The 230,686-nt window shown below is 63.4% G+C and carries 186 protein-coding genes and 2 pseudogenes (1 of these 188 only partly in view); 92 read left to right on the top strand and 96 right to left on the bottom strand.

Going from position 1 to position 230,686, the window contains the following annotated elements; all coding sequences use genetic code 11:
* On the bottom strand, positions 1 to 1,426 hold the 5' portion of the coding sequence (locus GWK63_RS07190; RefSeq protein WP_039998781.1) for a B12-binding domain-containing radical SAM protein. The gene continues 167 nt to the left of window position 1, outside the view; the window shows 1,426 of its 1,593 coding nt (coding positions 1-1,426); it begins with the start codon at positions 1,424 to 1,426; its stop codon lies beyond the left edge, outside the window.
* 899 nt (positions 1,427 to 2,325) lie between these two features.
* Positions 2,326 to 4,107 carry an L-arabinonate dehydratase gene (gene araD / locus GWK63_RS07185; RefSeq protein WP_007398371.1) on the bottom strand — a complete coding sequence of 594 codons (1,782 nt, stop codon included), beginning with the start codon at positions 4,105 to 4,107 and terminating at the stop codon, positions 2,326 to 2,328.
* A 135-nt stretch (positions 4,108 to 4,242) separates the two neighbouring features.
* On the opposite strand from araD, the gene GWK63_RS07180 reads away from it, so the two are divergent.
* The 3 genes from GWK63_RS07180 to GWK63_RS07170 all read left to right on the top strand — a co-directional run bounded on the left by GWK63_RS07180 (position 4,243) and on the right by GWK63_RS07170 (position 7,778).
* The gene (locus GWK63_RS07180) at positions 4,243 to 5,157 is read left to right on the top strand and encodes a LysR family transcriptional regulator (protein ID WP_034932277.1); all 915 of its coding nucleotides are present in this window, start codon (positions 4,243 to 4,245) and stop codon (positions 5,155 to 5,157) included.
* A 261-nt stretch (positions 5,158 to 5,418) separates the two neighbouring features.
* The gene (gene iolG, locus GWK63_RS07175; RefSeq protein WP_007398369.1) at positions 5,419 to 6,426 is read left to right on the top strand and encodes an inositol 2-dehydrogenase; all 1,008 of its coding nucleotides are present in this window, start codon (positions 5,419 to 5,421) and stop codon (positions 6,424 to 6,426) included.
* A 155-nt stretch (positions 6,427 to 6,581) separates the two neighbouring features.
* Positions 6,582 to 7,778: an MFS transporter gene (locus tag GWK63_RS07170; RefSeq protein WP_007398368.1), complete on the top strand. Its 1,197-nt coding sequence runs from the start codon at positions 6,582 to 6,584 to the stop codon at positions 7,776 to 7,778.
* A 138-nt stretch (positions 7,779 to 7,916) separates the two neighbouring features.
* Here the strand turns inward: GWK63_RS07170 and GWK63_RS07165 are convergent, their stop codons facing one another.
* The 6 genes from GWK63_RS07165 to GWK63_RS07140 form a co-directional block, all read right to left on the bottom strand.
* On the bottom strand, positions 7,917 to 8,327 hold the full coding sequence (locus GWK63_RS07165; RefSeq protein WP_039998780.1) for a tautomerase family protein: 411 nt from the start codon (positions 8,325 to 8,327) through the stop codon (positions 7,917 to 7,919).
* Between the two features lie 78 nt (positions 8,328 to 8,405).
* Positions 8,406 to 9,899: a sugar porter family MFS transporter gene (locus tag GWK63_RS07160; protein WP_007398366.1), complete on the bottom strand. Its 1,494-nt coding sequence runs from the start codon at positions 9,897 to 9,899 to the stop codon at positions 8,406 to 8,408.
* Between the two features lie 395 nt (positions 9,900 to 10,294).
* The gene (locus GWK63_RS07155) at positions 10,295 to 11,482 is read right to left on the bottom strand and encodes a Gfo/Idh/MocA family protein (RefSeq protein WP_007398365.1); all 1,188 of its coding nucleotides are present in this window, start codon (positions 11,480 to 11,482) and stop codon (positions 10,295 to 10,297) included.
* A complete protein-coding gene (locus GWK63_RS07150; RefSeq protein ID WP_007398364.1) occupies positions 11,479 to 12,441 on the bottom strand; it encodes a hydroxyacid dehydrogenase in 963 nt (320 codons plus the stop codon). Before GWK63_RS07150 ends, GWK63_RS07155 begins: the two co-directional genes overlap by 4 nt.
* Positions 12,441 to 13,253: an HpcH/HpaI aldolase family protein gene (locus GWK63_RS07145; protein ID WP_007398363.1), complete on the bottom strand. Its 813-nt coding sequence runs from the start codon at positions 13,251 to 13,253 to the stop codon at positions 12,441 to 12,443. Before GWK63_RS07145 ends, GWK63_RS07150 begins: the two co-directional genes overlap by 1 nt.
* A gap of 1 nt (position 13,254) precedes the next feature.
* Positions 13,255 to 14,691 (bottom strand): NAD-dependent succinate-semialdehyde dehydrogenase, encoded by a 1,437-nt coding sequence (locus GWK63_RS07140; RefSeq protein ID WP_039998779.1) that lies wholly within the window; start codon positions 14,689 to 14,691, stop codon positions 13,255 to 13,257.
* A 462-nt stretch (positions 14,692 to 15,153) separates the two neighbouring features.
* On the opposite strand from GWK63_RS07140, the gene iolD reads away from it, so the two are divergent.
* The 3 genes from iolD to GWK63_RS07125 are packed head-to-tail and all read left to right on the top strand — an operon-like array spanning position 15,154 to position 18,748.
* On the top strand, positions 15,154 to 17,025 hold the full coding sequence (gene iolD / locus GWK63_RS07135) for a 3D-(3,5/4)-trihydroxycyclohexane-1,2-dione acylhydrolase (decyclizing) (protein WP_007398360.1): 1,872 nt from the start codon (positions 15,154 to 15,156) through the stop codon (positions 17,023 to 17,025).
* Between the two features lie 5 nt (positions 17,026 to 17,030).
* Complete coding sequence (iolE, locus tag GWK63_RS07130) at positions 17,031 to 17,930, top strand: myo-inosose-2 dehydratase (RefSeq protein ID WP_007398359.1); 900 nt, start codon at positions 17,031 to 17,033, stop codon at positions 17,928 to 17,930.
* Complete coding sequence (locus GWK63_RS07125; RefSeq protein ID WP_034929415.1) at positions 17,927 to 18,748, top strand: SDR family oxidoreductase; 822 nt, start codon at positions 17,927 to 17,929, stop codon at positions 18,746 to 18,748. The genes iolE and GWK63_RS07125 overlap by 4 nt, the downstream gene beginning before the upstream one ends.
* A gap of 135 nt (positions 18,749 to 18,883) precedes the next feature.
* Here GWK63_RS07125 and GWK63_RS07120 read toward each other — a convergent pair whose 3' ends face one another.
* The 3 genes from GWK63_RS07120 to GWK63_RS07110 all read right to left on the bottom strand — a co-directional run bounded on the left by GWK63_RS07120 (position 18,884) and on the right by GWK63_RS07110 (position 21,678).
* A complete protein-coding gene (locus GWK63_RS07120) occupies positions 18,884 to 19,777 on the bottom strand; it encodes a MurR/RpiR family transcriptional regulator (protein WP_007398357.1) in 894 nt (297 codons plus the stop codon).
* Between the two features lie 153 nt (positions 19,778 to 19,930).
* Positions 19,931 to 20,482 (bottom strand): hypothetical protein, encoded by a 552-nt coding sequence (locus tag GWK63_RS07115; RefSeq protein WP_007398355.1) that lies wholly within the window; start codon positions 20,480 to 20,482, stop codon positions 19,931 to 19,933.
* Positions 20,479 to 21,678 (bottom strand): DUF3500 domain-containing protein, encoded by a 1,200-nt coding sequence (locus tag GWK63_RS07110; RefSeq protein WP_039998778.1) that lies wholly within the window; start codon positions 21,676 to 21,678, stop codon positions 20,479 to 20,481. The genes GWK63_RS07115 and GWK63_RS07110 overlap by 4 nt, the downstream gene beginning before the upstream one ends.
* 172 nt (positions 21,679 to 21,850) lie before the next feature.
* Here GWK63_RS07110 and GWK63_RS07105 point away from each other — a divergent pair, with 172 nt between their 5' ends.
* On the top strand, positions 21,851 to 23,488 hold the full coding sequence (locus GWK63_RS07105; RefSeq protein WP_039998777.1) for a tannase/feruloyl esterase family alpha/beta hydrolase: 1,638 nt from the start codon (positions 21,851 to 21,853) through the stop codon (positions 23,486 to 23,488).
* Positions 23,489 to 23,659: 171 nt separating this feature from the next.
* On the opposite strand, the gene GWK63_RS07100 is transcribed toward GWK63_RS07105, so the two are convergent.
* From GWK63_RS07100 to GWK63_RS07045, 12 genes are all read right to left on the bottom strand, one after another.
* Positions 23,660 to 24,670, bottom strand: a complete 1,011-nt coding sequence (locus GWK63_RS07100) for a glycosyltransferase family 32 protein (protein WP_237701083.1) — start codon at positions 24,668 to 24,670, stop codon at positions 23,660 to 23,662.
* Positions 24,671 to 24,755: 85 nt separating this feature from the next.
* Positions 24,756 to 26,234: an MDR family MFS transporter gene (locus GWK63_RS07095; protein ID WP_223846699.1), complete on the bottom strand. Its 1,479-nt coding sequence runs from the start codon at positions 26,232 to 26,234 to the stop codon at positions 24,756 to 24,758.
* Positions 26,235 to 26,485: 251 nt separating this feature from the next.
* Complete coding sequence (locus GWK63_RS07090) at positions 26,486 to 27,262, bottom strand: siderophore-interacting protein (protein ID WP_007398349.1); 777 nt, start codon at positions 27,260 to 27,262, stop codon at positions 26,486 to 26,488.
* 31 nt (positions 27,263 to 27,293) lie between these two features.
* Positions 27,294 to 27,908, bottom strand: coding sequence for an O-methyltransferase (locus tag GWK63_RS07085; RefSeq protein ID WP_007398348.1), 615 nt, complete (start codon positions 27,906 to 27,908; stop codon positions 27,294 to 27,296).
* Positions 27,909 to 27,938: 30 nt separating this feature from the next.
* A complete protein-coding gene (locus GWK63_RS07080; protein WP_034927872.1) occupies positions 27,939 to 28,523 on the bottom strand; it encodes a PadR family transcriptional regulator in 585 nt (194 codons plus the stop codon).
* A 204-nt stretch (positions 28,524 to 28,727) separates the two neighbouring features.
* On the bottom strand, positions 28,728 to 29,456 hold the full coding sequence (locus tag GWK63_RS07075; protein ID WP_039998776.1) for a pirin family protein: 729 nt from the start codon (positions 29,454 to 29,456) through the stop codon (positions 28,728 to 28,730).
* 9 nt (positions 29,457 to 29,465) lie between these two features.
* The gene (locus GWK63_RS07070) at positions 29,466 to 31,004 is read right to left on the bottom strand and encodes an efflux transporter outer membrane subunit (protein ID WP_007398344.1); all 1,539 of its coding nucleotides are present in this window, start codon (positions 31,002 to 31,004) and stop codon (positions 29,466 to 29,468) included.
* Positions 30,991 to 32,067: an HlyD family secretion protein gene (locus GWK63_RS07065; RefSeq protein WP_039998775.1), complete on the bottom strand. Its 1,077-nt coding sequence runs from the start codon at positions 32,065 to 32,067 to the stop codon at positions 30,991 to 30,993. Before GWK63_RS07065 ends, GWK63_RS07070 begins: the two co-directional genes overlap by 14 nt.
* A 16-nt stretch (positions 32,068 to 32,083) precedes the next feature.
* Complete coding sequence (locus tag GWK63_RS07060) at positions 32,084 to 33,721, bottom strand: MFS transporter (RefSeq protein WP_007398342.1); 1,638 nt, start codon at positions 33,719 to 33,721, stop codon at positions 32,084 to 32,086.
* A 138-nt stretch (positions 33,722 to 33,859) separates the two neighbouring features.
* The gene (gene shc / locus GWK63_RS07055) at positions 33,860 to 35,953 is read right to left on the bottom strand and encodes a squalene--hopene cyclase (protein ID WP_007398341.1); all 2,094 of its coding nucleotides are present in this window, start codon (positions 35,951 to 35,953) and stop codon (positions 33,860 to 33,862) included.
* Between the two features lie 74 nt (positions 35,954 to 36,027).
* Positions 36,028 to 36,564, bottom strand: a complete 537-nt coding sequence (locus GWK63_RS07050; protein ID WP_039998850.1) for a TetR/AcrR family transcriptional regulator — start codon at positions 36,562 to 36,564, stop codon at positions 36,028 to 36,030.
* Between the two features lie 131 nt (positions 36,565 to 36,695).
* Positions 36,696 to 37,313, bottom strand: coding sequence for a GrpB family protein (locus GWK63_RS07045; RefSeq protein ID WP_007398339.1), 618 nt, complete (start codon positions 37,311 to 37,313; stop codon positions 36,696 to 36,698).
* 191 nt (positions 37,314 to 37,504) lie between these two features.
* Between GWK63_RS07045 and GWK63_RS07040 the strand changes: the two genes are divergently transcribed.
* Positions 37,505 to 38,740, top strand: a complete 1,236-nt coding sequence (locus GWK63_RS07040; protein ID WP_007398338.1) for a NupC/NupG family nucleoside CNT transporter — start codon at positions 37,505 to 37,507, stop codon at positions 38,738 to 38,740.
* 17 nt (positions 38,741 to 38,757) lie between these two features.
* Here the strand turns inward: GWK63_RS07040 and GWK63_RS07035 are convergent, their stop codons facing one another.
* From GWK63_RS07035 to GWK63_RS07010, 6 genes are all read right to left on the bottom strand, one after another.
* Complete coding sequence (locus GWK63_RS07035; RefSeq protein WP_039998773.1) at positions 38,758 to 39,504, bottom strand: DUF72 domain-containing protein; 747 nt, start codon at positions 39,502 to 39,504, stop codon at positions 38,758 to 38,760.
* A 237-nt stretch (positions 39,505 to 39,741) separates the two neighbouring features.
* Positions 39,742 to 41,013 (bottom strand): M20 family metallo-hydrolase, encoded by a 1,272-nt coding sequence (locus GWK63_RS07030; RefSeq protein WP_039998772.1) that lies wholly within the window; start codon positions 41,011 to 41,013, stop codon positions 39,742 to 39,744.
* Positions 41,014 to 41,054: 41 nt separating this feature from the next.
* Positions 41,055 to 42,329 (bottom strand): NAD-dependent dihydropyrimidine dehydrogenase subunit PreA, encoded by a 1,275-nt coding sequence (gene preA / locus GWK63_RS07025; RefSeq protein ID WP_007398335.1) that lies wholly within the window; start codon positions 42,327 to 42,329, stop codon positions 41,055 to 41,057.
* 11 nt (positions 42,330 to 42,340) lie between these two features.
* Entirely contained in the window at positions 42,341 to 43,693 is a 1,353-nt protein-coding gene (locus tag GWK63_RS07020) for an NAD(P)-dependent oxidoreductase (RefSeq protein WP_039998771.1), read from the bottom strand.
* A gap of 216 nt (positions 43,694 to 43,909) precedes the next feature.
* Entirely contained in the window at positions 43,910 to 44,323 is a 414-nt protein-coding gene (locus GWK63_RS07015; RefSeq protein ID WP_039998770.1) for a tautomerase family protein, read from the bottom strand.
* A 46-nt stretch (positions 44,324 to 44,369) separates the two neighbouring features.
* Positions 44,370 to 45,719, bottom strand: a complete 1,350-nt coding sequence (locus GWK63_RS07010; RefSeq protein ID WP_039998849.1) for an aspartate aminotransferase family protein — start codon at positions 45,717 to 45,719, stop codon at positions 44,370 to 44,372.
* A gap of 141 nt (positions 45,720 to 45,860) precedes the next feature.
* On the opposite strand from GWK63_RS07010, the gene GWK63_RS07005 reads away from it, so the two are divergent.
* The 5 genes from GWK63_RS07005 (at position 45,861) to GWK63_RS06985 (ending at position 51,499) form a co-directional block, all read left to right on the top strand.
* On the top strand, positions 45,861 to 47,261 hold the full coding sequence (locus GWK63_RS07005) for an aminotransferase-like domain-containing protein (protein WP_039998769.1): 1,401 nt from the start codon (positions 45,861 to 45,863) through the stop codon (positions 47,259 to 47,261).
* A gap of 79 nt (positions 47,262 to 47,340) precedes the next feature.
* Positions 47,341 to 48,024, top strand: a complete 684-nt coding sequence (locus tag GWK63_RS07000) for a TetR/AcrR family transcriptional regulator (protein ID WP_007398329.1) — start codon at positions 47,341 to 47,343, stop codon at positions 48,022 to 48,024.
* Positions 48,025 to 48,157: 133 nt separating this feature from the next.
* Positions 48,158 to 49,297, top strand: a complete 1,140-nt coding sequence (locus GWK63_RS06995) for a carbohydrate kinase (RefSeq protein ID WP_007398328.1) — start codon at positions 48,158 to 48,160, stop codon at positions 49,295 to 49,297.
* A 2-nt stretch (positions 49,298 to 49,299) separates the two neighbouring features.
* Positions 49,300 to 50,217, top strand: coding sequence for a pseudouridine-5'-phosphate glycosidase (locus GWK63_RS06990; RefSeq protein ID WP_039998848.1), 918 nt, complete (start codon positions 49,300 to 49,302; stop codon positions 50,215 to 50,217).
* A 34-nt stretch (positions 50,218 to 50,251) separates the two neighbouring features.
* Entirely contained in the window at positions 50,252 to 51,499 is a 1,248-nt protein-coding gene (locus GWK63_RS06985; RefSeq protein WP_007398326.1) for a NupC/NupG family nucleoside CNT transporter, read from the top strand.
* Between the two features lie 549 nt (positions 51,500 to 52,048).
* Here the strand turns inward: GWK63_RS06985 and GWK63_RS06980 are convergent.
* The gene (locus GWK63_RS06980) at positions 52,049 to 54,400 is read right to left on the bottom strand and encodes a TonB-dependent receptor (protein WP_034927742.1); all 2,352 of its coding nucleotides are present in this window, start codon (positions 54,398 to 54,400) and stop codon (positions 52,049 to 52,051) included.
* A 552-nt stretch (positions 54,401 to 54,952) separates the two neighbouring features.
* On the opposite strand from GWK63_RS06980, the gene GWK63_RS06975 reads away from it, so the two are divergent.
* Together GWK63_RS06975 and GWK63_RS06970 are read left to right on the top strand one after the other, a co-directional pair.
* Entirely contained in the window at positions 54,953 to 55,930 is a 978-nt protein-coding gene (locus GWK63_RS06975) for a nucleoside hydrolase (RefSeq protein WP_166498189.1), read from the top strand.
* Between the two features lie 102 nt (positions 55,931 to 56,032).
* Entirely contained in the window at positions 56,033 to 57,256 is a 1,224-nt protein-coding gene (locus GWK63_RS06970) for an MFS transporter (RefSeq protein ID WP_007398319.1), read from the top strand.
* 31 nt (positions 57,257 to 57,287) lie between these two features.
* Here the strand turns inward: GWK63_RS06970 and GWK63_RS06965 are convergent, their stop codons facing one another.
* A complete protein-coding gene (locus GWK63_RS06965; protein ID WP_050800660.1) occupies positions 57,288 to 58,790 on the bottom strand; it encodes an NCS1 family nucleobase:cation symporter-1 in 1,503 nt (500 codons plus the stop codon).
* 133 nt (positions 58,791 to 58,923) lie between these two features.
* Between GWK63_RS06965 and hydA the strand changes: the two genes are divergently transcribed.
* Complete coding sequence (hydA, locus tag GWK63_RS06960) at positions 58,924 to 60,321, top strand: dihydropyrimidinase (RefSeq protein WP_007398317.1); 1,398 nt, start codon at positions 58,924 to 58,926, stop codon at positions 60,319 to 60,321.
* Between the two features lie 43 nt (positions 60,322 to 60,364).
* Here the strand turns inward: hydA and GWK63_RS06955 are convergent, their stop codons facing one another.
* The gene (locus tag GWK63_RS06955; RefSeq protein ID WP_007398316.1) at positions 60,365 to 61,294 is read right to left on the bottom strand and encodes a nucleoside hydrolase; all 930 of its coding nucleotides are present in this window, start codon (positions 61,292 to 61,294) and stop codon (positions 60,365 to 60,367) included.
* A gap of 142 nt (positions 61,295 to 61,436) precedes the next feature.
* Here GWK63_RS06955 and GWK63_RS06950 point away from each other — a divergent pair, with 142 nt between their 5' ends.
* From GWK63_RS06950 to GWK63_RS06940, 3 genes are all read left to right on the top strand, one after another.
* Entirely contained in the window at positions 61,437 to 62,051 is a 615-nt protein-coding gene (locus GWK63_RS06950; protein WP_007398315.1) for a nucleoside 2-deoxyribosyltransferase, read from the top strand.
* 30 nt (positions 62,052 to 62,081) lie between these two features.
* Entirely contained in the window at positions 62,082 to 63,839 is a 1,758-nt protein-coding gene (locus GWK63_RS06945; protein WP_007398314.1) for an alpha-glucosidase, read from the top strand.
* Positions 63,840 to 63,903: 64 nt separating this feature from the next.
* Entirely contained in the window at positions 63,904 to 65,037 is a 1,134-nt protein-coding gene (locus tag GWK63_RS06940) for a glycosyltransferase (protein ID WP_007398313.1), read from the top strand.
* A 148-nt stretch (positions 65,038 to 65,185) separates the two neighbouring features.
* Here GWK63_RS06940 and GWK63_RS06935 read toward each other — a convergent pair whose 3' ends face one another.
* Genes GWK63_RS06935 through GWK63_RS06920 form a run of 4 tightly spaced genes read right to left on the bottom strand, consistent with a single transcriptional unit; the run spans position 65,186 to position 68,793 of the window.
* The gene (locus GWK63_RS06935; RefSeq protein ID WP_007398312.1) at positions 65,186 to 65,806 is read right to left on the bottom strand and encodes an SAM-dependent methyltransferase; all 621 of its coding nucleotides are present in this window, start codon (positions 65,804 to 65,806) and stop codon (positions 65,186 to 65,188) included.
* Entirely contained in the window at positions 65,803 to 66,531 is a 729-nt protein-coding gene (locus GWK63_RS06930) for a PIG-L deacetylase family protein (RefSeq protein WP_039998768.1), read from the bottom strand. The genes GWK63_RS06935 and GWK63_RS06930 overlap by 4 nt, the downstream gene beginning before the upstream one ends.
* Entirely contained in the window at positions 66,531 to 67,637 is a 1,107-nt protein-coding gene (locus GWK63_RS06925; protein ID WP_039998845.1) for an acyl-CoA dehydrogenase family protein, read from the bottom strand. The genes GWK63_RS06930 and GWK63_RS06925 overlap by 1 nt, the downstream gene beginning before the upstream one ends.
* 34 nt (positions 67,638 to 67,671) lie before the next feature.
* On the bottom strand, positions 67,672 to 68,793 hold the full coding sequence (locus GWK63_RS06920; RefSeq protein WP_007398309.1) for a Gfo/Idh/MocA family protein: 1,122 nt from the start codon (positions 68,791 to 68,793) through the stop codon (positions 67,672 to 67,674).
* Between the two features lie 303 nt (positions 68,794 to 69,096).
* On the opposite strand from GWK63_RS06920, the gene GWK63_RS06915 reads away from it, so the two are divergent.
* Together GWK63_RS06915 and treS are read left to right on the top strand one after the other, a co-directional pair.
* Positions 69,097 to 72,339, top strand: coding sequence for a maltotransferase domain-containing protein (locus GWK63_RS06915; RefSeq protein WP_007398307.1), 3,243 nt, complete (start codon positions 69,097 to 69,099; stop codon positions 72,337 to 72,339).
* Positions 72,336 to 75,638 carry a maltose alpha-D-glucosyltransferase gene (gene treS / locus GWK63_RS06910; protein WP_007398306.1) on the top strand — a complete coding sequence of 1,101 codons (3,303 nt, stop codon included), beginning with the start codon at positions 72,336 to 72,338 and terminating at the stop codon, positions 75,636 to 75,638. The genes GWK63_RS06915 and treS overlap by 4 nt, the downstream gene beginning before the upstream one ends.
* 53 nt (positions 75,639 to 75,691) lie before the next feature.
* On the opposite strand, the gene glgX (GWK63_RS06905) is transcribed toward treS, so the two are convergent.
* The gene (glgX, locus tag GWK63_RS06905) at positions 75,692 to 77,845 is read right to left on the bottom strand and encodes a glycogen debranching protein GlgX (protein WP_007398305.1); all 2,154 of its coding nucleotides are present in this window, start codon (positions 77,843 to 77,845) and stop codon (positions 75,692 to 75,694) included.
* A gap of 169 nt (positions 77,846 to 78,014) precedes the next feature.
* Here glgX (GWK63_RS06905) and GWK63_RS06900 point away from each other — a divergent pair, with 169 nt between their 5' ends.
* Positions 78,015 to 78,245, top strand: coding sequence for a hypothetical protein (locus GWK63_RS06900; protein WP_007398304.1), 231 nt, complete (start codon positions 78,015 to 78,017; stop codon positions 78,243 to 78,245).
* A gap of 149 nt (positions 78,246 to 78,394) precedes the next feature.
* On the opposite strand, the gene GWK63_RS06895 is transcribed toward GWK63_RS06900, so the two are convergent.
* Positions 78,395 to 79,726: a DUF2252 domain-containing protein gene (locus GWK63_RS06895; RefSeq protein ID WP_083824426.1), complete on the bottom strand. Its 1,332-nt coding sequence runs from the start codon at positions 79,724 to 79,726 to the stop codon at positions 78,395 to 78,397.
* A gap of 126 nt (positions 79,727 to 79,852) precedes the next feature.
* Between GWK63_RS06895 and GWK63_RS06890 the strand changes: the two genes are divergently transcribed.
* The 3 genes from GWK63_RS06890 (at position 79,853) to GWK63_RS06880 (ending at position 82,109) form a co-directional block, all read left to right on the top strand.
* Complete coding sequence (locus GWK63_RS06890; protein WP_039998273.1) at positions 79,853 to 80,683, top strand: IS5-like element IS1032 family transposase; 831 nt, start codon at positions 79,853 to 79,855, stop codon at positions 80,681 to 80,683.
* Between the two features lie 216 nt (positions 80,684 to 80,899).
* Positions 80,900 to 81,094: a hypothetical protein gene (locus GWK63_RS06885; protein WP_034927778.1), complete on the top strand. Its 195-nt coding sequence runs from the start codon at positions 80,900 to 80,902 to the stop codon at positions 81,092 to 81,094.
* A gap of 319 nt (positions 81,095 to 81,413) precedes the next feature.
* A complete protein-coding gene (locus GWK63_RS06880; protein ID WP_050800636.1) occupies positions 81,414 to 82,109 on the top strand; it encodes a TetR/AcrR family transcriptional regulator in 696 nt (231 codons plus the stop codon).
* On the opposite strand, the gene GWK63_RS06875 is transcribed toward GWK63_RS06880, so the two are convergent.
* Positions 82,106 to 82,819: an aspartyl/asparaginyl beta-hydroxylase domain-containing protein gene (locus GWK63_RS06875; protein WP_007398299.1), complete on the bottom strand. Its 714-nt coding sequence runs from the start codon at positions 82,817 to 82,819 to the stop codon at positions 82,106 to 82,108. The genes GWK63_RS06880 and GWK63_RS06875 overlap by 4 nt on opposite strands.
* A 247-nt stretch (positions 82,820 to 83,066) precedes the next feature.
* On the bottom strand, positions 83,067 to 83,972 hold the full coding sequence (locus GWK63_RS06870; RefSeq protein ID WP_223846669.1) for an AraC family transcriptional regulator: 906 nt from the start codon (positions 83,970 to 83,972) through the stop codon (positions 83,067 to 83,069).
* A gap of 188 nt (positions 83,973 to 84,160) precedes the next feature.
* Between GWK63_RS06870 and GWK63_RS06865 the strand changes: the two genes are divergently transcribed.
* The 10 genes from GWK63_RS06865 (at position 84,161) to wrbA (ending at position 95,290) form a co-directional block, all read left to right on the top strand.
* Positions 84,161 to 85,216, top strand: coding sequence for an aldo/keto reductase (locus GWK63_RS06865; RefSeq protein ID WP_007398296.1), 1,056 nt, complete (start codon positions 84,161 to 84,163; stop codon positions 85,214 to 85,216).
* 25 nt (positions 85,217 to 85,241) lie between these two features.
* Entirely contained in the window at positions 85,242 to 86,297 is a 1,056-nt protein-coding gene (locus GWK63_RS06860; RefSeq protein ID WP_007398295.1) for an NAD(P)-dependent alcohol dehydrogenase, read from the top strand.
* Between the two features lie 97 nt (positions 86,298 to 86,394).
* Positions 86,395 to 87,309, top strand: a complete 915-nt coding sequence (locus GWK63_RS06855) for an NAD(P)-dependent oxidoreductase (RefSeq protein ID WP_039998766.1) — start codon at positions 86,395 to 86,397, stop codon at positions 87,307 to 87,309.
* A 427-nt stretch (positions 87,310 to 87,736) separates the two neighbouring features.
* Positions 87,737 to 89,194, top strand: a complete 1,458-nt coding sequence (locus GWK63_RS06850; protein WP_007398291.1) for a phosphomannomutase — start codon at positions 87,737 to 87,739, stop codon at positions 89,192 to 89,194.
* A gap of 89 nt (positions 89,195 to 89,283) precedes the next feature.
* Positions 89,284 to 89,769, top strand: coding sequence for a DUF523 domain-containing protein (locus GWK63_RS06845; RefSeq protein ID WP_034927792.1), 486 nt, complete (start codon positions 89,284 to 89,286; stop codon positions 89,767 to 89,769).
* A gap of 576 nt (positions 89,770 to 90,345) precedes the next feature.
* Positions 90,346 to 92,658, top strand: coding sequence for a TonB-dependent receptor (locus GWK63_RS06840; protein WP_007398287.1), 2,313 nt, complete (start codon positions 90,346 to 90,348; stop codon positions 92,656 to 92,658).
* The gene (locus GWK63_RS06835) at positions 92,645 to 93,349 is read left to right on the top strand and encodes a tetratricopeptide repeat protein (RefSeq protein WP_007398286.1); all 705 of its coding nucleotides are present in this window, start codon (positions 92,645 to 92,647) and stop codon (positions 93,347 to 93,349) included. The genes GWK63_RS06840 and GWK63_RS06835 overlap by 14 nt, the downstream gene beginning before the upstream one ends.
* A gap of 16 nt (positions 93,350 to 93,365) precedes the next feature.
* Positions 93,366 to 93,872, top strand: a complete 507-nt coding sequence (locus GWK63_RS06830; protein ID WP_007398285.1) for a hypothetical protein — start codon at positions 93,366 to 93,368, stop codon at positions 93,870 to 93,872.
* Between the two features lie 5 nt (positions 93,873 to 93,877).
* Positions 93,878 to 94,561: a Fe2+-dependent dioxygenase gene (locus GWK63_RS06825; protein ID WP_007398284.1), complete on the top strand. Its 684-nt coding sequence runs from the start codon at positions 93,878 to 93,880 to the stop codon at positions 94,559 to 94,561.
* Between the two features lie 132 nt (positions 94,562 to 94,693).
* Entirely contained in the window at positions 94,694 to 95,290 is a 597-nt protein-coding gene (gene wrbA, locus GWK63_RS06820) for an NAD(P)H:quinone oxidoreductase (protein ID WP_007398283.1), read from the top strand.
* Between the two features lie 57 nt (positions 95,291 to 95,347).
* On the opposite strand, the gene GWK63_RS06815 is transcribed toward wrbA, so the two are convergent.
* Positions 95,348 to 96,289, bottom strand: coding sequence for a LysR family transcriptional regulator (locus GWK63_RS06815; protein ID WP_034927912.1), 942 nt, complete (start codon positions 96,287 to 96,289; stop codon positions 95,348 to 95,350).
* 321 nt (positions 96,290 to 96,610) lie between these two features.
* Here GWK63_RS06815 and GWK63_RS06810 point away from each other — a divergent pair, with 321 nt between their 5' ends.
* From GWK63_RS06810 to GWK63_RS06780, 7 genes are all read left to right on the top strand, one after another.
* Positions 96,611 to 97,312, top strand: a complete 702-nt coding sequence (locus tag GWK63_RS06810) for a pirin family protein (RefSeq protein WP_007398280.1) — start codon at positions 96,611 to 96,613, stop codon at positions 97,310 to 97,312.
* Between the two features lie 82 nt (positions 97,313 to 97,394).
* On the top strand, positions 97,395 to 97,577 hold the full coding sequence (locus GWK63_RS06805; protein WP_007398279.1) for a hypothetical protein: 183 nt from the start codon (positions 97,395 to 97,397) through the stop codon (positions 97,575 to 97,577).
* Positions 97,578 to 97,682: 105 nt separating this feature from the next.
* Positions 97,683 to 98,015, top strand: a complete 333-nt coding sequence (locus GWK63_RS06800) for a hypothetical protein (RefSeq protein WP_039998842.1) — start codon at positions 97,683 to 97,685, stop codon at positions 98,013 to 98,015.
* A gap of 270 nt (positions 98,016 to 98,285) precedes the next feature.
* The gene (locus GWK63_RS06795; RefSeq protein WP_007398277.1) at positions 98,286 to 98,666 is read left to right on the top strand and encodes a hypothetical protein; all 381 of its coding nucleotides are present in this window, start codon (positions 98,286 to 98,288) and stop codon (positions 98,664 to 98,666) included.
* Between the two features lie 140 nt (positions 98,667 to 98,806).
* On the top strand, positions 98,807 to 99,829 hold the full coding sequence (locus tag GWK63_RS06790) for an MYG1 family protein (RefSeq protein ID WP_039998764.1): 1,023 nt from the start codon (positions 98,807 to 98,809) through the stop codon (positions 99,827 to 99,829).
* 510 nt (positions 99,830 to 100,339) lie between these two features.
* Complete coding sequence (locus GWK63_RS06785; RefSeq protein ID WP_039998763.1) at positions 100,340 to 101,200, top strand: glucose 1-dehydrogenase; 861 nt, start codon at positions 100,340 to 100,342, stop codon at positions 101,198 to 101,200.
* Positions 101,193 to 102,461 (top strand): AGE family epimerase/isomerase, encoded by a 1,269-nt coding sequence (locus GWK63_RS06780; protein WP_007398272.1) that lies wholly within the window; start codon positions 101,193 to 101,195, stop codon positions 102,459 to 102,461. Before GWK63_RS06785 ends, GWK63_RS06780 begins: the two co-directional genes overlap by 8 nt.
* 38 nt (positions 102,462 to 102,499) lie before the next feature.
* Here the strand turns inward: GWK63_RS06780 and GWK63_RS06775 are convergent, their stop codons facing one another.
* The gene (locus tag GWK63_RS06775; protein WP_007398271.1) at positions 102,500 to 103,963 is read right to left on the bottom strand and encodes a discoidin domain-containing protein; all 1,464 of its coding nucleotides are present in this window, start codon (positions 103,961 to 103,963) and stop codon (positions 102,500 to 102,502) included.
* Positions 103,964 to 104,204: 241 nt separating this feature from the next.
* Positions 104,205 to 105,665, bottom strand: coding sequence for a sodium:solute symporter (locus tag GWK63_RS06770; protein WP_039998841.1), 1,461 nt, complete (start codon positions 105,663 to 105,665; stop codon positions 104,205 to 104,207).
* A 286-nt stretch (positions 105,666 to 105,951) separates the two neighbouring features.
* On the opposite strand from GWK63_RS06770, the gene GWK63_RS06765 reads away from it, so the two are divergent.
* The 3 genes from GWK63_RS06765 to GWK63_RS06755 all read left to right on the top strand — a co-directional run bounded on the left by GWK63_RS06765 (position 105,952) and on the right by GWK63_RS06755 (position 109,352).
* Entirely contained in the window at positions 105,952 to 107,139 is a 1,188-nt protein-coding gene (locus GWK63_RS06765) for a serine hydrolase domain-containing protein (RefSeq protein WP_039998762.1), read from the top strand.
* Between the two features lie 165 nt (positions 107,140 to 107,304).
* Positions 107,305 to 108,231 (top strand): N-acetylmuramic acid 6-phosphate etherase, encoded by a 927-nt coding sequence (locus GWK63_RS06760; RefSeq protein ID WP_007398266.1) that lies wholly within the window; start codon positions 107,305 to 107,307, stop codon positions 108,229 to 108,231.
* A gap of 8 nt (positions 108,232 to 108,239) precedes the next feature.
* Positions 108,240 to 109,352, top strand: a complete 1,113-nt coding sequence (locus GWK63_RS06755; RefSeq protein ID WP_007398265.1) for an anhydro-N-acetylmuramic acid kinase — start codon at positions 108,240 to 108,242, stop codon at positions 109,350 to 109,352.
* A gap of 96 nt (positions 109,353 to 109,448) precedes the next feature.
* On the opposite strand, the gene GWK63_RS06750 is transcribed toward GWK63_RS06755, so the two are convergent.
* Genes GWK63_RS06750 through GWK63_RS06740 form a run of 3 tightly spaced genes read right to left on the bottom strand, consistent with a single transcriptional unit; the run spans position 109,449 to position 115,410 of the window.
* Positions 109,449 to 111,035 carry an efflux transporter outer membrane subunit gene (locus GWK63_RS06750; RefSeq protein ID WP_039998760.1) on the bottom strand — a complete coding sequence of 529 codons (1,587 nt, stop codon included), beginning with the start codon at positions 111,033 to 111,035 and terminating at the stop codon, positions 109,449 to 109,451.
* Entirely contained in the window at positions 111,032 to 112,219 is a 1,188-nt protein-coding gene (locus tag GWK63_RS06745; RefSeq protein WP_007398263.1) for an efflux RND transporter periplasmic adaptor subunit, read from the bottom strand. The genes GWK63_RS06750 and GWK63_RS06745 overlap by 4 nt, the downstream gene beginning before the upstream one ends.
* Positions 112,219 to 115,410, bottom strand: a complete 3,192-nt coding sequence (locus GWK63_RS06740) for an efflux RND transporter permease subunit (protein WP_039998759.1) — start codon at positions 115,408 to 115,410, stop codon at positions 112,219 to 112,221. The genes GWK63_RS06745 and GWK63_RS06740 overlap by 1 nt, the downstream gene beginning before the upstream one ends.
* Before the next feature lie 427 nt (positions 115,411 to 115,837).
* Between GWK63_RS06740 and GWK63_RS06735 the strand changes: the two genes are divergently transcribed.
* The 8 genes from GWK63_RS06735 (at position 115,838) to GWK63_RS06700 (ending at position 123,753) form a co-directional block, all read left to right on the top strand.
* Entirely contained in the window at positions 115,838 to 117,538 is a 1,701-nt protein-coding gene (locus tag GWK63_RS06735; protein ID WP_039998840.1) for a glycoside hydrolase family 32 protein, read from the top strand.
* Positions 117,539 to 117,540: 2 nt separating this feature from the next.
* Positions 117,541 to 118,545, top strand: coding sequence for an ABC transporter permease (locus tag GWK63_RS06730; RefSeq protein WP_007398260.1), 1,005 nt, complete (start codon positions 117,541 to 117,543; stop codon positions 118,543 to 118,545).
* Positions 118,542 to 119,516, top strand: coding sequence for an ABC transporter permease (locus GWK63_RS06725; RefSeq protein ID WP_007398259.1), 975 nt, complete (start codon positions 118,542 to 118,544; stop codon positions 119,514 to 119,516). Before GWK63_RS06730 ends, GWK63_RS06725 begins: the two co-directional genes overlap by 4 nt.
* Entirely contained in the window at positions 119,506 to 120,528 is a 1,023-nt protein-coding gene (locus GWK63_RS06720) for an ABC transporter ATP-binding protein (RefSeq protein WP_034927840.1), read from the top strand. The genes GWK63_RS06725 and GWK63_RS06720 overlap by 11 nt, the downstream gene beginning before the upstream one ends.
* A complete protein-coding gene (locus GWK63_RS06715; protein WP_007398257.1) occupies positions 120,525 to 121,502 on the top strand; it encodes an ABC transporter ATP-binding protein in 978 nt (325 codons plus the stop codon). The genes GWK63_RS06720 and GWK63_RS06715 overlap by 4 nt, the downstream gene beginning before the upstream one ends.
* 101 nt (positions 121,503 to 121,603) lie before the next feature.
* The gene (locus GWK63_RS06710; protein WP_007398256.1) at positions 121,604 to 122,365 is read left to right on the top strand and encodes a 2-keto-4-pentenoate hydratase; all 762 of its coding nucleotides are present in this window, start codon (positions 121,604 to 121,606) and stop codon (positions 122,363 to 122,365) included.
* A 27-nt stretch (positions 122,366 to 122,392) separates the two neighbouring features.
* The gene (locus GWK63_RS06705; RefSeq protein ID WP_007398255.1) at positions 122,393 to 123,316 is read left to right on the top strand and encodes a 2-hydroxyacid dehydrogenase; all 924 of its coding nucleotides are present in this window, start codon (positions 122,393 to 122,395) and stop codon (positions 123,314 to 123,316) included.
* Positions 123,317 to 123,348: 32 nt separating this feature from the next.
* Positions 123,349 to 123,753: a hypothetical protein gene (locus tag GWK63_RS06700; RefSeq protein ID WP_007398254.1), complete on the top strand. Its 405-nt coding sequence runs from the start codon at positions 123,349 to 123,351 to the stop codon at positions 123,751 to 123,753.
* A 146-nt stretch (positions 123,754 to 123,899) separates the two neighbouring features.
* Here the strand turns inward: GWK63_RS06700 and GWK63_RS06695 are convergent, their stop codons facing one another.
* Positions 123,900 to 124,907, bottom strand: coding sequence for an LLM class flavin-dependent oxidoreductase (locus GWK63_RS06695; RefSeq protein ID WP_007398253.1), 1,008 nt, complete (start codon positions 124,905 to 124,907; stop codon positions 123,900 to 123,902).
* 150 nt (positions 124,908 to 125,057) lie between these two features.
* On the opposite strand from GWK63_RS06695, the gene GWK63_RS06690 reads away from it, so the two are divergent.
* Positions 125,058 to 125,246, top strand: coding sequence for a hypothetical protein (locus GWK63_RS06690; protein ID WP_007398252.1), 189 nt, complete (start codon positions 125,058 to 125,060; stop codon positions 125,244 to 125,246).
* Between the two features lie 30 nt (positions 125,247 to 125,276).
* On the opposite strand, the gene panS is transcribed toward GWK63_RS06690, so the two are convergent.
* Positions 125,277 to 126,197, bottom strand: a complete 921-nt coding sequence (gene panS, locus GWK63_RS06685; protein WP_039998837.1) for a ketopantoate/pantoate/pantothenate transporter PanS — start codon at positions 126,195 to 126,197, stop codon at positions 125,277 to 125,279.
* 246 nt (positions 126,198 to 126,443) lie between these two features.
* Between panS and GWK63_RS06680 the strand changes: the two genes are divergently transcribed.
* Positions 126,444 to 128,357, top strand: a complete 1,914-nt coding sequence (locus GWK63_RS06680; protein ID WP_007398250.1) for an N-acyl-D-amino-acid deacylase family protein — start codon at positions 126,444 to 126,446, stop codon at positions 128,355 to 128,357.
* 210 nt (positions 128,358 to 128,567) lie between these two features.
* Here the strand turns inward: GWK63_RS06680 and GWK63_RS06675 are convergent, their stop codons facing one another.
* Positions 128,568 to 128,729, bottom strand: coding sequence for a hypothetical protein (locus GWK63_RS06675; protein WP_157998288.1), 162 nt, complete (start codon positions 128,727 to 128,729; stop codon positions 128,568 to 128,570).
* Positions 128,730 to 128,782: 53 nt separating this feature from the next.
* On the opposite strand from GWK63_RS06675, the gene GWK63_RS06670 reads away from it, so the two are divergent.
* From GWK63_RS06670 to GWK63_RS06660, 3 genes are all read left to right on the top strand, one after another.
* A complete protein-coding gene (locus GWK63_RS06670; RefSeq protein WP_050800633.1) occupies positions 128,783 to 129,046 on the top strand; it encodes a class III extradiol ring-cleavage dioxygenase family protein in 264 nt (87 codons plus the stop codon).
* A 15-nt stretch (positions 129,047 to 129,061) separates the two neighbouring features.
* The gene (locus GWK63_RS06665; RefSeq protein WP_007398248.1) at positions 129,062 to 129,670 is read left to right on the top strand and encodes a YceI family protein; all 609 of its coding nucleotides are present in this window, start codon (positions 129,062 to 129,064) and stop codon (positions 129,668 to 129,670) included.
* Between the two features lie 125 nt (positions 129,671 to 129,795).
* Complete coding sequence (locus tag GWK63_RS06660) at positions 129,796 to 131,370, top strand: glucoamylase family protein (protein WP_172459713.1); 1,575 nt, start codon at positions 129,796 to 129,798, stop codon at positions 131,368 to 131,370.
* Positions 131,371 to 131,389: 19 nt separating this feature from the next.
* Here GWK63_RS06660 and GWK63_RS06655 read toward each other — a convergent pair whose 3' ends face one another.
* The 3 genes from GWK63_RS06655 to ahpC all read right to left on the bottom strand — a co-directional run bounded on the left by GWK63_RS06655 (position 131,390) and on the right by ahpC (position 135,300).
* Positions 131,390 to 132,781: an NAD-dependent succinate-semialdehyde dehydrogenase gene (locus tag GWK63_RS06655; RefSeq protein ID WP_099963241.1), complete on the bottom strand. Its 1,392-nt coding sequence runs from the start codon at positions 132,779 to 132,781 to the stop codon at positions 131,390 to 131,392.
* A 293-nt stretch (positions 132,782 to 133,074) separates the two neighbouring features.
* Positions 133,075 to 134,661 (bottom strand): alkyl hydroperoxide reductase subunit F, encoded by a 1,587-nt coding sequence (gene ahpF / locus GWK63_RS06650; protein WP_007398244.1) that lies wholly within the window; start codon positions 134,659 to 134,661, stop codon positions 133,075 to 133,077.
* A gap of 75 nt (positions 134,662 to 134,736) precedes the next feature.
* Positions 134,737 to 135,300 (bottom strand): alkyl hydroperoxide reductase subunit C, encoded by a 564-nt coding sequence (ahpC, locus tag GWK63_RS06645; protein ID WP_007398243.1) that lies wholly within the window; start codon positions 135,298 to 135,300, stop codon positions 134,737 to 134,739.
* A 144-nt stretch (positions 135,301 to 135,444) separates the two neighbouring features.
* On the opposite strand from ahpC, the gene GWK63_RS06640 reads away from it, so the two are divergent.
* Both GWK63_RS06640 and GWK63_RS06635 read left to right on the top strand, forming a co-directional pair.
* Positions 135,445 to 136,398 (top strand): hydrogen peroxide-inducible genes activator, encoded by a 954-nt coding sequence (locus GWK63_RS06640; protein WP_007398242.1) that lies wholly within the window; start codon positions 135,445 to 135,447, stop codon positions 136,396 to 136,398.
* A gap of 82 nt (positions 136,399 to 136,480) precedes the next feature.
* Positions 136,481 to 140,656: a hypothetical protein gene (locus GWK63_RS06635; protein ID WP_099963242.1), complete on the top strand. Its 4,176-nt coding sequence runs from the start codon at positions 136,481 to 136,483 to the stop codon at positions 140,654 to 140,656.
* 55 nt (positions 140,657 to 140,711) lie between these two features.
* Here GWK63_RS06635 and GWK63_RS06630 read toward each other — a convergent pair whose 3' ends face one another.
* On the bottom strand, positions 140,712 to 142,052 hold the full coding sequence (locus GWK63_RS06630) for a hemolysin family protein (protein WP_007398240.1): 1,341 nt from the start codon (positions 142,050 to 142,052) through the stop codon (positions 140,712 to 140,714).
* A gap of 410 nt (positions 142,053 to 142,462) precedes the next feature.
* On the opposite strand from GWK63_RS06630, the gene GWK63_RS06625 reads away from it, so the two are divergent.
* The 3 genes from GWK63_RS06625 to GWK63_RS06615 all read left to right on the top strand — a co-directional run bounded on the left by GWK63_RS06625 (position 142,463) and on the right by GWK63_RS06615 (position 145,185).
* A complete protein-coding gene (locus GWK63_RS06625; RefSeq protein ID WP_007398238.1) occupies positions 142,463 to 142,921 on the top strand; it encodes an RcnB family protein in 459 nt (152 codons plus the stop codon).
* A 446-nt stretch (positions 142,922 to 143,367) separates the two neighbouring features.
* Positions 143,368 to 144,729, top strand: coding sequence for an Nramp family divalent metal transporter (locus GWK63_RS06620; RefSeq protein ID WP_039998758.1), 1,362 nt, complete (start codon positions 143,368 to 143,370; stop codon positions 144,727 to 144,729).
* A 150-nt stretch (positions 144,730 to 144,879) separates the two neighbouring features.
* Positions 144,880 to 145,185 (top strand): hypothetical protein, encoded by a 306-nt coding sequence (locus GWK63_RS06615; protein ID WP_007398234.1) that lies wholly within the window; start codon positions 144,880 to 144,882, stop codon positions 145,183 to 145,185.
* A gap of 67 nt (positions 145,186 to 145,252) precedes the next feature.
* On the opposite strand, the gene GWK63_RS06610 is transcribed toward GWK63_RS06615, so the two are convergent.
* The 3 genes from GWK63_RS06610 to GWK63_RS06600 form a co-directional block, all read right to left on the bottom strand.
* Positions 145,253 to 147,577 (bottom strand): mechanosensitive ion channel family protein, encoded by a 2,325-nt coding sequence (locus GWK63_RS06610; protein WP_223846698.1) that lies wholly within the window; start codon positions 147,575 to 147,577, stop codon positions 145,253 to 145,255.
* A 465-nt stretch (positions 147,578 to 148,042) separates the two neighbouring features.
* The gene (locus tag GWK63_RS06605; protein WP_039998757.1) at positions 148,043 to 148,900 is read right to left on the bottom strand and encodes a glycosyltransferase; all 858 of its coding nucleotides are present in this window, start codon (positions 148,898 to 148,900) and stop codon (positions 148,043 to 148,045) included.
* Between the two features lie 503 nt (positions 148,901 to 149,403).
* Positions 149,404 to 149,634: a hypothetical protein gene (locus GWK63_RS06600; RefSeq protein ID WP_223846668.1), complete on the bottom strand. Its 231-nt coding sequence runs from the start codon at positions 149,632 to 149,634 to the stop codon at positions 149,404 to 149,406.
* 266 nt (positions 149,635 to 149,900) lie between these two features.
* Here GWK63_RS06600 and GWK63_RS06595 point away from each other — a divergent pair, with 266 nt between their 5' ends.
* Positions 149,901 to 150,173 (top strand): hypothetical protein, encoded by a 273-nt coding sequence (locus GWK63_RS06595; RefSeq protein ID WP_223846667.1) that lies wholly within the window; start codon positions 149,901 to 149,903, stop codon positions 150,171 to 150,173.
* Between the two features lie 26 nt (positions 150,174 to 150,199).
* On the opposite strand, the gene treY is transcribed toward GWK63_RS06595, so the two are convergent.
* The 11 genes from treY to GWK63_RS06540 form a co-directional block, all read right to left on the bottom strand.
* Positions 150,200 to 152,995, bottom strand: a complete 2,796-nt coding sequence (treY, locus tag GWK63_RS06590) for a malto-oligosyltrehalose synthase (RefSeq protein WP_223846666.1) — start codon at positions 152,993 to 152,995, stop codon at positions 150,200 to 150,202.
* Positions 152,946 to 155,024, bottom strand: coding sequence for a 4-alpha-glucanotransferase (malQ, locus tag GWK63_RS06585; RefSeq protein ID WP_007398226.1), 2,079 nt, complete (start codon positions 155,022 to 155,024; stop codon positions 152,946 to 152,948). Before malQ ends, treY begins: the two co-directional genes overlap by 50 nt.
* Positions 155,017 to 156,798, bottom strand: a complete 1,782-nt coding sequence (treZ, locus tag GWK63_RS06580; RefSeq protein ID WP_007398225.1) for a malto-oligosyltrehalose trehalohydrolase — start codon at positions 156,796 to 156,798, stop codon at positions 155,017 to 155,019. Before treZ ends, malQ begins: the two co-directional genes overlap by 8 nt.
* Complete coding sequence (gene glgX, locus GWK63_RS06575) at positions 156,795 to 158,906, bottom strand: glycogen debranching protein GlgX (protein WP_039998756.1); 2,112 nt, start codon at positions 158,904 to 158,906, stop codon at positions 156,795 to 156,797. The genes treZ and glgX (GWK63_RS06575) overlap by 4 nt, the downstream gene beginning before the upstream one ends.
* On the bottom strand, positions 158,903 to 161,122 hold the full coding sequence (gene glgB / locus GWK63_RS06570; RefSeq protein ID WP_007398223.1) for a 1,4-alpha-glucan branching protein GlgB: 2,220 nt from the start codon (positions 161,120 to 161,122) through the stop codon (positions 158,903 to 158,905). The genes glgX (GWK63_RS06575) and glgB overlap by 4 nt, the downstream gene beginning before the upstream one ends.
* Before the next feature lie 63 nt (positions 161,123 to 161,185).
* Complete coding sequence (glgA, locus tag GWK63_RS06565; RefSeq protein ID WP_007398222.1) at positions 161,186 to 162,802, bottom strand: glycogen synthase GlgA; 1,617 nt, start codon at positions 162,800 to 162,802, stop codon at positions 161,186 to 161,188.
* A gap of 556 nt (positions 162,803 to 163,358) precedes the next feature.
* Positions 163,359 to 164,846 carry a M48 family metalloprotease gene (locus GWK63_RS06560; RefSeq protein WP_083824424.1) on the bottom strand — a complete coding sequence of 496 codons (1,488 nt, stop codon included), beginning with the start codon at positions 164,844 to 164,846 and terminating at the stop codon, positions 163,359 to 163,361.
* Positions 164,836 to 165,192 carry a hypothetical protein gene (locus GWK63_RS06555; protein ID WP_034932877.1) on the bottom strand — a complete coding sequence of 119 codons (357 nt, stop codon included), beginning with the start codon at positions 165,190 to 165,192 and terminating at the stop codon, positions 164,836 to 164,838. The genes GWK63_RS06560 and GWK63_RS06555 overlap by 11 nt, the downstream gene beginning before the upstream one ends.
* Positions 165,193 to 165,291: 99 nt before the next feature.
* Entirely contained in the window at positions 165,292 to 167,064 is a 1,773-nt protein-coding gene (locus GWK63_RS06550; protein WP_157772012.1) for a CHASE2 domain-containing protein, read from the bottom strand.
* Between the two features lie 946 nt (positions 167,065 to 168,010).
* Entirely contained in the window at positions 168,011 to 168,544 is a 534-nt protein-coding gene (locus GWK63_RS06545) for a DUF4142 domain-containing protein (RefSeq protein WP_034926322.1), read from the bottom strand.
* 152 nt (positions 168,545 to 168,696) lie between these two features.
* Positions 168,697 to 168,999 carry a con-10 family general stress protein gene (locus tag GWK63_RS06540; RefSeq protein WP_039998753.1) on the bottom strand — a complete coding sequence of 101 codons (303 nt, stop codon included), beginning with the start codon at positions 168,997 to 168,999 and terminating at the stop codon, positions 168,697 to 168,699.
* A gap of 342 nt (positions 169,000 to 169,341) precedes the next feature.
* Between GWK63_RS06540 and GWK63_RS06535 the strand changes: the two genes are divergently transcribed.
* A complete protein-coding gene (locus tag GWK63_RS06535; protein WP_034926351.1) occupies positions 169,342 to 169,806 on the top strand; it encodes a hypothetical protein in 465 nt (154 codons plus the stop codon).
* 195 nt (positions 169,807 to 170,001) lie between these two features.
* Here the strand turns inward: GWK63_RS06535 and GWK63_RS06530 are convergent, their stop codons facing one another.
* Positions 170,002 to 170,691, bottom strand: coding sequence for a YfdX family protein (locus GWK63_RS06530; RefSeq protein WP_007398208.1), 690 nt, complete (start codon positions 170,689 to 170,691; stop codon positions 170,002 to 170,004).
* 185 nt (positions 170,692 to 170,876) lie between these two features.
* Here GWK63_RS06530 and GWK63_RS06525 point away from each other — a divergent pair, with 185 nt between their 5' ends.
* Together GWK63_RS06525 and GWK63_RS06520 are read left to right on the top strand one after the other, a co-directional pair.
* Positions 170,877 to 171,260: a VOC family protein gene (locus GWK63_RS06525; protein WP_007398206.1), complete on the top strand. Its 384-nt coding sequence runs from the start codon at positions 170,877 to 170,879 to the stop codon at positions 171,258 to 171,260.
* A gap of 169 nt (positions 171,261 to 171,429) precedes the next feature.
* The gene (locus tag GWK63_RS06520) at positions 171,430 to 171,921 is read left to right on the top strand and encodes a DUF3574 domain-containing protein (protein ID WP_039998830.1); all 492 of its coding nucleotides are present in this window, start codon (positions 171,430 to 171,432) and stop codon (positions 171,919 to 171,921) included.
* Between the two features lie 21 nt (positions 171,922 to 171,942).
* Here the strand turns inward: GWK63_RS06520 and GWK63_RS06515 are convergent, their stop codons facing one another.
* From GWK63_RS06515 to GWK63_RS06500, 4 genes are all read right to left on the bottom strand, one after another.
* The gene (locus GWK63_RS06515; protein WP_007398204.1) at positions 171,943 to 172,743 is read right to left on the bottom strand and encodes an SDR family NAD(P)-dependent oxidoreductase; all 801 of its coding nucleotides are present in this window, start codon (positions 172,741 to 172,743) and stop codon (positions 171,943 to 171,945) included.
* A gap of 286 nt (positions 172,744 to 173,029) precedes the next feature.
* Positions 173,030 to 173,812 carry a CDP-diacylglycerol diphosphatase gene (locus tag GWK63_RS06510; RefSeq protein ID WP_223846665.1) on the bottom strand — a complete coding sequence of 261 codons (783 nt, stop codon included), beginning with the start codon at positions 173,810 to 173,812 and terminating at the stop codon, positions 173,030 to 173,032.
* A gap of 64 nt (positions 173,813 to 173,876) precedes the next feature.
* Entirely contained in the window at positions 173,877 to 175,400 is a 1,524-nt protein-coding gene (locus GWK63_RS06505) for a peptide MFS transporter (RefSeq protein ID WP_007398201.1), read from the bottom strand.
* Positions 175,401 to 175,408: 8 nt separating this feature from the next.
* Positions 175,409 to 177,340, bottom strand: coding sequence for a CocE/NonD family hydrolase (locus tag GWK63_RS06500; RefSeq protein WP_223846697.1), 1,932 nt, complete (start codon positions 177,338 to 177,340; stop codon positions 175,409 to 175,411).
* Positions 177,341 to 178,383: 1,043 nt separating this feature from the next.
* On the opposite strand from GWK63_RS06500, the pseudogene GWK63_RS06495 reads away from it, so the two are divergent.
* The 3 genes and pseudogenes from GWK63_RS06495 to GWK63_RS06485 form a co-directional block, all read left to right on the top strand.
* Positions 178,384 to 178,908: pseudogene (locus tag GWK63_RS06495) on the top strand (TonB-dependent receptor plug domain-containing protein); the annotation flags it as partial.
* Between the two features lie 71 nt (positions 178,909 to 178,979).
* A complete protein-coding gene (locus GWK63_RS06490) occupies positions 178,980 to 179,810 on the top strand; it encodes an IS5-like element IS1032 family transposase (protein WP_039998273.1) in 831 nt (276 codons plus the stop codon).
* A 50-nt stretch (positions 179,811 to 179,860) separates the two neighbouring features.
* Positions 179,861 to 181,774: a TonB-dependent receptor domain-containing protein gene (locus GWK63_RS06485; RefSeq protein WP_223846664.1), complete on the top strand. Its 1,914-nt coding sequence runs from the start codon at positions 179,861 to 179,863 to the stop codon at positions 181,772 to 181,774.
* A gap of 229 nt (positions 181,775 to 182,003) precedes the next feature.
* Here GWK63_RS06485 and GWK63_RS06480 read toward each other — a convergent pair whose 3' ends face one another.
* Entirely contained in the window at positions 182,004 to 183,284 is a 1,281-nt protein-coding gene (locus GWK63_RS06480) for an Hsp70 family protein (RefSeq protein WP_039998749.1), read from the bottom strand.
* 256 nt (positions 183,285 to 183,540) lie between these two features.
* Here GWK63_RS06480 and GWK63_RS06475 point away from each other — a divergent pair, with 256 nt between their 5' ends.
* The gene (locus tag GWK63_RS06475) at positions 183,541 to 184,086 is read left to right on the top strand and encodes a thioredoxin family protein (protein ID WP_223846663.1); all 546 of its coding nucleotides are present in this window, start codon (positions 183,541 to 183,543) and stop codon (positions 184,084 to 184,086) included.
* 29 nt (positions 184,087 to 184,115) lie between these two features.
* Here GWK63_RS06475 and GWK63_RS06470 read toward each other — a convergent pair whose 3' ends face one another.
* Positions 184,116 to 184,298, bottom strand: a complete 183-nt coding sequence (locus GWK63_RS06470; RefSeq protein WP_166498071.1) for a hypothetical protein — start codon at positions 184,296 to 184,298, stop codon at positions 184,116 to 184,118.
* 401 nt (positions 184,299 to 184,699) lie between these two features.
* Positions 184,700 to 185,902 (bottom strand): cytochrome-c peroxidase, encoded by a 1,203-nt coding sequence (locus GWK63_RS06465; protein WP_050800653.1) that lies wholly within the window; start codon positions 185,900 to 185,902, stop codon positions 184,700 to 184,702.
* 501 nt (positions 185,903 to 186,403) lie between these two features.
* Here GWK63_RS06465 and GWK63_RS06460 point away from each other — a divergent pair.
* The 4 genes from GWK63_RS06460 (at position 186,404) to GWK63_RS17220 (ending at position 190,699) form a co-directional block, all read left to right on the top strand.
* Complete coding sequence (locus tag GWK63_RS06460; protein ID WP_007398183.1) at positions 186,404 to 187,189, top strand: sulfite exporter TauE/SafE family protein; 786 nt, start codon at positions 186,404 to 186,406, stop codon at positions 187,187 to 187,189.
* Between the two features lie 92 nt (positions 187,190 to 187,281).
* On the top strand, positions 187,282 to 188,976 hold the full coding sequence (locus GWK63_RS06455; protein ID WP_240919166.1) for a M1 family metallopeptidase: 1,695 nt from the start codon (positions 187,282 to 187,284) through the stop codon (positions 188,974 to 188,976).
* Positions 188,977 to 189,126: 150 nt separating this feature from the next.
* Entirely contained in the window at positions 189,127 to 190,311 is a 1,185-nt protein-coding gene (istA, locus tag GWK63_RS06450) for an IS21 family transposase (RefSeq protein ID WP_408885786.1), read from the top strand.
* A 190-nt stretch (positions 190,312 to 190,501) separates the two neighbouring features.
* Entirely contained in the window at positions 190,502 to 190,699 is a 198-nt protein-coding gene (locus GWK63_RS17220) for a hypothetical protein (protein WP_240919165.1), read from the top strand.
* A gap of 271 nt (positions 190,700 to 190,970) precedes the next feature.
* Here GWK63_RS17220 and GWK63_RS06440 read toward each other — a convergent pair whose 3' ends face one another.
* The 3 genes from GWK63_RS06440 to GWK63_RS06430 form a co-directional block, all read right to left on the bottom strand.
* Positions 190,971 to 191,474, bottom strand: coding sequence for a MucR family transcriptional regulator (locus tag GWK63_RS06440; RefSeq protein WP_034926348.1), 504 nt, complete (start codon positions 191,472 to 191,474; stop codon positions 190,971 to 190,973).
* A gap of 1,557 nt (positions 191,475 to 193,031) precedes the next feature.
* Positions 193,032 to 194,216, bottom strand: coding sequence for an IS21 family transposase (gene istA, locus GWK63_RS06435; protein WP_408885786.1), 1,185 nt, complete (start codon positions 194,214 to 194,216; stop codon positions 193,032 to 193,034).
* A gap of 264 nt (positions 194,217 to 194,480) precedes the next feature.
* Positions 194,481 to 195,023, bottom strand: a complete 543-nt coding sequence (locus GWK63_RS06430; RefSeq protein ID WP_007398176.1) for an iron transporter — start codon at positions 195,021 to 195,023, stop codon at positions 194,481 to 194,483.
* A gap of 169 nt (positions 195,024 to 195,192) precedes the next feature.
* Between GWK63_RS06430 and GWK63_RS06425 the strand changes: the two genes are divergently transcribed.
* A complete protein-coding gene (locus tag GWK63_RS06425; protein ID WP_007398175.1) occupies positions 195,193 to 195,711 on the top strand; it encodes a hypothetical protein in 519 nt (172 codons plus the stop codon).
* A 368-nt stretch (positions 195,712 to 196,079) separates the two neighbouring features.
* Positions 196,080 to 197,633: a carbohydrate porin gene (locus GWK63_RS06420; RefSeq protein WP_166498186.1), complete on the top strand. Its 1,554-nt coding sequence runs from the start codon at positions 196,080 to 196,082 to the stop codon at positions 197,631 to 197,633.
* A 63-nt stretch (positions 197,634 to 197,696) separates the two neighbouring features.
* Here the strand turns inward: GWK63_RS06420 and GWK63_RS17215 are convergent, their stop codons facing one another.
* Entirely contained in the window at positions 197,697 to 198,704 is a 1,008-nt protein-coding gene (locus GWK63_RS17215; protein ID WP_223846696.1) for a hypothetical protein, read from the bottom strand.
* 312 nt (positions 198,705 to 199,016) lie between these two features.
* On the opposite strand from GWK63_RS17215, the gene GWK63_RS06410 reads away from it, so the two are divergent.
* The 4 genes from GWK63_RS06410 to GWK63_RS06395 all read left to right on the top strand — a co-directional run bounded on the left by GWK63_RS06410 (position 199,017) and on the right by GWK63_RS06395 (position 202,657).
* Positions 199,017 to 201,017, top strand: coding sequence for an FUSC family protein (locus tag GWK63_RS06410; RefSeq protein ID WP_039998822.1), 2,001 nt, complete (start codon positions 199,017 to 199,019; stop codon positions 201,015 to 201,017).
* Between the two features lie 66 nt (positions 201,018 to 201,083).
* Entirely contained in the window at positions 201,084 to 201,440 is a 357-nt protein-coding gene (locus GWK63_RS06405; RefSeq protein WP_007398170.1) for a hypothetical protein, read from the top strand.
* Between the two features lie 128 nt (positions 201,441 to 201,568).
* Entirely contained in the window at positions 201,569 to 201,844 is a 276-nt protein-coding gene (locus GWK63_RS06400; protein ID WP_039998748.1) for a hypothetical protein, read from the top strand.
* 351 nt (positions 201,845 to 202,195) lie between these two features.
* Positions 202,196 to 202,657, top strand: a complete 462-nt coding sequence (locus GWK63_RS06395; protein WP_039998747.1) for a c-type cytochrome — start codon at positions 202,196 to 202,198, stop codon at positions 202,655 to 202,657.
* A 206-nt stretch (positions 202,658 to 202,863) separates the two neighbouring features.
* On the opposite strand, the gene GWK63_RS06390 is transcribed toward GWK63_RS06395, so the two are convergent.
* Genes GWK63_RS06390 through GWK63_RS06380 form a run of 3 tightly spaced genes read right to left on the bottom strand, consistent with a single transcriptional unit; the run spans position 202,864 to position 205,400 of the window.
* Positions 202,864 to 203,373 carry a RidA family protein gene (locus tag GWK63_RS06390; protein ID WP_007398165.1) on the bottom strand — a complete coding sequence of 170 codons (510 nt, stop codon included), beginning with the start codon at positions 203,371 to 203,373 and terminating at the stop codon, positions 202,864 to 202,866.
* A 3-nt stretch (positions 203,374 to 203,376) separates the two neighbouring features.
* Entirely contained in the window at positions 203,377 to 203,796 is a 420-nt protein-coding gene (locus GWK63_RS06385) for a c-type cytochrome (protein ID WP_007398164.1), read from the bottom strand.
* Positions 203,796 to 205,400 carry a flavin monoamine oxidase family protein gene (locus tag GWK63_RS06380; protein ID WP_007398163.1) on the bottom strand — a complete coding sequence of 535 codons (1,605 nt, stop codon included), beginning with the start codon at positions 205,398 to 205,400 and terminating at the stop codon, positions 203,796 to 203,798. Before GWK63_RS06380 ends, GWK63_RS06385 begins: the two co-directional genes overlap by 1 nt.
* A gap of 346 nt (positions 205,401 to 205,746) precedes the next feature.
* Here GWK63_RS06380 and GWK63_RS06375 point away from each other — a divergent pair, with 346 nt between their 5' ends.
* Positions 205,747 to 206,373, top strand: coding sequence for an acetate uptake transporter (locus GWK63_RS06375; protein ID WP_007398162.1), 627 nt, complete (start codon positions 205,747 to 205,749; stop codon positions 206,371 to 206,373).
* Positions 206,374 to 206,496: 123 nt separating this feature from the next.
* Here GWK63_RS06375 and GWK63_RS06370 read toward each other — a convergent pair whose 3' ends face one another.
* The 3 genes from GWK63_RS06370 to GWK63_RS06360 form a co-directional block, all read right to left on the bottom strand.
* On the bottom strand, positions 206,497 to 207,063 hold the full coding sequence (locus GWK63_RS06370; protein ID WP_083824422.1) for a methylated-DNA--[protein]-cysteine S-methyltransferase: 567 nt from the start codon (positions 207,061 to 207,063) through the stop codon (positions 206,497 to 206,499).
* 127 nt (positions 207,064 to 207,190) lie between these two features.
* Positions 207,191 to 208,345 carry a YVTN family beta-propeller repeat protein gene (locus tag GWK63_RS06365; RefSeq protein ID WP_007398160.1) on the bottom strand — a complete coding sequence of 385 codons (1,155 nt, stop codon included), beginning with the start codon at positions 208,343 to 208,345 and terminating at the stop codon, positions 207,191 to 207,193.
* A gap of 52 nt (positions 208,346 to 208,397) precedes the next feature.
* A complete protein-coding gene (locus GWK63_RS06360) occupies positions 208,398 to 209,225 on the bottom strand; it encodes a creatininase family protein (RefSeq protein WP_172459711.1) in 828 nt (275 codons plus the stop codon).
* A gap of 197 nt (positions 209,226 to 209,422) precedes the next feature.
* Here GWK63_RS06360 and GWK63_RS06355 point away from each other — a divergent pair, with 197 nt between their 5' ends.
* The 5 genes from GWK63_RS06355 to GWK63_RS06335 all read left to right on the top strand — a co-directional run bounded on the left by GWK63_RS06355 (position 209,423) and on the right by GWK63_RS06335 (position 214,595).
* Positions 209,423 to 211,525 (top strand): catalase, encoded by a 2,103-nt coding sequence (locus GWK63_RS06355; protein ID WP_007398157.1) that lies wholly within the window; start codon positions 209,423 to 209,425, stop codon positions 211,523 to 211,525.
* 84 nt (positions 211,526 to 211,609) lie between these two features.
* Positions 211,610 to 211,927 (top strand): SelT/SelW/SelH family protein, encoded by a 318-nt coding sequence (locus tag GWK63_RS06350; RefSeq protein WP_007398156.1) that lies wholly within the window; start codon positions 211,610 to 211,612, stop codon positions 211,925 to 211,927.
* A gap of 61 nt (positions 211,928 to 211,988) precedes the next feature.
* Positions 211,989 to 212,366, top strand: coding sequence for a DUF4112 domain-containing protein (locus GWK63_RS06345; RefSeq protein ID WP_050800629.1), 378 nt, complete (start codon positions 211,989 to 211,991; stop codon positions 212,364 to 212,366).
* Between the two features lie 68 nt (positions 212,367 to 212,434).
* Complete coding sequence (locus GWK63_RS06340; RefSeq protein ID WP_007398154.1) at positions 212,435 to 212,980, top strand: FAD-binding oxidoreductase; 546 nt, start codon at positions 212,435 to 212,437, stop codon at positions 212,978 to 212,980.
* A 10-nt stretch (positions 212,981 to 212,990) separates the two neighbouring features.
* Positions 212,991 to 214,595: a tetratricopeptide repeat protein gene (locus tag GWK63_RS06335; protein ID WP_007398153.1), complete on the top strand. Its 1,605-nt coding sequence runs from the start codon at positions 212,991 to 212,993 to the stop codon at positions 214,593 to 214,595.
* On the opposite strand, the gene GWK63_RS06330 is transcribed toward GWK63_RS06335, so the two are convergent.
* The 6 genes from GWK63_RS06330 to pstC form a co-directional block, all read right to left on the bottom strand.
* Positions 214,592 to 215,206, bottom strand: a complete 615-nt coding sequence (locus GWK63_RS06330) for a nitroreductase family protein (RefSeq protein ID WP_007398152.1) — start codon at positions 215,204 to 215,206, stop codon at positions 214,592 to 214,594. The genes GWK63_RS06335 and GWK63_RS06330 overlap by 4 nt on opposite strands.
* 117 nt (positions 215,207 to 215,323) lie before the next feature.
* The gene (locus GWK63_RS06325; RefSeq protein ID WP_034926386.1) at positions 215,324 to 216,745 is read right to left on the bottom strand and encodes an FAD-binding oxidoreductase; all 1,422 of its coding nucleotides are present in this window, start codon (positions 216,743 to 216,745) and stop codon (positions 215,324 to 215,326) included.
* A gap of 315 nt (positions 216,746 to 217,060) precedes the next feature.
* Positions 217,061 to 217,756 (bottom strand): phosphate signaling complex protein PhoU, encoded by a 696-nt coding sequence (gene phoU / locus GWK63_RS06320; protein ID WP_007398150.1) that lies wholly within the window; start codon positions 217,754 to 217,756, stop codon positions 217,061 to 217,063.
* 17 nt (positions 217,757 to 217,773) lie between these two features.
* On the bottom strand, positions 217,774 to 218,571 hold the full coding sequence (pstB, locus tag GWK63_RS06315) for a phosphate ABC transporter ATP-binding protein PstB (protein ID WP_007398149.1): 798 nt from the start codon (positions 218,569 to 218,571) through the stop codon (positions 217,774 to 217,776).
* Entirely contained in the window at positions 218,571 to 219,464 is an 894-nt protein-coding gene (gene pstA, locus GWK63_RS06310; RefSeq protein ID WP_007398148.1) for a phosphate ABC transporter permease PstA, read from the bottom strand. The genes pstB and pstA overlap by 1 nt, the downstream gene beginning before the upstream one ends.
* 12 nt (positions 219,465 to 219,476) lie before the next feature.
* On the bottom strand, positions 219,477 to 220,454 hold the full coding sequence (gene pstC / locus GWK63_RS06305) for a phosphate ABC transporter permease subunit PstC (protein ID WP_166498138.1): 978 nt from the start codon (positions 220,452 to 220,454) through the stop codon (positions 219,477 to 219,479).
* A gap of 261 nt (positions 220,455 to 220,715) precedes the next feature.
* Here pstC and GWK63_RS06300 point away from each other — a divergent pair, with 261 nt between their 5' ends.
* Positions 220,716 to 220,943 carry a hypothetical protein gene (locus GWK63_RS06300; RefSeq protein ID WP_039998745.1) on the top strand — a complete coding sequence of 76 codons (228 nt, stop codon included), beginning with the start codon at positions 220,716 to 220,718 and terminating at the stop codon, positions 220,941 to 220,943.
* 204 nt (positions 220,944 to 221,147) lie between these two features.
* Here GWK63_RS06300 and GWK63_RS06295 read toward each other — a convergent pair.
* Positions 221,148 to 221,544 (bottom strand): annotated as a pseudogene (locus GWK63_RS06295) (transposase).
* Between the two features lie 158 nt (positions 221,545 to 221,702).
* Here GWK63_RS06295 and GWK63_RS06290 point away from each other — a divergent pair.
* A complete protein-coding gene (locus GWK63_RS06290; RefSeq protein WP_039998744.1) occupies positions 221,703 to 223,058 on the top strand; it encodes an inorganic phosphate transporter in 1,356 nt (451 codons plus the stop codon).
* Positions 223,059 to 223,383: 325 nt separating this feature from the next.
* On the opposite strand, the gene ppk2 is transcribed toward GWK63_RS06290, so the two are convergent.
* From ppk2 to GWK63_RS06275, 3 genes are all read right to left on the bottom strand, one after another.
* A complete protein-coding gene (gene ppk2 / locus GWK63_RS06285; protein WP_039998819.1) occupies positions 223,384 to 224,295 on the bottom strand; it encodes a polyphosphate kinase 2 in 912 nt (303 codons plus the stop codon).
* Between the two features lie 32 nt (positions 224,296 to 224,327).
* Positions 224,328 to 224,492 (bottom strand): hypothetical protein, encoded by a 165-nt coding sequence (locus GWK63_RS06280; protein WP_007398141.1) that lies wholly within the window; start codon positions 224,490 to 224,492, stop codon positions 224,328 to 224,330.
* 170 nt (positions 224,493 to 224,662) lie between these two features.
* The gene (locus GWK63_RS06275; RefSeq protein WP_034932616.1) at positions 224,663 to 225,601 is read right to left on the bottom strand and encodes an AEC family transporter; all 939 of its coding nucleotides are present in this window, start codon (positions 225,599 to 225,601) and stop codon (positions 224,663 to 224,665) included.
* A gap of 388 nt (positions 225,602 to 225,989) precedes the next feature.
* Between GWK63_RS06275 and bfr the strand changes: the two genes are divergently transcribed.
* The 3 genes from bfr to GWK63_RS06260 all read left to right on the top strand — a co-directional run bounded on the left by bfr (position 225,990) and on the right by GWK63_RS06260 (position 228,096).
* Positions 225,990 to 226,478: a bacterioferritin gene (bfr, locus tag GWK63_RS06270; RefSeq protein ID WP_007398136.1), complete on the top strand. Its 489-nt coding sequence runs from the start codon at positions 225,990 to 225,992 to the stop codon at positions 226,476 to 226,478.
* Between the two features lie 179 nt (positions 226,479 to 226,657).
* Positions 226,658 to 227,083, top strand: a complete 426-nt coding sequence (locus GWK63_RS06265) for a Fur family transcriptional regulator (RefSeq protein WP_034932618.1) — start codon at positions 226,658 to 226,660, stop codon at positions 227,081 to 227,083.
* 365 nt (positions 227,084 to 227,448) lie between these two features.
* Positions 227,449 to 228,096 (top strand): TetR/AcrR family transcriptional regulator, encoded by a 648-nt coding sequence (locus GWK63_RS06260; protein WP_039998743.1) that lies wholly within the window; start codon positions 227,449 to 227,451, stop codon positions 228,094 to 228,096.
* Between the two features lie 412 nt (positions 228,097 to 228,508).
* On the opposite strand, the gene GWK63_RS06255 is transcribed toward GWK63_RS06260, so the two are convergent.
* Positions 228,509 to 230,290, bottom strand: a complete 1,782-nt coding sequence (locus GWK63_RS06255; RefSeq protein ID WP_112209965.1) for an alginate export family protein — start codon at positions 230,288 to 230,290, stop codon at positions 228,509 to 228,511.
* Between the last annotated feature and the right edge of the window lie 396 nt (positions 230,291 to 230,686).

The following is a 230,686-nucleotide window of genomic DNA, read 5'->3' as shown; positions in this document are numbered from 1 at the left end:
TGTGCAGCGCGCAGTCAAGCAGCATGCGCCAGAACGGCCCTGCCGTGCCCGGCCCGGCGCGGTGGATGCGCAGGAGCAGGCGCATGAAGCTGCGCAGGTCACCGCGCACCATGCGGTGCCCCCGGGTGCGGCGCAGCATCCGGCCAAGACGGCGCACCCGGCCGAAATAGGCCACCGGGTCATAGATGGCGGCAAGGACCCTGCGGTAATCATCCAGTACGTCACGCCGTGGCCGCGCGGTCTCGAAGTTCAGCCCGGCGGTACACTGGTCGCCCGACTGCGGCTGTCCGTCATCGGCAAAAAGCCGCCCTTCCGCCCGCAGGCGGCGCGTCAGCTGTGTCGTGGGCAGGGCATAGAGCAGGCCGACCATACAGACGGGGATCGACGTATCCTCGATACAGTCGATCATGCCCGCGGCGATGCTGCCCTTTTCGCTGTCAAATCCCACAATGAAACCGGCATTGACGAAAATCCCGGCCCGGTGGATCGTCTCGATGCTCTGCCGCAGGCTGCGCCTTGTGTTCTGTTTTTTCTGCGTCATGACCAGCGTGTCGGTATCCGGGCTTTCAATGCCGATGAACACGGCAAAGAAATTGGTGCCCGCCAGATCGCGCAGCAGGTCGGCATCATCGGCCAGGTTGATCGAGGCTTCGGTTGAAAATTCGAACGGGAAGTTTCTTTCCTCCTGCCAGCGCTTCAGGCCGGGCAGGAACTTGCGCAGCGCCTTCTTGTTGCCAATCAGATTGTCATCCACAAAATCGACATGCCCCCGGTAGCCCAGCGCATACAGGGCATCCAGTTCGGCCAGCACCTGTTCATTCGTCTTGGTGCGGGGCACCCGGCCATAAAGTTCGATAATGTCGCAGAATTCGCAACTGAACGGACACCCGCGCGAGAACTGCACCCCCACATGCAGGTACTGGTCCAGCTTCAGCAGGTCAAAGCGCGGCAGCGGGCTTTTTGTCACATCGGTCTTGCCCATGGCGGCCGTGAACACGCCATGGCGGATGCCCGCGCGCCAGGTGGCGATGAAATCGCCCATGATTTCCTCGGCCTCGCCCAGAACCTGAAAATCCGCCCTGGCATACAGGTCCGGGCTGGATGTCACGTCCGGGCCGCCCACCACCACGGGCTTGCCCGCGGCCCGACAACGTTCAACAAGCCGCAGCGCGTCGTTGCGCTGGGGCAGCATGCCGCCGGTCATCACCAGATCGGCCCAGTCGAAATCCGCATCCTCAAGCTGTTCGGTATTGCGGTTGACCAGCCTGATTTCCCAGTGGGCGGGAAGCAGGGCGGCCACGGTCACCAGCCCCAGCGGGGCCGCCGGGTAGCGCGCGCCCGCCAGATCGCAGGCTTCCATGTAGTTCCAGAACGACCCTGCATTGAAAAGCGGGAAGACCATCAGGACCTTGCAGGGATCGCTCATCGCGTAGCGGCCCCGGGGCGTGGCAGGGACGCATGGTCACGGCGGCGGCCGGCCGGGCCACCGGGGGGACGCGCCGGTTCGCGGAACGCACGGCGCGGCGTGAAGGATGACATGCGGGAACGCCTTTCGTATTGGACGGATGGGGGCGGCCCTGGCTGCCCCCTTCCCGGCCCCGCCATGGCGGTCCAGGCCACGCGGCACGCGCGCGGGCAGGACCGGGTCCGGGCCTGTAACAGATCAGGATGATTGAAGGGGACGGGGGCGCGGAAAGCGGCGAAGCCGCGCAGAGCGGGCTGCGTGCAGGTCGATGCCGATGTTCAGGGACTGAACGGGTACCATCCTATCCGAACTGCCCGCCGCCGTCCAGTTCGCCCGCCCGGCCCCGCCGTGATGACCATGCCCATGATGCGGAACGGCACGGCGGCCGGTGAATCGACCCGCACCATGACCGGCCTGCCCTTTCCCCCACCATGGACAGGACAGGGCACAGCCAGACAGGATGGCAAGGACCAATACCCGCGGCACATCGCTGCGCACGAAGGCCGACAGCGGGTTTTCGGGCACCGGATGCGGCACGATCCGGACAGGAAGCAGTTGGCACAGGCGCAGTCCGTTACACTTCGCATGCTGCGGAAACCATGCGGAAACGACTGCTGGCCCGTGGTGTCCGGTCCATACGACCCGTATCGTGGCACGGGACTGTACGCAGGCCGCCGGACAGCACGGACCCGCACGCCACGGCTGACACCGCCACGCAGGCGCGGGGAAGCGGCTGCATGAATGAAAAATAATGAAAGTTTCCCGATCGCGCCCCTTATTCGGACAGGCGACGCTTCCCGAAGCTTTCTGAAAAAAAACTTCACCAAAAACTTTCTTACGATTTATGGAATACTGCCTGTTCAGTAGATGACCGGCTCCGGCACCGGGGGGCCGAAATCGGTCTGCAGAAAGTCGAAATCACATCCCTCGTTCGCCTGGCGCATGTGCTGGCCTGCCATCCAGCCATAGCCGCGCCCGTAGCGGGCGGGCGGGGGTGTCCAGCTGGCACGGCGGCGTTCAAGTTCCTGATCGGACACCGCCATGCTGATCGTGCGCGCCGGGACATCCACCGTAATGATGTCCCCCGTGCGCAGCAGCGCCAGCGGGCCGCCCACGTAACTTTCCGGGGCCACATGCAGCACGCATGCGCCATAGCTGGTCCCGCTCATCCGGGCATCCGAGATGCGCAGCATGTCCCTACAGCCTTCGCGCACCAGCCTGCGCGGCAGCGGCAGCATGCCCCATTCCGGCATGCCGGGACCACCCAGCGGGCCGGCGTTGCGCAGGACCAGAACATGGTCCGGCGTGACATCCAGCGTCTCGTCATCCAGCGCCTTCTTCATGGTGGGATAGTCATCAAACACCAGCGCCGGGCCACTGTGCCTGTGGAATTTCGGGTCACAGCAGGCCGGTTTCATCACGCAGCCATCGGGCGCCAGATTGCCGCGCAGCACGGTCAGCGCGCCCCCCGCCTGCCCGCTGAACATCGGCTGGTCCAGCGGGCGGATCACGTCATCGTTCCACACTTTCGCCTGTTCGATGTTCTCCCCCACGCTGCGGCCCGTGACCGTAAGACAGGTCAGGTCCAGAAAGCGTGAGATCCGCTTCATCAACGCGGTGATGCCGCCAGCGTAATAGAAATCCTCCATAAGATAGGTGGTGCCCGTGGGCCGGACATTGGCAATGACCGGGATTTCGCGGCTGGCGCGGTCAAAATCATCCAGCCCGATGGCCACCCCCGCCCGCCGCGCCATGGCAATGACGTGGATGATGGCGTTGGTCGAACACCCCATGGCCATGGCCACGGCAATGGCGTTGGCAAAGGCGGCGGGCGTCTGGATTTTCGAGGGGCGCAGGTCTTCCCACACCATGTCCACAATGCGCCGACCGGCACTTCTGGCCATGCGGATGTGGCTGGAATCAACCGCCGGGATGGAACTGGCCCCCGGCAGCGAGAGGCCGATCGCCTCGGCAATGGCGGTCATGGTGCTGGCGGTGCCCATGGTCATGCAGGTGCCCGCACTGCGCGCGATACCCGCTTCCACCCCCTGCCAGTCCGCCTGCGTGATCGTGCCCGCGCGCAGTTCATCCCAGTATTTCCATGAATCCGACCCCGAACCCAGCGTGCGGCCCTGCCAGTTGCCGCGCAGCATCGGGCCCGCGGGCACGTATATCGCGGGCAGGTCCATGCTGGTGGCCCCCAGCAGCAGGCCGGGCGTGGTCTTGTCGCACCCACCCATCAGCACCGCGCCATCGGCGGGGTAGGCGCGCAGCAGTTCCTCCGCCTCCATCGCCAGCATGTTGCGGTACAGCATGGTGGTGGGCTTCATGAAGTTTTCGGAAAGCGAAATGGCGGGCAGTTCCATGGGGAAGCCGCCTGCCGCCAGTATCCCGTGCTTCACGTCCTCCACACGCTGGCGGAAATGCATGTGGCAGGGATTGATGTCGGACCATGTGTTGAGGATGGCGATGACCGGCCTGCCCTCCCAGTCCTGCGGGGCATAGCCCATCTGCATGGCGCGCGAGCGGTGGCCGAAGCTGCGCAGGTCGGCCGGGCCGAACCAGCGCGCGCTGCGCAGTGGGCGCCTTTCGTGTTCTGGTACTGTCTGGTGCCCTGTTGGCGTGCTGGCATGTTCTGTCATGCTTCTGCTCCCTTTCTGACACCCCGGCCGCCGTCATGGCCTGTCGGAATGCATATCGTGTTGCGACAGTTAGGGCGCTGGCGCTTTATACTGTCCAGACCAGATACGGCATGGATCGAGACAGGATTGGCATCAATGCTCCAGCTCACGCAGGTCCGGTGTTTTGTCACGGTTGCGGATGAACTGCATTTTGGCCGCGCCGCCGCCCGGCTGAACATGACGCAGCCACCACTAAGCCGGCAGATCCAGCTTCTGGAACACGCGCTGGGCGTGGAACTGCTGGAGCGCAGCAGCCGCAGCGTGCGGCTGACCCATGCCGGTGCGGTCTTCCTGCCGCAGGCCCGCAGCCTGCTGCGCCATGCCGAGGACGCGGCACTGCTGGCCCGCCGCGCCCGGCGTGGCGCGCTGGGGCAGGTTGCGGTCGGGTTCACGCCATCGGGGAGCTATGATTTCCTGCCCCGCCTGATCCATGGCGTGCGTGAGGCCCATCCCGAAATTGAACTGACACTGGAGGAAATGGTCACCCGCGACCAGGTTGCCGCCCTTGCCGCCCACCGCATCGACCTGGCCTTCGTGCGGCCGCCCTTCAGTGCGGTGGAAACCCGCGCCCACCGGGTACTGGCCGAACCCATGGTGGCCGCCCTGCCTGCGGGCCACCCGCTTGCGGCCCTGCCCGCGCTGGCACCGGCCGACCTGGAGGGGCAGGACCTGATCATGTATTCCATCCTGGGCGGCGGCTATTTCCATGACCTTGTCCACCGCCTGCTGGCCCAGGCGAACATCCAGCCGCGCCTTGTCCATCACCTGAACCAGATCCACGCCCTGCTCTCGGTCGTAAAGACCGGGGTGGGACTTGCCCTGATCCCGCAATCCGCATCCCGGCTGGGGATCGACAGCGTGGTCTGCCGCCCGCTGGCCTTTGGCGCGGATGTCCAGGCGGAGCTGTACATGCTGCACCGGGCGCACAATGTCAGCCCCGTGCTGGCCAATGTCATGGCGGCCGTGACCCGTATGGCCGGAACACAGGCCCCTGCCCCGCCCGCCGCCTGATGGCGGGCGATCAATGCCCACCGTGCATTGATCCATACCAAGTCTGGTTTTGACGCAATGCCCCGTCCCGCGTTGCCGCGTGGACGGCCGGATGCGTCCTGCAGGCCGCCGGTCGGACCAGAGGGAGAATATAGGGCAATCATGACCAGAAGGCGGGGCACAGGTTTCACGCGCCTTGCGTCATGCGCAGGAATTCACAAATCACCCAAAAAATACTGAATGGCGCAATAAAAATTGCGTATTAGGTCAGGGAAACCTTTCATGCTTGGAATTGGGGTACTGGGCTGCGGGCGGATTGGCGCCATGCATGCCACCAATATTGCCGCACATCCCCGCGCACGGGTCGCGGCAGTATATGACATCAACCCGGACGCCGCACGGGCGGTCTCCCTTGCCACCGGCGCGCCGGTCATGGCATCGGCCGCCAGCGTGCTGGCAGCACCCGATGTGGACGCGGTGCTGATTGCCACGGCAACCGATACCCATGCCGACCTGCTGGAACAGGCGATTGCCGCGGGCAAGCCGGTACTGTGCGAAAAACCGATCGACCTCAGCCTGGAACGGGTGGACCGCTGCGCCGCCGCCATTGCGGGCACGACCCTGCCGGTGCAGATCGGCTTCGTGCGGCGTTTCGACCCCGGCCACAGGGCGGTGTGCGCGGCGGTGCGCGATGGCACGCTGGGTACACTGTATCAGGTCATCATCACCTCACGCGATCCGGGCCTGCCGCCGGCTGCCTATCTGGCCAGATCCGGCGGCATCCTGCGGGACATGACCATCCATGATTTCGACATGGCGCGCTTCATTCTGGATGAGGAACCCACCGAAGTCTTCGCCACCGGCTCCCGTCTGGTGGCGCCCGCGTTGATGGAGACGCTGGGGGATCATGACACGCTGACGGTGGTGATGAAAACCGCATCGGGCCGGCAGGCGGTGCTCATCAACGCGCGTGAGGCCGCCTATGGCTACGACCAGCGGGTGGAAGCCTTTGGCAGCCGGGGCATGGCGGTATCGGAAAACCGCCGCCCGCACCACATGGTCCTGTCCGGTGCCGACTTTACCGACCATGCCGCGCCGCTGCTGAACTTCTTCATCGAACGCTACCGCGAGGCGTTCGATGCCGAGATCGACGCCTTTGTCGATGCGGTGGAAAACGGCCGCCCGGTTGCCGTAGGCTACAATGACGGGCGCCAGGCGCTGGTCCTGGCCGAAGCCGCGCTGAAATCCCTGCATGAAGGGCGCATGGTGCGGGTAAGCGAGATCGGGTAGCCGCCGTGCCCATGGTGGCCATGGACAGGCATGGGCAACCGGGGGGCGGACAATTTTTCGTTGCCGGCCAGTCGCCTGTTCCGTTCCGGCGCGGGGAATGCCAGAAGGGGACTGGACATCCCTTTCCTGCATTCCTGTAGCCAGCACGGTTCATCATGCTTTTCAAATCCCTGCCTGCCGGGGCCGTGATCGGCCTGTGGGCACTGTTCGCCTGCACCTTCACCGCGCTGACCAGCGAAGTCGCGCCCGTGGGCATCCTGATCGACATGGCACACGCCTTCCATATCATGGAAGGACAGGCGGGGCTGGCGGTCAGCGCCTTTGCGCTGCTGGTGGCGCTGGGTGCCGTGCCACTGACCATCCTGACCGCCCATATCGACCGCAAGCGGCTGATGGTGCTCTCGCTTTCGGGGTATGTGCTGTCCAATCTGGTGGTGGCCATCGCGCCCACGTTCGTCCTTGTCTGCGTGGGGCGGATGATTGGCGGGGTGGCGCATGCGCTGCTCATGTCCATCGTCTCGGCCTATGCGGCGCGCCTGGTGCCGCAGGCCATGACGGGGCGGGCCATTTCCTTTGTCTATGGCGGGACCTCGCTTGGCGCGGTCCTGGGCGTTCCGGGCATGGCGGCGGCGGGGCAGCTGGTGGGCTGGCGGATGGCCATGTTCATCCTGACCGGGCTTTCGCTTGTGCTGACGCTGTGCATCGCGTTTTTCCTGCCGCCGGTTTCCACCCCCGTGCATGTGCGCGAAAGCCTACCCGCCATGCGTTCGCGCCGCGTCATGCGCATCTTCATGGTGGTGGTTGTGGTGGACGGGGTCTTCTTCATTGCCCACAACCTGCTCTACACCTATGTCACGCCCCTGCTGCTTGACCACGGGGTGGCGGCGGGCGCGCTCAGCCTTGCCCTGCTGCTGACAGGCGGCATCAGCATCCTTGGCCTGTGGGGCGCGGGGCATCTGGTTGACCGCAACCCCGCCATGGGCGTGCTGGCGGGGGGACTGGCCATGCTGGTGGGCATGGGGCTGATATACGGGCACATCGTGTCGGGCTGGGTGGCGGTGGCGGCCGTGGGGCTGTGGTGCATCGGCTATTCGGGGCTGATCCCCTTTGTCATGTCCGGTGCGATCCGTGCGCGCGCCACCCGCCCCGATGTGGCCGGGGCCGCGATCAATGCCGCAAGCAATGTGGGCATCCTGCTGGGTTCGGCCGTGGGCGGGCGGGTGCTGACCGTCTATGGCTTTGGCGTGCTGACGCCGCTTTCCATCGCCATCGTGGTGTGCGGCCTTGTTCTGGCACTGGGCAATCCGGCCGCCTTCCCCCACGCCCTGCCCGCTTCCGCGCAGGAGGATTAGGCAGCCCCGGAAAGAAGTAAAGGCAGCAGGGCGTTTTTGGTGAGGCTTTTTTCAGGACATTTCAAAAAAATGCCGCCCTTGGAATAAAGGCGGCACCAAAAACCTTGACTGTTTTATTATGATGCGTCCGGCAGATGGTCAGTGAACCGCCCGGCCGCCCCCCAGCTCGCCCGTCAGGAACTGCGCCCGCCCGTTGCCGAATGACCAGTGGGCGTCCGCGTTCTCCACGACCGATACCATGACATCGGACGGCGCGATGCCGCATGCCTGTTCCAGGCGCTCGGTCAGCAGCCTGTAGAATTCGGCCGTCTTGTCCGCCCCGCGCGGGCGGCTGAACATCTGCACCACCACCACCTTGTCGGTGCGGGGAATGTCCAGTCCCGTATCCTCCACGATCATGTGTGAGGGCTTGTATTCCGATACAAGCTGGTAGCGGTCACGCCGGGGCACGGCAAAGGCTTCCAGCATGGCTTCATGCGCCGCGTCCAGCAGGGTGCGGATCTCGGCGTCCGTGCGGCCTTCGAGCAGGTGGAAATGAAGAAGCGGCATTGATGTTCTCCTGATGCATGAAAAGGGAAAGGCGGGCGCACGCCACATGGCCCGCTCCCGCCATGGCACGGCCCGGCCTTACTTCCGGCCCGCAAGGTCGGTCAGGCCATCGGCCGGGGGTGTGGCCGGGGCCATGCCAGCCGCGGTGCGGCGGCGTTTTGGCGTAAGCATGACGCTTTCGATCTTTTCCAGCGCCACCCCCCTGGTTTCGGGGATATAGCGCTCGACAAACCACCATGAGAGCAGGGTGAACCCCGCAAAGAGCCACATCGGCAGCGCGCCATGGAACAGGGCGTCAAGCCTGTGGTTCTGCGCCATCATGGGGAAAAGCTGGCTGACGATGAAGTTCATCACCCAGTTGGCGGAAACCGCGATGCTCATGCCCACCCCACGGATGCGGTTGGGGAAGATTTCGGCAATCAGCACCCATGTCAGCGGCCCCCAGGACAAGCCGAACAGCAGCATGTAGATCAGCATGCCCATCAGCGCGGAATAGCCCTGCGTCTGGGTATAAAGCGCCCATGAGGCGATAAGCAGCCCGATGATCATGCCGATCGAGCCGATGCGGAACAGCGGCAGCCGCCCCTTGCGGTCAATCACCCAGCTCCCCAGCACCGCACCCGACACCGATGCCACGCCAATCCATATGGTCTGGAACAGGGCGTTCTGCACGCTGCCACTGACCGAGCCGAGCAGCAGCGGCGCGTAGTACATCATGCTGTTCACACCCGTAAGCTGCTGCAGCATGGCCACCATGGCGCCCACGAATATGATCCACCGCGCCCCGCGTGAGGAAACGGCGCGGCCCAGTGCCGAAGCCTCGACCTTGTGCTCGAGGGAGTCCTTGATTTCGGTCAGCACCGAACGCGCATGCCGTTCGTTCGAGATGCGGGTCAGGGTTTTCATGGCGTCATGGTCACGCCCGCGCAGCACATGCCAGCGCGGGGATTCGGGCATGAAGAAGATCGCAATGCAGAAGATCACGCAGGGTATGACTTCCGAGCCCAGCATCCACCGCCAGCCCACGGTCATGAGCCATTGCTCGCTGGCGCTGCGCGCTATCAGGTAGTTGACGATGAAAACCAGCAATTGCCCGCCCACAATGGCGAACTGTTCCATGTACAGTGCCCGTCCGCGCATATCCTTTGGCGAGACTTCGGACATGTACATGGGCGAGATGGATGAGGCGACCCCCACCGCCACCCCGCCAATGAAGCGGTAGACCACAAAGGACGTGAACCCCGTGGCCAGCGCCGCCCCGATGGCCGAGCCGGTAAACAGCGCCGCCGAGACCGCCAGCGTGGGCTTGCGGCCAAACCGGTCGGCCAGCCAGCCCGAACCCGCGGCCCCCAGGATGCAGCCCAGCAGCACGTTGGACACCGCCCAGCCAATTTCCACCGGGGAGAGATGGAAATATGCCTGCAACGATTCCACCGCGCCGGAAATGACAGCCGTGTCATAGCCAAACAGGATGCCGCCAAGTGCGGCAATGGCACAGATACGCAATACGTAGCCGATATCATGCCGGTCCGATCGGACGAACACGATGTCCTTGAGGGATTCCTTTACCATTTACCCTTCTCCAGCAGTCACTTGTTCTTGTTGTTCTGTCGTGGTGAAGCAGGCCGGGCATGGCCCGGCGCCTGTGGGCGGGGCCTGTCGTGGCGGCATGCCGGCAACCGGTCATTGCCCGCGGCGCACCGGACTGTCCCGCACCCCCGCGCAATCTTCCCTACGCGGTCCCCTGCGGCGCAGGGGAACCCAAAAGGCGGTCAGCCCGGCGCAACACTGTCAAAGGCGCTGGCAGGACAACAGTTGAGTGCAGATTTTAACGTATGTTGTTATTTGGGGTTCGCTATTATTATTTGTCTTTTATTTTATAACGCGAATTTGTGTAACCCCGACCCCGCCGCCGGCGGGCGTAACGCGCACCGGGATTTCCGGCGCAAGACAACACGCGGATGCGTTCAGGCCCCTACGGCCTCGCGCGGTTCGCGTGCGGCGGGGGCACGGGGCGTGCCTTCCATGCGCACATCCTTCCACGCCGCATCACGGCTTGAATCATGGATGGTCTCCACCAGCGTCTGGATGCGCAGCCCGGCACGGAAACTGAACGGCTCCGGACGCTGCCCGGCCAGGGCCTGCAGGTAGCCCGCCACCTCTATGGCCTTGAGGTCATTGAAGCCAAGCTGGTGGCCCGGTGCCACGCAGAACAGCCCGTAGGGCGGGTGGTCAGGCCCGGCCTCGATCCGGCGGAACCCCTTGCGGCCCCGCGCATCCCCACCCGAGAAGAAGTGCAGTTCGTTAAAGCGCTGCTGCGTGAAGGCCAGCGCGCCCCTGGTGCCGTAAATCTCGAAATCATGCTGCATGGTCCGCCCGGTGGCGATCCAGTTGCCTTCGATCGATCCTGTGGCCCCGTTCTCGAAGCGCAGGAAGGCGCGCCCGATATCATCCACCTGCACCATGCGGGTGCCGCCCTTGCCATCGGGGCGCTCATGGATGACGGTAACACAGTCGCCCATCACCTGCGTGATCGCGCCCGCCGCCGGACCCATCAGGTATTCCGCCGTGGCCAGCGCGTGGCTGCCGATATCGGCCAGCGCGCCGCCGCCTGCGGGGTCCAGGCGGAAGGTGAAGGGCGATGTGGCATCGGCCATGTAATCTTCCGCATGCAGGCCCCGGTAGCCACGGATTTCACCCAGCTCGCCCGCCATGATCATGTCACGCGCCAGCGCGAACATGGGGTTGCACAGGTAGTTGAAGCCGACCTGCGTCCTGATGCCCTTCGCCTCGGCGGCCTCGGCCATCTCACGGGCATCGGCGGCAAGCGGGGCCAGTGGCTTTTCACAATAGACATGCTTGCCCGCCGCAATGGCGGCCAGCGCCATTTCCTTGTGAAAGGCATTGGGGGCGGTGATGTTCACCACATCGATTTCCGGGTCGTTGACCAGCGCGCGCCAGTCATCGGTGGAACGGGCAAAGCCCAGCGCCGCCGCCGCCGTGGCCGCCGCCTGTGCTGATATGTCGGCAAGGCAGGTCAGTTCCACCTGGTACGGCAGGTCGAACACGCGCGATGCGGTGGCATAGCCAAAGGCATGGGTGCGGCCCATGAAGCCGCTGCCGATCAGGCCGATACGCAGTTTGGGTTTGGTCATTTTACGAACTCCCTGTTCACGATAAGGGCGGGATCAAGCGTGCCCGCAAAAAAATCCAGAACGTTCCTGATGGAATAGACGGCCATGCGTTCGGCCGCCTGCATGGTCAGCCCGGCAATGTGGGGGGTCAGGATGACCCGGTCGGATACCAGCAGCGGGCTGTCCGTGGCGGGCGGTTCGGGGTCGAACACATCCAGCCCCGCCATGGCCACGCGGCCATCGGCCAGCGCGCGGGCAAGGGCCGGTTCATCCACCACGCCGCCACGCGCGGTATTGACGATGATCGTTCCCGGCCGGAGGTGCCGCAGTTCGGCCTCCCCCAGCAGTGGCCGGTCGGCGGGCGGGACGTTGACCGAAATGATATCGGCCCATTCCAGTCCGGCCTCCAGTCCGCTCACCTCCCGCACCGCCCCTGCGGGCCATGCCCCCCGGCGGGAAAGGAACGGGTCATAGGCACGGATCTCCATGCCAAAGCCCGCCGCCATGGTGGCAAGGTGCCGCCCCGCCCGCCCGTAGCCCAGTATCAGCAGGCGGCGTCCCCCCACCTCGCCTGCCATAAGCCGGTTGCGCCACGCCCACTGGCCATCGCGCACGGCGTGGTCCGCCGCCAGCAGGTGCTTGGTGCAGGCCAGGATCAGCGTCATGGCATGTTCGGCAACCGAGACGGAGTTCACATCGCCCGCAATGCACAGGCAGATGCCACGGGCGTCCAGCGCATGGATGTCCACCGCGTCATAACCCACGCCATGACGGGAGACGATGCGCAGCCTGTCCGCCTTTTCCACCGTCCGGGCGGAAAGCGGCTGGGTGCGCAGCACCAGCGCGTCCGCCCGCGCGATAAGGGGGGCGTAACTTGCTTCCGATACGTCCTCCACATAATCATAGGTGACGCCGGGGGTGCGATCGAGCAGCGCGATGCCTGCGGGGTGCAGGCGGCCCGCGATCAGGATATGGGGCATCAGTACACCCCTTCATGCACGACGCTTACGCTGTCACGGCTGAGCAGGGTGCGGAATTTCGCGACACTGGCCCCGGCGGCGGCGGCAAGCAGGCGCGAATCACCCGATACGGTGGTCATGTCGAAGCCCCAGCCTATGGCGCGCGCCGCGTATTCCGGTGTGCCACAATGCAGGGCCGCGCGGATGCCCGCGTTCTGGCAGGCGGCCAGGATTTCGTGCAGCCGTTCGATCATCTCCGGCTCCTCGCGGTCAAAACCGGGGGGCAGCCTGCCGCCTTCCAAGCTGAGCGTCAGGTCGGCGGGGCCGACATACAGGCCGTCCAGCCCCGGCGTTGCGGCAATTTCCGCCAGGTTGTCCATGCCCTGCCGGGTCTCGATCATGGCAAAGGCCAGGATCTCGCCATTCGCGCAGCCGGCATAGTTGCTGCCCGCCGCAAACGAAACCCGGGTGGGGCCGAAACTGCGCTGGCCGCCGGGGGGGTAGCGCATGTAGCTGACAAACTCGGCCGCCTGCCGCGCCGTGTTCACCATGGGGCAGATCACGCCGTAAGCCCCGGCATCGAGCATTTTCATGATGATGCCCGGCTCCAGCCACGGCACGCGCACCATGGGGGCCACGCCCGAGGCCCGCATCGCCTGCATCATGGGCAGCGCACTGTTATAGTCCAGCGCGCCGTGCTGCACGTCGATGGTGACAGAGTCATAGCCCTGTGCGGCCATGATCTCGGCGGTGAAGGGATTGCCGATCGAGCACCAGCCATTCAGCGCGGGTTTTCCCTGCGCCCAGAGCTGCCTTACGGGATTGGGGATCATGTCAGAACACCACCTGTGCCAGTTTCACGTCCAGGTAATCCAGAATGCCTTCGGAGCCGCCCTCACGCCCCATGCCGGAGAAATTCGTGCCACCAAACGGGGCTTCCGCCGCGGCAAGGGCAAAGGAATTGATCCCCACCATCCCCGCCTTCAGCGCCGCCACCGTGCGGCGCGCGCGGGCGGGTGAGCGGGTAAAGGCATAGGCCGCCAGACCCATGTCCGATGCATTGGCGCGGGTCAGCACCTCCTCCTCATCCGAAAAGCGGGTGATGGCGGCAATGGGGCCGAAGTTTTCTTCCGCCATGACGCGCATGGTGTCGGTCACTTCGGTCAGCACGGTGGGTTCAAAGAAATAACCGTTGTTGAACCCCGAAGGCCGCTGCCCGCCGGTGCGGATACTTGCGCCCCCGGCCACGGCATCGGCCACCACGGCTTCCATTTCCGCCAGGCGACGGGCGTTGATCAGCGGGCCCATGCCCACATCGGGGTCCAGCCCGTCGCCCAGCGTCAACGCCTTTGCGCGGCTGACAAACCCCTCCACAAACGCATCATGCACCCGGTCGTGAATGAAAAAACGGTCCGGTGCCACACAGACCTGCCCGGTATTGCCGAACTTTGCCTGTGCCGCCGTATTGAGCGCCAGGTCCAGGTCGGCATCATCGTAAATGATCAACGGGGCATTGCCGCCCAGTTCCATCGACACCTTTTTCATCGTGGCAGCGGCATCGCGGATCATCTGCTGGCCGATGCGGGTGGAGCCGGTCAGCGAGACCTTGCGCACGATGGTGGATTCCATGATCGGGCCGTACGTGGCCTCGGTCGGGCCGACGACCAGGTTGACCACGCCCGCGGGCAGGTTCCCCGCCCGGCAGCAGTCTACCATGATCATGGCGCTGCCCGGTGTCTGTGAAGACGGGCGGGCGATCAGCGAACAGCCCGCCGCAAGGGCGGGTGCGATCTTGCGCGCCAGAAGCGAGGCAGGGAAATTCCACGCCGTGAACGCCGCCACCACGCCCACCGGCTCGTGACTGACCTCAAAGCGGCCACCGGGGGCGCGACTTTCGACAATCCGGCCATAGATCCGGCGTGCCTCTTCGGCATACCAGCGGAACTGGTCGATGCTCAGCCCCCATTCCCGGCGTGCCTGGGCAATGGGCTTGCCGGTCTCGGCGGAAATGATCCGTGCGGCTTCCTCCGCGCGGCGGGTCATCTCGTCGGCAATGGCGTGCAGTGCGGTGGCGCGTTCCCATGCCGGGGTGGCGCGCCAGCATGCCAGCCCTTCGCGTGCCGCCGCGATCGCGGCCTCGGTATCGGCACTGCCGGCACAGGGCACGTCACCCAGCGATGTTTCCGATACGGGGCTTATGACCGGCTCGGTCCTGCCATCCGCTGCTGGCCGCCATGTATCCCCGATAAACAATCCGTAATGCGTGTACATTATCTGGTTCCCGTTCTTTTTTTTACGACACGACATATGACGACTGACCCGGTCGCCTCCCCGTTTGTGACGGGCCGGGACGCCGTGCCTGTGGAAGCGCGTGCAACGGCCCCTGCATCGTGCGGTTGCGCGGGGGTGAACACAGCTTCGTCAGCCCGCGGGCGGACCGGACCGCCCCTTTGTGACCGGACCCGCGCCGGACCGGGCCTGCGTCCCTTTTTTCATGGCGTTTTTTCCATCCGGCCGATGGCATGCGGGGGAAGCGAACCGGCCCCGCCCTGCGGCGTTTACTGCCGCACGGCACAGCCCCGGCACCAGCACGATGCCGTCCCGATTCACCAGCCTGACCATCCGGCCTCCTGTCTTTTCAGGGTTTGCAATTAATGTTGCGTATTTAAAGTATTGTCAACACCTATTGCGTTTGGATATGCTGGGGACAACCCGTCAAGGGAGGAAACAAAAATGACACAGGCGACAATCCGCCTTACAACCGCGCAGGCCCTGGTACAGTGGCTGGCCAATCAGTTCACACAGATCGACGGCAGCCGGGTGCCGCTTTTCCCCGGTGTGTTCGGCATTTTTGGCCATGGCAACGTCAGTTGCCTGTCCGAGGCGCTGGAAGCGGTGCAGGACAGGCTGCCCACATGGCGCGGGCAGAACGAGCAGTCCATGGCGCTGGCCGCAACGGGTTTTGCCAAGGCAAAGCGGCGGCGGCAGATCATGGTTGCCGCCGCCTCCATCGGGCCGGGCGCGCTGAACATGGTCACGGCGGCAGGCGTCGCGCATGCGAATCGTCTGCCGCTGCTTCTGCTGGCGGGCGATACGTTTGCCAACCGCCTGTCCGACCCGGTGCTGCAACAGGTCGAGCATTTTGGTAACCCAACGGTTACCGTCAATGACGCCTTCAAACCCGTAACCCGTTACTGGGACCGGATCATGCACCCGGCCCAGATCCTGCCTTCCCTGCCGCAGGCCACGGCCATCATGCTGGACCCGGCCGATTGCGGGCCTGCCTTCATTTCCCTGCCGCAGGATGTGCAGGAAATCGCCTTTGATTACCCGGTCCGTTTCTTTGAGGAAAAGATATGGAGCATTCCCCGCCCCCGGCCTGACCGCGCGGCACTGGCACAGGCGGCCGAGCGGCTGAAGGCGGCAAAAAAGCCCCTGCTGATCGTGGGCGGTGGCGTGCGCTATTCACTGGCGGAAGACGTAGTGGCCGCCTTTGCGCTCAAGCACGGCATCCCCCTTGTCGAGACGATTGCGGGCAAGGGCAGCGTAACCCATTACCATGAAGCCCATGCCGGGCCGATCGGCATCCTTGGGTCCACATCCGCCAATGCCCTGGCGGCGGAAGCCGATGTGATTGTTGCAATCGGCACCCGGCTGCAGGATTTCACCACCGGGTCATGGACCGTGTTTAGCCCCACGGCGCAGTTCATTTCCATCAATACCGCGCGTTTTGATGCTATCAAGCACCGTGCGCTGGCCGTTGTGGGCGATGCGCGCGAGACGGTGGGCGAGCTGGACGCATTGCTGGGGGACTGGAAGGCCGAGCCAGAACTCATGCGCCGCGCCCAGGCGCTGTTCGCGGACTGGGACGGGCTGCTGACGCGCCTGCAGGCGCCCACCAACGCGCCGCTGCCCACCTATGCGCAGGTGGTCCATATGGTTAACGAGGCCGCGGGCGAGCACGATACCCTCATCACCGCGGCCGGTGGCCTGCCGGGGGAAGTGGCCAAGGGCTGGCGGGTCAAGGCACCCAACACCTTTGACCTTGAATTCGGCTTTTCATGCATGGGGTACGAGATCGCGGCGGGCTGGGGCCATGCCATGGCCAGTGAGGGACCGGGCAGCCCCGGCGGTACGCCCATCGTCATGATTGGCGATGGCACCTACATGATGATGAACTCCGACATCTATTCAACCGTGCTGACGGGGCACAAGGTCATCATCATCGTATGTGACAATGGCGGGTTTGCCGTCATCAACCGCCTTCAGCAGGCCAAGGGGGTGCCCGGCTTCAACAACCTGCTGGTGGACTGCCGCGTGCAGCAGCCCGAAAACCCGCTGCATGTGGACTTTGTAAGGCACGCGCAGGCCATGGGGGCCGCCGCCCGGCGATGCGACAGCCTGGCGGACCTGCCTGAAGCACTGGAATGGGCCAGGGGCACCGACCGGACCACCGTGCTGTCCATTACAACCGATGCCTGGGCCTGGACACCGGGCGATGCCGCGTGGGACGTGGGCGTGCCGGAAGTCTCGACACGCGAAAGCGTTCAGGCTGCAAGAAAAGAACAAGAAGAAATCCGCGCAAGACAGCGCGTTGGAGTGTAAAATCCATGAAATCAAAACTGGGTATCGCCCCCATTGCGTGGTGGAACGACGATCTGGCCGAACTGTCCGATGATGTCAGCCTGGAGGAATGCCTGCGCCAGGCGCATGAGGCGGGCTTTACCGGCATGGAAACCGGCCGCCGCTTCCCCATGGACATGAACGAACTGGGGCCCATCCTCAAACGCTATGACATGTCGGTCTGTGGCGGATGGTTTTCCGGCCTGCTGCTGGATGGGGACATCGAGGCGGAAAAGGAGCGCATCCGCGCCCAGATGGATTTCTTCATTGCCGCGGGCGCCCCATGCATCGTGTATGGCGAGACAGCGCGCTCGATCCAGGGCATCCGTTCCGCCCCGCTGGCCACCAAGCCCCGCCTGTCGGAAGAGGACATCCGCGCCTATGGCCGCAAGATGACGCAGTTCGCCGAATGGTGCGCGGCCGAGGGCATGCCCCTTGCCTATCACCACCACATGGCCGCCCCGATCGAGACCGAGGCCGAGCTTGACCTGCTGATGAAGTATTCGGGCAAGGCGCTGCACCTGCTGTTTGATACCGGCCACATGTATTTCGCGGGTGGCAACCTGCTGCGCGTGATCGACAACCATCATGCCCGCATAAGCCACGTCCATACCAAGGATGTGCGCAGCGCCGTGATCGACCGGCTGGACCGCAATACGGAAAGCTTTCTGGACGCGGTGGTGAAGGGTGCGTTTACCGTGCCCGGTGACGGTTCGATCAATTTCCTGCCCATTATCGAACGCCTGGCCGATTATGGCTATGAAGGCTGGTTTGTGGTGGAAGCCGAGCAGGACCCGGTCCTTAACCCCCCGCTTGAAATGGCGCGCAGGGGACATGCCGCCCTGATCCAGCTTATGGAACAGGCAGAATACGAGGTGGCGCCATGAACCGGATGGACGGCAAAATCTGCGTGATCACGGGCGCAACCCAGGGGCTGGGGGCGGCAATTGCCCGCAGGCTGGCCCATGCGGGGGCACGCGGCATTGCCATTACCGGGCGCAGCGAGGCACGGGGGGCTGCCCTGGCCCACACGCTGACGGCCGATAGCGGCATGCCCACGGTATTCATCCGCGCCGACCTTGAATCGGTGGAGGACTGCCGCGCGGTAATTGACGAGACGCATCGCCACTTCGGCCGTGTGGACGTACTGGTCAACGCGGGAGCGCTGACCGAACGCGGCACCATACTGGACACGGACCCCGAACTGTTCGACCGTATTTTCGCAACCAACGTCCGGGGCCCGTATTTCCTGATGCAGGAAGCCATCCGCAATATGATCCGTGACGGGATAGAAGGGGCCATCTGCAATATCGGGTCCATTTCCGCGCTGTCGGGCCAGCCTTTCATCAGCGCCTACTGCGCTTCCAAGGGCGCGCTGGCCACGCTGACCGCCAATACGGCCTTTTCGGTCATGGCAAACCGGATACGCGTCAACCAGCTCAACATAGGCTGGATGGCATCGGACAAGGAGCGTGAAATCCAACTGGCCGAGACAAACGACCCCGACTGGATGGAAAAAGCCGCCGCCCGCCTGCCCTTCGGGCGGCTTGTCACCCCCGAGGAAGCAGCGCGTGCGGTCAACTTCCTTGTATCCGATGACGCGGGACTCATGACCGGGGCGATCGTGAATTTCGACCAGTCGGTATGGGGGGCCACGGCCCACAGCATGCCCGTGCCGGATGGGCCGATGCAGCTGCCGATGTAACCGGATGGTGCGCAATAAGGATAATAAAGGTTTCCGGGTGCCGCCTTCTTTTCGGGAAGGCGGCATTATTTGAAGCTTTTTGGGAAAAAGCTTCACCAAAAACTTCTTTATTTCAAGGACGCGCCACGCCCCGCGCTATTTCTGGGTCACGACCGGAATGCGGGGCTTGCGCGATTCATTCTGCAGCCGTGATGCCAGCGCCACGATCAGCGACTGCGCCAGGCACATGGGGGCCGCCAGGGAGCGTGAGAACGTATATTCATGCTCCGGCACCGCAAAGGTGACCCGCGCGTTCTTGGCCAGTGGCGAGAGCGTGCTGTCGGTTATGGCCACCACGGGAATGTCCCGACTGGCGGCGTCCTCCACGATATTGACAACCTCGTTGGCATAGAAGCGGAAGGATACCGCCAGCAGCAGGTCGTCAGGCCGCATGACGCGGGCCATGTGGGTGGCAAGCCCGCCCGCCGCATCCAGCAGCACCGCCCGCCTGCCCAGCATGGCCAGCGTGTAGCGCAGCAGTTCCGCCACGGGGGCCGAACGCAACTGCCCCAGCAGGTAGATCGTATCCGCGCGTTCCATCAGGTCCACGGCCCGGGCAATCTGTTCCGCCGTAATGTTGTCCAGCAGTTCCTGTAACGACGCGATATCGCGCAGGATCAGTTCATGCATGAAGCCCGTTTCGCTGCGGTCCTCACGCGCGCCCAGTTCATCCTCCAGCGCCTGCACGCGCGCGTTGAACCCCAGCGCAACGGTGGAAAGCCTGCGCCGGAATACGGCCTGCAGGTCCTTGAACCCCTGATAGCCCAGCGACTGCGCAAAACGCACGCAGCCCGAGGCATGCACACCGCATTTCTCGGCCGCCGTATGGACCGACACCACGGCCACGTCATTGGGGTTCTGGGTTATATAGAGGGCAATCTTCTGGTAGGAATTGCTCAGATGTTCGTAACGGTCATGAATGACACGGATCAGTGCCTCATACGTGGCCGGTGGCGTGTGCGCCACCGGCCCTTTCCCGGCTTCTTTCATGCTTTTCCTGACCATCCATGCTGGCTTGCGCGGTCGTAACGGGCTGGACACGCCGGGCGCCGTGCCGGCCACACGGGACGGGCGTGCGATCATTACACCCCCATCGTAGCGCAAACATGCCGCAGTGCAACATTTGATGCGTGTCGGCGCGCGTCAGCGGTCCACCGTGAAATCCAGCTGGCAGGACGACTGGTCGGCGCTGCGCTGCTGCCCTGTCACACGCAGGCCCGGATCACGGGGCAGCAGGGCATTGACCAGATAGACCGCATCCGGCCCGGCGCCATGGCTGGCATAGACCAGATGATGCGCGCCCGGCGCGGGAGCGGGGGTCACGGCGGCGGCAAGGCGCAGGGTGATCATGCCATCGCCCGCCCGCATGGCGGCAATGGAGGGGAAGGCCAGCGTGCGCACCCGCAGCGGCAGCGCGCGACCGTCAAGCGACAGGGACAGCCCGCCTGCAACCGCCCTGCCATAGGCCCGCTGCTCCGCGGGCGAGATGGCGCCATCCCCATTGTCGTCAATCTGGCGGATGACACCGGGTGCTACGTCCACTCCCGGTGTCAGGCGCAGGGTTACCGCAACCTCATGGCGCGTGAGGTCAATGACCGTGGCCTGCAGATATTCATCCAGCCGGTGCGCCTGCGCGGATGGCGTGCCCGCACCCAGCCCGCACAGCGCCAGCATGATGGACAGGCCGCGCCTCATGGCATGGTGTACCGGCTGCCATAGCTGTTGGTGGGGTCACGATAGACCGTATGCACATGCAGGGTCGGGTCATCGCCCACGCCCTGGGGCGAGAACTCGATCAGCAGGCGCGGCCCCTGAATGCGGTAATAGGATGATCCGTTATGCCCCGGCGCGTGGGTGGTGGGGCCGCTCCAGGCAAACCACGTGCTGTCCAGCCCGTCGCGGATTTCCTTCAGGCGCGGGGCGGCATAGGCATCGTTCACAATCCCGGCCCACTGCGTGATCACGCCCATCAGCATTTCCTTCTGGGCGGCGGTCAGGGCGGAACCCCTTATGCCTTCGGGGACCAGGGTCTCACCATCATGGCCCGGCCCCTGCACCAGATCCTTCACCCCGTAGGGCAGGATGGCCTGCCTGCGCTGGCTGGCATCCAGTGCATCCAGCAGGGCGAAAGCCGTGTCGTTTTCCCCTGACAGGACACGCACCGTCCTGCCCCCCGCCCGGTACAGTGCGGGCTGCGCGCCGGTCAGGGTGGGCGTCATGGTGCCGTGCACGCCATCAATGACGATATTCAGCCCCAGATGGTGGCCGCCGAACTGGATCATCCACGGTTTTTCCGCATCGGGCTGGCCCAGTATGGCAATGGTATAGACCGCGCGGCCGGCGGCAAACGGCTCACCATCGTCAGCCAGAACCTGATCCGCGCCCATGATGTCCTGCACCTTCTGGTAGCCTGCCGGACTCAGCACCACTTCAAGCAGATGCAGCGCCGCCGCGCGCTGGGCCGCGGTCAGCTGGCCCATCCGCACCCCCGGCCGGGGCACGTCGCTTACGGGGAAGTTCGACCAGACCGCCGTGCCGTACTGTTCCCCTACAAAGCCACCGGGCGGTCCCATGCCGGGGCCACGCGCGGTGGGCGCGCTGGCCTGCGCGTCCGTGACCGGCTGTACGGGCTGGCCCGGCCCGGCGCGGCGGAAACGGGCCAGCGTGCCGGATTTTCGTGTAACAAATGGAAACTGCACCTGGCTGCGGCCCGCGTCATCGAAGGTGGCCAGAAAGGCACGCGCCGCCGCCGTGACCGCGCGGGTCTGGCGGATGGCGGCCCCGTCCTCCACATTGGCCGCGTCCGGGGCCGCACGGGCCGTTACGGGGCCTGTCACGCCGGGCGCCATGGCCAGCAGCAGGCCGCCAGCCATAAAGGAAATCTTTCGCATCCAGTCCCCTGCTTCGTTCCATCGGGCGGGTCCATCTCGCCCCGGCGGGACTGTGCATGGCCACGGGCGCCGGATCAAGGGCTTTCCCGATGCCGCTTTTTGCGCTCACAATGCCGCCTTCCTTTACAACAGGGGCCAGCCATCCGGCGCACAAGGCTCCCCAAGACCTGCCATGCCCGATCAGGAACCCGCCATGTCACAGTCCGCGCCCCTCTGTCGTCCATTCCGGCCTGCTTCCGCGCGCCGTCTTGCCCCTGTGGTGGCGGGCATGGCCGTGGCCGCGCCCCTTCTTGCCCTGACGGCCGTGGCACAGGCCCGCGCGCCGGACTGCGCCGCACTGGCCCGGCAGGCCCTGCCGGATACCACCTTCACCACCGTCGAGACCGTGGCCGCCGGTAGCTGGCAGCCCCCGCAGGACCAGCTTTCCCGCATCATGTCCGCCCCCGGCATGAACCTGGCCGGGCATGCGCGGCAGGCCGCCAATCCTGCCTTCTGCCGCGTGGCAGCGACCCTGCGCCCGTCGCCTGATTCGCAGATCCGCACCGAGATCTGGCTACCCCTTTCGGGCTGGAACGGCAAACTGCTGGGGGTCGGCAATTTCGGCTGGGCCGGATCGCTCATGTATTACGGCATGGCGACAGGTGTTGCCGAAGGCTATGCCGTGGCCAGCACCGATACCGGGCATGACAGTGCCACGCCCGAGGGACAGGGCGGCCGCTTCACGCTGGGCCACCCCGAGAAGATGATTGATTACGCCTACCGCGCCGACCACCTGATGACGGTGACGGCCAGGAAACTGGTCCGCGCGTTCTATGGTAAAAAACCCGCGCATGCCTACTGGATCGGCTGTTCGCTGGGTGGGCTGGAAGGACTGATCGAGGCCAAGCGCTACCCTGAGGATTATGACGGCATTGTTGCGGGGGCACCGCCCAACCCGATCGTAAATTTCAATGCCGAGCAGCTCTGGTCGGGATGGATGAGCTACCACGACCCCGCCCTGCGCGTATCGCGCGACAAATTCCACCTGCTGAACGCGGCGGTGATGAATGCCTGCGCCTCCCCCGTGGGGAAAAAGCAGGGCTTCCTGGATGAGCCGGACAGGTGCGCCTTCACCCCCGAACAGCTTGAGTGCAAAGGTGGAGACACCACAAAATGCCTGACCGCCAACGAAGTGCGCGCCGCCCGCAACATCTATCAGGGCCCGGTTGCCCCCCAGACGCACCAGGTCATCTTTCCCGGCCCGGCCAAGGGCAGCGAGGATGGATTTTCCGCCGATGGCAGGGCCTTCCCCGTAGCGCTCGACCTGTTCAGATACGCAGCCTTCCAGAACCCGGACTGGGACTGGACCACCCTGAACTGGGGTACCGACATACAGGAAGCCACGCGCAGGGTCGGCCCGCTCCTGCATGTGGATGACAACCTGACCCCCTTCCTGCGCCGTGGCGGCAGGCTGCTCCTGTATATCGGCTGGAATGACGGCCATAACCCCGAACAGCTGGCCAGCTACTATCAGGCCGTGCAGCGCAACGCCGGCCCCGTGGGCGCGGATGCGGTGCGGCTGATCACCATTCCCGGCATGGGCCACTGCCAGGGCGGCGCGGGCTGCGATACGTTCAGCAAGCTGGGCGTGATTGATGACTGGGTCAGCCATGGCCATGCGCCCGAACAGGTCATTGCCGCGCGGGTGGAAAACGGGCAGGTCGTGCGCACCCGGCCGCTCTGCGCCTGGCCCAAGGTTGCCCGCCATGATGGCCATGGCAGCATGGATGACGCCGCAAGCTTTGCCTGTGTGGACCCCGCGGGTCAGTAAGTGTCCGGTTTAAACAATAACAGTCTCCCGGTGCCGCTTTTTTCAGGAAGGCGGCATCTCCTGAATATTTTTGAAAAAAGCTTCACCAGGACCTTTCCCATGTTTTACAGATATTGCGTGGAACAGTTTTTTATGGCGAAACGGCAAGATGGAAGATAAACAGGAATTCGTTTATATTGTAAGTGAGAATCTGTTCATGTCATAACGGCTGGTTTTTTCATAATTTTTTATGTTGTTATAGATGATTCCTTCCATTTCGGAATCTATTATTCTATAATGCGCGTTGTTCAGGTTCGTCAGTATCGCCCGTGTAAAGGCATAGGGGCCTGTTGTCTGGAACACAGCCTGTCTTCCCACGCCATGTATGGATTCATCATAGAGGGCAATGTTCGCCAGGACCTGGTTGATGACTTTTTCAAGCAGCCTGTTTCCGGGCCTGCTTATAATAAACCATTGCTGGAATTCGCCGTTTTTCGCATGGGATATTTCCGCTCCCCTGCCCCATCCGTGAAACCTGTCAGATTTTTTGGAATCCCAGCACGATAACAGGATTTCATCCCTGTCCCTTATTATATTCGAAAATGGTTTTTCGGTCCCGGACTTCATATCCAGGTAAATCCCGCCACATTTATAGATGCACAGATACCTGAATAGATCCGCGCGGGCCGCGCCATAGGCGGGATGGATTTTCATATAGAAATTCAGGATTTCCCAGCCGAAATGATTATATATGAAATCATGCCTGTCTTTTTCAGAATAGAAAATATAGTCGCAATCGGTATTGACCGCCCTTATTGCGTTACTGTTTTTCTTAAACTGTTCCCGGACAAAGGAACAGGAATCCGTCTGGTGTATGATCCGTGGAATTTCACCGGATGCGCGCAGGGACGGCACCTGAAAAGGATGATACCGGTCAAAAACACGAAACCGTTCCCATCCCAGTAAATGGGGCACATGCGTGACCGAACCGTCTGGCAGTGCCGACATGAACAGGGTGCCTTTTGTAAAGGCGATCCCCGTCTGGCCAGCCAGAGGCGTGATCGCATACCCGCAATGGACGATATCCGTTACGGACGCTATTCTTGCCTGATTTTCCTTGAAGTCGCATATGTTTGCCTGATAGATCCGACCATTATCAATGCACAGAAATGTAAAAAAGTGCGAAATTATCATAATATCCATCGTCAACTGACAATATTGATAATGTCTATATTAAACTGATTAAAAAAATTTGAACACGGCCCTGCGGGCAGGCCCGCGCCTGCCGTCAGTCCGCGGGCGTGGCCCGGCGCATCCGGCCCTTGCGCAGCATCAGTCCCACGATCATGAAAAAAGCCAGGCACATGAAGCTGCCGCTCACGCTCAGGCTGGCGCTGATGGCCCCCTTGTAGGCCGCGCTGACCTGCCCGTGCAGGGCGGGCGAAAGGGCATCAAGTGCCACCATGCCCTTTTGCAGGATGGTGGCGGCATCAATCCTGCCAGGCAGCGCGTCCAGCCGGTTCTGTAGCGTCAGCGCCATCACCCCGCCCGAAAGGGCAACACCAAGCGCACCGCCCAGCGAGCGGATGAACCCCATCATGGCGGTTGCAATGCCCAGCCGTGCGGCGGGCACGGCATTCTGGATGATGACCGTGGCATTGGGCATGCCAATCCCCATGCCAACCCCCAGGCAGCCCAGGCCGAGCAGGAAGAAGGGCGGCGCCGCACCATGGCGGGCGCACAGCGCAATCAGGGCAAGGGAGAGGAATTCAATGCCCACGCCAGTCACCAGCAGCAGTTCGTAACGCTGCGTGCGCGACGAGACATAGCCCCCCAGCACGGAACTGACCATCATCGTACCCACCTGTGGCAGCATCATCAGTCCCGATGCGGCGGGGGTCAGGCCCAGCACGAGCTGGTAGTACAGCGGCAGGAAAACCATCGACCCCATCATCGCGAACGACATGATCCCCGTCGCCGCCACACACACGGAAAAATCGGCAATACGCAGCAGGTCAAGACTGACCAGCGGTTCCGGCGCGCGCCGCTCCTGCCTGATGAACAGCGTAAAAAGCGCGATGCTTGCCCCCAGCAGCACGAATGTCAGCGGCGCGGTCCATGCCAGCGACGTGCCGACGGAATTGAACAGAAGCAGGAACCCCGCCGTGCCCCCGGCCAGCAGGGCTGCGCCCATGTAGTCGATGCGCGGCCGGTTTTCCGCCCGGCCCGCGGGCAGGCCCAGCATGACCAGCGCAAAGGCCACAAGCCCGATGGGCAGGTTGACCAGAAACACCCACCGCCATGACAGGGCACTGGTCAGCACACCGCCCATGAACGGCCCGGCCACGCTGCTGACCCCGAACGCCCCCGTAAACAGCCCCTGGTAGCGACCGCGCTGCTGCGGGCTGACCATATCGCCAATAACGGTCTGGGACAGGGTCATGAGTCCCCCCGCCCCGACGCCCTGCAACCCGCGGAACACGATAAGCTGCCACATGTCCCGCGCCATGCCGCACAGCAGGGAGGACAGCAGGAAAGCCCCGATGCTGAACGCCAGCAGCGGACGCCTGCCGAACATGTCCGACAGTTTGCCATAAAGCGGTGTGGCGATGGTGGAGGTCAGCATGAACGCCGTCACCACCCACGACATGCGCGCCAGCCCCCCCAGATCGCTTACGATGGTGGGCAGCGCGGTCGAGACGATGCTCTGGTCAAGCGCGCCCATGATCATGGTCAGGATCAGGCCGGTGAAAACAAGCGGGCGCATGGCGGGTGCTGGATGGGAATGGAGCGTGGAGGAAGGCTGCACGAAGTTGTCCTGTACCGTCAGAAACTGTTTCAAAAAAACCGGGCTTTGAAACAGGCTGCAAATCATAAGGAAGTTTTTGGTGAATTTTCTTGAAAAGCCTCAAGGGGCGCCGCCTTTCTGAAAAAAAAGCGGCGCCCGGAAGCTTCCATCATCTTTTATCGACGGGTCAGTGTGAAACCCTTACCCAAAAACATGGCCACATGGCCAGGCTACGGGCTGCCGACATCCCTGACCGATGCATCCGCCCGCCCCTTTACCCAGTAGCCCGCGGCCCTGATCCAGCGGGGATCAAGCCCGCGCCGGTCCAGCAGGTACTGGCGCACCGCCTTGGCCACGCCGGCTTCCGCCCCCACCCATACGAAGGTACGCCGCGTCATCTCCAGCCCATCAAGGGCGGCAAGGATGGCCCGCGCCTGATCCGCGTGCGCCATGGGGCGATGGACCCAGTGGGCCGTATGGCGGGCTGCGGTCTGGAATACCTGCTCATCCGCCGCGCCGGGCACGGCCACGACCGTGGTGGCGCGGGCATGGGCGGGCAGTTCCTCCACCCTGCGGCCAATGGCGGGTAGCGCGGTCTCATCCCCCACAAGCAGCCAGTCCGTGGCCACGATCACCTGCGACCCCTTGGGGCCGCCTATGTCCAGCCGGTCCCCCACCCTTGCCGCCCGCGCCCACGCGGCGGCGGGGCCGCCATGATGGTTGACGAAATCAAGGACCAGCGTGCCCGCCCCCGGGTCATACCGGCGCGGCGTGTAATCGCGCCGCACGGGCGCACCGTCCAGGCCGGGAATGAATATCTTGATATGGTCATCGGGCGACGCGCTGGTGAAACCGGCCAGATCCGCGCCCGCAAGGGTTATGCGGATCATGTGCGGGCTCAGCCGCTCCACCGCCACCACGTCAAGGCTGCGGCGGTGCAGTTCATGGCGGACACGGTGGATGACGGGGGCATCTGGCTGCGTGGCAGGGGTTATGGGGACATGCATATGCGATTTCCTTGGCGCGGGGCCGCGCGTATCAGGGCAGGAAGCGACTGACCTCGATTCCGGTGCCGACGGGCAGCATGATGCTGGACATGCCCGGCAGCGCGCGGATGGCGCGGGCATAGCGCTTCACGTCGTCTGTCCCCGGGCGGATCATGTTGTCGGCCACGATGATCGCACCGGGGCTGAGACGGGGATAAAATGCCTCCAGACAGGGCAGGTACAAGTCTTTCCACAGGTCCACGAAGACGAAATCAACCTTTTCGCCCAGTTCACCGATCATCCGCACGGCGTCCCCCACACGGAAGTCGGTCCATGCATCCAGCCCGGCGCGTGCCGCCATCTGTCGGGCGTGAGCGGATTTGTAACCATGCAGTTCCATGGTGGTCAGCCGCCCGCCCGTGACCCGCGCGGCATCGGCCAGCCACAGGGTGGAATAGCCGAACGACGTGCCCAGTTCGAGCATGCGCGGGCGTTCAAGGCTGCGGGCAAGGATATTGAGCAACTGCCCGGTTTCCGGCCCGATGGCACGCATGCGCTGGTCGTGGCCGCCATCACGCCCGCCCGGCGGTTCCACCCGGGGCTGGCTGCGTTCGGCGCGCATGCGCTCGTGATAAAGGTCAAGAACCGCCATCATCCTGTCATCCATGCGCGTGCTCCCGGCTGGTTGGTGAGTGTGTTATATCTGCCCGACCGCGCGGGCGGCTTCATCCAGCACGGCGGCAACCTTTTCCTCCGCCTGCGGGTCCAGTCCGCCGTTGCGCAGGCGCAGGCGCAGCGCGGTCTTGAGGTTCTCCATCGCGCGCATGACCGGCAGCGGGACATTACGCCGCCCGCCGCGGCCTTCCGGTTCCGCTGTTGCGGCACGGGCAAGGATTTCCGTCACCAGTGCCCCGTTTGCGGCAAGGAAGGCCGTGCCTTCGGGCGTGATGTGGTAGGTCTTGCGGCCTTCGTGTGTATCGGGGCCGATATGGCCCGCTTCCTCCAGCCAGGTCAGCGTGGGATAGATCACGCCGGGACTGGGGGTATAGCTGCCACCGGATGTTTCCTCGATGGTCTTGATCAGTTCATAGCCGTAGGTCGGTTTTTCCGCGATCAGGCTGAGAACGAGGAGACGCATTTCCCCATAATCGAACAGCCTATGGCGCCCGCCGCGTCCACCGCCCCGGCCATGATGACGGCCGTGGCCGCCGTGGCCCGCAGGCCCCTCGGGGGAGAAAGTCTGGCGGTTACGACCGCCTGCGTGTCTGTTTTCGTGTTTCATGAATCCGATATACATCCAGATATATCGAAATTCAAGATATATCTGAATATATTTTTTAGACCCGCCGCCTGAAATGCCCGGCAAAACAGGAAAAGATTGCCGGTGGCGCTTTTTTCAAAAAGCTTCGGACAGCGCCGCCTTTTTGAAAAAAGGCGGCACCCAAAATCTTTTGTTATTTTTCAAAGCATTACTTCAAAACACTGTTCAGGCTGCAACATCCACCAAAAGCACGACCGCGTCGCGCCGCGCGATCACGGTCAGGTCCGTGGCCCCCGCCAGTGCCGCCGCATCACCCTGATCAAGAATATCCTCCCCAATGCTGATGGTGCCGGACACCACCACAACATAAAGGTCACGCCCCATGCAGGTGCCATAGGCCGCGCCCTCCCCCGCCGGAATCGCGGCATGGGCCAGCCGTGCCCGCGCGCTAAGGGCTACCGGCGCGCCATCGGCCACGACGCCGCTTTCCTCCGGGTCATCCTCGGGGAAGCCCGAGGCCAGCAGCACAAAACCGCCATCGCCCCCCGGCAGGGCCGTACGGGTTTCCTGCGCGGGCGTGGTACCCTTGATATCGGCCAGCAGCCAGAACTGGATGAAGCTGGCCCCATCGGCCCCCGCGCACCAGTCCACACCCGCGCATCCGCCGCCCGTACTGGCCAGATGCACGCCACCGGCCTCCACCGGTTGGGGGTCACACCCGTCCATCCGCCCGCGCAGGCTGCCTGCCCGCACCCATGTCACGATATCGACACTGGCTTCCGGCCCCAGATGATAGGTCGCCCCCGCCCCGATCTGCCCCAGATTGAGCACACGCAGGCGGCCATCATGGATGTGCGCGGGGTCCTGGTAATCGGCAAAGGCAAAGTGGCAGCGCAGGGCCAGGCCATCCGAATGCGCGGTGCCCAGCGTATCCGCGCGCCTTATGTCCATCATATGCCTGCCTCAGCCATGTTTTTTTGCCTTCTTCTCCGGGTAGAGATCCTGCCAGCCACCGCCAACCGCACGGTAAAGCCGCGTGACCGCGTCCGCCACATGCGCTTCGGCATCCGCCTGCGCGCTCTGGGAGGACAGGAGCGCGTTCTGCAATGTCAGCACGTTCAGGAAGTCGGACGATCCCTGCACATACTGCGCCTTGGCCGTTTCCACCGCAATTTCGTTTTCGTGCACGGCTTCGGTCAGCTCGTCACGCCGCTTCTGGGCTGCCGTGAAGTCGGCCATGGCATCATCGATTTCCTGCCACGCCTTGAGCACGGTGCGCTGGAACATCGTCGCCGCCTCCTTCTGCTGCGCGCGCCGCAGGTGCAGCTGCCCGGTCAGGCGGCCGCCCTCAAAAATGGGCAGTGTTGCCGTGGGGCCAAAACCGTACTGGCGCGACGCCCATGACCCCAGCCCGCTGAACTGCAGCGCCTGCACGTCCAGGCTGCCCGACAGCGTGATGCGGGGAAAGAAATCGGCAATCGCGACACCAATACTGGCGGTGGCGGCATGCAGCCGGTCCGCCGCCATGCGGATATCGGGGCGGCGTTCGGCCAGTTCCGATGGCAGGCCGACGGGAATGGTGGCGGGCACCACCGGGATGGGCGCAACCGGCCCAAGCCCGGCATCCAGCGCGCCGGGTTCGCGCGCCACAAGGAAGCTCAGCGCATTGAGCAGATGCGTGGCCTGTGCCTTCAGCGGCGCAAGACGGGCGGTAAAGGTGTGAAGCTGGCCCGTAGCCTCCGCCACATCCAGCCGTGTGGCCGCCCCCTGCTGCAGGCGCAGGGTGGTCAGGCGGACGCTGTTGGTGGCAATGGCAATATTATGTTCAAGAATGCCGATCTGGGTCTGGGTGGCCCGCAGGTCGATATAATCCTGCGCGGTTTCCGCCATGAGCGAGACCAGGATGTCACGCCGCATTTCCTCGGTCGCATGCATCGCCGCCGTCGCCGCTTCCACCTGCCGGCGGACATGGCCCCACAGGTCCACTTCCCATGAGGCATTCATCCCGTATTGCGGCAGGTTGAACGACGGGTTGCCCACGCTGCCGGGCAGCGCGGTGGGGCCAAAGCCCTGCGTGCCCGATGCGATGGAGCCGGTGCCTTCGCGTTCCATCGTGCCCAGCAGCCCCAGCACGCCGTTGGTGCTGGCACGTTCACGCCCGTAGGATGCATTGGCCTCCGCATGCGGGAACTGGGCCGCGCTGGCGATCCGCCGTTCCGCCTGGCTCTGCATAAGCCGCAGGCTGGCGGCCTTCAGGTCCAGGTTGGACGCCGCCACCTCGTTTTCCAGCCGGGTCAGCAGCGGGTCGTTGAACAGTTTCCACCATTGCGGGTCGGCCGAGGCCGTGCCGGGCGTGCTTTCCGCCGGGGGCTGGGTTTCACGCCATGCGGCGGGTGCGCTGACCTGCGGCTTGTGATAGGTGGGGCCGACCGTGCAGCCTGCCAGCGCCAGTGCCGACAGCCCCCCCGCGAACAGGCGCCGCACCGCGTTACTGCCAGACATAACGGGCATCATTGGCATGCGGACCCTCGGGTTTTGATGCGGTATCAATGTTCACTTCCACCGACATGCCAACACGCACGCGGTCGGCCAGTGGCTGGCCGGGGTCGAATGTCAGCTTGACCGGGATGCGCTGCACCACCTTGGTAAAGTTGCCGGTGGCGTTGTCGGGCTGGATGGGGGCGAACGCAACACCGGTGGCGGGCGCCAGTGAGTCCACATGCGCCTTGAGCGGATGGCCGGGAAAGGTATCGACCCATATGGTGGCGGCCTGCCCGGTCTGCACCTTTGTCAGCTGGGTTTCCTGAAAATTGGCCAGCACATAGGCTTCATGCGTGGGCACGACCGCCAGGATGCCGGTGCCCGCATGCACGTAGTTGCCCACGCGCACGCCACGCTCGCCCACCACGCCATCCATGGGGGCGGGAATGGTGCAGTAGGACAGGTTCAGTCCCGCCTGCCTCTCATCCCCCTGCGCACGCAGCAGCAGGCCACGGGCACGTTCAAGCTGGCCCCTGATCACGTCCACCTGCCTTATGGCGGCCTCCACGCCCGCGCTGTCGCGCGCGATGGCGGCCTGGGCTTCCTTTTCCTGTGCCTCGGAATGCTGCTTCTGCTCGATCGTGCCCGCCCCGCCCGATGACAGGTTACGGTACCGCGCGGCATTGAGGCGGGCAAAGGCCAGGTCGGCCTCATCGGACTGCACGGCGGCGCGGGCACCCGCAATCACCGCATCCTGCCGGGCCAGTTCGGCCTCAAGGTTGCTCACGTCACCCTGCGCCGCCTGCCGGTTGCCGCGCGCCACGTCCAGGGCGGCACGGTAGTCGTCATCCTCGATATGGGCCAGTTCCTCACCCGCATGGACCTGTTCGTTATCCTGCGCGATCACACGGTCTATACGGCCCGAGACCTTGGGGGCGACGGTGGGGAAGTCGGCCGTGACATAAGCATCGTTGGTGTACTGGTTGATGCCATCGCCATTGACCGCACGCGCGCCCCCCCAGGCGACAAGGGCCAGCACGGCAGCGGTGCAGCCTGCGTAAAGCAGCGGTTTCCTGTAAATCATGATCGGTAATTCCGGGTTAACGGGCTGGAGCAGCGGGTGAAGGCGCCTGTGGCGGATAGACACGGCGCGGCAGGACAAGGTTCATGACGGCATAGAACAGGCACACCCAGATCAGGATGTAATAGATGTCATCCAGCGCCAGTACCAGCGCCTGTTCATGCACATAGGTGTGGAATACCTGCAGCGCGTTGCGGGCCACATGCGCGCTGTCGGGTGATGTGGGGGCAAGCTGCCGGCCAATCGGGTCGCCCATGCCCTGGAGCGCAAGCTGGTGGGTGCCATGATGGTCCAGCAGCATGGTGGAGTGATACTGCTCGCGCCGCCGCGTCAGCGCGCCGAACAGGGCAAACGCCACCGCATTGGCCAGCCCCTTGAGCATGTTCACCATACCCGAGATGAACGGCCCGTCGGCCGGTCCCATGGCCATGGTGGCCAGCATGAGCGTGGGGATGACGGTCATCGGCTGGCCAAAGACCTGCAATATCTGGATCAGGTAGAAATTATCGCGCACCCAGTCCACCGTCAGCCACGTGCCCAGCCACGCGGCGGCGGCAAGGCACAGCATGCCGCCTGCCAGCACGAAGCGGCAGTCCACCCGGCGGCTGTTGCAGATGGCGGCAATGAGCGGCAGCATGATCAGCTGCGGCAGTGCCACCACCAGCGAGACCGGGGCCGTCTGTATCGGCCGGTAACCCCGCACGCCCGCAAGATAGGTGGCCGGGATGTCTCCCATCATCGCGCAGATGGCAAGTATCCCCACCAGCGAAAGCAGGGACGCCTGGATATTGCGCGAGCGCCAGTACTGGATGCGGAAATACGGGCTGGGGTGATACGCCTCGTTAATGACGAACACGATGAACGCCGCCCCCCCCCAGAAGGCAAGGTCGGTAATGACCGGGGAGCGGAACCAGTCCAGCCGGTCCCCCTGATACAGCACGATGACGAGCGAGCAGATGGCGGGCAGGCCCACAAGGATGCCCAGCCAGTTGAACTTCTCGAAGCGCTCAAAATGCATCGGGTCGCGCGGCAGGCCATAGGCCATCATGGCAATGGCGGCGGCGGCCGTGGGAATGATCTCCCAGTACAGCCAGTGCCAGCCGACATGCTCGAACCAGAAGGCTTCCAGCGGCAGGCCAAGGTTGGGGCCGAAGGTGGCGCTCATGGCATAGCCGCCAATGCCGAACACGCGGATCTGGGGCGGCAGGTATTTGAGCATGACGGTCATGAGCACCGGCGGCAGGCAGCCCCCCGCCAGCCCCTGGAAGGCGCGCAGGATGCACAGCGATGTCACATCGGGCATGAACGGCGCGGGGATGGACAGGAGCGCCAGCATCGCCGTCATGAAAATGGAGAAGCGGTAGATCGAGAACGTCATGTAGAACCACGGCGTGAACGCCATGGCGGCAATGTTGAACGCCTCGTATATCGCAATGACCCACGTGCCTTCATCGTGGCCGATATGCATCGCGCCACGAATGTCGGACAGGCCGATTTCGGTTACGTGTTCGTTGAATCCCGCCACATGGACGGCCAGCAGCATGCCAAGGCAGCCGATGACCGTCCGTATGCCAAAAGGCGGGATGTAGGACGGCCGTGGCGGCGCGGCATGGATGACAGGCCCGCCGGAAGCCGGGGCAGGAGCGAGGGTGTTCATGCCCGCACTTGATCCCGATGCGGCCAGACCCGACAACCCCCATTTGTGACAGGCGACGATTTCGATTTTCGGAATGAAAACCTTATGGGGCCGCGTGCCCTGCGCCCCGGCGGAAAGCCCCGGGGCGCAGGGGCCGGATCAGCCCGCGGCCTTCAGCACGCGCGCGGCACGGCTGAGCGCCATGATGGGAAAGAACTGGCGGTACAGGTCATAACGCAGCATGAACGCGCGTGACAGCTCCGCCCCCTGCTGCAACCGCTGTGACAGCGCCGGGTCATCCAGCCGGATGGTCTGGCCCACGCCATAACCGGGGAAGCCGGTGCCGGTGAACTCCTTTTCATCCCACCGCCCGTCAGGCTGCTGCAGGTCGATCAGGTAACGGCAGCCGCGCGCGATGGCCGCATGGTCCTGCGGGCGGTTGGCGGCAATCAGCCCCATAAGCGCCCAGGCGGTCTGTGAGGGCGTGGTCGGCCCATGGCCGATGGCGGCAATTTCCATGTAGGACGCACAGCTTTCACCCCAGCCGCCATCCGCCTGCTGGCAGCCCACCAGCCAGTCACAGGCCCTGGTGATGTAGGGCTGGGTCATGTCCTCGCCTATGGCGGCAAGGGCAGGCAGCACGGCACCCGTGCCATACAGGTAATTGACCCCCCAGCGGCCGAACCATGGGCCATCCGCCGCCTGTTCGGCACGGATATAGGCCAGGCCACGCCGGATTGCAGGCATGTCACGCGGCAGGCCCAGCACGCCAAAGGCTTCCAGCACATGCGCCGTTACGTCAACGGAAGGCGGGTCAAGGGCCTCACCAAAGTCACAGAACGGAATCTTGGCCAGCAGCGAGCGGTTGTTGTCCTTGTCAAACGCGCCCCAGCCGCCGCTTTCGCTCTGCATGGCGACAAGCCAGTTCACCCCGCGCTTAATGGCGGGCTCCACCCCGCGCGCCTGCCATTCGGGACGGTTGCGGCATGATGAGAGGGCGATCAGCGCCACCGCCGTGTCATCCGTGTCGGGATAGCGGTCATTGGCGTATTCAAAGGCCCAGCCGCCCGGCTCCACATCCGGCAGCTTGATGGACCAGTCGCCCTTCACCCGCACCTGCCGGTCCAGCAGCCAGCCCAGCGCCCTGTCCATCTCGGGGGTGAAACGTGTCTCCCCATCCGCGTCATGCAGCGCCATAAGGGCAAGCATGGTGTCCCATACCGGGCTGTTGGTGGCCTGAATCCAGCTGGCCTGCCCCCGGTCATGCCGCCAGCCGGGATCATCCAGCGCCGCAAGCCCCTTGGCCATGACCGGGTGGTGGAACTGGTAATCCTCGCCATGCAGCGCCATCAGGCCATACACCCATGGTGGCTGGATGCCGCCCCAGCCACCATCGGCATCCTGATGGCGGATGATCCATTCCAGCATGTGCCGGATCGCGGCCTCGCGCAGGCTGCTTTTCTTCATGACGCGCGACTGGAGCCAGTGCAGGCCACGGTCGGTGGTGCGGAAGAAGCTGGCCCACAGGTCACGCCCCTCCTTGCGGGGCAGTTCATAGTCAAAATTCGCGCGCCCGCCGGGAAACAGCGCGTCCAGCCGGTCCTGCGGGCGCAGGGGGCGGGCCGGCCTGCGGGCGGACAGGATGGCCAGCGGCACCAGCGTCGCCCGCGCCCACTGTGCGAAATTATAGATGGAAAAGACGAATTTGTTGGGAAACCAGATGACTTCCGGCGGCAGGTTGGGCGTCTTCTCCCATGGCCATTCCCCGATCAGCGCCAGCCAGTAGCGGGTGAACACGCGGATGTTGCGCAGCCCCCCCTTGCTGGCAATCCATGTAGCGGCTTTGGCCAGTGCCGGTTCATCCGCGGCATATCCCAGCGAGCGCAGGGCGGCATAGGATTCGACCGTGGCGTTGATGTCGCCATTGCCCGCACCGTAATAGATGCCCCACGACCCGTCCTCGCGCTGCATTTCCAGCAGCGCATGACCCAGGCGCGGACGCAGCGGATGGTCATCAAGGCCAAGGAACCACAGGGCGAGGCACCATTCGGCCTCCATCGAGGCATTGGACGCAACCGGCCCCACCCAGTGGCCATCGGGTTTCTGCTGGCCGATCAGCCAGTCACAGGCGGCGGAAAGCGCATGGCTGAGACTGTTGTCAAGCGCGCGGAAGGACCCGTCCGTGGCCTGTGGCGCCTTGCCGGAAACGGGGCCTGTGGTGCCGGGAGGGAAAGGACGACTTTCCTTGTTCATTTTTTCCGTACCTGTGAGAAATGTCATGATGGGTCTGAAAGAACGTGTCTGCGGTGGTCAGGGCATCCGGTTTTTCACGAAGCCAGCTTCAGGAAATTGGCGAAGACGTTTTGCCATTGTGCCCCGTCCATTTCAACAAAGCCGAGGCAGCGCAGGAAAAACGCCCCTTCGGCCGCGAAAATCGCGGTGCCGGCCCGGCGTCCCGCTTCCGAATCAGGCATGCAGTCATGAAACCAGCCTGCATACCAGTCCCGCACCCGTTGCAGGTGCCGGGGCGACTGGAGCAGCGTGACCAGCATGCCGACCATCCGCGCGTGGGTCGTGGCATCGGACTGGCTGCATGCCATGACATAGGCCGCCGCCCGCGCGCCCGGCGTGGGGTTGGGGCCGGCATGGCGGGCCACCTGCGCGTCGAATCCCGCAATCCAGCGGTCGATCAGGGCGGTGATCAGGTCATCCTTGCTGCCAAAGCAGTATTGCAGCCCGCCCTTGGTAATGCCCGCCGCCCGTGCCACGGCATCCAGCGTAAGGGCGGCCGCCCCCTGGCGCTGCACAAGCTTTTCGGCGCTGTCCAGCACGCTTTCACGGTCTATGGTTCTGGGACGCGCCATGTGTTCCCCCGGCAGTTTCATTCCGTCCGGATGGAATTAAACCATCGCCACGGGCGGACGCAACCCGTATTTTACCCGATACACCCCGCGCCCCGGGGTACCGCGCGGGCCATGCACCGCAAGGCCACGGCTCAGGCCGCGCCGGTCCAGCCCCGGTCAGCGAATATCCGCTGGTAGATGGCATGGATCACATCCTGCTTGTTGCGGTTGTACTCCTGCACCGTGGCCACACCCTGCCGCGCACGCTCCTTGACGCGCGCATAGCGTTCCCGGTCATCGGGGTGGGTGCGCAGCCAGTCGCGGAACAGGATGTGTCGGGCATGCTCGGGGCATGCGGGGCCAAAGACATGCAGGTTGAGGCGCGGCATGTCATGGCGCAGCATCCGGTGGCCGTACCATCCGCGCTCGCGCACGCTCAGCCAGTAACCCAGCGCGGCAAGCTGCGGAATATAGGTGTCTTCGCGCTCCGGGTCGGCCACGATACAGTCAATATCAATGACGGGCTTGGCCGCCAGCATCGGCACCGCCGTGGACCCCACATGCGCAACCGCCAGCGCCCTGTCCCCCAGTGCTGTCCGGATCGCGTCACGGGCCGTGGCAAACTGCTCCGCCCATTGTGGGGACCATGGCTGTATCGTGATGGCTTCCTGTGGTGGCTTGCCCCTGACCCACGGATTCTCCCCCGGGTCACCTGATGCGAAGGTCATGATCTGGCATGGATCGGTGCAGAGCTGCGGGTCATGGTTCATCGGGGGGCCTCGGGGGTATTTCTGGGGTCTGGATGACGCGCGCCAGCCCTGTCGCGCCGGTGGACAGACGGGATACCGCCTGCGCCACGGGCTGGCGGGCTGCTGCTTGACGGCGCAGGCGATGCTGTTACGATAACCTAACCATCTGGTCAGAAAACATCATTTCCCGCCCGCAGCCTGAAGGGTTCCACATGCATATCCGTGGCTATTTTGGCGTATTGTTGCTGATCTGTATCGGTATCATCTTTTCCACGGATCGCAAGCGTATCAATGCGCGCATCATCGTATCGTGCCTGCTGCTGCAGGCCGCCATCGGGGTGCTGGTGCTGCGCGTGCCCGCGGGTCAGGCGCTGCTCAAGGCGATTGCGGGCGTGGTGACCGGCGTGCTGTCCTATGGTGGCGAGGGCGCGCGCTTTTTGTTCGGGGCGCTGGTCGGGCCGCGCATGCACGAAATCTTTCCCGATGGGTCCTACATCTTCGCCTTTCAGGTCCTGCCCTCGCTGGTCTATGTCAGCGCCCTGATCGCCATTCTCTACCATTTCGGAATCATGCAGACCTTTGCCCGCGTGCTGGGGCGGGGGGTACAGTGGCTGCTGGGCACGTCGCCCGTTGAATCCTTTGGCGCGATCATCACCATCTTTGTTGGCCAGAGCGAACTGCCGGTAGCCCTTGGCCCCTATCTTGCCACCATGAGCACGACGGAACTGTTCAGCACCCTGTGCAGCGGCACGGCGTCCATATCCGGGGCTACGCTCATCGGGTATTTCGGGCTGGGGGTTCCGGCAGAATATCTTGTCGCGGCATCGTTCATGGCCATTCCCGGCGGGCTGCTGTTTGGCAAGCTGCTGGAACCCCGGCCGCCGGGTGCGCCGGTCAGCCCGGTCGGCGCGGCGGGCCGCGCCTATCACCGCGCCTTTTTTGAAGCCGTGATGGAAGGCGCGCTGAAGGGCGCCCACACCGCCATGGCGGTGGCCGCCATGCTGGTGGCCTGTATCGGGCTGATCGCGCTGGTCAACGGCATGCTGCAGGCCATGGGGGGGTATATCGGGCTGCCGGGACTGTCGCTGGAATATCTGATGGGATTCATCTTCTCCCCCGTGGCGTGGCTGCTGGGGGTACCCGGCGCGGAATGCAGCACGGTGGGCTCGGTGCTGGGACTGAAGGTGGTGCTGAACGAATTTGTCGCCTACCTGCATCTGGGACCCGACATTCAGGCCGGGCGCCTGTCGCAGCGGGCAGCGGCAATCGCCTCGCTGGCGCTGTGTGGTTTCGCCAATCTCAGTTCGCTCGGGCTGCTGGTTGCCGCCTTTGGCAGCCAGTGCCCCGAACGGCGGGAAGAAGTCGCCCGCAAAAGCGCGCGCGCCGTGCTGGGGGGAATGCTGTCCAATCTGATGAGTGCGGCGATCGCGGGGATCATCCTGCCGTAGCCCTGCCCGGAACCGGCTCAGGCTGGTGGCGGGGTTTTGCCTTCGGCCAGAATGCCCATAAGGTCCAAGGCGTTCTGCGTGGCGGCACCACAGGTGGTGTTGTCGTAGATTGTCCAGACATCGCTACCGCGCCGGGTCAGAGCCGTAACGACGGCCGCCTGGGCTGCAATGGCCTCTTTTCCATAAGGTGACTGGTAGATGCGCGGGCTGCCGTGCAGGCGGAAATAGGCCAGCCCTTCCCAGCCACCGGGCCGTGCGGCAGGCGGGACCCGGGGCGGGTCCGCCGCCACGCGTGGGACCTGCTGCCGTTTCAGCATGAGATCAACCTGGGGCAGGAACCAGCTTGCATGCCTTGGCTCCAGCACGACAGCACCCGCAACCATGGCTTTCAGGTCACTGAGAAAACGTTCGGCGCACTCACCGGGATAGGCGAAACCGGGGGGAAGCTGGACAAGGATGGGACCACGCCGTGCGCCCAGCCCATCCGTTTCTTCCACAAAACGTTCCATAAGGGCATGGCAGTTGATCAGGCGATGCTCATGCGTGATGGTTCTGGGCAGCTTTACAGCAAAGCGGAATGCAGGGGGCACGCTTGCGGCCCAGCGTTCGTAGGTCGTGCGCCGGTGCGGGCGATAGAAACTGCTATTGATCTCGACCGCCGCAAAACGGGCGCCATAGCGTTCAAGATGCGTGCCAGAAGCAGGGAACAGCCCGGACAGCGCCGATGGGATCGACCAGCCTGCAACACCGACGCGAATGGACATGGGCACTTCCTCCCCTGCCCCGGTAACGTGCAGCCTTATGGACTATCTGCCAACAGATGTTTGATAAAAAAGTAAAAATCTCCGGGTGTCACCTTTTTTTCAAAAAGGCGACACCCGCCGAAGCGTCCTGAACAGAGCTTCACCCGGCACGTCCCTGGACAGGCTGCGTGCCGGCCTGCCATTCATCTTACGCACGCCAGCGCCGCCGTTACGGGCGGCCCGCTGGCCTGCGTGCCGTCAGCCCGCGTTGAACGCGGCGTCCGCCTTGAGAATGGCCTTGAGCAGCACACCCGCGCCAGCCGCCGCATCCTGTTCGGTAATGCTTTCGGCCTCATTATGGCTCAGGCCATCCGCGCAGGGCACGAAGATCATGGTCGTGGGGGTCACGCGCGCCATGTAGGCGGCATCATGCCCCGGCCCGGATACGATGCGCCGGGCGCCGTACCCGCTTTCCGTTGCCGCGGCCTCGACCATGCCGATGCATTCGGGATCGAAATGCACGGCAGGGGCATCCCAGATCCGTACGATTTCCATCTCCACATTGCTGCGCCGGGCTATCTCGGGCAGCTGGCTGTACAGTTCCTCCTCCATCTGGCGCACGACCGCGTCATCGGGGTCACGCATGTCGATGGTGAAGAACACTTCCCCCGGCACCACGTTGTTGCTGTTGGGGCGGTTCTCGATCAGCCCCACGGTGCCGACGGCGGTGGGTGCGTGCGCACAGGCCACCTGGCTCACGGCCTCGATCATCCGCGCGGAAGCCAGAAGCGCGTCATGGCGCATGGGCATGGGGGTGGAGCCGGCATGGGCATCCTTGCCCTTTACCGTAACCTCATACCACCGGGCACCCTGCACGCCGGTCACGATGCCGATGGTCTTGCCTTCGGCCTCCAGGATCGGCCCCTGCTCGATATGCAGTTCGAAATAGGCGGTGACCGGATGCTGGCCGCATGGCTCGCTGCCGCGATAGCCGATGGCTTCCAGTTCATCACCAAAACGCTTGCCCGCGCGGTCGCGCTTGTCCAGCACTTCCTGTTCGGTAAACACACCGGTGAACACGCCCGAACACATCATGGGGGGTGTAAAGCGGGAACCCTCCTCGTTCGTCCAGTTGATCACCTCGATCGGGTGACGGGTCACATAACCCGACCGCTCCAGCGCGCGCAGCACCGACAGGCCGCCCAGAACCCCAAGGATACCGTCATACTTGCCGCCCGTGGGCTGCGTATCCAGGTGGCTGCCGATGGTGATGGGCGGCAGGCTGTTGTCCAGCCCCGGGCGGCGGGCAAACTGGTTGCCCATGGAATCGAACGTGACCGTGCAGCCAAGCGCCTCACAGGTGCGCGCGAACCAGTCACGCACCTGCCTGTCTTCCGCCGTAAGCGTCAGGCGGCGCACGCCGCCCTTGGGCGTGCCCCCGAATCTGGCGGTTTCCATCAGGTCCGCCCACAGGGCCTGGCCATCAATGCCGATATTGCTGCCATGTGGGGCGGTGTTTTGCTGTGTCATAAGCTTCCTTCCATGCTGGGCCACCATCCTTGCGGGGTCCGTTACGACTCCACTGCCACGCGGGCGGGGTTGTTCGGGTGCTCGGGCCATGTCAGCACACCATCAACCGGCTGGGGCTGCATGGTTATGCAGTCACTGACAGGGCAGACATGCGCGCACAGGTTACAGCCCACGCATTCCGCATCAATCACCTCGTAATGCCGCTCACCGTCCACCCGGGTCTTTGCAATCGCCTGGTGGGAGGTATCCTCGCATGCAATGTGACACAGGCCGCATTTGATACAGGCATCCTGATCAATCTTGGCGATGGTGTTGAACTTCATGTTCAACTGGTTCCACGGCACGAAACGTTCGATCGCGCGCCCGGTCACGTCATCAATGGTGGCGTAGCCCTTCTGGTCCATCCATGCGGACAGGCCATCGGCCATGTCCTCGACGATGCGGAAGCCGTAATGCATCGCCGCCGTGCAGACCTGCAGCGTGCTCGCACCCATGGCCAGGAATTCCGCCGCGTCCCGCCACGAACCGATGCCGCCGATACCGGAAATGGGCAGGCGTGCCAGTTCGGGGTCACGGGCAATGTCGCCAATCATGCGCAGCGCGATGGGCTTGACCGCCGGGCCGCAATAGCCACCATGCGTGCCCTTGCCGTCCACCGTGGGCATCGGGGCCATCAGGTCCAGGTCCACCCCGATGACCGACTGGATGGTATTGATGAGCGAGACCGCATCCGCCCCGCCCCGCAGCGCCGCGCGCGCAGGCATCAGGATGTTGGTGATGTTGGGCGTCAGCTTGACGATGACGGGCATGCGGGTGTTCTGCTTGCACCAGCGCGTGACCATTTCCACATATTCGGGCACCTGGCCCACGGCGGCGCCCATGTTGCGCTCGGACATGCCATGCGGGCAGCCGAAGTTCAGCTCGATGCCATCGGCACCCGTTTCCTCCACGATGGGCAGGATCGCCTTCCAGCTTTCCTCCACGCAGGGCACCATCAGGCTGACCACGACCGCGCGGTCGGGATAGTCACGCTTGACGGACTTGATTTCGGCAATGTTCGTGGCCAGCGGGCGGTCGGAAATCAGCTCGATGTTGTTCAGCCCGATCATGCGGGTGCCGTTATAGTCCAGCGAACCGTAGCGGGAGCTGACATTGACCACCGGCGGGTCTTCACCCAGCGTTTTCCAGACCACGCCACCCCAGCCCGCCTCGAACGCGCGGCGGATGTTGTATTCCTTGTCCGTGGGCGGTGCCGAGGCAAGCCAGAACGGGTTGGGCGAGCGGATACCAACAAAATTCGTGCGTAGATCAGCCATGTCCGGTTTCCTTACTTCGCCACCGCGGCCGTGAAGGCCGCGTGAATTGCTTCCGCCGCGTTGCGCCCGTCCCGCACGGCCGCCACGGTCAGATCCTCGCCCGGGGTACAGTCACCCCCGGCATAAACGCCCGGCATTGTGGTCTCACCGTTTTCGTCCACCACGATCCGGCCACCGGCAATGGCAATGCTCTCGCCATTGAGCGGATCGGGCAGGAAGGTCTGGCCCACGGCCTTGAGCACCATGTCCGCCTCCTGGATGAAGGTGTCCTGCGCATCATACGTGGCGCGGCCATCGGCCCCCTTGGCGCCACGGGCGAACTCGATGCCCGCCAGCGCGCCGTCACGCGCCACCAGCCGCACGGGCGATGCCCACAGCCTGACCGTAACGCCGTTGGTCTGTGCCCATTCGCGCTCCACTGGCGTGGCGGACATGTTTTCCGCCCCGCGACGGTAGACGAGTGTCACTTCGTCCGCCCCCAGCCTGCGGGCCTGGACCGCGGCATCCACCGCCGTGTTGCCGCCACCGATCACCACCACGCGGCGACCGACCGGCACGGTCTGCTTGCTGGTCGAGCGCAGCCCCTCGATGAAGTCGACGGCGTCCATCACGCCATCAAGGTCCTCGCCCTCGATCCCCAGCGAACGCACGCCCGCAAGGCCCACGGCCAGGAACACGGCATCATATTCGCGCCGCAGGCCGGCCACCGTCATGTCGCGGCCCAGCACTTCGCTCCCGGCAAAGGAAATACCGCCGATGGCCAGCAGGAAATCAACCTCGCGCTGGGCAAAGTCGTCCGCCAGCTTGTAGGCGGCAACACCGTATTCGTTCAGGCCGCCGGCAAGGGCATGGCGGTCGAAGATCATCACGTCATGGCCGTGCATGGCCAGACGGTGCGCGCAGGCAAGGCCGGCCGGCCCCGCACCCACGATGGCAACGCGCTTGCCGGTGGACGGCGCGCGCGTGAAGGGCTGGCCACCATGCTCCATCTGCCAGTCGGTGGCATGGCGCTGGAGCATGCCGATACGGATGGGCTGGCCTTCCTCACGCGTATTGTGCACGCATTTCTGCTCACACAGGATCTCGGTGGGGCAGACACGGGCGCAGGAACCGCCCAGGATGTTGGATTCAAGGATGACCCTGGCCGAACCCGCCATGTTGTCCGTCGCTATGGCGCGGATGAAACGCGGGATGTCGATGCCCGTGGGGCAGGCCTCGATGCATGGCGCATCGTAGCAGTAGAAACAGCGATCAGCTTCAACCACGGCCTGGGCATGTGTGAGCGGCGGGTGAGCATCGGAAAAATTAAGCGCAAGCTCGGCATCGGTAAGACGACCGGGCGCTATATCGGGACCCTGCGGCATGACAGCTCCAACAACTTTCTGATGGAGTGATCATAGGGGGCATCGGTAACCGATCGCAATATTTTTCTGACCATATGATCAGGTTTCTTGATCGGGATGCCATCCTGCCACGCGATATAATCATATTTCGAATAAGAAACGACAAACCCGTCGCAATTTATTCATCAATCAGGGAAGTTCCGGATTCCTGCAACAGGAATCCGGAAAACGGCCGGATCAGGCCTTGGCACCCGGCAGGGGCAGTTCACCCGTCAGGAACTGCGCGCGGCCGTGGCCGAAGCTCCAGTGCTCGTCATTGTTCTCGACAACGGACACCATGAGGTCGGACGGCGCAAGCCCGGTGCGGGCCTGCAGGGTCTCGGCCAGCAGCTTGTAGAACGCGGCGATCTGTTCCTTGCCACGCGGGCGGGAGAAGACCTGCAGCAGCACGACCTTGGAGGTACGCGGAATATCCAGCCCCGTGTCTTCCACGATCATGTGGCTGGGCTCACGCTCCGACACAAGCTGGTAGCGGTCGCGCACGGGTACCTTGAACGCCTCGACCATCGCGTCGTGGGCGGCGTCAAGGAAGCTGCGCAGTTCTTCGGGGGTACGGGCGCCCTTGACCACATGGAAATGCATTAACGGCATGATTTCAGTCCTGTTCTGTTATGGTGTCCTGCCCGGTGGCACCGGTTCAGCATACTTCGGTAATCAGCTTGCGCAACGTGGCCGCCATGTCGCGCAGTTGCTGTTCGGTGGAAATGAACGGAGGCCCGAAGGACACCGTATCACCCGTGCAGCGCAGCAGCAGGCCGTGGCGCAGCCCCGCCTCGAACAGCGCCAGGCCGCGCGCGCCGGGCTTGCCTTCGGCGGGTTTCATGTCAAAGGCGGCCGTCAGCCCGATGTTGCGGATGTCGGCAATCACGTCCAGGTCCTTCAGGCCGTGCATCGCCTCTTCCAGCACCGGCTCGAGTGCCCGCACGCGGGCGACCAGCCCTTCCTCACGCATCACGTCCAGCACCACATGGCCCACCGCCGCCGCCATGGGGTGGCCGGAATAGGTGTAGCCGTGACAGAACTCGATCGCGCTTTCCGGCCCGGTCATGAAGGTGTTGTAGATCTCGTCGGTCACGATCACGCCACCCATGGGCACGATGCCGTTGGTCACCGCCTTGGCGAAGGTGATGATGTCCGGTGTCACGCCAAAGCGCTGCGCGCCGAAGTTCTCGCCCATGCGGCCAAAGCCGGTAATGACCTCATCAAAGATCAGCAGGATGCCGTTGGCGGTGCAGATCTCGCGCAGGCGCTGCAGGTAGCCCACGGGCGGCACGATCACACCGGTCGAACCCTGAACCGGCTCCACGATCACGGCGGCGATGGTGGAGGCATCATGCAGCGTGACCAGCCGCACCAGGTCTTCCGCGCGGTGGGTGCCCCATGTGGGCTGGCCACGGGTGAAAGCCATGTGGGCCGGCTCGTACGTGTGGCGCAGGTGGTCCACGCCGTTCATCATGCCCGATGCGAACATCTTGCGGTTGGACACGATGCCACCCACCGACATGCCGCCAAAGCCCACGCCATGGTAACCACGCTCGCGCCCGATCATGCGGAAGCGGTTTCCCTCCCCCTTGATGCGATGATAGCCCAGCGCCACCTTGAGCGCGGTATCAACCGCTTCCGAACCGGAATTGGCGAAGAACACGTGGTTCATCCCCGCGGGCGCAAGGTCGGCAATCCGCTCGGCCAGCGAGATGGCGCCGGGATGCGTCAGCTGGAACGACGGCGCGAAGTCCAGCGTTTCCGCCTGTTTGCGCACGGCTTCGACAATGCGCGGATGGGCGTGGCCCAGCGGCGTGCACCACAGGCCCGACAGGGTATCGAACAGCTTCACGCCTTCGCTGCTGGTGTAATACGCCCCCTTGGCGCTGACCATGGTGCGCGGTTCCATGTTGGCGCGCAGCATGCGGTTGGCGGTGAACGGCTGCCAGTAAACCCCTTCCCGCTCGTTGCGGAGGAGGGCGGACTTTTCTGAATCCTGAACCATCATGCAATCCTGTGCTGGATGAAATACGCCCCCGGCGCCCATGCCGGGACGATTCATTTGTGCATCGTATTTCGCACCGGGTTCCCTGTATATGTACAAGCACACCGCTTTGCCCGAAACTGTACTGATCGGACCCCCACCATGACAGCCCAGGCCGTGCCCCGCCCGGACCGTGACAGATCCACCCCGCTGGTTGGCCAGATCGGCGCGGACCTGGCACACCGCATCCGCAGCGGCGTACTGCGCCGGGGCGAGCGGCTGCCCTCCATCCGCCGCATGGCGCGCGACTGCGGGGTCAGCACCCTGACCATTGCCAACACCTATCTGCGGCTTGCGGCGGCGGGGCTGGTGGAAAGCCGGGGCACGCGCGGCTATTTTGTCTGCACGCCACCGCGCGCGGCCCCGCTGATCCAGCGTTCCATCGATTCGATGTGGCTGCTGCAGTACGCCTATGAGGACGAGGCCCCCGTGATCAAGGCCGGCTGTGGCTGGCTGCCCACGGACCTGCTGTTCACATCCGCCGCCCGTAGCGCACTGGGGGGGCTGACGGCGGCCCGGCTGGCCTGCGCGCTGGAATACGGCAATCCCTACGGCCACGCCGGACTGCGCCACAACATACGCCAGATGCTGGCCCGCCGCGACGTGTACTGCGAGGACGGCGGCATCATCATGACCCACGGCGCAAGCCAGGCGCTGGAACTGGCGGTACGCTGCCTGTCCACGCGCGGCGATACGGTGCTGGTGGAAGATCCGGGCTACTGCAATCTCTATCCCGCGCTCCAGTCACTGGGGCTGCGTACCGCCAGCATCCCGCGCCTGCCCGATGGCCCCTGCCCCGATGCGCTGGCGCGCATGATCCGCCAGCACCAGCCGCGCCTGTTCATCACCACTTCCATCCTGCACAACCCGACGGGCAGTTGCAGCACCACGCGGAACATGCGCGCGGTACTGGATCTTGCCGCGCGCCATGACCTGACGATCATCGAGGATGACATCTTCCTCGACCTGGCACCCGAAGGGCAGCAGACCCTGTCACAGCTGGGCGGGCTGGAGCGGGTTGTCCATATCGGCAGTTTTTCGAAAACGATCGGCCCCGGCCTGCGCGTGGGCTACGTGGCGTGCGCGGCGGATACCGCCCAGCGCATCCTGCGCCAGAAAATGGCCAGCAACCTGACCACCGCGCCGCTGAACGAGGAAATCGTCCACACCATTGTCAGCAGCGGGCTGTACCGCCCCCATCTGGCCCATCTGCGCGAACACCTGACCCGTGTGCAGGCGCGCGTCTGCGCCCGGCTGGAACAGGCGGGCATGACGGTCCATTTCCAGCCTTCGGGCGGCATGTTCGCCTGGGCGCGGTTCGGGCAGGACAGGGATGTCCGCGCCCTGGCGGAACGGGCCTGCCAGCACGACATCATGCTGGCACCGGGGCACCTGTTCCGCCCCGGCGGCCAACCCTCGCAATGGTTCCGCTTCAATGTCGCGCACTGCGAGGACGAGCGCCTGTTCACATTCGTGAAAAGCATTGCCCACGGCAGGGAATAGATTGACCTCCACCCCCCAAAGGGGGAAGTTCTTCACATAATGTATCATTCCCGTCCCGAAAGGTGATCCCGTCTCTCCCATGCCCCCACTTCCCCCGTCAGCACCTACCCGCAGGAAACGTACCAGCGCCCCCAGACAGAACAATACACGGCAGATCCTTGATGCCGCGGAAAAGGTCTTTGCAGCCCACGGGCTGTCGGGCACGCGCATGAATGACATTGCCGAGGCCAGCAACCTGCCCAAGGCCAATATCCACTACTACTTCCGCACCAAGGAAGACCTGTACCGCGCAACACTCCGGCAGTTGCTGGATGACTGGCTGGGCGATGCCAGCAAATGGCTTTCCGCCGACCGCCCCCCGCGCGAAGGGCTGCGGGGCTTCATAGAATCCAAGATGGAATTCTCCCGCAAGCGCCCCGAAGCCTCGCGCCTGTTCGCCCATGAACTGCTTTCAGGCGGCCACTACGTCCATGGCTTTCTGGTCGATACGCTGCGCAAGCATGTCGAGCAGCGTATCGAGGTATTCAGGGCCTGGCATGAAGCCGGACTGATCACGCAGGTCGATCCGGTGCATTTCCTGTTCTGCCTGTGGGCCATGACGCAGGCCTATGCCGATGTACAGGTGCAGATGGCCGCCGTGCTGGGCAAACCCCACCTGACGGGCCGGGACTACGCCACGGGTACCCAGACCATCATGCAGCTGGCTTCCGTGCTTCTGGCCACGCCGCCCGCGGCCGCCCAGCCCGGCAGGGACACGAAATAGCCCCGCCACCGGCAGGTCAGGACGCATGGCCTAGCGGGACAGGCCCCGGATATTTCGTTGCGAGGGTGGCACGTAAACTATTGTGGGTCGTTTCAACATTTGTTACGGTCCAGCTTCAATCATGGAGCATGCAATGCCACCTCGCCACACCCTGACAGAGCAGGAGCGGACCGTCCTTGACATCATCATGGAAAATCCGTTCGCATCACAGAAGGATCTGGCCGAACGGTGCGGCATGACACGCCCCACGCTGGCCACCTATATCGGCCAGCTGACACGTAAGGGTTACCTGCTGGGACGTGCCTATGTTGCCGCGACGCGGGCCTCCATCGTCTGTATCGGGGGGGCTGCGATCGACCGGAAATTCTGCCTTTCCTCCCCCCTTGTTACCGGCACGTCCAACCCCGCAACCGGCTACACCGGCTTTGGCGGCGTGGCGCGCAACGTGTGCGAGAACCTGGCGCGCCTGGGACAGGAAACCACGCTGATCACCATTGTCGGGGATGACCTGCCCGGCCATGCCCTGGCCGATCACATGAAGAACTGCGGCGTGAACACCTCACGCATCCAGTTCGCGGGCAATGCCAGCACGGCGGAATACATTGCCATACTGGATGACAGCCACGACCTGGGCATCGCGGTATTTGATGCCGCCGTGTTCGACCGGCTGGACATCGACACCATCCAGCGTAGCTGGCCGCTGATTGCCGCGGCGGGATGGCTGTTCGTGGACTGCAACGTATCCGCCGAAGTCCTGGCGTGGCTGGCGCAGAAAACACGCGAGGCCGGGTTCAGCCTTGCGGTCGATACGGTTTCCGTCCCGAAGGCGGAACGGCTGCGCGGCCAGCTTGGCGGCGTGCGCGTACTGTTCACCAACCGCGATGAGGCCCTGACCCTGCTGGAGGGAAGCACCGCCACCACCAGCGCGGCCATCGCCATGGCGCTGGTGGCGCAGGGGGTGGAAACCGTGATCATGACCGAAGGCGCGCGGGGCCTGACGGTGGCGGATGCCAGCGGCGTGCGCGCCCTGCCCGCCTACCGGACCAATGTGGTGGACGTGACCGGCGCGGGGGATGCCCTTGTGGCCGCCACCCTGTCCGCACTGAGTGAAAACACGGACACCGTGCGCGCCTGCCGCCAGGGACTGGCCGCCGCCGCCCTGACAGTTGGATGCCGCGAAAGCGTATGCCCCGGCATCAGCCACGAGCAGATCAGTACCTTCATGAAAACCCATGCCGGCACAGACAGCCAGGCCAAGGAAACAGCCCTATGAACATGAATGCCCTTCCCCTCGTCCTGTCCGCTGAAGTGCGCGATGCCTTGGCCTGCGGCAAAGCCGTGGTGGCCCTTGAATCCACCATCATCACCCACGGCATGCCCTGGCCACAGAACGTCAGCACCGCGCGGGAAGTGGAAAACCTGGTCCGCGCCGAAGGCGGGGTGCCGGCCACCATCGCCATCATTTCGGGCAAGATTCACGTAGGCCTGGATGACAGCACGCTGGAATGGCTGGGCACGGCAAAGGACGTGATGAAGGTCAGCCGGGCCGATCTGGCCTATGCGCTTTCGGCGGGGCGGCATGGGTCGACCACCGTTGCCGCCACCATGATCTGCGCGCACCTGGCCGGTATCGGGGTTTTTGCCACCGGCGGCATCGGCGGCGTGCATCGGGGCGTGGAGGAGACGATGGACATCTCCGCCGACCTGACAGAGTTCGCCCGCACCCCGGTTGCCGTGGTGTGCGCGGGTGCCAAGGCCCTGCTGGACCTGCCGCGCACGCTGGAATTCCTGGAAACGCAGGGCGTGCCGGTGGTGGGCTACGAAACCAGTGATTTCCCCGCTTTCTGGAGCCGCTCCAGCGGCCTGCCGGTACCGCTGCGCGCCGACAGCGCGAAAGAGATCGCCAGCATGATCTCCATGCGCGCGACACTGGGGCTGGACGGCGGCGTGGTGGTGGCGAACCCCGTGCCCGCGGCCAGCGAAATTCCGCGTGCCGAAATGGAAGCCTTCATCACGCAGGCCGTCGAAGAAGCCCGCCGGGACGGCATTACCGGCAAGGCCGTTACGCCCTACCTGCTGTCACGCATGCTGGAACTGACCGCAGGCCGCAGCCTGGAGACCAACATCGCGCTCGTGCTCAACAACGCCCGCCTGGCCACGCATATTGCCCTTGCGCTTGGGGCAAAGGCATAAGCCGGGTCTTTTTTCCTGTCGGGCAGAGGGCAGCATGACATTTCATTTACGGCCCTTCGCGGGCATACTGGTCCTGTTACTTGTTGCCCTTGCCTGCTCGACGGACAGACGGGCAATCCGCCCCCGCGTCATTGCATCCGCCCTGGCCTGCCAGATCGCGGCGGGACTGGTCATGCTGGGCATTCCGGCGGGCCGCAGGGCGCTGGAATCCATCGCGCAGGGCATTGCCTGGGTCATCGACTTCGGCCATGCCGGGATTGCCTTTGTCTTTGGCGGGCTGGCCAATCCCGACCTGGCCAGAAGCATACCGGGCTGGAGCTTCATATTCGCCATCAACGTCCTGCCGCAGATCATCTATCTAAGCGCGCTCATCGCCGTGCTCTACCACTACAATATCATGCAGGTCCTGGCCCGTGGCATTGGCATGGTGCTGGCGCGGCTTACGGGTGTGAGCACCATCGAGGCCTTTTCCGCCGCGACCGCCATGTTCCTGGGGCAGACCGAAGTACCGATTGCCATCCACCCCTATCTTGCGCGCCTGAGCCGCAGCGAACTGCTGTCGGTCATGTCCAGCGGCACGGCCTCCATTTCCATGTCGATGCTGGCGGCCTATTCCGGACTGGGCGTGCCAATGGAATACCTGCTTGCCGCCTCCTTCATGGCCATGCCCGGCGGGCTGCTGTTTGCAAAGATACTGGTGCCGGCCCGCCCCGGCCCGGCCGATGACACCCCGCATCCCACCAGCACCGCCGAAATGCGGTCGGCCAACGTGTTTGACGCACTGGCGGTGGGGGCCACCAACGGCATGCGGGTGGCGGTGGCCGTCTGTACCATGCTGATCGCCTTCATCAGCACGATTGCCCTGCTCAATGCACTGCTGGGCCTGGCGGGGGCCGGCCTGGGTTATCCCGGCCTGTCCATCAGTGGCTTTCTGGGTTTCCTGCTCCGGCCGCTCATATGGCTGCTGGGGGTCCCGTGGGACCAGTGCCGTGTCGTGGCGGGCATCATCGGTACCAAGATCGCAATAAACGAATTTGTCGCCTATGGGGACCTTACTCCCTATCTGACCCAGGCCACCCTTCCGCGCCAGACGCTTGCCGTTGCCTCCTTCGCGCTATGCGGTTTTGCCAACCTGTCCTCCATCGGGGTGCTGATCGGCTCCTTTGGCAGCCAGTGTCCCGAGCGGCGCAAGGACGTGGCTGCCCTGGGCTGGCAGGCCGTACTGGCAGGCAGCCTGTCCAACATGACCAGCGCCGCGATCGCGGGCATCTTCATATCCTGACAGGCAGCCTGAACAAGGGCTTCCGGCAAAGGCCACCACGCCTCTGGCCCGGCGCGTTCGGAATGCGCCCGGCCCTGCCCCCCTTCCAGCAATGAAGGCGGCACCCGGAAGCTTCCGTCCATGCCTGGACGCCGTTTTCAGACTATAGGCTGGCCAGCGCGCTGGCGCCGATACGGCCAGGCATGTGCCCTGCCCGGCGCGGCCATGGGCCGCCGTTGCGGCCTGCGCCCCGATGGGCTGCTTGCTGAACAGGGAAGGTCTTGGACCGGATGTTCCTGACAGCCACCAGAAACAGGCCCCGGGACTCCCGCGCACCGCCCTTGGGCACATACCGGCCCCTGCACGGGTTCATGCAGTGTCACGACCCGCGCGACAGGGCGGGCGGATGCATGGGCAGGCATCCCTGCTGCCGGGCAGCAGGCCCGGATCGATCCCGCGCCGGTCCATGCCGCATCCCGGCGCGTATCCATCCTGACCTGTACAAACAGAAAGTGCTGCACGGCCATTGCCGTGCAGCACCAGTACTGTCCCGATGGGGAATACCCGTTATCAGAAGTCGGTGGAAATCGTGCCCGTCATGGAGAAGCGGGGCAGGACGTAGAAGGAAGCACCCGCGCCACCCGCAACGGTCTGGCCATTCAGCAGTGTGACCGCGTTCATGTTGTTGGCAACACCCGTCGTGCCGACACGCACGATGGAACCGGTCAGGTTGGAGAAGTTCAGGCGGATGGTCGGCGTCTTGGCAAAGGACAGCGGCCGGAAGTGATAGCCAACCGCCAGCGTGTCGGTCACGAAGCCCGGCATGCGTTCGTCACCCACCATGGTAACGGATTGCGGGCCGGTATAATGCAGGCTGAAGTTGCCGAAAAAGCCCTGGTTGGCATAGGTCAGGCCAAAGTTCGCCATGACACGCGGCGTGTTGATGGCCTGCTTGCCCTTGGTCGGCAGGTAGGAGTCCCCATACGCGATGTTGGAATCCATCCGGCCATACAGGTATTCAACCGATGCATAGGGGCTGAAATGATGGAACGAACGGCCCGCGATCATGGCGTCAAAGCCACGGATCGTCTCGTTACCGGCGTTGATGGTCTCATACTGCGTGGACGGCATGTACACCGACAGCAGGCGGTTGGTGATGCTGGAATTGAACAGCGAGATATCGGCAATCAGCCACTTGTTGTTGAAGCGGTAGCCAAGCTGTTCGGTAATGGAATACTGGTTCTTGGGCAGCGTGGTCACGCCAACCGGCAGGGCGGAGGGCGAAGGCTGACGGAAATCGCCTTCCGCATTCACATAGATCTGGTGATGCGAGTTGAAGCGGTAGGCAATGGCCAGATGCGGCAGGGGTGCTGTCGTGTTCTCACCCAGACGCGAGCCGGAGCCGGCCAGCAGGCCACTGGCCCGGTCCCAGTAGTTGGACATGACGAACTTGAAGCCCGCGTTGACCGTCAGCTTGTCGTTCAGGTACTTGGCGCTGTCCTGCAGGAAGAAGGAGTTCAGCTCGTAGCCGGAATGTACGGTGCTGACCAGCTTCTGCCCGTCCACGTTGTACAGCATGGCAGCCGAATTGTCGGTCTTGGGGTTACGGCCCGAAGCCATGGTCGCCATGGTGGGAGAGAACTCGGACACGGAGTTGTTTTCATACCAGTAACCGAAGGTGAAGCGGTTATGGCGGTCGATCTTGTAGTTGACCTTGGCCACAACACCCACATCGGGCGACCAGCCCTGTGCGTAATAGGTGCTCAGCAGCTGGTTGCTGGCTGCCTGCGTGCCGTTGTTATAGTAACAGCCGCTGCTGCACGCCGATGTCGCGCCCACGGTACCGGCGGAGGAGCCATCCCAGCCGAAGCCCGTGCTCAGATATGGTGTCAGGTCGAAATCAAGCTTCTTGTTGACCACCACATGGACGGGCGCGCTGACGAAGAACTGGTTCCAGGAATCCAGGTTCCCCTTCCAGTAATTGGCGCCGGCGGCCTGGCTGTTGGACCGGTCGAAGCCTTCGCCCGTATGCTTGTAGTTGTAGAATTCGGCGGCCGTTGCATAGTTGTCGATGGTGAACATCGAGTTATGCCACGACGTGAACAGCTTGATGAAGGAGCCGTTGTCGAAATCCTTCTGCAGGCCGAAATCGACGTGCTTGCGCTCGTTGATGCCGCCGCCCATCCACTGCCGCGAATGCGCGTTGGAGAACGACACATAGGCCCGCACGCCCGAATGACCGATATAACCGGACTGCAGGCGAATGAACTCACGCGAGAAGTTGTTGGTGCCATAGGAAAAGTCGACGCTGCCGCCACGCTTTTCGCTGGGTGTGATCGTGCGTTCGTCAAGCGTGCCCGCGGCGGCGTTCGCGGTTGGCATGTCAACCTGCGAGCTGCCGGGCATGACGTTGACGCTCTCGATATTCTCGGAATCAACGTTCTGCTGAAGGTAGGAAGCAAGCGAGGCCGGCGCGCCGTCCAGCATCAGCCCCATATCCGCATCCGTCAGCCCACGGATGAAGATGGACCCGCCCTTGAAGCCGCCCGGATCGGGCAGGGCGATGCTGACGCTGGGCAGGTTCTGGATCAGGTCCAGCCCGGTGGAGGCGGGGCTGCGCATTTCGATATACTGCTTGCCCACGCTCTGCACCGCATGGGGTTCGGTTTCAACGCGCATCATGCCGCCGCCGCCATCACGGGCATGGCGAGACACATGTACCGCAAGCGTTTCGGGCTGGCTGGACGCCATCTGGTGGGTGGGGGCCGCATGGGCGCGCGGTGTGGATGCCGTGCCCGCGTGCCGGACAGGCGCCTTGCGCCCCGTCGTGTTCTGGACGGTCTGGGCACTGGAAGCGTAACTCGAGAAAACTGTTGAAATTGCGATGGCACTGACCAGAGATCGCAAATAGATTTGAGCCATTTATTTTCACCTTCCGCCACGGACATAAAAATAAAAACCACATACTTTTATTCAAAGTATGCATAAGGCCTTTATTGTCTTTATTCTATTCCGTCCCGCTTCGTGCTTCACTGCACGTATTCAATAAGATTATGGTAGTATAAATCTTTTCTGGCTCGCAACAAGATTCTAACCATCTGATCAGGTTTTAAAAAACGTTGCATAAATGACACATTGCACCCGGCCAGCAGGCGTCAGGCTGCGCACGATACAGTCATGACACGGGAAATGACGCCTGAATTTCAATATTATTCCATTTAAATCAATTATTTATACATATCCCATGCTTGCAGGCGCCCCGGCCTGCGCCCCGACATGCCCCTTGCGTTACCGGCGGACGCCCCGCGCCATACCCGCCGCAGGGCCGGCATCCCCACCCGCACGGCGGGTGAATTCATTGCCGATCGTGGCAAAATTATCCCATATGTAACGTCATGCCCTGAACGGGGCATTGCCATAATATTGCATGTTCGAACAAGATGCGGGCCATACGGCATGCCCCGTAACCAACCGATGGCCAACAGGCCGGAACCAGGAAAGCTGTCATTCTTGAAACGCAGGATCATCATAGATACAGACCCCGGACAGGACGATGCCGTCGCGATCTTCCTGGCCCTTGCCTCCCCCGAAATCACGGTACAGGCCATTGTCGCCGTGGCGGGCAATGTCCCGCGTGAACGCACGCTGGAAAATGCGTGCCGCGTGCTGGAAATGGCGGGACGCACCGACATACCCGTCTTTGCCGGCGCCGCGCGGCCACTGCGCCCCGTCCAGACCACGGCCGAGCATGTGCACGGGCCAACCGGGCTTGACGGAATCGACCTGTCCGTCCCCCCCGCCATGGCGGTGCAGGAACACGATGGCGTAACCTACCTGGTCGATGCCATACGGCGCGCGCAGCCGCAGGAACTGACGCTGGTCATGCTGGGTCCGCTTACGGACCTTGCCATGGCGCTGACGCTTGCCCCCGATATTGCCGGGCGCATCCGCGAGGTCGTGCTGATGGGCGGCGCGTGGTCGGAACTGGGTAACATCACCCCGGCGGCGGAATTCAACATCTATGCCGACCCGCAGGCGGCCGACATCGTGTTCAGCGCCGGCATCCCGCTTGTGGTCCTGCCGCTTGATGTCACCCATAAATGCCTTGGCACGCCGGAACGGCTGGCGGCATTGCGGGCGAATGCGAACCGCTGCTCCGTCGCGGCGGCCGACATGCTGTCCTATTCCGAGCGGTTCGACCTGCACAAATATGGCTGGAAAGGCGCCCCCCTGCACGATCCCTGCACGATTGCCTGGCTGGTGGCGCCGGAACTCTTTGGCGGGCGGCATGTGAATGTCGGGATCGAGACCGAAGGCAGACTTTCGGTCGGCATGACGGTGGTTGACTGGTGGAAGGTCACGGACAGGAAGCCGAACGCCCTTTTCGTGCGTGAAGTCGATTCCGATGCCTTCTACAGCCTTCTGGCCACCCGGCTTGCCACATTGCCCTGACCGGGGCGGGCAGGCAGGCCGGGCCATGCCCGCCTGCCATGCTGCCCCCCGACAGGCATATGAACTTCATTCAAGGATGACGACCATGATGGCCCGCACGCCATGAACACCCCCACAGGTGACGCGGCCCCCCATCCCCCACAGTCCGGCACGGTCATCGGGCATGGCCTGATCATGGTCTTTGCCGCCGCATGCGGACTGATCGTGGCAAATCTCTATTACGCCCAGCCACTGACCGGGCCGATCGGGGCCTCGCTGGGCCTTGCGCCGCGATGGGCGGGGATTATCGTAACCGTTACCCAGACGGGCTACTGCCTGGGCCTGCTGCTGATCGTGCCGCTGGGCGACCTGCTGGAAAACCGCGGCCTTGTGGTCTGGATGACACGACTGGTGGCCGTGGCCCTGCTGGGTGTCGCCCTTTCAACCCGCCCGGCCCCTTTCCTGGCCGGGATGTGGCTTGTGGGGCTGCTGTCCGTTGCGGTGCAGGTACTGGTGACATTCGTGACCCACCTGACACCGCCGGCCATACGCGGGCGCGTTGTGGGCACCGTCATGAGTGGCCTCATGCTGGGAATCATGCTGGCGCGCCCGGTGGCCAGCCTTGTTGCGCAGGTCGCCTCGTGGCGGGCGATCTTTGCGCTGTCCGCCCTGAGCATGCTGGTGCTGGCCCGCGTGCTCAACCAGGTGCTGCCCCGGCACCAGGGCACCGGCACGCAGGGCTATGGCCAGCTTCTGGCCTCCATGGCGCACCTGTTCGCCACCACGCGCCCCCTGCAGCGCCGCGCCTTCTACCATGCCTGCATGTTTGCGACATTCAGCCTGTTCTGGACGGTAACCCCGCTGCTGCTGTCCGGCCCGCGGTTCGGTCTGTCGCAGGGGGAGATCGCCGTGTTCGCGCTGGTGGGCGTGGCCGGCGCGGTAGCCGCCCCCCTGGCGGGGCGCGTGGCCGACCGGGGATGGATCTGGAGTGCCACACTGGCCGCGATGGCACTTACCGCGCTGGCCTTTACGCTGACATGGTTCGTGGCACCCCGGTTTTTCGTCATCGCGCTGGGTCTGGAGGGCATCGTGATCGATTTTGGCGTGACAACCAACCTGGTGCTGGGGCAGCGGGTCATCTTTTCCCTGTCCGCCGCGTACCGGGCACGGCTCAATGCGCTTTATATGGCAATCTTCTTTCTGGGTGGGGCCATCGGTTCGGCCATGGGGGGCTGGGCCTATGCCGCAGGGGGCTGGAACCGGGCCTGCGCACTGGGCATCTTCCTGCCCACCCTGGCGCTGGTGGCCTGCCTGACCGAAAGATTGGGAAAAAGGCAGGCCCCATAAAGGTCATGCCCGGCGATACCGCGCCGCGTATTCAGTCATCGCTGCCCGGAGAGCGGGGCGCGGCGGGAAAGGCCGAATGGCCCCGGCTTCCGGATGCCGCCACCTGCCCGCCCCCGGCCGCCAGCCGCGCCATCACGACGTAGCTGCCAATGGCACAGGAAAAACCGACAAACCACGAAAGGTTGCGTACGGGTGCGAAAAGCGGCGCGAAGACCAGCGCCAGCCCGCACAGCACGGAAAACAGCAGCGCCCCCATGGCCACGACATTGATCCCGCCACGATACCAGTAAGGGGCCTGCGGGTCCGCCGTGTACAGCGCGCCCATGTCCATCCGCCCCTTGCGCATGATGTAGTAATCCGCCAGCAGCACGCCGGTCAGCGGGCCGATGAACGTGCCCAGTATGTCCAGTGTCAGGTGAATCACATCGGGCCGGGCATACAGGTTCCATGGTGTGACCACGATAGCACCCACGGCCGCGATCAGCCCCCCCCTGCGCCAGTTTATGGCATGCGGTGCCATGTTGGAGAAATCAAACGCCGCCGAAACGAAATTGGCCACGATATTGACACCCGCCGTGGCCGTGACAAACGTCAGCACCCCCAGCGCCACCGCCGTCGGGCTGTCAATCTGGCTGACCACTTCCACCGGGTCCACCATCAGGCGGCCAAAGACGGGACGGGTCAGCACGATTGTCAGCAGGGTCAGCACCGAAAACCCGATGAAGTTGACCGGCAGCCCCCAGAAATTGCCGCGCCGGATATCGGCCATGCTGATGCCGTAACGCGAAAAATCACCAAAATTCAGGGCAATGGGTGAAAAATAGGCCACGATCAGCGCGGTTGCGTTGATGATGCCCAGCATGCGCGCGCCCATGCCCTGTGGCACGACACCCAGCACGTCCAGCGAGACATGCCCCCCTGCCCGCCACAGCAGCCAGCCATCCAGCCCGATCATGACCACATAGATCACGGGACCGGCCCAGTCGATGAACCGCCGGATCGTCTCCATCCCGCGCCAGAACACCGCCCCCTGCAACCCCCACAGGAACAGGAAGCACCCCCACCCCAGCGTGGACAGCCCCAGCAGGCCATGCAGGCGCACATCCGCCCAGGGGCCCAGGTCCGGCCACTGCCGCAAAAGCAGGACCAGCACCGCGTTGGAGGCAAGCCAAGTCTGGATACCGTACCAGCCCACGGCAATGATGCCACGCACAAGGCCCGGAATGACCGCGCCACGTACGCCAAAGGCCATGCGCGCCATGACCGGATAGGGCGCGCCGGAATGGAAGCTGGGCTGCGCCACCAGGTTGCAGATCACCTGTATGACGACAATCCCCGCCACCAGCGCAATGAACACATCCCCCGCCGGCAGCCCCATGGCGAACAGGCTGCCCGCCGTAATATAGCCCCCGATGCTGTGCACGTTGGACATCCATAGGGAGACGTAGTCAAACCACTTCCAGCTCCGCGCGCGTACGGGGGCCAGATCCTCGTTCACCAGATGGCTGTCCATGTGGTCCGTACGGCCTTGCATGGCGTTTCCCTTTTTAATCCGTTCCAGCGAAGATATAATCTTGACCATCAAGTCAGAATAACAATACGGTCCCGATATGGAATGACAAGCCCGTTCTGAACGCGCGCCACCCAACAGGAGATAAGGTACGGTCATGCTTCATGTAAAAGGCGGCACGATTGTTACGGCCGATCGTACATTCAAGGCCGATATCCTGTGCGATGACAAGGGGCAGATTGCCACCATCGCCCCCGATATCGCCACGCCCACCGGCTGTGACGTCGTGGAGGCCGATGGCCTGCTGGTCATGCCCGGCGGCATCGACCCGCACACCCATCTGGAAATGCCCTTCATGGGCTCGGTCGCCAGCGATGATTTCTTTACCGGAACGGCGGCCGGCCTTGCGGGGGGGACGACCTCGATCATCGATTTCGTCATCCCCGAAGTGGGCGGCTCCCTGCTGGAAGCGTGGAAGGAATGGCGCGGCAAGGCGGAAAAGGCGGCGGCCGACTACGCCTTCCACGTAGCCGTCACCCACTGGGATGACCAGGTGCCCAGGGACATGGAAACACTGGTCAATGAATGCGGGGTCAATTCCTTCAAGCACTTCATGGCCTACAAGAACGCCCTGATGGTGGATGACGATGTGCTGCTGCACTCCATCCGCCGGGCGGGCGAACTGGGCGCGCTGTGCACCGTCCATGCGGAAAATGGTGACGCGGTGGCCTATCTGCAGGCAAAGCTGCTGGCGGAAGGGCAGACCGGGCCGGATGCCCACCCGCGCTCGCGCCCGCCCACGGTGGAAGGCGAAGCCGCCCAGCGCGTGATTGCCCTGGCCGGGCTGCTGGATGCGCCGGTCTATATCGTCCATGTCTCGACACAGGAAGCCGCCCACGCCATTGCCGAGGCCCGCATGCGCGGCCAGCGCGTGTATGGCGAGGTACTGCCCCAGCACCTGGTCTTTGACGAAAGTGTGTACACCAACCCCGACTGGCTGACGGCCGCGCGCTTTGTCATGAGCCCGCCCTTCCGCCCCAAGCACCACCAGCATGCGCTGTGGGCGGGCCTGACTTCGGGCCAGTTGCAGACCACGGCCACCGACCACTGCTGCTTCTGCGCGGGACAGAAGGAAAATGGCCGCACCAATTTCACCCACATCCCCAACGGCACGCCGGGGATCGAGGACCGGATGAGCATCCTGTGGCACCATGGCGTGGTGTCCGGCCGCCTGTCGCCGCAGGAATTCGTGGCCATCACGTCCACCAACACCGCGCGCATCTTCAACATGCACCCCCGCAAGGGCTGCATAGCCGAAGGGGCGGATGCCGACCTGGTACTGTGGGATGCCACCGGCACCCGCACCATTTCCGCCGCCACCCATCACCAGAACGTGGATTACAACATCTACGAGGGCATGACCGTGACCGGCGTTGCCCGCCGCACGATCAGCGCGGGCCGCGTGGTGTGGGATGATGGTGACCTGCGGGTAACACGCGGCGCGGGCCAGTATATCGCACGCGCGCCCCTGCCCCGTGGCCACAAGGCCGTGTAACACGACATGCCGGGGGCACGTCCCTGTGCCCCCGGACCAATGGTTACAGGCGGGACAGGCGCTCGACCACCAGATCGTACACACCCTCCCCGTCCACTTCGCGCATGAAAAGCGCGTTCTTTTCCTTCCCGCTGATCCCCCACCAGTCAACCACGCTCATGCCCATGGTCAGTGGGCTTGCGGTCTCGATTTCCACATTGACCTCACGCCCGCGGTACAGGTCGGGCCGAAGCAGCCAGATCACGGTGTTGGGGTCATGCAGCGGGCCACCGTCGGTGCCGTATTTCGTGGCCTCGAAGCGTTTTTCAAACCGCAGCCACGCCGCGACAATCGGGCCGATCCGGTTTGGAATACGCTCGATCCGCGCAAGGCGCGCGGCGCTGGTATGCAGCTGATGGGTCACATCAAGCGGGAACACGACCAGCTTTATGCCGGAACGGAACACCATTTCAGCCGCATGGGGGTCAACATAGATATTGAACTCACCCGTGGGTGTTATGTTGCCCACTTCGGAAAACGCGCAGCCCATCATCACGATCTGGCCGATGCGCGTGCGCAGCGCCGGTTCACGCGCCAGGGCCAGGGCGATGTTGGTCAGCGGCCCGATGGTGCACAGCGTGATGGCACCGGGCGGGTTTTCCATGACCGTACGGATAATGAAGTCAACCGCATGCCCCGGTGTGGCGGCACGGCTGGGTGGCGGCAGGTCAACCCCTTCAAACCCCGTGCGGCCGTGCACATGGGTCGCGTTCACACCCGGACGCAGCAGCGGGCGGTCGGCCCCGGCATGGACGGGTATGTCCGCGCGCCCCACAAGGTCGAGCGTCTTGAGCGCGTTTTCGGTGGTCTGCTCCACCGATACATTGCCCGCGACCGTGGTCACGCCCAGCAGTTCGATCTCCGGGCTGGCCAGCGCCAGCAGGATGGTCAGGGCATCGTCCTGCCCGGGATCGGTGTCGATAATGATCTTCATGCATGCTCCACTGGAGAAAAATCGCAGGCCGCCTTCCGGTCGGCCGGCGCGGCGCCGGATTAGACCACCCGCACGCCCAAAAGGCGATACAGCCGGGGCGGAATTGATTACCGTTGTTTCAGAACGAAAAGAAAGGAACCCCATGAGCATCCAGCCCCCCCCATCCCTCCCGCGCGCGCCACGCATCTACCTTGCGGGCGATACGGTGTTCCGCCCCGGCGCGGCGGACCTGTTCCGCACCATGAAGGCCATCTGCGCCCGGGCCGGTCTGGAAGGTGTCTGCCCGTTTGACGGGCAGGCCGAGGTCGATGACCTGGCCCCCGGCGCGCAGACCAGCCTGCTGATCGCCCGCCTTGACCGTGACCTGATGGATGGATGCGATGCGGGGGTCTTCTGCCTCGACCCCTTCCGCCGCGCGGCCGACATGGACCCCGGCACTGCGGTGGAGATCGGCTACATGGCGGCCCAGGGCAAGAAGCTGGCGGGCTATACGGTCGATGGCCGCCCCTATCCGCAGAAAGTGGCGCAATACCGCCGCGCGGCATGGGGGGATTCATTGCGTGAAAGAAAAGGCAATGGTGGCAGCGGCACGACGGAAGATGCCGATGGCCTGATCGTCCATTCCGAAGGCATGGTGCAGAACGCCATGACCGAGGGCTTCATCCGGCTTTCCGGTGGCGAGATTGCCGTGGATGCGGACCTGCTGACCGCCTTTGGCCTTGCCATCACCAACCTGGCCTCACGCCTGCGGGCATGATGCCGGGGCTGCATCAAGGAACGGACTGACATGGATCTTTCCCGACGGGACCTGACCAGACTGCTTGGCACCGGGCTTTTCCTTGCCCCCACCGGCCTGGCCCGCGCGCGCGCGGCCGGGGTGGCGTGGTGGAAGGATGTGGTGGCGTACGAGATCTATCCCCGCTCCTTTCAGGATGGCAATGGCGACGGGATCGGGGATTTCGTGGGCATGGCCGAACGGGTGGACTACCTGGCCGATCTGGGCATTGGCGCGGTATGGATTGCCGCGTGCTTTGACTCCCCCAATGCCGATAACGGGTATGACGTGCGCGACTACCGCAAGATCATGCCCGATTTTGGCACCATGGCGGATTTCGAGCGGTTCATGGCGCGGGCCAAGGCACGCGGCATCCACGTCATTCTGGACATGGTGTTCAACCATACCAGTGACGAGCATGAATGGTTTGTCCACAGCCGCAGTTCCCGCACCAACCCCTATCGTGACTACTACATATGGCGCGACGGCCATGACGGCGGGCCGCCCACCAACTGGAAGGCCGCGTTCGGTGCCGGGTCGGCATGGCAGCTGGATGCCACGACGGGCCAGTATTACCTGCACACCTTTGTCAGCAAACAGCCTGACCTGAACTGGGAAAACCCCAAGGTCCGCGCGGCACTGTACGACATCCTGCGCTTCTGGGCGCAGAAGGGGGTCAGCGGCTTCCGCTTCGATGCGATCACAAGCCTTGCCAAGCCCCGCGTCATGAAGGACTTCATACCCGGCCAGCATCCGGGCCAGGCGTCCTTTGCCGAGGTCGGGCCAGGGCTCGATGCCTATCTGCACGAGATGCACACCCATGTCTTTGCCGGAACCGACCTCTACACCGTGGGGGAAGCATGGGGGGCCACGCATGACGCCATCATCAGGATGACCGATGACCGGCGGGGCGAGATCACATCCGCCTTCCGCTTCGACCTGCAGCTGAAGGATGCCGATGACTGGCGCAAGCTGCCATGCAGGCTGGAGGACATGCGTGCCTTCAATGCCGACAATGCCTTCAATGACAACCCGCATGTCTGGCCGCTGGTCTATCTGGAGGACCATGACTTCCCCCGCGCCGCCTCGCGTTACGGCTCCGCCCGGCCGGAATATGGCGCGCGCTCGGCCAAGCTGCTGGGCATGATGATGCTTTCGCTCAGGGGCACGCCCTATATCTATCAGGGCCAGGAAATCGGCATGACCAATTTCCCCTTTGAACGGATCGAGCAGTACGACGACGTGCAGGCCCATAACGGCTGGCGTAACGAAGTGCTGTCGGGCCGTGTTCCTGCGGCACAATACCTGAGCAACCTGGCCCAGGTCAGCCGCGACAACGCCCGCACCCCCATGCAGTGGGATGATACGCCGCATGCGGGCTTTACCACCGCGCGCAGGCCATGGTTCGCGGTCAACCCGAACTACCGGCAGGTCAATGTCCGCGCGGAAAGTGCAGACCCGGATTCCGTCCTGTCCTTCTACCGGGCCATGATCCGCCTGCGCCGGGCATGGCCCTGCCTGTCCGGCGGGCAGTATGAGGACATTTCCGTAACGGGCAGCCAGGTCTACGCCTATACCCGCCGCGAAGGCGGGAAGGCCGTTGTGGTCATCCTGAATTTTTCCGATATCGCGGCCCCGTTCACCCTGCCCGGCCACCTGCGCGCGGGTCCGTGCCTGATGGGCAACATGACGCCCCCTGCCGCACTGGCGGGCGGCAGTCTGGCGCTGCGACCGTGGGAGAGTGTGATCTACCAGCTTGTCCCGTCCTGACCCGGTGGCATGCAACCCGGCGGTGGGGCGGGCGTTGAGCGTGCTCCACTCCAGCAGGTGACGCATGCCGCCGGTCAGGTTCACCGCCCCTACCCCTGTCGTGGCCATTCCCGTGCGCAACGAGGCCGAACGGATCGCAGCCTGCCTGCATGCGCTGGCGGGGCAGCAGGGCGCGCGGCTGGCCCACGCCGTGCTGCTGCTCAACAACTGTACCGACGCCACGCGCGATATGCTGCCCGCACTGGCGCCGCACCTGCCCTTTGTCGTGCATGGGGTGGAGCGCACCTATCCCGCCCCCCTTGCCCATGCGGGTACCGCGCGCTGCGAAGCCATGGAAATTGCCGCGTCCCTGGCAGGGCCGGACGGCGTGATCCTGACAACCGATGCCGATGGCACCGTGGCCCCCGACTGGCTGGCCAATACCCTGGCCGCCTTCGAGGAAGGGGCGGATGCCGTATGTGGCCGTGCCCTGATCAACCCGGCGGACGCTGCCCTCATTCCCATGCACCTGCATGAGGATGACCGGATGGAAACCGGCTACGGAATGCTGCTGGACCGCATCCATGACCTGGTGGACCCCGACCCGCACGACCCGTGGCCCCGCCATGCCGAGCATTCCGGTGCCAGCATTGCCGTATCCGTGGTCATGTGGCGGCGCGCGGGCGGCCTGCCACCGCTGCCATTGGGCGAGGACCGGGCTTTCCTGAAGGCGGTGCGACGGGTGGACGGTGTGATCCGCCATGCGCCCGACGTGCTGGTTACGGTATCGGGCCGCACGCTGGGCCGCGCGCGCGGCGGCATGGCCGACACCATGGCCCGCCGCCTGCTCAGGCAGGATGACCTGCTGGACGAAAGCCTTGAACCCGCCCTGACCTGCCTGCGCCGCGCCCGCGCCCGCGCGGCCCTGCGGCGGCTGCGCGCCCTGCCCCGCATGTCCGGGCAATGGGGGGTAGAGATGTGCGGGCTTGCGTACCAGCTGGACCTGCCCCCGGCCGAAGTGGAGCGGATGGCGCGCGCGCATTTCCTCGGCGTGGCGTGGGACAGTCTGGAACAAGCAAGCCCCGCGCTGGTGCGCGTTCCCGTCCGGCGCGCGGAACTGGCCACGCATCACCGGCAGGCACGGCGCGTGGTGCGGCAGTTGCTGGCCCGCCGCTCGGCCACGCGGACGGCGCACAGGCACCGGCAGCCAGTAAATTGAGAAGAGACCCTAAAAAACCTGCCCGGCCCATTTCTCCTGCCCATGGGGCCGGAGGCACCGCCGCCTGCGCGCTGCCACGCACGGTGCCCCGGCTTGATGCGGGACGGTAGCCGGAAATCCCTGTCAGCGTGCCATTCCTGACCGGTTTTCAGTCCGTCACGGCTGTATCCGCCCCGTCCCCGCCATCCGCAAGCATGTCAAGGCGGTAGCCGACATGACGGCGGGCATGGACCACCCGCAGCCCCGCCCGCAGGCAGCAGGCCACGAAGTGACGGGCCGCCTCATCGCCGGTGCAGGGCGTATCGGTCGGGCCGGTCCAGTTCACCAGCATGATCGGGGCACCGGACCTGCGCACCCGCAGGCACTGGCCGGCAAGGCGCGTGATATCGGCGGGGGAGAGGAAATACAGCAGCTCCGAAATCACGATCAGGTCACACCCCCGCGCCGGCAGGGCGGGAAAGCCGCCGGGCAGGTGCCCACGGTAGAACGACACCCCTTCCCGCCCGGTACAGCGCAGCCGGGCACGCCGGAGTGCGATACGGGACACATCCACCGCCAGCAGCCGGTCACACTGCCGCGCCAGCCGTGCGGTCATCACCCCGATCGAGCAGCCCAGTTCCAGCGCGTTCATGAAATGCCGGCCCGCCAGCAGGGCAAGGGTCTGGCGGTATTTGCGCCGCTCGTAGGCACTTGTGCCCACGCCCCACGGGTTGGCATGACGGATGTGCAGGCGCTCGAACACCGCCCGCGGCCAGCTATGTGTGTTCATGGCCTGACAAAGACCTCAAAATCCGTGATCAGCGCATCCAGCAGGGTTTCGGGCAGGGTAAAGCCGGTCGGGTCATCGGTAATCAGGCCGCCGTACTGGCTTTCATGCATCCGCACCGCCTGCGCCTTCGCCGCGCGACAGGCGGTGATGTCCAGCCTTACGCCATGCGGTGCCCCCTCATCCATTTCCCTGTCCGGCGCAAGAAGCCAGCCCCATACGGGATAAGCCCACAGCGCGAAACCACCCTGCTGGCACAGGGCAACGCCGGTTTTCCATGTTGCTTCATGATCGCAATGCGGATCGGCCCACCATGGGGCAAGCACCGTGGCGCAGCCATGGCGGCGGGCCAGCCCGGCCAGCGTGGTCACGACCCGCGTGAACAGGCGGCCTTCATGCGGAACTGCGGTATCGGGCAGGTTGAGGAACACGACACGCTGGGCCGCAAGCCCAAGGCAGGCCACCGCGCGCAGGGTTTCCCCCTGCCGCTGCATGCGCAGCCGGGTGGCGGGCCAGTCGGATGAATGCGGATGGGACGCCACGCCATCGGTCATGACCACCACCAGCGGTGGCCGCCCCGCGGCACAGCACGCGGCGATCAGCCCGCCACAACCAAGGCTTTCATCATCAGGATGCGGCGCCAGGATCATGGCCGTGCCCGGCACGATGTCAGCCAGCGGCACCACCGGCAGCGCATGCAGGGCGGCGTGCAGGGCGGCGGCCTTCATCACGTTGCCTCCATGCGGGGCAGGTCACGGTGGGTGAACCATCCGGCCGCCTCGCACAGGGTCTCGTCCGGGGCGGGCTGGCGCAGGTAGGTGGCCAGGTCACGCAGCAGGCGCTCGGCCGGATTGGTACGCACAAAGGCCGCAAGCCCCAGCCCGCGCTGGACCAGTCCGATCACCTCCAGCCCCGCCCGTTCCACCGCAAGGCGGGCAAGGTTGACGGTGGCGGCAATATCACCCGTGGCATGCCGGTCGGGGGCGGCGGCCAGCATGGCGGCCCTGTGCGTCCATAAGAACGCGGTTTCCGCCGCGATCAGCGCATCACCGATCCGCGCCTGCTGGGCCGGGGCCTGTGCGCGCCCGCGCGCGGCAAGCTGTTCACGCAGTACAGTGGCCAGCCGTTCAATCCCGCCCAGCGCCACGGCCATGGCCCGCCATGCCCCGGCCGAAAACTCGGGCTGGCGCAGGTAATCCCCCGCCTGTCCCACCATGCAGTCCGCCTGCACCCCCATGCCGGTAAAATCATACCGCCCCGTGCCCGCGCCCCGCATGCCCGCAAGCCCGTCGGGGCCATGATGGACGCGCGATGTATCCGCCACCCCCACCAGCAGCATGTGCACATTGCCCCCCTGCGTTGCCGCCGTGACAAGGGCATGGGTCACATGCCCCACACCGGACGCGAATGCCTTGCCGCCATGCAATGTCACGGCACCGTCACCCGCTTCCATGGCCAGCGGCTGCGCGCCATCGGTCACCCACACGCCAAACAGGGCGCCATCGTGCACTGCTGCCGCCACCTGCGCCATCCGGGCCTGCGTTCCATAGCAGGCGATCAGGCGCAGCGCGTTCACATGCCCCTCCACAATGCGGCCCAGCGCCAGACTGCCATGGCCTACCAGACGCAGCATATGCAGCAGCCCCGACGCGCCATGGGCTTCGGTGCCAAACCCGTGCCCCCCGCATGCCTGTGGCAGGGCGGCCGACAGCACGCCCAGCGCCCGCAGGCGGTCCAGCCCGTGGCGGGGGAAGGCCGCCGGGCCATCATTGATGGTGGCTTCCGCCTCCAGTTCCGCGCGGCAGGCCGACAGGGCTTCAAAGGGAAAGGTCATGAACCGGCCGATCATGTCTGGCGGGAATACCAAATCAGGCGGACTGGGGCACGATGCCGATCAGTTCGTCCGCGCGGGGTTCACGCACCGGTGGCAGGGCCATGACCTGATCGGGCAGTGCTATGCGGGCGGGCGGCATGGGGGCCAGCGCCTGTGGCTGGCCGGTCAGCAGCGCGCGCTCGATCGCGGCAAGGACACGCACGTCACGCAGCCCCTCGTCCCCATCGGGTTCAGGGTCATGGCCGTGAAGGATGCAGTCGGAAAAATAGGCGATCTCTCCCCCGAACTGCTCCACCGGGTCATGACGGCGGGTTTCCTTGCGCCCGTCGAGGGTGGTGGTATAGGTAATGCCGACATCGGGACCAAACATGTAGCATGGCGTGGCCAGGACACTCCCCCTGTTGCCTGTCAGGGTAAAATTCTCGACCGGCGCGCAGGCATAGCTGACCAGGAACTGCGCCATCTGCCCTTCGGCAAAGCGGAGCGTAACCGAGACCGTATCGTCAAAATTGAACCCGCGCCCCGGTGTCCTGCTACCCACGGCATGGACTTCGGCCGGTTCGCGCGCAAACAGGTTGCGCACCGCATTGAGCGGATAGGTGCCCATGTCCGGCACCGGGCCGGACCAGTAGCCGGAATGGCCGCGATGGTTGGCTTCGGAAAAATTCTGCCCGAAGATGGACGTGAACGCCATAAGGTGCCCGAAGTCACCATTGCGGCAGCGCGAGATCAGTTCCAGCGTGCCCGGCTCGCAATGCAGGCGATAGGCGACCATCAGCCTGCCACCGCCGCGCCTTTGCGCTTCCAGCATGGCTTCGCAGTCCTCCACGCTGGTGGCCATGGGTTTTTCCACCATCAGGTGCAGCCCCGCTTCCAGCACCGGTACGGCATAACGCCGGTGCAGCGCGTTGGGGGTGGCCAGATAGACCGCGTCAATATCACCCGAATGGATCAGTTCAGGCAGGTCATCATAATGATACGCCGGAATATCGTATCGCGTGGCCAGCCTGCCTGCCTTTTGCGGGTCGCCCGTCACCAGTGCGGCCAGCGTGGAATTGCTGGCGCGCGCCATGCCGGGCATGAAGGCCTGCTGCGCGATCTGGCCACCGCCAATCACGGCATAGCGGACCCGGGGCTTTTCGGTATTGCGGGACATGGCGCTCTTCCACGTTATTGCCAGATACCCTGATGAACGTGACGTGCCGCCGGGGGTTGCGCCCTGAACCGCCCTGCCTTTTTCTGTGCCACAATCCAGTAATGACGGTCATGGGGCGGCAGGTTACGGTGTAACGGGCCATTTATATTTGCCCGATACGGAACCTGTACGATGCGGCCCACGTTCACCGGCCGGCACCCCGGTTACGGGCACGGGCCATGGCATCTGCGTCCCACGTCCTGTGCCGACCTGCATCCGTGCTGATGGACAACAGGCCGACAGGCAAGGCAGGAGCATACGGGCATGGAGGAGCAAACCGTCACCACCCGCTCCCCGCCGCGCACGCCCGCCCCGGCATGGACCCCGTTCATCCAGTCTGTCCATCCTGCCACCCTGGCTTGGCCGCAGCGGTGGGAGGCGGTGCTGTCCCGCTGCGCCGATGCAGGCTTTACCGAAATACTGGTCGCCCCGCTTTTTGCCAGTGGGGCTGATCCCTTCCTTGTCTCGTCGCATCATGAGGCCGGGTCCATGCCGGCATGGACCGCGCCGCTGCCCGACAGCCTGGGCGCGCTGGCCCAGCTGGGGCGCCGCCATGGGCTGGCCATCCTGCTGGACCTGCCGCTGGACCGTATTGCCCGTGATGGCGCACTGGCGCGCCACAGGCCGCAATGGTGCCTGCCCGACGGGGCGGATGCCCGTGCCGCCCGGCTGGACTACGGCGCCCATGAAGCCGAAATCGTGGCCTACTGGCAGGAAATCACCGCCATGCTGCTGCATGCGGGCATTGCGGGCTTCCGCTGTGATGCCCCCCAGCGCCTGCCGGTGGCCACGCTGGCGCGCATCATTGCCGCAACCCGGCAGGTCCGGCCCGGCTGCCGGTGGATTGGCTGGACGGTGGGGCTGGACCATGCCGGCACGCTGGCCATTGCCGCAACCGGGGTGGACATGGTCGCGTCCTCCGTTGCGTGGTGGGACCGGACTGCCCCCTGGCTGGGCGCGGAACGCCACGGCCTGCCGCCCCATACCGGCCTGCTGGCCTGCCCCGTGCCACTGGCGGCCAGCGCGGCGGTGGGGAATGGAACCCCGCCCGGCATGGCGCTGCGGCTGGCTGCGGCAATAGGGGACGGAGTGCTGGTGCCTGCAGGCTTTGGCGACCCGCCTGATGCGCCGGGGCAGGCCGATGGGCCGTTGCCCCCGTATCGCCCTGCCCTGCACGCCGCCCTGCGCCATGCCGGGCGGATGGTCCACGCCGACGCTCTGCCCGTTCCCACCAACCGGGACATGCCGGTCATGACCGTGGACGGGCTGACGGTCATGACCCGACAGGGCGACACCCGCCGGGGGGAACCCGCGCCGCTGCGCCTTGTGCTGGTCAATCCCTCCACCATCCGGCCCGCGCAGGCCCGGCTTGCGCCGCTGCTGGCGGAACGGGACAGCAGTTTTGCCTTTTGTCACGCCATTGACGGTGAACCTGACTTTGCGCCATCCCCCACGGGGGAGGTCACGCTGGCGCCGGGCGCGGTACGCGTGCTGCAGGTTCGCCCGCAACCCGCCCTGCGCCGCCCCGTAGCCCCCGCCACCCCGGACCTGCGTACCCTGCCGCGCATTGTCATTGAAGCCGTGGCCCCCAGCGTTGACGCCGGGCGTTTCCCCGCCAGGGCGGTGACTGGCGACAGCGTGGCGGTGGAGGCCGATATCTTCATGGACGGACACGACCTGCTGCGTGCCCGCGTGCTGTGGCGGCCCGAAGGGGACGCCACATGGCGCCATGCCGCCATGCAGCCCATCGGCAACAGCCGCTGGCGGGGTTACATCGCGCCGGACCGGGTCGGGCCATGGATATTCACGATCGAGGCATGGCGGGACGATTTTGGCACCTATGCGCGCGACCTCGCCCGCAGGCACGCGGCGGGCGTGATGGACACCGCCGACATTGCCGATGGCCGCGCGCTGCTGGAACACACCATGCACGCGGCACCCGCGCCCGTGGCGCGGGAACTGGCCCCCATGATGGACCACCTGGCCACGCTGGACCATGACAGGGCGGCCGAACTGCTGCTTGCCCCCACCACCGCCACCATGGTGGAACAGGCGGACCAGCGGCCATTCCATGCCACGCTGGCCGCCCCGCTGCGCATATGGGTGGACCGCGGGGCGGCGCGCTTTGGCAACTGGTATGAACTCTTTCCCCGTTCGCTTGGCACAACACCCGGCGCGCATGGCACGCTGCGCGACGTGATCGGGCGCCTGCCCGCCATCCGCGCCATGGGGTTCGGGGTGCTGTACCTGCCCCCCATCCACCCCATCGGCCATGTCAACCGCAAGGGGGCGAACAACGCGCGGCAGGCGCGCGCGGGTGATCCGGGCAGCCCCTATGCCATAGGCAGCAGCGCCGGCGGCCATGACGCCATTCATCCCGAACTGGGCACGATGGCGGATTTCGATGCGCTGGTTGCCGCCGTGCGGGGGCATGGCATGGAACTGGCGCTGGATTTTGCCATCCAGTGCGCGCCCGATCACCCGTGGCTGGCGGCCCACCCCGAATGGTTTGCCCACCGGGCCGATGGCACGCTCCATTACGCGGAAAACCCGCCCAAGAAATACGAGGACATTGTCAATGTGGATTTCTATGCCCCCACCGCCATCCCGCCATTGTGGCAGGCGCTGCTGGACATCGTGCTGTTCTGGGTGGACCGGGGCGTGCGGATTTTCCGCGTCGACAACCCGCATACCAAGCCACTGCCGTTCTGGGAATGGCTGATCGGGCAGGTACAGGCCCCCCATCCCGACGTGCTGTTCCTGGCCGAGGCCTTTACCGCGCCCAAAATGATGTACCGGCTGGCCAAGGCCGGTTTTACGCAGTCCTACACCTATTTTACATGGCGCACGACCAAGGCCGAACTGATCGCCTACATGACCGAGCTGACCACGCCGCCGGTCAGTGATTTCTTCCGCCCGCATTTCTTTGTCAACACGCCCGACATCAACCCCCTTTTCGTGCAGGAATCCGGTCGCGCCGGTCACCTGATCCGCGCGGCACTTGCCTGCACGCTGTCGGGACTGTGGGGGCTGTACGCGGGGTTCGAACTGTGTGACGCCACCGCCCTGCCGGGGCGCGAGGAGTATCTTGATTCGGAAAAATACCAGATCCGCCAGCGTGACTGGGCGGCGCCGGGCAACATCATCGCCGAGATCACGGCGCTGAACGCACTGCGCCTGCGCCACCGCGCGCTCCAGAGCCATATGGGCCTGCGGTTCTACACCATCTTCAATGACCGGATCGTGTATTTCGGCAAGATGGCGCCCGGCCAGTCCGACATGATCCTGGTTGCCATAAGCCTGGACCCGGAGGCCGCACAGGAAGCGGATTTTGAAATTCCCCTGTGGGAATGGAAACTTTCCGATAATGCCTCCCTTCTCTCCCATGATCTGCTGGACGGGCGGCATGCCGTGTGGACCGGCAGGATACAGCATGTGCGCCTTGACCCCCGCGACAGGCCCCATGCGATCTGGCAGGTCAGCCCGGCAGGAGGGACAGCCCCATGAAACGCGCCGCCAGCCAGCTGTCCGATGACCCGCTGTGGTACAAGGACGCGGTGATCTACCAGGTCCATATCAAGTCCTTTTTTGATTCGGATAATGATGGCATCGGCGATTTCCGTGGCCTGACATCCCGGCTGGACTATATTGCCGAACTGGGGGTCAACACGGTGTGGCTGCTGCCCTTCTATCCTTCCCCCCGGCGCGATGACGGCTATGACATATCGGCCTACCGCGCGGTCCACCCCGATTACGGCACACTGGCCGATGTACGCCACTTCGTGCAGGCGGCGCATGCGCGCAACATCCGCGTCATTACCGAACTGGTCATCAACCATACATCGGACCAGCATCCGTGGTTCCAGCGCGCCCGGCAGGCCAGGCCGGGATCGGTCGCGCGCAATTTCTATGTCTGGTCGGATACACCGGACCGCTACGCGGACACGCGGGTGATCTTCTGCGATACCGAGACCGCGAACTGGACCTACGACCCCGTGGCGGGCGCGTTTTTCTGGCACCGCTTCTATGCCCACCAGCCCGACCTGAACTTTGACAGCCCGCATGTGCTGACCGCCATACTGGGGGTCATGTCGTTCTGGCTGGAACTGGGCATTGACGGCCTGCGGCTGGATGCCATTCCCTATCTGGTGGAACGCGAGGGCACGTCGAACGAAAACCTGCCCGAGACACACGCCATCCTGCGCCGCCTGCGCACGGCGCTTGATGCGCGCTTCAGGAACCGCATGCTGCTGGCCGAAGCCAACCAGTGGCCGGAGGATACCAGCGAGTATTTCGGCAATGGCGATGAATGCCACATGGCCTTCCACTTCCCGCTCATGCCGCGCATGTACCTGGCCATGGCGCGCGAGGACCGCTTCCCCATAACCGACATCATGCGCCAGACACCGGACATACCGCCCGGCTGCCAGTGGGCCGTCTTCCTGCGCAACCACGATGAACTGACGCTGGAAATGGTAACCGACAGCGAGCGCGACGACATGTGGAACACCTATGCCGCCGACCGGCGCGCGCGCCTCAACCTTGGCATCCGGCGCAGGCTTTCCCCCCTGCTGGAGCGTGACCGCAGGCGGATCGAACTGCTCAACAGCCTGCTTCTGTCCATGCCCGGCACGCCGGTGCTGTATTATGGCGATGAAATCGGGATGGGGGACAACATCCAGCTGGGCGACCGCGATGGCGTGCGCACGCCCATGCAGTGGTCGCCTGACCGCAATGGCGGGTTTTCCCGCGCCGACCCCGAACGCCTGGTGCTGCCGGTCATCATGGACCCGCTTTATGGTTACGCGGCGGTCAATGCCGAAACCCAGCGCCGCGATCCATATTCGCTGCTGAACTGGATGCGGCGCATGCTGGCGGTGCGTGCGCGCACGCAGGCCTTCGGGCGGGGTGTGCTGACCTTCCTGTCACCGGGCAACCGCAAGATCCTGGCCTATCTGCGCGCATACGCGGACGAGACGATCCTGTGTGTCGCAAACCTTGCGCGTTCGGCGCAGGCGGTGGAACTGGACCTGTCGCCCTTCGCGGGCCGGGTGCCGGTGGAAATGATTGCCCAGAGCGTGTTTCCCCCCATCGGCCAGCTACCCTACCTGCTGACCCTGCCGCCCTATGGCTTCATATGGTTCCGCCTGTGCGCGCTGACCGACAGCCCCACATGGCATGTGCCCGCCCCCGAACCCCTGCCCGAACTGCGCACGCTGGTGCTGCGCCACGGCATGGGCGATGTGTTCACGCCTGCCGCCCGCCAGGTGCTGGAAAAGGAGATCCTGCCCGCCTACCTGCCCGTGCGGCGATGGGCCGCCGCGCGCGGGCAGCCGGTCTCGGCCGTGCATGTCGGCATGGTCGTGCCGCTGGGCGCGCAACTGGTCCTGACCCGGATCAGCGCGATGGTGGGCACGCAGGAAGCCAGCTATTTCCTGCCGCTGGACATTGCGTGGGAAAGCGGGAGCCTGCCCGCCCTGCCCCAGCAGCTGGCGCTGTGCCGCGTGCGCCGGGGCCGCAGGGTGGGCTACCTGACCGACGGGTTTACCCTGCCCGCGCTTGCCACCGAATTCATGGCGGCGTTCGCCCGCACGGCCCGCCTGCAGGCGGAGGATGGTGAAATCGTCTTTAACGCCACCCCCGCCCTCCATGACCTGTCCCTCCCGCCCGATGCCCCCATTCACTGGCTCAGTGCCGAGCAGAGCAACAGTTCACTGGTCATAGCCGACAGGGTGGTACTCAAGCTGCTGCGCCACCTGCACCCCGGCATCCACCCCGAGGCGGAGATGACCGCTTTCCTGACCCGCCATGGCGCAACAGGCATCGCGCCCTATCTGGGTGACGTCACCCATATCGACGCCACGGGCACGCCACATGTGCTGGCCATTGCGGAAGGGTTCATGCCCAATCAGGGCGATGGCTGGAGCTGGAGCGTGAACTACCTGCGCGCCACCGCCACCGATCTGGCGCTGAGCGGTGATGAAGCGGCGGAGGACCGGGCCGATCACATCGCCTTCTTCCACCGCCTTGGCCTCCGGCTGGGCGGGATGCATGCGCTGCTGGCCCGGCCGGTGGCGGATGCGGCCTTTGCCCCGCAGGCCGCGACACCCGCCATCGTGCAGGGCTGGGTTGCGGATATCCGCGCGGGCATCACGGCGGCGCTGGACAGTCTTGAACACCGGCCCGATCCGCCCCAGCCGGACATGCGGGCGCTGGCAACACGGCTGTGCGCCGAACGCGCCCGGCTGCTTGAGCGGGTGGAGGAACTGGCGCGCGGCGCGGTGGGCACGCTCATGACCCGTATCCATGGGGATTTCCATCTGGGCCAGGTCCTGGTGGTGGAAAATGACGTGGTCATCATAGATTTCGAGGGCCAGCCCATGGTGCCGCTGGCCGAACGCCGCGCCAGACACAGCCCGCTGCGCGATGTGGCGGGGCTGCTGCGCTCGATCGCCTATGCGGTCGAGACCGCACGGCTGGACGGGGGCGAGACCGGCAGCCACCCCGGCGCGGAACAGTCGGCCGCGCGTTCCAGCGCCTATGTCACCGCCTTTGGCGAGGAAGCGGGCCGGATATTCCTTGAAGGGTGGAAAAGCGGCATGGGGGATGCCGTGGCCGCGATCGGCACCACGCCGGTACTGGCCGACCTCCTTCAGCTTTTCCTGCTGGAAAAGGCGGCCTACGAAATCCGCTACGAAGCCGCGAACCGCCCCGGCTGGCTGGCCACCCCCATGGCGGGCCTGGCGGCGCTTGCGGGGCTCCCCCCCCTTTCACCAGAGGAGACGAAGGGGCAGGCCCCGGCCTGACCCGCCCGGCCACCATGCGCGCGGGCGTCAGGCCGGTCCGGCGCGACGCTCCGTCAGGCGGGAAGCGGTTCGCCAACCGATGCCGTATCGGGCAGCAGGTCAAACAGCAGGAAGGAACGGTCCACCATGGAATAGGTGGCGCCGGGCCTGAAATGCCGGGTGCCGGCCGGGATGCTCGTATCCTCCTCCATGCTGGTATCGACCAGCAGCCGCCAGTGCTGGTCGGATACCGAAGGCAGGGTCAGGGCAACCGTCTCGGGCCGCGCATTGAACACCATAAGCAGCGTGGCATCCGCCCCCCGGCGGCGGATACCGGTGGGCTGCGCACGCCCGTCCAGCACCAGCCCCACGCATTGCGCGCCTTCCCAGTCCGGTGGGGTCATTTCCGCGCCATCGGGGCGGGTCCAGGTCAGTTCCTTTATATCCAGTTCCGCATTATACGCTTCGGTCAGGAAGCGCGCGCGCCGCAGGATCGGCAGGCGCCGGCGCAGTTCGGTCAGGCGCGTGACAAACCGGACGAGGGCCTGCCCGGGCGCGCCGAAATCCCAGTTGACCCACGAGATTTCGTTATCCTGGCAGTAGGCGTTGTTGTTACCGCCCTGCGTGCGGCCGAACTCGTCACCCGCCAGCAGCATGGGCGTGCCCTGCGCCACAAGCAGGGTGGCCAGCATGTTGCGCATCTGCCGCCCGCGCAGCACCGTGCGCGCGGGGTCGTCGTCCGGTCCCTCCACGCCATAATTGCAGCTGTTGTTCAGTTCGGCGCCATCACGCCCTTCCTCGCCATTGGCGTCGTTGTGCTTGGTCCCGTAGGTGACGCAGTCATTGAGGGTGAAACCGTCATGCGCGGTCAGGAAATTGACACACGCCCACGGCTTGCGCCCCTGGTGGTCGAACTGGTCGGGGCTGGCCAGCAGCCGGGGGGCCAGGGCATCGGCCCCTTCGTGCCCGCGCCAGTAATTGCGCACCACATCACGGAAGCGGTCATTCCATTCCGCCCAGCCGGGCGGGAAGCCGCCAACCTGATACCCCCCCGGCCCACAGTCCCACGGTTCGGCAATCAGCTTCACGGTTTCCAGCGTCGGGTCCTGCGAACAGGCCTTGAGGAAGCCGGACTGGTTGTCAAACCCGTTGGGTTCACGCGCAAGAATGGTGCCAAGGTCGAAGCGGAACCCGTCGACATGCATCTCATCCGCCCAGTAGCGCAGGCTGTCGGTCACCATCTGTATGACGCGCGGGTGGGACAGGTTGACCGTATTGCCGGTGCCCGTATCATTCACGTAATAGCGCGGCTGGTCCTTTATCAGGCGGTAATAGGAAACGTTGTCTATGCCCCGGAACGACAGCGTCGGCCCGCATTCATTGCCTTCGGCCGTATGGTTGTAGACAACATCCAGAATCACCTCCAGCCCCGCCGCGTGGATGGCGGAGACCATCTCCTTGAACTCCCGCAAGGATTCCGCGCGGTCGGCCGCATAGCGCGGGTCGGGTGCGAAAAAGCCGATGGTATTGTAGCCCCAGTAGTTGCGCAGCCCCTTTTCCAGCAGGTGCTGGTCATCGACAAAGCTGTGCACGGGCAGCAGTTCAAGCGACGTGACGCCAAGGGCGTGGATGTAATCCAGGACCCCCCGCGTGGACAGCCCGGCATAGGTACCGCGCACGCCCTCCGGCACGCGGGGGTGCAGCCGGGTCAGACCCTTGACATGGGCTTCGTACAGCACCGTCTGGTCCCATGGCACCGGACTGCGGCCCGACTGGCCATGCCAGTCAAAACCGGGATCGATCACCACGCATTTGGGCATGAAACGCGCGCTGTCACGGGTGTCAAAGCTCAGATCCGCATCCCTGTGCCCGATCGTGTAGCCAAACAGCGCGGGGTTCCAGTGCAGGTCCCCCAGATGGGCGCGGGCATAGGGGTCCAGCAGCAGCTTGTTGGGATTGAAGCGGTGACCGGCATCGGGTTCATACGGCCCGTGCACACGGTAGCCGTAAAACTGGCCGGGGCCGATATCGGGCACCCAGCCATGAAAGATCTGGTCGGTATATTCCGGCAGGGTGATGCGCTCGATTTCCGTCATGCCGTCACGGTCGAACAGGCAGACTTCCACCTTGTGCGCATGGGCTGAAAAAAGGGAGAAATTGACCCCTTCCCCATCCCATGTCGCCCCGCGCGGATAGGGATGTCCTTCTCGAAGGCGGTCTTTGAGCATACGGGCCAAGGCATCATATCCCTTGTGTGATGGGTGCAGCCTTCATCCAACGCAACCGCATGGAGCGGGTTTGATGGTACGCCTGCCGCACCCAGGTTACGGTTCCCGGCCCCATGCAACCCATGCCCCGGCCGCCCGTTGCACGCGAACCCGGTAATGGAGAAAGACCATGCTCAGGATTGAGGGAAAAGATGCGCCCGGCGCCGCCATTCCCCCCACAACACCCGGCCCCGGCGCGCCCATGTACCAACCGCCCCCCTACGATCCCGATGCGGACGATCCCGATGCGGATGACCCGCTGGACCTGCCACCCGAACCCGTTCCGGGTTATGATGGGGATGATGACCCGGACGAACCGCTGGAACCCGATGAGGAAGACGAAGGCCCGGTGGCCGACTGACCGCGCCATGACGGATGATCCGTCTGAACCGGCCCGCTTCGTGCGCGCAGGACCCTGTAACGGACAGTCCGCGGATGGCCCGTCATGAACCCGGCCTAGTGCCGTTCCCGGCCCCTTTTGGCAGGCGCCGCGTGCCGGAAGCGGATTGCCTACCCCGCCGCCACGATCCGGCCCGCCTTCACCGCCTTGCGAAAGGTGGTCCAGTCGACCTTTGTCTGATCGGCATACAGCACGGAGAAACTGCCTATGGCATCGGAAAAGCCGTTTCCCTTTCCCACATAACCGCTGATCAGCGCACTGTCGCCCGAGCGGGCATGCGCGCGGGCCAGGGTGCGGCCATACAGATGCGCGTAATCAGGCAGTCCTTCCGCCGTGATGTCGGAGCCTATGGCGGCCAGACGTGCATCCTTCAGGCGGCGCACGTAAAACTGACGGCCCGCACCGGACAGGTCCGCCACGTCCCGCGCCATGTCGGGCGAACCGGCGCTATGGGTCCAGCCCAGGAATATGTCGCTCTGCGCCTGCATGATGCGTTGCCCCGTCACCACGCGCTGCCCCTGGTTGTGGAAGGGCGACGGCCCGGCAAATGGTGCAAGGACGGACTGCTGCGCTTCCTTGATCTGCAGGAGCAGCATGTCCCCATCCGCCGTGGCAAACAGGCCGATGGCGCAGAACGTGCCAACACTCCCGATGCCCACAACCTTGAATATGACATCACGCAGGGCATAGCGATCCAGCAGCACGGCCAGTTCAGCGGGCTGCGTGGCGAGGTAGCGGGCAAATGCCTGCCTGATCACCCCGTCATGCGCGGGCAGGCGCATGACCAGCGGCCGGTGCTCACGCAGCGCGGGCCTGCCTGATCCCGTATCGACAAGGCCGTAATGGCGCCGGGCGCTTTCCATGCGCTGCGCCAGCAGGGTGCGGGCCAGGGTGCGGGCACGCCTGTCCGCAAACCCCGCAATGGCGGCGGAAAGGTCGATCGGGTCCGCCCATACCGCCAGTGGCGACAGACGTGAAAGGCGCTTCATCTCCACGGCGTAGGCCCGCGCCATGGAAACCGCAAGTGCCCGGCTTCGCCCGTCGGACAGGCCATACTGCCGCCCGGCCAGGACCAGCGAGGTACCAAGGCGTTTTATATCCCACTCAAACGGGGCGGACAGTGTCTCGTCAAAGTCGTTGATATCGAAAACCGGCGTCCCCTCGGGCGAGGCATAGCTGCCGAAATTGGCCAGATGGCAGTCGCCACAACTCTGAACGCGCGGGCCGGCGGCCGGTGTATGGGCCAGGTCCGCCGCCATGACCGCCGCCGCCCCGCGCAGGAACGCAAAGGGAGAGGCCAGCATGCGTGCGTAGCGGACCGGCAGCAGGTCCTGTATGCGCTGCTGGCCCTGCGCAACAAGCACGCCCACCGGGTCCGCCCGCCCGGGCGGCGCCTGCCATGCACCATGGCACGCGCGCGCCGTGTGCCCGCGCAGGGCCATGCCCTGCGCGTGACGCGCCCTGCGGCCCTGGCCCGCTGCCTGCGGCCTAAGTGTCTGACCGAAAATGAGTTGAGTGATTTCAGTGGATTATGATTCATGGGTTTGCGATAACCTGATGAGATCAAGATGGCCTGGACTGAAATCACCCGCGCGCAGTATCGCCGGGACGACCTGGAGTATGCAAGCGACCTTCGCGATGCGGAGTGGGCGCTGATTGCGCCTTTGATGCCCGAGAAGAAACGACTGGGGAGACCACGACGTACGGATTTGCGCCGGGTCATGGAGGCGATCCTCTATATCGTCACTACGGGTTGCCAGTGGCGACAATTGCCTCGTAACTTTCCCGCTTTCACGACCGTGCAGGGCTATTTCTACCGTTGGATCCGCGAGGGACGATGGGAAGCGATAAACCATATTCTCGTGATCCTGTCGCGTGAGCAGGACGGGCGAGACGCCACGCCTTCGGTAGGCATTATTGACAGCCAGTCGGTTAAAACTGCTGAAAACGGCGGTCCACGCGGTTATGACGCGGGCAAGAAGATCAGGGGCCGCAAGCGGCATATCACGACCGATACGCTGGGTCATGTCGTGGCAGCCGTCGTGCATCCCGCCGACATTCAGGATCGTGATGGCGCGCCGCTGGTAGCGACCAGAATACGCTCATTGTTTCCCTGGCTTCGCCATCTGATCGGTGACGGCGGGTATGCCGGCGAGAAGTTGCGTGGTGCGCTGGCTGAACTCGGCCGATGGACGATCGAGATCGTCAAGCGTAGCGATCGGGCCGAAGGCTTCGTCGTCCTGCCCAAACGCTGGATCGTGGAGCGCAGCTTTGCATGGCTCGGACGCTGCCGTCGCCTCACGAAGGATGTCGAGGCAACAATCTCTTCATCCCACGCGTGGTTGATGATTGCCCATATCCGCAGAGTTCTGCGAAAAATCAATCAAACCGCTTTCTGATTCAGGCTCTAAGGAACGGAAGCGGGTTGGTCTGTGCGAGTTCCATGCGCCATGATAGCATTTTTGACATAATATGTCACCGCCATCCCCCATCCGGCTTCGACAGCGCTCTGGCATGCCCCCAGGCCGGGTGGGCCAGATTGCCACATCGTGAAGCAACGGCCATGCCCCCGGCGCGCTATGGCCGGATACGCCGCCATGCCAAGGACCGCTTCCATGCCCCATACCAGCGCCGATGTGGAAAAGACCGCCCGCGAACTTTTTGAAGAAGAACTGGGCCGCCCATGGCGGATCGGTTCCCCGGTGCGGGGTCCGTCATCTGATTCCCCGCTGCCGGCCGCCACGGAAGCCGAACAGGAAGCCTACCGCCAGAAAGCCCGGGAAAAACTGTCGGGACAGGCCGGACCATAACGCCGCCGCATCGCATCGGGACCTGCAGGCCCCAGCGGGTAATGACGGCATGACGACCGCCATCGGGGCCGCCATCGTGCATGGCGGCCCATAACCGCATGGTTACCCTATTCCCGTCCGTTCATGTATCCGCCACGGATGCCCTGCCCGGTGGGCTGCGCAGCCGTCACAGCCAGGCATCATGGGGCCGCCTGTTGCGGATACAGGCTTGCCATGCACTGAATCCATGTTGCCGCCCGGTGATGGATTTCTGTACCATGCCGCCCCATACCGTGTTTTCCAGTCCATGAAGCACGACCAGCAGCGCAGGAGCCGGGCCATGACGCCATCAACCCATACAGGACGGCCTGCCCCCCAGCCCCGCAATGCGGAAGCCACACGCCAGCGCATACTGAATGCTGCCCGGACGGAGTTTGCCGCCAACGGGCTGGACGGCGCGCGGGTGGATACCATCGCGCTGGCCGCGCGCGCCAACAAGCGCATGATCTACCATTACTTTGAAAACAAGGAGAACCTGTTCAGGGTCGTGCTGGAGCGGGCCTATCTGGATATCCGTACAAAGGCGGCGCGGCTGGATCTGGAGGCACGGCCACCACTGGATGCAATCAGGGAACTGGTGCGCTTTACCTGGAATTATTACATCAGCAACCCGGAGTTCATCACCCTCGTCAACACGGAAAACCTGTGCAATGCCCGGCATATCCGCACATCCCGCCTGCTCCGGCCCATAAGCCACCGCTTCATGCGCCGCGTCCAGGCCCTGCTGGACCGCGGCGCGCATGACGGCATGCTGCGCCCCGGGCTTGATGCGGTCCAGCTTGTCATGACCATTACCGCGATCTGCCATTATTATTTTACCAGCCGCCATACGGCGTCGGTCCTGTTCAGCCGCGACTTCTCCGCACCCGAAGCCCTGCGCGAACGGCTTGACTTCAATATGGAAACCATCATGTGCCTGGTCCGCCGCGACCGGGCGGACACCGCCGGCGATGGCCCGGCCCTGTCGGGCGGCTAGCTGCCGCAGTCAAGATTCCGGCGGATATCCTGCACGAAGCGTGAATACCGGACGCCCGTAAAAAACAGGTTCATGAGCAGCCGCGCGGGCCACCGGCAGGGGCGGCGGACCTGGATCAGCAGGACATAGCGGTCCTGGCCGGTATTGTTCCAGACTTCATGGTTGTAGGTGTCATCAAACAGCAGGGAATGGCCATCGGTCCACGGGCAGACATGCATGTGCGTGCCTTCCTCGATCTGGATCCAGCAGTTCTTCCGGTCATCGGGAACACGCAGGGCCAGATGGTAGGTCAGCATGCCCTTGGTCATGCCGCGATGGCGCGGAATGTGGCACCCGGCCTCCAGCACCGAGAAGCTGGCGGTGCACAGATCGGGGATACGGTCGATCAGCGCGGCCGTAAGTGGCACGCGGGCGCGGTTTTCCTGCCGTTTGTAGCCGTAGCCTTCCAGAAAGAAGGAACGCCACCGCCTGTCGGCTGCAATCCGCCCGTGATCAGGCGATATATCCCCCAGTGACGGAATGTCGTTCACGCCCACCCGCAGGGCTTCATCGCGGATTTCCCCCCAGTGCCGCTCCAGCATGCCGACCCAGGGCATGATGGCGGGATCGAATACGGCCTGATCGGGCAGAAGGGACTGGCGCATGATGAAGGCGTCCACCCTGTCGCGCAGCCCCTTTGTAAGGTGGTAAATGGTCTTTTTTTTCGCCATCTCATATTCCCTGATCTCGCAGCATCCCTAGAATATGTTACACATGGAAACAATAAGCCCGGCGGGCAATATTGGAAATTTCTTCCCTGCCAAGCCCGGAAGTAAAACCAGACATGCATGGAAAGCAACGCGACAGAAGCGCAGGCGCTGCGTGATTCTATTCACGTATTTTTGAGATATCTATTACACGGCACTGCATGACGCAGGGCCGGGGCGGCTGGACGGGCGCGTGGTTACATGCCCCGGGTCATACGGCCCGGGGTTCGGCCAGCAGGGCCGCGCGCATCATGGCCGCGTCACGCGCTGGGGGAATGCCGAAAAAGCGGCGGTAATCACGGCTGAACTGCGAAGGACTGTCATACCCCACGGCAAAACCCGCCCCGGCGGCGTCCTCGCCCCCGCTCATCATGCGCTTGCGGGCTTCGTGCAGGCGGATACGGGTTCGGTACTGGAGCGGACTCATCATCGTGACCGCACGGAAATGACGGTAGAAAGACGGCGTGCTCATGCCCGCCCGCCGCGCAAGGCTGTCCACATCAAAGGGCTGCGCGTAATGCTGGCGGATCCATGCCATGACCCGGCTGACCTGTGACAGATGGCTGCCGGACAGCGCGATCTGCCGCAGTTGTCCCCCCTGCTCGCCCTGCAGCAGGCGATAGAGGATCTCGCGCTTGACCAGCGGTGCCAGAACGGGAATGTCCTCCGGCCGGTCCAGCAGGTTGACCAGCCGCGACATGGGGCACAGCAGGTCATCCGTCAGCGCGCTGACCGCAAGCCCCGGCGGTGTGCGGGTATCGGCCACGACCGGTGGCGCGCCCAGCAGTAGGGCCGCGATCTCGGCGGGGTCCAGGTCAAGGCTGAGCGACAGGTAGGGCCTGTCCGTGCTGGCCTGCGTCACACAGCTGGTCACGGGCAGGTCAACGGTGGCGATCAGGTATTTGCGGGTGTTGTAGGTAAAGACCCGTTCTCCCAGCGTGACCTGCTTGCTGCCCTGCACGATCATGCACAGACGGGGCTGGTACAGGCATTCCATCGGCAGGGTCTGCCCCACGGAATGGAACAGGACCAGGCCCGGTACCGGCGTGTAAGTCTGTACGTCCAGCGCATGGCGCAGCATGGTCTGGCGCAGGTTGGTGATTGGCAGGGACATCATGCATTCTCCATCATCATGCTGGCAGGTCCGGCGCGCGCCGGACAGGGGCATGCGGTCACTATGATAGGATCGTGCAAGGATCAGATTGTATCCCTGTATGCAAGCCCCGCCCGGCGCGGCATGATGCGCCGGTCCTGACTGGCCCGTCCGCGCACGGGCCAGGCACGCATGAAACGCGAGGAATGCCGATGAAATACAATCCGTTGGGCCAGACCGGCCTGCTGGTATCCGAACTGTGCCTTGGCACGATGACCTTTGGCGGCGGTGACGGCATGTGGAAGGAAATCGGCAACCTGCGGCAGGAGCAGGCGGACGTGCTTGTCCGCACGGCACTTGATGCGGGGGTCAACTTCATCGATACGGCCAATGTCTATGCAGATGGCCTGTCGGAACAGATGACCGGCCAGGCACTGCGCAACCTTGGCATCGCGCGCGATGATGTGGTGATCGCGACCAAGGTGCTTGGCCCCATGGGCAAGGGCCCCAATGCGTGCGGGGCCTCGCGCGCCCATATCCTGGCGCAGGCGCGCGCCAGCCTGAAGCGCCTGCAGCTTGACCATATCGACCTGTACCAGATCCATGGCGTGGACCCCCTCACCCCGATCGAGGAAACCATGGAAGCGCTGGATACGCTCGTGCGCTGTGGTGATGTGCGCTATGTTGGCGTCTCAAACTGGGCGGCGTGGCAGATTGCCAAGGCGCTGGGCATAGCCGAGCGTAAAAACCTGGCCCCGCTGCGCTCGCTGCAGGCGTACTACACCCTTGCCGGGCGCGACCTGGAGCGTGAACTGGCCCCCATGCTGCTGTCGGAACAGGTCGGGCTTATGGTCTGGAGCCCGCTGGCCGGTGGCCTGCTGTCGGGCAAGTACCACCGTGACGGCACATCCATTTCGGGTGACGGGCGGCGGGCCGATTTCGATTTCCCGCCCGTCAACCGCGACCGGGCGTTTGACGTGATCGATGCCATGCGGCCCATTGCCACGGCGCATGGGTGCAGCGTGGCGCAGATCGCACTGGCATGGCTTTTGCACCAGAAGGTGGTCACAAGCGTGATTGTCGGCGCCCGCCGGCCCGAACAGCTGGTTGATAACCTGGGCGCGCGCACGATCACGTTATCAGCAGCCGAACTGGACCGGCTTGACCGGGTCAGCGCCCTGCCCCCCGAATACCCGGGCTGGATGATTGAACGCCAGGGCGCCTACCGCCTGGGCGCCATGGCGGGCGAAAAACCTCAATCCGCCTGAACCGCAACCAATAAGGATCCGAAGAATGTTCTCATGTGTTGGCTATGCCGCGACCGCGGCGGATGCATCGCTCCGGCCTTTCGCCTTTGACCGGCGCGATACCGGGCCGGATGACGTGCGCATCGACATCCTGTACTGCGGCGTCTGCCATTCCGACCTGCATCAGGCCCGCAATGAATGGCACAATACGATCTACCCCTGCGTTCCGGGCCATGAAATCGTGGGCCGGGTAGCGGAAACGGGGACGTCCGTCACCCGGTTCAAGGTGGGTGACATGGTGGGCGTAGGCTGCATGGTTGATTCATGCCGCGAATGCGCCAGCTGCCGCGACGGGCTGGAGCAGTATTGTGAAGTCGGTTTTGTCGGCACCTATAATGGTGAGGACCGGCAGGGCCGCGGCGTCACCTTTGGCGGGTATTCGCGCGCCGTGGTGGTTGACCAGTCCTTCGTGCTGCGCGTGCCCGACACGCTGGACCCGGCGGCGGCCAGCCCGCTGCTGTGCGCGGGCATTACCACATGGTCGCCGCTGCGCCACTGGAAGGTCGGCCCCGGCCAGCGCGTCGGCATCGTGGGCCTTGGCGGGCTGGGCCATATGGGGGTGAAGTTCGCGCGTGCGCTGGGTGCTGAAGTCGTGCTGTTCACCACATCGCCCGGCAAGGTGGCCGATGGCCTGCGGCTGGGCGCGCATGAGGTCGTGCTGTCAAAGGACGCCGATGCCATGGCCAAGGAACGGGGGCGCTTTGACTTCATTCTCGATGCCGTGGCGGCGGACCACGACATCAACGCCTATCTGGAACTGCTCAAGCGCGATGGCACGATGGTACAGGTCGGCGCGCCGGAGCAGCCGCTGCCGGTTTCCGTGTTCAGCCTGCTCATGAAGCGCCGCCGCTTTGCCGGGTCGCTGATCGGTGGCATCCCCGAAACCCAGGAAATGCTGGATTTCTGTGGCAAGCACAACATCACGGCCGATATCGAGATGATCCGCATGGACGAGATCGAAACCGCCTATACGCGCATGCTGCGTTCGGATGTGAAATACCGCTTCGTGATCGACATGGCCACCATGCCCCAAACCGCATGAGGCCGCAGGCAGGAAAATAAAACGCCAGACACCTGTTCCCGCCGCCTGTCCCGCACGTTCAGGCCATGGCAGGCGGAAACAGGCGGGGAGACGTGCCATGAAGATCGGGTTTGTGGGGCTGGGTGCCATGGGGCACCCCATGGCACGGCGCCTGCTGGAAGCCGGGCATGCGCTGTGCGTCTACAACCGCACGGCCGGCAGGGCGGATGACCTGCTGGCCATGGGCGCAGTGCTGGCCCCCACCCCGGCGGCGGCGGCACGGGATGCCGCAATCGTTTTTTCCATGCTGTCCGATGATGCCGCGACGCAGGCCCTGACCTTTGGCCCCGATGGCATTGCCAGCACGCTGGGGGCCGATGGCATGCATGCCTGCTGCGCCACCGTGTCGCTGGAACAGGCCCGCAGACTGCGCGACGGCCATGCGGCCCGTGGCCAGTCCTATGTCAGCGCCAATGTCCTGGGGCGCCCACCGGCTGCGGCCAGCGGGGCGCTATCCGTCATAATGGGCGGGGAAGCGGGGCTTGTCGACCGGCTGGAGCCGGTGGTGACCGCCTTTGCCTGCCGGATGTTCCGCGTGGGGCACGATCCGGTGCAGGCCAATCTGGTCAAGCTCTCGCTCAATTTCATGATCATGTCCACGATCGAACAGATGGCCGAGGTGTTTGCCCTGAACGAAAAGGCGGGCAATGACCCCCGTGCCCTGTTCGATATCATGACCGGCAGCTTCTTCAATGCGCCGGTGCACCGCAATTATGGCCAGCTGATGGTTGACGGGGCCTATGACCCGCCGGGCGCCCCCGTAACCCTTGGGCTGAAGGATACCGAGATGTTCCTGGCGGCGGGGCATGACTACCATGTTCCCCTGCCCTATGCCGCTATTGCGCGGGACCGTTTCCTGTCAGCCATGGCGGCGGGAGATGGCGAACGCGACTTTGTCATTCTGCAGGAATGCGTGCGGCGCGATGCCGGGCTGGGTCCGCGCCGCGACCAGACGGACGGCGGGGACGGATAGATACGGGGGGCGTGCGCGCCACACGGCACGCGGCCTTCTGATCCTGCATGTCGAAATACTGCTTCAGCGCCACATATTGCAGAAAATGAACCAGGTTCGCCATCCATCCCTCCCTCAATCATGAATTGCCAGCAAAGCAATAACCAGCAAAACAATAAACGGCATGAGCGGGTATCCGGTTTCATTTTTTCCTGACATTACCCCATTCCTGCCATTCCGGTTCATATGGCGACTTCCCCCTCCCCGACCAGTTCATGCGCATGACATGGCCTTCGTGGTGCCATATTTCCCACCGCCAATATGGCCCCGGTTCCAGCGCGGTTGCATAAAGACCCGGACATGCGCATACGCTATATGTTCCCAACCCCGATACCCATGCCACTCCGATGACAGGTGCGAGAAAGACCCGATGAAAATAGCCCAGTGGATGCAGCAGTCCGGCGTTGCGTTTGGAACCAGTGGCGCACGCGGCCTTGTTACCGCCATGACGGATGCCGTCTGTTTTGCCTATACGGTGGGATACCTGAAGCATCTGGCCAGGCTGGGTGAGTTTTCGCCCGGCACCGACGTGGCCATGGCGGGCGACCTGCGTCCCAGCACGCCGCATGTCCTGCGCGCCTGTGCCGCGGCCATTACCCATATGGGCGGCCACCCGGTCTTTTGCGGTTTTGTACCCACGCCCGCGCTGTGCCTGTATGCTTTCGGACGGGGCATCCCCTCGCTCATGGTAACGGGCAGCCATATCCCGGCCGACCGCAACGGCATCAAGTTCAATCGCGCGCATGGGGAATTCCTCAAGCCCGATGAAGCCGCCATGCGCGAGGAGGATGTCGACCTGCCCGAAGGCATGTTTGATGCCAGCGGCGCGCTGCTTACCCCGCCGGCCCTGCCCGCCGTGACCGATGTCGTGCCCGGCTTCGTTGCCCGGTACCGTGACTTTTTCGGCCCCCATGCCCTGTCCGGCCTGAAACTGGGCATCTACCAGCATTCCGCCGTGGGGCGCGACGTACTGGTGCGCATTGTCGCGGCACTGGGCGCGCAGGCCGTGCCACTTGGCCGGATGGAGACTTTCATCCCCGTCGATACCGAAGCCGTCCGCCCCGAGGACGCGGCACTGGCCCGTGAATGGGCGGCGGATGGCGGACTGGATGCGATCCTGACGACCGATGGCGATTCGGACCGCCCGCTTCTGGCCGACCGCGCGGGCGACTGGCTGCGTGGTGATGTGCTGGGCATCCTGGCCGCCCGCTTTCTGGGGGCCGCCGCCGTAACCACGCCGGTCAGCAGCAATACGGCGCTGGAACTGGCGGGCTTTGCCAGGGACGTGCGCCGCACCCGCATCGGCTCCCCCTTCGTGGTCGCCGCCATGACCGAGGCAGCGCAGGCGGGCAGCCTGCCCTCGGTCGGGTACGAAGCGAATGGCGGCTTCCTGCTGGCCAGTAACGTCACACTGGATGGCCGCACCCTGTCCGCCCTGCCCACCCGTGATTCCGTTCTGCCCATGCTCTGCGCACTGGTGGCCGCGCGCAAGGCGGGCATGGACCTGGCGGAGCTGGTGCGCACCCTGCCGCCGCGCTTTACGCTAAGCGACCGGCTGGTAGAAATGCCAACCGCGCGGAGCAGGGCAAGGATTGCCCGCATGAGCGAAAACCCGGCACAGGGTGCGGCGGAACTGGGGCTGACACGGGCCTGCGGCGCGCTTGCCGGCGTGGACGAGACCGATGGCCTGCGCATGACGTTCGACGGGGGGGAGGTCATCCACCTGCGCCCCTCGGGCAATGCGCCGGAACTGCGCGTCTATGTCGAGGCGGACAGCCCCGAACGGGCCGATGCGTTGCTCAGGGCCGGGATCAGCGCGGTCGGCGCCTGGCGCGGGCAGGCATAGGCCCCAGCGGGGGCGTGCTGGAAGCCGCATGGGCAATTTTCCGCCTTTTGGCCGTTTTCTCCGGCCGCCGGTTGTGGAATGCTCAGGCCATGGAAACCAGACTTCTGATCAGCGGCTGCCTGTTCGGCCAGAAGGTGCGTTATGATGGCACCGCAAAGACCCTGATGCACGACAGCCTGCAACGCTGGCAGGCGCAGGGCCGCGTGGTACCGTTCTGCCCCGAGACGGCGAGCGGCCTGCCCACCCCCCGCGCGCCCGCGGAAATCATGGACGGCGCGGATGGCGCGGACGTACTGGACGGGCATGCCCGTGTGCGTCAGGCCGATGGGCAGGACCTGTCGGCCCCGTTCCTGACGGGCGCGCGCATGGCGCTGGACATGGCCCGCCTGCATGGCTGCACGCTGGCCCTGCTGATGGATGGCAGCCCGTCCTGTGGCAGCGGCTTCATCTATGATGGCGGCTTTACCGGCACCCGCCACGCAGGTACCGGCGTTACCGCCGCCCTGCTGCGCCGCAATGGCATTACGGTCTACGCGCCCGACCGGTTTGCCCAGCTGGAAGCCGCCATGGGCTGAAGGCCCGCCCCCCCCGTTCATGTCGGGCGGGGCTGTTGCCGCGTGCCTTTTCCCGCCGGGGCCCTGCCCCGGCTTTTCATACAAAACAGCACGGGCATTCCCATGGCCGCCCCATGCATGGCGGATGACTGAATTCCCGTGCCCTGTTCCACCATGGCGTGACTGCCACGGCTATTTCCCCTGTGCGTGGCCGGCACCACGATACCGCCACCCGGCCTGCGCGGCAGAGGGCACGCGGACAGAAAATCCCCTCAATTAACGCAACTGAAAATTATTATCATACTTCGGGGGCATGCCGGACCGCCCTTTTCCCTGGGCATGGCCCGGGATGCCCGATCCTTTTGTATTATGAATATATTATGGTTTCTGATACAAACCCATGAAAAATTACATAATATTTCATTTTTTACATGCATGTTCTTACATAAAATCTGTGGCTGCGGTACAACACTTGCCGCTTTCCTGACAGAAATGAATGAGAATCATTTGCGATTGAGTTTGATAATTATTATCAACACTCCATTCCTTCACATCGGCAGGCGGCGCGCGGTTGAACGACGCGCCAGGAGTGGTGAATTGAACAAGGCAGAATTACCCCCCACCGGGCCACAGGGCCGCGGGCTGCGGGTGGCCGTGGCGCTGGGCATGTCGGTCGGTTTTGGCGTGAACGCGGGCGAAGCCAGCGCGGACGACACGACCCAGCCCGCCCCCCGCCCCCAGGCCACGGACAGCACCATCAAACTTTCGGCCGTGCGCGTGGGTGGCCATGTGGATACGGATGACGCTGGCTACGCCGCCGGCAACACCAATAGCGAAACGCTGCACATCGCGCGCATGCCCGCCACCGTGCGCGACACACCGCAGACCATTACGGTCGTGCCGCAGGAACTGATCCGGCAGCAGCGCGCCTTCACGCTGGACCAGGCGCTGGCCAACGTGCCGGGCATCACCCTTTCCACCGGCGAGGGCGCGGGCGGCCTGAACGGTGACCAGTTCCGCATCCGTGGCCTGCAGGCCCGCCAGGACATCTACACCGACGGACTGCGCGATTTTGGCACCTATACCCGCGATACGTTCAATACCGAGAGCGTGGAGGTGATAAAGGGACCATCGGGCGAATATTTTGGCGCGGGCAACGTGGGCGGCGTGATCAACCAGAGCCAGAAGCACGCCCATGCCGGCAACAGCTACAGTTATGACCAGACCTTTGGCAGCGGCCCGCTGTATCGGGGCGCGGGGGACATCAACTACCAGATCAATGATGACATGGCCATCCGCATCAACGGCATGTACAACAGGCAGGATGTGGTCGACCGCAACAACGTGACATCGAACCGCTATGGCGCCGCCGTCGATTTTGGCGTGGGGCTGCGCAGCAGGACATCATGGCACCTGACGTGGCAGTGGCTGAGCAGCAACAGCAAGCCCGATTACGGCGTCAGCATGATCCAGGTAAATGGCATCTACCGTCCCATTACCGAATATGGCGTGGCACGCAATACCAGCTATACCCGCAGTTTCGACTTTGACCGCTCCAACATACACACCCTTACCTCCGCGCTGAAATCCGACATCACGCGGTGGTTCACGCTGACCAACGATACACGGCTGAGCCTGTACCAGCGTGATTACACCGCCACCACCCCCGCGGCGTGCTCGGGTGCGTGCGCGGCCGCCATCCTGAGCGGTGGCGATTATGCCCTGCCCTATGGCGCGGGCGGTGGCGCGGCCTACCGGCAGCAGGGCTGGGGGGTGCAGAACGTGATCATGGGGCGCGCACGCTTCGATACCGGCTTCATCCATCATGACCTGAAGGCCGGGGTGGACATCAACTACGCCAGTGATTCCCGCTGGCCGGGCAGCTTTACCAACCGTACCAACAACCAGACCATCCGCAACCCGCAATATTCCTATCCGTCCACCTCCGTCACCTTCCCTGACAGCGGTTATGGCAACGCCAATGCGCGTGACCTGGGGCTGTTCCTGGCCGACCGCATCCAGCTGACAAAACAGCTTGCCCTGTTCGGCACCGCGCGGTGGGATTCCTTCAGCAGCACATATTACACCCGCGCCACCGCCAGCCAGGGCCGGGCGGAACAGAAATCCGACCGCTGGAGCCCGTCGGGCAGCATCATGTACACGCCGCTGAAGGACACATCCTTCTACTTCACCTTCGCGCGGTCGTACAAGCCCGTCGGCACCGATGTCTCGTCGCTGGTTACCGTCAAGCCAACGGCGGGCGACGTGGCGCAGAAGGGCGTCAACCTTTCCCCCCAGCGCAGCGACCTGTTTGAAGTGGGCAACAAGTCCGACTTCTTCCACAAGCGCCTGGGCACCACGGTGGCCTTCTTCCAGATCAGCGAAAACAATTCCCAGTATTATGACGTCAATGGCGACCTGGAGACCGGCTTTGCCGACTCAGGCAGCGGGCGGCGCATCCGTGGCGTGGAACTGAGTGCCAACGGCAAGATCACGCGCGACTGGCAGGTCTTTGCCTCCTATTCCTACATGGATGGGCGCGTGACCCACAGCAACACCGGCGACAATGGCAAGGTCGCCCCCCAGGTGCCGCACAACAACATGTCGGTCTGGAGTTCGTATGACCTGTCGCACCTGCTGCTGCGGCCCGAATGGGGCAGCCTGAAGGTGGGCGGTGGCGCACAGTATTCCTCGGGCTACTGGGCCGGGCCGGACACGACCAACAGCGCGCGCATGCCCTATACCTTCAACCTTAACGGCATGGTGTCGTGGGATTACAGGCATTACCGGGTCTCGTTCAATGCCAACAACATCACCAACCGGCTGAACTATGCCTCCTCGTTCTCCGGCTCACGCGCCGTGCCTTCGTCGGGGCGCTACTTCATGGGCAATATCGGTGTCACGTTCTGATCCCGCCCTGAATGCCCGGAACCATGTTCCGGGCGCCACGGCGGCACAGGTTGTGGCAACGCAGCTCATGCTGGGGCAGATCCACCTTGACCGGGGCATGATGGAAGAAGCCTTCCTTATGTTCGAAGCGGCGGCGCGCAGCCATGACCCGCGTGCGCTCAACATGCTGGGCCGCGCTTACGAGCGTGGCTGGGGCACCGCCCGCAATGCCGCGCGCGCGGCGCTGTATTTTGCCGAAGCCGCACGGCAGGACTATGGCTGGGCCGCCTTCAACCTGGCTGACCTGTATCTGGCGGGCCGGGGTGTCGCGGCGGACCCGGACCGGGCGGGCAGGCTTTATGTCCGTGCCGCGCGTGGCGGCGTGGCCAAGGCGCTGACCATGCTTGGCCTGCTGGTGGAAGACGGGGTGATCCACACATCCCATGCCAGCCCGGCCGCCAGTCTTTTCCATGCCGCCGCCATGGGCGGGGACTGCTGGGGCGCGCTCAACCTGGGCCGCCTGCATCTGTCCCGCCACGATGCGCCCGCCGCACGGCCCTGGCTGGAGCGGGCGCTGGCCCATGGTTTTGACGATGTGTTCCGTGCCCTTGCGCAGCTTGTGGCGGGGCAGGCCGACCCGGCGCTGCGCCGCATCGGCCACATCGCGGCCAGCCGGTTACAGGCCACGACAGAATACGAAACCAAACCCTAGCAAGATCGTATTACGGATGAATGTATTCATAAAAAAATATTCCACCCCGTTCATCACGGGGCTTTTTGTGGTTTCGGCCATATCGGGCACGGCGCTGTTCTTCCACTGGATGCCCGGCATGTTCCATTCCATGCATACATGGCTGAGCATGGTGCTGCTGCTGCCGTTCGTGCTGCATGTCTGGCGCAACTGGGGGCAGTTCATGCTGTATTTCCGCAACCCCTCCATGCTGGTGGCCTGCGTGGTGTCGCTGGCCGCGGCCGCGGGCTTCATGGTCATGACGGGGCATGCCGGGGGCAACCCGGCCCAGCGCGTGTTCCCGCTGCTGACGCATGCCCCCCTGGGCACGCTTGCCCCGCTGTTCCACGCCACCCCCGATGAACTGGCCACGCGCCTGACCCATGCGGGCTACAGCGTGCGGTCCACCGACGAGACGCTGGAGGAACTGGCCACCGCCGCCGGCCAGCGCCCCAATGACGTGCTGATCCGGCTGCTGCCCCAGCATGCGGGCCACAGGCACTGAAGCCGATGCTGGTCCATATCCCCGCCGTACTCAGCCCGCAGGAAGTCGCCCATTGCCGGCGGGTGCTTGAACAGTCGCAATGGGTTGATGGCCGGGTCACGGCGGGCGACCAGTCCGCCAGGGCCAAGTTCAACCTGCAGATCCCCCAGGACAGCACGGAAGGCACCGCGCTGGCGGACCTGGTGCTGCAGGCACTGGGCCGCAACCCGCTGTTCAACAGCGCCGCCCTGCCGCTGCGGGTCTTTCCCCCGCTGTTCAACCGCTATGACGCGGGCATGCGCTTTGACACCCATGTGGACAACGCCATCCGCCCCCTGCCGGGCACGGGGTTCCGTATCCGCACCGATGTGTCCTCCACCCTGTTCCTGAGTGAGCCGGATGAATATGATGGCGGTGAACTGATCATTCAGGATACCTATGGCACCCAGTGCATCCGGGTGCCGGCGGGGGACATGGTGCTCTACCCCGCCACCAGCCTGCACAGCGTGCGCGCCGTGACGCGCGGCAGCCGGTGGGCGGCGTTCTTCTGGTCACAATCCATGATCCGCAATGACGTGCAGCGTACCCTGCTCTACCAGTTCGACCGCTCGATCATCGAAACCCGCCAGGCACTGCCCGATGACCATCCCGGCGTGCTGGGGCTGACGGCCACCTACCACAACCTGCTGCGCCAGTGGGCCGAACTGTAGACGCACGCCCCAAATATCGGAAACGGTAGGTTGCCGTATTTGCGGTATCGGCGGGACCGGAGCGCGATATGGTTGGAACGTTCACGCAGCCAGCGCCGAAAAACCGCTGCTGGCATTACGGGAGACCATGAAATGCCCAAGGTTCTTGTACTGTATTATTCCACCTACGGCCATATCGAGACAATGGCCCACGCGGTTGCCGAAGGCGTGCGCGCGGGCGGGCTGGAGGCCGATGTCAAACGCGTGCCCGAACTGGTGCCGGAAGATGTGGCAAAGGCCCATCACTTCAAGACCGAACAGGCCGCCCCCATCGCCACGGTGGCCGAACTGGCGGATTATGACGCGATCATTGTCGGCGCCCCCACCCGTTTCGGCCGCCTGCCCGCGCAGATGGCCAATTTCTGGGATCAGACAGGCGGCCTGTGGCTGAAGGGCGCGCTGGTAGGCAAGGTGGGGGCGGCGTTTACCTCTACCGCCAGCCAGCATGGCGGGCAGGAGACGACGCTCTTCTCCATCCTGACCAACCTGATCCACCACGGCATGGTGATTACCGGCCTGCCTTACAGCTTCCAGGGCCAGCTCAAGCTGGATGAAGTGACCGGCGGCGCGCCCTATGGCGCCACCACCATCGCGGCAGGCGACGGCTCCCGCCAGCCCAGCGCCAATGAGCTGGACGGGGCGAAATTCCTTGGCCAGCATGTGGCGGGTCTTGCGCGCAGACTGGCCTGAACCCCGCACCGCAACGCAGGGATGAACGCCCCCGGCCAAATGGCCCGGGGGCGTTTTTCATGCCGCCCCCGGCATGGGTGCCCCCTCTTCATGCCCCCATGGGGCATGGCCGAAGGCGCGGGTCAGGTAATCAATGAATGTCGTAACCCGAATGGGGCGCAGCGTGCTGGCGGGCGTGACCAGATAAAGGGCGACGGGGGCGGCCTCCCATTGCGGGAGCAGGCGCGTGATGCGGCCGGATTTCAGCCCCTCCCACACCATGAATTCCGGAAACAGCCCGAAACCCAGCCCCGCTTCCAGCGCGGGCAGGAAGGCTTCCGCATTGTCCGAGCGCAGGCGTGCCGTCTGTGAAAGCACGTATTCACGCCCGCTGGCCCGCTCATGCAGGCGGATCATGCCGGGGGCGGTGGTGTTGGTGTAGACAAAGCTCCTGTGCCCTTCCAGCGCACGCGGGTCATCGGGGTGACCGGCCTGCGCCACGTAGCCGGGCGATGCGACAAGCACCAGCCGCACATTGCACAGCCGCCGCGCCCGCAGGGCTGAATCCGCCAGGGACGCAATCCGCAGCGCCACGTCATACCCCCCGGCCACCAGGTCCACCAGCGCATCGCTGTAATCCATGGTAATGTCGATTTCAGGATACTGGCGCAGGAAATCGGGCAGCAGCGGGGAAAGATGGCGCACCCCGAATGTCATGGGGGCTGCCACGCGGATCAGGCCCGACGGCGCAAGCGTGCCGCCACGGGCCTGTGTCTCGGCGGCTTCGGCCTCGGCCAGGATGCGGCTGGCATGGCCCAGCAGGCCGCGCCCCGTCTCGGTCAGGGACATCTGGCGTGAATTGCGGTTGAACAACGCCACCCCCAGCGCCTGCTCAAGCCGGCTTACGGCCTTGGATACCGTGGGTTTGGAAAGCTGGATGTCCTCTGCCGCGCGGGCAAAGGAACCGCGTTCGGCAACCTTTGCAAAAATGGCCCAGGCTTCAAGATCCGGCAGTCTCATCATGCAACCCTACGCAATGCGCCCCATCCATGGTGTTCATAATCCGGAGACCGTTTCAGAAACCCGCCCATGAAACCACCTGTAAATCATAAGGAAGTTTTTGGTGAAACTTTTTGGGAAAAGGCGGTATCCGAAAAATTTTATCGTTATTTGTCAAACTGTTTTTTAAAAAACACGCATATGATGACGGGCTGCCCCGGCATTCCCGGATAATCCATAAGGTATAATATATGGAAACGATATATTTCCATCATTTCCATATATGCCATCACAGCCCTGCGTTACCATGCCTGCACGAACACGGAAAATGGAGTAAGGCAGATGATCGAGATCCGTCCCTTTGACAGGCTGGGCCACGCCAACCATGGCTGGCTGGATGCCCGGCATCATTTCTCCTTCGCCAGTTACCATGACCCCGCGCGCATGCACTGGGGTGCGCTGCGGGTCTGGAATGATGACATGATTGCCCCCGGCACGGGCTTTGGCACCCATCCGCACCGTGACATGGAAATCATCACCTATGTGCGCGAGGGCGCGATTACCCATCAGGACAGCCTGGGCAATACCGGCCGCACGGAAGCGGGTGATGTACAGGTCATGTCCGCCGGCACGGGTATCCGCCACAGCGAATACAACCGCGATGACGTGCCGACCCGGCTGTTCCAGATCTGGATCATGCCCGACCGCGCGGGACATGCGCCTTCATGGGGCACGCGTGCCTTCCCCAGGGATGACCGTGCGGGCCGGTTCGTGGTGCTGGCATCGGGCAGCCGGGACGATACCGACGCCCTGCCCATCAATACCGATGCCCGCGTACTGGGCGCCACGCTCCGCAAGGACCAGGTGGTGGAATACCCGCTGGGTGCCGGGCGGCTGGGCTATCTGGTTCCCGCGCGTGGCGCGGTGGAAATAGAGGGCATGCGTGTGGGCGAGCGTGATGGTGCCGCCATTTCCGCCACCGACATACTGCGCGTGCGCGCGTTGGAGGATGCCGAGGTCGTGCTGGTCGATACGGTCCCCTGATCCATCGGGGCGGGCGGCCCCGCGGGCCGCCCGAACTTCCGCCGGGCTGCGGCGTTCCCCCTTCATGTTACAGGAGGTTCCGATGCGCCATACCGTGAAGATCACGACCATCCTTGCCACGGTGCTCTCACTTGCGGGATGTTACGGCCCCCGCCACCACCATGACCGGGGCTGGCATGACGGGTATTACGGTGACGGATATGACCGCCGTGGCGGCAGGCCGTACCGGGGTGGCCCGATGGGCGGCGGTGGCGGCCGCTGGTAACGCGGGGACCTGCCGGGGGGCGTATGGCTGCCATGCCCGAACCGGCTCCCGCCCATGGGATGATTGCGCTACCCTGCCCCGCCAATGACCGTGGAGAGGAAGATCATGGACCCGAAAGCCGTGGCGGAAGCCTATTTCAGTCTGGGCACCCAGATCGAGGAAAGCCAGGCCCGCGTAAGCGATGCGGCCGAAGCGCTGATCCCCCTCGCACAGAAAGGCGATGAACACGCCCGCGCCGCGCTGGACAGCCTGCGACAGGCAGCTGCTTCCATGCAGGCGGAACGGACGCGCGCCCAGTACCTGTGGGATCTGGCGGCAGGCCGCAACCCTGCCCCACCTGCCGATACCACCGCCAGCCCCGACCAGCAGAACAGGGCTGCACGGCCCCACACCTTTCTTGACAGCCTGCTGGATGATCTGACCGGCACCCCGCTATAACCCCGGACGGGAAGGCGCGCCTTTTCCCGCCGGTAGAAAAGAGCAGGGTTTCCGGGTGCCGCCTTCTGTCAAAAAGGCGGCGTTCCCCGCAGCCTTCCGGTAAGGGCTTCCTGCTGTCCCGTGCAATGCAGTCCCGATCCGTCGTACCGGAAAAAAGCGTGGCGGGCGCCTGCAACCACTGGTCCCGTCCCGACTTTACCGCTCCAGCGGGATCAGGGGCGTGGCACTGCGCGGCCCTGTTTTTACATCCTGCCAGAAGGATGGAAAGCCATGCGCCGCTCCCTTGCCCTGTTTCTGCCCGTCACCATGCTGGTGCTGGAACTGAATGCATCCGCCCATGCCGCCGCCCCTACCGATCCACAACCCCTGATTGAAAATGCACCGGGGGCGCGGGTGGCAGGCTATCTCAACTTCTGCATCGGCAACGGACTTGCGCCGGTGGCGGACGCCACCCGCCTGCTGGACCTGCTGATTGCCCGGACCGGCGCGGTACCAGCCGATGAACGGGGCAACATGGATTACGCCCTTGGCACGGCGGGCGTGATCCGGCCCGCCACGCAGGCGGGCGGGCTGCGCCTGACCGATCTGGACATGCCCCGGCGCCATGTGGCCTGCACGCAGGTGCTGACAAAGGCGGCCATGGCCAGCTGAACCCGGACAGCGGGCAACGGGAATGGCAGGCTGGCCGCCGGGAATGTTCCACTGGGGATATTCCACCGGGGATATTGTCTTGCCTGCGCCTTTGCGGCATGAGGGGCAGCAGATTGTCCACCCCAGCCGCAGGTTCCCCCATGTCCCAACACACCCCCATCGGCCTTGACAATGGTCACGGCACCATCACCGCCGTAACCCATTCGGGGAATTTCCATCTGGATGAAACGCTGGGCTATGTCATCCTGCACTACGCCCTGGCCCCGCAGGGTGACCTGGCGGGCCGCGTTGTGGGCAACGTGCCCGATGACCGGCTGCACTTCACCCGCACCCGCGCACCCGAACGCATTGCGGCGGCCGACATCGTATTTGACGTGGGCGGCCGCCATGACCCCGCCACGGGCCGCTACGACCACCACATGAAGGACAAGCCCCTGCGGGAGGATGGCACGCCCTACAGCGCGGCGGGGCTTTTGTGGAAGGATTACGGCATCGCCGCCATCCGCAACATGCTGGCCACCCCGGTGGATGAGGCGGACCTGCCCGCCATCTGGCAGGCAATTGACAAATCACTGGTCCTGCCGATCGATCAGGATGACAACGGCGTGGCCAAGATGGGCAAGCTGTCGCTGGCCGATATCGTGTCCGCCTGCCGCCCCACATGGGACACGGCCGAACTGTACGGCCCCGAACAGGCACGCCTGCGCGAGGCGGCCGGCTTTGCCGAAGCCGCGACCACGGTTGCGGGCTATCTGGTCAATACGGTGGACCGCGTGCGCGCCAGCCTGAAAGCCGCAGGCCGCGTGCTGGCGGCATTCGAGGCAGCACAGGACAAGCGCGTTCTGGTAATGGATACGGGCATGCCGACGGAAAAGGTGATTTTCGAGCATGACCTGCCGGTCGTCTATGTCGTCTCCCCCGCCGGGCAGGACCGCTGGAACGTCAAGGCCGTTCCCCCCACGCGCGGCGATTTTGGCCAGCGCGTCTCCCTGCCCGAAGCCTGGCGCGGACTGGATGGCGAGACACTGGCCCGGGTATCGGGCGTGCCGGATGCGGTGTTTGCCCACCCCGCGCGCTTCATCTGCGGCGCGGCCAGCAAGGCGGGTGCGATCCGCATGGCCACCCTGGCGCTGGAAATCGACGCAGCCCAGGCTTCTGCCTGAACCCCCGTCCCGCCTGCGGAAAACCTGCGGGCGGGTACATCCCCCTGATGCCTGCCGGCAGAAACCTGACCGGAAACCACCCCTGAACAGGGCAAGGCAGGCAAGCACAGGTCTGGCATCACCGCCACGGTCATCATTTCCACGTAAATGAAACAGCCTGTCTGGAAAACAAACGTTTCCGGGCCGCGCCTTTTTTTTAAAAAGGCGACATGCCCCGAAGCTTTCTGAAAAAAATCTTAACCAAAAACATCCTTATGATTACGGGATGTTTTCCAATATTGTTGCTTCAGGCAGCCCCCCCGCAGGCTGTACGCCACGGCATGCACTCCAGATAAGCCGCATGGCATTTTTAAATAATACGTCACGGAACATCAAATACTTCCATTTTTAATATTAAGACAATTCTGTATTTTTATTATTCTACACGTCATGACGCAATCAGCATGCAACATATTGCGCCCCCCTGGCGTTCAGCGCGCATAGCCTTTCAACAGCCATGCTGGAGAAACCATGACCCCGACCATCCCGCCACAGAGCCAGCCACACCAGCCCGGCATCGAACGCCTGATGGACCCGCGGGCCGAGCATATCCGCGCGGACTACAAAGGCAGCGGCAAGCTGTCGGGCCGCAGGGCGCTGATTACAGGCGGGGACAGTGGCATCGGGCGTGCCGCCGCACTGCATTTTGCACGCGAGGGCGCGGATGTCGCCATTCTTTACCTTGAAGAAGACGAGGACGCGCAGGAAACCATCCGCCAGATTGAAGCCGAGGGCATGCGCGGCCTGGCCATCCGGGGCGACGTGTCACACAGCGCGGTCTGCAATGATGCGGTCGCGCGCACCGTGGCGGCATTTGGCGGCCTTGATATCGTGGTGAACAATGCCGGGGTGCAGTATGTCAGCAATGACCTGACCGATATTACCGATGAACTCTGGCAGCGCCACATGGATGTGAACATCAACGGTTATTTCTACATCGCGCGCGCCGCCCTGCCCCATCTGGGGCGTGACAGCGTGATCATCAATACATCGTCCATCAATGCCTTTGCGGGCAATACGTCACTGGTGGCCTATACCACCACGAAAGCCGCGGAAATGGGCTTTACCCGCGCCCTGGCCCTGCAGCTTGCGCCCAAAGGCATCCGTGTCAACGCCGTAGCACCCGGCCCCGTCTGGACCCCGCTGCAACCCGCAAGCTGGGGGCCGGTGGACCCGCAGGCCGTGGCCGAACTGGGCCAGAAAACCCCCATGGAGCGCGTGGGCCAGCCAAGCGAACTGGGTCCGGCCTATGTCTACCTGGCCGCGCGGGATTCATCCTATGTCACGGGGCAGACGCTGCATGTGAATGGCGGGATGATCATCAATGGCTGAACCGCTGGCGGGGCTTGTGCTGCCTGTCTCGTCGTGGCTCCGGCTTGCGCCGCATCGCCACTGGCTGGACATGCAGGGCCAGCGGCTGCTGGATTTCTCCAAGCCATCACGCGTGCCCCACGGCTTTGCGGCGCTGGGCGATGACGGGCGGCTGCAACCCGGGGCCGTGGCGGACGGCACGCTGACCGCGCGCATGACCCATGTCCATGCCGTGGCCATGGGCCGTGGCCTGCCCGGCTGCGCACCGCTGGCCGCCCATGGCGTGGCCAGCCTGCGTGGCGCGCTGGAGGACCATGACCATGGCGGCTGGTACCTGACACCGGCCATAAACGGAAAACCACCCGAAGAGTCCCGCAAGCAGGCGTACCTGCATGCCTTTGTAGCTCTTGCCGCCTCCTCCGCCCATGTGGCCGGGGTGGCGGGCGGGCGTGAACTGCTTGATACTGCCCTGCCCATATGGGAGCGGCATTTCTGGAGCGAGGCGGAAGGCGTATTCCGTGAAAGTTTCGCGGCGGACTGGTCGGATGAGGAAGACTATCGCGGCGCGAACGCCAACATGCATTCCGTCGAAGCCTGCATGGCGGTGGCGGACGTAACCGGCAACGGGGTGTGGCGGCACCGGGCGCTGCGTATTGCGGAACGCTTCATCCACACCTACGCACGCGATGCGGGCTACTGCCTGCCTGAACATTACAGCCGGGAATGGGGCGTACTGAAGGACGACCACCGCGACAGGCCAGCCGATGCCCTGCGCCCGTACGGCATGACACCGGGGCATTTCGTGGAATGGGCGCATCTGCTGCTCAGGCTGGAAGCGGCCCTGCTGCGCGCGGACGGCCACGCGCCGCCATGGCTGGTGGAGGACGCGATCGAACTGTTCCACAGCGGCATGAACAACGGCTGGCAGCGTGATGGCGCACCCGGCCTGCTTTATACAATCGACTGGGCGCGCAGGCCGGTCGTGCACAATCGCCCGCACTGGTGCCAGGCCGAAGCGATGACCGCCGCCGCCGCCCTGCTCAAGCGGACGGGCCACCAGCGTTACGAGCACTGGTACCGCACGATCTGGGATTATATCGATACCTACATGATCGACCGCCAGCAGGGCGGGTGGATACAGGAACTGGATGAACACAATCATCCCTCCAGCACAATCCAGGCAGGCAAGGCGGACCTGTATCATGCATGGCAGGCCACCATTATGCCGCTGCTGCCGCTTGCCCCCAGCCTTGCGACGGCCGTTACCCGGCCGGGAAGCTGAGCCGCCGGAAACATCGATGGCCGTTTTTTCTCAATGCCCTACCGCCGGTATATGTATACCTTGTCCAGATGCAGCATCTGCGCGCCAGTGATGTGTATCTTGACATATCTGGCGCCCAGCCCTTTTTTGGGATGGAAGATCAGGGGCCTGCCATCAATGCCGCCAATTGCCGCTTCCTGGTTGTGAAAATAGATGCAGGTATAGTTCACGTCATCTTCCGAGATACTGATCTGCACATTATCCAGCCGCCGCTCGTATTCATGAAATTCCGTATGGGGAATGACCCTGTTGAAAATACGGATTTCCGCAATTTCGTGTATGTCTTCCAGATCCACCCGCCACCATGGATCGATTTCGGCATCCGTATGAAAGCTGAACCGGCCGGTGGGCTGGCCCACGAGTGCCCGGCTGGCGTCATCTTCAGGCTGCGCGCCATGGGACCAGATGGAGCGTGAACTCTGGGTGGCCCGCTTGCCGCCGCTGACCAGGGTGCCCTGCGGGCGCGCAAGCCCGAGATAATCCAGCCGGACCGCATCCAGATGCGCGAAATCCACATATTCCAGCGGGTTGAGATAGCCAAGCCGGGACAGTTTCCTTTCCGTGCCAAGCGTGGAAAAGGCATATTCCCGTTTCAGGTCAATGAACAGGTCCTGCAATGCCGCATGGGCTTCATATATATCCTTTATGTAGCCCCTGTTTTTGAAATACTCGATATTTTCCCTTACAAATATGGGATAGCTTTCATCCACGGGCACATAGCGGGCCAGTTCATCGGCGGACCATATCCGGATGCCGATATCGATCTGCTGCCGCAGGCGTTTTTCATCCTTCATGAGATTGGGCCAGAAATCATGAGCATGGGCATAGGACGAAAACTTTTTCAGTAACCGCTCCACCCCGCCCATATGGGTGAAATGCCACCCGGCATCATGGATGACATTATGCGCGATGCCGGCAGTCCGGGCGATTGCGGGCATGTTGTAGCGCGCCACGCTCAGGCTGTCGTTCCCGCCCTTTTTTTCCACATCCAGGGCATCAAGATATTTTTTAGGCAGCGCATAGGCCGCATCCCAGTCATGGCGGTATACCATGTTGAGATAATACTGATACATATTCATTGAAAACTGGGTGACGCCATCAAACTCCAGGGCCTTCTGCAGCGCAGCCCTGCGCGGTATTTCATCGACATCGGAAAAGATGATCAGGTCATCGGGCCGGACATGGGCAATGGCTTTCCTGATCTGCTCCTTCTGGTAGGTATCGCGGCTCCAGTGATCGGAACCGGCGGGAAAAAAATCAACGGAAAAATGGATGATCCGGTCCTGGTAACGTTTGTACCGCCCGGCATTTTCCAGGAACAGCTTGGGTTTCGGGTCACCATTGAAGGTCAGTGACGATTCGCATATTACAAAATAATCAACAATATCATTTAATTCACGCAACCTGATATCAAGTATATCAAGCTCATCAAAAAAAGAAAAGCAATCATATACTTTGCGCATTACAGTTCCCATATATTGTGTAGGGTGTGGAAAACACGTCCGCCCCATCCGCTTCATGGTCCGGTTTCAGTGTCCGGACGCGGGCACCCTACGCAAATTTACTAACGGAAATCTTACCGCCGCCGCGCTTATTGCAACGCCCCGTTCACACCTGCGCCAGCAGGGCCGCACGGCACGGGCGGGCACGCAGGGAAAATGCCCCGCGCCCCCGTACACGCGCCCCGCATATGGAAAGGACCGCTCAGCCACCCGGCGCGAAGCGCCGTGCCAGCAGGGTGCAGAGGGACATCACGATGACACCCAGCGGCACCAGCCATGTAAAGGCGATGGCATGCCCATGGGGCCGCCAGAACAGCATGGCCCCGCAGACCACGCCAAGCGTGATGAGGAACGCGGGCAGCACCTCACGCCCGCGTATCCGCGTGCTGAACAGGGCAAGGACAAAGGCCCCGAGCATGGCGCCATACGAACATGACGCCACCGACAGCCCGAACACCACCGCCGGCCCATGGCTGTTGGCAAAAACAAGGGCCGCCACCACAAGCACCACGGCCCACAGCACCGTCACCAGCCGGGCAAAAACCAGCAGGGAGACACGCAGGTACCGTGCGGCAACCCGGCAGGGAGCGGCGAAATCCAGCAACGTGGCACTGGCCATGGCGTTGAGCGTGGCGGACAGCGAGCCCATCGTCGCACTCAGCAGCCCCGCCACCAGCAGCCCCGCCAGGCCGGGCGGCAGGTCATGGACGATAAAATCGGGGAACAGGGCATCCGATGTGCTCAGGCCCAGCGCGGATAGCGGCCTTTCATCATTCCGCGCCCATAGCAGCATCCCCACCAGTGACAGCAGGGCAAACAGGCAGCCGACCATGATGCCGCTGCCCACCAGCGCCTTTCTGGCATCGCCCAGCGTCCGTGCCGCCAGCACGCGCTGCACCAGCAGCTGGTCCGTCCCGTGCGAGGCCATGGACATGATGGCCCCGCCAATCATGGCGGCACAGGGCGTGTAGGGATCGAGAAAATACAAGGTGGACCTGTGGAACAGATGGAACCTGCTGGAATGGCGCAGCATGTAAATCTGCTGGTCCGTGGCCTGATGGTACAGCAGCGCGACACAGGCCAGCGCCCCTGCCGCGTACACCGCAAGCTGGAGCGCATCGGACCATACCACCGCCCGCAGGCCGCCTGCCATGGTATAGAACAGCGTCAGCCCGACAATGACCAGCATGATCCCCCATTGCGGCACCAACCAGTGCAGGGCGGACAGGATGGCCGCGACCGGCAGCATGCCCGCGAACAGCCTGATCCCTTCGGCCAGCACGCGCATGACCAGGAACGTCAGGGACACGGTGCGCTCCATCCCCGCCCCGAAGCGCTGGCCCAGATACTGGTACACGCTGCCCACATGCCCCGAAAAATAATGGGGCAGGAACAGCCACGCAACCAGCGCCCGGCCAATGACGTACCCCACCGCCAGCCCCACGAACACCATGCCGCTGCCATAGGCCATGCCGGGTATGCTGATGATGGTCAGGGTCGAGGTTTCGGTCGCCACAAGGGACAGGCAGATGACCCACCATGGCAGGTCGTGCCGCCCCCCAAGATAGGCGGAAACGGAATCCTGCCGCCCCGACAGGGCATATGCGATACCCGGCAGGGCCAGGCAGTACAGGCAGATAATCGAAAGATCGATAGCGGACATACCGGTTCCATCAGCCACAAACCCGGAGCATATGACCGCAAACCCTGTTACGGGGAAACCGGAAAAGACGCACGACCGCAGCGGCCTGCCCCCATGCCCGTGCGCGACGGGCCCTGCCGCCCGGTTTTCACGGCAGGTGAAAACGATTTTTTTCGACCGTTCCCCTGCCGCGACCACACCCGCGCCCCATGGCGCCGGGGCGCAGCGTTGTCATTGCAGGCCGATAACGGTATGGCTGGTGCATCGGGCATCCGGCATGCCGTCTTTATAACGGACCCATGGCACCATGCATGTTTTCCCCGCCGCCACCCGGCTGAGACGCCGCCATGTGCTGATGCTGACGGGGGCCGCCACACTGGCCGCCTGTGCCCCCCACGCACACGGCCACCACGCCCCCGCCCCGGACATGCGCGCGGTGGACAGCAGGCTGCGGCAGGCCGTGACACGGGGCGAGGCCCCCGGTGTGGTCTGTGCCATCGGCCATGACCGGCAGGTGGTACACCGGGCCGTCTATGGCAGGCGCGCCGTCACCCCCACAGCCCAGGCCATGACATGGGACACGGTGTTCGACATGGCCTCACTGACCAAGCCCACCATTACCGCCCCTGCCGTCATGCAGTTGTGGGAACGCGGCCTGTTCGGGCTGGACGATCCCGTCGCGCGCTACCTGCCGCAGTTTGCCGCCGCCGGTAAGGCCGGCATTACGATCCGGCACCTGCTGACCCATTATTCCGGCCTGCCGCCGGATCTGGACCTGGCCCATGCGTGGCAGGGGCGTAACACCGCCTTCCGCCTGACCATGGAAACCGCGCCCACGCAGCCACCGGGCAGCGGATTCATCTACAGCGACATCAATTTCATCACGCTGGGTTTCCTGGTGGAAAAACTGTCCGGCCTGACGCTGGATGCCTATGCCCGGCGCTTCATCCTGACCCCGCTGGGCATGCGGCAGTCCGGCTTCCTGCCGCCGGATGAATGGTCCGCACGCATCGCCCCCACCCAGCCCGATGAGAACGGCCACATGCTGCGCGGGCAGGTGCATGACCCCTCCGCCCGGCGCATGGGCGGGGTTGCCGGGCACGCGGGACTGTTTTCCACCGCGCAGGACATGTGTGTCTATGCACAGGCGCTGCTGGACCGCCGCGCGGGCAGGCCATCCACCTATCCCCTGCAGGCCCGTACCCTGATGCTCATGACCACCGCGCAGCAGCCACGGGGCGGGTCGGACCTGCGGGGGCTGGGGTGGGATATTGCCACGCATTACTCCTCCCCCCGGGGGGACAGGTTTCCCGTCGGCTCCTTTGGCCATACCGGCTTTACCGGCACGTCGCTCTGGCTGGACCCCGGCAGTGACAGCTATGTGCTGATCCTGACCAGCCGCCTGCACCCGGACGGGCATGGCAATGTCGTGCGCCTGCGCCATGATGTCGCGACCGCCGCCGCCCTGGCCCTGCTGGGCCCGGCAGGGGGATAAGGGAACTGTCTGAAAACCCGCTGATTAAAACAGTGAAAGGTTCCAGAAGCCTGTCCAAAAAAAGCTTCACCAGTCCCCCCTTCATGATTACAGGACGTTTCCCGGTAGGGCTGTCAGACAGCCTTCAGGCCATTTTTCCATTCATTCCAGCAAGTTGATTGAGACATGACCCCGAACGGCAGCCCCCCATCCATCGCCACGGAACGACAGGACCCCCGTTACGCGGATGTGGATATCTGGCCCACGGCAGCCGTTCTGGATGCACTGGTGGAATCCCAGATGAGCGCCATCGCCGCCGTCCGTGCCGCGATACCGGAACTGGAGCGCTGTGTTGAACGCGCCCTGCCACGCCTGCTGGTGGGGGGGCGGCTGTTTTATGTGGGGGCTGGCACATCGGGGCGGATCGGCATGCAGGACGGGGTGGAACTGCTGCCCACCTTCGGCTGGGCGCCGGAACGTCTGGTGCTGCTGCTGGCCGGCGGGCAGGACGCCGTGTACCAGGCCGCCGAAGGTGCCGAGGACCGCGAGGACGTGGCCCGCGCGGACATACTGGCCCATCAGCCCGGCCCGGATGACGTGGTGCTGGGCATCGCCGCCAGCGGTTCAACCCCCTATACCTGTGCGGCGGTTGCGGCGGCACGCGCGGCGGGCAGCCTGACCATAGGCATCGCGTGCAATCGTGACGGCAGGCTGCTGCGCGAAGCCGAACTGGGTGTTGCCGTGGTGACGGGGCCGGAAGTCATTTCCGGTTCCACCCGGCTCAAGGCGGGCACGGCACAGAAAGCGACGCTGAACCTGATGTCCACAACCCTCATGATCCGCATGGGCCATGCCTATCGCGGGCAGATGGTGGACATGCGCGTGGTCAATGCCAAGCTGCGCCAGCGCGCGTGCCGGATGGTCCGCGGCCTTGCGGGCTGTAGCGAACGGCAGGCGCTGGCCGCGCTGGAGACCACAGGGTTCAATGTCAAACGCGCGGTAATGATCTGTTCGGGCATTCCCGCCGCACAGGTTGAAGCCCTGCTTGACGCCCATGGCGGCAATCTGCGCACGATCCCGGGGCTTGCCATGCCGCCTGCCAGCGGGACATGACACACCCCATGCTCACGGCCATCGGCCTTATGAGCGGTACATCGCTTGACGGTGTGGATGCCGCCATTGTCCGCACCGATGGCGAACGGATTGCCGCCTTTGGCCCCGCGCTCAGCCTGCCCTATGGGGCGGCACTGCGCCAGCGTGCGCGCAAAATCCTCGACCGTGCCCCGACCCTTCACCCCGATGACCCCGAACTGAAGGCCGTGGAGCATGAGATCACCCGCCACCATATCGATGCGGTGCGGCAGGTACGCGCGCTTGTGCCCGATATCGACCTGATCGGTTTCCATGGCCAGACCATCCTGCATGCGCCACAGCGCCGGCTGACATGGCAGACTGGTGATGCGGCCCTGCTTTCACGCGCAACGGGGCTGGCGGTGGTGCACGACTTCCGCAGCGCGGATGTCGCCGCCGGTGGTGAAGGGGCACCGCTGGTACCCTGGTTCCACGCCGCCCTGCTGCACGACGTGCCGGGACCGGTGGCGGTGCTGAACATTGGCGGGGTTGCCAATGTAACGCTTGTTGGCGCGGACGGAAGCATCCATGCCTGTGACACCGGGCCGGGCAATGCCCTGCTGGATGACTGGGCCTTCCGCCACACCGGCACGGCATGTGACGTGGATGGCAGGCTGGCCCGCGCGGGCACGGTCAACCGGGCCATGGTGGCGCAGCTGCTGGCCGATCCCTATTTTGCCCGCCCTGCCCCCAAATCGCTGGACCGCCAGACATTTGCCGCGGCCCTCGGGCTTGTTTCCACCTGTAGCCCCGCCGATGGCGCGGCCACGCTGGCCGCCTTTACCATCGAGGCCATCCGCCGCACGCCGCTGCCTGTCCGGCCCACGCGCTGGTATGTATGTGGCGGGGGACGGCACAACCCCGTCCTGATGCAGGGACTGCGCGCCGCACTGGGCACCCCGGTCGGGACGGTGGACGAACTGGGCTGGAACGGAGATGCGCTGGAGGCGCAGTGTTTCGGCTTCCTGGCCGCCCGCAGCCTGCGCGGCCTGCCGCTTTCCGCCCCCACGATTACAGGCGGGCCGGAAAACCTGTCCGGCGGCCGCCTGACCTGTGCGGGACTGTCCGTTCCGTCATGGATCAGCACAGTGATGGAAAAATAGCGGATTTTCCTGGTCAGGCTTGTTCCAGAAAGCTTCAGGGAATGCCGCCTTTGCAAAAAAGGCGGCACCCGGAAACCTTTAACGATGATCCACGCGTCACGGGCGCAGGGTTGGTGAAAGCACAGGCCCGGTCAGGTCATCATCCGCATCCGGCCCATGGCTGTGCGGGGCCGGCACGTCGCCCGCCGGGCGCGCGTTATGCAGGCCGGAATACTGGAGCGGATCAACCGAGAACAGTTTGTCCGGCGCGGGAAGCCGCGCCATGTCCCACCCGCCGCCACACGCGCGGATCAGCCCGACGCGGGCCTGCAGGTAGCGTGTCTGGACCTCGACCTGCTGGATGCGGGCATCCAGCGTGCTGACCTGGGCAATCAGCACATCCAGATAGGTGGCAAGCCCCCCCTTGTACAGGTTCATGGTAATGTCCTGTGTCTGGCTGGCAGCGCCTACGGCCGCGTGCAGGCGGTCGTTTTCACCATCCAGCCGCCTTGTGCGCGACAGGCCATCCTCCACATCACGGAAGGCGGTCAGGACGGTCATGCGGTAATGGTCGCGGGTTTCACGGTAGGCGGACCAGCTCTGCTGCAACTGCGCGCGGCGCAGGCCGCCTTCAAACACCGGCATGGTCACGGTGGCACCATAGGACCACATGGAGTTGGCAAGGTTGGCCAGGTTGAAGCCATTGTCATCAAACCCGCCATTCATCTGGAACGAGACATGCGGGTAGAACGCCGCCCGCGCTATGCCAATGGCGCGGTTGGCCTGCGCCATCTGGCGTTCGGCCACGGCAATGTCGGGCCTGCGCTGCAGCAGGTCCGACGGCACACCGGCGGACAGGGTGAACCGCGTTGCATTCAGGTGCGCATCCGCCGGGATATGGAAGGCGGATGGTGCGACATTGACCAGAACCGCAATGGCATGTTCCATCACCTCGCGCTGGGCCTGGATGTCCAGCAGGCGGGCCTGGGTGGTGTAAAGCTGGTTCTGCGCGCGTGCCACATCCAGCTGTGATGCCGCCTGGTCCACCAGCCGGGTCTGGGTCACGCGCAGGGATTCCTCATAATAGCCGATGGACTGGGTATAGATGGCCGCCTGCGCGTCCAGCCCGCGCAGGGTGAAGTAATCACTGGCCAGTTCCGCCTGCAGGCTGAGCCGGGCGGACGCGTATTGCGCCGCCGCTTCCTGTGCATAATCCTTCTGCAACCTCACGCGATTGCGGATGGATGACCAGAAATCCGGCTCCCACGAGGCCATGCCACCATAGAATTCATCTGAATCCGTAATCGGCCCCTTGTAGCGGAACAGCCGCTCGGCCGAGCTTTTGTTGTTGCTGCCGCCAAAGGCCAGCCCGAAATGGGGCAGCAGGTCGGCACGCGCTTCACTGACAATCGCGCGCGCCTGCAAAAAGCGCTCGCTGGCGGCCTGCAGGTCCCCGTTATGGTCGGCGGCCAGTGTTTCCAGTTCATCCAGCCTCGGGTCGGCAAAGCCGGTCCACCAGTTGGCGGGAATGCGGTCATCCATCGGCTGCGCCACGGCAAAGGGCGCCTGCCCCTGCCATGTGGCGGGAATGACGTAACGCGGCGCATGGTAGGCGGGGGCCAGGTCACACCCCGCAAGTGATACCAGCGCCAGCGCCGAAGCCCCGCCCCTGCATACGGAACGGCGAATGCGGTTGGCCATCATTCATCGTCCTTTTCGTCTGTATCGTTGCTGTAGCCGGTGGCTGGCTGGACCACATGCACCTTCTCGCCTTCCAGCAGGTCGGCGGGCGGGTTGTCGATGATCCGGTCATTGGCCGACACGCCAGAGAGGACCTGCGTCGCGCCATCGCCCATGCGGCCCACGGTAATATCGTGGAAATGCGCGATCCCCTGCCCGTCCACCACCGCCACCTGCATGCCGTGCTCCTGAAACACCAGCGCGCCGGTGGGAATGGTCTGGTGGGCGGCCTGTTCGGGTGCTGTCAGGGTGACGGCGGCGAAGGTTCCGGGCCACAGGGCGTGGTCGGTATTGTCAATCACGAACTCGCTCACACTGGTGCGCGTATCCGGGTCATAGCCGCCTGATACGGTCAGGAACCTGGCCTCGAACCGGCGATCGGGGAACTGCGGCACCTGCACGCTGGCATGCAGGCCGGGCTGGAGGATGTAGGACATGTTTTCAGGAATGGAGACGAACAGCCGCATCTGGTGCGTATCCGCCACGCTGAACAGTTCGCTGGCCGCACCCGACGCGTTCAGGTTGCCGCCGCCTTCATGCACGTAATCGCCCACATTGATGTCACGCTCGGTCACCACGCCATCAAAGGGGGCGACGATGACCTTGAAGCGCTCAAGGGCGGCATAGCGGTCCAGGTTGTGGCGCGCGGCCTCCAGGTCGGCGGCGGCGGATTTCTCGTTCGCGTCCTGCACGGAAACCGACTGGCCGGACACCGCCTGTGACTTGCCCATCAGCCGCCAGCGCTGGGCGGTGACGACGGCCAGGTCATATTTTGCCTGCGAGGACTGCAGGTCCGCCTGCGCCTGCGCGAACTGGGCATCAAGGCCGGGGGTGTTGATCTCGGCCAGCACGTCGCCTGCCGCAACGCGGGCACCGTAATCCTTGTACCACATCCGCACATAGCCCGACGCCTGCGGGTAGATGGGGGCCTGGTACCAGGCTTCCACCGTGCCGGGCAGGTCAAGGCTGACATGACGGGCTTCGCTGCGCGGTGAAATCACCATCACGTCCGGCACGCTGGCCGCCTGCGCCGTGCGCCGCAGGGCCCCCGCATGGTGGATGCGCCCCACCACCAGGGTGCCGCACCAGCCCACAAGCACCACGGCCCCGGCCAGCATCATGATCTTTCGGGTATTCAGGGTGGACATCAGTTCATTTCCTCCCGGCTGCGGGACGGGCGGTTGTGCAGGATTGCATAGACGCAGGGTACGAACAGGAGCGTGGACACGGTGGCCACCAGCAGCCCGCCAATCACGGCGCGGCCCAGCGGCGCGTTCTGGGAATTGCTCATGGCCATGGGCACCATGCCGATGACCATGGCGAGTGCGGTCATCAGCACCGGGCGGATGCGGCCGTAGCCTGCCTCAAGTGCTGCACGCAGCGCGTCACCATGTTCCTCGATCCGTTCACGGGCGAACGAGACGACAAGGATGGAATTGGCGGTGGCCGTGCCCATGCACATGATGGCCCCCGTCAGCGCCGGGACCGACAGCCGGGTATGGGTCAGGAACAGCGCCCATGCGATCCCGGCCAATGCACCGGGCAGTGCGGTAATGATGATGAACGGGTCCAGCCATGACTGGAAGTTCACCACGATCAGCAGGTAGATCAGCATGACCGACACCACCAGCCCGAACACCAGTTCGATATAGGCATGGCGCATGGTCTCGGTCTGGCCGCGCATGACCACGGCGGCGGTTGTGGGCACCCTGCCGCGCGTCTGGTCCAGAACATGCTGCACCCCGGTCGTGACCTGCCCCAGATCCGCGCCCTCGGCCGAGACATAGATGTCCACCTCCGGCATGGAGTTGAAGTGGGAGACCTGCCCCGGCGTGCCGGTGGCGCTGACGTTGCTGATGCCACCCAGCAGCTGCATGTGCCGCCCCTGCGGGTCGCCATCGCCCTTGTCCACCGGAATGGTCATGAGGTTGTTGAAATGCGTCAGCTGGTCCTGTGAAACATAAACATTCAGCGGGAAGGTGATGCCCGTGGCCGGGTCCAGCCAGTATTGCGGGTCCACCGTCTGGCTGCCTGACAGGGTCATGAGTTCGTTATTGGCAAGGTCCGCTTCCGTCATGCCGGTGGCCTGGCCAAAGGTGCGGTTGCCCTGCACGAACAGCGTCGGTGTCTTCATGGTCTGCTGGATCACCACATCGGCCGTGCCGGGCACGCTGCGCAGGCGGTTCACCAGCAGGCGGGCATAATCGTAATTATCGCGCAGGTCCGGCCCCGAAATCTGGATGTCGATGGGGGCCGGGGAGCCGAAGTTCAGGATCTTTGCCGTCAGGTCGGCCGGCTGGAAGGTGAAGACCGTGCCGGGAAAACGTGCGGAAAGATCACGGCGCAGGATGGCACGGTCATCCCATACCGGCGTTTCCTCGTCCTTGAGTGCGATGGTGATGTCACAGTCCTGCGTGCCGATGGTGGGCGTTGGAATGAAGGCCTGGTTATGCGCCCCTTCGGGCAGGCCGCAGTTTTCGATCATGGTGTCCACCTTGCCGGGGAACAGTTCGTTGATCCGGTCCTCCACCAGCGAGGCTTCGCGTCCCGCCACCTCGATGCGGGTGCCAAGGGGCGCGCGCATGTGCATCTGGATGGTGCCGGACTTGGTTTCAGGAAAGAAATCCCGCCCCGCAACCAGGTACAGCCCCAGCGAGCACACGGACACGCCAAGAAAGATGCCCACGAACCGCCTGCGCCCCGCAATCGCGCGTTTCAGCACACCGCCATAGGCTTCACGGAAATTGTTGAACCCGCGTTCGAACGCCTGCTGGAAACGCTCGGGCAGGCGCCTTGGATACTGCAGGTTGTGGACCTGTGGCTCGCAATGATGGGAATCCCCATGCCCCGCCACGCTGTGGCCGGCCAGCAGGAACTTGGCCATGGTCGGCACCAGCGTGCGTGACAGGATGAAGGAGGCGATCATGGCAAAGATGATGGCTTCCGCCATGGGCATGAACAGCCAGCCCGCAACACCGCTCAGGCCAAACAGCGGCAGCCAGACAATGCAGATGCAGGTGGTGGCGACAAAGGTGGGAATGACGATCTGGTTGGCCGCGTCGATGATGGCGGGTTCCAGCGCCTTGCCCATTTCCAGATGGGCATCGATGTTCTCGATCATCACCGTGGCGTCATCGACCAGAATGCCCACCGCCAGCGCAAGCCCGCCCAGCGTCATGACATTGATGGTCTGCCCCGCCCAGTTCAGCCCGATGATGGCGCACAGTATGGCCAGCGGGATGGAGGTGGCGATGATGAGCGTGGGCCGCCACGACCCCAGGAACAGCAGCACCACCATGCCGGTCAGGAAGGCGGCCGTGAGCATTTCACGCACGACGTCGAAAATGGAATCCTTCACGAAGACCGAGGCATCCCCCAGGATGCTGACCTTTACATCCGGCGGCAGCAGTTTCTGTATGCGCGGCAGCAGCGCCTTGGCCCCCGCCACCACATCCAGCGTCGAGGCATCGCCGCTTTTCATGACAACGATCTCGACCCCCTGCTTGCCCTTGACCAGCACAAGGTTGGTCTGCGGGTGGCCGCCACGATAGACTTCCGCCACGTCGTGCACATAGATCACGGCATTGCCCACGCGCTTGACCGGGATATCGCCCAGTTCCTTCATGGATCGCGGGGTTGCGTTGGTCTGGACCATCCAGTCGGTGGACGAGATTTTCTGGTCCCCCGCCGGCAGCACGATGTTCTGCCCGCGCAGGGCGTTCTGCACATCCATGGCGGAGAGGTGATGCGCCTGAAGCTGCTGCTGGTTGAGTGCGACCATGACAAAACTGTCCATGCCGCCATAGGCCTGCGGCACCACGGCCCCCGGCACGGTGACCAGCAGCGGGCGCACGCGGATCATCGCCAGCTTGAACAGGTCCGATGGCGTCTGCTTGTCGGACGTGACCTGAAGGGTAAGCACCGGCACGGATGAGGCATCAAGGCTCATGACCATGGGCGATGGAATGTTTTCGGGCAGCTGCTTGATCACCGTCTGCGATATGGCGGTGACCTCGGCTTCCGCCTTGCCGATATCGGTGCCGGGCTGGAAGTATATGTTGACGATGCCGCGCCCGTAATACGAACTGCTTTCCATATGTTCGATCCCCTCTACTGTAGAGGTGACCATCAGTTCGTAATTATAGATGATACGGCCCGCGAATTCCTCGGGCAGCATGCCGCCATAGGTCCAGACAACGGACACGACCGGTATCTTGATATTGGGGAACACGTCCGTCGGCGTTCGCAATACCGCCATGATGCCAAAGACCACGATCAGGATCGACAGCACCACAAAGGTATAGGGCCGACGCAGTGCGGTGACTACGATGGCATTCATGGATGGGACAATTCCCTGTATTGTAAAAACCACCGCCTGCCATGGCCGTGGGGCCAGCAGTAAGCATGCACGCGGTTTTTTATTGTATCTGTTGGCGCGGGGCGGCCAGCGGGGCTGGCCATGGGCCTTATGGCACAGGCTCCGTACTGATGGGGCAAGACATGACAGCGCACTCCGGCAGGGTCGGTACAGGGCGGGCCGGCGTGGATTCACGCGGCACCTGCCTGGAATGACAGATACATGTTTTTTACAAAGTATGTATGATTAATATTTAAAATAAGCTTCATTAATGTACTTATTATTTATAATTACTTTATATTAATGAATCTGTTTTTAATGAAACCTTTCCCGCCAGCCCATGCCCCGCACCGGGCAGCCGGGGCAAAACCATTTGGTCGCGCCTGTGCATCGGTATAGTCTGGGCACCATGACGGACGTATCCAGCCCCCGCTTCAGCCACCGCGCCACACTTCCCCCTGCCGCCCCCGGGCACGCAGGCGCGGATGACGGCGCGCGCCTGTCCACGCCCGCCCCCCCGCTGTCACCGCAGGCAGCCCGCCGGGCCGGCACGGCGGAACCAGATACGTCACATCCCTTCCCGCCTGGCCAGCCGGGGGGTGTGTCCCGTCCCGTAATGAAAACGCGGGCCGACCGGTCCTTCCGGCCCATGATCCATTTCACCCCCGTCACCGGCTTCATGAACGACCCCAACGGGCTGGTCTTTGATGGCACGCGCTACCACCTGTATTATCAGTACAATCCTTTCGCCCCCTATGCGGGCCATGTGCACTGGGGGCATGCCACCAGCCCCGACCTGCTGCACTGGACCGACCAGCCCATGGCACTTGGTGAAACCGAAGCGGGCGAGGCCTATACCGGCTGCGCGGTAATGGATTTCCACAACACGACGGGCCTGTTCGGGACCGGACAGGGCGGCATGGTCGCACTTTATACCCGCGCAGGCCCGCATGCCCAGGCACAGTACCTGGCCACCAGCGCCGATAACGGCCAGACCTTCCGCGAATATGCCCGTAACCCGGTACTTGATATCGGCAGCAATTCCTTCCGTGACCCGCAGGTGTGCTTTCACGGACCGAGCGGGCGGTGGATCATGGTGGTGGCGAAGTCACGGCTGCACCAGATTGCGTTCCATGCCTCCATCGACCTGGTGCACTGGGTGCACCTGAGCGATTTTGGCCCATCCGGCCTGTTTGGGGTGGATTATGAATGCCCCAACCTGATCGAAATGCCGGTCGCGGGCGGGGGCACGCGCTGGGTGCTGTTCGTCTCGGTCAATCCCGGCGGCCCGTCGGGGGGCAGCATCACGCAGTATTTCGTAGGCCAGTTCGACGGCACGCTCTTCATTCCCGATGATACCGTGATCGGCCTGACCGACTTCGCCAAGGACGCGTATGCCCTGCAGGTCTACAGCAACATGCCGGGGGCGGAGGCGGTGTCCATCGCCTGGCTGGGCAACTGGCAGTATGCGCAGGAACTGCCCACCCAGAGCTGGCGCGGCGTCATGACCCTGCCGCGCGCCATGGTGCTGAAGCGCGATTTTGCCGGCAGGCTGCGGCTGGCCCAGACCCCGCGCGGGCTGGACAGCCTGCGTGACGTGGCCATCCCCTTCCCCGCCGGCAGGCTTGCCGCGGGCGCGCAGCGCGAGGTGGCCCTGCCACCGGGCCAGGCGGTGGACCTGTGCATGAGTGTGACCGTGGATGAACGCCCCCATGGCCTGCCACCGGGTGACGGGGGGCGCACAGGGCGCTTCATCATCACCTTCGGTAACGAGGGGGGCGAGAGGCTGACCATCGGTTTCGATGCGTTTTCCGGCCAGCTCTGGCTGGACCGCAGCGGTCTTGCGGGCTTTGCCCAGCCGTTCTTCACCGGCCAGTTTTCCACCGTGCTCGACCCCGATGACCGGCATTGCGAGATCCGCATCGTGCTGGACGCCTGCACGCTGGAAATCTTTGCCAATGGCGGGCTTGCGGTGGGCACCGCACTGATCTTCCCCGCCAGCGCGCTTGAATTCCTGCGGCTGGAAGCCAGCGGCGCGGGGGCCACGATCGGCAGCCTGACCCTGCACACGCTGCGCAGGACCATGCCGCGCGATACGATGGCACCCTGACCATGCCCCTGTCCCCCCATCGGGCAGCACCCGGGCCATGGCGGCAGGCAGCAGGGGCCCTTGCGCGCAACATTCCGGCCATGGTGGCGCTGGGGGTGCTGGCGCTGATGGCGCTGGCCTCCCTCCTCGCCCCGCTTTACGCGCATGACGTGGCGCATACCGACCCGTTCGCTTCCAACGTGGCGGGCACCATCATGCTGGACGGGCGTGAAGTGGACATCATGCAGCCCAATGACAACCCGCTGCACCTTGGCCTGAGCCCCATCGGGCCGACATGGCGGGCGGCCTACCTGCTGGGGGCTGACAGCCAGGGCCGTGACGTGGCGGCCCGGCTGCTTTATGGCGGGCGCAACTCGCTGCTCATCGCGGCGGGGGCGGCGTTACTGTGCCTGCTGCTGGCGGGCGTGGCGGGCATTGCCGCCGGTTTCCTGGGCGGGGTGGTGGATACGCTCCTCTCCCGGCTCATGGATATCATGTGGGCGGTTCCGGTCTATCTTTTCGCCATTTCGCTTTCCATCGTCATGGTCAGCCAGAGCGTGCGGCTGGGACCGTTCGTGCTGCATGCGGACAGCCTGCTGATCCCGGTCTTCATCATCGCCCTTGTCTACGTGCCCTATGCCGCCCGCCCCATACGCGGGCGGGTGCTGGCGCTGCGCCAGGCGGAATTCGTGACCGCGGCGCGCGGGCTGGGCGTGCCGGTATGGCGGATCATGCTGCGCGACATCCTGCCCAACCTTGCCACCACGCTGGTCATGCTTGGCCCGCTGGTCATGGCGCTGGCGCTGCTGGCGGAAAGCGCCCTGTCCTTCCTCTCGCTGGGGGTGCAGGCACCGCAGGCTTCATGGGGCACCATCATCCAGGATGGAGAGGGCCTGATCTACACCCGCCCCATGGTGGCGATTGCCCCGGGGCTTGCCATCGTGATCGTGGTGCTTGCGCTCAACATACTGGGTGATGGGCTGCGTGACGCGCTGGATGTGCGCGACAGCGGGCGGCGGGCATCATGATGGCCGCCCTGCTGCGACGGACGGGCCAGACGGTTCTGGTGCTGTTTGGCGTGTCCGTCCTGGTGTTCGGCGTGTTTTTCGCCACCCCCGGCGCCGACCCCACCGCCCGCATTGCCGGGCGCAACGCGGCCCCGCAGGTGATGGAGAAAGTGCGCCACGAATACGGCTTCGACCGCCCGCTACCGGTACAGTACGCCATCATGATGAAGAAGCTGTTCATCACCCGTGACCTTGCCTCCTACGCCAACCGGGGGCAGGCCGTGGTGCCCGAAATCATGCAGGCAGCCCCGGTTACCGCATCCCTTGTATGCGGGGCGGCGGTGCTATGGGTCACGGTTTCCATCTTTATGGGCACGCTGGCGGCGGCCAGGAAGGATACATGGGTGGACCGGGGACTTATGATGCTGGGGCTGGTGGGCATTTCCATACCCGTGTTCTGGCTGGGACAGGTGGCCAACCTTTTAACCCAGAGCCGCTATCATGACACCTGGCTGTTCTCCTGGGTACCGGGGCTGGGCTACGTGCCCCTTGCGCAGGACCCGCTGGGATGGTTCAGGGCGCTGGTCATTCCATGGGTGGTGCTGGCGGTCATGTTCATTGGCATCTACAGCCGCGTGCTCCGCCACGACCTGGTGGCGCTGGCGGGCGAGGACTTCATGCGCACCGCGCGCGCCAAGGGGCTTTCACCCATGCGCGTGCTGCTGCGCCACGGGCTGCGCACGTCCATGGTCACGTTCGTCTCGCTGTTCGGGCTGGATTTTGCCCAGCTTGCCGGTGGCGGCGCGCTGCTGACCGAAGTGGTGTTCGGCCTGCCCGGCGTGGGCAGGCTGACCTATCGTGCCCTGACCATGCTCGACCTGCCGGTGATCATGGCAACGGTCATGTATTCCGCCATTTTCGTGGTGCTGGCCAATGCGGTGGTGGATGTTGTCTACCTGTTCCTGGACCCGAGGGTGCGTGATGCCCGCTGACCCGCCGCTTCTGGCCGTGCGTGACCTGTGCGTCAGCTTTCCCGCGCGGGGCCGCATGGTCCCGATTGTGGAACATGTCTCCCTTGACCTGCATGCGGGCGAGATCGTGGGGCTGGTGGGGGAATCCGGCTCGGGCAAGTCGGTCACGGCCATGGCGCTGATGGGACTGATCGACAGCCCCGGCGTGCGGGTGACGGGGTCCGCCCTGTTCCGGGGGCGCGAACTGGTGGGCATGCCGCAACGGCAGTTGCGCCGCCTGCGCGGGCGGGACATCGCCATGATCTTCCAGGACCCGATGACGGCCTTCACCCCCGTCTACACCATAGGCTGGCAGATCGATGAACAGATCCGCGCCCATGAAAAGCTCTCCCGCCACGCCGCGCGTGCCCGCACCGTCAAGCTGCTGGCCGACATGGGCGTGCCCGACCCCGCCCACATGGCGCAGCGCTACCCCCACCAGCTTTCGGGCGGGCTGCGCCAGCGCGCGATGATTGCCATGGCGCTTTCCTGCAGTCCCGCGCTGCTGATCGCCGATGAGCCGACAACCGCGCTGGACGTGACCGTGCAGGCACAGATACTGGAGCTTCTGCGCAGGCTGCGCGGCACGCATGGCGCCTCCATCCTGCTGATCACGCATGACATGGGGGTGGTGGCCCAGACCTGCGCGCGCACGCTCGTGCTCTATTCCGGGCGCATGGCCGAAACGGGTCCGACCGAAGCCGTGTTCGACCGGCCCGGCCACCCTTACACAGCCGCATTGCTGGATGCCATTCCACCGCTATACGGCCCGCGCCCCGACCGCCTGCCCGCCATAGACGGAATACCGCCACAGCCGGCCGACCGCCCCGCCGGCTGCGCCTTCGCCCCGCGCTGCGGCCATGCGCATGAAACCTGCCTGCCCGCCCCGCCGCCGCCGGTGCCCATTGGCCCCGGCCAGCAGGCGGCCTGTGTCCTGCCCGCCGAAGGCACCCCCCTGCCCCCACGCGGGCCGATGACGGAATGCACCGCATGACGCTCACCCCGCTGCTGGAACTGCGCGACCTGCGCAAGACCTACCGCCTGCCGCGCGGGCGCGTGCTGCGGGCGGTGGACGGGCTTTCCCTTCGTGTCCTTCCCGGCGAGACGCTGGGGCTGGTGGGGGAATCCGGCTGTGGCAAGTCCACGCTGGGGCGGTGCATGCTGCGGCTGGCCGATCCCTCATCGGGGCAGATCCTGTTTGAAGGCCGCGACATCACCACCCTGCCCGAGCGCAGGCTGCGCGCGCTGCGGCCGCTCATGCAGATGGTGTTCCAGGATTCCAGTGCCGCACTCAACCCCCGCCGCCGCATCGGCGACCTGCTGGCCGAGCCGTTGCGCGTCCACCCCGCCCCGGATGGCCGCAGGCGACCGGCGTCGGTCATTGCCGCCCGGCTGTCCGAACTGATGGATCTGGTCGGCCTGCCCGTGCAGGCGCTGGAACGGTATCCGCACGAATTCTCCGGCGGGCAGCGCCAGCGCATCAACATTGCCCGCGCACTGGCCCTTACACCCCGGCTGGTGGTGGCGGATGAGCCGGTTTCGGCGCTGGATGTGTCGGTGCAGGCGCAGATCGTCAACCTGTTTGCCGACCTGCGGCGCGAACTGGGGCTGACCTATGTGTTCATCGCCCACGACCTGGCGGTGGTACGGCAGATTTCCAGCCGGGTGGCGGTCATGTATCTGGGTGCGATTGTGGAACTGGGGGAGACGGACGGCGTACTGCACCATCCCGCCCATCCCTATACCGCCGCCCTGACCGCTGCCGTGCCGCGGGCGGTGGTGGGCCACCCGCACGCGCCAGTGCTACGGGGCGATGCCCCCAGCCCCACCGCCCCGCGCACGGGCTGCCGCTTCCACGCGCGCTGCCCGCAGGCACAGGCGCGCTGCGCGCAAGAAGAGCCGGCGCTACACACCCTGCGCCCCGGCCATGCCGTTGCCTGCCACTTCCCCCTTCCGCCCGGCCCGTAAACCCCGCGTGAAGGTGAAGCACGCCTGTGCGCCCGGCATGGCTTAAAGGCCAGAGGTATGGCAACGTGCGGACCAGACCTGCCAGCGGGAAACACTGCTTCATGCCCACGTCACCCAGCCCTGCCCTGACCGACCTGTTCCGCGCGATCCGGGCGGGAGAGATGCCGCCACCCGCCACGGTTGACCCGGCCCTTGTTCCCGCAACCGAGACTGCGGCCTATGCGGTGCAGGACGCGGTGGGACGCGGCCTTGGCCCCATCGTGGGCTGGAAGGTGGGGGCCAGCGGGCCTGAAGCCGAACCCGCCGCCGCCCCCATCCATGCGGGCACGGTGTTCGGGACGGGGGCCACGGTGCCGCATGGGCTGTGCCGCCATCTGGGTGTGGAAGGCGAGATCGGCTACCGCTTCGCCCGCGCCCTGCCCGCCCGGCCCCGGGCCTATGCGCGCGCGGAAGTGCTGGCGGCGATCGGCACGATCCATCCCGTGATCGAGATTGTGGATACCCGTTTTGAAAAACCGGCCTCCCAGCACCATCTGCTGCATCTGGCCGACCAGCAGAGCCATGGGGCACTGATCGTCGGTCCCGGCCAGACGGCGTGGCAGGCAGTCAACCCGGTGGCCGAACGGGTCGTGCTGAGCATTGACGGCAGGGTGGTGGCCGACCACACGGGCGGCAACGCGGCGGGCGACCCGCTGCGGCTGCTGGTCTGGCTGGCCAACCATGCCGCCCGGCGGGGCATCGGGATCGGGGCGGGCTGCCTTGTCACCACCGGCTCGGCCACGGGCACGGTCTTTGTCGCCCATGGCACCGATGCGGAAGCCCGCTTTCCCAATATTGGCCAGGTCACGGCCCATCTGGCCTGACGGCATACCAGCAGGGACAATACGGACATGAAACCCGACCTCCTTCTGCTCGAACCCATGCTGCCCGAAATCGAGCGCAGGCTTGAAGCCGCCTATACCCTGCATCGTGACGCCACGCTGCCGGGCGATGTGGCCGCGCGGATACGCGCCATCGCCACCGGCGGCGGGACCGGCGTGCCCCCGGCCCTGATGGCCGGCCTGCCCGCGCTGGAAATCATTGCCATCAACGGCATTGGCACCGATGCCGTTGACCTGGCCGAGGCGCGCAGGCGCCACATCCGTGTCACCACCACGCCCGGCATCCTGACCAATGACGTGGCGGACATGGCACTGGGCCTGCTGCTGGACCTGATGCGCGGCATCACGGCGGGGGACCGTTACGTGCGTGCGGGCGCATGGGGCCACACGCCTGCCCCGCCGCTGGGCCATACGGTATCGGGCCGGAAGCTGGGGCTTGTGGGCATGGGGCATATCGGGCGCGCGATCGCCACACGGGCCACCGCGTTCGGGATGACGGTGTCCTACACCGCGCTGCATGACCACAACCTGCCCGGCTATGGCTTCGTACCCGATGTGGTGGCGCTTGCGCGGCAGAGTGAAATACTTGTCGTTGCCGCCTCGGGCGGGGCGGGGTCGCGGCATCTGGTCAACGCGGCAGTACTGGCGGCGCTGGGACCCAACGGCTTCCTGGTCAACATCGCGCGCGGCTCGGTCGTGGATGAGGACGCCCTTGTCACGGCGCTGGCACAGGGCACGCTGGCGGGTGCCGGGCTGGATGTCTTCGCCCATGAACCCGACGTGCCACAGGCGCTGCGCGACTCGCCACGCACCGTGCTGCAGTCCCACCGCGCCAGCGCCACGATAGAGACCCGGCTGGCCATGGGTAACCTGGTGGTGGACAATCTTGCCGCCCATTTTGCTGGCAGGCCACTGCCGACACCCGTCGTCTAGCACGGACCATTCCCCGAACAGGAAAGGACCACATGGCTCCCCACGTCCCCCTTCGCGCCGATGCGGTAGAGACGATCATCCTGACGCACCGGCAGTACAACATTGTGATGGACTTCAAGGAAATCGAGGGGCTGCGCGGCATATGGGAGCGCATGGGCCGCGTGCGCGCCAACCCCGCCGCCACCCAGCCGGACCTGTGGCTGCATATCGACACCGATGAATACCTGACCCACGGGCTGCTGCTGTACTGCCCCATGGCAACCGGCGCGGATGGTGTCGCGACCTTTGACCTGGATGGCGTGCTGATGGTGCTGGACAGGTACGAACAGGTCAACACGATACCCGGCTGGCTTGCGCCGGAACGCACATTGTCGCGCATTGATTCCAGCATGCTGAAGGAAGATGAAACACACGGCTCGCCCGTCGAATATGACTGACGCCTGATAATCGTTCCGGAAGCCTGCCGATAAGGTACGATGCCACCCGTGCCTGCGCGTATCCGGGACAGGACCGGCACGGAAACGCACCGGACACGATGGCGGCCTGCGCCCCCACCGGCCCGCACGGTCAGGAATGATACGCTTCAGCCCGGAGCGGGCCTGTCCGCGCCCGGCCTGAGGGCCATGGCCAGTTCAAGCGCGCGCCGCCGCAGCGCATGGTCATGGACCGGCAGCGCAAGCAGCAGTTCATCGGGCCGGTAGCGGCGCATGAACGCATCAAGTTGTGGCGCGACCGTACCGGGTGACCCGACAAACGTGCAGGCCAGCGGGTCCGGCATGGCCTGCCCGGCTTCCGGCCACAGACCCGTGGCATCGGCCACCGGCGGCGGAAAGGCGATGGGCTGCCCGCGCCGGAGCGCGATAAAATACTGTTGCAGGGACGTGGCCAGATGCGCCGCCTGCGCCGCATCGTCAGCCACAATCATGTTCACACCCAGCATGACATGCGGCCGGGGGCAGCGTTCGGACGGGATGAAGCGCTCACGATAGAGGCTGATCGCATCCGCCATCTGTGCGGGCGCGAAATGGGAGGCAAAGGCATAGGGCAGGCCCAGCCGTGCCGCCAGCATGGCGGAAAACAGCGATGACCCCAGCAGCCAGACCGGCACCCGCAGGCCCGCACCAGGAATGGCCCGGACCATATGGGGGGTGTCGTCGGCCGCCGGTTCAAAATAATGCAGCAGTTCCTCCACATCCTGGGCAAAGCGTTCGGGCGCATGCGGGTCACGCCGCAGGGCGCGGGCCGTACGCTGGTCCGACCCCGGTGCGCGGCCAAGACCAAGGTCTATGCGGCCGGGAAACAGGCATTCAAGCGTGCCGAACTGCTCGGCTATGACCAGCGGGGAATGGTTGGGCAGCATGATCCCGCCCGCCCCGACGCGGATATGGCGCGTCGCCGCCGCCACCTGCCCGATCAGGATGCCGGTGGCCGCCGAGGCAATGCCCGGCATGCCATGATGTTCAGCCAGCCAGTAACGTGCGCAGCCCAGGCTGTCCGCCAGCCGGGCAAGATCGAGCGTATTGCGGAACGCATCTGCCGGGCCATGGCCGCGTGTGATGAGGGACAGGTCAAGAACGGAAAACGGGATCACCGGCGTACCTCGGGCAACAGACAGGCGGTATCGGGGCATATGGGTAGCACGGGCATGAAATCCAGCCCGTACCGGGTGGCCGGGGCGGAACACGGGCAACCCTGATGGACGGGCCACGTTGGGGACGCAGGCATCTTGTGGAGTTTTCCCATGCTGACGCTTCTCATCATCATCCTGCTCATCTTCGCCATTGGCAGCGGGGGCTACGGATTCCGCTCCGGCTGGTATGGCGGACCACGCGGCACGGGTTTCAACGGGCTGGGCCTGCTGCCTGTCCTGCTGATCATCATCGTCTTGTTCCTGCTGTTCTATCCCCCCGGCACGGCCCCCACGCCCTGACCGCGCGGCGCGGCGGGGATGCCCGCGCAGTCAGGCATCCCCGCTGCGTGGCGGGCGCCCCGCCCACAGTGCGGCCAGCGCGGAACCCGATATGTTGTGCCACACTGAAAACACCGCACCCGGCAGGGCCGCGAGCGGTGAGAAATAAAGCCGCCCCAGCGTGGCCGCCAGGCCCGAATTCTGCATGCCCACTTCCAGCGCCAGGGTGCGGCACACCGCCTCGTCAAAGCCCAGCAGGCGGCCGCCCCAGTAGCCGCCCAGAAGCCCGATCGCGTTATGCAGCACGACACCCACCAGCACCAGCGGCCCGATCGTGGCAAGCGACGGGGCCGCCCCCGCCACGATGCTGCCGATAATGGTCATGATCGACACCATTGCCACCAGCGGCAGCACCGGCTCGACCCTGCGCACCAGCCCGGCGCAGGTGGTATTGACCACCACCCCGCCCATGACCGGCAGCGCCACGATCTCCACAATGCTGCCAAACAGGCCCCAGCCATCCACACTGACCCCGGCTGAGACATAGAACCGCGTCAGAAGCGGGGTCAGCACGATACCGGCCAGGGTGGAGAGCATGCTGATGCTGACCGACAGCGCCACGTCCCCGCGTGAGAGATAGATCATGACATTGGAGGCCGTGCCGCTGGACACGCAGCCCACCAGCACCATGCCGGTCGCAATCATGGGGGGCATGTGCAGCATGCGCGCCACGGCCCATGCCGCCAGCGGCATGACCAGATAATGCAGCGCCACCCCGGCCAGCACCGGGGCCGGGCGGCGGGCAATGCGCATGAAATCCCCCACGCCCAGCGTCACCCCCATGGTAAACATGATGAAGGCCAGCAGCGGGGTAATGGCCGGCGTCAGCGCCACGAAGGGTGCCGGCCGCAGCACGGCCACAAGCGAGACCACAACCGCCCATAGCGGGAAAAGCCGTGTCAGGACCGCCATGGCCCTGCCCGGTCGCGTGATGTCCGTCCCATCATTGTCTTCTCCCGCATGCAGGGGCGCAGGCTTAACAGACGGCGCGCCCGGCATCAAACCGCGCGGCGGGGTTTTACCCATGCGCAGCCCCTCGCGGCGGAACCACCGCCACGCCCTGATGTTATATGCATGGTGGGGCCGTGCCGCGTGCGCCGCCAACGGGCCACGTCCTTCCCGCCCCGCCTGTTCCGCCATTCCAGTACGGAGGCCCGTGTGCCCGATACCGTCTACCGAAACGCCATCCTGTTTGACGGAACGGGATGCGCCCCCGTCATTTCGGACGTTGCCGTATCCGGTGACAGGATTTCAGCCATCGGTCCGGCACTGGATGTGGAAGCGGATACGACGGAGGTGGACTGCACGGGCCTGTGGCTCATGCCCGGGCTGCTGGACATCCATACCCATCTGGACCTTGAACTGGAACTGGCGCCCGAACTGCCCGAAGTGGTGCGCCACGGCACGACCACGGTGGTGATCGGCAACTGTTCGATCGGCGTGACCTACGGCAACCAGCGCCGCGATGGCGAGGACCCGATCGTGGACTGCTTCGCCCGTGTGGAAAACATGCCCAAGCCCGTGCTGGCCAGGGTGGCCGATAGCTGCACATGGACCGATTCTCAGGGGTATCTGGACCATCTGGGCACCCTGGCGCTGGGGGCGAATGTCGTCCCGCTCGTGCCGCATTCCATGCTCCGCATCGAGGTGATGGGCCTGCACCAGTCGATAGGCCGCGCACCCACAAGGCGTGAACGCGGGCGCATGGAACGGCTGCTGGATGCGGCCATGGCACAGGGTTATGCCGGTTTTTCAACCGATGCCCTGCCCTTCCACTTCCTGGCGAATGACCCGCACAAGAAGCGCAGGATTCCCACGCAGTACGCAGGCTACCGGGAACTGAAGCAGCTGACCGGCGTGGTGCGCCGCTACGGCCGGGTGTGGCAGGCCACGCCGCCCAAGGATGACATTATTGAAGCCGTGCGCACCTTCCTTCTGACCAGCGGGCGGCTGTTTGGCCGCCCGCTCAGGACAACGGTGCTGGCCGCGCTTGACCTGCAGACCAACCGGATGGCCGTGGGGCTGTGCCTGCTGCTGTCGTCCATCCTCAATTCGCGGCTGCTTGGGGGGATGTTCCGCTTTCAGGTGCTTTCCGCCCCGTTCCGGGTCTGGAGTGACGGGGCGATCAATCCCCTTGCCGACGAAATCCCCGAACTGCGTGCCCTGAATGAATGCGAACTGGATGACCGCGAAGGCCGCGCGCGCATCATGGACGATCCGGAATGGATTGCCGCCTTCCGCAGGATGTGGATGCAGGGCAAATCTGGCTGGTCGCTGGCGCGGCTGCGCCGCCTGCTCCGGCAGGAGGAGACGGTCCTGACCCGCAGCCTGGGCGACATGATCGTGGCCGAATGCCCGCTGCCGCGATGGAACGGCCACAGCCTGCAGGCCCCTTATGACCGCCTGCGCCGCTGGCAAAAAACCCATGGCCAGCATGGCGCCAGTGACCCGGCGGAAGCACGGTTTTTTGCAACCTTTCCCGACCCTGTGGGCGACGATGCCAGCTTCATCGTGCACCTGCTGCGCCAGTGGGATACGGACCTGCGGTGGGAGACGACCTTTGCCAACCGCAATCCCGCCATCCTTGAAAAACTGCTGTTCAGCCCCCAGACCCTGCCCGGCTTCAACGACAGCGGCGCCCATCTGGCCAATATCGGGTTTTACGATGGCAACCTGCGCTTTCTCAGGATCGCGCAGCAGGCCGATGGCATGAACATGGTGGCCAGCGCCGTGCACCGGCTGACCGGCCTGCCTGCCGCCTTCTTCAACCTTGATGCCGGGACCATAAAGGTGGGCGCGCAGGCGGATCTGTGCGTGATCGACCCCCTTGCCCTGCACGCCTGGAACCCGGAGGAGACCTATGCCTTCACCTATCGCGCGCAGTTCGGATGCAGGCAGGTGATCAACCGGCCCACAGGGGTCGTACGCCATGTGATGGTGCGCGGCAGGACCGTATGGACGGAAAATGGCTATGCCGCCCGTTTTGGACGGGAAGCCTGTGGCCGGGTCATGCGGGCAAGGGACCATCCCCTTGAACGGGCATACCGGCAGGGAAGCGCCCGCGTGCCCTGATTCCGGAACGGGCCGCCGGACATGGAATATCCCGGCTGACGCTTTTTGGGAAAAGCGAGGGTCAGGAATTTCCTTTGTTCGTTATACATCCTTGTCCATATACCTACCCGTCCCGCTCCCCTGCGGGCCAGACGGTCGTGTTCCTGCACCATGGGAGCGGCGCGTGCTTCTTCATGGACTGGCCCGGCACGCGGGACCACATGGGGCCACCTACCCGCGCGAGGGTAGCCGCCATCCTGCCCGCCGGGCCGACCGAAGTGCCGTCGTATCGGGGCATCGGGAAACCGGCGTGCCCACCGCGCCATCCGCCCCCACCCCGCGCTGCGCCATGACCATCATGGTTTTGCTGCCCCTATCGACCGGCAACGCCATCCCGCCCCCGGCTTCCCGCCCTGGCGGCACAGCTCCGCCAACCGCTGGATGCAGTGGAGATTCCCGATGCGCAAGCCCCAGCGCCCGGGCTGGACCATGGCGTGTTCATCCCGTTCATGCCCGCCGTTGCCCGGGCGGGCAGGCCCGTTACGCCCCCCCGTCGCAGCGTGACCGGGATGGCGCGCGGGAACCGCGCATCGGGGGGACCCGCCAGGCCCCTGCGGACACACAATATCCTGATCGTGGGGACGGACATGACCTATCATAACCTGCATCACTTCATGGGGCAGAATCGGCACGCCAGCACCATCCGATAAAGGAACACTATCCGCATGAAAAAACATCTGTCCCTCTGCACCCTGGCCATCCTTGGGGCGACCGGCCCGTGTGCCGCCACATGGGCGGCCCCTGCGGCACCGGACGTGCAGCCCGGCCTCTACCGGGTGGAACCCGCCCATACCCAGATCGCCTTTTCCCTGCTGCATATGGGATTTACAAATTATACCGGCCTGTTTTCAGGGGTGAGCGGCACATTGCGGCTTGATCCCGCCCATCCCGCCGCATCCACGCTGCATGTCAGCGTGCCGGTGACCAGCATCCTGACCACCAGCGACAGGCTGACCGGGGAACTGAAAGGCAGCGCGTGGTTCGATACCGCCCGCTACCCCACCGCCACCTTCACCGCCACCCGGATCGTCCCCGCCGGAACGGACAACGCGGCCATTATCGGGGACCTGACGCTGCATGGCATAACCCGGCCGGTAGTGCTGCATGCCCGTTTTGTCGGCGCGGGGATCAACCCGCTGGACAAGGCCAGGACCGTGGGATTCGAGGCCACGGCCGCCATCAACCGCAGTGATTTCGGGATCAGGACCTACCTGCCCATGGTGGGCGATGAAACAACGCTGACCATCGCCGCCGCATTTGAACGGCAGGACTGAGGCCCGGCACGCGCGGCGTTACACTTTGCAATACCATGATGACAGCGAAACGATGGATGGTCTCTTGCCATCATCCCTGATGTGAATTCATAAAGATCAGGCAATAACGGGCAGGAGACTGGGCTTTGCGACCTCGTATAACGGGGGGCCGCGCGGGTGTTTTCATATCGGCACTGATATATTGCACATCCCTTGCCAGCCTTCCCGCCCTTGCCGTGGACCAGCCGGCGGCCACGGGGGTGGCGGCCACCCTGCCCGCCGCCCCTGCCGCCAGCCCGGCGGACATGGCCATGATCAGCGACCTGGAACACCGGACCTTCCAGTGGTTCTGGGATGCGGGCGATCCGCGCACCGGGCTGGTGCCCGACCGCTACCCGTCCGGCCAGACATTCAGCAGCGTCGCCTCCATCGGGTTCGGGCTGACGGCCTATGGCATTGGCGCCACGCGCGGCTACATAACCCGTGCGCAGGCGGCCACCCGCACGCTGGCCACGCTGCGCTACCTGCTGGACGCCCCCCAGAATGACAGCCCGGATGCCGCCGCAGGCTATCACGGGTTCTATTACCATTTCCTCAACAGGGAAACGGGACTGCGCTACAGCCATGACATAGAACTTTCCAGCATCGACACGGCGCTGCTGATGGAGGGGGTTCTGTTCGCCCGGTCCTTCTATGACCGCAGCACCCCGCAGGAAGCCACGATACGCGATCTGGCCGACCGGTTGTACGGGCGCGTGGACTGGCAGTGGATGAAACGCCCCGACAACCGGCTGAGCATGGGCTGGAGTCCCGAGCACCAGTTCATTCCCAGTTACTGGGAAGGCTACAGCGAGGGGATGATGGCCTACATCCTTGGCCTTGGTTCCCCCACCCATCCGCTGGAACCCGCGTCGTGGCAGGCATGGCTTTCCACCAACAACCAGCGCTGGGGGGATTATTACGGGCAGACCTTCCTCAACTTCGCGCCCCTGTTCGGCCACCAGTACAGCCATGCCTGGATCGATTTCCGCGGCGTGCGCGATGAATGGGCGCGTGGCAGGCAGATCGACTATTTCGAGAACAGCCGCCGCGCCGTCTATGCCCAGCAGGCCTATGCCATTGCCAATCCCGGCAGATGGCAGGGCTACAGCGCCACCACATGGGGCCTGACCGCATGTGACGGGCCGGGGGAAAGCACCCGGAAGGTGGATGGGCAGGACCGGCATTTCCTGTCCTATTCCGCCCGGGGCGCGGGGCGTGACTACACGCAGGATGACGGCACCATCGCCCCCACCGCCGCTGCCGGTTCCATAGCCTTTGCGCCCGAGATCGTGCTGCCCACACTGCGCGACATGAAGAACCGCTATGGCCAGAAAATCTATGGCCGGTACGGTTTTGTCGATGCATTCAACCCCAGCTTCCACAGCGGCCAGTCCTACTGGACCGACAGTGAATACCTGGGCATTGACCAGGGGCCGATCCTGCTCATGATCGAGAACTGGCGCACGGGACTGGTGTGGAACGTGATGAAGCGCAACCCCCATATCCGCGCCGGGCTGGAACGCGCAGGGTTTGAGGGGGGCTGGCTTCCGGCGGCACCGGCACCCGCCGTGGCGGCTCCCGATACCCGCACCACGCAGCTTGCGCCAGCGCCGGCCACCACCACCCGGGCCAGCCACCCCACGGGCGATGACGCGCCACCGCCGGCCCATCCATCATAGCGGGGGCGCTTGCCCGCCATCAGGGCGCGGCATCGATGGGCACCACATCGATCAGCTTCTTGTTGACGAATTCCTGTATGCCCATGGATGACAGTTCCCGCCCGAACCCCGAACGCTTGACCCCGCCAAAGGGCAGGTCGGACGTGGTCCAGGTGGGGTGGTTGATATAGACCATGCCGGTCTCGATCTGCTCGGCCACGCACACGCCACGCGCAATGTCACGGGTAAAGACCGAACCACCCAGACCATACGGGTTGTCATTGGCAAGGTTTATCGCCGCCTCGTCATCCTTGACACGGAAGAACATGGCCACCGGGCCGAACAGTTCCTGATGGAACACGGGGTTGTCCGGCTCCACATTGGTCAGGATGGTCGTCTGCACGAACGCGCCGGTATTGGGGGGCGTGGGGCCGACACGCATGGCAATGGCGCCGTGCCTGACCGCCTGCTCCACCTGTTCATTAAGCTGGTCGGCCGCCGCCTGGGATGACAGGGGCGGCACGCCGCTTTTCTCATCCATCGGGTTGCCCGGCACAAGCTTGCCCAGTTCGGTGGCGAAGCGGTCCAGAAAGGCATCGGCAATGGGTTCGGCCACGATGATGCGCTTGGCGGCCACACAGCACTGCCCACCATTGTTCATGCGGCCCCAGACCGCCCATCTGACCGATTTTTCCAGATCCGCGTCATCCAGCACGATAAAGGCATCGCTGCCGCCCAGTTCCATCGTGGTTTTCTTGAGCGCCCTGCCCGCCTGGGAAGCAACAATGGCGCCTGCCCCCTCGCTGCCGGTCAGCGCCACGCCTATGACGCGGTCATCGGCAATGATGGTGGCCAGCTGGTCGCGGGTGGCGTACAGGTTGGTGTACAGCCCCTCTGGCGCACCGGCATCGGCGAAAAGCTGTTCAAAGGCAGCAGCGGATTGCGGCACGTTGGACGCATGCTTGACCACCACCACATTGCCCGCCATGAACTGCGGCCCGACCACGCGGGCCAGCTGGTAGTAGGGAAAATTCCAGGGCTCGATGGCAAATACGATGCCAAGCGGCTGGCTGACCACCATGGCCTGATCGCCCCGGCCGCTTTTTTCAGTCAGTTTCTGGGGAGCGAGGAATGTCTCGGCGTTATCGGCATAATATTGCAGGATATCGGCCGAGAGGTCCACCTCGGCCAGGCTCTCGCGGTACAGCTTGCCCATTTCCAGCGTCAGGTAACGGGCATATTCGTCCCTGTGGGTCCGCAGCAGTTCCGCCGCCCTGCCCACAATGGCCGCGCGCCGGGCAAAGGGCAGCCGGGACCACTGCCTGTAGGTCTCCTGCGCGCGGTCAAGCCTGTGGGCCAGTTCCGCATCCGTCAGGTCGGGAAATGTGGCTACGGTCTCGTTGGTAAACGGGTTGACTGTCTTGTACGCCATTGGTCTGCCTCCGTACACGGTGCACCAGGCCCGTCCCGTGTGGCGGTGGCCCGCGTACCGTATTCATGGCACGCGCCGCTGCGGGCTGCCTGTCCCTGCGCAACGGCACGCAGGCCGAAGGGTTGCGTGGTGTTTACGGGTCAGCCCGGAAAGCCTGCCCGGAAACATCCGGCAGACATCAATATGCTCTGGTGAAGATTTCTTCGGAAAACCCTGGGGGAACACCGCCTTTTAAAAAAGGCGGTGTCCTGAACCCCTGCTTCCCTGACCGGCGGACTGTTTCAAGGCAGCCCTTATACCGGGGCTGGAACCGGCTGTGCCGCCGCGACGGGCACGCGGATCAGGTAGTCAAAAGCCGAAAGCGCGGCCGTTGCCCCAGCCCCGATGGCAATGACGATCTGCTTGTAGGGCGTTGTCGTCGCATCGCCAGCCGCGAACACACCGGGGACGGACGTGGCACCATGGTCGTTGACCACGATCTCCCCGAAATCGCTGAGCCTGAGCGTATTCTTCAGCCAGCCGGTATTGGGCAGCAGGCCGATCTGCACGAACACGCCCTCCAGGTCCACATGGTGGTCCGCCCCGTCGCCGCCGCGATAGGTCAGGCCGGTTACGTTCCTGCCGTTACCTTCGATGCGCGTGGTCAGGGCCTCGGTCAGGACCGTGACGTTGGACAGGGTGCGCAGCTTGTCCTGAAGCACCTTGTCGGCTTTCAGGTGTGAGCCGCGCTGCAGCAGCGTGACATGCGCCACGATACCGGCAAGGTCGATCGCGGCTTCCACCCCGCTATTGCCACCGCCCGCCACGGCCACACGCTTGCCCTTGTAGAAGGGACCATCGCAGTGCGGGCAGTAGGCCACGCCCTTGTTGCGGTATTCCTCCTCCCCCGGTACGCCCAGATGCCGCCAGTGGGCGCCGGTGGCCAGTATGACCGTGCGGGCGTGCAGGATCGCCCCGCTTTCCAGCGCCACCCCGTGCAGCCCGCCGGGCTGCGGGGCGGGGAACAGTTCCTTTGCCTGCTGGCCCGTGATGATTTCCACGTCATAGGCGCGCACATGCGCCTCCAGTGCCGCGGCAAGCTTCGGACCATCGGTTTCGGGTATGGAAATGAAGTTCTCGATCCCCGCCGTATCCATGACCTGGCCGCCAAAACGTTCGGCCACCAGCCCCGTGCGCAGCCCCTTGCGCGCGGCATAGACCGCAGCCGATGCCCCCGCCGGGCCACCGCCGATGATCAGCACGTCAAACGGGGCGATATCCTTCAGCTTTTCCGCCGCACGCCGGGGCGCATCGGCGTCCAGTTTGGCCAGAAGCTGCTCGATGTCGGCGCGCCCGGTCTCGAACGGCGCGCCATTGAGGTAGACCTGCGGCACGGACATGATGTTTTTTGCCGTGACCTCGTCCTGGAACAGCGCCCCGTCAATCGTGACGTTGCTGATATTGGGGTTGAGCACGCTCATGGCATTGAGCGCCTGGACCACATCGGGGCAGTTCTGGCACGACAGCGAGACATAGGTCTCGAAATGGTATGGCCCCGGCAGCGCCTTTATCTGCGCGATTTCATCATCGGACAGTTTGGGCGGATGGCCCCCAACCTGCAGCAGCGCCAGCACGAAGGACGTGAACTCATGCCCCATGGGAATGGCGGCAAAGCTCACCCCCGCCCTGCCCCCTTCGCGCCTGATGACGAAGGAGGGCCGCCTTGTGGCCTGTCCCGCTTCGGAGACCTGCACCCTGTCGGAAAGGGCGGCGACCTCATGCAGGAGTTCATGCATCTCGCGCGATTTCGGGCTGTCATCCAGCGAGGCCTCAAGCACGACGGGGTGCGCAAGCCCTGCCAGATAGCCCTTCAGCTGCGTCTTGATGGGATCTTGCAACATGGGAAAACTCTCCGCTCTTTCCGAAAGGGGGCCGGATGGCCCGGCCCCGAAGGGCTGGGCCGTGAACCGCAGGGCTCAGATCTTGCCCACGAGGTCCAGCGACGGGGTCAGCGTTGCGCCGCCTTCCTTCCACTTGGCCGGGCAGACTTCGCCGGGATGGGAGGCGACGTACTGGGCGGCCTGGATCTTGTCGATCAGTTCGGCGGCACTGCGGCCGATGCTGCCGGCGGTGACTTCCATGTACTGGATCTTGCCTTCCGGGTCGATCAGGAAGGTGCCACGGTCGGCCAGGCCCGCTTCCTCGATATAGACATCAAAATTGCGTGCGATGTGGCCGGTCGGGTCGCCCAGCATGACATACTTGATCTTGCTGATGGCGGGCGAGGTATCGTGCCAGGCCTTGTGGGTGAAGTGCTTGTCGGTCGAGACCGAGTAGATTTCCACGCCCAGCTTCTGGAACGTTTCGTAGTTGTCAGCAAGATCCTCGAGTTCCGTCGGGCAGACAAACGTGAAGTCCGCCGGATAGAAGAAGAATACGGACCACTTGCCCTTCACATCGGCATCGCTCACCTTGATGAACTTGCCGTTATGGAAGGCGTCGGTCTCGAACGGCTTCAATGACGAATTGATGCGTGCCATGTCGAATGCTCCTTGCTTTCGCTTGTCAGGTTTTGACGGGCCTGTTGTCCCACACACACGAAATGCGGGGAAACTGTTTCTGTCAATGGGTGTGATCGGAAAAACCTTTTTACAAATCGGTCCATATCGGTCCTATCTATACAAATGAGCTATATCCCCCTCTCCGGCCTGTCACTGCGTGATATCGAATATGTTGTGGCGGTGGATGACCTGCGCAATTTCTCCCGTGCGGCGGAACGCTGCGGCGTAAGCCAGGGTGGCCTGTCCGAACAGGTGCGCAAGCTGGAAGCGCTGCTGGGCGTGGTCCTGTTCGAGCGCTCACGCCGTCATGTCGCCCCCACGCCCGATGGCGCGCGCCTGATCGCACTGGGGCGCGACGTGCTGGCCGCCGCCCGCGCCATGATCGAGGCCGCGCGCGTGCAGACCGGCCCGCTGGCGGGGCTGCTGCGCATCGGGGTGATCGCAACACTTGGCCCCTATTACGTGCCGGACCTGCTGCCGCTGCTGCGCGGCACCTACCCCCAGCTGCGCCTGCAACTGACCGACAGCCTGACCGATACCATGCTGGGCATGCTCCGCCACGACGCGCTGGACATGGTTTTCGCCGCATTGCCGGTCAGCGGCGATGGCTTTACCTGTGCCCCGCTGTTTGACGAACCCTTCGTGGCGGCCTTCCCCGCCGAGCATCCGCTTGCCCGTCGCCAGCCGCTGGCCATGGCGGACCTGAACGGCCCCGACCTGCTTTTGCTGGAGGACGGGCACTGCCTGCGCGACCAGGCGCTGGCCCTGTGCGGCATGTCCCCCCGGCACGCACGGCAGCGCCTTGCCACCAGTCTGGAAATGCTGTGGCACATGATCGGCGCGGGGGAAGGGTATTCGCTCATTCCCCGCCTGGCACTGCGCAACAGGCAGGCATGGCAGGAACTGATCACACTCACCCCGCTGCCCGGCGCCAGCCGCACCATCGGGCTTGTCTGGCGGGCATCCGACCCGCGTGGCGCGGCCTTTGCCGAATTCGCGCGTTTCCTGCGCGAGCATACACCCGATGGCTGCACCCCCGCCGCCCTGCCCCCGCACGCCGGTAGTGACAACGCATGAGGGCAATATCCGGTGGTCATGACGGGGCGGGACATATAGGGTGTCAGCTATCGTGCTTCAGACCAGTGGGTATCTTCAAGCAATGAGCCGGGACAAGCCTGAAAATTATTCCAGTACCAGCAATACAGTTCTGGAAATATCATACAGCCAACCCGGACAGGACGCACCTGTCAGCCATTCCCTGCCCCTGATCACCCCTGACAATGACGAAAATGGCGGAACCGGCCCCCTGCACGCGGGCAACGCGCACGCCATCCCCTTTCAGGAACGCGAGGAACACCTGGCCGCCGCGATGCAGTGGCTGGAAGGGGAAGGCCCGGCCCCATCGGTCCGGATCATCACCGGCAGGGCAGGACAGGGCAAGACCCGGCTGGGCATGGAAATCGCGGCCCGTGCCCGCAAGCGCGGCTGGCTGGCGGGGTTCCTGCCGGCCGGCGGCCCCGACCTGTTCCCCGCCACGGAATTCAGGACGGTGTGGCACCAGCCCACGCTGGTCATCATCGATAACGCGGCCGCCCGGACCACACAGGTCAGGACATGGCTGACGGCCGTGCTGCGCCAGAAGCCGGGTGCCCACCCGCTACGCTTCCTGCTGCTGGAACGCACGGGGTTGGACGATCTGTGGCTGGACAGCATTTTCGGGGCGACGGAGGCGGGCAGCCCCCTGCCTGCCGCCGCCCTGCCGGCCACGCGCTGGCCAATACTTGGCCCGCTGGCCAGCGCGCACGCGCGGTTCGCGGTGTTCGCTGCCGCCTACCGGGCGGCGGGCGGCAGCGACCTGCCCGCCGATGCCGCCCGCAGGCTGGCCCCCCGGCTCAAGGCACTCGGTACCGGACACGCAACCCTGTTCCCCATCCTGTTCGGGCTTGTAGCCGCGTGTGATGGACTGCTGGAAGCCCGGCGGCTGGCCGCGTCCACCCTGCTCGCACGCGCGGCGGCGCTGCATGTGGCATATCTTGAACAGGCATGGCCAACCAACCCGTCCGTGCCTGAAGACCTGTATCCCGTCCTGCCCTGCCTGGCCGCTGCCAGCCAGATCTGCGGCGGGCTGGAAGCCGATTGCATCCGCCCGGCGGTACAGGCCGCGGCCGGTCAGGACATCCCGGCCACCGATGAGGCGCTGCACGCGCTACATGCCCTGCCCGGCATGACGGAGGGCGGGGCGGCCGGCCTGCCGGGCCTGCTGACGGAAGCGGTCTGCATCCATCTGGCCCATCCCCTGCCCGCCGCGCGGTGGACCGGGCTGCTCGAGACGCTGATGGCCCATCCGTCCATGGTCACACGCCTGGCCACGGGGATTGCGCGACTGTGCCAGAATCCGGGCCTGTACCCGCCCGGCCTGCCTGTCATGTGGCTGCGGCATCTGGGGCCTGCCCGCCTGCATGACCGGGCCACGCTATCCTGCCTTGCAATCCAGATGCCCCTGCATCCCCCCACGATCGGGACGGTCGCGCTGGAGGCGACCGAAAGACTGGTCACTCTGCTGCGCGGCCAGCCGCCCTCATCCCCCCACGCCCCACTGGCATGGGCGCTGGCGGCCCTGTTCCGCCGCAATGCGGCCCTGTTCCACCAGGATGCCGCGCTGGACTGCGCGCGGCAGGTGGTGGCGATTCACACCACACTGGCCCAGGTCAGCCCCGTGGCGTTCGATCCCGCGCTGGCCGCCGGGCTTGATGCGCTGGCGGCGTATGCAAATAGCCTGCATCATCATGACGAGGCCCTGACAGCCGCCCGGCGGGCCGTGACGCTGTATACCCGACTTGCCACGCAGGACAGCGCCTGCCTGCCGCTACGCGCGCGCAGCCTGCGCATCCTGGCCGACAGCAGATGCGGGCTGAAACAGTACGGACAGGCCGAACAGGCCGTGCGCCGGGCGCTGGACATCCAGACCCTGCTGCCCGGAACGGACGGGACGGACCATGACGCGGCACTTGCGGAAAGCCATCTTGTCCTTTCGGCCTGCCAGGCAGGCCAGCAGCAGCACGAGGATGCGGTGGAGAACGCGCTGCAGGCCGTGATCCTGTACACGCCGCTGGCCCGGCAGGACCCCGATACCGGGCTGCCCGGCCTCGCGCGGGCACTGCGCCAGGTTGCCAGCATGCAGTACGCCCTGAAACGTCATGAGGAAGCCCTGAAATCGCTGGAGGAAAGTTTTTCCCTCCATACCCTGCTCGAAGAACGCGACACAGGCGACTACCGCCCCCAGATCGGGGCCAGCCTGGAAATGCTTTCCCTGTTCCAGAACGCGGTGGGCCGGCACGCGGCCTCGCTCCATTCCATCATGGAGGCAGTAGCCCGCTACAGGGTGCTGGCAGCGGAAAACCCGCGGGCGTTCCGCCCGATGCTGTCGGACCTGCTGCTGCGGCTGGGCCTGCGCTACGTCACGCTTGAGCCGCCCCGGCTGGCCGAAAGCGTGCAGGCCACGCGTGAGGCGGTGGACGAACTGGCCCTTCTGGCACGCGACAATCCCCGCCGGTTCACGCCAAAACTGGTCGAAAACCGGGTGCTGCTAGCAAAACGACTGGAGGAAAACGGCGAGGATGACGCGGCGGCCAGTACCCTTTGGGCCGCCATCGACCAGTTGCTGGCCCTGACACGGGAGGACGCGGCGACCTTCCACCAGCCCTTGCTGGAAACGACCGAAATCCTTGGTGAACTGTTCAAGCGCCACGGCCGCATGGAGGAGATGGAACAGCTGATGCAGGCCCTGATCCCCCTGCAGAGGGAGCTGGCGGCCCATACCCCTGATGATGACGGGCAGCGCGAATTACTTGCCGCCCTGCTGCGTGAAAGTGCCGCCAGCGCACTGCAACGGGGTCATTACGCACGGGCGCGTGGCTTCTATACCGAATGCCTTGAACTGCTGGAGGCATGCGCCGCCAGCAGTCCGGAGCCGTTCCTGAATGATATTGCCTATACCATGGGCAGCCTGTCCGACCTTCTGGCCCGGCCGGAGCAACAGGCGGAGCGCCTGGCGCTGCTCCGGTCAAGCCTGCCCCGGCTTGAATCCCTGACCCGCCTTCATCCGCAGACATTCATCGCCCCCTTCATGTCCTGTCTGGAACAGGTCGCCCGCCTGCTGGTTGACGATGGCCAGCCGGAACAGGCGCTGGCGGTAACGGAACGGGCGGTCCCCTTCCATCAGGCCGTGCTGGATGTCGGGCTGGAGCATGGCAGGAATGCCACCGTGCCCGAGAAGTTCGCCCAACTCCTGACCGTCAGGCTGCGTGCCCTTGAAGCGCCGGGACACGAGGAGGAGGTCCTGCGCACCATCGGGCAGATTATGGCCCTCTACGCCACATTGGTGGAGCATGGCCGGATTTTCTACCGCTGGTTCCTTGCCCGCGCCATGACCGGACTGGCCGCCCGCCAGAAGCGGATGGGGGCCGGGAAAAGCGCCCTGCGCACATGCCAGAAATCCGTTGCCCTGTTCCGCGTGTTCATGGCCACCACGGAGGAAGAATTCCTGCCCGGCTGCCCGGATGTGGCCTGTGCCCGGCCCGATTTTGCCCAGGCCCTGCTGGAACAGGCACGGGTGCAGGAAAGTTTTTCATGCCATGCCGCGGCACGGGAATCCATTATGGAAGCCGTGGCCCTGCTGAAGGACGTGACGGCGGACGACCCGGCTGAAGGACGCCTGCCCCTGACCGAGGCGCTGGCCATGCTCACGGCGCTGCCCCCCGCATCGGGGGCGCCGGCTGGCGAAGCGCTGGCCAGTCTGCGGCATGTCGTGGCCATCTATCACGGGCTTGACGGGCAGCATCCCCATCTTTTCGTGCCGGAACTGGCAGAGGCCCTTATAGCACTCTGTGCGGCGCAGCTGCAGGCCCAGCCCCCCCTCTGGTCCAGCGCACTGGACAGCGCGCGGGAAGCGACGGCACTGTATACCAGCCTGTACGAAACCGGGCCGGAGCAGTACCGCGCCCCGCTGGCGGACAGCCAGTACAGGCTGTTCGTGTGCCTTAACGGGCTAGAGCAGATTGACCGGGCGATGGAAAGCCTGAAGCTGGCGCTGGTGCAGTACCGTCACCTTGCCGCCCGCAGGCCACAGGAATTCCGTGCGCCACTGGCGCGCTGCCTGCTGGACCTTGCGCTGTACCACGTCATCTACAAACAGTACGAAACCGCCCTGCAGACGGCACATGAAGCCAGCGCCCTTTATACCGACCTGGCCCAGTCGGATCGTGAAACCTACCAGCCCGTACTGAAGGAAATACGCGACCTGCAGGCCACGATCAGGAAAAAGCTGCACCGCTAGGAATCTGTCCGGAAAGCCGGCCCGACATACAGGGCAGCCCGCCGGCGGAACGGGATCAGTGCTGTCCCAGCCGGGTGACCAGCAGCTGGTTGATGCGGAATCCCTCCACATCCACCACTTCAAAACGGAACCCGTCGGTATCCACCCGGTCCGCCTTGCGGGCCATGCGGCGCAGGTGGTGCATGACGAAGCCGCCAATCGTGTCGAACGGACCGTTTTCATCCAGATCCACGGCATCGAGTTCACGCCTGACATCCCCGATGGAGGCCGCCCCGTCGATCAGCCACGAATGGGCATCACGGCGCACGATCAGCTGTTCCTCGAACGGATTGGCAAGCCCGCCCATCAGTGCGCCCATGATGTCCTTGAAGGTGATCAGCCCTACAACCAGGCCATATTCATTGACCACCAGCGCAAAGCCCACGCCGTGCGTATCGAACTGGGCCAGCGTATCCCACAGGTTGATTGTCTCGGGCACGGACAGCACATCGCGCCGCATGCGGAAGATCGCCCGGCCGCCGGGTGTGCTTTCCCTATGGTCGGGCGTGGCGGGTCCGGGCTGTTCGGGATCGACCACGGCGGCCAGCACGTCTTCCGCCCGGATGGAACCGATGACGGTATCCAGCCCGCCATCGCATAGCGGGTAGCGGGAATAGGGCTTGGCACGGACCTTGGTTTTCTGCACTTCCATGCTTTCCTGCACGTCCAGGAACACAATTTCATCACGCGGCGTCATGGCGGATGTAATGGAACGGTCCTGCAGGCCCAGCACATTCTGGATCATCTGGTGCTCCTGTTCCAGCAATACGCCTGACGCCGTGCCGGCCGCCAGGATGGCGCGCAGGTCTTCGGGGGTTACCGGCTCCACCGTTGCGGCAGCCGGTATTTTCAGGGCACGCAGGATGGTGTCCGACAACCGCGAAAACACCCATACAATAGGATAGAGCACCCGGAGGGCCGCGGCAGGAAACCAGCCAACCGCAAGGGCCACCTTGTCGGGCGCGTTCATGGCGATGCGCTTGGGCAGCAGGTCGGCAAACAGTACGAACAGGCCCGTGACCAGCACGAACCCGAAAACGGAGGCCAGCGTTTCGGCCGTGGCACGGGACAGGTGCCAGCCCATCAGTCCACCAGCCACCGAAGGGGCCAGCATTTCCGAACTGATCATGCCGCCCAGCACGCCTACGCCGTTAAGGCATATCTGCAGCACCGTCATGACCTGCCCGCTGTTGCGCCGCAGCCGCAGGAACGCGCCTGCCCGCTCGTCCCCCGCTTCCGCACGGGCCCGCAGGCGCACGTCGCGCGCGGCGGCAAACGAGATTTCGGACAGCGAAATAAAGATATTGAGTGCGACCAGCAGCACCAGCGCCATCAGGCCAGAGAAGAACAGGATCACCACAGCACCTAAAAAACAGTCGCAGGCCCTTCATAGCAGGTCATCGTGTAAATGCGTATGAATATATACAGATCGATCCGAAGCGTTTTTCCGTATTACATTGCGGTTTATCAACAATATCCCGGCTCCATTACCGTAACCCGGCCGTCCCGACCCGCGCCCCCCCGGCCCGCACGGGCGGGGGCCGATCAGGGCATGGGCGGGCAGGCAGCCTGATCCTGCGGGACAGGACCATTATAAAAACCGTAACGGGCGATAACAACATGCCAGTGATACGGCAGGAAACAGGACCGCCCCTGCGGGCACGGATGGCCTGAAAATTATCTTTTTTAAAGAATGTACAACAGCGGTTTCCCGCGTTGGAGATAGTCTCTACGATCAGAACGGTAAATGACAAGGTTAGGCCATTAATGAAAACCAGATCCTTTCTTGCCCTCAGCGCGGCCTGCCTGATGGGCTTTGCCCCCCTCTCCCATGCACAGTCCATGGGGCCGCAGCGCGGGCCGGGCGGACCGGGCCAGATGGAAGGCCACGGGCCGGATAACGGGCCGGGCCACATGTCCGACCGCCATGCCCCGGCGCATGACATGCATGGCCGCCAGATGGCGGAACGTCCCGACGGACACGGTCGGGACAACTGGCATGACAACAACCCCGACATGAACCGCACATGGCATGCGGGCGAGCGTTATGATGGCCCGCGCAACAGCCGCTGGGTGGTCAATGACTGGCAGCGCTACCATGGGCTTTCCGCGCCGCCGGCGGGTTATCAGTGGATGCGCTATGGCAACCAGTACCTGCTGACCGCGCTGACCACGGGCGTGATTGCGGGCGTTGTCAGCGCAACCGTTGCCTCCCAGATCCGCTGATCCCGCCTGCCCACCCGCGCCATGCCCACCCGCGCCATGATCGTGCAAGCCCGGCCACAGGCCGGTACCTTTGATGATGCGCGACAACTCCCATCCCGCCCACGGGCGGGGTGGGACCCGTACGGCCTGCCCCCGTAACAGAACCGCAGGCGCCCGGTGCCGGGCACGCCTTGCCCGCAGGCCATAAAAGACTGCCTGATCAGTCAGCGCATGATAGCGCTTTAAAATTAAAAGACGTTCTTGGTGAAGCTTTTTGCACAAGCTTCGAAAGAACGCCGCCTTTTTGAAAAAGGGCACCCCCAAAAACTTTTATTGTTTTTTATCAACGGTTTGTTTTCAAACAGTTTCCAAGGCCAAGCCTATGTATTGCCTGTGCTGATAAAATTCTCTTGTGCAATTTAATATAGCATATTGCATATTAAAGGGTGATCGGATTGACTGGCGGCATGACAGCCCGCAAGCCGCCCCCTGCCCCCGCCCGTTCCGCCTGGCGTTTTGCCACGGCGGCGGAACCCGAACGCAACACCCTGCCCGAAGCCTTTTCCAGCGTGCGGGTGCCCGGTCCCGGCGCGTCGTGGCTGCGGCGGTTCCTGGCCTTTGTCGGGCCGGGCTACATGGTATCGGTGGGGTATATGGACCCCGGCAACTGGGCCACGGACCTGCAGGGCGGCGCACAGTTTGGCTACACGCTGCTGGCGGTGATCATGCTGTCCAACTTCATGGCCATCCTGCTGCAGGCCCTGTCCGCCCGGCTGGGCATTGCCACGGGACGGGATCTGGCGCAGGCCTGCCGCGACCATTTTCCGCCCGCGCTCAATATTGTCCTGTGGCTGGCCTGCGAACTGGCCATCATCGCCTGTGACCTGGCCGAAGTCATCGGCACGGCGGTGGCCCTGCAGCTTCTGTTCGGCCTGCCACTGCTGGCAGGCGCGCTGATTTCGGCGCTGGATGCCTTTATCGTACTCCTGCTCATGAACCGGGGCTTCCGGTACCTGGAAGCCTTCGTCATCGGGCTGCTAAGCGTGATCGCCGTGTGTTTTGCCGTTCAGGTTGCCGCGGCACAACCTCTGGTTGCGGCCATTCTGCGCGGGTTCCTGCCTTCGGCGCAGATCATTACCAACAGCCAGATGCTCTATATCGCCATCGGCATCATCGGGGCGACCGTCATGCCCCACAACCTGTACCTGCATTCCTCCATCGTACAGACCCGCGCCTATGACCGCACCGGGCCGGGACGGCGGGAAGCCATCCGCTGGGCCACATGGGACAGCACCATCGCCCTGATGTTCGCGCTTTTCATCAATGCCGCCATCCTGATCGTGGCCGCCGCCGCCTTTCATGGCACCGGCCACGAAGCGATTGCCGAAATCGGGGATGCCTACCGCCTGCTCTCCCCCGTGCTGGGGCTGGGCATTGCCTCCACACTGTTCGCGCTGGCCCTGCTGGCGGCGGGCACCAATTCCACCGTTACCGGCACGCTGGCAGGCCAGATCATCATGGAGGGATTCCTGCGCCTGCAGATCCCGCACTGGGCACGGCGGCTGCTGACACGCGGGCTGGCCATCGTGCCGGTCCTGGTCATGACCGTGCTGTATGGCAGCCGGGGCGTGAGCGAACTGCTGCTGGCCAGTCAGGTCATTCTGTCGCTGCAGCTGCCATTTGCCGTCGTCCCGCTGGTCCTGTTCGTATCCGACCGCGACAAGATGGGGGCATTTGTCATTTCCCGTCCCATGGCCGTGCTGTCGTGGCTGGTGGCGCTGGTCATCGTGCTGCTGAACTTCAAGCTGCTGTACGACACGCTGGCCTGACGCCGTGCAAAGGTTGCAACACTTTGACGCACGGCAGTGTTGCAACCGCCGCCCGGCTGAAAGGCTTCTTTCTCCCCCCGGGCAGGCTATAACAGACGCAATCCGTTATAACATACGGTAATCCCCTGTTTATTCATATGGAAACCATTTATGTCAGTTGCAGCTACACTTCGGGAAGCCATCACCAAGAAAATCGTCGTCGGCTTTACCTTCAATGGCAAGAACTACATTGGCTCACCCCATGCACTGGGTGAAAGTGACGGCGTGGCCCAGGTCCTGATCTATCGCGGGGAAGACGCCCATGCCAAGGGCATTCCCCCCATGGGTGAATGGAGCACCCTGTCCCTGTCGGACATGACGGACATGAAACTGCTGCCGGAGGAAGCCTTCCACACCGGCCACCCCGATGCCCATGCCGCAAAGGGGCTGCACCGGGTTGACGTGCGCGTGGCCTGAAGCGCCGCTCCCTCTCTTCTGCCCGTAAAGAGTACGGCCGCGCCCTGCTACCGGGCGCGGCCACCCCTTACGCCTGTGGCGTGCGGGGCCTGTCTGCCAGTGCCACCTGAAGCCCCCTGTCCCCATCCGGGTTGCCCAGCAGGTTGAGGAAACTGGGAACGGGGAATTTGATCCCCTCACGGTTCATGCGCACGGCAAGCCTGCTGTAATAGGCGCGATAGACCGTCCATTTGGCACCGGGTGACGTCCGGATCGAGCCAAGGAAGCGCGCGCCGTTTCCATCGGCCTGCTCGATCCCCAGAAATTTGAAATCCGACAGCACAAGATGGGTGTAACGCGGTTCCTTGCGCAGTTCTTCCAGTTCCTCATGCAAGATGGTGGTCAGTTGCTGCGTGTCCTGCCCGAGGTCGATCATGATATCGACCACAACCAGATTATAGTCACGCGATGTATTGGCGATGGACGAGACTTCCGAAAATGGAATGATGTGCAGGTCGCCATTGATCGAACGCAGCCGCAGCGTGCGGATGGACAGGTGTTCCACCGTACCCGCGACACCCCCCGCCGTAACCCAGTCGCCCACCTGAATGGCGTTTTCGACCAGCATGAAAAAGCCGGTAATGAAATCCTTGACCAGGCTCTGCGCGCCAAAGGCGATGGCCGCACCCATGATGCCGGCCCCCGTCAGCAGCGGCGCCACGTTGATCCCGATCTGTGAAAGCGTGGTGACCGCCACGATAATGATGATCAGCGCCAGCAGCACCGTCTTGATGATGGGCAGTACGGTACGCAGCCGGCTGGCGCGTCCGGTCTGAGATGAGTTTTCAAAGCGCGTGATCTGGCCCTGCAGGGCGGCATTGGCCGCTTCCCACGTAAAGATGGCCACCGTATAGGCCACCAGCACCGACCCGATCACCCCGATAAGCTTCTGCCCCAGCCTGCCATGGACAAGGAAGTGGATGGCCGGCAGCCCCAGCGCCTGCAGGAAGACGATGGCAGTGGCAAAGAACATGAGAAAGGACAGGATCTTGCGCGAAACCGGATAATAATAGTCCATCCGCGCCTGCAGGCCGGGATAACGTGCCTCCAGCGCGGGCGAGACATGGAACAGCCGGTTCTGCAGGTTATAGAGCACGACCGACAGCACACGCGACAGGATGACGACCGCCGTGGTCAGGATGACCGTGCGGATGATCCAGGCATAACCGCCACTGATATGGGTGGCCCAGATCAGCCAGAGCGCAAAATTGAAGAACATGGCCGGCACCCACCACAGGTGGACCAGCCGCCCGACAAACATCCAGAAAGGCTGCGCGCGCAGCCGTGCCGGGGGTTGCAGGGCCGTTGCGACATGGGTGCGCACACGCCATGTAAAGATGGCGACAAGCACATGCTCGACCAGCACCACGCTGCGGATGATCGCTTCCGTGCCGCGCGCGGGCATGTCGAACACGCCACCCAGCGTGGAAAGGCAGACCACGACCGAGGGGGCCGCAACAAGAAAATTGAGCCAGTGCGTGACCATGAAGGCCGTCTGGTTGCTGGCGCTGCACAGGCGGATGGCAGGCGAGCGGGGGACAAACAGCGTCTCCATCAGCAGGTAGACCACACGGGCAACCACATAGGCATTGGTCAGCGTGATGGTCACCGCCCTGGCCTGCTGGGTGGTGGTCAGCAGGTAGGCAAAGCTGGTGCCCAGCGCAAAGAACAGTCCGACCGGCAGCAGCTTGATCAGCAGGTGCAGCAGCGAATAGGGCACCCGGGCCAGCAGCCGCAGGGTGGCATGCTGGGCCTGCATGTCGTCCTGCTGTGTCTGGCGTGCCGCGCTGTCATCGCTGCCCGCTGCATCCGGGGTGGATGGCGCGGACATGCCCTGTGGCGGGGCATGCAGGTTGAGTCGCTGCTCGGTTGCCATGGCACGCGCCGTGACTTTCAGCAGCGGCCTGCGCAGAAGCAGTGAAAAACCGTGTTCCGCCGCCAGCGCCAGCAGCAGGATAAGGGTGGCCCGCCCCACGGCGTCAAGCAGGATGATGCGGGAGTCCGGATCGGCAAAGATGGTATGCGTCCAGTGCACGACAAACACCAGATCACCAAACAGGGCCACGAAATGCTGCGCCTGGACAATCAGCTTGCCCCGCAGGGATGACGCATCCTGCACGATGTCACTGCCCAGACTGTCGGGCTGGACGGATACCGGCCGCGCGGCCACGGTTGCGGCCGGTGCGGGGGCCGGCGCTGCCGCAGGCAGTTGTGACGCAATGGCGGCAAGGGTATTTTCGAATTCGGCCCGTTTTGCCGGGTCATTGATCACGTCCAGCACCTGCCGCGCCTGTTCGCGCGTCATGGCGGCGGGCTGCGTTCCGGCCGCGTATCCGGCCACGCTGCCCGCCATGACCCACAGCCCCAGCAGCATCCATACGATGCCACGCCACCTGCCGGCATGATGGCGGCCCGACCCGGCTGGCGTCACGCCTGCGGATCCGGGATTGCGCCCCATGCCATGGCGGCATGTATCCGTAAGGTATCGCATCTTTTCCGTCCCGACTGCTGTGTTCTGGCCATCTGCAAGGTAAATGCGGCAGGGACATTTGCCATTTCAGACAGGTTGCCGGTTTTATTGCAGAGATGGATATGGAAGCGCAGAGACGGGAAAGCCGGGCAGATATGCAATAAATTACCCTACCTTTTTCAGCAGGGTTTTGGCGGACTGTATTTTATTTCCATGCTTAATTTTTATATAAATAAGATATATTATTTAATTTTATATCAACTTATCTTATATCTGTTGCAGGAATGAATTGCCGGATCATGCCCCCGCCCGGCAGGGGCCATGCGCGACGGGCCACGCATGCGGGCCTCAGCGCGGCACGTCGTAATTCAGATGGCTTTCGTTGATGTGCCGCAGGATGCCGGTATCACGGAACAGATCCTGCCTGTCGGGACGGAGCGCGTGACGCGAAAGAAAGGCACGCGCTTCCGCCGTGGCTTCCCGGCGCGGATAGTCCTGCGCCGCCGGTTTGAGATGTTCGATGGCCGTATAGTCCACAATGCCGACATTATGGTTGTTCCTGCGGGCTTCATGACAGAACAGGATGTCCGTCGCCCACGCCCACCGCAGTTCCGGGAACGGAAACAGGTAGGCAATCGCGTCACGATGGAACGCGGTGACCGGCCCGTCCTCGACATAGCGCGTCACGCGGCCCAGGCTGTTCCATCTGCGGTAGTTGAACGTAAAGGACGTATAGGAATGGTACCGGTGCGCGGGCTGGGATATCTTGAGATCCATGACTTCGCATAACGGTATGAATGTATCCAGAAAATGCTGTGGCAGGGCCACATCATCATCCATGACCACAACCCAGTCATAGTCCTTCAGGTTGACCTGGGCCAGGGCCGCGTTGATATTCGAAAACTTGCCCCTGTCGCCCATATCGGCGGTCAGGAAGTCAACCCTGTGCCGTGTAATGCTGAGCCGGTTGAACATGTTGCGCAGCTTCCGGCCCCGTTTGGGCACATGCACCGATGTAACCAGGATATGGCGCAGCGGATACCGATGCGTCATGCGCCTGACCTGCCGGGCGAATTTCCTGTTATGCAGGTCGAACAGCATGTCGGTCAGGAACGAGACCTTGCGCTTCTGCCAGAAATTCTTGTGCTGACAGAAATCGGAGTCAAAGAAATCCTTTTTTGTCTGTGTCGTATCCTCGGCATTCATGATGTGGCTCCTGTTTCCGCTACGCCCCGGCACCGCATGACGCACAGGGCGGCATGGCACGGCGGCGCGGGCCCGCAGCCTTCATGCCCCGTCCCGCCTGCGGGATTGCGGGCCGGTGGCGCGGACCGGGACGGACGTTCAACAGAAGCACGCAAGTAAAGTTTCAAAATATTTCCACATGACATACATGCGTTTTCTTGTATGACTTCCTGAATATTGGCGGATGATCCAAGCGGACGGAACCCTTTACAGCATGGTGCAGCAGGATCACAGGCAACCCCTGCATGGCCATTACACAGGCAGCCTGTGGGGCATGTAAAACACGCCATGCAATACCCCATCGGCCCGCTGCCGGTCCGGCGGGAACGGACCCGGCATGCCGGAAAGTCGTCCGCCCCTGCGCGGCCCTCTGTCCGCATGCCGACCATGAACAGACAGGGCGGGGCCTGCCCGCAGCCTGCCCCGCCCTGCCCGATGATGGCCGTTACCGGGGGAATGCCCCCTCAGATGCAGCTTTTCCCCTGTGCCAGGGTCAATGCGTGGGAGGCAAGGAAGCGGAACTGCTCCTGTTCCTCGGGAAAGGCGGGAATGCCCTGCATCGGGTGCGCCGTGCTATGATAGCGGTGCAGGTTGCTCAGCCGCCGCCACGGCCGGTCGGGGTGCTGCTTGCTCCACAGGCTTATGGCCCGCAGTTCAAGTTCCTGGTTGTTCAGCTGTGTATCTGACTGCGTCATGTCCATCTCCCTTGCATGCGCATGGTGGGCACTGGAACTGTCACGAGGCATGCCGGTATGCGGTGGTAGCGTGCCACCTGCATCCAACGCCCCACCATAACACAGGTTCATCCCGATCCGTAGATTTTCCCGACAGTGTGAAGGAAAAATCGTGCAGGGACGCCGCCCGGCCGGGACGGGACGGATTATTACATTTGTTAATAATCCATCGGCCCCGCCAGTCTCTAGACTGTACGCCAACCGGCCACTTGATATGGAAACCAGACATGTTTCATGCGCGCGGGCGCATCCGGGCGCGGGCCCTTCTTGTCCTTGCCCCCTTCCGCCACCCGGCCACGGCCATTGGCTGCCTGGCAGCCCTTGCGGGCTGTGCGTCCCACCATCCCGTACCGATCGATGATGATGGCCTGCCCGTCACCACCGCTGCCGATGACAATCCACCCCCGTCATCCGACCATGGTCCGGGCGGCGGTCGGGGGCTGTGGTCCGATGTGCTGCACACGGCCATGCAGGCGGGCATGGGCATGCTGCATCATTAGGGTCCCTGTGGCGCGGGGCGGGCCGTTCAGGGAATGCGGGCATCATGCACAAGGCAGGCCACGGGCACGCCCCCCCGCATGAAGGGCCGGTCCACGCAGGGCGGTACATCCCCCAGCAGGCTGTGCCACGGACCGGGCAGTGACGGAAGCCGGAGCGTGATATCCGGCGTGTGGTCCAGCACCAGCGTGTCCGCCCCCACCCCCAGCCCAAGCGGCAGGCGCGGGGCCAGGACCAGCAGGCTCATCCCGTCATGCTGGCGCAGGAAGGCAATGGCATGGGCCTGATCCGCCCCGGCAATATCGACGGGGGTATAGCTGCCCGAGGCAAACAGCCCGGGATAATGCTGGCGAAAGGACAGGATGCGGCGGATCAGGTCCTGCTTGACCCGGCCCGTGCGCCACACGGCGGCGGCGGCGGCAAAACTGGTGGCCTGTTCCAGCAGCGCGTCACGATGGGCAAAATCCACCGGGCTGCGGTTATCGGGGTCCACCAGACTGAAATCCCACAGGTCACAGCCCTGGTACAGATCCGGCACACCGGGCACGCACAGCCGCAGCAGGGTCTGTGCCAGTCCGTTCAGCGCACCGGCGGGGGCAATGCGGGCCACGAACCCCTCAAGCTGGTGCAGGAAGGCCGCGCTGCGTCCCGGGTCCAGCAGGCGTTCGGCAAAGCGGGCGCAGGCGGTCTCGTACGCCGCGTCGGGCCGGGTCCAGCCGGTATGGCGCCCGGCTTCACGCAGGGCCTTGGTCTGCCATTGTGTGATACGCTGGCAAAACCGGTCCCGTGCCGTCCCCTCCCCCAGCGCAAGCAGTGGCCAGGCGCCCACCAGTGCCTGATAGAGCATGAGTTCATCAATCCGGTCGGGTCCGGGGCCTTCCGCCCCGCCGGCCGCGCCATTATGGGCAAACCAGCCCTGGACCAGCCCTTCCCATTCCACGGCCACCTCGCTCAGTACCGCAAGCCGGGCACGGGCGTCCTCGCCACGTTTGTGGTCGTGGGTGGCGGTGGCCAGCAGCGCATGGGGAAAACGCACCGCGCGCGCGGCGCAGGCGTCATGGAAAGCCGCGACCGGCAGGGCAAGGACCTGTGGATCAGATCCCACCTCATTGCGCGACAGCAGGCGGCCGTAGCGGTAGAAGGCCGTATCCTCCAGCGATTTGGCGGCCAGCGGCGCGGTCAGGTGTTCAAAGGCAAGCTGTGCGTGGCGCACACCCACGGGCGGGGCCTGGTCGGGGCAGGATTCCAGCAGCCGCGCCATGCGCGCCACCATGGCGCACTGCCCGGCGGCCAGAAAGGGAAAGACCGCCCGCTCCGCCCGGCGCAGGGCGGCCGTACCCGCCTGATGGTCCTGTATGACCTCATCGGCAAAATAGGTGCGGTAGGGCTGAAACTGCACCAGCAGGTTACGCAGGCCGTCATGCATTTCGTGCGTGGCGCAGCCTTCGGCCGTGTCGCACAGCGCGCGGTCCAGCAGGGCGGCCAGATGCGTGAACCCGGCGCAGAAGGTCTGTTCAATCAGCTGGGCACGGGCGGTTTTCACGATGGGATCAAGGGGCTGCGCATCCGGGCCGCAGGTGGCCCACAGCCGGTCCAGCGCCACGGCCCCCGCGCCGTCATGCAGGACCGCGCCCACCTGGTCCATGAAATCATAGCCGGTCGTGCCATCCACCGGCCATGCGGCAGGCAGGTTTTCCCCGGCCACCAGTATCTTTTCAACATATACGGCCCCGCCCGGCATCGCGTGTCCGGGCCGGAACGGGGTCAGGGCATCCAGCCGTTCGCGCAGGCGCTGGCAGTAGGCGGCGGGGGCGGCCAGCCCGTCAATGTGGTCCACCCGCAGCCCGTCCACCACACCGCGCCGGTAAAGCGACAGGACATAGGCATGCACCGCCTCGAACACCTCGCTACGTTCCACACACACGCCCACCAGGCCAGTAATGTCAAAGAAACGCCGCCAGTTGATGCGTGTCGCCGCTTCCCGCCAGCAGGCCAGCCGCCAGTGCTGCCGCCCCAGCAGGGCCGCAAGGCGCGCGCGGCCGGACGGACTGGTCCCGTCATGCAGGGCGGCAAGCTGCTGCAGTGCCTGGTCCCCATCCCGTGTTGCCGCCCACTGCCGCAGCGCGGCCAGGGCCGCCCCGGCTTCGGCGCAGGGGCCGGCGCGCATGGCCACGCGCGTCCACGCCGCCAGCAACGGCCCCGGTGCCCCGACCCCCACCAGCAGGGCGGCATAACCCGCCGGGCATAGGGGAAACCGATGGTCATGATGCTGCACGAAAAACAGCCCGCTGCCCCCGTCATGCCGCACGGACAGCAGGCCCGCCGCCATGGCGTCCTCCACCGGCCGGTCAAGGAAGGGCAGCAGGACGCGGCCATGCAGTTCGGGGTCGGATACATGCCAGTTGATGTCGAACCATGTGGCATGGTCCGAAGCCCGCCCCCATGCCAGCACATCCAGCCACCAGGCATTATCCGCATTGGCGGCCATATGGTTGGGCACGATGTCCAGGATCAGCCCCATGCCATGGGCATGCAGCCGGTCGGTCAGCCGAATCAGCGCGGCCTCCCCCCCCAGTTCGGGATCGATCCGGTCATGGGCAATCGTGTCATAGCCATGGGTGGACCCGGGGCTGGCCGCGAAAAGGGGGGATGCATACAGATGGCTGATCCCCAGCCGGGCGAACTGCGGCACCAGCGCGCGGGCGCCATCCAGCGTCATGCCGCCACGGAACTGCAGCCGCAACGTGGCCCGCACGCTGGCCCCGCCCGCCCCGCTATTCACGGCCACGCCCCGCGCGCAGGCGATTGAGGCGCCGGCGCGCATCCGGGCCGGACAGCACGGTGGCCGCCGTGCCGGGGTAGCGCCTGCGCCAGTTTGGGTGCCCCGTGGTGGTGCCCGGCAGGTTTGGCTGTTCCGCCAGGCCCAGCAGGTCCTCCAGCGCAATGACCACCAGCGGGCAGGGCGTGCGGGCAACAAGACTGACCGCTTCATCCACCACACCCACGGCCCCCGTGGCGGTCGCGGGCGGCTTTTCCACCAGGCGCCCCGACCGTGTGCCGCGCGCGGGGCGCGCACCGGAAGCCACAAGGGCCGTCCATAACGCGGCGCGGTCGTTTTCACGCTCGTCCCGCAGGCTCAGCGCATCCATGCCCGCCGGCAGCTGCCCCAGCCTGACCCGCCAGTCCAGGTCAATCCCCTGCCACCAGCCCGCCACCGTGGGCAGGTCATGCGTGGTGGTCATGGCCGTGGCATTGCGCGACCAGGCGGCTGGCGGCAGGAACGCGCCCTGTGCCGTACGCTCGAAAAACAGCACGTTCATGCCCATGATTCCCTGTTTTTCCGCCGCCCTGCGGAAAGTGGCGGTAACCGTGCCCAGATCCTCGCCAATCACGATGGCATCGGCCCGCGCGGCCTCCAGCGCCACAAGCCGCATGAGGTCACGCACGGGAAAGGCCAGATACGCCCCATCGGCCGATGCGCCGCCCTGCGGTATGACCCACAGCCGTTCCAGTGCCATGACATGGTCGATCCGCAGCCCGCCGCCATGGGCGAAACCCGCGCGCAGGGTATCGATAAAGGCGCGGTATCCGCTGGCCTGCAGCCCGCGGGGGGAAAAGGTGGTCAGCCCCCAGTCCTGCCCCAGCGGGCTGAGCAGGTCGGGTGGCGCGCCAATGGATGCACCGACCAGGAATTCATCCTGCCGCGCCCAGCATTCGCTGCCCGTCGGGTCCACGCCTACCGCCATGTCGGCAATCAGGCCGATGCGCATGCCGGCGGTACGGGCGGCCGCACTGGCCTGCGCCATGCCACGGGCGGCAAGCCACTGCACGAAGATATGGAAATCCACGTCATGGGCGAACTCGGCGGCAAAACGCGCGACCTCGGGGCTGTCCGGCTGGCGCATGGCCTGCGGCCAGCGGCGCCAGTCCCCCCCGCGCGCCCCCCGGGTGGTGAAATGGGCGTGCAGGGTCTCGAATATGGCATGGTGTTCCAGTGCCCTGCCCCCGGCCTGGCGGAAGGCGCGCAGGTCATCGGGCGGGGCCGGGGCAATGCGCTCTTCATAAAGCTGGCGCAACAGGCGGTAACGTTGCGGGGCCGCCTGCTCCCATTCGATCAGGGGCGCCTGTTCCAGCGCGCGCAGGGTATCGGCCTGACCATGCCGCAGGGTGGCGGCCTGTATCGTGGCGGTATCGAATACCGCATGCGGGTCGGCCAGCAGGGGATTGAGGAACAGCCGCGAGGAAGGCGAATACGGGCTGTACTGCTCCGGCCGGGCCGCGAACATGGCATGGACCGGACTTATGGCCAGCGCATCCGCCCCCCGGGACGCCGCCGCGCGCGCAAGGCTGGCCACCGCGCCAAAATGGCCAATCCCCCCATCGCCCGGCGTGCACAGGCCATAGATCTGGGCACCCACGCCCCATGGCCGGGCCGGGCCGCCCGCCGTTCGCGCCGCGACTGACGGGCAGGCGGCGGGCGTGAGCGCCAGCGTGGTATGCATACCGCCAATTTCCAGCCGGTGATAGCCGCAGCGGGTCATGGCGGGCAGCACCAGCCGACCCCGTACCTGCCGCAGCGTGCCTTCAACAACGTCCCCTTCCTCCATGATCAGGCGGAACGTGGCGGGGACATCGCTGCCCATATGCGGCAGGACCGTCGCCTGCCCCGCCACGGCCACAACCATGGCGGGCAGGCTGGAGGGGCCGCGCCCGGCACCGCCATGATTTTCCAGCACGGCCAGCAGGCGGCGGATACTTTCGTTGGAGACCCGGTGAATCTGCCCCCCCACGTCGCGCCAGCGCATGCTCAGCCCGGCCCGGCGGGCACGGTCGGCCAGGTCACGGTTATTCATCCGTTCCCTCCGCAAGGCAGACCACGACACTGTCGGGCGGCAGGATGGTATGGAAAAGGTCCGTCCCCTGCGGCAGGACCGCATGCAGGCAGCGCCCGCGCAGCGTGTCGGGCCATGCCACCGATGCCACACCAAGGTTGAGTGCCATGCCCAGCACCGTCCCGTCCCCCATGCGCCAGCGCGCCATGACCGCACCCGGGCCAATGACGTGCGCGCCAATGGCCCGCGCACCGGGCAGGCGGGGCATGATCTCGGCCTTGCGCAGGGCAAGCAGGTTCCGGATCATCGCCAACCACCCGGCATGGGGGGGCGCCTCACGTTCCGCCACGCGCAACTGGGACGTGGCAAAGGTTTCCGGCGCATTGGGGTCGGGGATCAGGTGACGTGTCTTTTCTGATGCGAAATGCGAGAAACCGGCAAACTCCCTGCGCCGCCCGTCGCGCACGATCCGCCCCAGTTCGGGCGTGTGGCTGGTAAAGAACAGGAAGGGCTGGCGGGAACCCCATTCCTCCCCCATGAACAGCAGCGGTATCTGCGGGCACAGCAGCACCAGCCCGTAGGCCGCGCGCAACGCCTGGGGGGCGGCCAGCACGTTCAGCCGTTCCCCCAGCGCGCGGTTGCCGATCTGGTCATGGTTCTGCAGGAAGATGATGAACCGCTCCGGCGCAAGGTCGGCGCTGGGGCTGCCGCGTGGCTGGCGGGTCACGGGCGAGACCTCGCCCTGGAAGGCAAAGCCCTCGGCCAGCACGCGCGCCAGCGCGGCTGCCGGGTCGGGGGCGAAATTGCCGTAATAGCTTTCGTCCTCGCCGGTCAGCAGCACATGCAGGGCGTTATGGGCATCATCATTCCACTGGGCGCGATAGCCCGCGCGCAGCAGGCCCGCGTCGTTATTCTCGTTTTCCACCATCAGGTGGACATGCCGCCCCGGTTCCACATGCGCACGGATGCGCGCAGGCAGTTCGGCCAGCCATGTCCGCTCGGTCATGGCCTGCACCGCGTCCAGCCGCAGCCCGTCAAAACGGAATTCCATAATCCAGTACAGCGCGTTGTCCACAAAGAACGTCTGCACCGCATCCTGCCTGAAATCGATGGCGGCACCCCATGGCGTAGGCCGGTCGGCGCGGAAGAAGGGGGCTGCGTAGGCGGCCAGGTAATTCCCGTCCGGACCAAAATGGTTATAGACCACATCAAGGAACACCATGAGCCCCAGCCCGTGCGCCCGGTCGATCAGGTCCTTGAGTTCATCAGGGTGGCCATGGGCGGATTCCGGGGCAAAGGGCAGGACACCATCATACCCCCAGTTGCGCCCGCCCGGTATTTCGGACAGCGGCATAAGCTCGATGGCCGTAACCCCAAGGGCCACCAGCCGGGGCAGTTCGCGCGCCACCCCGCCATATCCGCCCATCAGGCCCACATGGACTTCGTATATGACCACCTCATGCCACGGGCGGCCGGGCCAGCGGGGGTACTGCCAGTCGTAATCCGCCGGGTCCATGACCTCGCTGGGGCCATGAACGTCATCGGGCTGGTAGCATGAGGCAGGATCGGGCACCGCAAGATCGGGGCCGACCCGGTAACGGTAGCGCGCACCGGCACCGCAGGGATGGACGCATTCGAACCATCCCCCCCTGCGCCGTGCCATGGGGGCGGGGGCGTGCCCTTCCACTTCCAGCGCCACGGCATCGCACGACGGTGCCCACAGGCGGAAACGGGTATGCCCCCTGTCAAGCAGCGTGGCCCCCGCGTGGCGGTTATGGTGAAAATGCACGCTCATGCGTCCTCTCCCCCTGCGACGGCCGCGAACAGAAGCAGGCCATGGGCCGGCACGATGATGTCGCGCGCACCGTGCTCCAGTGTCATTTCCGGCTGTTCGGGCCGGGTGGTATCAAGCTGCAGGGCCCATTTCCCAAGCGGGGCGGGCAGGGTTGCGGCCACGTCCTCGGCATGGGCGTTGAGCACGGTATACGTCATGTCCACCGTGCCATCCTCATCCGTGCAGGCCCGCCGCACCCCCAGGAAGTGAAAGCCCGCATCCCCCCACTGCGCCGCGCCGATCAGACTGCCATCGGGGCAGAACCAGCTTATGTCAGGCAGGTCGGGCATGGGCCTGTGGCGCCCGTGCATGTAGCGCGCGGCCCGCAGGGAGGCATGACGGCCACGCAGCGCCACAAGGCGCGCGACAAAGCCGGTCATGCTGCGGCCCGCGGCCGTGGCCGCCAGCCCCCAGTCCAGCCATGTCGTGGCGTTGTCCTGACAGTAGGCGTTGTTGTTGCCGTGCTGGGTCTGGCCGAACGCATCACCCGCCAGCAGCATGGGCGTGCCGTGCGAGAACATGAGCGTCGCCATCATGGCGCGCCGGATGCGGCCGCGCAGCTTCAGTATGACAGGATCGGTGGTCGCCCCTTCCACGCCCCAGTTGGCGCTGTAATTCTCGGGTGCGCCATCCTGACCGTCCTCGCCATTGGCGTCGTTGTGGCGCGTGGCGTAGCTGACCAGGTCCGCCAGCGTGAAGCCATCATGCGTGGTCAGGATGTTGATCGAACTCCACGGCCTGCGGCCACGTCTGTCCAGCAGGTCGCCCGAACCCGCGATGCGGGCCGCCATGTCACCGTGCTGCAGTCCGTCACCGCGCCAGAAACGGCGCGTGGTGTCACGGAAACGGTCGTTCCATTCGGCAAAGCCGGGGGGGAAGTTGCCGAACTGATAGCCCCCCGGCCCGGGGTCCCACGGCTCGGCGATCAGCTTGCGGGTGGACAGGACGGGGTCCTGGATCACGGCGTCCAGAAACCCCGATCCCTGGTCAAAGCCATAGGGTTCGCGCGCCAGAACGGTGGCCAGGTCAAAGCGGAAGCCATCGATATGATAATTCTCCGCCCAGTAGCGCAGGGAATCCAGCACCATCTGCAGCACGCGCGGATGGGACAGGTTGAGCGTGTTGCCACAGCCGGTATCGTTGATCAGATGCCGCTCGTTACCGGGCACAAGGCGGTAATAGGTGGCGTTGTCCAGCCCCCGGTAGCACAGGGTCGGCCCCAGTTCGCTGCCTTCGCAGGTGTGGTTGTAGACCACGTCCATCACCACCTCGATCCCGGCTTTGTGCAGGCGGCGGATGGCGGCACGCAGTTCGTGGGGCGAACCGCTGGCAAGATAGCCCGCATGCGGCACGAAAAAGGCCAGCGTGTTGTAGCCCCAGTAATTGGTCAGCCCGCGTTCGAGCAGATGCCGCTCGGGCAGGAAGCACTGGATGGGCAGCAGTTCGATGGTGGTGATGCCCAGCCGCTTCAGATGCGCGACCATGGGGGGCGCGCACAGGGCCTGGAACGTACCGGGCCGGGCGTGATCCATCTCGCGCTGCATGGTCAGTCCCCTTACATGGGCTTCCATGATCACGGTCTGCTCCCACGGCACACGGGGCAGCGTGTCGTCCTCCCATTCATACGCATCATGCACCACCACGCATCTGGGCATGGCGGGCGCGCTGTCACGCCGGTCGAACGACAGGTCGGCGCGGGGAGAATGCAGGCGGTAGCCGAACTGCGTGTCCGACCATGAAAGCGGGCCGCTCAGGCCACGGGCATAGGGATCAAGCAGCAGCTTGTGGGGATTGAAGCGGTGGCCATTGGCCGGGTCATACGGCCCGAAGGCGCGATACCCGTATAACAGGCCGGGTTCCGCATCGGGCAGGTAGCCGTGCCATATCTCGTTGGTATATTCGGGCAGGCGGTAGCGCCGGATCTCACGCCGGTCACGCGGGTCGAAAATACAGACATCCACCTGCTGCGCATTGGCGGAAAACACGGCAAAATTGACCCCCATCCCGTTCCAGTGCGCGCCCAGTGGCGCCGGACTGCCGGACGAGAGCGCCGGCGGGAACCGGATCATGCCCCCTCTCCCGCCGGATGAAGGTACAGGGCCGCAAGCGGCGGCAGCGTCAGCACGCACGAGCACGGCTGACCGTGGGCGCCCTGGTCCGTTGCCCATACCGTGCCGCCATTGCCTACGCCGCTGCCGCCATAGGGGGTGGCATCGGAATTGAGACATTCCCGCCACAGCCCCCCCACCGGCACGCCCACCCGGTAGTCGTGCCGTGGCACGGGGGTCAGGTTGAGCACGACCAGCACCGGCGGCCGGGCCGGGGCAAGACGCAGCCAGGCCAGTACCGTATTGACCGTGTCATCGCCGATGATCCAGGCAAAGCCTGCGGGCTCGCTGTCCCGTGCGTGCAGGGCGGGCAGGCTGCGATAAAGGTGGTTCAGGTCGCCCACCAGGGTGGCCAGGCCGGATTTGAACGGATTGTCGCGGCTGCTCCAGTCCGGCTCGCCCTCATGCGACCATTCGCTGTCCTGCCCGAATTCACTGCCCATGAAGATCAGCTTGCGGCCCGGATGCGCCCACATGAAGGCGAAGAACAGCCGCATGTTGGCATGGCGCTGCCAGTCATCGCCCGGCATGCGCGCCAGCAGCGCGCCCTTGCCGTGGGTCACTTCATCATGCGACACGCACAAAATGAAGTGCTCGCTGAACGCATAGTGCAGGCCGAACAGGATTTCATGCAGGTGGAAACCCCGCCATAACGGGTCACGCGCGAAAAAGCGCAGGCTGTCGTGCATCCACCCCATGTTCCATTTGTACGAAAACCCCAGCCCGCCATACGCCACGGGGTGGGTCACCCCGGGCCAGGCGGTTGACTCTTCGGCGATCATCATGGCGTCCGGCACGGTGGCGTGCACGGTTTCGTTCAGCTGGCGCAGGAAGGCCACGGCTTCCAGGTTTTCGCGCCCGCCATGGATATTGGGTATCCACTCCCCTTCCCCACGGCTGTAGTCACGGTACAGCATGGACGCCACGGCATCGACCCGCAGCCCGTCGATATGGTAGCGCTCCAGCCACATGAGCGCGCTGGAAATCAGGAAACCACGCACCTCATGCCGCCCGAGGTTATAGATATGGGTGTTCCAGTCCCGGTGCACGCCCTCACGCGGGTCCTGGTGTTCATACAGCGCGCAGCCATCAAAACAGACCAGCCCATGCACATCATTGGGAAAATGCGCGGGCACCCAGTCCAGTATCACGCCGATGCCCGCGCCATGGCAGGCATCGACAAAACCCGCGAAATCGGCAGGCGTGCCGTGCCGGGCGGAAGGTGCGAACAGCCCCAGCGGCTGGTAGCCCCATGAACCGCCAAACGGATATTCCATGACCGGCATCAGTTCCACATGCGTAAAACCGGCCGCCCGCACATACGGGATCAGTTCGGCCGCAAGTTCCCGCCATGAGATGATGCGCTCGGGGTCCCCCTGCGGCCTGCGCCACGAGGGAACATGCAGTTCGTATATGGACAGCGCCGCATCATGGGCCTGAGCCGCGCCACGGCGGTCCATCCATGGCCCGTCGGTCCAGGCAAAACCCTCGGCCGGCGCAATGACGGACGCCGTGGCGGGCGGGCGTTCGGCAAAGCGGGCAAAGGGATCGGCCTTCTGGGGCAGGATATGCCCATCACGCGCCATGATCTCGAATTTGTAGCGCTCGCCCGGCCCAAGGCCGGGAATGAACAGCTCCCACACCCCCGCTTCATGCCGCAGGCGCATGGGGTGGCGCCTGCCATCCCAGAAATTGAAATCCCCTATCACCGAAACCCGCCGCGCATTGGGCGCCCATACGGCAAAGCGCACACCGGGCGTGTGCTCCACCACCATGGGTTGTGCCCCCATGACACGGTCCAGTGCCGTATGCCGCCCTTCGGAAAACAGGCGCAGCGTTTCCCCATCCAGCAGCAGGCCGAAGGAATACGGGTCCGCCGTTTCCTCCACCGCATCCGCCCAGACAATTTTCAGATGATAACGTGCCCCCGCGGCAATGGTGCCGACATGCAGCCCCGTATCGCCCATGCGCCGCATGGGGCGTTCCACTTCGTCACCACGGGGGCGTTCAACCACCAGGCGCACACGCGCCGCGTCATGATACATCACACGGATGACATCAACCTTGCCCATGTTGTGGCGACCAAGGATGGAAAACGGGTCGGCACTGCGGCCATGCACAAGATCGTCCACGCCGGGGGGCAGGCGGTAATGGGCCTCATCCTGTCTGATCCTCATGCCTTGGCCTTTTGCTGTTCTGTTTTCGTGTACCGGGGTGGCAACCCCCTGCGGGCCGCGCGCCTAATGCGGCATGGCCACGGGACGGGACAGGCGGGGCGGGCGGCGGGCGATACGGCGCCTGCGCCCTTCAGGGCGCCCCGAGGGCAGGACGATCACGTTGGACGGGGCCTGCGGGGCGGACAGGTCCATCCCCAGCAGTTCGGCAAACAGGGCCACGTAATGGGCGGCCTTTGCATTCCATGACACGTCATATCCCGCGCCATTGAGCTGGAGCTGGCGCCATATGGCGCGCTGGCGGCGATAGAGCAGGCGCGCGCGGTTGACGGCCGCGACCAGCGTTTCCCCATCCACCGGCGAGAACAGGAACCCCGTGCCGCCACCCCGCGCCAGTGCGGCCGGATTGGCATCGATTATGGTATCGGCAAGCCCCCCCACGCGCGATGCAATGGGCACCGCGCCATAACGCAGCGCGCCAAGCTGGGTCAGCCCGCAGGGTTCGAAGCGTGAGGGGATGAGGAACGCATCCGCCGCCGACGGCACGCGATGGCCCAGTTCCTCGCTATAGCCCAGATGGCAGGCGAAACGGCGCGGAAACTGGCGCTGCAGCGCGGCCAGTCCGCGTTCGATCTCCCGGTCGCCTTCCCCCACCACGATTACCTGCGTATTGGCCACAAGCAGGCGCGGCATGACGGTGTTCAGCAGGTCGATGCCCTTCTGCGCGGTCAGCCTGCTGACAATGCCGATGACAAAGGCATCCGGATCCGCCACCAGGCCGAATTCCGCCTGCAGGTCGCGCTTGTTGGGCGCGCGCCCTACGGTGTCACCCGCCACGTAGGGAAAATGTACCGCCGGGTCACTGGCGGGGTTCCATATATCGGTATTGATGCCATTGAGTATGCCTTCCAGCCGTTCCCCCCGCTGGCGCAGCAGGCCATCCAGCCCCATCCCGCCCTCGGGTGTCTGGATTTCATGCGCGTAGCTGGGGGAGACGGTGGTAATGCGGTCGGCATGGTACAGCCCCGCCTTGAGAAAGCTGAGTGCGCCGTAGCATTCACATCCCTCGACTGAAAACGCCTCTGGCGGCAGCCCGAATTCCGCAAGGCATGCAGCGGGAAAGCGCCCCTGGAAGGCAAGGTTGTGAATGGTCTGGACCACCGGCACGCCCGCGCCGGGGGCGGCCTGCGCGCGGCGGTCATGATGCAGGTAGGCCGCCGTCAGCCCCGCCTGCCAGTCATGCGCCTGTACCAGATCGGGATGATAGGCCGCAATCCTGCCCTGTGCGATATCCGCCGCCATGCGTGAAAGGACCGCAAAGCGGATGCCGTTATCAGGCCAGTCCTGTCCATCAGGGCACAGATACGGGTTTCCGGGCCGGTCAAACAGGGTGGGCGCGTCCAGCACCAGCAGGTCCAGCCCCTGTGCCCGCCCGGACCACAGCGTGGCGGCATGCCCCAGTATGTCAGTCCAGGCCCCCACCGGCTTGCGGCCCCGCAACGCGGCCATCACGGCCGGGTAGCCGGGCAGCAGGGTCGTGACCTCCACCCCGTAGGGCGCCAGGGCCCGGGGGAGCGAACCCGTGACATCGCCCAGCCCCCCGGTCTTGACAAAGGGAAACATCTCGGACGCAACCGAAAGCAGCCGGACGGGCGAAAGGAAAGGAGTAACCGCACTGAGCATGGGCCTGCTTCCTTGCAAAAGGGAGGGTGGCGGTCGGATTTTCCGGTTCCGCAGCAGTTAACGACCCATCCGGCGCATGGTCTCACCAACACGTTTAAGTGATCCCGTAATGCCTGATCATTACTTGGTATTATTTCATGACATGTCCCTTTTTTGAAAAAAGGCAATTCTGTGTCATGTCTGCTCCGGCCCTGTTAACGGGCATGGAGACATGCGTCCCGGTGCGGGACCGGACGCATCCGGCCCACAGGCGGCATCGCGGCCGGAACCTGCTCCATCTTCCACCCCTGCGGGGCTGCGATACCGCGCATCGGGACAGCGGACCGACCGTGACACCGGCCATATGAGCAGCATGCTGTTGCCTGTCCATCATCCAGAACGCGGGGCGGGGGGCAGCGACAGCCAGCCCGCGCCGCACTTTCAGGATATGCCAGCCCCACAGGACAGGACGGGAAGCAGGTGTTGCGGCCTGCCCCTACCGCCGGGTAGCAACCACGACTGCCCCGAACGGGACTGAACCCGTGGGGATCATCATCAAGAAGGGGCTGATGCCGGATCAGCCGCCGTCCTCTCCCTTGCTGGCGGCAACACAGGCATCACGGATCGACGTATCGCCATGCCCCACGCATTCCATGGCCAGCAGGCCGGCATCGTTGGTGCGGTTCATCTTACGCAACAGATGAATACGGTAGATATAGAATGAAGAATCCTCGAAAGCCGCCTGCATCTTGGCCAGGTAGGCAAGAGCCTGATCGTTCTTGTTCTGGCCTTCCAGGTAGGAAGACTTGAGCAGCGCAATCTGGCGCGTGACGTCGGGGCGACTGGCCCCGCGCTCGATCATGCTGATCGCCACCGGCGAGAGGTGATGCACGCCATCATTGCCCACCGCGCCATAAAACAGCGAAAGCTGGCTGTTGGCCACCGGCGCGTGCAGGCGGGCCTGTTCCGCCACGACCGCCCCGAAATTCTTCGCCTGTATCTGGTCAGCCATCCCGTTCAGGCTCTGCACGTCCAGCAGCATGGTCTGCATGTGGGCGGTCTTGATGAACTGCTGGAATGGGGCCCGATGTTCGGGATTGACCACATCGCCATAATTATGGGCAATGTACTGCGCCACATGTTCCTGCCGGGCGGAGGCCGCCGGGTGCGTTCCCGCCAGCGCATCCCAGTTGCGCACCAGCCACGCACCGGTATTGACCTGCACGCCGTAACCCTGCTGCCCGCTGGCATTGCGCGTGCGACCGGCTTCGAACAGGCGCTTCTGGCCCTTGGCCTTCTGTGCCTTGAGCTGTTCCTCATCCTGCGCGATCAGTCCCAGCATGGTCGACGCGGCATCAAGCTCGTAACCGGCCCGTGCCATAAGGTCGACCGCCATGACGTCGGCTTCCTTTTCCTGCTTGCGCGACCAGGCGGGGAAGGCTGCCTGTGCCGTCAGCAGGTTGCTGCCAAAATCGGACAGAAGCGCCATCTGCGCCATCTGCCCGGCGCCACCGATATTGAGCTTGGACGCAATGGACGCCGCAAGGTCAATCCCCCCCATGACACGCTGGGTCGTGTTCTGTGTTTCGGTGCGGTGGCGGGTGTGGCCCAGCAGGATATGGGACAGTTCATGCGCCAGCACGAAGGCGATCATGTCCTCCGTCTGTACGTCGGGAGTCTTGCGCATGTAATCAAGCGTGCCGGCATAGACGAACATCACGCCACCGGCCGAGACCTCGCTGGCAAATGACATGCTGGGTACAAGGAAAATGGGGATTTCAGGCCGGGGCCCGTTCCACCCCTCCAGCAGGTGGTTCACGATCCTGCGCAGATAGGCCTCTGTCGAGGGATCGTTAAACGTCCCGGTTTCCTGCAGGTTGAACGGCGCCAGGGCCAGTGTCTCGGGCGGTGGGGGCGGATAGGCCGCGGGAACGCTGACCCCCTCAATGAATTTGCCCTTTGCCTGTGCCGTACCCGGCAGGCCGGGGGCGGTCAGTACCGCCGCGCCGCACAGGCCAAGGCCCAGGCGTGAAAGGAAGCTGCGCGCCATTGGTTCAGCATCCATCCGTCAGGCCGTTGCTGCCACGCATCTGGCTGGTGACGATACCGGGGGCAATGCCCTGCTTGCACGTCAGCATCGGCAGGCTGCTGGGCGGCACATCAACCTTGACCGCGGCGGGACGGACAAGCACGACCCCCTGGTCCGTCTGGATCTTCAGCAGCTTGTAAGCACCCGGCACAATACCCACGACCGGCTTGCCAATAACGGCTGATGCCGGAATCCTGTCTGCCGGCTTGCCATTGGCGGTAAAACTGGTGACGGTCGGCAGATCAAATGTACCCAGAACCGTCGCGGCCGAAGCGATGGACGGCAGAATGGCCAGAGCCATGGCAATAAAATACTTCTTCATTTTTAAACTCTTCATATCCTGTATTAAGGTTGGATTTGGAGAAATGGACCGGCCACCGGCAGCCGATGCTGCCTGCGGACCTGCATCGGACTGTGTGGCCTAACTGTTTTCCTCGGGCTTTTTCTCACCCGTCAGCGGGGTCAGTACGCTCCATACAAAACCCGTATCCTCGCCCGTCTCGCTCAGCGCCAGCCACAGCAGGACAAAACCGATCCAGTCTTCCATGGGCCAGAGCAGTAAATCCTCGTTAATGACAAACATCACGGCCACGACGGTCACACTAAGCAACAGCTTGCTGAAATAATACCGTTTACCTTTTTCTCTCTCCTTTCCCGTATTCTGGTCATTCGAAGCGGAAGTAAGGATGGACAGGCACAGCAGCACCGCCAGCAGGCCATAGACCAGGAACAGCGCCCAGAACCCGTAGGTACCGTGACGGAGCAGCCCGACATCCACCCCCAGCAGGCTGGCGGAAAACACGACTGCCACCATTATGGCACGGCTGCGGTTCGTGCTTATCCATTGCCCGATGCTGCGCGTTACATGATGGGCATATGCCCAGGCCGCCAGGGCCACGCCAAACAGGCCCAGCGCCGGCAGCATCAGCATATGCCACCGGTCCGGGTTCGTGGCGTACAGGCTGGTCGCCACCCCCAGCAGGACGGACATGGCCACGCAGGCCGCCGTCAGGACCCGGCTGGCACGCGCGCTTACGGAAACCGGTTCGTGGATCATGCTGTAGCTGTAGGCGGCGATAAAAAGCCAGACGACGAATTCCAGACATTCAGCCGAATCAATCTTCAGCCACCTGGTACTGATCCACTCACCCGGTTCGCGAAAATAACGTTCGTTATAGGTCAGCAGGTTGTCCAGGGCCATGGCATGCTCATGAACCCCGGGTTCCTGACCGATCATGGGAACATCCACCACATCGTGGTCGCCATTGATGTGGGTGCCGTAAAACACCACCCGGTTCCTGAAGGCGGGTTCCAGATTCCTGACATCAGGTTCCAGGTTCCGGTCCAGATACCGCACCGGGACCGTCAGATGGTACTGGCATTTCTGGCGGATATCCTTGCTGAAATAACCAAACAGGGCACGCGCCCCGATACGTGCGGCGTCCCATACACGCAGTACGGGCATATCATGGATATCGGGCAGGCAGCCGTCGGTCTTGGCATACAAATCCTGGTATCTGGGCGCGCGCAGGCCCCAGCGTTCCACCAGCGGCTGCCCGAATGTATGTTCGGACATATCCGCCGGACAGGATTTCTGCCAGCCGGAGGCACAGAGCGTCCGATACAGCGCGAAGGCGCCGACCGGCACGGTCCTGGGCGCGTCCTCCCCTTCTTCCCCGTCGCCACCGTCCTCATCACCAGACGCCTGCGGCGGGGGCGGCGCAAGCAGGAGCGGATAGAAACCGGCGGGCATTTTCCAGCCATTGATGATCTGGGACTGCGTCAGCGGTTCGGGCAGATCGTCATAGCCCCCGCCCAACTGGCCACGGGCAAAGAACAGCGGCACCCCCATCCGTTTCGCGCGTGCGATGACCGGGCCGAAGGTATCCTGCAGGCTTTCGCCCGCACGTTCGGCATTGAAACGGATATCAACCATGATGGCCGCGGGGCCGGCATCCAGCATGCGGTCAATCACCTCGGCATGGCGGGCGTAGGTCAGCGGCCATGTTGTTGCGAAATATTCGCCACTCAGGTCCTTGTCCGTCACTTCGACCACGGAGATACGGTCCCGCGCGGGTGAATCCTGCATGCCATAGAACGCATCGGACAGACCGGCCAGGAAACGGGCGGATGACTGCTTGGTGGCACTTTCCATTGCCAGCGGATCAAGCAGTTTGAACAGCACCCAGAACATGATCATTATTCCGAAGTAACATACAGGATGCCACCAGGAACGGACTTTGCGGGATTCTACCGTAACAAACGGGCGTGGGTTTAATGAATCTGACAATGCAATACTATGTGTAATCAGGTTGAAAATCGCCTGTTACGTTTTTTAACAGAGCCTGTCAACCGCTTCATGCAGGTAAACGGCGTTATAATTTATAAACCCTATAGTTATAAAAAAGCTATCAAGCCGGTCATATGATGGAAAACAGGAATTTTTTCCATTCCTTCAGGCCGTTCCATGGCAATCTGGATCTATCTGGTCCTGATCAATACGACTTCTTTTGTGTTTTTTATCGAAAATACGAAAATTTGTGCTTCAATATATTGCAGTAGGATTTATTTATTATTCGAGGAAATTTTCATACATGCCCGCCATAATATCATCCCGTTGCGACAGACCTTATGCGATATCAAACAGTCCTGAAAACAGTACCTTGATAAAAATACAGGCTCGACCGGAATATCCTGAGCGCATAAAAAAACACCCCCTGCGAAAGGGGGCGTTCATGGACCCGCGCGCAGTCCGGTCAGGGCCACCCGCGCACTGACCCTGGCCACGATGGCGGCATGGCAACAGAACCACATGGTCATGGGCAGAGCAGAAGGTGCATGCCCCCTGCCCCGTCAGTCAGAAGCGGGGAAGCGGGATATGCGGAAAATACAGGCATGCCGTAACGATCAGCGTAGCAAAGAACACAACCATGCATCCGACAATAAGGACGTGTTTTTTCTGCTGGGAAGTTGCAAGGGGAAGGTCACGATCCTCACCGGCGGGACGTGACGACCGATCTGTGCCATCCGATCTGTATGCCATTGGAATAATTCCTTCTCCTGTATCCGGCATGCCATGCTGTACGAACCCTGCATTCCATCGGCCCGCAGGATGCGCCGTATAGCGGCATGTGCCATGTTTACTGCGGCAGGGCGCGTGCCGCCTGCAGATGGTTTTCAAGCGTGGGCAGGGTATTGCTGGCCCATGTCTTGAGACTTGCGTTCTCGCCACCTTCGCCATAACGCCGGAACAGCGATACGGCATCCTGATGCGCCGTAATCTGGTCGCTTCGGTACTGCAGGGCAAAATCGCGGCCGTGCAGGCTTTTCAGTTTGTCCAGCATGTCCTGGTGGCTTTCATCCAGGGCCGTGGGCGGGGCAAGCTGTACGTTGCCGCTGTGCAGCAGGTCCTGCAGGGCGGCGGATGTCTTTTTGTGATCCTCGATCATGCGCGTGGCAAAACCTGTCAGCGCGGGATCGTGGTTCTGAAGCGCCAGTTCACTGGACTGTATTTCAAACATGTCACTGATCGTGGCGATCTGGACAAAATCGGCCGTGCGGGGCGCGACACCCATCAGGGAGTTGATTCCCGCCTTTTCCGGTATGGACTGCGCCATCGCTGGCACGGACATGCACAGGGCCAGCCCAAGTATTGCCATTTTTCTTTTTTTCATTGGGAATTACTTTCTATTTATAAATAAAATCCCTGTCTGTACGGTGCATGCCATCACGCCGGCGTGGATGGCAACCAGATGGTTTCCCCTCCGGGCGGCGCACGGGCCGCAGGGCATGGAAGGCGGAACCCTGTCGGGTTCCGCCTGACAGTTCAGGACTTTTCGTGGTCGTGGTCATGACTGTGCTGGCCGCCCCTGCGTCCGGCTTCCGCCGCGCGCTGCGGGTTTTCAGCAAAATTGCCAGCGCTGTGCTGGCCACCCTTCCGGCCCGCTTCAGCCGCCCTGGCGGGGTCCCGGGCAAAATTGCCCGAACTGTGCTGGCCCCCCTTGTGGCCCGCTTCGGACGCCTTCTTGCGGTCATTGGCAAAGTTGCCCGGATTGTTACCCCCTCGGCTATCCGCCGGTGCCAGGGAGGGTATACTGGTGCGCTCGTGCAGGTTGATGCGATAAACCATGATCGTTCACCTTTTCCAGATCACAGCGGCAACACGGGATCCTTGTTTTTTCTCCATGCCCGCATCCCGGAGGGACCGGATGGGAAAGCAATCGCCGGCAGGGCGCGCTGTGCAGACCCCAACGGGGTTTTCATCGACCGGTTTCATTTTTATTTAAAATAAAAAATAAATATTCATTGGTAAGTGAACTCAATACGTATCGAATTCACAATATAAATATCCATCTTCATATTTTTGCCACTGTCCCGACCCGCGCCATCCATTCCGCGCGCTTGAAACCGGGGGGCGGCAGACGCATGTGTGGGCGTGAACCCCGCAACCGGCAGAACAGGGAAATACATGATGCAGCACCTGTCACGCTTTGCCTTCGCCTGCGCCAGCATCATGCTGATGCTGCTGGCGCTTGCCCTTCTCATATTCGGGATGATCGACCTTGTGGCCGCGCTCGGGCGGTCATGGCATGCGGGGCGCAATGCCATCCTGCAGACCATAAGCTATGTCGTGATTGCAGTGGCCGTGTTTGACGTGGCCAAGTATTTCGTGGAAGAGGAAGTCATCCAGACCAGCGGCAAGAAAAGCCTGGGCGAGGCCCGTGCCAGCCTGACCAAATTCATCACCACCATTATCATAGCCGTATTCATAGAAGGGCTGGTTGGCGTTTTTGAGACCAAGGCCAATGAACCGACGGAAATCCTTTACCCCGCGGGGCTTCTGGTGGTGGCGACGCTGATCGTGCTTTCCCTGGGGGCATTCCAGCGCATGAGCGTGGATGCCGAACGCGAAAAGAAGAAGGTAGGAGGCGACTGACCCAACGGTAACGCCGCATGCGCCCGCCGGCATGCGTTGCGGACTCCCGCCGTTGCGATGCGCCGCAGATCATGACAATTCCTGGCGGAACCTGTTTTCAGGAAAAGACAGGAAACGCCGCCTTTGCTGTCAAAGGCGGCGTTCCGGTTCTGACAGGATTGCCGGTCAATACGTGACGTAAAGACCGGCGCGCGCTTACTTGCCGGGTGCGGCGTTCCTGCCGCCCTGTGCCGGGATGGCCGTCTCGGCAAAATCTTCCGACACGAACACCAGTCCGTCCAGGGCCTGCTGCAGGGCTGCGGAGGCTTCCCTGGGGTTGCGGGCTTCGGTAAACACGCTGGCACGGTTGATGGCACCCTGCGTCTGCTCAAGCGGGGCCAGCGCCAGGATGAAATCGGCATCCTCGCCCACCACCTGCAGGCTCTGGGCCGCCTGCTGGGTATTGCCGGCCTGAAGCTGGCTGTTGGCGGTGGCGATGGCCGCCTTCTTTTCCGGTGCCAGCGTCTCGCTCCCCACAATTTCCCCGCCAACAGGGATCCATGTTACCGGGGTCGTGCCCGGTACATGGGTGCTGGCAACGGGATGCTGCGGGGCAGGATGCAGGGCGGTTTCGGCGGCCATGAACTTGGCATTGGCCTTGCCTGCCGCGGTCAGCCGCCTGGTGGCGTCATACAGGGCGGGGATGGCCTGCTCGGTCTGGCCCGCGTCAAGCACCTGCTTTGCGTTCAGGATATCGACCATCGCGCGCTGGCCATCCGCTGACAGGTGATTGAAGGCACGGGTGGCCTTGTATTTTTCCCAATCCGTATGCAGCGACGCCGCCTGTGCGGCAAACGGTGCCGCAACCAGACCTGCCGTGATGGCCAGTGAAGCAATAAAACGCATGTTTTTCCTTTTCAGCCTAGCTGATATCCGGTCCGGACCAGCCTTATCGCCGGTCATGACAGAGTGTTACAAAATTTCGTATCCCGGTCCATCCTGTTACCGGCCCGCATGGCAACAGGCATGGTTGTCGCCAGAACGGCGGCCATGCCATGATCGCGCTCCGTTCCATCATACAGGAAGCATCCATGTTCAGCCATATCACCATCGGTTCGAATGACATCGCGGCCTCCAGGAAATTCTATAACGCAACGCTGGGTGCCCTTGGCGTGGCTTCTGCAGAAGTCAATGCCAAAGGCCGGCTGGTCTATGCAACCGACACGGGCCGCCTGATCGTGACCAGACCCGTCAATGGCCAGCCGGCCACGGCGGCCAATGGTGGCACCATCGGCTTTGCCGCCGCTTCCGAACAGGCGGTCGATGCATGGCATGCGGCAGGCGTGGCCAATGGCGGCGTGACCTGTGAAGACCCGCCGGGCATCCGCCACCTGCCCACGGGCGACCTGTATCTTGCCTATCTGCGCGACCCGACCGGCAACAAGCTGTGCGCGCTCCATCGCGTCAAGGCGTAAAACCGTCCCGGGCAGGATGACGGCAAACGGAAAGAAGGGAACATTCACCGCGTTCCCACATATTGCCATGGATGACCCTTCGATCCGGCCGGGGCTGGCACGGTGCCGCAAAAGACAGTATCCTGCCCCTGACTTCATGCGCGCCAGCGCGGCAACAGGGACAGATGACATGACGGCAGCGGGGACATCGCCTTCTCCTTCTTTTTCCATATGGGGATGGCGGGGCCTGTGCATTGCCGTGCTGGCGGGGCTGGCCCCCCTTGCCGCCTCCCCCTGCGTGGCACGGGTGCCCGATGCCGCAGCCCAGCCCGTGCCGTGCATGGGGCTGCAGGCGGAGCCACAGGTGGAAATCACCCTTCTGTTCGGCCAGCACCGCCCCGATGGCGGCGGCCGCATCACCACACGCGAATGGAACACCTTCATGCGTGAGGTCGTGACCCCGCGCTTTCCTGCGGGCCTGACCGTCCTGCGTGGCGACGGGCAGTGGCAGAACCGCGTCAGCGGCAGGGTCGGCCGCGAACCCTCCCGGATCGTATGGATCGTCACCCCGCCCGCGCCAGACCTGCAGGCACGGCTTGATACCATCCGGCAGGTCTACCGCCAGCGCTTTGCCCAGCAGTCCGTGGGGCTGGTGGTAACGGCAGGCTGCGCCGCGTTCTAGCAGCCACCGAAACCTGCCTGTTCATATCCCGCCGGAAATGGGCAGGTTCACGCCGGTCATGTAACTGGAATCCTCGCCCAGCAGGAAAGCGACCACACCCGGTATTTCATCAATACTGCCATAGCGGCGCATGGGAATGCTGCCGATCATCTGGCGCGCGACCTCCGTCGGGTCGGTGGAGAAATACTGGCTGCCCGCCCTGGCCTGCAGTTCCACCTGCCGGTCCCACATGAAGCCCGGCCCCATGAAGGCGGGGCTTATGGCATTGACACGGATGCCATGGGGCGCCAGATCCTTGGCCGCCACTTCCGTCAGGCCGATGATGGCGAATTTGGACGCACCATAGGCCGCCATGTTCGGCGGCCCCTGCACGCCCGCCATGCTTGCGGTATTGACAATCCGGCCAAACCCGCGCGTGACCATATGCGCCGCCACATGCCGCAATACATGGAACGCGCCACATACATTGATCTGCATGACACGGGCAAAATCGGCTTCCGGATAATCCTGCACGGGTGCGAAAGCCCCCTGATAGCCGGCATTGTTGAACAGGAAATCAATCTGCCCCATCCCGCGCACCACGGCGTCAACCACCTGGCTGACCTGCGTGTTGTCCGTCACGTCACAGGCATGGATGCTGATGCGCACGTCATGGCCTTTCAGGTCCGCACGCGCCTGTTCAAGCTTCGCATGGTCAAGATCCAGCAGTGCCAGGTCCGCGCCCATCAGGGCCAGCCGCCTTGCCGTTGCCAGACCGATATTGCCAGCCGCACCCGTCACAAGCGCCACTTTTCCGGAAAATGGAAGATGCTCACCAGACATGTATGTTTCCCTGATTGTCGAACATGTTCAACGCAGGCCGAAACCCCGAAAGCCTGCCTGCGCCCGCCACAGGGGGACAGAACGGTTCACACCCCAGGCGGTTCTCTGTCATGACATTACAGGAAAACGTGAAACCCGCCTAATGCCGGGCATGCACGACCGGGACCCAGACAGGTCATATGATGGAACGGCCCCGAAATGCTTCAGGACATGCCGCCTTTTTGAAAAATGGCGGCATCCGGAAATTTTTATTGTTTTGAATCAAGTGTCTGTTATCAGGCAGTCTCTAGGGAAAATGCTGGATCTGGCAGGTATGGTCCTGCAGGTCCTCGCCCGAGGCACGGTCACCGGCATGCGGGTCCGCGCGGTCGTCCAGCATGACAAAGCCCTGCTGCCCCCCGGCCAGGACAATTCCCGCAATCACCAGCGTATGAAAGCCCATTTCATGCGCGGGATCGGCCATTTCGCGCGCCAGCATGCCCAGCGGCCGTACGCCGGACAGGCTGGAGGACGCAAGCAGGCGGGCACGGTACGGATGCCCATCCAGCGGCAGCGTGACCCAGCCCGGCCCCAGACGGGGCAGCGCCCAGTGCAGCGCCACCTTCACATCGGGACGGATACAGTCAACATGCACATGCAACTGGTTCTGGCTGCGGCCATAGAGCGAATTGATGGCAAGTGACAGGTCCTCGGGCGGCAGGGGACGGGGCAGCCTGCGGTTGACCCGCGCGGTCTGCCGCCAGGCATGGGCAAGGTAGTCGGGCGCATCATCACGGATAATGGCGGGATCTTCCATGCCGGTTACCCGTCGGGTCGGAATCAGCAGGTACTGGGTGGCGCCCTCCCGATCCTTCAGCACGGCATAGCCCGCGTGGGGGTCCGTCTCCTCGCACGGTATGCCCGCATGGGCCGCACCGGGTGGTACGTCACAGCGTTCATGCACGATATGCCACAGCACATCCGGGTCCGCATGGGCCGGGACACTGCCCGCCACGATATGGGCCAGTACAAGTCCGGCCACTACTCCCATCCGTTTCATCCGCTCTCCCACCCCCAGCGCGCCTGCCATGATGGGCATACCGTAACGAAAAAAACCAGCCCCGGCGCGGCAGGACACCCGCGCCTGCCGCGGGCTAGGGCCTCCGTGCCCCGATGCTGGCCCCCTCCCATCGTCTGACCACGGGCAGCAGCAGGGCGAACACCACCGTAGCCGCCCCCGCCATGAAGGCGAGGGTGCGGAACAGGCCGCCATAGATCATCAGCGTGCGTGCGGCATCCAGCCCGGATGCATTGTCCACCGCCGCCATGTTGGCGACAATACTGCCGACATACATGGCAAAGCCGATCAGCACATAATAACATCCCGCCATGAAGGCACTGATGCGCGCGGGCACGTAGCGCGCGATGGCCGCAAGCCCAAGGCTGTTGATCATGAGTTCGCCTATGGAAAGCGGGCCATAGCCAAACAGCATCACCCATGGCGAGACATAGGCCGAAGGCGACAGCACGGTACTGAGCCACCACGCCAGGAACGAAAGCGTGACACAGAAAAAGCCGATGACGAATTTGCCCGCGATGCTGATGTCCGCCCTGCGCCGCCCCAGCCAGTTATAGGCCGTGATCAGCAATGGCGTGCCCAGCATAATCCATAGCGGGTTGAACGCCTGGAACTGCCCGGCCGACATGGAAAAAAGACGCACGCCCAGCAGTGTGAAATCCTTGCCCACATTGCGCAGCGCGAACAGGGTAAGGGACGTTACCATCTGCTGGTAGAACACGAAATACAGCGCCACCTGAAAGGTAAGCAGATACATGATCCGCAACCCCGGCCGTTCATGCGCCGCCGCCCGTGCGTACACCGTCATCCACACAAGGATGATCACCATGCCGGATGCGACCACCAGCACCCCCTGGATGGAAGTGGACGCAAAGACCCGCGCCATCAGCGCGATCACCACCCCGGCCCCGCCCGCAACCAGCAGGCCATGCCGCCATGGCAGCGGCCGGAAATCAGGCGCGGTACCGATGGCCTCCAGCCGACGCTGGCGGATGAAATAGCCCCCTACCCCCAGCAGCAGCCCCGCGCCGCAGAACATGAAGGCCGCCGCCCAGCCAAAATACTGCTGCACGAGCGGGACAAGGAAAAGCGAGAAGGTGGAGCCGATATTGACCGACATGTAATATATCGTGAAGGCAACATCCAGTTTCTGGTCCTGCCCGCGATAGATGATGTTCACCATATTGCATGAATTGGGCTTGAACAGGCCGTTGCCGACCGCAATCACGGCCATGCTGACGAACAGCGCGCGGGCGGTACCACTCAGCGCGCCAAGCAGCAGGTAGCCCGTCGCCAGCACGATACCGCCCACCACCATCGTCCGCCGTGAACCCAGGACCCGGTCACCCAGCCAGCCGCCCACAACCGGGGCGGCATAGGTCATGGCGGCAAAACTGCCCCACAGCATGTTGGCCTGCGCATCCCGCATGCCCAGTTTCTGGATCATGTACAGCAGCAGGATGGCCTGCATGCCGTAAAAACCGAATCGCTCCCATATCTCTATCGCCAGCACGACATGGAAGGCGGGCGCCCGGGATTGCGGGCGCGGACCGGACGTGGGGGATGACGCCACGCCCGTTTCACTGATCTGCCCAGCCATCTCCGCGCTCAGGGTACCACCGGCAGCCATACGGCACTGGAATGGGCGGGATCACGATAGATGCTCTGGGTAGCCGTGATAAAATCCGCCTTGTCGGCCTTCAGGATATTGGGCACGAATTTCTGCGGGTTACGGTCATAAAGCGGGAACTGGCTGGACTGGATCTGGACCATGATCCGGTGCCCCGGTTCAAACACATGGTTCACGGCGGGCAGCGTGAAGCGGTACTGCGTGATCTCGCCCGGGGTCACGGCGGTGGGCCTGTCAAAGCCCTGCCGGTAGCGGCCACGGAAAATATCCATGGAAACCGCCAGTTCATACCCCCCCATTTCGGGGCGGTCGGCGGTGGTGGGGGGATTGACGTCAATCACCTTGACCACCCAGTCCGCGTCCGACCCGGTGGTGGCGGCATACAGGTCGGCCACCGGCACGCCACTTACCCTTACCGGGGCCGTCAGCACCGGGGTTTCATAGGTCAGCACATCGGGGCGGCTTTCGGTAAAGCGCTGGTCCTGCACCAGCCATGTCTTCCAGCGGTCTGAATCGGTGGGAAAGGCGAACGGACGCGGCAGGAAGGGAACCGGATGCGCCGGGTCGGATATGTACTGGTCCATGCCCTGACCGCCCTGCGTGGACTGGCCTGGCCTGCTGGTGGACAGCCCCTGCCCCGCCTGCATGAAGAAGGGCTGCAGCGGATGGGTGCAGTGCGCCTCGCACGCCTTGGGCCAGTGATCGATATAATCCCAGTGGTTTTCACCCGTATTGTAGATGATGGCCTGCGGCAGGTGGACGGGGGCCGCACCGGGGCGCAGGTACTGGTCAAAGAACGGGCGCAGCACGTCATGGCGGAACTGAGATGCGGTATCACCATTCCACTGCAATGGCCCCAGTGAGGACCCGTTATAGTTTACCTGGCTATGCCGCCACGGCCCCATGACCAGCACGTTGGGCACGGCGGGCTTTGCCGCCTGCAATGCCTGCCATGAATGGATGGCGCCCCACATGTCCTCCTGATCCCACAGGCCCTGTTCCCACAGCATGGGCACGGTGGCCTTGCGCTGGGCCAGCAGGTGATCAAGCGCCTGCTGCTGCCAGAAGGCATCATAGGCCGGATGCGCCAGCATGCGCTGCCACCACGGGAACTGGTCCAGCCCCGCATCATGCGCGAACCGGGCCGCCGAGCCTGCGTTGAGGAAATTGGTATAGTCGTCATGATCGACACGCGGGATGGTACCGCCCTCCCCGCGCACGGTCATCTGGGCGGTAAAGTAGTCCAGCCCCGCCTGACGGAACGCACCGTAATGGTACCAGTCATCCCCCATCCAGCCATCCACCATGGGGCTTTCGGGGGCCACAACCTTCAGCGCGGGATGCGGGTCAAGCAGCGCCATGACGACCGTGAATCCTTCATAGGACGAACCCAGCATACCCACGCGCCCGTTGCCCTGCGGTACGTTATGGACCAGCCATTCAATCGTGTCCCACGCATCAGTCGTCTCATCCGTCTTTGTCGGGTTGAGCGGGCCACGCGGCGGACGGGTCATGACATAATCACCTTCCGACCCGTATTTGCCGCGGATATCCTGGAATATGCGGATATAACCCGCTTCGACAAACGCATCATCGCCCTGTGGCAGGATGGAGCGGATGTCCGGCGCATCGGGAATGCGGTTGGCGCGCTGCGAGGCATGGTAGGGCGTGCGTGTCAGCAGCATGGGCGCATTGGCCGCATCCTTCGGGATGACAATGACCGTATGCAGTTTCACGCCATCACGCATCGGAATCATCACGTCACGCTTGATGTAGTTGCGCGCCGCGGTGGGAAAGGTGACATGGGCCGGAATATCGGACCCGGTCTGCACATCCTGCGATGCGCCATCCGCACTGCCTGCCGGGTCCTGCGCCGCCAGCGCCCCGGATGAAAGACAGGTCACCATCATCATTGCAACGGACGGCAGGCGCCGCCAGGAAAACCGTTTCACTTCAGTATCACTCCGCAATTACCGACAGGGTATTATTTATGTTGCTGCCGATCATACATATTCCCCCCCTGTTCCCAAGCACGGCAAATGCAAAAAAACGTACGCGCAGATCCGTATCCGCCCGGCGCGGTGGTCGGGCATGAACCGCCCCCGGGCGCCGAAACCCCGGGTTTGCAAGCCATAGCGTAACGTTTCCGCCCGTATTCAGGGGCATGAAGGTTCCGCCCATGCCAAACTTCACATAATTAAAAATAAAACCTGTTCCCCGCCCCAGTAACGGACGCGGCCGCCATATGGCGGAATGGAAGGACGAACAGGGGGCAGGCCACCGGCGCGGATACGACGAAACCCGGAATGAACCTGCGCAACCGGCCCGTCCGGCCTGTGACAATAGAGCCACATGCCACGCTCTGGCACAGAAATGCGGCCTGCATGCCGTGTTGTGGTCGGGATTCCGCGCATTGCATTTTTTTTATGTCATCCGACCACGCACCCGGACGGATATATTGTAATTACAAATGGCGCGAACTATTTATTCCTGCGCGTATCCTTTGCGCTGTTAGATTTATATTTCGTCAAGATCAGCCGCAAAGATATAATATTAAATTCATAAATGGATGTTTTGTAATATACCAAAAGGCTTCCAATTGGCGGATTTCCGCTACGCGGCGTGAACGCGCCGCACAGTTTGGAATGCATAAAAGTAAGGTTTTAAATAATATGTACCAAATGTTGCATTTTGACCACATCAGACATCGACGTGTGGTACATTTTCTTTTCGGCGTTGAATATTTCCCCTTCTGATACTGTAATGAAACCCAATGGAAGGCACATTGCAGTGGTCAATAATCAGGCAGATACGACCACGGGGGAGAGAGAAAGATGAACAGCGCGTTTATATTTTTCCATTCCGCGCAGTGTGCATATCAACAATATGACAGCATGGACAATAATGTGCCTACACGTTCCATGAAGTCAGGTGCGATTGGGAAGTTCCTCTGATGCCAAATATACTACGACGGCAAAGACGACAGCTGGCTCGACGCCCCCTGCTGGCCGGGTCCGCCTTTATGTGGCTCCTGTCCGTCGGGCCTGCCGCGATCGCGGCTGCACAGACGGGTGATGCCACGCCCGCACCTGCGGCGCACCGCGCCCGTGCGGGCAATACCGCTGCCAGCCATGCCCGCGCCGCCACCCGGGCGCAGACCCACCGGGATACCGGCCCGGTTGCCGCATCGGCAACACCCGAAAGCCTGAAGGTCAGTGTGGGCCGCGTACACACCCATAACGCCGTGCAGGCGGTCACCCGCGAGCAGATGGATCATTTCGTGGAGGGCACAAGCCCGAACCAGATCCTGGCGCTGACCACACCGGGGGCCAACTTTGCATCCGATGATGCATTTGGTCTGGATACGGTGGCGAATACACTGTACGTACGCGGCTTCAACCAGTCCCAGCTTGGTGCGACACTGGATGGCATCCCCATGGGCGGGCAGGGTTTCCATAACTGGAACGGCCTGAGTGTCTGACCGAAAATGAGTTGAGTGATTTCAGTGGATTATGATTCATGGGTTTGCGATAACCTGATGAGATCAAGATGGCCTGGACTGAAATCACCCGCGCGCAGTATCGCCGGGACGACCTGGAGTATGCAAGCGACCTTCGCGATGCGGAGTGGGCGCTGATTGCGCCTTTGATGCCCGAGAAGAAACGACTGGGGAGACCACGACGTACGGATTTGCGCCGGGTCATGGAGGCGATCCTCTATATCGTCACTACGGGTTGCCAGTGGCGACAATTGCCTCGTAACTTTCCCGCTTTCACGACCGTGCAGGGCTATTTCTACCGTTGGATCCGCGAGGGACGATGGGAAGCGATAAACCATATTCTCGTGATCCTGTCGCGTGAGCAGGACGGGCGAGACGCCACGCCTTCGGTAGGCATTATTGACAGCCAGTCGGTTAAAACTGCTGAAAACGGCGGTCCACGCGGTTATGACGCGGGCAAGAAGATCAGGGGCCGCAAGCGGCATATCACGACCGATACGCTGGGTCATGTCGTGGCAGCCGTCGTGCATCCCGCCGACATTCAGGATCGTGATGGCGCGCCGCTGGTAGCGACCAGAATACGCTCATTGTTTCCCTGGCTTCGCCATCTGATCGGTGACGGCGGGTATGCCGGCGAGAAGTTGCGTGGTGCGCTGGCTGAACTCGGCCGATGGACGATCGAGATCGTCAAGCGTAGCGATCGGGCCGAAGGCTTCGTCGTCCTGCCCAAACGCTGGATCGTGGAGCGCAGCTTTGCATGGCTCGGACGCTGCCGTCGCCTCACGAAGGATGTCGAGGCAACAATCTCTTCATCCCACGCGTGGTTGATGATTGCCCATATCCGCAGGGTTCTGCGAAAAATCAATCAAACCGCTTTCTGATTCAGGCTCTGAGTGTCGACCAGATGGAAATCCAGGAAAACGTGTCCGGCATGACCATGTCCCAGGGGGCTGGCGCGCTGGATACGCCATCGGCCCAGACGCTGGGTGGCGCGCTGACCTATACCTCCTCCGACCCCAAGGACAAGGCGGGCGGGCGCATTGGCCAGACCTTCGGCAGCTACAACGCCTTCCGCACCTTTGCGCGCGTGGATAGCGGCGTGCTGAATTCGACCGGCACCAAGTTCTACGCCTCCTTCGCCCGCACGGATCAGGATCTGTGGAAGGGTTATGGCGACCAGCAGGAACTGCAGGCCAATTTCAAGCTGGTACAGCCGGTTGGTGACCGCGGCAAGATTACCGCGATTTTCGACTATTCGGATTTTGCCCAGTACAACTACATGGGCCTGACCAAGAACATGTGGGAAAAGATGGGGCGTGATACCACGTACCTCAAGCCCAACTATGCCCTTGCAAAGGAATATGCCTATTATGCCCAGAATGGTGGCGTGCCCTCCAACCTGCAGGGCATCCTGAGCAATGACGAGATTGGTGACTACGCCTATGACGGCACGCAGTCACAGCGCAACTACCTGTCCGCCATTACGGGTGAGTTCGAGCTGTTCCATAACGTGACCTCCAAGACGGTTGGCTACGCGCATGTCTCCAACGGTGACTATAACGGCACCAATCCCTTCCTGATCTCGCCCACCAGCGGCGTTGACATGGCGCTTGAATCCGGCCACCCCGATGTGCGCCGTATCGGCTTTACCCAGAGCTTCAACATCAAGGTGCATGACAACGACATCCAGACCGGCATCTGGTACGAAAACGATTCCTTCAACTATCCCATGCGCATGTATGAAGATGGCGTGGATGCGGCGCATCCCTCTCTGGGGGCCTTCAAGTCATCGGAAGCCGCCACGTGGTTCTCGGATTCATTCAACACCAATACATTCCAGTTCTTCCTGCAAGATACGTATCACATCATTCCGGGCATGACGGTCAGTGCCGGGTTCCGTTCGCTGCTGCAGGATACGCATGGCGGCACGAAGGTCGATAACACCGCGCTCTATTCCAACTGGGGCACGTATTACAGCCATCCCGCATCGGGCAGCATGACGGCGGCCAATGCCTTCCTGCCGCACTTCAATTTCGATTACCACTTCAGGGACCACCATGAAGTGTATTTCGACATTGCCGAAAACATGCGGGCCTATGATTACGGGCAGCAGAGCAGTTCGGGCACCATCTGGGGCGGGCTTGGCTCCTCCGCCGTTTCCGCGCAGTCGGTGTTCAATGCCAACAAGAACAGCCTGAAGCCGGAACGGACCTGGAACTATGTCGTGGGGTATCGCTACAATTCCCACCTGTTTACCGGCAGTGTCGATTTCTATCACACCGACTACTACAACCGTATTGCAACCGTGACGGAAGGCTCGACCGGCGCGACGTTTGGTGCCGTGGCGAATGTCGGGCGTGAAACCATGAATGGCGCCGATGTCATGGGCGCGATCCGTCCGGTCAAGGGGCTGGAAATTTCCAGCAGCTTCAGCTGGAACAATGCCGTCTACGAAGGCAGCATTTCCGATGGTGGCACGAACATCAGCCTGAAGGGCAAGCATCAGGTCTACTACCCCAAGTTCATGTACAAGGCGAACCTGACCTACAACTGGCGCCGGGCCATGTTCAACTTCAACGTGACCTATACCAGCCGCCGGGCCATGACCTATACCAATGACGAGTACATCCCCGCGTACTGGACCTCCAACCTCAACGGCAGCTACAACTTCGGCAAGGTCGGATTTGCCCAGAACATCAAGGCGACGTTCGGCATTACCAACCTGTTCAACAAGAACTATATCGGTGGCGTCTATGGTGCGGCCAGCGTAAGCGGTGATGACAACGCCAACCTGTTCGTAGCTGCGCCGCGTGAGTTCTTCGGCTCGGTTTCCGCGCAGTTCTAAAACCGCTCCGGCGTGACCGGAACATTGGGTAACCGGCCGCGCTGGCAGAAGGAATAAGGATATCCGGGCGCCGCCTTTTCTAAAGGCGGCGTTCCCGCAGGCTTCGTAAAACTGGCCCTGCCAGGGAATTCTTTCATGATAACAGGGGACCGGGGGCGGCGCGTCATGCGGGCGCGCCGCCGGTCCCTTTTTTCATAGATGGATGCAGCTTCGGGTTGTACTGCGCACACTAGCCGTTCATCAGCGCCAGTCCTTCGGCCACCGATACGAATTCGTTGCCGGTGTCCACCCGTTCCGCCCCGAAGCGCCGGTCAAACAGGTTCCGCACGGCCGGAACGAACGACGTGCCGCCTGTCAGGAACACGCGGTCGATGGCGCTGGCGGGCAGGCCGGCCCGTTCCAGCGCCGTTTCCACCGCATCATCGAAACACTCCAGGTCAGGCGCAATCCAGTCCTCGAATTCCGCACGCGTAATCTCGCGGTGGATATGCACGTCATGATACCTGTAATCCAGCACGGTACTCCCGGCAGAGGACAGTTCCCGCTTGGCCGCGCCCACGGCGCGGTACAGCGCCTGACCCTGCTGGTTATCGATAATGTCCATAAGCGCGTGAAGCTTTTCCGGTTCGGATGCCGTGCGGGCCACATCGGCAATATCGCGCAGGGTCTGGGGCGTGCGCATCAATGCCAGCCGGTGCCACCGGCCCAGGCGCGCATACCATTCGGCCGGAACCGGCAGCGGCTGCCCCCCCATGACACGATAGGTACCATTACGTCCCAGTGCGGGTGCGATGACCCGGTCAATGATGCGGTAGTCAAACTGGTCCCCCGCAATCCCCACTCCGGCATAGCCTAGCGGCTGCGCCGGGTGCTGCGCGGCGGGATCAAAACGCAGGATGGAGAAATCGCTCGTGCCACCGCCAAAATCACCTACCAGCACTGTGGCAGGGGCCTGCAGCCGCCGGGCGAAGTGCCAGCCTGCCGCCTCGGGTTCCAGCGCGACATTGATCTGGCCAAACCCCGCGGCCTGAAACCCCGCGCGCAGGCGTACCTCCCCCAGGGCATCATCCGCCCGGTCGCCCGCAAAATGCACGGGGCGGCCAACCGTTGCCACAACGGTGGCCGGGTCGATGTCGATCATGCGCATGAGACAGGCCAGAAAACGGGCGATGAGCATTTCCAGCGTCATGACCTGTCCCAGCAGCCGCGTCTGCCGGAACGATGCCTGCGCCAGATAGGACTTCATAGACATGATCAGCCGGCTTTCCGCCGGGTCTTCCAGATAGGCATCGATGGCCGCGGCACCGATAGCTTCCTGCACCGCGGGGCGTTGCTCCGCGTCATGCCACAGGCACAGGAGCGAGCGGCAGGTTTCCGATACGGCATGATGGGGGAAGGCAAAGCGCGCGGGATGCGGCCTGCCCTGGGCATCAAGCAGGACCACAACCGTGTTGGTCGTGCCAAAATCCATGCCAAGCCGCACGGTACGGGGGGATGGGGTAGGAGACATGCGCCTCCATAATCGCGCCATTGCGCCCTGTCCATCTGCTTTATCGCGCATGCGGCGGAACGCAAAAGGGCACCATAAACAACAGACCTAATTCGCTATTTATAAATATAACTTTTTATATTGATATTTTTATTGACCCTGCGGGAAACCACACATAACCTGCCTGTGGGCCAGACCGAGGCCACAGGCATCCATGCCCGCGCAGCCAGGAACGTTTCTGGATGCATGCCATAAAAACCATGCGGGAGGCATATCCGTGCGTTACCCAGCCCTGTTGCACAAAACGGCCCTGGTGGCCACACTCTGCATTGCCATGGGCCACGCCGCCAGCGCGGCACAGCCCGCGCCCGCTTTTGGCCCGGGGCCGATCGTGCCGGTTGCCCATCCCTATGGTCCGGCGGACGGGGCGCGGCAATCCGTTGACACCGCATTCCGGCAGGCGCGGCAGACGGGACAGAAAGTGCTGCTGGACTTTGGCGCCAACTGGTGCCCTGACTGCCGCATACTGGCCGGTGTACTGGCACAACCCGCCATTGCCGCCTGGGTCAGCCAGACCTTCATTGTCGTCACGATCAATGTCGATCGCGCGGCGGGAACCACGACCGAGGGCGCGCGCTTCAACACCAACGCCGATATCGCCCGTGACTATGGCGTGACCATCAGCGCCATTCCCGCGCTACTGGTCCTGACCCCTACCGGGCAGTTGCTGAACCGGGACAGGGCCCTTGCGCTGGGCAATGCCCGCACCCTGTCGGGGCAGGCCATGGTCGACCAGCTGAATGAATGGGCGCAACACCCATGACGGAGCCAGATCGCCACCCGGCACGGGCCTTATTCCCCTGCTGAACGGCCGGTAAACAGCCACAGCACCAGTGGCGGGCCGAATACATACACCACCGCCCCGCCCAGCAGCCACGGCATGAGGTAGGACAGGTCCGCATGCAGGATGAAGCGGCAGACCAGATTGGCCAGGCCGAGCATGGCGACCACGCAGGCAAACACGCCTGCGTTCATCAACAGTGTCCGACCTTCATTGATCTGGCGGATTATCTGTAACATTGCCCTGCCTTTCCCCTGCCCATGGAATCTTTATCATCCCCGCGCGGCCTGATGTAGGCCAGATTGAAGGGTATAACAACAACACCGGCCCGCGGCAGGGACACGGCCCGGGCAGTGACCGCCCTGCCAGCGGGACCACCGGAGCGGGCCGGGAGTGCTGCCGCCATTTCTGCTCAATACCACGCTGCTGGTCATCGCCACGACGGCCTTCGCGGTGCCGGTACATTTGCGGGCAGGGCCGCCGTTCCTGACCGGCGGCATAAGCCGGGCGGGGCTACATGAACGCTCCCCGGTCCGGGGCGGACGGGGGATGGGTGCGCAGGGCACCTTTATCATCTTTCAGCCATCCGTCCGGATTAGGGCGCACGACCATCACGCCGCCCGCTGGCCGGCGGCGCGGCATATCCGTCGGTCAGGGTACGCAGGAAGGCGACAATGGCATCGATTTCCGCATCCGACAGAACCGGCCGGTTGCCCGGCTGCGGCCCGAAAGGTGGGTCCATGTTGATATTGGCATGGTAGCGCACCGGCAGGTCGTTATAGGGGTGGACCCTGCCATCCGGCCCGGTAGGATACCACATCTGCGGCCGGGTATCGCGCAGCACGTAGAACGCGACCGCCTGACGCAGGGAATGGATCACCCCGTTATGGAAGAAAACCCGCCGGGTCGCCACATTACGCAGCGAGGGCGTGCGGAACAGCCCGCAATATTCCGGATGACCGGCAAGGTCCGTGCGGTCGGGGCCGCACAGGCCCATGTCAAAATAGGCGGGATCACGGTTCAGGCCGATCCGGTCATTGCGGGGCACGCCAAGGGCGATCAGCCCATAATCCGTAAACTGCGGGGGCGTGCCATCATGCCCGGGGCGGCTGATATGGCAGGAAGCGCAATTGCCCTTGTCCGGCTGTTCAAACAGGCGCAGCCCCAGCGCCTCACGCGGACTGAGCCGTGCCCTGCCCGCCAGCACCGCATCGTATTTGCTGGTATAGGGGTAGAACAGGCGTCCGTCCTGCTGATAGGTGGCCAGGGCCTCGGCAAGCAGGGCAAAGCGGGCATCCGTACCGGACGGCATGAGCAGAAGGGCATCAATCCGGGGTCCATAGCCTGCCGCCAGCGCATGGCGGACCACGTCGGCCGGGCTGGCATTTGCCATCTCATAAGGGGCCAGCAGCGGAATGCGCGCCTGTGCCTGTGCCGTATCCGCCCGACCGTCCCATGTCAGGCCGCCGGTGGGACCGTTATCGATGCTTTCATCAGCTTCGTCATCGGAATCAAAGAAATGCTCGGTAAACTGCGGCACATCCTGCAGGTATTTCAACGATGGCACCGCCCGGTGCCCCCCCGCCTGCACGGACAGCCCGTTGGGCTGGGCGAAGGCATGCCCGTCCGCATGGCATGACGCACAGGCCATGCGCCCCGAGGCCGACAGACGCGGATCATGAAACAGATCCCGCCCCAATGCGCCCAGGGCCGTGGCCCGCGCCCGCGCCTGCGGTCGGGACAGCGCAACCCCGTCGGTCGCATGCCCCGCTGGCGGCATGGCCAGCCAGATGCCCATGGCCACAACCAGCAGTCTGACAGGACGGGGCGGCACGCCGCATGACAGGAAAAACACCCGTACCGTACTCCGTGGGCTGGCCGCCTCCTGACCGGATGGCGGCATCTCTGGCCTGCCATGTTACGATACTCTCGCAACTGGGTCAAAAATTACCCCTTGGCCGGGGGTCCGCCCTCCCTGCCCCCGCCGGGTTCCGGCCTGTCCCGGGGCGGGCCTGAAGCTGTGGCATGGTCTGCCTGAAAAACGCATGGCAGCGTGCCATTCATCTCAATGCGGATATGTCAGGATTTTATTTTTTTCACGAAAAATACGTGAAAATCGAGGAAATGATTAACGCAACCCCATATGGATTGCCTTAATTTCACACGAAATCGACCATGACCATCAAATAAAATACTTTTTCTTTTGTATAATTTTGATATAGCTCAACCCTGATCGGACAACCACCCTTCTCACCCGGGCGGCGCTGTCCACCTGCGTCCCGAACCATGAAGCCCCATCATGTCCCTGCTTGAATCGATCAACCTGCTTTATGTCCTGTCCGGTCTTGGCGTCGGCTTCCTTGTAGGCATGACCGGCGTGGGGGGCGGGTCACTCATGACCCCGCTGCTGATCCTGCTGTTCCGGGTGCACCCGCAGGCCGCCGTCGGGACCGACCTGCTCTATGCCGCCCTGACCAAGACGGTCGGCACGCTGGTCCATGGCCGCAGCCAGGCCGTGGACTGGCGTGTGGTGGGGCGTCTGGCCCTGGGCAGCATACCCGCCACCGTGCTGACAATTGCCGTCCTGCACTGGGCGGGCAGCCCATCCGTACGGGTCACGCATGTCATATCGGTCGCGCTTGGCATTGCGCTGCTGATCACGGCACCCAGCGTCCTGTTCCGCCAGCGGCTGCAGGCCCTGTCCGGGCGCAAGGCGGACGTGCTGTCCCCCGCCATGACGGGAAGCCTGACCACGCTGCTGGGAGGTGTGCTGGGGGTCATGGTCACCCTGTCTTCCGTCGGGGCGGGGGCGATTGGCATGGCGGCCCTGATCTTTCTGTATCCCGGCCTTGAAATCCGCCGCCTGGTCGGCTCGGACATTGCCCATGCTGTTCCCCTTACCGCCATTGCCGGCATGGGGCACTGGTGGATTGGCGATATTGACATGCACCTGCTGGTCTCGCTGCTGTGCGGGTCCATTCCCGGTATCATCCTGGGCAGCCTGTGTGTCGGCATCGTGCCCGACCGGGTGCAGCGCGTCATACTGGCCGCCATTCTTGTGACCGTGGGCCTGAAGGTAATCTGACACGGGGCCGCCCGGCGCGCGACAGGCACTGGTGCTTTGCGGACAACCCGCTAAAGTCCCGTATCGCCATCGCAACAAGCGGAGATGCCTGAATGAGGTACCGAAAACTGGCTGCCCTTCTATGTCTGGCGGGCTGCAATACGGCGTATGCGGCACCAGAGGGCACCATGCCGGCCGGTTCCATGGAGATGCGGCAGGTCTTCGATACACTGCAGCTGCCCGATGCTCCCAACCGCTACTTTTCCGGCTCCGGCATGCCCGGCCCCGATTACTGGCAGAACCGGGCGGATTACACGATCCATGCCCGGATTGATCCCCTGACCCACAGACTGACGGGAGAGGAGACGGTTACCTACACCAACAACAGCCCCGACAGTCTTGATGAACTCTGGGTCCAGCTTGACCAGAACATCTACCGCCCCCGTTCACGCGCAAGCTTCGCCAATCCCGAACGCCATGCCCACACCACCGATGGCGCGGTGATCGAACAGGTCACCCTTATCCGTAACGGGCATGAAACCTTGCTACAGCCGCGCGTGAACGATACCCGCATGCAGCTTGCGCTGCCCGATCCCCTGCCCCATGGACAGAAGGTGCAGGTACGCATCCGCTGGCACCACACCATTCCCGGCACATGGGGCGGTCGTACCGCCGTGAGCAGCGCCAAGGATGGCGATATCTATGAAGTCGCCCAGTGGTACCCACGCATGAGTGTGTACGATGCCCGCAGGGGATGGGATACGCTGCCCTATCTGGGGCAGGAGTTCTATCTGGATTACGGGGATTTTGACTACACGGTCACCGTGCCCTGGAACTTCACGGTGGTGGGGTCCGGCGCGCTGCTCAACCCGGCCGACGTCCTGACCCCAACCGAACGCGCGCGTCTGGCACAGGCGGCACACAGCGACAGGACGGTCCTGATCCGCACCGCGCAGGACGTGACCGACCCCGCCAGCCATGTTGCCCGGAACGGGGAAAAGACATGGCATTTCCGCATGGAAAACACGCGCGATGTCTCCTTTGCCGCCTCCCCCGCCTTCATGTGGGATGCGGCGCGCATGGATCTGCCCGCACTGAAGCCCGCACCGGGCATGCCGCCCACGCCACGTCTGGCCATGTCCGTCTACCCGCGTGAAGGCCAGGGTGCGCAGGCGTGGGACCGGTCGACCGAATACGTCAAGCATGCGATCGAGTATTTCTCCAACCAGTGGTACGCCTATCCGTGGCCCAATGCGGTCAACGTGGGGGGGCATGGCGCGGGCATGGAATATCCCGGCATTGTCTTTGATGGCTGGCAGGACCGCGATGCCATGCTGTTCTGGATTACCACCCATGAACTGGGCCATGACTGGTTCCCCATGATCGTGGGCAGCAATGAACGACGCAATGCCTTCATGGATGAGGGATTCAACACCTTTATCGATGCCTATGCTTCCCAGCACTTCAACAATGGGGAATATGCCCCCAAGAAAGACCCCGAATTCGCACCCCGGACCGGCCGGCCGGCTGATGACATCATACCGGTGCTGACAGACCCGCAGGCACCGCCGCTCATGCTGACATCGGAACTGGTACCGGAAAAATACCGGCATCCCGTTTCCTATTTCAAAAGCGCCTACGGACTCATGCTCCTGCGTGAACAGATCCTTGGCCCTGAGCGGTTCGATGCCGCGTTCCGGCGCTATATACAGGTATGGGCATATCGCCACCCCGCCCCTTCGGATTTCTTCCGCTTCATGAACAGTGAGACGGGCGAGGACCTGGGCTGGTGTGAGTGCTGGTTGTAATCTCCCCAAATGTGCTGGTTGAAAATTCCCCAGTTTGAGGACTGTGCGTGATCGTCATGGGGGCATGCCCCCATGACGATCACGCGGCACATTTATCCCTGCTGATGCCAAAGGAAGGGCGAGCAGGTGATAGGACTCAGGGAGGTCGTTTTGATCCAGGAACTCAAAAGACAGGGGCTCAGCATCAGCGCCATCGCGCGCCAGACAGGGCTCGATCGCAAGACAGTGAAGAAGTATCTGGCCAATGGGCTGGAGACTCCAGCCTATGCACCGCGTAAACCGGTGGCCAGCGCAGCAGAACCTTATCGAACCTATCTGTTGGAGCGGATGGCAAGTTATCCCGGACTTTCATCGCGCAGGCTGCATCGTGAAATTCGCGACATGGGATATGACGGTGCCTATTCATCGCTGACGGAATATCTCCGGCAAATCCGCCCCCCGCTGCCCAGGCCTTATGAGCGGCGCTTCGAGACCGGAGCCGGCGTTCAGGCGCAGGTCGATTTTGCGGAATTCCAGACAGTCTTCACCGGCGAGCCAGGCATCGTGCGCAAGGTCTGGTTGTTCAGCATGGTGCTGGGGCACAGTCGCTGGCTGTGGGGACGTTTCTGCCCGAACCAGGGTCTGGAAACAGTGATGCGTTGCCACATCGCCGCCTTCGAGGCGATGGCGGGCTGCTGCACGGAAATTCTCTACGATCGCATGAAGACCGCTGTCATCGGTGAGGATGATGCGGGCGTGGTGACCTACAATGCCTCGCTGGTGGCGCTTCTGGCCCATTATGGCAGCGCCCCCAGAGCCTGCCAGCCCTATCGCGCCAAGACCAAGGGCAAGGTCGAGCGACCCTTCCGCTACATCCGTCAGGACTTCTTCCTTGGCCGCAGCTTCCATGATCTCGATGACCTCAACGCCCAGTTCGACGTCTGGCGCGCGGATATCGCCAACGCGCGGGCACATGCCACCACCGGGCGGATCGTGCAGGAGCATTTTGCACAGGAGCAGCCCCATCTGCATCCATTGCCTGCCCTGCGCTACGATGCTGTTCTGAGCGTCGAGCGGCGGATCAGCCGCGAGGGGATGGTGGCGGTGGCCGGCAATTATTACAGTGTGCCTGACACTGCCCGCCGTCGCGTGGTCGAGATCCAGCACCATACACATGAAGTCCTGATCTTCAATGCTGTCGTCGTCCACATCGAAGGTGCCAGCTATCGCCTGCGCCAGCATGCCGATCTGATCCCCGAGCATACACGGGCCCACGCCAATCTGATGCCACCGGCAGCGCCAAAGCGCCGCGGTAGGCCCCCAAAGCATGGAGCTATCGATCACCTCAATGGCTGATCACCATATCCGTGCTGGGGAATTTTCCGACAGCACATGTGGGGAATTTTGAAACAGCATTTACAGCTGGTTCTGGCGTGGCTGGTATTTCGAGAACTGGTGGCCCGATTACGCACTGACCGATCTGTCCGCCATCAATAACGACCCCCGTCAGGGCATGCAGGTGGGCGTGCGGAGCAAGGGACGGCTGATGCTGCCGGTGGTGTTACGGCTGGATTATGCGGATGGCACGCATGCGGACCAGATCATTCCAACGGAAAGCTGGCATCTGACCGACCATATTACCGTGAATTTTCCCGCAGGCCCTGCCGTGCTCAAGGCCACGCTGGACCCCGACCATGCCCTGCCCGAACCAGACCGGACCGATAACAGCAGGACAATGCCCTGATCATACGGCCAGCAGCCCTTTCATGCCGCTGACGCACCGGCGTCACCACATGGCTGGCACCCAACAGCCAGCCTGATGGCCCCGGCCTGCAGCAACATAGGGGGAAAGAACCGGCCAGCATGCCCCCGCCCACTGCCCGGCGCGGGTATTCATGAAAGACCCCCGGCAGTAACGGGGTCTTTCCGCACTGACTGATACGGGATCATTACAAAAAGAAACACCCAACCCATGGCAGGGTTGGGTGTTCGTGTTACATGCAGGCGCAGGTGTCTTACACGTCCAGTTCGGCCGTGTCCTTCTTGCGGCGTGCGCGGGTCTTGCGCGCGGGCTTCGCGGGTTCTTCTTCCACCACTTCCGGCTCGGGGGTGGCCACGACCTTGCGGCCCAGGCCAATTTTCTGTGCAAGCGACGAACGATGGGCTGCATAGTTCGGTGCCGTCATGGGGTAATTGGCGGGCAGGCCCCATTTTTCACGGTACTGTTCCGGCGTCATGCCATAGGCCGTCTGGAGATGACGCTTGAGCATCTTCAGTTTCTTGCCATCTTCAAGGCAGATCACGTAATCGGGGAACACCGACTTCTTGATGGGCACCGCCGGCTGAAGCGGTGCGGGTTCGACCGCCTTTTCAGCACCAAGTCCCTTGAGCGAAGCATAGACCGTCTCAACGAGAAGCGGGATCTGGTCTATTGCAACGGTATTATGATTGGCATGCGCCGCAACGATTTCCGTCGTCATTGATACCAGTTCGGTATGCGGAATGTCTTTATTATCCAATTTCGGTTCTTTCCTCAGTCGATTGCCATTATGGGACAGATCTTCCCTATCAGTAATAATCATAAGTCTATTATGCAACCACAATAAAGCATTTTATCCGTATTTTTACGTTATCCCGATTACAGGTAGCCGATACCCTTATCTTCTCTAAGAGCCTGAATCAGAAAGCGGTTTGATTGATTTTTCGCAGAACTCTGCACCCATGAATCATAATCCACTGAAATCACTCAACTCATTTTCGGTCAGACACTAACACAGGTTGCATGCCACCGTGCCGGATGTGAACGGCGGTTACGAATACACACTAATATCCAGGCTCATTAACGCACCTTTTCCTTATATGCAATTTTTCGTTTAAAACCATTGAACAGAAAGGGATATTGGTACTGATTTTATTGAATATAATTAAGGATTTTTCACTGTTCCGGGGGCTCCGCGCCTACGATACAACAACAGTTCATGCTCCGGCAATAAAACACGACTCATGGATATCACATCGGATATGCCTGCATTGAATATAAAACATTTCGTTCATTTTGTGGCATCCAGCACTATTGTCCGCCTGCCACGGGCAGGATGCAGCCGCCCCGGCCATTTCGTGGCAGAAGCGCAGGCCGCCCTGTCAAACCAAGGTATATGATGACTGGCAATACATGCCCCATCTGCGGGTCTTTTCCATATCCATCCCCATATGGATCATGATCCTGCCGCCTGACGGGACGCACCAGGGATCGGGACAGCAACCAATACGGCCAATGCATGCCAGCAATTACATTACATCAGGGACCAGTCCCTATACTGAACAGTCATGACCATCATGCCGGAAGATTATTTAAAATTCCTGTTCACCAGCTACCCCTGTAAACGGCAAAATCATGTCTGGTAAAAATATTTAAAAAAATACCCCTGTACAATCCGCCGTTAAAAAAATCAGTCGTCAATAACGGTGATGGATTTCAGGGTGGTTATTATGGAACAGATCCTGATAAAAGAACACCACGCCAGACCTGACACGGCCAGAACGACCAGTCCCGTCCGGTACATTCCTGGCAGGCAATACTTTACATATATTTAAATATCAGACGGAACACTGGTCCCGTTTCTGATCACCCACCATGCCAGAAAACAGGACCGCGCCCGCATGTAATAAGGTTACAGGGTCAGGCATGGGGTAACACGGCAGGTCCGGGCCAACAGCAGGAACACAGTCCAAATCAGGGCTGGTATCCGGCCAGTGCGGGCAGGTCCATCGGCTACCTGTGATGACATCTGGCCATAAGCAGGCGGGGGCCGGCCGGCCAACCGCGGGAACCAGGCTCCCTGTCAACAACGTGTGATCTGGATGGACTGTCACCCCGCCGTTTCCGGCCATGTAAGGGCCGGACCACGCGGGCAGGCCCGGATGGCACCATCCGGCCATCACGGCGATACCAAATACGGCAGGCCCGATACCGGGGGTATAAAGGATAAAACCGGTCGTGTCAGGAATCCGTGTAAATGCTGTTTCAAAATTCCCCACATGTGCTGTCGGAAAATTCCCCAGCACGGATATGGTGATCAGCCATTGAGGTGATCGATAGCTCCATGCTTTGGGGGCCTACCGCGGCGCTTTGGCGCTGCCGGTGGCATCAGATTGGCGTGGGCCCGTGTATGCTCGGGGATCAGATCGGCATGCTGGCGCAGGCGATAGCTGGCACCTTCGATGTGGACGACGACAGCATTGAAGATCAGGACTTCATGTGTATGGTGCTGGATCTCGACCACGCGACGGCGGGCAGTGTCAGGCACACTGTAATAATTGCCGGCCACCGCCACCATCCCCTCGCGGCTGATCCGCCGCTCGACGCTCAGAACAGCATCGTAGCGCAGGGCAGGCAATGGATGCAGATGGGGCTGCTCCTGTGCAAAATGCTCCTGCACGATCCGCCCGGTGGTGGCATGTGCCCGCGCGTTGGCGATATCCGCGCGCCAGACGTCGAACTGGGCGTTGAGGTCATCGAGATCATGGAAGCTGCGGCCAAGGAAGAAGTCCTGACGGATGTAGCGGAAGGGTCGCTCGACCTTGCCCTTGGTCTTGGCGCGATAGGGCTGGCAGGCTCTGGGGGCGCTGCCATAATGGGCCAGAAGCGCCACCAGCGAGGCATTGTAGGTCACCACGCCCGCATCATCCTCACCGATGACAGCGGTCTTCATGCGATCGTAGAGAATTTCCGTGCAGCAGCCCGCCATCGCCTCGAAGGCGGCGATGTGGCAACGCATCACTGTTTCCAGACCCTGGTTCGGGCAGAAACGTCCCCACAGCCAGCGACTGTGCCCCAGCACCATGCTGAACAACCAGACCTTGCGCACGATGCCTGGCTCGCCGGTGAAGACTGTCTGGAATTCCGCAAAATCGACCTGCGCCTGAACGCCGGCTCCGGTCTCGAAGCGCCGCTCATAAGGCCTGGGCAGCGGGGGGCGGATTTGCCGGAGATATTCCGTCAGCGATGAATAGGCACCGTCATATCCCATGTCGCGAATTTCACGATGCAGCCTGCGCGATGAAAGTCCGGGATAACTTGCCATCCGCTCCAACAGATAGGTTCGATAAGGTTCTGCTGCGCTGGCCACCGGTTTACGCGGTGCATAGGCTGGAGTCTCCAGCCCATTGGCCAGATACTTCTTCACTGTCTTGCGATCGAGCCCTGTCTGGCGCGCGATGGCGCTGATGCTGAGCCCCTGTCTTTTGAGTTCCTGGATCAAAACGACCTCCCTGAGTCCTATCACCTGCTCGCCCTTCCTTTGGCATCAGCAGGGATAAATGTGCCGCGTGATCGTCATGGGGGCATGCCCCCATGACGATCACGCACAGTCCTCAAACTGGGGAATTTTCAACCAGCACATTTGGGGAGATTACAACCAGCACTCACAATCCGCCCCGCACACGGCTGTCATGCCCACCTTACATTGAGGCATGCGCCAACCATGCGGCATGCATTCCTTCATGTCATGCCGCGTGGCGGAAAATCATTTCTGCGGATAGGCGAAGTTGAATTTCTCGCTAAAGGGCTGCCAGAAACCCGGCGTGCCGGTTTCCTTGTCCACATGATGCAGGAAGCCGTTCTGCTCGGGCGAGGAATAGGTCAGGACGACCGTATAGCGGCCAGGGCCGTTCATCTGCACGTTATCGGCATAATGCGGGCCGTCCTTGGCGGTCATGAAATGCATCTTGCCTTCAGCCTTCCAGGCAGTGCCATCCTTGGTCAGGACATAGCCGATATCAAGATAGGGCACCCATGCGCCATCAGGATACCCCCATACGTTGTCCGCCGTGGCGTGGACATCGGTTTCAAGATGGATGGTGTCGGGCTTTGTATTGTCCGTCATGCCCGCGGGCATGGGGGCAAGCATGATGTCCGTCAGGTAACTGGATGCAATTTCCATGTCATGGGCCTGCACGGGGCCGCCAATCGGGTATTCGCGCGCCTGCGCGGCCGTGGCACCAGCCGGCAGGGCCACCGCAAGAAAAGCCAGAATGATATGCTTTTTATTCATGTTGAATGTTTCCATGTTTCCATGCTCCGGGGCCAGGGCATCCATTTTATTTTCTGGTTACGGTAACGCCATGATCCCGGTGACAGATTCCCTTCCGGCGGGTTCCGCAAAGCCTGATAATGATAATTGTTATCACTGTCAACAGATGGTATGTCCCTGTCCGATGTAACGGAGAGCGCCCGCCATGATCAGCCACCCCTTAGCCTTTATGCGGCTGCCGTATGAAGTTCTTGTCGCGCTGGACAGCCGGATGCTGCATTTTTGGCTGCAGCCGGTGCATTACCTGATCCGTATTGTCCATATCATCAGCATGGCCCTGTTCTTTGGCATGGATATGCTGTTTGATTTTGGCATACTCAACCGGCGCATGGCAGGCAGGATCGCGCCCACGGCGCAACTCATGGTGCGCCCGCTGCATGTCAATCTGGCCATCGCCATGGTTACCGGCGTGATCCTGTTCCTTTACGATCCGGTGCATATTGGCAGCCGGGCATATCTTACCCCCAAGCTGCTGCTGATCACCCTTGCCCTGCTCAATGCGTGGTGGTGCCACCGCTCGGTGTACCTGTCCGTATTGCGGGGTGATGCGGCCCCCACCCTGCATGGTCAGACCGGTGCCTGTCTCTCGCTATGCCTGTGGATTGGCGTCATGGTGATGTCATGCCTGAATAGTGAGGGCGTGCCGAAAGTATTCCTGCGCTGAACCGGCAGGCCCGCACGGCCGCCACCCGGCCCGCGAGTCACGTCTGGTGCTGCCGGTGCACCACATTCGCAGCCACCTGAATTGCAGGGCCTGATCCGCATGCGGCACCCACCGGCGGATGTGAAATATGCTGTAACATGGCATCTGGGTCGCCATATATGCATGGAAACAGCGATTGACGGGTTTCGACAGTCAGTGCAATTGAGAGTTATTATTAATATCAACTCATGGCACGGGCGGACCTGATGACCCATTCCATTCTCACAAAACGTATTCTGGCGGGACCAAGCCGTTTCGTGCCCCCTTTCCATACCCCGCATGGAAGCATGTGCCGTCAGGGCCTGTGTGCCGCGTCGTGTGCCCTGGGCATGGGGCTGATCTTTTCCACATCCGGCATGGCCCAGACCCAGATTGAGGAAGACCGCGCCCGCCTGGGCAATTCCACCCCGCTGATCCAGCAGATCGATCCGGCCAACGTGCGGGATTCCGAACGTGCGCAGGCCGATGTCGAGGAAAAGGCCGCAGGCGACGGGGACAAGCTGGATACCAGTGGCAACCTGCTGGGCAACATGTGGGGGGCACGGCCGTGGCTGTACAAGCATGGCATTACCTTCGATATTCAGGAAGTGGATGAAGTATGGGGCAACGGGACCGGCGGGTCGGCCTCGGGCAATGATGGCGCGGGTGGCTCCGGCACCGGCCCCGCCTATGATGGCGTGACCATGCCCACGCTGACCATTGATACCGAAAAGCTGTTCGGGCTGAAGGGCGGACTGTTCAATGTCAGCGCGCTGCAGACACGCGGGCGTTCGATCTCGCAGGACCATCTGGCCAACTTCAACCCCGTAAGCGGGTTCGAGGCCGACCGCTCCACCCGCCTGTTCGAACTGTGGTACCAGCAGTCCTTCCTGAAAGGCACGCTGGACGTCAAGATCGGCCAGCAGGATCTTGATACCGAATTCCTGATCAGCGATTACGCCTCCCTTTACCTTAACGCCAATTTCGGCTGGCCCATGGCCCCCTCGGTCAACCTGTATGGTGGCGGGCCGTCCTGGCCACTTGCCTCCCCCGCCATCCGCATCCGCTACCGCCCCAGCGAGAAGTTTACCTTCATGTTTGCCGCGGCCGACGACAACCCGCCGGGCAACCGCTACAATTCCACCCCCATCCAGCAGGCTACCGGATCGGTCAGCGGCTATAATTCAGACCCGACCAGCCAGACCTATGACGGCGCCAATGGCACGAACTTCAACATGGGTACCGGCGCGCTGCTGATTACCGAACTGCAGTACGCACTCAACCCCCAGCCCGCCGACATGAGCAACGTGACCAAGAACCCGGGCCTGCCGGGTGTGTATAAACTGGGTGGATACTACGATACGGCCAAATTCGCTGATTACCGCTACAACCGCAATGGCGGTTCGCTCGGCGCGGCATCAGTCAATCCCGACAGCACGGAAAGCGACCTGACCCCGCGCTGGGACCGGGGCAACTGGATGGTTTACGGCATCATTGACCAGATGATCTGGCGGCCTTCGATCAGATCGGCCCGTTCGGTTGGCATATTTGCCCGTGCAACAGGAAATAGCGGTGACCGCAACATGATCAGCTTTGCCGTTGATGCGGGCATCAACCTCAAGGCCCCCTTCAGGGGCCGTGACAACGACACGCTCGGTCTGGGCTGGGGCATCGGGCGCGCCAGTTCCGGGCAGCGCCAGTTTGACCGCGACAGCGGGTCCTATGTGCAGGGCAATGAAAATCATCTTGAACTGACCTATCAGGCCCAGGTCACGCCATGGATGGTGATGCAGCCTGATTTCCAGTACATATGGCACCCTTCGGGCGGTGTTGCCGACTGGACCGGGCTGCGCCGCGTGGGCAATGAAGCCGTCTTTGGCCTGCACAGCAGCATAACATTCTAGAACGCGGCATCCAGGAAGGATTTTATTTTTACATAACTTCTGTTTTTTAAATACATCCCTATATTATTCCGTTTTTCCTGAAATTTCTTTGGCCTGATGTGACAGGATGGCATAATCGGGTGATCTGGCATTCCTGTCTGACACCGCCATGATGATATCGTGCATGATCCGTGCAGCGGTCATCAGCCGGTAATGGACAGGGTCCCAGAACAGGTCACGATTATCGACGATGGGGCCAGGGATATCAAAGTCCAGTACCAGCGTATTGGGGGTCTCCGCCGCGATGGACGCCACGTAACGATGGCAGGCTTCAACCATGCTGTCATACATTGAACCCTGCGGATTATGCCGGATTGCCTGCACGGGGGGAAACCACAGAATGCGGAATGTCGTTTCCGGCACGGCCTGAAGGACAAGGGGCAGGTATTCCCGCATGGCCGGGGCCGCTTCGACCGGGGTCGGGGGTGGACGCATGCGGTCCGGCCCCCATGCCGCGAATATCCGGTCCACCCGCGCCCGCGTATAATCGCTGTCCGCCCCCACGAAGTTCGTATATCCGTCCTCACCATAATGGTCGTGCCGCATGCCCAGCTGCAGCATGAATTCATTGCCGGCTTCCTGCAACGCATACAGGCTGGCCATATGCAGGTAACCCAGCCATGGCGAGCCGTGATAGATCCACTCCGGCCAGGGCTCGCGGTTCAGCGGAACCTGTTTGGGTCCATACAGGCACCATGAACGGTCCATATCCACCATCAGGACCTTGGGACTGGCATGATGGCGCAGGAATTCACGCAGCAGCCGGTACTGTTCATGCGGCTGGGCATTGTTCATGGCCATATTGAGGAAGTGCGCCCCAAGCGGACCATCCAGAACGGCGGGCTGCATAAGGCGGCCGGTGGATGTGCCAAGCATGACGGAATCAAACCTGTGGTTCAGGGCCAGCATCGGCATGGTAAAGCGCGCATTGCTGGTTACGGGCAGCCGGTGCAGGGGCAGGGAAAGCGGCAACCCGCCCCATGGGTCAATCAGGATGATGAAAAGGTAGAGACCGCCGCCTGCCAGCAACACGGTTGTCAAAAATACCACACAGCAGTGATGCCATGGGCTTTTCCTATGTGTCGGCACAGACCCGCAAGCTCCAAATGCCGGTCATGATAAGGCGTTTCCATCATGGCACAACCATGGGGCGGCATGAAATTCCACTGCCGTTCCCGGTGCCCGCTTTCTGAATAAAGCCGCGCAGCCCCTCCATCATAAATACCGTTTATCAACAGATCATGACAAACGATTGGACCCTTTTTCCGTTCTGCCCCCATGTTCCGCGCCTGTTGCGGCCCATCGGGCCGGCAGGACCGGAACACGATGCGGGGATACAGCACCATGGGCGGACAGAGCGCGGCCTTTCCCCTGTCCGGGCAGCCCGTAGCCGGGCTGCTGCGCCAGATCAGACGGTTTTCATGGATCTATGCGCCATCGCTCCCTGACCTGGCCTTTGCGCTGCGCACGTCACTTGCGGCCATCATATCGCTGCTCATCGCCATGTGGATGGAACTGGACAGCCCGCAATGGGCACCGCTTACGGTCTGGGTGGTTGCCCAGTCCTCACGCGGGGAAAGCCTGTCCAAGGCACGCTGGCGCATCGTGGGTACGCTGGTGGGCAGTGTTGCCGCCATGGCGCTCATGGCGGCTTTTCCGCAGGCGCCGGGCCTGTTTTTCTGCGCGCTCGCACTGTGGATCGGACTATGCTGCGCACTGGCCACCCTGCTGGACCAGTACCGCGCCTACGGGCTGGTACTGACGGGGTTTACTTCCGCCATCATCGCCACCGGCGCCATCGCCCAGCCCGATGATGTCTTTGCCGTCAGCGTGGCCCGCAGCAGCTACATCATACTGGGCGTCCTGTGCGAAGCGGTCCTGGCCGTGCTGTTCATGCCGCGCATTGTCGAACAGGCCCGCACCCGGCTGCTGGGGCGGCTGGATGAAACCTTTCAGGCCACATGCACCACCATCACCCGCCAGCTATGCATGGCGGCGGGACCGGAACAGCAGGCGCTGACCAGTACGCTGCTCAGGCGGATCGTGGCCTTCAGCGGACAGATCGAATTCAGCGCCCTGGAACTGGGGCCGCGCAACCATGTGGGCGATCATGCCCGGCGGGCGCTGGCGGGCATGCTGGTCATGCTGGCCCATGCCCGCGCGCTGCAGATCCTCCATCCCCCCATGCAGCCGCCCCCCCGTCCTGATGGTCCACCACCCGGGCAGGCACTTGCGGCATGGCTGGAACAGGACATAGGCCCCGGCCAGGCGGATCAGCCGACATGGCGGCCGATTACCACGGCCCTGCTGGCCGAGATACTGGTTGTAACGCAGGAAATGGCGGCCTGCGCCACCGCCCCGCATCATGACAGGTTCCGCTTCAGCCTGACATCACGCCGCCATGTGCGCGAAGCGGTGAACAACGGCATCCGCGCCGCCGCCGCCATAACGGGGGCATGGTGGATATGGGAGATCACGGCCTGGCACCACGGGCCTGCCTTCATCTCGTTCGTGGCCCTTATCTATGGGCTGATGGCAACACGCGAGAATCCGCTGGTGGCCACCACACCCTTCCTCAAGGGGGGATTATGGTGCGCGGCAACCGCAGCCGTACTGGCGCTGTGGGTCATACCGGCCATTACCGCGCCTGAAATCCTGCTCATGGCACTTGTGGTTCCCATGACCGTGGGCGGCCTTGCCGCGCGCAGGCCGGAACTGGCGGGGTATGCCTTCTCCTTCAACATGTTCCTGCCGGTGCTGATCGGACCGATGAACACGGGGCGGTATGACGAGGTGGCCTTCCTCAACAACATACTGGCATTCCTGGGCAGTATCGTCTTTGTCCTGCTGACCTACCGCGTGGTCATTCCCTTCCGGCTGGATGTGCACATCCGCCGCACCACGGCATGGATTGGCCAGCGGCTGCGCAATCTGGCCCGCCTGCAGGCCCGCACGGACGCCCCGGCCTGGCTGTCGGCCTGTGCGGCAAGCCTTGTACGCATTCTCTTCCATGCCACCGCCCTGCCCCCACAGGTGCTGGGCACCTGCCTGACCCGGCAGATTTCCGACATGACGGTGGGCATATACATCATCCGCCTGCGCGAGTTGCTGCGCGCGGGCCGGCTTCCGCCGCGCACGCGACGTGTCATGGCCCTTTTCCTAGCGCGCTGGCAAAAAGGCCAGGCCAGCCCCGCCGTGGCGCATGTACTGGCCTGGGCACATCATGAACAGGCCCATCACACCGATGCGGCGGATCATGCGCTGCTGGGGGAGGTCATTGCCTGCCTGACCGTCATCGCGGCCAGCCTGCACGAAAAGCCCGGTCCCGCGACAGGGGGAAGGTGACAAAGTATGTCCCATCGGATATCCCTTGAAACCTGACCTCATTCATCCACAAAAAGGAATGACCGAATGCGTAAGATAGCCCTGCTGGCGGCCGTGGCCTCCATCACATGTGCGACAGCAGCCAGTGCCGAACCCGGCGGCTGCATCAAATACGGTGCCGTGGGCGCCGTGGGTGGCCATGTGGCCGGTCACCATAGCGTGCTGGGTGCCGCCGCAGGCTGCGTGACCGGCATGTACAAACGCCATGAATACCGCAAGGAAGCCAAGGCAAAGGCCGCCCTGTACGATCAGGAACATCCCGGTTCCAAGGGCACCTACCTGGAAAAGGCGACGGCCTATGATGTCGAGCATTCGACAACCCCGGGCAAGATGGCAACCGATGCCACGACCCCCGCGCAGGCCGCGCCGGTTTCCGCCCACTAGGGCGGCGTGACAGGACGGCCCGCTCAGGCACCACGCCTGGCGGGCCGTATGCCTGCCACCCGCAGGCGGCGGGAGCGGGCATGGATGACCGGGCGCAATGCCCCTTCCCGCCACGGCTCCGGACAGACATGCGCGTACTTCTTTTCCTGACCCGATCGAACATGGCACTGGCCGTGCCGTGCGCGCTGGCATGGTGGCTGGCGGGGCCATTCTTCCATCAGCCTGTCATCGGCGTAAGCCTTGCGGTCGAAGCCGTGATCTTCTGGGTCTGCGGCCTGCTGTATACGGAAGATTACCCCCATCATGTGGCAACCTTTACCGGAATGACCATTTTACTGGGCCTGCTGAGCATCGGGGTCATGCTGCCCTTTGTCCAGCGACAGCTTCTGCTGCATGGTGCCTGACCGGCTCGGCCGGTGCCTTCGGGGCAGGTGGAATATTTTTCAGATTAATCCGGATTTAATAAAACTATTATCCATGAGTGGAGTTAATGGGATGTGGATCTCGTGACACCACAACGTCTCCCAATCCCTAAACTTGGCGTCCCGCTGGCTGGCGGGACGCTTTTTTTATGTCCTGCCTGCAATACGCCCATGGGAAAGGGGATTGGCCGGCAGCCGGAACAGACATATCCTGCCCTGCCATGGGGCGGGCCTGCATGAAGGGGGCCGGATATTCTTCATGATGGGATGCCGGTGGCAGTTGCCGACGGCTTTCCTCCCGCCAGCCAGACACGAGATGACGGGAAAAGATTTATGAAGAAAAGACTCCTCCTTGCCGCACTGTTCGGCCTGCCCATTTACGCAGGTCCGGCCATGGCGGCGGATGGCGCGGCGTTATTCCAGTCCAACTGCAGTGTCTGCCACCAGGCCAGCGGACAGGGCCTGCCGGGTCAGTTCCCGCCGCTGGCCGGACGTATCGACAAGATTGCCGCGACACCGGATGGCAAGAAATATGTGATTGCCGTGGCGCTGAACGGGCTTATGGGGTCCATCACCGCGCAGGGCAACGACTATGCCGGGTTCATGCCTTCCTTCAAGACCCTGCCCGATGACCAGATCGCCGCGATCCTGAACCATGTTGCGGGCCTGCCTGCGGGGCCGGATGCTACCGTGTTCACCCCGGCCGCCATTGCCGCCGAACGCGCGGAGGCGCTCACCCCGACAACCGTGGCGGAAAAGCGCAAGGCACTGGATGCCCAGCACCCGCTTCCCTGATCCTGAAGGGGCCTGCAAGGCAGTCCGTTGATGGATGGAAACAAAGGTTCTCGGGGTGTCGCCTTTTTTAAAAAAGGGCGGCAGTCCCGGAAGCTTTTAAAAAATCCTTGCCAGAAATTTCCGTTCAGTCGCGGCCTGTTCTGACCAAAAAAGGGAGCGATGCTCCGCTCCCTTTCCTGTGGCCATCCCGCATGGGCAGGTCATGATTACTTGCCGGGCGCACGCGCGGCGATGACCTCGATCTCGACCAGCCAGCCCGGATTATGCAGGTGCGCCACGCCAAAGGCGGAACGGACCGGCAGGTTGGGCTGCGTGGCCGTGCCATAGAAATGGGTATAGGCCTTCATCATCCCGTCAAAATCGATATCACCCAGTTTGGGGTCCGGTGCCATGAAGATGTGCATCTGCACCACATCCCCCAGGCCCAGCCCCCGCTTTTTCAGGATGTCCTGAATATGTTCCAGCACGGCATAGGTCTGTGCCTGCGTATCCCCATAGGCGGCGATGCTGTGCGGATCGGCCTTCTTGTCCCTGATCGGCGCGCCCATGCCACTGACATAGATCGTGGATGACCCCGCCGGCACCTCGATTGCGGTGGAGATGGGGAATTTGTCTTCCGGGTAGCGCATGATGCCCGTATCGGCACAGGCCGGCAGCACACCGGCCATGCCGGTCATGACTGAAGCGACGGCAAGGATCTTCCTGATTTGCAACATTTCCTACTCCTCCTGGGGTATGACGGCGGGGTGCTGGGCCGCGACATCGGCCGGGGTTACCGCATCGGTATAATGGTTGCCAAAATGGGTGCGGACATAATTCACGACATTGGCAATCTGGGTATCATCCAGCACGCCCGCAAACCAGGGCATGCCGCCAAACCCGTTCAGGATGACATAGACCGGGTAGGCGCCGCTCTGCAGCTTGGGGTTGCCGGCCAGTGCCGGAAACTGCGCCCCCGCGCCCATCGCCCCCCTGGCATCGGGCATGTGGCAGCTCTGGCAGACGTGGCGGTACACATCCTCACCACTGGACAGGGGCTGGACATGGCTGGAAAAACCGGCCGTATCCGCCTTGGCCGGGGCGGCGCAGGCAAGCCATGGCAGCACCGCAAGGGTGTATGTGAAAAGGAACCTGCGCATCAGCCGACTCCCTGCGCGCGCTTGTGCAGCTGGGTTATGGCGGCCAGCGCCGAGAGGATCGCCCCCTCCTGCCAGCAGCCTACATAGGATGCATGCTCACCCGCCAGTACGACCCTGTTATCCATGGCACACAGGGCCTTGTAATGGGTCTTGCGGGCCTGTTCATTCCACATCGAACAGCAGCCCAGGCTCCACGGCACCCGGCTCCAGGCAAAACTGACGCCGTTGGAAAACTCCTTGCGATACTGCTTGGGATGAAGCACCTCCCCCTGCGCCAGGGCATGTTCCAGCCGCTCGGCCGGGGTCATGCCCGCGAAATCATAGGCGGCGGGACCAAACATGTAGCCCCCCAGCAGCACCCCCGGCCCGCGGGAGAAAAAACCGTTACTGGGATAGGATATCTGGTTGATCTGCTGGTCGGTAAAGCTGATGCCGCCATAGATCTGTTCATCTTCCTCCCAGAAGCGCCGCCGGAACTCCAGACCCATCTTGACTGAGGAGACATAAGGCACCGCCATGATCGCGGCCCTGAGCGCCGCACCGACCTGCACGTCAAGCTGCGAGAGCACGGGCAGCGGAATGGTGCAGACACAGTAATCGGCCTGCGCCTCGCGCACCACGCCGCCATGGCCCATGTCGTTATAGGTCACGCGCACCCCGCGGTCATCCTGATGGATGGCCGTGACCTTGCAGTTCAGGGTGATCAGGTCATGCACCTGCCGGTTGAACCCCTTGCCGATCATGTCCATGCCCCCCACGGGCTGGAACATGGTTGTCTGCATGTCCATCCGCTGGTGAAAGGCCAGCCATGTCCACAGCCCCGAGCGCATGACATCCTTGCGCGCGAAGGGCGTCGAGAAGGTGGGCGCGCCGTCCGGTCCCCCGCCGGGCGCCCGGTCATAGCCGCGCATGCCGGAACTGAGTGCGCCTTTGCCATAGGACAGGCCCGCGTCAAGGCGGCCCCATTCCTGCATGGCGGTACGCAGGTATTCACGCTCCTCGGCTGAGACGGCATCATCAAGCCTGTGCTGATCAATGGCCTTGGCCAGCAGTTCCGCCGTGAATCCGTTGAAATCGGCCGACAGTTCACGGTAGCGCACCGGCCTGCCCCCAAAGGCTTCGGAAGAATGCAGCCATGTGTTGTGATTAAGCTCGATAAACGGCTCAAGGGCCACGCCAAATTCACGGCAGTAATGCAGCAGGCCCTGATGGTGATAGGGAATGCGCCAGGGGCCGGGATTGATGTAGTTGCCGGGTGCGAAGCCCACCTTCTGCGTGGCACCGCCCAGTTCGGTCACCGTATCGCCACCACGCAGGCTGATGTTGCGGCCACCGCTGCGGTTCTGGAACTCCAGCACCTGCACATGATAGCCCGCCTTGCGCAGTTCATAGGCGGACAGCATGCCCGCAAGCCCGGCCCCCAGCACCAGGACACGGGTGCCCGGCTTCACCCCCGACAGGACGGGCGGCGCCGTGAAATCCGTGCCCTGTGCGTGGCCCATGGCTGTCATCGCCTGATACAGGGCGCCACTACCGGCCAGTATGCCGATACGGGTCAGGAGCTGCCTGCGCGTAGGTACCGTGCGCGGATGGGCGTTTGTCATTAATGGACCCCAAGCAATCAACGGAAACAGGGGACTACCTTAACAGCAATTATCAGCTTCACCATATCCACGCCCGGCAATTCATATCCGCCCCAATAATTGTTGCTTTTATGCAACAGTTATGTCTTTCCTATGTTGCGCTTTGTTTCTACTCTTCCATGCTATTTTCTATTCTTTACTTATAAAAAACATTATTGACAGAGACAATATCACGCAGGACACCCCGGTTCCCGCAAACAAGGAACCGCCATACCCGATCGTATCCCCGGCAGGGCGGCAAAGTCTAAGCCGGATTTTAATAGCCGCGCCCCATCTGTCTGACATAGTTTGTCATAATTCACTTCTGATGGAACGGAACACCCGCATGGGTCACGACACCGCCGCCAATCCTGCCCCGCTGGGCCTTATGGGATTTGGCATGACGACCGTACTGCTTAACCTGCATAATGCCCAGCTTGTCCCGATGGGCGGGGCGATCCTGGCCATGGGGCTGGTCTTTGGTGGCCTGACCCAGTTTGTGGCCGGGCTGCTGGAATACGCCAGCGGCAACACCTTCGGCATGACCGCCTTCATGGCCTATGGCGCGTTCTGGATATCACTGGTCGTGCTGCTGTTCCTGCCGCACTGGGGGCTGGCACCGGCGTCGTCGCCCGCCCTGCTGGGCAGTTACCTGTGGATGTGGGGACTGTTTACCGCCATCATGGCGGTTGGCACGCTTGCCGCGTCCCGCGCGCACCAGGTTGTGTTCTTCAGTCTGGTCCTGCTTTTCGCCCTGCTGGGCAGTGCGGAAATGTTCGGGCAACCCCTGCTGAACGTGATTGCCGGGTATGAAGGGCTGCTGTGCGGGCTGAGCGCAATCTATCTGGCCGCCGCCGAGATTTTTGCAGCCCAGTTCGGCCATACCTTCCTGCCCATCGGACTGCCCCATGCGGAACCGCCGCACAAGGACGACCTGATGGTACATATGTCCTGAACGGACCGGGCGGGCGCGCAGACCATTTTCAGGCGTCTGCCCGTGTTATGATTTGCACATCATGATGCCGCCTTAAAAAAAGGCGGCACTTAAAGACTTTTATTTCTTGACCGGGTCCTGATTTCAAGAATAAGCGCGCGGGTCATGCGGCACCAGCCGGGCCGCCCGCTCCATTTCCAGCAGGCGCTGCTTACGGTGCGTGCCCCACCTGTAACCCGACAGGCTGCCATCGCGGCCGATGATACGGTGGCAGGGTATGACAACCGCCAGCCGGTTCGCCGCGCAGGCCCCGGCCACGGCACGCGCCGCGCCCGGCCTGCCAATCCGCTCCGCAAGCCCGGCATAGGACAGGGTGGTACCATACGGAATGGCCTGCAATGCCTGCCACACCTGCTGCTGGAAGACCGTGCCCCGCAGGTCAAGCGGCAGGCCGGACGGCTGCCATGGCGCATCAACGCACGCCCGTGCCACATCCATGCAGCGGTTCATGTCCATATCGTCATGCACCAGCCGGGCTGCCGGAAACAACTGTTCCGCACCCTGCTGAAGGGCGCCGGCATCATCATCAAGCATAAGGGCGGCAAGCCCCCTGCCGCTCAGCGCCACAAGCATGAAACCCAGGTCGGAGCGGCCAATGGCCACACGCATTGCTGCATGACCGTTTGCCGTGTGTGACTGCACCTGCCCCATGGCTCAGGTTTCCTTCCTGTCCGTTAGCCGCAGCCTGTCGCACGGCGCGGCCATGATACAGTCATATCATGGCCGGCCCTGCGATATTTCAAGGGTCACGCCCCACATGGGCCGGAAGGCCCTGCCCCTAGCGCAGGATGCCGGTATGGCCGATGGAGTACCGACCCGGCTGGGGCCATACGGTCAGCCCGTGCGGTTCCAGCCCGACGGGAATGATGCGGGTGGCGCCCGTTGTGGTGTCGATGGCATAGACCACGTCATCAAACCGGCCGGAAAGCCACAGCGTTTTCCCGTCATTGCTGACATTGCCCATGTCGGGGCTGCCACCGCCGGGAATGGGCCAGTTGGCCACGACCCTGTCGGTTGCAAAATCGATCACGCTTACGCCACCCGCCTTGCTGTGCGGTGTGCCATGGATCTTGTGTGAACCCCGGTTGGCGACATACATTTTCGTGCCGTCGCGGCTGGGATACAGGCCATGGGTGCCGATGCCGGTGGGAATGAATCCGGTCTCACGGAACGTGTCGCCATCAATCACGAACACGCCATCGGCATGCATGTCGGCCACGTAGAATTTATGTCCGTCCGGCGCGGTCAGGATATCCTGCGGCATGCCACCGCCCGACAGCTTGAGATAGCCCATCACCTTGCGGTTGACGGTATCCACCTTGGCCAGATAGCCGCCGAATTCACAGGTGAAGATGGCATAGCGCCCGTCAATCGAGAAATCGGCATGATTGACGCCCTTGCACTGCGGCACGGACACCGAACCCTGCAGTTCCATGGTATGCGGGTCACGGAAGTCCAGCCGCTGGCGCGCTTCGGCCACCGTTATGGCGGACTGGCCATCGGGGGTGAAATACATGTTGTAGGGGTCATCCACCGCCACATCGGCCAGCGGCTGTGTCGTGCGCGGGTCGATGGGGGTCAGCGTACCGTTGGTCGTGCCTTCGGCATTATTGGTCACCCACAGCGTGCGCAGGTCCCATGACGGCACGACATGCTGCGGGCTTTTGCCAACCTTGAAGCGCGAGACGACGGTATAGGTCTGCGGGTCGATCACATACACATTGTTCGAACGCAGGTTGGGCACGTAGATGCGCGCCGGGTCCCTGGCCACCTCGGGGTTGAGGTGGTTCGCCCCGGTCTCGGAATAGATGTTGTGGGGGTCCACCACGGGCGGCATTCCGGGGATGGTGTCCACGCTCTGGGCCAGGGCGCCGCCACCCAGCGCAAGAAGCGCGCCAAGCCCCAGAACCGGCAGTTTTCTGTTGTGTATCATAGTGTGATCCTGTTCCTCGCCGCCCCTATAGCACGCTGTACGGACCATGCAATCAGGGCATTTCCTGTCCTGTTGGATCATGTTGCATGGCCGCCACTGCGGCGCTGACCTGCATGTTCGCCCCCACCTGCCCCAGGGCCGCATCGGCACGGCGCGGGTCGCCGCCATACACGCCCTGCGCCGGTGTGGGCAGGGGGGCCGTGGCCAGCGCCTGCGCGCGCACCAGTGCGGGGTCCAGCGCCAGCATGAGCGATGTGTCCGACAGGTCGGCATGCATGCCCACCTCGGCCGCGTGGCCATGGTTGCGCAGCCATGTGGCATAGGCGCCGGGCACCACGTCATAATAGGCGGGAATGTAGAGCACATGCGCCCCCAGCCCCCGCCAGCGCCGGTTCAGCAGGTCGGCCACCGCGCGCAGGTCCTTCTGGTAGCCGCCATGGTCCCCGATCAGCACCACCCGGCTGAAACCCTGCACGCGGAAGCTCTCCGCCGCATCGGCCAGCAACGCGCGGAACGTGGCGGGGGTGATACTGATCGTGCCGGGAAAACGCATGTGCGACGTGCGCGGCGACGTCCCCCCCTCGGGCACATAGGCGATGACGGGGGCCACAAGCGCGTGCCCGGCCTGCCGGGCAATGCGGCGGGCCAGGATCATGGCGCGCACGTCATGCTTGCCCACCGCGATGTAGGGGCCGCTCTGCTCCGTGCCGCCCACGGGTATGATGATGGAGGTCTCCCCGCCACGCAGCGCATCGCGGATTTCGGTCCATGTCAGCGCCGCGAAATCGACCGTATCGGGCGTGGCGGCACGGGCGGGGGCGGTTGCCGCCATGGCGCATGCAAGCAGGCCGGTGGCCAGAAAACCTGTCAATCTGGACATGAACGCGGGCATCCCCCAAAGCGTGTGAACGTGCTCCCGTGTGCCCTGCGCCCGCACGCTTGGCAACCACCGTGTCACGCCCCCTGCGCACCGGCCGGGGTGAAGGCATGAAACCATGCCCGGCCCGGCCCGTTTGACAGGCGCATCCCCTCAACTCCCGGTTTTCCAGACAACCGGCATGGACATGCGAGCGCCCCATGACAAAGACAGCACACCCTTCCCGATCTCCGGCGACGCATACGGGCAAGGGCGGCGAAACCCACCAGACCGCGGGTGGCGAGACCCCGGTCATGACCACCCAGCAGGGGCTGGCCATATCGGATGACCAGAACACCCTCCGCGTAGGGCCGGGCGGCCCGGCGCTGCTGGAGGACTTCCACTTCCGCGAGAAGATCTTCCACTTCGACCATGAACGCATCCCCGAGCGCGTGGTCCATGCCCGTGGCTATGGCGCGCACGGCTATTTCGAACTGACCGACAGCCTGGCCGACGTGTGCAGGGCCGATATCTTCGGCAGGGTGGGCGAACGCACGCCCGCCTTCGTGCGGTTTTCCACCGTGGCGGGCAACAAGGGTTCGGCCGACATGGTGCGCGATGTGCGGGGCTTCGCCGTCAAGCTTTATACACAGCAGGGCAACTGGGACCTGGTGGGCAACAACATCCCGGTATTCTTCATACAGGATGCCATCAAATTCCCCGATTTCGTGCATGCCGCCAAGCAGGCGCCGGACCGCGACTTCCCGCAGGCCCAGACCGCGCATGACAATTTCTGGGATTTTGTCTCCCTCTCGCCCGAAGCCACGCACATGGTCTGCTGGGCCATGTCGGACCGCGCCATTCCCCGCTCCTTCCGCTTCATGGAAGGCTTTGGCGTGCATACCTTCCGCCTGATCAATGCCGAAGGGCGCTCGACTTACGTGAAATTCCACTGGAAACCAAGGCTGGGCCTGCAATCGGTAGTATGGAACGAAGCGCTGAAGATCAACGGCGCGGACCCCGATTTCCATCGCCGTGACCTGTGGCAGGCCATCACCAGCGGCAATTTTCCCGAATGGGACCTGGGCGTGCAGCTGTTCGATGACGAGTTTGCCGATGGCTTTGCCTTTGACATCCTCGACCCCACCAAGCTCATCCCCGAGGAACTGGTGCCCGTGCGCCGGGTGGGCCGGCTGGTACTGGACCGCATGCCCGACAATTTCTTTGCCGAGACGGAGCAGGTCGCCTTCTGCACCCAGAACATCATCCCCGGCATCGACTTTACCAATGACCCGCTGCTGCAGGGGCGCAACTTCTCGTACCTGGATACCCAGACCGAGCGGCTGGGCGGCCCGAACTTCACCCATATCCCCATAAACGCGCCCAAATGCCCGTTCCACAACTTCCAGCAGGATGGCCACATGGCCATGCACAACCCCAGGGGCCGGGCCAATTACGAACCCAATTCATGGTCCCAGCCCGCAGGTGGCCCGCGTGAGAGCACGGATGGCTACCGTTCCTTCGCCCAGGAACAATCCGGCCCCAAGCTGCGCCAGCGTTCCGAATCCTTTGCCGACCATTACAGCCAGGCCCGCCAGTTCTTCATCAGCCAGACGCCGGTGGAACAGGCCCATATGCGCGATGCCTTCGTGTTTGAACTGAGCAAGGTGGAAACCCCTGCCATCCGCGCGCGCATGGTCAGCCACCTGCTGCATGTGGACCCGGGGCTGGCCGAAGGGGTGGCCAGGGGGCTGGGCCTTTCCCCCCTGCCCCAGCCCGCAGCCGCGGCCCGGCCGGTACTGACGGGGCTTGGCCCCTCCGCCGCACTCAGCATACTCAAGAACGGCCCTGACAGTTTCGAAGGCCGCAGGCTGGGCATTATCGTAACCGACGGGGTGGATGCCACGCTGCTTGCGGCCCTGCGCAAGGCGGCGGAAGCCGTGGGGGCCACGACCGAACTGATCGCCCCCACCGTGGCCGGGCTGCATGACAGCGCGGGCAACGAACTGGTGGCACAGCAGAAGATCAATGGCGGCCCCTCCGTGCTGTATGACGCGGTGGCCCTGCTGCCCACGGTGGAAGGCGCCAACCTGCTGCGCCATGAAGCCACGATGCGCGACTTCATTGCCGATGCCTATGCCCACGCCAAGTTCATCGCCCATAACGATGCCGCCGAACTGCTGCTGGCGGCGGCCGGACTCCACCCCAAGGCCCGCGACGAAGGGGTCATCGCGCTGGAAAAGCCAAAGGATGCGGCAGAATTCATCCAGACCTGCGCCGCCCTTCGCCTGTGGGCGCGGGAAACACGCGCACAGGCCGTCTGACCCCTTGCCCCCGGCCGCCCATCCTCGCCACAATAGGGAACGCCGGACAGGCACCGGCCTGACAGCACAGCAAGAACCACAACCATGACCGATACTACTTCCCTTACCCGCCCGCATGTTTCCATCCTGTACTGCACGCGCTGCAACTGGCTGCTGCGGGCGGGGTGGATGGCGCAGGAACTGCTTTCCACATTTGGGGAAGACCTGGGCAGCGTAACCCTTATTCCCGCCAGTGGCGGCCGCTTCGAAATCACGGTGGATAGCGAACTGGTATGGGAGCGAAAGCGTGATGGCGGCTTTCCCGGCCCCAAGGCGCTCAAGCAGCGCGTGCGTGACGTGATCGCGCCAGAGCGCGACCTGGGTCATCTCGACCGCGAAACCCCGGCGGCCGGGGAAAACTGACACCGGGCGACAGCGCGGGGGCCGATTGCAACGCCCCCGCGCCATCCCCATATCCCCGTCCATGAACACGCTCGCACCTTCCGCCGCCATGCCTGCCGACATACGGCAGGAAATGGCGCGCCTGCGCAGGCTGGCCACCCTGCTTGACGCTGCCTTCCGCATTCCCGGCACCAGGGCACGCTGGGGGCTGGATACACTGGTCGGCCTGCTGCCCGTGGGCGGCACGGCGGTCATGCTCGTCCCCTCGCTCTACATCATATGGAAAGGCTGGCGACTGGGGGCCAGCCGCGCGGTCCTGTCGCGCATGATGGCCAATGTGCTGGTGGAAACCGCAGCCGACCTTGTTCCGGTCGTGGGCGATGTGTTTGATACCGCCTTTAAAGCCGACCTGCGCAACGTGGCATTGCTGGAACGGTATTTTGGCATGACCGTACCCTAGACGTTGCAGCCATGGCCGCTAAACTGCCCACCCCGTTACCATCCAGTCCGGCAGAAGAAAACACGCTCATGGCTCCCACCGCGCTGCAGCAGGTCCTTGCGGCCCTTACCCCCATGCCGGGGGAAGATCGGATCAGCCTTGACGAGTCCATCCGTGCGCGGCATGGCCATGGCGAAGGGTGGATGCGCGCCAGCCTGCCCGGAGCGATGCCGTTCACCCACACCACACAGGAAGTGTCGGCCATCCTGGCCCGGTGCCATGCCCGTCGCGTGCCGGTGGTGCCGTTCGGGGCCGGCACGTCGCTGGAAGGCCACTTCACGCCGCCACCGGGTGCCATCAGCATCAACCTCTCGCACATGACCTGCATCCTTCAGGTCAATGCCGATGACCTTGACTGCCGGGTGGAAGCGGGCGTGACCCGGCAGAGCGTGCGCCGCGCGCAGGCGCCGGGCGGGTCATGCAGCAGCGAGCACGGCATCGGCAGCGGCAAGGTGGCGTTCATGCAGGCCGCACACGGCACGCCGGCGCTGGATGTGACGGGCGCGATCAAGCGGGCACCCGACCCGCTGGATATCCTCAATCCCGGCAAGCTGCTTCCCCCCGTCCTGAACTGATCCCCGCCCCATGTCCATGCCCCCCGCCACGCTCAACCCCGTCCTTGCGCAGGCCCTTCAGCTGCTGCGTCTGGGCCGCTTCGCCCATGCCCGTGCCATGCTGGAAAACTGCCCGGCCTCGCCACGGGCGGAAATCCTGCTGGCGCACGCGCATGCGGGCTGCAACCGCGTGCAGGAAGCCGCCCGCCTGCTGTGCCGCCAGGCCGCGGCCAATCCCGGCGCGCGCCATCCCGCACAGGACATGCTGGACCTGCTGCTGCCCCATGACCGGGTAGACGAGGCCGAAGCGGTCCTGCGCGCCATCCGCCAGCGCGCGGGGCAGGACATCCGCACCCATGACATGCTGGGCGAACTGCTGCTGCAGCGCGGCCGCACGGCGGAAGCCCAGGCCGTGCTGGCCGACGGGCTGGCCCTGTCACCCGCGCAGCTGAGTACCGGCAACCTCATGGCCGTGTGCCTTATGGAACAGGGGGAATTCGCGGCCGGGCGCGACCTGCTGCGCTATATCCTGCAACATCACCCCGACAGCGCCATGACCCACGCCAACCTGGCCCACCTGCTGGGGGCATGGAACCATAACGAGGAAGCGCTTCAGGCCCATGGCCATGCGCTGTCACTCCGGCCGGAGGATGCGCGCCTGCGGCTGAACCACGCCCTGACCCTGCTCAAGACCGGGCGCATGGCGGAAGGCTGGGCCGAATATGAATGGCGCAGACGCCTGCCCGGCCGGCAGCGCCTGCCCGAAGCGCAGATGCTGCCCGTGCTGGCGCCCGATGCGGACCTGCGCGGCAGGACCATCCTGATTACCCGCGAAGGGGGCCTGGGTGACATGCTGATGATGCTGCGCTTCGTGCCGGTGCTGGCCGGCATGGGCGCGCGCGTGAGCGTGCAGGCGCCCGATACGCTGCATGGCCTGATCCGCCGCATGCCCGGCATCCGCCGCGTGGTGGACGAGCGTCAGGCCCCCCCGCCCCATGACTGGCACTGCCCCTTTCTCAGCCTGCCGCATGTCCTGCACCGCACGCAGGGGCACGACGGCCAGCCCGTGCCCTACCTGCGCGCCGACCCGGCGCTGGTGCGCCAGTGGGCGCCCTTCCTGCCCATGGGCACGGACCTGCGCGTGGGGCTGGTATGGGGGGGGGCGAGCAGGCCCGATGCACCGGCCGCCTTTGCCATGGACCGCCGCCGCTCCCTCCCGCTGCGCAGGCTGGCGCCGCTGGCGGGCATTGCGGGCATAAGTCTGGTCAGCCTGCAGATGGGCACCTACACCGAGCAGTTGCGCGACGTGCCCGCAGGCATGCGCCTGTATGACCCGATGGAAAGCGTGCGCGACATGGACGACACGGCGGCCCTGATTGCGGGCCTGGACGTGGTTGTCTCGGTCGACACGTCGGTCGCGCACCTGGCCGGGGCCATGGGCTGCCCGGTCCTGCTGCTGGACCGGTTTGACAACTGCTGGCGCTGGCGTTCGGGCCGCACCGACAGCCCGTGGTATCCCGGCCTGCGCATCATCCGCCAGATCCGGGCGGGAGAATGGGAGAACGTCGTCCACCGGCTGTGCAGCATGCTGGCCAGACGTGACCTGCCGCCCTCCCTCCTGCCCGCGCGGGGTTAGGTCGCGTCCTCATCCTCTGCTACGGGAAAACGGCCTTCGAACGCCACTTCCGCCAGCGGCCTGCGTGAGGAAGGGACCTCCCGCCCGCGCAGGTATTCCGGCAGGCTTTCCACATCTCCCTGCCGGCCAATGACGATGGCGGCGTTCAGCGCGTAATCATCGGGCAGTTCCAGACCGGCGCGTGCCAGGTCATGGTCAAAGCCGCTGACGGGATGCGCGGCCCATCCCGCCCTGCTCAGTTGCAGCTGCACCAGCACGGCCGCGGCACCCGCATCAAAGGCATGGGTCGGTGCGGGGGCCGGCTCGGCCTTGTCACTGCCCATGACGGTATGGGAGACCACATACACGATGGCCGATGCATTCTGCGCCCAGCCATGGTTGAAGGGTATCAGCCACGACAGGAAACGCTCCCAGTCCGCCGTGCCGCGCCGGGCATAGATGAAGCGCCACGGCTGGGAATTATAGGCCGACGGCGCCCAGCGCCCGGCATCAAGGAACGCCAGCAGTTCCGCTTCCTCTATCGGTGCGGGCGTGAAGGCGCGCGGGGACCAGCGATCAAGGATCAGCCGCTCGACCGGCGTGTCGGACTGGCGTTGGGGGGCTTCTGTCATGGCGATTCCTGTTCTGGCAGGGGAACGAAAGCGCACACGATAACGCACTGACGCCGTACGCCAAGACCGTATTCACCGGCAGGTTCCCCCATGCACCCGTACCGGCGGGGCTGCGGGTCACCCCTGATAGAGACGGCCCGGAGGCAGCAGTTTGCCGGGATTGAGGATGTTGCGCGGGTCCATGGTATTTTTAAGCGCGCGCATGACGGCCAGCGTGCCCTCGCCATGCTCGGTCTCCAGGAATTCCAGCTTGCCCATGCCCACGCCGTGCTCCCCGCTGCACGAACCGCCCAGCGCCAGTGCCCGCGCCACGATCCGGCGGTCCAGATCCCACGCGCGGTCATACCCCTGCCGGGTATTTTCGATAATGATCAGCGCATGGAAATTCCCGTCCCCCACATGCCCCAGCAGCGGCACGCGCAGGCCGGAAGCCGCGATGTCCTGCCTTACCCCCGCAATCAGTTCCCCCAGGCGCGAAATCGGCACGATACAGTCCGTCGAGATCACACGCGCGCCGGGTTCAATGGCCTTGGCCGCCCAGAAGGCATCATGCCGGGCTTTCCACAACCGCGTGCGCTCTTCCGCCGTGTCGGCCCAGGCAAAGGCCTGTCCGTTATTGGACAGGGCAATCGCCTCGGTCGCGGCGACCTGTTCCTGCACGGCGGCCGGGCCACCGGCGAATTCGAAAAACAGGGTGGTCAGCGGTTCATACCCCGTCAGGCCGGAATACCGGATGGATGCCGCCATCTGCACGCTGTCCAGCAGTTCGACACGGCTTATGGGAATGCCGCACTGGATAATTTCCATCGCCGTCCGCACCGCGTCATCCAGGGTGGGAAACTGGCATATGGCCGCACTCAGGCATTCGGGCCGGCCATGCAGGCGCAGCTGCACCTCGGTTATGATGCCCAGCGTGCCTTCCGAACCGATGAACAGCGATGTCAGGTCATACCCGGTGGCGGATTTGCGCACGCGGCCGCCCGTGCGGATGACCTCGCCCGTGGCCAGCACCACCGTCAGGCCCAGCACGTTTTCCTTCATGGTGCCGTAGCGCACGGCGGCCGTGCCGGATGCACGGGTGGCGCACATGCCGCCAAGCGTTGCCTCCCCACCCGGATCAACCGGGAAGAACAGCCCCGTGTCGCGGATGCGGGCATTGAGCGCCTGCCGGGTCAGCCCCGCCTGCACGCGGCAGTCCAGGTCTTCCGCATTGACTTCCACAATGGCGGTCATGGCCGACAGGTCCAGACTTATGGCATGGTCGGGTGGGGTTACATGCCCTTCGACCGATGTGCCCGCACCAAACGCCACCACCGGCACCCGGTTGGCGTGGCAGGCGCGCAGGACGGTTGCGACATGGTCCGTGCTTTCCACAAAAACCACCGCACCGGGCAGACAGGCCGCCTCCATCGCCTCACCATGGCTGTGGGTTTCCAGCACGGATGGGGCGGTGCTGACCTGTGCCGACAGGCCGCCAGCGCGGATGGCGGCAAGGGCTGCGGACAGGCGGGAGGCGGAAGAAGGTGCACATTCGTTCATGATGGGGTCCGGGCAGAAAACAGGTCTGCCCGCATTGTAACAACACATGAGGCACGATGGCCATCTCCGCACCGAATCAATGATACCCATGACGGCCGCGCATGACCCGCGCCCGCATCCAGATGCCTGCTTCAGGAAATTCCGGGGGTGCCGCCCTGTTGAAAAAAGGCGTTACCCGGAAATTTTTATCGCTTTTTACGCCACACAGGGGGGCGTACCGCGCAAAGGCGGCACGCCCCCCGTCTTGCGCCCTGCGTCAATCAGCAGGGGAAAGTCCGTCAATCCACATATCCGGCCACCCCGAAGCGATGCCGGTCAATCAAAGGTGCCGCCACGCGGCCGTACGATGGGCAGCGTATTGCCGGTAACGGCGTAATAGACCCGTTCTGAAATATTGGTGGCGTGATCCCCGATCCGTTCAAGGTTCTTGGCGATGAACAGCAGATGGGTGCAGGGACCGATATTGCGCGGGTCCTCCATCATGTATGTCACCAGTTCCCGGAACATGGAGACATACAGCTCATCCACCGCCGTGTCCGACTGCCAGACAATGCGCGCCAGTTCCGGGTCGCGCTGGTCCATGGCATCAATGGTGCGGCGCAGGTTTTCCTGCACCAGCCTGCCCATGCTGCGCAGCCCCGTCAGCGAGATGGGGCATGACAGCAGTTCGTTGCGCATGGCGCGCCGCGCGATACTGGCGGCGCAGTCGCCAATGCGTTCCAGATCCCCCGATATCTTCAGTGCGACCACCACTTCACGCAGGTCGCCCGCCATGGGGGCACGCAGGGCCAGCAGGCGGATGACCAGCGCCTCGGTCTCGCGTTCCAGTTCGTCGACATAGGGGTCCATCTCGGGGGCGTCGCGCGCCGCGGCCTCGTCATGTTCGACCACGGCGGTGATGGCCTGCGCGACCTGGCGTTCCACCACGCCCCCCATCCTGTTGATGAACGAGCGCAGCTGTTCAAGCTCCTGTTCGTAACTCTGGACCGTATGGACCGATTCATGGGGCATTGTCTGGACTTTCGCGCTCAGCCGAAGCGGCCGGTAATGTAATCCTGGGTACGCTTGGCATGGGGGGCGGTGAACATCCTGTCGGCCGTATCCACCTCCACCAGTTCGCCCATGTAGAAAAAGGCGACCCGGTCGGCACACCGTGCCGCCTGCTGCAGGTTATGGGTCACGATCGCAATCGAGAATTCCTGCTTCAGCTCATCCAGCAGTTCCTCGATCCGGGCGGTGGAGATCGGGTCCAGCGCACTGGTCGGCTCGTCCAGCAGGATGATCTCGGGGCGGGTGGCGATGGTGCGGGCAATGCACAGGCGCTGCTGCTGCCCGCCCGACAGGGCGGCAGCGGAGGCATTGAGCCTGTCCTTGACTTCCGGCCACAGGGCCACGCGCCGCAGCACGCTTTCCACGCGCTGGTCCATGTCCGCACGCGGCAGGCGTTCGTGCAGCCGCACGCCAAAGGCGATATTGTCATAGATGGACATGGGGAATGGCGTGGGTTTCTGGAACACCATGCCGATGCGTGAACGCAGCACGTTCACATCCAGCCCCGGTGCGAGGATGTTGCGCCCGTCGAACACAACCTCCCCCGTTGCGCGCTGGCCGGGATAGAGGTCATACATCCGGTTGAGACAGCGCAGCAGCGTGGACTTGCCGCAGCCCGATGGCCCGATCATGCCCGTGACCTGACGGGTCGGGAAATCCAGCGAGATCGATTTCAGGGCATGATTTTCACCATACCAGAAATCAAGATCGCGTATGGCGAGTGCCGGCACCGCCGTATTCTGGCCCATGCTGTTATCCATGATGATCTTGTTCATTATTGTGCGGATCCGTTACGCGTAAGCCACCAGCGGGCCAGGATGTTTGTTGCAAGAACCGCAACGGTAATAAGCAGCGCGCCCGTCCATGCCATCTGCACCCAGTCGTCATAGGCCGAACCGGCATACTGGTAGATCGTGACCGGCAGGCTTGCCATTGGCGCGCCAAGGCTGGTGGACCAGTTGAGATTGCCAAGCGATGTGAAGAGCAGCGGCGCCGTCTCACCCGATATCCGCGCAAGGGCCAGCAGGATGCCGGTCATGATGCCCCCGCGCGCCGCACGCAGGCATACGCCCAGGATCACCCGCCACCCCGGTGCCCCCAGGGCATAGGCGGCCTCACGCATGGCGCGGGGGACAAGCCGCAGCATGTCTTCGGTCGTGCGCACCACGATCGGGATGAACAGCACGGCCAGCGACAGCGTGCCCGCCATGCCTGAAAAATGCCCCGCCGGTTCCACCACGATCAGGTAGATGAACAGGCCAACCAGAATGGACGGCACGGACAGCAGCATGTCCGACACAAAGCGGACAAGCTGGACAACGCGCCCGTCCTGCCCGAATTCGGACAGGTAGATGCCCGTCATCATGCCAACCGGCGTGCCGATCAGGGCCGCAAGGCCCGTCTGCTCGCAGCTGCCGGCAATGGCATTGGCCAGGCCGCCACCACTGCCGGGCGCCCCGGTACTGTGCAGGAACGTATTGAGCGAAAGCCCGGCGGCCCCCCGCGTGACCAGCGTCCACAGGATGGAAAACAGCACGAACAGCACGATGACCGTTGCAATATTGCACAGCATGCTGACAAGCCGTTCCACCAGCCTGCGCCGCATGGCCTGGGCACCGCCACGTTGCCATCCCCTGCCTGCCTCGGGCAGCGTTTTCTGGACCGACATGAGCGTAATTCCTTAATTCACCGCGCCGCGTTGCAGGAAAATGCGCGAGCAGGCCAGGGTGACGAACGAGATGACCATCAGGATCGCGCCCAGTGCCAGCAGGGCCGACAGCTTGAGACTGCCTGCCGCACTTTCGGGAAATTCCAGGGCGATGAGCGAGGCAATGGTGTTGCCCGGCGCAAACAGCGACCACCCCAGCCGGTTGCTGTTGCCGATGACGAAGGTGACGGCCATGGTTTCCCCCAGTGCGCGGCCGGTGCCCAGCATGATGCCGCCCATGACCGCCTGCCGTGACCACGGCAGGACCACCTGGCGCATGACCTCCCACCGCGTGGCGCCCAGCCCGAAGGCGCTTTCCTTCAGCACAGCGGGAATGGAGACGAACACATCGGTCATGACCGAACAGATGAAGGGTGTAACCATGATGGCCAGGATGATGCCCCCCGTCAGCAGGCCGGTACCATAGGGCGCGCCGCGGAACAGCAGGCCGATGCCGGGCACATGGCCCAGGTAATGCGTGGCTGCCGGTTCCACATGATGGGCCATGAAGGGCACCACGATGAAGAACCCCCGCATGCCAAAAATGATGGAGGGCACGGCCGCAAGGAGCTGCACCGCCGTTTCAATGAACCGCGCCAGGGCGGGGGGCGCCATTTCCACCAGCCAGAAGGCGACACCAAAGGCAAACGGCACGGCAAAGACAAGCGCGACCGCCGTGGTGACCAGCGTGCCGAAAATGGAGGTTGCCGCGCCAAAATGATGGGAAATGGGGTTCCATGCGGTACTGGTCAGGAAAGCTGGACCGAAAGCAAGGAATGCCTGGCGCCCGCCCCAGACCAGAACAAGAATGATTCCGGCCATGACCGCAAGAAGGGACCATCCGGCCAGGCGGGCAACCATGCCAAACAGGGCATCGCCCCACTGCCCGCGCGTATTCTTGTCCGATACGGCCCCGTCATGGGCCGCAAGGGAAGATGGAAGTTCCATCATGCAATTCCTGACATGTATGACACAGCCGCAGGATTAGGCCGCACGGCTGAGACATGGCAATAATTACTTCCAGTATTTTATATGAAGTTTTTATGAAGCACCTGTGTTCTGCCGTGCATGACACGAATCTGTTCTTGTCATGTCATATAAACTTCATCTATTTTCTATTGCATGACTGCTGGTCCCTGCTGCATAGCACCCGCATCGGGAGTGGCCCGGACGGTGTCCGCCCTTCATGGTAACATGGCAGGAAGCAGCCTTATGTTTGAATCCAGTGTAATCGAAGTGGATGGCGTCTTTGTTGGCGTCATTTTACACGATGGTCCGCTTGAACCCTACAGGTTCCGCGCCATGCATGAACGTGTAACCCAGATGGATGGCGATACGCTGCCAACATTTGAAGCCGCCGTATCCAGGGCACGCGCCCGCTACCGCATGGGGCATTACAGGGCACCGCGCGCGCTGGATATCACCCGATGCCGTGCCTGAACGGATTGCCTTACATGACCGGATATTTGAAATTTCCTGTTGATATGAAATAAAACCATCTGAATACCATTCCCCTTTCCTAAAAGGGGCGGCATTCCCTGTCTCGTCCCGTACGGTGCTTGACCGCAGGCCGTTTCAGTCCATGCCATCAAAAGCAGGATACAGGTATTTTCAGAATTTATGAATATTATATTAGAGCCTGAATCAGAAAGCGGTTTGATTGATTTTTCGCAGAACTCTGCGGATATGGGCAATCATCAACCACGCGTGGGATGAAGAGATTGTTGCCTCGACATCCTTCGTGAGGCGACGGCAGCGTCCGAGCCATGCAAAGCTGCGCTCCACGATCCAGCGTTTGGGCAGGACGACGAAGCCTTCGGCCCGATCGCTACGCTTGACGATCTCGATCGTCCATCGGCCGAGTTCAGCCAGCGCACCACGCAACTTCTCGCCGGCATAAATCCGTACGTCGTGGTCTCCCCAGTCGTTTCTTCTCGGGCATCAAAGGCGCAATCAGCGCCCACTCCGCATCGCGAAGGTCGCTTGCATACTCCAGGTCGTCCCGGCGATACTGCGCGCGGGTGATTTCAGTCCAGGCCATCTTGATCTCATCAGGTTATCGCAAACCCATGAATCATAATCCACTGAAATCACTCAACTCATTTTCGGTCAGACACTTAAACAAAAATCCGGTAACTTATATTAATAATAAAAATCATTTAAAGTGAGCATAACAATAACTCATCGGTGTATTGTTTCATGCTTCATTTTGCACCCTATTCCACCTTCTCCATAATCGCGCTGGTCATATGCTTTGCGCTTGTGTGTGTATTTGAATTTGTAAACGGTTTTCATGATACCGCCAATGCGGTGGCAACCGTCATCTATACCAATTCACTCAAACCACGCACGGCCGTCATCTGGTCGGGGTTCATGAATTTCGTGGGCGTCATCCTCGGCGGCATCAGCGTGGCCTACGGGCTGGTTGAACTGCTGCCTGCCGATGTGCTCTCTCCCCCCAATGGCGACCCCGCCGTGCCCATGCTGATTTCCCTGTTCGGCACAGCGCTGGCGTGGAACCTGTTCACATGGTGGTTCGGCATTCCCAATTCCAGTTCGCACTGCGTGATTGGCGCCCTGATCGGAATTGCCATTGGCGATGCGCTTCTGCATACCCGCAGCCTGGGCAACAGCGTTGACTGGTCACAGATCTGGAAGATCCTGCGCGCGCTGGCCATCTCCCCCCTTCTGGGCCTGATCGGGGCGGGCGGGCTGTATTTCGTGGTCAGACACCTGGTAAAGGACCCGGAACTCTACCAGCCGCCACAGGGTGACAAGCCGACCCATGGCTGGATACGCGGCCTGCTGATCCTGACCTGCACCGGCGTCAGTTTTTCGCACGGCAGCAATGACGGGCAGAAAAGCATCGGCCTGATCATGCTGACCATTATCGGCATCCTGCCCGCCACCTTTGCACTGGCGCCCGACAGCGCGACCCAGATTACCCATATCGCACAGAACGCCACCATCGCCGCCCCGCTGATCACGCAGTACGACCATGATGGCCTGCGTGATGAAGCCATTGCCTCGGTCACCCGCCTGACCCAGACCAGCCCGGACACGGTTGTCGCATCGGCCCTGCGCGCCGACATCTATGAAGTCGTGGCGGGACTGAAGGCGGTTGCCGCCAATACGGGGGCCTCCGCCCATGACCGGGCAACCGCCAGGAACCTGAGCAACCAGATCCGTCCCGTGGTGGAATATGCGCCGTGGTGGGTGCGCCTGCTCAGCGCGCTGTGCCTGGGCATTGGCACCATGATTGGCTACAGGCGGATTGTCCATACGCTGGGCGAGAAGATTGGCAATACCCACCTGACCCCCGCGCAGGGCGCATCGGCCGAACTGGTTGGCGCGGGCCTGATTGCCACGGCGGGCTATACCGGGCTGCCGGTCAGCACGACGCACATCATTACCGCCGGTATTGCGGGCACCATGCTGGGATCGGGTTCGGGTATCAACCGTGGCATGCTGGTCAGGATTGCGCTGGCATGGATCTGCACCCTGCCGGTTACCATTACACTTGCCGCCGCCCTGTTCTATATCCTGAACAGCTGAGGCCCATGGCACCAGAGGGTCGGGCAGGTACCATGTACCTGCCTGGCTTTTTTGATATCCATATTCCTACAGGATAAACCTGATCAGATCAATAATTCACAAAAAACTGACAAAAATTACTTTCGTTATTATGAAATAAAATTTTTCAAAGAAGTCATTGTTAATTTAATAGTTTTAAAAAATCTTCACCTGAAGCTTTTTTAAATACCCCCCCTGAAAATTCAGATATCTCGATATCTTACAAAAAAACCGGAAAGGCTTTGCCTTTCCGGTCGGTAATAGGGGTGCTCAGCGCCGTATCTGATAAAAACGGCCTAGTACTGGCCTAGTATTGCTGGGGCACGATCATGCTGTCTGGCACCGGCTGGCGCAGATAATCGGGGCTGAAGACCCGCTCGGGCAGCCTGACTTCCGGCTTCTGGATTTCCTGATAAGGCACCTGCGAAAGCAGATGGCTTATACAGTTCAGCCGTGCCTTTTTCTTGTCGTCCGCCGGTACGATCCACCAGGGTGCTTCATTGATATTGGAACGTTCCAGCATGATTTCCTTGGCCAGCGTATAGGATTCCCAACGCCTGCGGCTTTCCAGATCCATGGGGCTGAGCTTCCACTGCTTCAGCGGATCTTCCATCCGGGCACGGAAACGCATTTCCTGCTCATCATCGGAAATGGAAAACCAGTATTTGATGATCTGTATGCCACTGCGCACAAGCATGCGCTCGAATTCGGGAACGGAGCGGAAGAATTCCTCGTATTCCGCATCCGTACAGAAATTCATGACCCGTTCCACCCCGGCACGATTATACCAGCTGCGGTCAAACAGCACGATTTCCCCCGCTGCAGGCAGATGACTGACATAACGCTGGAAATACCACTGCGTGCGCTCCCGGTCATTGGGGGCCGGCAGAGCCGCCACGCGGCATATGCGCGGATTGAGGCGCTGGGTAATGCGCTTGATCACGCCCCCCTTGCCTGCGGCATCCCGCCCTTCACAGATCACGACCAGCCGGTGCCCGGTATCCTTGATCCAGTCCTGCAGCTTGACCAGTTCACCCTGCAGCCGCAACAGTTCACGAAAGTAGGTACGGCGGGAATCAGGGGTGCCACGGTCCTTGTCCGCCCCCAGGCGGCTGTCATCCAGTTCCAGTTCGATTTCTTCGTCAATATCATCCAGCACGTCTTCGCGCAGGCGGTTTCTTTCCCACATCTCTCTGGTACTGCCAGGGACTTCGGTCATGGCGGGGTACGTCTCCATCAATGTTCAGGCGATCAGAATTCATCCTGGATGTACACGTCATCATCGGCGGACGGATCAACTTCCGGCAGGGCGGGCCTGCATCCCGTCCGGCCCCGTGTATCCTTCCAGACCAGGACAACGGCAGGCCGCCATTCTTCCTCAATGGCGGGCGGCGTGTGTTTGCAATCCTTTTTCATGGCAGCATTCCCAATCCAGATACCTATCCGATCATAGGTCCCGAAAGATATACTGGCGCATTCCCCTTAATAATATGAATATTTGATGAATTTAACAAATAAAGATCAAGTTTTATAAATAACTATGATACTTCCATTAATACTTTAAATCATGAATCCATTCCATGCACTCAGCCTGTAATGGCAATAAAGAACGCCATGGTCAGCACCGATACAACGGCACTCAGGAACAGGGTGGAGGCGGCTTCCTGCTCATCCGTCCCGAACCGGACCGCAAGGATGACAACAACCGTCCCGACCGGAATGGACAGCGCCAGCACCGCCGCGCGCACGACCTCATGCGGGAGACCTGTCATGCCCAGTCCAAGCCACGACAATCCGGGTACCACGACATTGCGGACCGCAACCGTAACCAGAACCGGCAGGGTAATGGAAACCCGCTGCAGGAACAGCACGATACCCGAAGCAAACAGGGCAACCCCCGCGGCCGTACCGCCCAGCAGGGCAAACGCATCCAGCACGGCCACGGGAAAGCGGATGTCGCAGGCAACCAGAAGCGTGGCCAGGATCGGGGCCCAGACAATCGGTTCCCGCAGCGAGACAAGGATCTGGTGCCCCAGATGCAGGCGGGGGTCCGCCCTGTCCATGGTAGCATGCCTGGCCAGCATGACCATGCAGACCGGGGTCTGCACAAGCACCATGGCGAAGACGGAGGCGGAAATGACAACGGCCGTCGTACTCGGCCCGATCAGCACCGGCAGCATGGCAGACCCGATGAACGGCACGGACGGTGCGCCCATGGCCAGTCCCTGCAGGGTGGCCACGCCCGCATCACGATGGAAAACATGGCGTGACAGGATATAGGACACCCCGAAGCTTACGCACATGATTCCAAACACCGATGCCGCCAGCGGCAACTGGCCCGCCAGGATGGTGCGCGGCATGCGGGCAATTCCCACAAACAGGCTGAGCGGAAAAGCATACAGCATGACCATCCGGTTAAGGATGCCGACCTGCTCACCATTGAAATCCCGCCGCCATCCCGCCGCGTAGCCCAGAACAAAAACCACAACAAGCGGCAGCATCGCGGCAATGATGGTGGAAAGCATGGGCCTTTAGTCCTGTGGCTTGCGTGTAAAGGCACGCGGGGCACGCATGGCCTGATGGGTCAGCAGGCCGCTACCATGCCGCGTATGAACGACGGGGGGCAACCACCCCCGGGCGGATCGGGAACGTTGCACAGGCATGGACCGGATGCAAAACGAAAGCAGCCCCGGCAATGCGGCCACCAGTCTGGACGACCGGCGGGACAGGGCGCCTGGCCGATGAAAACCGTTTGATAACAAGGGGTGGCCAATTAATAGCTCCCTCTATTTGCGAATGATAATTATCATTATTAATGCGTTGATATATAATGTTTTTTTGTTTGATAATGAAGGCCGTTTGCGATATATGTCATGAACGATTCTCATTTACCGAAATGAAAAGAACAGCACCATGCCAGTCAAGGACCCCAAGGTCATCGAGTTCCTGAACACTCAGCTGACCAATGAACTGACAGCCATCAACCAGTATTACCTGCATGCCCGCACCCTGCGCCACTGGGGCGTGACCCTGCTGGGCAAGAAGGAATACGAGGAATCCATCGAGGAAATGCGCCACGCCGACTGGCTGATCGAGCGTATCCTGTACCTGGGTGGCCTGCCCAACGTGCAGCGCTACAACCAGATCCTGGTGGGACAGGACGTGGAGGAAATCCTTAAATGCGACCTGAAGCTGGAAGAAAAGGCCATCGGTGACCTGCGTGAAGGCATCGCCTATTGCGAAAGCGTGCGCGATTTCGTATCGCGTGACCTGCTGCTCAAGATCCTGGTGAACGAGGAAGAGCACGAGGACTTCCTTGACCGCCAGTTCGACCTGATCCGCCAGGTCGGTATCGAGCGTTACATCCAGCTCAACTCCGCCCCTGCCCCCGATCAGGAATAAGGCGGTTGCGCCCGGCAGGTACATAGTACCTGCCACCTGGCAGCCGGGGACCGGACCGGCTGCGGAACATTCCCGTATTTTACCAATACAGATATAAGCAATTGTAATTGATGCCGCTGCATGGTTGCTTACATGCAGAATCATATCCAGTCCTGCCCCGGTTCCAGTCAGAGCATACCATGCCACAAGATGATATTCCCCCATCACCCATTGCAGATCTATGCCGTGACAAGGGGCTGAAACTGACTGACCAGCGTCGCGTTATTGCCCATGTCCTGTCGGAATCCGATGATCACCCGGATGTGGAAGAACTCTACCGTCGTGCCCTGGCCATTGATCCGCGCATCTCCATCGCCACCGTCTACCGTACCGTCCGCCTGTTTGAAGAAAAGGGCATCCTGTTGCGGCGCGATTTTGGTGGCAACCGGGCACGATATGAAAAAACGGACCACGGCAATCACTATCACCTGATTGACGCCAAGACGGGGTCCGTCATTGAATTCGAGGATGAAGTGCTGGAGGTCATGCTGCGGCAGATCGCCAGCCGCATGGGTTTCGACCTTGTCACGACACGCCTTGAACTGTTTGGCAAAAAGTTGAAATAGCCCGGGCCTGCCCGGCAGGAATACCGGCATCCACAAAACTGTAACCCAAAAATAAATATAAATATATTCCTGCAGGCATAACCAGCGAACTGTACCCTGTTGCCCTGCCGTAAAACCCCGCGCCGGCAGGCCTGTTGCTTCGACCTGCATGAAACATGCGGCATGTGCTGCCGCCCTGTATAATACAGTCCTGTCCCGGTGGCCGGTCTCGACATCCTGCCTGGCATGTGACAAACCGCTTTATGTTTTAATAATATCGGTTTTATGTATAAAAAGGCTGTCTGTTGGCGTGAGCCCCCGTTTTCTCGCGTCCTGAAGGGCCGTCCTGCCCCGCTACAGGATGGACCTGCACGAGAGGATACTGAATGAAGCCCATCGCCACGCCCGATACCCCTCCCCGCCCCGGACTGCGTGAACGCAAGCAGGCCCGCGTGCGCGATACCCTGATTGCAGAGGCGATGCGCCTGTTTTCCGCCCAGGGGTATGACCAGACCACGGTGGATGAAATCGCGGACGCAGCCGAGGTTTCACGCCGCACGCTATTCCGCATGTTCGCAACCAAGGCCGATATCGTGCTGGCCTGGACACGCGGCATGACACAGGCCCTGACCGAGGCCCTGGCCGACTGCCCGGCCGACATGCCCCCCGCCGATGCGATGATGCATGCCTTTACGGCCCTTGTGCCCCATATTGCCGCCAACCGGCATGATACCTATGCCTTTGTCTACCTGATCGAAAAGACCCCTTCCCTGCAGAGCGTCAGCCTGCAGAAATACGGCAAGTGGGAAGACTGCCTGGCCGAAGGGCTGGCAAAGCGGATAACCGAACGCAAGAGCCGCAGGACCGCGGCGCGCCTTATGGCACGCGGTGGCATTGCGATTTTCCGCACGGCGCTGGATGAATGGATCAGGCTGCGCGGGCGGCCCGCGCTGGTGCCGCTGTTGCAGAAAACCTACGCGCTGCAGTCAACACTCTGGCCCCGGCCGGAACCGGTTGATGACATGGCGGATTGATTCAGCCCCTGACCGCGCAGACCGGCCATGCCGGGAATGGCCCGGCTACACGGACAGCCCGCAGGGGCCGCGCCGTGTTCAGTAACGGAAGATGGACGCCGTTGCCTCTGACAGATCCGCCCATGACACGCCACAGCCATAGGCCGTGCAGGCACAGCCGGACATGACAGCCAGGCCAAGCACCGCCAGCCCTATTTCATACCCCCTTGACCGAGTGTAAGTCCTGCCTGTCCAGAGCATGATTTTCCCCTGCTGGAACCGGTTAAAAGATTTTCTGGAACGGGCACCGCCAAGAACGCCGTGCAGGCTGAAGACACTCCGGACACCCGCTTTTTCAGCAATGGCTGAAGAACACCGTAATTTCAGAAAGGACGCTGTCCCCGGGTCCGTGTTTTCAGCCCGCCGGCTTCTGTCAGAAGCGGAACACGAAATTGGACTGGTAATAGGTCCCGCCTGATCCACCCGCCTCATTCAGGGCGCGCGAGGTCATGAAGCGCGAGACGTACTGTGTCCACGAGACATGGGTATTGATCTGCCACGCCACGGAAGCCTGTGGTGCCATACCAATGAACTTGCCCCGGAAATTGCCTGCGAATTTGTAGAACCCGGATGATTTGTAAACCGGATCATTCACACTGTCGCGCCAGAACAGCGGATACTTGATCTGTATGCTCACGGACTTGAACGGCGTAATACGGACCAGCGGCGCAAAGCTGATCAGGTTCGAGCCCGTCATGTAGGTCGTGGTATCAAGATAGTTGGTCTGCGGATTGAAGGGCGAGACATAGGTACCGATTGTCCCGCTCCGCTCCGACGCATTACCACCGGAATAGACATCTGTCTGGATACCGGCAAAGGCATTGAGCGCATTTTTGGGCAGGCGTGCCCCGACTACGGAGTTGATGGCATAGGCACTGACATTGCGCGCCGCATTGTTGCTGGCCTGGCGGAAGACCCCGCCCTGCCAGATTCCGCCCACCGAGAACTCGATCGGTCCCGCAACACCATGCCAGCGCATGCCGAAGTTGTTACGTGTGTTCGACCCCTTGACGGACGTGCCATTCGGGCCCGCAATGGCCCCGGCGGAACCATTGAGCTTATAGCCGATATAGAACGCATCAAGAAACGAGTACCCCTTCTGCCCCATGAAGGTGAAGTCCGGCGGCGCCCAGGTGGTATTGAAGCCATACAGGCGCGTGGCGTAGTTTTCAGTATCGTGAAACATCTTGTTTTCACTGTCGTATGTCTGCACGAAATCCCAGCCATCCACGCGGATGCGCTTCCAGACCATATAGGCCCGGAAACCGTCCCATGAGAGTGGCACGTTGGGGGTCTCACGATTGTACAGCATGTATGATGGCGCATCGAGAAACTGCTGCCGGCCGAAGATGAAGCCGCTTTTGGCACCCAGCATGGTCCACCGCGTCTCGACGAAGGCCTGCTGCGCATCCAGCCGCTTGCGGTAGGTCGAACCATAGCCATACCCCCCCCAGCCTGCGGCATCGGCATTGATCAGCTGCCCGAAAAAACGCAGGTGCGAGCCGATATGCAGGTCCGCCCCATACAGGTTGCGCACACCGAAGCGACCGGAATCATTAGGCTTCTGCGTGCCCAGCTGTGGCCTGCTTTCAAACCAGTTCCGCAGCCGTGTCTCGCCAGAGAAACTGATCCATACATTGCCGCTTCGGGTCAGGGGAATGTATTTCAGCACGTCAAACGGGTCATCGGACTTCTTCGTGTGCCGTAGCCGGCTCCAGTCCTCTGCCCAGGGGGCCACGCCATAGGTCCCGACCGGGCCAAAGCCCGCTGCCTCGCCATTGCCCCGGTTGAACACGCCCCAGTCATACTGATGGCCATTCTTGCGGTTTTCCGCGCCACTCATGCGCAGCGGCTGGCCGATCGGGTTGGCATGCGGATAGATCTGGATAGGGGGCCGGGGCTGGATATGGACAACCATGCTTTCCGGCTGTGATGTCGCCTGGATTCCCACCTGACCGGACTGACGCGCGGGTGTCAGCTCAGCCGCATGCGCGCCCTGCCCCAGCATGGCCGCCCCCGATGGCAGGCTGAGCAACATGGCCAGAACGGGAAAGTCGGCGGCCTTCCTGCCCGTCCGCACGACGTGGGCGCACAGGGCAAGCCTGCGGGAATTCCGGATGTTCGCGGTCGTGGCCGGGGTCAGGGAAGGCACCATAGTTACGCACCAGTTCGTCATATACGGATTTTATCCGCCGTTAAGCACTAAATATTTTCGTATTATACAGATAAGTTCGCGTCAATCGTGTATTATCATCGGCTTTCGGAAAGTTATCAAAAAAACTTCCCCCGCGGGTCGTTATTTTACTAACGTGCTGTTATTTAATGTTTTTGCTCAGATTCACCGAAAAGACAATGTGTCATAAAAATTACAGGACCATTTTTTTTGACGATTTAAAACGTGTTATTGACAGATCCACAAAGCCATCATACAGAATATATAGCGTATTTTTACAGTGATTTTTCAATAGGACGAATCACTGGCATTAAATATCGTCTCCTCCCTTCGGCATACCCGATGCAAACCGCTTCATATTCTCCATACTTCCTTATA

Origin of the sequence: Komagataeibacter rhaeticus, assembly GCF_011611525.1 — a bacterium.
GTDB classification, from domain to species: Bacteria; Pseudomonadota; Alphaproteobacteria; order Acetobacterales; family Acetobacteraceae; genus Komagataeibacter; species Komagataeibacter rhaeticus.
Note: the sequence above shows the minus strand (reverse complement) of the source record. Positions and strands in the feature narration are given on the sequence as shown.

Bases quoted from the DNA above. Each gene is read 5' to 3' on its own strand.
- malQ (WP_007398226.1), bottom strand. From the start codon at position 155,024: ATGAATAACCGTGACCTGGCCGACCGTGCCCGCCGGGCCGGGCTGAGC.
- GWK63_RS06595 (WP_223846667.1), top strand. From the start codon at position 149,901: ATGTTTCATGCGCGCGGGCGCATCCGGGCGCGGGCCCTTCTTGTCCTT.
- GWK63_RS06615 (WP_007398234.1), top strand. From the start codon at position 144,880: ATGTCAGTTGCAGCTACACTTCGGGAAGCCATCACCAAGAAAATCGTC.
- GWK63_RS06750 (WP_039998760.1), bottom strand. From the start codon at position 111,035: ATGATGGCCAACCGCATTCGCCGTTCCGTATGCAGGGGCGGGGCTTCG.
- GWK63_RS07110 (WP_039998778.1), bottom strand. From the start codon at position 21,678: ATGCGAAAGATTTCCTTTATGGCTGGCGGCCTGCTGCTGGCCATGGCG.
- phoU (WP_007398150.1), bottom strand. From the start codon at position 217,756: ATGCCCCATGAATCGGTCCATACGGTCCAGAGTTACGAACAGGAGCTT.
- GWK63_RS06990 (WP_039998848.1), top strand. From the start codon at position 49,300: ATGAATGCCCTTCCCCTCGTCCTGTCCGCTGAAGTGCGCGATGCCTTG.
- GWK63_RS06405 (WP_007398170.1), top strand. From the start codon at position 201,084: ATGCGTAAGATAGCCCTGCTGGCGGCCGTGGCCTCCATCACATGTGCG.
- GWK63_RS06710 (WP_007398256.1), top strand. From the start codon at position 121,604: ATGCCCACGTCACCCAGCCCTGCCCTGACCGACCTGTTCCGCGCGATC.
- GWK63_RS06515 (WP_007398204.1), bottom strand. From the start codon at position 172,743: ATGTCTGGTGAGCATCTTCCATTTTCCGGAAAAGTGGCGCTTGTGACG.
- GWK63_RS06635 (WP_099963242.1), top strand. From the start codon at position 136,481: ATGAGCCGGGACAAGCCTGAAAATTATTCCAGTACCAGCAATACAGTT.
- GWK63_RS06985 (WP_007398326.1), top strand. From the start codon at position 50,252: ATGACATTTCATTTACGGCCCTTCGCGGGCATACTGGTCCTGTTACTT.
- GWK63_RS06730 (WP_007398260.1), top strand. From the start codon at position 117,541: ATGCCCCTGTCCCCCCATCGGGCAGCACCCGGGCCATGGCGGCAGGCA.
- pstA (WP_007398148.1), bottom strand. From the start codon at position 219,464: ATGTCGGTCCAGAAAACGCTGCCCGAGGCAGGCAGGGGATGGCAACGT.
- GWK63_RS06550 (WP_157772012.1), bottom strand. From the start codon at position 167,064: ATGTTCTGGGTGCTGTTCAAACTGCTTGATCCGCTGGCAATGGAAAGT.
- GWK63_RS07115 (WP_007398355.1), bottom strand. From the start codon at position 20,482: ATGAGGCGCGGCCTGTCCATCATGCTGGCGCTGTGCGGGCTGGGTGCG.
- GWK63_RS06345 (WP_050800629.1), top strand. From the start codon at position 211,989: ATGAACACGCTCGCACCTTCCGCCGCCATGCCTGCCGACATACGGCAG.
- GWK63_RS06400 (WP_039998748.1), top strand. From the start codon at position 201,569: ATGCGCGTACTTCTTTTCCTGACCCGATCGAACATGGCACTGGCCGTG.
- GWK63_RS06795 (WP_007398277.1), top strand. From the start codon at position 98,286: ATGCGCCGCTCCCTTGCCCTGTTTCTGCCCGTCACCATGCTGGTGCTG.
- GWK63_RS06640 (WP_007398242.1), top strand. From the start codon at position 135,445: ATGAGCTATATCCCCCTCTCCGGCCTGTCACTGCGTGATATCGAATAT.
- GWK63_RS06870 (WP_223846669.1), bottom strand. From the start codon at position 83,972: ATGATGTCCCTGCCAATCACCAACCTGCGCCAGACCATGCTGCGCCAT.
- GWK63_RS06610 (WP_223846698.1), bottom strand. From the start codon at position 147,577: ATGGCGGGCAGCGTGGCCGGATACGCGGCCGGAACGCAGCCCGCCGCC.
- GWK63_RS06740 (WP_039998759.1), bottom strand. From the start codon at position 115,410: ATGAATGCCATCGTAGTCACCGCACTGCGTCGGCCCTATACCTTTGTG.
- GWK63_RS06665 (WP_007398248.1), top strand. From the start codon at position 129,062: ATGAAAAAACATCTGTCCCTCTGCACCCTGGCCATCCTTGGGGCGACC.
- GWK63_RS06395 (WP_039998747.1), top strand. From the start codon at position 202,196: ATGAAGAAAAGACTCCTCCTTGCCGCACTGTTCGGCCTGCCCATTTAC.
- GWK63_RS06605 (WP_039998757.1), bottom strand. From the start codon at position 148,900: ATGAATGCCGAGGATACGACACAGACAAAAAAGGATTTCTTTGACTCC.
- GWK63_RS06930 (WP_039998768.1), bottom strand. From the start codon at position 66,531: ATGAAGGCCGCCGCCCTGCACGCCGCCCTGCATGCGCTGCCGGTGGTG.
- GWK63_RS06465 (WP_050800653.1), bottom strand. From the start codon at position 185,902: ATGGGCATCTGGCTGGCCATGCCGCCAGCGGGGCATGCGACCGACGGG.
- GWK63_RS07125 (WP_034929415.1), top strand. From the start codon at position 17,927: ATGAACCGGATGGACGGCAAAATCTGCGTGATCACGGGCGCAACCCAG.
- GWK63_RS07085 (WP_007398348.1), bottom strand. From the start codon at position 27,908: ATGGATGACAGGATGATGGCGGTTCTTGACCTTTATCACGAGCGCATG.
- GWK63_RS06900 (WP_007398304.1), top strand. From the start codon at position 78,015: ATGCTCAGGATTGAGGGAAAAGATGCGCCCGGCGCCGCCATTCCCCCC.
- GWK63_RS06735 (WP_039998840.1), top strand. From the start codon at position 115,838: ATGACGGACGTATCCAGCCCCCGCTTCAGCCACCGCGCCACACTTCCC.
- GWK63_RS06520 (WP_039998830.1), top strand. From the start codon at position 171,430: ATGACGGCAGCGGGGACATCGCCTTCTCCTTCTTTTTCCATATGGGGA.
- GWK63_RS06300 (WP_039998745.1), top strand. From the start codon at position 220,716: ATGTTTGAATCCAGTGTAATCGAAGTGGATGGCGTCTTTGTTGGCGTC.
- GWK63_RS06340 (WP_007398154.1), top strand. From the start codon at position 212,435: ATGGCTCCCACCGCGCTGCAGCAGGTCCTTGCGGCCCTTACCCCCATG.
- GWK63_RS06535 (WP_034926351.1), top strand. From the start codon at position 169,342: ATGCAGCACCTGTCACGCTTTGCCTTCGCCTGCGCCAGCATCATGCTG.
- GWK63_RS06950 (WP_007398315.1), top strand. From the start codon at position 61,437: ATGAGCATCCAGCCCCCCCCATCCCTCCCGCGCGCGCCACGCATCTAC.
- GWK63_RS06975 (WP_166498189.1), top strand. From the start codon at position 54,953: ATGGCCAACAGGCCGGAACCAGGAAAGCTGTCATTCTTGAAACGCAGG.
- GWK63_RS06995 (WP_007398328.1), top strand. From the start codon at position 48,158: ATGCCACCTCGCCACACCCTGACAGAGCAGGAGCGGACCGTCCTTGAC.
- GWK63_RS06690 (WP_007398252.1), top strand. From the start codon at position 125,058: ATGCTGACGCTTCTCATCATCATCCTGCTCATCTTCGCCATTGGCAGC.
- GWK63_RS06915 (WP_007398307.1), top strand. From the start codon at position 69,097: ATGGAGGAGCAAACCGTCACCACCCGCTCCCCGCCGCGCACGCCCGCC.
- GWK63_RS06330 (WP_007398152.1), bottom strand. From the start codon at position 215,206: ATGACAGAAGCCCCCCAACGCCAGTCCGACACGCCGGTCGAGCGGCTG.
- GWK63_RS06625 (WP_007398238.1), top strand. From the start codon at position 142,463: ATGAAAACCAGATCCTTTCTTGCCCTCAGCGCGGCCTGCCTGATGGGC.
- GWK63_RS06845 (WP_034927792.1), top strand. From the start codon at position 89,284: ATGGAAACCAGACTTCTGATCAGCGGCTGCCTGTTCGGCCAGAAGGTG.
- GWK63_RS06720 (WP_034927840.1), top strand. From the start codon at position 119,506: ATGCCCGCTGACCCGCCGCTTCTGGCCGTGCGTGACCTGTGCGTCAGC.
- GWK63_RS06255 (WP_112209965.1), bottom strand. From the start codon at position 230,290: ATGGTGCCTTCCCTGACCCCGGCCACGACCGCGAACATCCGGAATTCC.
- GWK63_RS07150 (WP_007398364.1), bottom strand. From the start codon at position 12,441: ATGCCCCATATCCTGATCGCGGGCCGCCTGCACCCCGCAGGCATCGCG.
- GWK63_RS06375 (WP_007398162.1), top strand. From the start codon at position 205,747: ATGGAACGGAACACCCGCATGGGTCACGACACCGCCGCCAATCCTGCC.
- GWK63_RS06825 (WP_007398284.1), top strand. From the start codon at position 93,878: ATGCTGGTCCATATCCCCGCCGTACTCAGCCCGCAGGAAGTCGCCCAT.
- GWK63_RS06790 (WP_039998764.1), top strand. From the start codon at position 98,807: ATGTCCCAACACACCCCCATCGGCCTTGACAATGGTCACGGCACCATC.
- GWK63_RS06455 (WP_240919166.1), top strand. From the start codon at position 187,282: ATGAGGTACCGAAAACTGGCTGCCCTTCTATGTCTGGCGGGCTGCAAT.
- GWK63_RS06380 (WP_007398163.1), bottom strand. From the start codon at position 205,400: ATGACAAACGCCCATCCGCGCACGGTACCTACGCGCAGGCAGCTCCTG.
- GWK63_RS07165 (WP_039998780.1), bottom strand. From the start codon at position 8,327: ATGCCGCTTCTTCATTTCCACCTGCTCGAAGGCCGCACGGACGCCGAG.
- GWK63_RS06530 (WP_007398208.1), bottom strand. From the start codon at position 170,691: ATGCGTTTTATTGCTTCACTGGCCATCACGGCAGGTCTGGTTGCGGCA.
- GWK63_RS06945 (WP_007398314.1), top strand. From the start codon at position 62,082: ATGGATCTTTCCCGACGGGACCTGACCAGACTGCTTGGCACCGGGCTT.
- GWK63_RS07065 (WP_039998775.1), bottom strand. From the start codon at position 32,067: ATGATTTACAGGAAACCGCTGCTTTACGCAGGCTGCACCGCTGCCGTG.
- GWK63_RS06860 (WP_007398295.1), top strand. From the start codon at position 85,242: ATGTTCTCATGTGTTGGCTATGCCGCGACCGCGGCGGATGCATCGCTC.
- treY (WP_223846666.1), bottom strand. From the start codon at position 152,995: ATGCGCGCCGGCGCCTCAATCGCCTGCGCGCGGGGCGTGGCCGTGAAT.
- GWK63_RS06920 (WP_007398309.1), bottom strand. From the start codon at position 68,793: ATGTCCCGCAATACCGAAAAGCCCCGGGTCCGCTATGCCGTGATTGGC.
- GWK63_RS07090 (WP_007398349.1), bottom strand. From the start codon at position 27,262: ATGCATGTCCCCATAACCCCTGCCACGCAGCCAGATGCCCCCGTCATC.
- GWK63_RS07060 (WP_007398342.1), bottom strand. From the start codon at position 33,721: ATGAACACCCTCGCTCCTGCCCCGGCTTCCGGCGGGCCTGTCATCCAT.
- GWK63_RS07020 (WP_039998771.1), bottom strand. From the start codon at position 43,693: ATGCCGCAGGGTCCCGATATAGCGCCCGGTCGTCTTACCGATGCCGAG.
- GWK63_RS06935 (WP_007398312.1), bottom strand. From the start codon at position 65,806: ATGAACACACATAGCTGGCCGCGGGCGGTGTTCGAGCGCCTGCACATC.
- GWK63_RS07050 (WP_039998850.1), bottom strand. From the start codon at position 36,564: ATGGCGCGTCCCAGAACCATAGACCGTGAAAGCGTGCTGGACAGCGCC.
- preA (WP_007398335.1), bottom strand. From the start codon at position 42,329: ATGGCTGATCTACGCACGAATTTTGTTGGTATCCGCTCGCCCAACCCG.
- iolG (WP_007398369.1), top strand. From the start codon at position 5,419: ATGCTTGGAATTGGGGTACTGGGCTGCGGGCGGATTGGCGCCATGCAT.
- GWK63_RS07170 (WP_007398368.1), top strand. From the start codon at position 6,582: ATGCTTTTCAAATCCCTGCCTGCCGGGGCCGTGATCGGCCTGTGGGCA.
- bfr (WP_007398136.1), top strand. From the start codon at position 225,990: ATGCCAGTCAAGGACCCCAAGGTCATCGAGTTCCTGAACACTCAGCTG.
- GWK63_RS06810 (WP_007398280.1), top strand. From the start codon at position 96,611: ATGATCGAGATCCGTCCCTTTGACAGGCTGGGCCACGCCAACCATGGC.
- GWK63_RS06420 (WP_166498186.1), top strand. From the start codon at position 196,080: ATGGGGCTGATCTTTTCCACATCCGGCATGGCCCAGACCCAGATTGAG.
- GWK63_RS06770 (WP_039998841.1), bottom strand. From the start codon at position 105,665: ATGTCCGCTATCGATCTTTCGATTATCTGCCTGTACTGCCTGGCCCTG.
- GWK63_RS07105 (WP_039998777.1), top strand. From the start codon at position 21,851: ATGCCCGATCAGGAACCCGCCATGTCACAGTCCGCGCCCCTCTGTCGT.
- GWK63_RS06485 (WP_223846664.1), top strand. From the start codon at position 179,861: ATGACCATGTCCCAGGGGGCTGGCGCGCTGGATACGCCATCGGCCCAG.
- GWK63_RS06895 (WP_083824426.1), bottom strand. From the start codon at position 79,726: ATGGCCCTGCGCGGGCACACGGCGCGCGCGTGCCATGGTGCATGGCAG.
- GWK63_RS06785 (WP_039998763.1), top strand. From the start codon at position 100,340: ATGACCCCGACCATCCCGCCACAGAGCCAGCCACACCAGCCCGGCATC.
- GWK63_RS06800 (WP_039998842.1), top strand. From the start codon at position 97,683: ATGGACCCGAAAGCCGTGGCGGAAGCCTATTTCAGTCTGGGCACCCAG.
- GWK63_RS06655 (WP_099963241.1), bottom strand. From the start codon at position 132,781: ATGGCGTACAAGACAGTCAACCCGTTTACCAACGAGACCGTAGCCACA.
- araD (WP_007398371.1), bottom strand. From the start codon at position 4,107: ATGACAGAACATGCCAGCACGCCAACAGGGCACCAGACAGTACCAGAA.
- GWK63_RS07155 (WP_007398365.1), bottom strand. From the start codon at position 11,482: ATGACCAAACCCAAACTGCGTATCGGCCTGATCGGCAGCGGCTTCATG.
- GWK63_RS06470 (WP_166498071.1), bottom strand. From the start codon at position 184,298: ATGAACGCAGGCGTGTTTGCCTGCGTGGTCGCCATGCTCGGCCTGGCC.
- GWK63_RS07040 (WP_007398338.1), top strand. From the start codon at position 37,505: ATGCATATCCGTGGCTATTTTGGCGTATTGTTGCTGATCTGTATCGGT.
- ahpF (WP_007398244.1), bottom strand. From the start codon at position 134,661: ATGTTGCAAGATCCCATCAAGACGCAGCTGAAGGGCTATCTGGCAGGG.
- iolE (WP_007398359.1), top strand. From the start codon at position 17,031: ATGAAATCAAAACTGGGTATCGCCCCCATTGCGTGGTGGAACGACGAT.
- GWK63_RS06385 (WP_007398164.1), bottom strand. From the start codon at position 203,796: ATGCGCAGGTTCCTTTTCACATACACCCTTGCGGTGCTGCCATGGCTT.
- GWK63_RS06265 (WP_034932618.1), top strand. From the start codon at position 226,658: ATGCCACAAGATGATATTCCCCCATCACCCATTGCAGATCTATGCCGT.
- GWK63_RS07180 (WP_034932277.1), top strand. From the start codon at position 4,243: ATGCTCCAGCTCACGCAGGTCCGGTGTTTTGTCACGGTTGCGGATGAA.
- GWK63_RS06545 (WP_034926322.1), bottom strand. From the start codon at position 168,544: ATGAAAAAAAGAAAAATGGCAATACTTGGGCTGGCCCTGTGCATGTCC.
- GWK63_RS06350 (WP_007398156.1), top strand. From the start codon at position 211,610: ATGACCGATACTACTTCCCTTACCCGCCCGCATGTTTCCATCCTGTAC.
- GWK63_RS06780 (WP_007398272.1), top strand. From the start codon at position 101,193: ATGGCTGAACCGCTGGCGGGGCTTGTGCTGCCTGTCTCGTCGTGGCTC.
- GWK63_RS07000 (WP_007398329.1), top strand. From the start codon at position 47,341: ATGCCCCCACTTCCCCCGTCAGCACCTACCCGCAGGAAACGTACCAGC.
- GWK63_RS06505 (WP_007398201.1), bottom strand. From the start codon at position 175,400: ATGGCTGGGCAGATCAGTGAAACGGGCGTGGCGTCATCCCCCACGTCC.
- GWK63_RS06850 (WP_007398291.1), top strand. From the start codon at position 87,737: ATGCAGCAGTCCGGCGTTGCGTTTGGAACCAGTGGCGCACGCGGCCTT.
- GWK63_RS06980 (WP_034927742.1), bottom strand. From the start codon at position 54,400: ATGGCTCAAATCTATTTGCGATCTCTGGTCAGTGCCATCGCAATTTCA.
- GWK63_RS06855 (WP_039998766.1), top strand. From the start codon at position 86,395: ATGAAGATCGGGTTTGTGGGGCTGGGTGCCATGGGGCACCCCATGGCA.
- shc (WP_007398341.1), bottom strand. From the start codon at position 35,953: ATGAACAAGGAAAGTCGTCCTTTCCCTCCCGGCACCACAGGCCCCGTT.
- GWK63_RS06955 (WP_007398316.1), bottom strand. From the start codon at position 61,294: ATGAAGATCATTATCGACACCGATCCCGGGCAGGACGATGCCCTGACC.
- GWK63_RS06365 (WP_007398160.1), bottom strand. From the start codon at position 208,345: ATGATACACAACAGAAAACTGCCGGTTCTGGGGCTTGGCGCGCTTCTT.
- GWK63_RS06875 (WP_007398299.1), bottom strand. From the start codon at position 82,819: ATGGCGAAAAAAAAGACCATTTACCACCTTACAAAGGGGCTGCGCGAC.
- GWK63_RS06410 (WP_039998822.1), top strand. From the start codon at position 199,017: ATGGGCGGACAGAGCGCGGCCTTTCCCCTGTCCGGGCAGCCCGTAGCC.
- GWK63_RS06620 (WP_039998758.1), top strand. From the start codon at position 143,368: ATGACAGCCCGCAAGCCGCCCCCTGCCCCCGCCCGTTCCGCCTGGCGT.
- GWK63_RS06555 (WP_034932877.1), bottom strand. From the start codon at position 165,192: ATGAAGAAGTATTTTATTGCCATGGCTCTGGCCATTCTGCCGTCCATC.
- GWK63_RS06325 (WP_034926386.1), bottom strand. From the start codon at position 216,745: ATGAACGAATGTGCACCTTCTTCCGCCTCCCGCCTGTCCGCAGCCCTT.
- GWK63_RS06490 (WP_039998273.1), top strand. From the start codon at position 178,980: ATGGCCTGGACTGAAATCACCCGCGCGCAGTATCGCCGGGACGACCTG.
- GWK63_RS06885 (WP_034927778.1), top strand. From the start codon at position 80,900: ATGCCCCATACCAGCGCCGATGTGGAAAAGACCGCCCGCGAACTTTTT.
- GWK63_RS06425 (WP_007398175.1), top strand. From the start codon at position 195,193: ATGATCAGCCACCCCTTAGCCTTTATGCGGCTGCCGTATGAAGTTCTT.
- GWK63_RS06830 (WP_007398285.1), top strand. From the start codon at position 93,366: ATGAATGTATTCATAAAAAAATATTCCACCCCGTTCATCACGGGGCTT.
- GWK63_RS06940 (WP_007398313.1), top strand. From the start codon at position 63,904: ATGCCGCCGGTCAGGTTCACCGCCCCTACCCCTGTCGTGGCCATTCCC.
- GWK63_RS06700 (WP_007398254.1), top strand. From the start codon at position 123,349: ATGGCTCCCCACGTCCCCCTTCGCGCCGATGCGGTAGAGACGATCATC.
- GWK63_RS07145 (WP_007398363.1), bottom strand. From the start codon at position 13,253: ATGATCCCCAATCCCGTAAGGCAGCTCTGGGCGCAGGGAAAACCCGCG.
- GWK63_RS07070 (WP_007398344.1), bottom strand. From the start codon at position 31,004: ATGTCTGGCAGTAACGCGGTGCGGCGCCTGTTCGCGGGGGGGCTGTCG.
- GWK63_RS07080 (WP_034927872.1), bottom strand. From the start codon at position 28,523: ATGAAACACGAAAACAGACACGCAGGCGGTCGTAACCGCCAGACTTTC.
- GWK63_RS06525 (WP_007398206.1), top strand. From the start codon at position 170,877: ATGTTCAGCCATATCACCATCGGTTCGAATGACATCGCGGCCTCCAGG.
- GWK63_RS06360 (WP_172459711.1), bottom strand. From the start codon at position 209,225: ATGTCCAGATTGACAGGTTTTCTGGCCACCGGCCTGCTTGCATGCGCC.
- GWK63_RS06480 (WP_039998749.1), bottom strand. From the start codon at position 183,284: ATGTCTCCTACCCCATCCCCCCGTACCGTGCGGCTTGGCATGGATTTT.
- GWK63_RS06970 (WP_007398319.1), top strand. From the start codon at position 56,033: ATGAACACCCCCACAGGTGACGCGGCCCCCCATCCCCCACAGTCCGGC.
- treS (WP_007398306.1), top strand. From the start codon at position 72,336: ATGAAACGCGCCGCCAGCCAGCTGTCCGATGACCCGCTGTGGTACAAG.
- GWK63_RS06540 (WP_039998753.1), bottom strand. From the start codon at position 168,999: ATGGTTTATCGCATCAACCTGCACGAGCGCACCAGTATACCCTCCCTG.
- glgB (WP_007398223.1), bottom strand. From the start codon at position 161,122: ATGAGGATCAGACAGGATGAGGCCCATTACCGCCTGCCCCCCGGCGTG.
- glgX (WP_039998756.1), bottom strand. From the start codon at position 158,906: ATGATCCGGTTCCCGCCGGCGCTCTCGTCCGGCAGTCCGGCGCCACTG.
- GWK63_RS07095 (WP_223846699.1), bottom strand. From the start codon at position 26,234: ATGCGCCCGCTTGTTTTCACCGGCCTGATCCTGACCATGATCATGGGC.
- GWK63_RS07075 (WP_039998776.1), bottom strand. From the start codon at position 29,456: ATGATGGACATAAGGCGCGCGGATACGCTGGGCACCGCGCATTCGGAT.
- GWK63_RS07010 (WP_039998849.1), bottom strand. From the start codon at position 45,719: ATGGTTCAGGATTCAGAAAAGTCCGCCCTCCTCCGCAACGAGCGGGAA.
- GWK63_RS06725 (WP_007398259.1), top strand. From the start codon at position 118,542: ATGATGGCCGCCCTGCTGCGACGGACGGGCCAGACGGTTCTGGTGCTG.
- GWK63_RS06290 (WP_039998744.1), top strand. From the start codon at position 221,703: ATGCTTCATTTTGCACCCTATTCCACCTTCTCCATAATCGCGCTGGTC.
- wrbA (WP_007398283.1), top strand. From the start codon at position 94,694: ATGCCCAAGGTTCTTGTACTGTATTATTCCACCTACGGCCATATCGAG.
- GWK63_RS06430 (WP_007398176.1), bottom strand. From the start codon at position 195,023: ATGGAAACATTCAACATGAATAAAAAGCATATCATTCTGGCTTTTCTT.
- GWK63_RS06805 (WP_007398279.1), top strand. From the start codon at position 97,395: ATGCGCCATACCGTGAAGATCACGACCATCCTTGCCACGGTGCTCTCA.
- GWK63_RS06760 (WP_007398266.1), top strand. From the start codon at position 107,305: ATGACCCCGAACGGCAGCCCCCCATCCATCGCCACGGAACGACAGGAC.
- GWK63_RS06460 (WP_007398183.1), top strand. From the start codon at position 186,404: ATGTCCCTGCTTGAATCGATCAACCTGCTTTATGTCCTGTCCGGTCTT.
- pstC (WP_166498138.1), bottom strand. From the start codon at position 220,454: ATGATGGAACTTCCATCTTCCCTTGCGGCCCATGACGGGGCCGTATCG.
- GWK63_RS07015 (WP_039998770.1), bottom strand. From the start codon at position 44,323: ATGCCGTTAATGCATTTCCATGTGGTCAAGGGCGCCCGTACCCCCGAA.
- GWK63_RS06715 (WP_007398257.1), top strand. From the start codon at position 120,525: ATGACGCTCACCCCGCTGCTGGAACTGCGCGACCTGCGCAAGACCTAC.
- GWK63_RS06560 (WP_083824424.1), bottom strand. From the start codon at position 164,846: ATGGATGCTGAACCAATGGCGCGCAGCTTCCTTTCACGCCTGGGCCTT.
- GWK63_RS06815 (WP_034927912.1), bottom strand. From the start codon at position 96,289: ATGAGACTGCCGGATCTTGAAGCCTGGGCCATTTTTGCAAAGGTTGCC.
- panS (WP_039998837.1), bottom strand. From the start codon at position 126,197: ATGGCGGTCCTGACACGGCTTTTCCCGCTATGGGCGGTTGTGGTCTCG.
- GWK63_RS06705 (WP_007398255.1), top strand. From the start codon at position 122,393: ATGAAACCCGACCTCCTTCTGCTCGAACCCATGCTGCCCGAAATCGAG.
- GWK63_RS07100 (WP_237701083.1), bottom strand. From the start codon at position 24,670: ATGGATATTATGATAATTTCGCACTTTTTTACATTTCTGTGCATTGAT.
- GWK63_RS07160 (WP_007398366.1), bottom strand. From the start codon at position 9,899: ATGGTAAAGGAATCCCTCAAGGACATCGTGTTCGTCCGATCGGACCGG.
- GWK63_RS06890 (WP_039998273.1), top strand. From the start codon at position 79,853: ATGGCCTGGACTGAAATCACCCGCGCGCAGTATCGCCGGGACGACCTG.
- pstB (WP_007398149.1), bottom strand. From the start codon at position 218,571: ATGAACAAGATCATCATGGATAACAGCATGGGCCAGAATACGGCGGTG.
- treZ (WP_007398225.1), bottom strand. From the start codon at position 156,798: ATGAGCGTGCATTTTCACCATAACCGCCACGCGGGGGCCACGCTGCTT.
- GWK63_RS07030 (WP_039998772.1), bottom strand. From the start codon at position 41,013: ATGACACAGCAAAACACCGCCCCACATGGCAGCAATATCGGCATTGAT.
- GWK63_RS06925 (WP_039998845.1), bottom strand. From the start codon at position 67,637: ATGACCTTTCCCTTTGAAGCCCTGTCGGCCTGCCGCGCGGAACTGGAG.
- GWK63_RS06675 (WP_157998288.1), bottom strand. From the start codon at position 128,729: ATGGCGTTGCCGGTCGATAGGGGCAGCAAAACCATGATGGTCATGGCG.
- glgA (WP_007398222.1), bottom strand. From the start codon at position 162,802: ATGCTCAGTGCGGTTACTCCTTTCCTTTCGCCCGTCCGGCTGCTTTCG.
- GWK63_RS06880 (WP_050800636.1), top strand. From the start codon at position 81,414: ATGACGCCATCAACCCATACAGGACGGCCTGCCCCCCAGCCCCGCAAT.
- GWK63_RS06280 (WP_007398141.1), bottom strand. From the start codon at position 224,492: ATGAAAAAGGATTGCAAACACACGCCGCCCGCCATTGAGGAAGAATGG.
- GWK63_RS07120 (WP_007398357.1), bottom strand. From the start codon at position 19,777: ATGAAAGAAGCCGGGAAAGGGCCGGTGGCGCACACGCCACCGGCCACG.
- GWK63_RS06745 (WP_007398263.1), bottom strand. From the start codon at position 112,219: ATGTCCACCCTGAATACCCGAAAGATCATGATGCTGGCCGGGGCCGTG.
- GWK63_RS06755 (WP_007398265.1), top strand. From the start codon at position 108,240: ATGCTCACGGCCATCGGCCTTATGAGCGGTACATCGCTTGACGGTGTG.
- glgX (WP_007398305.1), bottom strand. From the start codon at position 77,845: ATGCTCAAAGACCGCCTTCGAGAAGGACATCCCTATCCGCGCGGGGCG.
- GWK63_RS06275 (WP_034932616.1), bottom strand. From the start codon at position 225,601: ATGCTTTCCACCATCATTGCCGCGATGCTGCCGCTTGTTGTGGTTTTT.
- GWK63_RS07035 (WP_039998773.1), bottom strand. From the start codon at position 39,504: ATGTCCATTCGCGTCGGTGTTGCAGGCTGGTCGATCCCATCGGCGCTG.
- GWK63_RS06335 (WP_007398153.1), top strand. From the start codon at position 212,991: ATGTCCATGCCCCCCGCCACGCTCAACCCCGTCCTTGCGCAGGCCCTT.
- GWK63_RS07005 (WP_039998769.1), top strand. From the start codon at position 45,861: ATGACAGCCCAGGCCGTGCCCCGCCCGGACCGTGACAGATCCACCCCG.
- GWK63_RS06765 (WP_039998762.1), top strand. From the start codon at position 105,952: ATGCATGTTTTCCCCGCCGCCACCCGGCTGAGACGCCGCCATGTGCTG.
- hydA (WP_007398317.1), top strand. From the start codon at position 58,924: ATGCTTCATGTAAAAGGCGGCACGATTGTTACGGCCGATCGTACATTC.
- GWK63_RS06510 (WP_223846665.1), bottom strand. From the start codon at position 173,812: ATGGCAGGCGCGCTGGGGGTGGGAGAGCGGATGAAACGGATGGGAGTA.
- GWK63_RS06965 (WP_050800660.1), bottom strand. From the start codon at position 58,790: ATGCAAGGCCGTACGGACCACATGGACAGCCATCTGGTGAACGAGGAT.
- GWK63_RS06600 (WP_223846668.1), bottom strand. From the start codon at position 149,634: ATGACGCAGTCAGATACACAGCTGAACAACCAGGAACTTGAACTGCGG.
- GWK63_RS07140 (WP_039998779.1), bottom strand. From the start codon at position 14,691: ATGTACACGCATTACGGATTGTTTATCGGGGATACATGGCGGCCAGCA.
- GWK63_RS07045 (WP_007398339.1), bottom strand. From the start codon at position 37,313: ATGAACCATGACCCGCAGCTCTGCACCGATCCATGCCAGATCATGACC.
- GWK63_RS17220 (WP_240919165.1), top strand. From the start codon at position 190,502: ATGCTGCCGGTGGTGTTACGGCTGGATTATGCGGATGGCACGCATGCG.
- GWK63_RS06775 (WP_007398271.1), bottom strand. From the start codon at position 103,963: ATGCGCAAAGTATATGATTGCTTTTCTTTTTTTGATGAGCTTGATATA.
- GWK63_RS06260 (WP_039998743.1), top strand. From the start codon at position 227,449: ATGAAGCCCATCGCCACGCCCGATACCCCTCCCCGCCCCGGACTGCGT.
- iolD (WP_007398360.1), top strand. From the start codon at position 15,154: ATGACACAGGCGACAATCCGCCTTACAACCGCGCAGGCCCTGGTACAG.
- ppk2 (WP_039998819.1), bottom strand. From the start codon at position 224,295: ATGACCGAAGTCCCTGGCAGTACCAGAGAGATGTGGGAAAGAAACCGC.
- GWK63_RS06865 (WP_007398296.1), top strand. From the start codon at position 84,161: ATGAAATACAATCCGTTGGGCCAGACCGGCCTGCTGGTATCCGAACTG.
- GWK63_RS06355 (WP_007398157.1), top strand. From the start codon at position 209,423: ATGACAAAGACAGCACACCCTTCCCGATCTCCGGCGACGCATACGGGC.
- GWK63_RS06500 (WP_223846697.1), bottom strand. From the start codon at position 177,340: ATGATGGTGACCTGTCTTTCATCCGGGGCGCTGGCGGCGCAGGACCCG.
- GWK63_RS06390 (WP_007398165.1), bottom strand. From the start codon at position 203,373: ATGTTGCAAATCAGGAAGATCCTTGCCGTCGCTTCAGTCATGACCGGC.
- ahpC (WP_007398243.1), bottom strand. From the start codon at position 135,300: ATGGCACGCATCAATTCGTCATTGAAGCCGTTCGAGACCGACGCCTTC.
- GWK63_RS06370 (WP_083824422.1), bottom strand. From the start codon at position 207,063: ATGGGGCAGGTGCAGTCACACACGGCAAACGGTCATGCAGCAATGCGT.